The sequence below is a fragment of the Chitinophaga sp. 30R24 genome, from assembly GCF_049056765.1.
Lineage (GTDB): Bacteria > Bacteroidota > Bacteroidia > Chitinophagales > Chitinophagaceae > Chitinophaga.
This window is the reverse complement of record NZ_JBJGXX010000001.1, coordinates 1,268,774-1,499,459: the sequence shown is the minus strand read 5'-3', so window position 1 is coordinate 1,499,459 and position 230,686 is coordinate 1,268,774. Positions and strand designations below refer to the sequence as shown.

The 230,686-nt window shown below is 44.3% G+C and carries 203 protein-coding genes, 6 tRNA genes and 1 pseudogene (1 of these 210 only partly in view); 101 read left to right on the top strand and 109 right to left on the bottom strand.

Features of this window, described 5'->3' with window-relative positions; genetic code table 11:
• On the bottom strand, nt 1–2,239 hold the 5' portion of the coding sequence (locus tag ACDQ55_RS06365; protein ID WP_420980400.1) for a BamA/TamA family outer membrane protein. It extends 1,415 nt beyond the left edge of the window; only the first 2,239 of its 3,654 coding nucleotides appear in the window; it begins with the start codon at nt 2,237–2,239; its stop codon lies beyond the left edge, outside the window.
• On the bottom strand, nt 2,236–3,090 hold the full coding sequence (locus ACDQ55_RS06360; protein ID WP_420980399.1) for a hypothetical protein: 855 nt from the start codon (nt 3,088–3,090) through the stop codon (nt 2,236–2,238). Before ACDQ55_RS06360 ends, ACDQ55_RS06365 begins: the two co-directional genes overlap by 4 nt.
• Nucleotides 3,091–3,252: 162 nt before the next feature.
• Here ACDQ55_RS06360 and ACDQ55_RS06355 point away from each other — a divergent pair, with 162 nt between their 5' ends.
• The 5 genes from ACDQ55_RS06355 to ACDQ55_RS06335 are packed head-to-tail and all read left to right on the top strand — an operon-like array spanning nt 3,253 to nt 8,993.
• Nucleotides 3,253–4,503 (top strand): Pycsar system effector family protein, encoded by a 1,251-nt coding sequence (locus tag ACDQ55_RS06355; RefSeq protein WP_420980398.1) that lies wholly within the window; start codon nt 3,253–3,255, stop codon nt 4,501–4,503.
• A gap of 6 nt (nt 4,504–4,509) precedes the next feature.
• On the top strand, nt 4,510–6,504 hold the full coding sequence (gene ppk1 / locus ACDQ55_RS06350; RefSeq protein ID WP_420980397.1) for a polyphosphate kinase 1: 1,995 nt from the start codon (nt 4,510–4,512) through the stop codon (nt 6,502–6,504).
• A 28-nt stretch (nt 6,505–6,532) separates the two neighbouring features.
• Entirely contained in the window at nt 6,533–7,042 is a 510-nt protein-coding gene (locus ACDQ55_RS06345) for a thioredoxin family protein (protein ID WP_420980396.1), read from the top strand.
• A 7-nt stretch (nt 7,043–7,049) separates the two neighbouring features.
• A complete protein-coding gene (locus ACDQ55_RS06340) occupies nt 7,050–7,559 on the top strand; it encodes a DUF4442 domain-containing protein (protein WP_420980395.1) in 510 nt (169 codons plus the stop codon).
• A 30-nt stretch (nt 7,560–7,589) separates the two neighbouring features.
• Complete coding sequence (locus tag ACDQ55_RS06335) at nt 7,590–8,993, top strand: MBL fold metallo-hydrolase RNA specificity domain-containing protein (RefSeq protein WP_420980394.1); 1,404 nt, start codon at nt 7,590–7,592, stop codon at nt 8,991–8,993.
• Nucleotides 8,994–9,040: 47 nt separating this feature from the next.
• Here ACDQ55_RS06335 and ACDQ55_RS06330 read toward each other — a convergent pair whose 3' ends face one another.
• From ACDQ55_RS06330 to ACDQ55_RS06315, 4 genes are all read right to left on the bottom strand, one after another.
• The gene (locus tag ACDQ55_RS06330) at nt 9,041–12,229 is read right to left on the bottom strand and encodes a two-component regulator propeller domain-containing protein (RefSeq protein ID WP_420980393.1); all 3,189 of its coding nucleotides are present in this window, start codon (nt 12,227–12,229) and stop codon (nt 9,041–9,043) included.
• A 131-nt stretch (nt 12,230–12,360) separates the two neighbouring features.
• A tRNA-Glu gene (locus tag ACDQ55_RS06325) sits at nt 12,361–12,432 on the bottom strand.
• A 192-nt stretch (nt 12,433–12,624) separates the two neighbouring features.
• Nucleotides 12,625–13,308: a DUF1345 domain-containing protein gene (locus tag ACDQ55_RS06320; protein WP_420980392.1), complete on the bottom strand. Its 684-nt coding sequence runs from the start codon at nt 13,306–13,308 to the stop codon at nt 12,625–12,627.
• Between the two features lie 308 nt (nt 13,309–13,616).
• Nucleotides 13,617–13,688 (bottom strand) — tRNA-Glu (locus ACDQ55_RS06315).
• 140 nt (nt 13,689–13,828) lie between these two features.
• Between ACDQ55_RS06315 and gap the strand changes: the two genes are divergently transcribed.
• The 3 genes from gap to ACDQ55_RS06300 all read left to right on the top strand — a co-directional run bounded on the left by gap (nt 13,829) and on the right by ACDQ55_RS06300 (nt 17,770).
• A complete protein-coding gene (gene gap, locus ACDQ55_RS06310) occupies nt 13,829–14,845 on the top strand; it encodes a type I glyceraldehyde-3-phosphate dehydrogenase (protein WP_420980391.1) in 1,017 nt (338 codons plus the stop codon).
• Between the two features lie 176 nt (nt 14,846–15,021).
• On the top strand, nt 15,022–16,218 hold the full coding sequence (locus tag ACDQ55_RS06305; RefSeq protein WP_420980389.1) for a phosphoglycerate kinase: 1,197 nt from the start codon (nt 15,022–15,024) through the stop codon (nt 16,216–16,218).
• 139 nt (nt 16,219–16,357) lie between these two features.
• A complete protein-coding gene (locus tag ACDQ55_RS06300) occupies nt 16,358–17,770 on the top strand; it encodes a cation:proton antiporter (protein ID WP_420980387.1) in 1,413 nt (470 codons plus the stop codon).
• A gap of 192 nt (nt 17,771–17,962) precedes the next feature.
• Here the strand turns inward: ACDQ55_RS06300 and ACDQ55_RS06295 are convergent, their stop codons facing one another.
• The 9 genes and pseudogenes from ACDQ55_RS06295 to ACDQ55_RS06255 form a co-directional block, all read right to left on the bottom strand.
• A complete protein-coding gene (locus ACDQ55_RS06295) occupies nt 17,963–19,243 on the bottom strand; it encodes a transglycosylase SLT domain-containing protein (RefSeq protein WP_420980385.1) in 1,281 nt (426 codons plus the stop codon).
• A 10-nt stretch (nt 19,244–19,253) separates the two neighbouring features.
• The gene (gatA, locus tag ACDQ55_RS06290; protein ID WP_420980383.1) at nt 19,254–20,708 is read right to left on the bottom strand and encodes an Asp-tRNA(Asn)/Glu-tRNA(Gln) amidotransferase subunit GatA; all 1,455 of its coding nucleotides are present in this window, start codon (nt 20,706–20,708) and stop codon (nt 19,254–19,256) included.
• Nucleotides 20,709–20,767: 59 nt separating this feature from the next.
• The gene (locus tag ACDQ55_RS06285; RefSeq protein ID WP_420980382.1) at nt 20,768–21,040 is read right to left on the bottom strand and encodes a Sec-independent protein translocase subunit TatA/TatB; all 273 of its coding nucleotides are present in this window, start codon (nt 21,038–21,040) and stop codon (nt 20,768–20,770) included.
• A 158-nt stretch (nt 21,041–21,198) separates the two neighbouring features.
• On the bottom strand, nt 21,199–21,546 hold the full coding sequence (rplS, locus tag ACDQ55_RS06280) for a 50S ribosomal protein L19 (protein ID WP_420980381.1): 348 nt from the start codon (nt 21,544–21,546) through the stop codon (nt 21,199–21,201).
• A gap of 118 nt (nt 21,547–21,664) precedes the next feature.
• A complete protein-coding gene (gene trmD / locus ACDQ55_RS06275; protein WP_420980380.1) occupies nt 21,665–22,336 on the bottom strand; it encodes a tRNA (guanosine(37)-N1)-methyltransferase TrmD in 672 nt (223 codons plus the stop codon).
• 75 nt (nt 22,337–22,411) lie between these two features.
• Nucleotides 22,412–22,930, bottom strand: a complete 519-nt coding sequence (gene rimM, locus ACDQ55_RS06270) for a ribosome maturation factor RimM (protein ID WP_420980379.1) — start codon at nt 22,928–22,930, stop codon at nt 22,412–22,414.
• 379 nt (nt 22,931–23,309) lie between these two features.
• Nucleotides 23,310–23,561 (bottom strand): annotated as a pseudogene (rpsP, locus tag ACDQ55_RS06265) (30S ribosomal protein S16); the annotation flags it as partial.
• A 110-nt stretch (nt 23,562–23,671) separates the two neighbouring features.
• Nucleotides 23,672–24,997, bottom strand: coding sequence for a signal recognition particle protein (gene ffh / locus ACDQ55_RS06260; protein WP_420980378.1), 1,326 nt, complete (start codon nt 24,995–24,997; stop codon nt 23,672–23,674).
• Between the two features lie 159 nt (nt 24,998–25,156).
• Nucleotides 25,157–26,023 carry a sigma-70 family RNA polymerase sigma factor gene (locus ACDQ55_RS06255; protein WP_089758842.1) on the bottom strand — a complete coding sequence of 289 codons (867 nt, stop codon included), beginning with the start codon at nt 26,021–26,023 and terminating at the stop codon, nt 25,157–25,159.
• A 363-nt stretch (nt 26,024–26,386) separates the two neighbouring features.
• On the opposite strand from ACDQ55_RS06255, the gene ACDQ55_RS06250 reads away from it, so the two are divergent.
• Nucleotides 26,387–26,767, top strand: a complete 381-nt coding sequence (locus ACDQ55_RS06250) for an START-like domain-containing protein (protein WP_420980377.1) — start codon at nt 26,387–26,389, stop codon at nt 26,765–26,767.
• On the opposite strand, the gene ACDQ55_RS06245 is transcribed toward ACDQ55_RS06250, so the two are convergent.
• Nucleotides 26,764–27,387: a hypothetical protein gene (locus ACDQ55_RS06245; RefSeq protein ID WP_420980376.1), complete on the bottom strand. Its 624-nt coding sequence runs from the start codon at nt 27,385–27,387 to the stop codon at nt 26,764–26,766. The genes ACDQ55_RS06250 and ACDQ55_RS06245 overlap by 4 nt on opposite strands.
• 129 nt (nt 27,388–27,516) lie before the next feature.
• Between ACDQ55_RS06245 and ACDQ55_RS06240 the strand changes: the two genes are divergently transcribed.
• The 3 genes from ACDQ55_RS06240 to ACDQ55_RS06230 are packed head-to-tail and all read left to right on the top strand — an operon-like array spanning nt 27,517 to nt 31,290.
• On the top strand, nt 27,517–28,950 hold the full coding sequence (locus tag ACDQ55_RS06240) for an LptF/LptG family permease (RefSeq protein WP_420980375.1): 1,434 nt from the start codon (nt 27,517–27,519) through the stop codon (nt 28,948–28,950).
• A gap of 12 nt (nt 28,951–28,962) precedes the next feature.
• Complete coding sequence (locus tag ACDQ55_RS06235; RefSeq protein WP_420980374.1) at nt 28,963–29,637, top strand: phosphatase PAP2 family protein; 675 nt, start codon at nt 28,963–28,965, stop codon at nt 29,635–29,637.
• A gap of 27 nt (nt 29,638–29,664) precedes the next feature.
• Nucleotides 29,665–31,290, top strand: coding sequence for an ArnT family glycosyltransferase (locus tag ACDQ55_RS06230; RefSeq protein ID WP_420980373.1), 1,626 nt, complete (start codon nt 29,665–29,667; stop codon nt 31,288–31,290).
• A gap of 101 nt (nt 31,291–31,391) precedes the next feature.
• On the opposite strand, the gene ACDQ55_RS06225 is transcribed toward ACDQ55_RS06230, so the two are convergent.
• Nucleotides 31,392–32,117, bottom strand: coding sequence for a superoxide dismutase (locus ACDQ55_RS06225; RefSeq protein WP_420980371.1), 726 nt, complete (start codon nt 32,115–32,117; stop codon nt 31,392–31,394).
• A gap of 455 nt (nt 32,118–32,572) precedes the next feature.
• On the opposite strand from ACDQ55_RS06225, the gene ACDQ55_RS06220 reads away from it, so the two are divergent.
• The 8 genes from ACDQ55_RS06220 to ACDQ55_RS06185 all read left to right on the top strand — a co-directional run bounded on the left by ACDQ55_RS06220 (nt 32,573) and on the right by ACDQ55_RS06185 (nt 39,801).
• Nucleotides 32,573–33,670, top strand: a complete 1,098-nt coding sequence (locus ACDQ55_RS06220; protein WP_420980369.1) for an Rv1355c family protein — start codon at nt 32,573–32,575, stop codon at nt 33,668–33,670.
• A gap of 85 nt (nt 33,671–33,755) precedes the next feature.
• Nucleotides 33,756–34,412 carry a hypothetical protein gene (locus ACDQ55_RS06215; RefSeq protein ID WP_420980368.1) on the top strand — a complete coding sequence of 219 codons (657 nt, stop codon included), beginning with the start codon at nt 33,756–33,758 and terminating at the stop codon, nt 34,410–34,412.
• Between the two features lie 72 nt (nt 34,413–34,484).
• Nucleotides 34,485–36,635, top strand: a complete 2,151-nt coding sequence (locus ACDQ55_RS06210) for a sensor histidine kinase (protein ID WP_420980366.1) — start codon at nt 34,485–34,487, stop codon at nt 36,633–36,635.
• A 17-nt stretch (nt 36,636–36,652) separates the two neighbouring features.
• Nucleotides 36,653–37,750 carry a sensor histidine kinase gene (locus tag ACDQ55_RS06205; RefSeq protein WP_420980364.1) on the top strand — a complete coding sequence of 366 codons (1,098 nt, stop codon included), beginning with the start codon at nt 36,653–36,655 and terminating at the stop codon, nt 37,748–37,750.
• Entirely contained in the window at nt 37,734–38,153 is a 420-nt protein-coding gene (locus ACDQ55_RS06200; RefSeq protein ID WP_420980362.1) for a response regulator, read from the top strand. Before ACDQ55_RS06205 ends, ACDQ55_RS06200 begins: the two co-directional genes overlap by 17 nt.
• Nucleotides 38,154–38,252: 99 nt before the next feature.
• Nucleotides 38,253–38,325, top strand: a tRNA-Ala gene (locus tag ACDQ55_RS06195).
• 544 nt (nt 38,326–38,869) lie between these two features.
• Entirely contained in the window at nt 38,870–39,349 is a 480-nt protein-coding gene (locus ACDQ55_RS06190) for a DinB family protein (RefSeq protein WP_420980361.1), read from the top strand.
• A gap of 23 nt (nt 39,350–39,372) precedes the next feature.
• Nucleotides 39,373–39,801, top strand: a complete 429-nt coding sequence (locus tag ACDQ55_RS06185) for an SRPBCC family protein (protein ID WP_420980359.1) — start codon at nt 39,373–39,375, stop codon at nt 39,799–39,801.
• A 190-nt stretch (nt 39,802–39,991) separates the two neighbouring features.
• Here the strand turns inward: ACDQ55_RS06185 and ACDQ55_RS06180 are convergent, their stop codons facing one another.
• The 5 genes from ACDQ55_RS06180 to ACDQ55_RS06160 are packed head-to-tail and all read right to left on the bottom strand — an operon-like array spanning nt 39,992 to nt 47,178.
• On the bottom strand, nt 39,992–41,296 hold the full coding sequence (locus ACDQ55_RS06180) for a response regulator (protein WP_420980358.1): 1,305 nt from the start codon (nt 41,294–41,296) through the stop codon (nt 39,992–39,994).
• A gap of 52 nt (nt 41,297–41,348) precedes the next feature.
• Nucleotides 41,349–41,921, bottom strand: a complete 573-nt coding sequence (locus tag ACDQ55_RS06175; RefSeq protein WP_420980357.1) for a chemotaxis protein CheB — start codon at nt 41,919–41,921, stop codon at nt 41,349–41,351.
• A gap of 19 nt (nt 41,922–41,940) precedes the next feature.
• Entirely contained in the window at nt 41,941–42,768 is an 828-nt protein-coding gene (locus tag ACDQ55_RS06170; RefSeq protein ID WP_420980356.1) for a CheR family methyltransferase, read from the bottom strand.
• Nucleotides 42,769–42,770: 2 nt separating this feature from the next.
• Complete coding sequence (locus ACDQ55_RS06165) at nt 42,771–43,148, bottom strand: response regulator (protein ID WP_420980355.1); 378 nt, start codon at nt 43,146–43,148, stop codon at nt 42,771–42,773.
• 13 nt (nt 43,149–43,161) lie between these two features.
• Nucleotides 43,162–47,178, bottom strand: coding sequence for a response regulator (locus tag ACDQ55_RS06160; RefSeq protein WP_420980354.1), 4,017 nt, complete (start codon nt 47,176–47,178; stop codon nt 43,162–43,164).
• Between the two features lie 134 nt (nt 47,179–47,312).
• Between ACDQ55_RS06160 and ACDQ55_RS06155 the strand changes: the two genes are divergently transcribed.
• Both ACDQ55_RS06155 and ACDQ55_RS06150 read left to right on the top strand, forming a co-directional pair.
• On the top strand, nt 47,313–47,735 hold the full coding sequence (locus tag ACDQ55_RS06155; protein WP_420980353.1) for a response regulator: 423 nt from the start codon (nt 47,313–47,315) through the stop codon (nt 47,733–47,735).
• A 502-nt stretch (nt 47,736–48,237) separates the two neighbouring features.
• Entirely contained in the window at nt 48,238–50,529 is a 2,292-nt protein-coding gene (locus tag ACDQ55_RS06150; RefSeq protein ID WP_420980352.1) for a hypothetical protein, read from the top strand.
• 80 nt (nt 50,530–50,609) lie between these two features.
• Here ACDQ55_RS06150 and ACDQ55_RS06145 read toward each other — a convergent pair whose 3' ends face one another.
• Nucleotides 50,610–51,026: a VOC family protein gene (locus ACDQ55_RS06145; RefSeq protein ID WP_420980351.1), complete on the bottom strand. Its 417-nt coding sequence runs from the start codon at nt 51,024–51,026 to the stop codon at nt 50,610–50,612.
• Between the two features lie 91 nt (nt 51,027–51,117).
• Nucleotides 51,118–52,338 (bottom strand): ROK family transcriptional regulator, encoded by a 1,221-nt coding sequence (locus tag ACDQ55_RS06140; RefSeq protein ID WP_420980349.1) that lies wholly within the window; start codon nt 52,336–52,338, stop codon nt 51,118–51,120.
• 222 nt (nt 52,339–52,560) lie between these two features.
• Here ACDQ55_RS06140 and ACDQ55_RS06135 point away from each other — a divergent pair.
• The 5 genes from ACDQ55_RS06135 (at nt 52,561) to ACDQ55_RS06115 (ending at nt 57,218) form a co-directional block, all read left to right on the top strand.
• Nucleotides 52,561–52,642 (top strand) — tRNA-Leu (locus ACDQ55_RS06135).
• A gap of 758 nt (nt 52,643–53,400) precedes the next feature.
• Nucleotides 53,401–54,780 (top strand): trigger factor, encoded by a 1,380-nt coding sequence (gene tig / locus ACDQ55_RS06130; RefSeq protein WP_420980347.1) that lies wholly within the window; start codon nt 53,401–53,403, stop codon nt 54,778–54,780.
• Nucleotides 54,770–55,471: an ATP-dependent Clp endopeptidase proteolytic subunit ClpP gene (gene clpP, locus ACDQ55_RS06125; RefSeq protein WP_420980345.1), complete on the top strand. Its 702-nt coding sequence runs from the start codon at nt 54,770–54,772 to the stop codon at nt 55,469–55,471. The genes tig and clpP overlap by 11 nt, the downstream gene beginning before the upstream one ends.
• A 190-nt stretch (nt 55,472–55,661) precedes the next feature.
• Nucleotides 55,662–56,903 carry an ATP-dependent Clp protease ATP-binding subunit ClpX gene (gene clpX / locus ACDQ55_RS06120; RefSeq protein WP_420980344.1) on the top strand — a complete coding sequence of 414 codons (1,242 nt, stop codon included), beginning with the start codon at nt 55,662–55,664 and terminating at the stop codon, nt 56,901–56,903.
• Between the two features lie 27 nt (nt 56,904–56,930).
• Nucleotides 56,931–57,218, top strand: a complete 288-nt coding sequence (locus ACDQ55_RS06115; protein ID WP_420980343.1) for a hypothetical protein — start codon at nt 56,931–56,933, stop codon at nt 57,216–57,218.
• Nucleotides 57,219–57,333: 115 nt separating this feature from the next.
• On the opposite strand, the gene ACDQ55_RS06110 is transcribed toward ACDQ55_RS06115, so the two are convergent.
• The 6 genes from ACDQ55_RS06110 to ACDQ55_RS06085 form a co-directional block, all read right to left on the bottom strand.
• Nucleotides 57,334–58,209, bottom strand: coding sequence for a cytochrome c (locus tag ACDQ55_RS06110; RefSeq protein ID WP_420980342.1), 876 nt, complete (start codon nt 58,207–58,209; stop codon nt 57,334–57,336).
• 416 nt (nt 58,210–58,625) lie between these two features.
• Nucleotides 58,626–59,765, bottom strand: a complete 1,140-nt coding sequence (locus ACDQ55_RS06105; protein WP_420980341.1) for an acyl-CoA dehydrogenase family protein — start codon at nt 59,763–59,765, stop codon at nt 58,626–58,628.
• 13 nt (nt 59,766–59,778) lie between these two features.
• Nucleotides 59,779–60,750, bottom strand: coding sequence for a ComEA family DNA-binding protein (locus ACDQ55_RS06100; RefSeq protein WP_420980340.1), 972 nt, complete (start codon nt 60,748–60,750; stop codon nt 59,779–59,781).
• 95 nt (nt 60,751–60,845) lie between these two features.
• Nucleotides 60,846–61,607 carry an MBL fold metallo-hydrolase gene (locus ACDQ55_RS06095; protein ID WP_420980339.1) on the bottom strand — a complete coding sequence of 254 codons (762 nt, stop codon included), beginning with the start codon at nt 61,605–61,607 and terminating at the stop codon, nt 60,846–60,848.
• Nucleotides 61,608–61,631: 24 nt separating this feature from the next.
• Entirely contained in the window at nt 61,632–61,949 is a 318-nt protein-coding gene (locus tag ACDQ55_RS06090; RefSeq protein ID WP_420980338.1) for a hypothetical protein, read from the bottom strand.
• Nucleotides 61,950–62,014: 65 nt separating this feature from the next.
• Nucleotides 62,015–63,568 (bottom strand): response regulator, encoded by a 1,554-nt coding sequence (locus ACDQ55_RS06085; RefSeq protein WP_420980337.1) that lies wholly within the window; start codon nt 63,566–63,568, stop codon nt 62,015–62,017.
• 349 nt (nt 63,569–63,917) lie between these two features.
• Here ACDQ55_RS06085 and ACDQ55_RS06080 point away from each other — a divergent pair, with 349 nt between their 5' ends.
• The 10 genes from ACDQ55_RS06080 to ACDQ55_RS06035 all read left to right on the top strand — a co-directional run bounded on the left by ACDQ55_RS06080 (nt 63,918) and on the right by ACDQ55_RS06035 (nt 74,627).
• Nucleotides 63,918–65,162 (top strand): HD domain-containing protein, encoded by a 1,245-nt coding sequence (locus tag ACDQ55_RS06080; RefSeq protein ID WP_420980335.1) that lies wholly within the window; start codon nt 63,918–63,920, stop codon nt 65,160–65,162.
• A 68-nt stretch (nt 65,163–65,230) separates the two neighbouring features.
• Entirely contained in the window at nt 65,231–66,280 is a 1,050-nt protein-coding gene (lpxD, locus tag ACDQ55_RS06075) for a UDP-3-O-(3-hydroxymyristoyl)glucosamine N-acyltransferase (RefSeq protein ID WP_420980334.1), read from the top strand.
• Nucleotides 66,281–66,319: 39 nt separating this feature from the next.
• On the top strand, nt 66,320–67,735 hold the full coding sequence (locus ACDQ55_RS06070; RefSeq protein WP_420980333.1) for a bifunctional UDP-3-O-[3-hydroxymyristoyl] N-acetylglucosamine deacetylase/3-hydroxyacyl-ACP dehydratase: 1,416 nt from the start codon (nt 66,320–66,322) through the stop codon (nt 67,733–67,735).
• Between the two features lie 5 nt (nt 67,736–67,740).
• Nucleotides 67,741–68,541, top strand: a complete 801-nt coding sequence (gene lpxA, locus ACDQ55_RS06065) for an acyl-ACP--UDP-N-acetylglucosamine O-acyltransferase (RefSeq protein ID WP_420980332.1) — start codon at nt 67,741–67,743, stop codon at nt 68,539–68,541.
• Nucleotides 68,525–69,142, top strand: coding sequence for an ABC transporter ATP-binding protein (locus ACDQ55_RS06060; RefSeq protein WP_420980331.1), 618 nt, complete (start codon nt 68,525–68,527; stop codon nt 69,140–69,142). Before lpxA ends, ACDQ55_RS06060 begins: the two co-directional genes overlap by 17 nt.
• A 64-nt stretch (nt 69,143–69,206) precedes the next feature.
• Entirely contained in the window at nt 69,207–70,493 is a 1,287-nt protein-coding gene (locus ACDQ55_RS06055) for an MFS transporter (RefSeq protein ID WP_420980330.1), read from the top strand.
• A gap of 33 nt (nt 70,494–70,526) precedes the next feature.
• Nucleotides 70,527–71,366, top strand: a complete 840-nt coding sequence (locus tag ACDQ55_RS06050) for an MBL fold metallo-hydrolase (RefSeq protein ID WP_420980329.1) — start codon at nt 70,527–70,529, stop codon at nt 71,364–71,366.
• 58 nt (nt 71,367–71,424) lie between these two features.
• Complete coding sequence (locus ACDQ55_RS06045; RefSeq protein WP_420980327.1) at nt 71,425–71,805, top strand: co-chaperone GroES; 381 nt, start codon at nt 71,425–71,427, stop codon at nt 71,803–71,805.
• 138 nt (nt 71,806–71,943) lie between these two features.
• Nucleotides 71,944–73,485, top strand: coding sequence for a helicase HerA-like domain-containing protein (locus tag ACDQ55_RS06040; RefSeq protein ID WP_420980326.1), 1,542 nt, complete (start codon nt 71,944–71,946; stop codon nt 73,483–73,485).
• A 95-nt stretch (nt 73,486–73,580) separates the two neighbouring features.
• Nucleotides 73,581–74,627, top strand: a complete 1,047-nt coding sequence (locus tag ACDQ55_RS06035) for a Gfo/Idh/MocA family oxidoreductase (protein WP_420980325.1) — start codon at nt 73,581–73,583, stop codon at nt 74,625–74,627.
• Between the two features lie 50 nt (nt 74,628–74,677).
• On the opposite strand, the gene ACDQ55_RS06030 is transcribed toward ACDQ55_RS06035, so the two are convergent.
• Together ACDQ55_RS06030 and ACDQ55_RS06025 are read right to left on the bottom strand one after the other, a co-directional pair.
• Nucleotides 74,678–76,588: a RecQ family ATP-dependent DNA helicase gene (locus tag ACDQ55_RS06030; protein WP_420980323.1), complete on the bottom strand. Its 1,911-nt coding sequence runs from the start codon at nt 76,586–76,588 to the stop codon at nt 74,678–74,680.
• A gap of 40 nt (nt 76,589–76,628) precedes the next feature.
• Nucleotides 76,629–78,704: a heavy metal translocating P-type ATPase gene (locus ACDQ55_RS06025; protein WP_420980322.1), complete on the bottom strand. Its 2,076-nt coding sequence runs from the start codon at nt 78,702–78,704 to the stop codon at nt 76,629–76,631.
• A gap of 291 nt (nt 78,705–78,995) precedes the next feature.
• Here ACDQ55_RS06025 and tsaE point away from each other — a divergent pair, with 291 nt between their 5' ends.
• Nucleotides 78,996–79,433 carry a tRNA (adenosine(37)-N6)-threonylcarbamoyltransferase complex ATPase subunit type 1 TsaE gene (tsaE, locus tag ACDQ55_RS06020; protein WP_420980321.1) on the top strand — a complete coding sequence of 146 codons (438 nt, stop codon included), beginning with the start codon at nt 78,996–78,998 and terminating at the stop codon, nt 79,431–79,433.
• A 42-nt stretch (nt 79,434–79,475) separates the two neighbouring features.
• Complete coding sequence (locus ACDQ55_RS06015) at nt 79,476–80,693, top strand: alanine dehydrogenase (protein WP_420980320.1); 1,218 nt, start codon at nt 79,476–79,478, stop codon at nt 80,691–80,693.
• A 53-nt stretch (nt 80,694–80,746) separates the two neighbouring features.
• Here the strand turns inward: ACDQ55_RS06015 and ACDQ55_RS06010 are convergent, their stop codons facing one another.
• The 3 genes from ACDQ55_RS06010 to ACDQ55_RS06000 all read right to left on the bottom strand — a co-directional run bounded on the left by ACDQ55_RS06010 (nt 80,747) and on the right by ACDQ55_RS06000 (nt 82,806).
• Nucleotides 80,747–81,547 carry an undecaprenyl-diphosphate phosphatase gene (locus ACDQ55_RS06010; RefSeq protein ID WP_420980319.1) on the bottom strand — a complete coding sequence of 267 codons (801 nt, stop codon included), beginning with the start codon at nt 81,545–81,547 and terminating at the stop codon, nt 80,747–80,749.
• 76 nt (nt 81,548–81,623) lie between these two features.
• Complete coding sequence (locus tag ACDQ55_RS06005; protein ID WP_420980318.1) at nt 81,624–81,902, bottom strand: DUF3098 domain-containing protein; 279 nt, start codon at nt 81,900–81,902, stop codon at nt 81,624–81,626.
• Nucleotides 81,903–81,933: 31 nt separating this feature from the next.
• A complete protein-coding gene (locus tag ACDQ55_RS06000; protein WP_420980317.1) occupies nt 81,934–82,806 on the bottom strand; it encodes a cell division protein FtsX in 873 nt (290 codons plus the stop codon).
• Between the two features lie 250 nt (nt 82,807–83,056).
• Between ACDQ55_RS06000 and leuS the strand changes: the two genes are divergently transcribed.
• Both leuS and ACDQ55_RS05990 read left to right on the top strand, forming a co-directional pair.
• A complete protein-coding gene (gene leuS, locus ACDQ55_RS05995; RefSeq protein WP_420980316.1) occupies nt 83,057–85,822 on the top strand; it encodes a leucine--tRNA ligase in 2,766 nt (921 codons plus the stop codon).
• A gap of 225 nt (nt 85,823–86,047) precedes the next feature.
• The gene (locus ACDQ55_RS05990; RefSeq protein WP_420980315.1) at nt 86,048–86,734 is read left to right on the top strand and encodes a peptidoglycan DD-metalloendopeptidase family protein; all 687 of its coding nucleotides are present in this window, start codon (nt 86,048–86,050) and stop codon (nt 86,732–86,734) included.
• A 126-nt stretch (nt 86,735–86,860) separates the two neighbouring features.
• Here the strand turns inward: ACDQ55_RS05990 and ACDQ55_RS05985 are convergent, their stop codons facing one another.
• From ACDQ55_RS05985 to ACDQ55_RS05975, 3 genes are all read right to left on the bottom strand, one after another.
• Nucleotides 86,861–87,619, bottom strand: coding sequence for a hypothetical protein (locus ACDQ55_RS05985; protein ID WP_420980314.1), 759 nt, complete (start codon nt 87,617–87,619; stop codon nt 86,861–86,863).
• Nucleotides 87,620–87,761: 142 nt separating this feature from the next.
• Nucleotides 87,762–89,081 carry a M20/M25/M40 family metallo-hydrolase gene (locus ACDQ55_RS05980; RefSeq protein ID WP_420980312.1) on the bottom strand — a complete coding sequence of 440 codons (1,320 nt, stop codon included), beginning with the start codon at nt 89,079–89,081 and terminating at the stop codon, nt 87,762–87,764.
• Nucleotides 89,078–89,203, bottom strand: coding sequence for a hypothetical protein (locus ACDQ55_RS05975; RefSeq protein ID WP_420980311.1), 126 nt, complete (start codon nt 89,201–89,203; stop codon nt 89,078–89,080). Before ACDQ55_RS05975 ends, ACDQ55_RS05980 begins: the two co-directional genes overlap by 4 nt.
• 131 nt (nt 89,204–89,334) lie before the next feature.
• Here ACDQ55_RS05975 and ruvB point away from each other — a divergent pair, with 131 nt between their 5' ends.
• Entirely contained in the window at nt 89,335–90,363 is a 1,029-nt protein-coding gene (gene ruvB / locus ACDQ55_RS05970; RefSeq protein WP_420980309.1) for a Holliday junction branch migration DNA helicase RuvB, read from the top strand.
• A gap of 118 nt (nt 90,364–90,481) precedes the next feature.
• On the opposite strand, the gene ACDQ55_RS05965 is transcribed toward ruvB, so the two are convergent.
• From ACDQ55_RS05965 to ACDQ55_RS05955, 3 genes are all read right to left on the bottom strand, one after another.
• Nucleotides 90,482–91,183 carry a response regulator transcription factor gene (locus tag ACDQ55_RS05965; protein WP_420980307.1) on the bottom strand — a complete coding sequence of 234 codons (702 nt, stop codon included), beginning with the start codon at nt 91,181–91,183 and terminating at the stop codon, nt 90,482–90,484.
• A 113-nt stretch (nt 91,184–91,296) separates the two neighbouring features.
• On the bottom strand, nt 91,297–92,088 hold the full coding sequence (locus ACDQ55_RS05960) for a DUF3108 domain-containing protein (protein WP_420980306.1): 792 nt from the start codon (nt 92,086–92,088) through the stop codon (nt 91,297–91,299).
• A gap of 9 nt (nt 92,089–92,097) precedes the next feature.
• Nucleotides 92,098–93,105, bottom strand: a complete 1,008-nt coding sequence (locus ACDQ55_RS05955) for a lysylphosphatidylglycerol synthase domain-containing protein (RefSeq protein WP_420980304.1) — start codon at nt 93,103–93,105, stop codon at nt 92,098–92,100.
• A 13-nt stretch (nt 93,106–93,118) separates the two neighbouring features.
• On the opposite strand from ACDQ55_RS05955, the gene ruvC reads away from it, so the two are divergent.
• Complete coding sequence (gene ruvC / locus ACDQ55_RS05950) at nt 93,119–93,679, top strand: crossover junction endodeoxyribonuclease RuvC (RefSeq protein ID WP_420980303.1); 561 nt, start codon at nt 93,119–93,121, stop codon at nt 93,677–93,679.
• Between the two features lie 189 nt (nt 93,680–93,868).
• Nucleotides 93,869–94,567, top strand: a complete 699-nt coding sequence (locus tag ACDQ55_RS05945; RefSeq protein ID WP_420980302.1) for a response regulator transcription factor — start codon at nt 93,869–93,871, stop codon at nt 94,565–94,567.
• Between the two features lie 6 nt (nt 94,568–94,573).
• Here the strand turns inward: ACDQ55_RS05945 and ACDQ55_RS05940 are convergent, their stop codons facing one another.
• From ACDQ55_RS05940 to rsmA, 4 genes are all read right to left on the bottom strand, one after another.
• Nucleotides 94,574–94,963 carry an HIT family protein gene (locus tag ACDQ55_RS05940; RefSeq protein ID WP_420980301.1) on the bottom strand — a complete coding sequence of 130 codons (390 nt, stop codon included), beginning with the start codon at nt 94,961–94,963 and terminating at the stop codon, nt 94,574–94,576.
• A gap of 103 nt (nt 94,964–95,066) precedes the next feature.
• The gene (gene greA / locus ACDQ55_RS05935) at nt 95,067–95,540 is read right to left on the bottom strand and encodes a transcription elongation factor GreA (RefSeq protein WP_420980300.1); all 474 of its coding nucleotides are present in this window, start codon (nt 95,538–95,540) and stop codon (nt 95,067–95,069) included.
• Nucleotides 95,541–95,724: 184 nt separating this feature from the next.
• Nucleotides 95,725–96,654: an NAD(P)-dependent oxidoreductase gene (locus tag ACDQ55_RS05930; RefSeq protein WP_420980299.1), complete on the bottom strand. Its 930-nt coding sequence runs from the start codon at nt 96,652–96,654 to the stop codon at nt 95,725–95,727.
• On the bottom strand, nt 96,651–97,406 hold the full coding sequence (rsmA, locus tag ACDQ55_RS05925) for a 16S rRNA (adenine(1518)-N(6)/adenine(1519)-N(6))-dimethyltransferase RsmA (RefSeq protein WP_420980298.1): 756 nt from the start codon (nt 97,404–97,406) through the stop codon (nt 96,651–96,653). Before rsmA ends, ACDQ55_RS05930 begins: the two co-directional genes overlap by 4 nt.
• 128 nt (nt 97,407–97,534) lie before the next feature.
• On the opposite strand from rsmA, the gene pdxA reads away from it, so the two are divergent.
• Nucleotides 97,535–98,596 carry a 4-hydroxythreonine-4-phosphate dehydrogenase PdxA gene (gene pdxA, locus ACDQ55_RS05920; RefSeq protein ID WP_420980297.1) on the top strand — a complete coding sequence of 354 codons (1,062 nt, stop codon included), beginning with the start codon at nt 97,535–97,537 and terminating at the stop codon, nt 98,594–98,596.
• 18 nt (nt 98,597–98,614) lie between these two features.
• Here the strand turns inward: pdxA and ACDQ55_RS05915 are convergent, their stop codons facing one another.
• The 10 genes from ACDQ55_RS05915 to ACDQ55_RS05870 all read right to left on the bottom strand — a co-directional run bounded on the left by ACDQ55_RS05915 (nt 98,615) and on the right by ACDQ55_RS05870 (nt 110,713).
• The gene (locus tag ACDQ55_RS05915; protein ID WP_420980295.1) at nt 98,615–98,911 is read right to left on the bottom strand and encodes a winged helix-turn-helix domain-containing protein; all 297 of its coding nucleotides are present in this window, start codon (nt 98,909–98,911) and stop codon (nt 98,615–98,617) included.
• Nucleotides 98,912–99,008: 97 nt separating this feature from the next.
• Nucleotides 99,009–99,659, bottom strand: coding sequence for a hypothetical protein (locus tag ACDQ55_RS05910; RefSeq protein WP_420980293.1), 651 nt, complete (start codon nt 99,657–99,659; stop codon nt 99,009–99,011).
• An 11-nt stretch (nt 99,660–99,670) separates the two neighbouring features.
• Entirely contained in the window at nt 99,671–101,827 is a 2,157-nt protein-coding gene (locus ACDQ55_RS05905) for a TonB-dependent receptor (protein ID WP_420980292.1), read from the bottom strand.
• 118 nt (nt 101,828–101,945) lie between these two features.
• Nucleotides 101,946–103,523, bottom strand: a complete 1,578-nt coding sequence (atpA, locus tag ACDQ55_RS05900; RefSeq protein ID WP_420980291.1) for a F0F1 ATP synthase subunit alpha — start codon at nt 103,521–103,523, stop codon at nt 101,946–101,948.
• 81 nt (nt 103,524–103,604) lie between these two features.
• Nucleotides 103,605–104,165, bottom strand: a complete 561-nt coding sequence (gene atpH, locus ACDQ55_RS05895; protein WP_420980290.1) for an ATP synthase F1 subunit delta — start codon at nt 104,163–104,165, stop codon at nt 103,605–103,607.
• A gap of 59 nt (nt 104,166–104,224) precedes the next feature.
• Complete coding sequence (gene atpF / locus ACDQ55_RS05890) at nt 104,225–104,719, bottom strand: F0F1 ATP synthase subunit B (protein ID WP_420980289.1); 495 nt, start codon at nt 104,717–104,719, stop codon at nt 104,225–104,227.
• 117 nt (nt 104,720–104,836) lie between these two features.
• Nucleotides 104,837–105,094 carry an ATP synthase F0 subunit C gene (gene atpE / locus ACDQ55_RS05885; protein ID WP_079471016.1) on the bottom strand — a complete coding sequence of 86 codons (258 nt, stop codon included), beginning with the start codon at nt 105,092–105,094 and terminating at the stop codon, nt 104,837–104,839.
• An 86-nt stretch (nt 105,095–105,180) separates the two neighbouring features.
• Nucleotides 105,181–106,329 (bottom strand): F0F1 ATP synthase subunit A, encoded by a 1,149-nt coding sequence (gene atpB, locus ACDQ55_RS05880; protein WP_420980288.1) that lies wholly within the window; start codon nt 106,327–106,329, stop codon nt 105,181–105,183.
• Nucleotides 106,330–106,605: 276 nt separating this feature from the next.
• The gene (locus ACDQ55_RS05875) at nt 106,606–108,366 is read right to left on the bottom strand and encodes an ABC transporter ATP-binding protein (protein WP_420980287.1); all 1,761 of its coding nucleotides are present in this window, start codon (nt 108,364–108,366) and stop codon (nt 106,606–106,608) included.
• A gap of 145 nt (nt 108,367–108,511) precedes the next feature.
• On the bottom strand, nt 108,512–110,713 hold the full coding sequence (locus ACDQ55_RS05870; RefSeq protein ID WP_420980286.1) for a hypothetical protein: 2,202 nt from the start codon (nt 110,711–110,713) through the stop codon (nt 108,512–108,514).
• A gap of 379 nt (nt 110,714–111,092) precedes the next feature.
• On the opposite strand from ACDQ55_RS05870, the gene ACDQ55_RS05865 reads away from it, so the two are divergent.
• The 3 genes from ACDQ55_RS05865 (at nt 111,093) to ACDQ55_RS05855 (ending at nt 114,249) form a co-directional block, all read left to right on the top strand.
• Nucleotides 111,093–111,776 (top strand): response regulator transcription factor, encoded by a 684-nt coding sequence (locus ACDQ55_RS05865; RefSeq protein ID WP_420980285.1) that lies wholly within the window; start codon nt 111,093–111,095, stop codon nt 111,774–111,776.
• Nucleotides 111,777–112,031: 255 nt separating this feature from the next.
• Nucleotides 112,032–113,090 (top strand): sensor histidine kinase, encoded by a 1,059-nt coding sequence (locus ACDQ55_RS05860; protein ID WP_420980283.1) that lies wholly within the window; start codon nt 112,032–112,034, stop codon nt 113,088–113,090.
• Between the two features lie 235 nt (nt 113,091–113,325).
• Entirely contained in the window at nt 113,326–114,249 is a 924-nt protein-coding gene (locus ACDQ55_RS05855; protein ID WP_420980282.1) for a helix-turn-helix transcriptional regulator, read from the top strand.
• Here ACDQ55_RS05855 and ACDQ55_RS05850 read toward each other — a convergent pair.
• From ACDQ55_RS05850 to ACDQ55_RS05795, 12 genes are all read right to left on the bottom strand, one after another.
• On the bottom strand, nt 114,246–115,730 hold the full coding sequence (locus ACDQ55_RS05850) for an MBOAT family O-acyltransferase (protein WP_420980280.1): 1,485 nt from the start codon (nt 115,728–115,730) through the stop codon (nt 114,246–114,248). The genes ACDQ55_RS05855 and ACDQ55_RS05850 overlap by 4 nt on opposite strands.
• Nucleotides 115,714–116,997 (bottom strand): GDSL-type esterase/lipase family protein, encoded by a 1,284-nt coding sequence (locus tag ACDQ55_RS05845; RefSeq protein ID WP_420980279.1) that lies wholly within the window; start codon nt 116,995–116,997, stop codon nt 115,714–115,716. Before ACDQ55_RS05845 ends, ACDQ55_RS05850 begins: the two co-directional genes overlap by 17 nt.
• Nucleotides 116,972–118,264 carry a hypothetical protein gene (locus tag ACDQ55_RS05840; protein WP_420980278.1) on the bottom strand — a complete coding sequence of 431 codons (1,293 nt, stop codon included), beginning with the start codon at nt 118,262–118,264 and terminating at the stop codon, nt 116,972–116,974. The genes ACDQ55_RS05845 and ACDQ55_RS05840 overlap by 26 nt, the downstream gene beginning before the upstream one ends.
• Nucleotides 118,265–118,413: 149 nt before the next feature.
• Nucleotides 118,414–118,992, bottom strand: a complete 579-nt coding sequence (locus tag ACDQ55_RS05835; protein ID WP_420980277.1) for a glucosaminidase domain-containing protein — start codon at nt 118,990–118,992, stop codon at nt 118,414–118,416.
• Between the two features lie 385 nt (nt 118,993–119,377).
• Entirely contained in the window at nt 119,378–121,126 is a 1,749-nt protein-coding gene (gene aspS, locus ACDQ55_RS05830) for an aspartate--tRNA ligase (RefSeq protein WP_420980276.1), read from the bottom strand.
• 144 nt (nt 121,127–121,270) lie between these two features.
• On the bottom strand, nt 121,271–122,308 hold the full coding sequence (locus ACDQ55_RS05825; RefSeq protein ID WP_420980275.1) for an NAD(P)/FAD-dependent oxidoreductase: 1,038 nt from the start codon (nt 122,306–122,308) through the stop codon (nt 121,271–121,273).
• A gap of 83 nt (nt 122,309–122,391) precedes the next feature.
• On the bottom strand, nt 122,392–122,907 hold the full coding sequence (locus ACDQ55_RS05820) for a hypothetical protein (RefSeq protein ID WP_420980274.1): 516 nt from the start codon (nt 122,905–122,907) through the stop codon (nt 122,392–122,394).
• A 350-nt stretch (nt 122,908–123,257) separates the two neighbouring features.
• The gene (sucD, locus tag ACDQ55_RS05815; RefSeq protein WP_420980273.1) at nt 123,258–124,145 is read right to left on the bottom strand and encodes a succinate--CoA ligase subunit alpha; all 888 of its coding nucleotides are present in this window, start codon (nt 124,143–124,145) and stop codon (nt 123,258–123,260) included.
• A 126-nt stretch (nt 124,146–124,271) separates the two neighbouring features.
• Nucleotides 124,272–125,090, bottom strand: a complete 819-nt coding sequence (locus ACDQ55_RS05810; RefSeq protein WP_420980272.1) for an ABC transporter ATP-binding protein — start codon at nt 125,088–125,090, stop codon at nt 124,272–124,274.
• A gap of 2 nt (nt 125,091–125,092) precedes the next feature.
• Nucleotides 125,093–125,836, bottom strand: coding sequence for an MlaE family ABC transporter permease (locus ACDQ55_RS05805; protein ID WP_420980270.1), 744 nt, complete (start codon nt 125,834–125,836; stop codon nt 125,093–125,095).
• A gap of 62 nt (nt 125,837–125,898) precedes the next feature.
• Entirely contained in the window at nt 125,899–126,930 is a 1,032-nt protein-coding gene (locus ACDQ55_RS05800) for a hypothetical protein (RefSeq protein WP_420980269.1), read from the bottom strand.
• A 162-nt stretch (nt 126,931–127,092) separates the two neighbouring features.
• Nucleotides 127,093–129,405, bottom strand: a complete 2,313-nt coding sequence (locus ACDQ55_RS05795; protein ID WP_420980267.1) for an NADP-dependent malic enzyme — start codon at nt 129,403–129,405, stop codon at nt 127,093–127,095.
• 145 nt (nt 129,406–129,550) lie between these two features.
• Here ACDQ55_RS05795 and ACDQ55_RS05790 point away from each other — a divergent pair, with 145 nt between their 5' ends.
• Nucleotides 129,551–129,991, top strand: a complete 441-nt coding sequence (locus ACDQ55_RS05790; protein ID WP_420980266.1) for a DUF4293 domain-containing protein — start codon at nt 129,551–129,553, stop codon at nt 129,989–129,991.
• A gap of 77 nt (nt 129,992–130,068) precedes the next feature.
• Here the strand turns inward: ACDQ55_RS05790 and uvrA are convergent, their stop codons facing one another.
• Nucleotides 130,069–132,891: an excinuclease ABC subunit UvrA gene (gene uvrA / locus ACDQ55_RS05785; protein ID WP_420980264.1), complete on the bottom strand. Its 2,823-nt coding sequence runs from the start codon at nt 132,889–132,891 to the stop codon at nt 130,069–130,071.
• 295 nt (nt 132,892–133,186) lie between these two features.
• Here uvrA and ACDQ55_RS05780 point away from each other — a divergent pair, with 295 nt between their 5' ends.
• A complete protein-coding gene (locus ACDQ55_RS05780) occupies nt 133,187–133,768 on the top strand; it encodes an RNA polymerase sigma factor (RefSeq protein WP_420980263.1) in 582 nt (193 codons plus the stop codon).
• Between the two features lie 87 nt (nt 133,769–133,855).
• Here ACDQ55_RS05780 and ACDQ55_RS05775 read toward each other — a convergent pair whose 3' ends face one another.
• A complete protein-coding gene (locus tag ACDQ55_RS05775) occupies nt 133,856–135,058 on the bottom strand; it encodes a thiolase family protein (RefSeq protein ID WP_420980261.1) in 1,203 nt (400 codons plus the stop codon).
• A gap of 177 nt (nt 135,059–135,235) precedes the next feature.
• Here ACDQ55_RS05775 and rlmN point away from each other — a divergent pair, with 177 nt between their 5' ends.
• The 3 genes from rlmN to ACDQ55_RS05760 are packed head-to-tail and all read left to right on the top strand — an operon-like array spanning nt 135,236 to nt 138,537.
• Nucleotides 135,236–136,279, top strand: a complete 1,044-nt coding sequence (rlmN, locus tag ACDQ55_RS05770) for a 23S rRNA (adenine(2503)-C(2))-methyltransferase RlmN (protein WP_420980260.1) — start codon at nt 135,236–135,238, stop codon at nt 136,277–136,279.
• Between the two features lie 58 nt (nt 136,280–136,337).
• Nucleotides 136,338–137,777, top strand: coding sequence for a pseudouridine synthase (locus ACDQ55_RS05765; RefSeq protein WP_420980258.1), 1,440 nt, complete (start codon nt 136,338–136,340; stop codon nt 137,775–137,777).
• A gap of 19 nt (nt 137,778–137,796) precedes the next feature.
• A complete protein-coding gene (locus ACDQ55_RS05760; protein WP_420980257.1) occupies nt 137,797–138,537 on the top strand; it encodes an RluA family pseudouridine synthase in 741 nt (246 codons plus the stop codon).
• Between the two features lie 106 nt (nt 138,538–138,643).
• Here the strand turns inward: ACDQ55_RS05760 and ACDQ55_RS05755 are convergent, their stop codons facing one another.
• The gene (locus ACDQ55_RS05755; protein WP_420980256.1) at nt 138,644–139,279 is read right to left on the bottom strand and encodes a peroxiredoxin; all 636 of its coding nucleotides are present in this window, start codon (nt 139,277–139,279) and stop codon (nt 138,644–138,646) included.
• A gap of 550 nt (nt 139,280–139,829) precedes the next feature.
• Nucleotides 139,830–140,462: a hypothetical protein gene (locus ACDQ55_RS05750; protein WP_420980255.1), complete on the bottom strand. Its 633-nt coding sequence runs from the start codon at nt 140,460–140,462 to the stop codon at nt 139,830–139,832.
• Nucleotides 140,463–140,601: 139 nt separating this feature from the next.
• On the opposite strand from ACDQ55_RS05750, the gene ACDQ55_RS05745 reads away from it, so the two are divergent.
• Nucleotides 140,602–141,606: a helix-turn-helix transcriptional regulator gene (locus ACDQ55_RS05745; RefSeq protein ID WP_420980254.1), complete on the top strand. Its 1,005-nt coding sequence runs from the start codon at nt 140,602–140,604 to the stop codon at nt 141,604–141,606.
• A 79-nt stretch (nt 141,607–141,685) separates the two neighbouring features.
• Here ACDQ55_RS05745 and ACDQ55_RS05740 read toward each other — a convergent pair whose 3' ends face one another.
• Complete coding sequence (locus ACDQ55_RS05740) at nt 141,686–142,396, bottom strand: hypothetical protein (protein WP_420980253.1); 711 nt, start codon at nt 142,394–142,396, stop codon at nt 141,686–141,688.
• Nucleotides 142,397–142,522: 126 nt separating this feature from the next.
• On the opposite strand from ACDQ55_RS05740, the gene ade reads away from it, so the two are divergent.
• A complete protein-coding gene (ade, locus tag ACDQ55_RS05735) occupies nt 142,523–144,163 on the top strand; it encodes an adenine deaminase (protein WP_420980252.1) in 1,641 nt (546 codons plus the stop codon).
• 29 nt (nt 144,164–144,192) lie between these two features.
• Here ade and ACDQ55_RS05730 read toward each other — a convergent pair whose 3' ends face one another.
• Nucleotides 144,193–145,284 (bottom strand): anhydro-N-acetylmuramic acid kinase, encoded by a 1,092-nt coding sequence (locus tag ACDQ55_RS05730; RefSeq protein WP_420980251.1) that lies wholly within the window; start codon nt 145,282–145,284, stop codon nt 144,193–144,195.
• Between the two features lie 94 nt (nt 145,285–145,378).
• On the opposite strand from ACDQ55_RS05730, the gene ACDQ55_RS05725 reads away from it, so the two are divergent.
• From ACDQ55_RS05725 to ACDQ55_RS05705, 5 genes are all read left to right on the top strand, one after another.
• Nucleotides 145,379–145,750 (top strand): carboxypeptidase-like regulatory domain-containing protein, encoded by a 372-nt coding sequence (locus ACDQ55_RS05725; RefSeq protein ID WP_420980250.1) that lies wholly within the window; start codon nt 145,379–145,381, stop codon nt 145,748–145,750.
• A gap of 111 nt (nt 145,751–145,861) precedes the next feature.
• On the top strand, nt 145,862–146,515 hold the full coding sequence (gene upp, locus ACDQ55_RS05720) for a uracil phosphoribosyltransferase (protein ID WP_420980249.1): 654 nt from the start codon (nt 145,862–145,864) through the stop codon (nt 146,513–146,515).
• A 171-nt stretch (nt 146,516–146,686) separates the two neighbouring features.
• A complete protein-coding gene (locus ACDQ55_RS05715) occupies nt 146,687–147,700 on the top strand; it encodes a PorP/SprF family type IX secretion system membrane protein (protein WP_420980248.1) in 1,014 nt (337 codons plus the stop codon).
• Between the two features lie 234 nt (nt 147,701–147,934).
• Nucleotides 147,935–148,699 (top strand): EI24 domain-containing protein, encoded by a 765-nt coding sequence (locus tag ACDQ55_RS05710; RefSeq protein WP_420980246.1) that lies wholly within the window; start codon nt 147,935–147,937, stop codon nt 148,697–148,699.
• Nucleotides 148,699–149,412, top strand: coding sequence for an SAM-dependent methyltransferase (locus tag ACDQ55_RS05705; protein WP_420980244.1), 714 nt, complete (start codon nt 148,699–148,701; stop codon nt 149,410–149,412). The genes ACDQ55_RS05710 and ACDQ55_RS05705 overlap by 1 nt, the downstream gene beginning before the upstream one ends.
• 64 nt (nt 149,413–149,476) lie before the next feature.
• Here the strand turns inward: ACDQ55_RS05705 and ACDQ55_RS05700 are convergent, their stop codons facing one another.
• Together ACDQ55_RS05700 and ACDQ55_RS05695 are read right to left on the bottom strand one after the other, a co-directional pair.
• Nucleotides 149,477–149,875 (bottom strand): hypothetical protein, encoded by a 399-nt coding sequence (locus ACDQ55_RS05700; protein ID WP_420980243.1) that lies wholly within the window; start codon nt 149,873–149,875, stop codon nt 149,477–149,479.
• 23 nt (nt 149,876–149,898) lie between these two features.
• Nucleotides 149,899–151,272, bottom strand: a complete 1,374-nt coding sequence (locus tag ACDQ55_RS05695; RefSeq protein ID WP_420980241.1) for a M20/M25/M40 family metallo-hydrolase — start codon at nt 151,270–151,272, stop codon at nt 149,899–149,901.
• 238 nt (nt 151,273–151,510) lie between these two features.
• On the opposite strand from ACDQ55_RS05695, the gene bshA reads away from it, so the two are divergent.
• On the top strand, nt 151,511–152,650 hold the full coding sequence (gene bshA / locus ACDQ55_RS05690) for an N-acetyl-alpha-D-glucosaminyl L-malate synthase BshA (RefSeq protein ID WP_420980240.1): 1,140 nt from the start codon (nt 151,511–151,513) through the stop codon (nt 152,648–152,650).
• Here bshA and ACDQ55_RS05685 read toward each other — a convergent pair.
• The 8 genes from ACDQ55_RS05685 to porU all read right to left on the bottom strand — a co-directional run bounded on the left by ACDQ55_RS05685 (nt 152,647) and on the right by porU (nt 163,937).
• A complete protein-coding gene (locus ACDQ55_RS05685; RefSeq protein WP_420980239.1) occupies nt 152,647–154,020 on the bottom strand; it encodes a murein hydrolase activator EnvC family protein in 1,374 nt (457 codons plus the stop codon). The two genes, bshA and ACDQ55_RS05685, sit on opposite strands and share 4 nt — an antisense overlap.
• An 84-nt stretch (nt 154,021–154,104) precedes the next feature.
• Nucleotides 154,105–155,553: a murein hydrolase activator EnvC family protein gene (locus ACDQ55_RS05680; RefSeq protein WP_420980238.1), complete on the bottom strand. Its 1,449-nt coding sequence runs from the start codon at nt 155,551–155,553 to the stop codon at nt 154,105–154,107.
• A gap of 89 nt (nt 155,554–155,642) precedes the next feature.
• Nucleotides 155,643–156,476, bottom strand: a complete 834-nt coding sequence (locus tag ACDQ55_RS05675) for a DUF4292 domain-containing protein (RefSeq protein ID WP_420980237.1) — start codon at nt 156,474–156,476, stop codon at nt 155,643–155,645.
• Nucleotides 156,477–156,502: 26 nt separating this feature from the next.
• Entirely contained in the window at nt 156,503–158,233 is a 1,731-nt protein-coding gene (locus ACDQ55_RS05670) for a tetratricopeptide repeat protein (protein WP_420980236.1), read from the bottom strand.
• A gap of 3 nt (nt 158,234–158,236) precedes the next feature.
• Complete coding sequence (gene dut, locus ACDQ55_RS05665; protein ID WP_420980235.1) at nt 158,237–158,680, bottom strand: dUTP diphosphatase; 444 nt, start codon at nt 158,678–158,680, stop codon at nt 158,237–158,239.
• Nucleotides 158,681–158,762: 82 nt separating this feature from the next.
• A complete protein-coding gene (ispF, locus tag ACDQ55_RS05660; RefSeq protein ID WP_420980234.1) occupies nt 158,763–159,251 on the bottom strand; it encodes a 2-C-methyl-D-erythritol 2,4-cyclodiphosphate synthase in 489 nt (162 codons plus the stop codon).
• Between the two features lie 101 nt (nt 159,252–159,352).
• On the bottom strand, nt 159,353–160,531 hold the full coding sequence (gene porV, locus ACDQ55_RS05655) for a type IX secretion system outer membrane channel protein PorV (RefSeq protein WP_420980233.1): 1,179 nt from the start codon (nt 160,529–160,531) through the stop codon (nt 159,353–159,355).
• 106 nt (nt 160,532–160,637) lie between these two features.
• A complete protein-coding gene (gene porU, locus ACDQ55_RS05650; RefSeq protein ID WP_420980232.1) occupies nt 160,638–163,937 on the bottom strand; it encodes a type IX secretion system sortase PorU in 3,300 nt (1,099 codons plus the stop codon).
• Between the two features lie 253 nt (nt 163,938–164,190).
• Between porU and ACDQ55_RS05645 the strand changes: the two genes are divergently transcribed.
• Nucleotides 164,191–165,741: an SUMF1/EgtB/PvdO family nonheme iron enzyme gene (locus ACDQ55_RS05645; RefSeq protein ID WP_420980231.1), complete on the top strand. Its 1,551-nt coding sequence runs from the start codon at nt 164,191–164,193 to the stop codon at nt 165,739–165,741.
• Between the two features lie 151 nt (nt 165,742–165,892).
• Here ACDQ55_RS05645 and bcp read toward each other — a convergent pair whose 3' ends face one another.
• Together bcp and ACDQ55_RS05635 are read right to left on the bottom strand one after the other, a co-directional pair.
• Nucleotides 165,893–166,354: a thioredoxin-dependent thiol peroxidase gene (gene bcp / locus ACDQ55_RS05640; RefSeq protein ID WP_420980230.1), complete on the bottom strand. Its 462-nt coding sequence runs from the start codon at nt 166,352–166,354 to the stop codon at nt 165,893–165,895.
• Nucleotides 166,355–166,385: 31 nt separating this feature from the next.
• Nucleotides 166,386–168,074, bottom strand: a complete 1,689-nt coding sequence (locus ACDQ55_RS05635) for a M23 family metallopeptidase (RefSeq protein WP_420980229.1) — start codon at nt 168,072–168,074, stop codon at nt 166,386–166,388.
• A 252-nt stretch (nt 168,075–168,326) separates the two neighbouring features.
• Between ACDQ55_RS05635 and gldA the strand changes: the two genes are divergently transcribed.
• The 8 genes from gldA to ACDQ55_RS05595 all read left to right on the top strand — a co-directional run bounded on the left by gldA (nt 168,327) and on the right by ACDQ55_RS05595 (nt 175,471).
• Nucleotides 168,327–169,262 (top strand): gliding motility-associated ABC transporter ATP-binding subunit GldA, encoded by a 936-nt coding sequence (gene gldA / locus ACDQ55_RS05630; RefSeq protein ID WP_420980228.1) that lies wholly within the window; start codon nt 168,327–168,329, stop codon nt 169,260–169,262.
• A 47-nt stretch (nt 169,263–169,309) separates the two neighbouring features.
• Nucleotides 169,310–170,599 carry a phosphopyruvate hydratase gene (eno, locus tag ACDQ55_RS05625; RefSeq protein ID WP_420980227.1) on the top strand — a complete coding sequence of 430 codons (1,290 nt, stop codon included), beginning with the start codon at nt 169,310–169,312 and terminating at the stop codon, nt 170,597–170,599.
• A gap of 134 nt (nt 170,600–170,733) precedes the next feature.
• Complete coding sequence (locus ACDQ55_RS05620; RefSeq protein WP_420980226.1) at nt 170,734–171,045, top strand: FtsB family cell division protein; 312 nt, start codon at nt 170,734–170,736, stop codon at nt 171,043–171,045.
• Nucleotides 171,046–171,178: 133 nt separating this feature from the next.
• On the top strand, nt 171,179–171,397 hold the full coding sequence (locus ACDQ55_RS05615; protein ID WP_420980224.1) for a hypothetical protein: 219 nt from the start codon (nt 171,179–171,181) through the stop codon (nt 171,395–171,397).
• Between the two features lie 39 nt (nt 171,398–171,436).
• Nucleotides 171,437–172,084: an endonuclease III gene (gene nth / locus ACDQ55_RS05610; RefSeq protein WP_420980222.1), complete on the top strand. Its 648-nt coding sequence runs from the start codon at nt 171,437–171,439 to the stop codon at nt 172,082–172,084.
• A 1-nt stretch (nt 172,085) separates the two neighbouring features.
• Nucleotides 172,086–172,814, top strand: a complete 729-nt coding sequence (locus ACDQ55_RS05605) for a YqjF family protein (RefSeq protein WP_420980221.1) — start codon at nt 172,086–172,088, stop codon at nt 172,812–172,814.
• A gap of 164 nt (nt 172,815–172,978) precedes the next feature.
• Nucleotides 172,979–174,193 carry a nucleoside permease gene (locus ACDQ55_RS05600; RefSeq protein ID WP_420980220.1) on the top strand — a complete coding sequence of 405 codons (1,215 nt, stop codon included), beginning with the start codon at nt 172,979–172,981 and terminating at the stop codon, nt 174,191–174,193.
• 87 nt (nt 174,194–174,280) lie between these two features.
• Nucleotides 174,281–175,471 carry a Gfo/Idh/MocA family protein gene (locus ACDQ55_RS05595; RefSeq protein ID WP_420980219.1) on the top strand — a complete coding sequence of 397 codons (1,191 nt, stop codon included), beginning with the start codon at nt 174,281–174,283 and terminating at the stop codon, nt 175,469–175,471.
• A 60-nt stretch (nt 175,472–175,531) separates the two neighbouring features.
• Here ACDQ55_RS05595 and ACDQ55_RS05590 read toward each other — a convergent pair whose 3' ends face one another.
• Nucleotides 175,532–176,119 carry a DUF6134 family protein gene (locus ACDQ55_RS05590; protein WP_420980218.1) on the bottom strand — a complete coding sequence of 196 codons (588 nt, stop codon included), beginning with the start codon at nt 176,117–176,119 and terminating at the stop codon, nt 175,532–175,534.
• Nucleotides 176,120–176,255: 136 nt separating this feature from the next.
• Entirely contained in the window at nt 176,256–178,106 is a 1,851-nt protein-coding gene (locus tag ACDQ55_RS05585) for a 2-oxoacid:acceptor oxidoreductase subunit alpha (RefSeq protein WP_420980217.1), read from the bottom strand.
• Nucleotides 178,107–178,386: 280 nt separating this feature from the next.
• Here ACDQ55_RS05585 and ACDQ55_RS05580 point away from each other — a divergent pair, with 280 nt between their 5' ends.
• Complete coding sequence (locus ACDQ55_RS05580) at nt 178,387–179,133, top strand: Bax inhibitor-1/YccA family membrane protein (RefSeq protein ID WP_420980216.1); 747 nt, start codon at nt 178,387–178,389, stop codon at nt 179,131–179,133.
• Nucleotides 179,134–179,722: 589 nt separating this feature from the next.
• Here the strand turns inward: ACDQ55_RS05580 and ACDQ55_RS05575 are convergent.
• The 6 genes from ACDQ55_RS05575 to ACDQ55_RS05550 all read right to left on the bottom strand — a co-directional run bounded on the left by ACDQ55_RS05575 (nt 179,723) and on the right by ACDQ55_RS05550 (nt 189,546).
• Nucleotides 179,723–181,147, bottom strand: a complete 1,425-nt coding sequence (locus ACDQ55_RS05575) for a 2'-5' RNA ligase family protein (RefSeq protein WP_420980214.1) — start codon at nt 181,145–181,147, stop codon at nt 179,723–179,725.
• A 9-nt stretch (nt 181,148–181,156) separates the two neighbouring features.
• Complete coding sequence (kynU, locus tag ACDQ55_RS05570; protein WP_420980212.1) at nt 181,157–182,425, bottom strand: kynureninase; 1,269 nt, start codon at nt 182,423–182,425, stop codon at nt 181,157–181,159.
• 412 nt (nt 182,426–182,837) lie between these two features.
• On the bottom strand, nt 182,838–186,386 hold the full coding sequence (locus ACDQ55_RS05565) for an efflux RND transporter permease subunit (RefSeq protein ID WP_420980211.1): 3,549 nt from the start codon (nt 186,384–186,386) through the stop codon (nt 182,838–182,840).
• 28 nt (nt 186,387–186,414) lie between these two features.
• Nucleotides 186,415–187,536, bottom strand: coding sequence for an efflux RND transporter periplasmic adaptor subunit (locus tag ACDQ55_RS05560; RefSeq protein ID WP_420980209.1), 1,122 nt, complete (start codon nt 187,534–187,536; stop codon nt 186,415–186,417).
• A 35-nt stretch (nt 187,537–187,571) separates the two neighbouring features.
• On the bottom strand, nt 187,572–188,930 hold the full coding sequence (locus tag ACDQ55_RS05555; RefSeq protein WP_420980207.1) for a TolC family protein: 1,359 nt from the start codon (nt 188,928–188,930) through the stop codon (nt 187,572–187,574).
• A 4-nt stretch (nt 188,931–188,934) separates the two neighbouring features.
• Entirely contained in the window at nt 188,935–189,546 is a 612-nt protein-coding gene (locus tag ACDQ55_RS05550) for a TetR/AcrR family transcriptional regulator (RefSeq protein ID WP_420980206.1), read from the bottom strand.
• A 166-nt stretch (nt 189,547–189,712) separates the two neighbouring features.
• Between ACDQ55_RS05550 and ACDQ55_RS05545 the strand changes: the two genes are divergently transcribed.
• From ACDQ55_RS05545 to ACDQ55_RS05495, 11 genes are all read left to right on the top strand, one after another.
• Nucleotides 189,713–190,321 carry a DUF502 domain-containing protein gene (locus ACDQ55_RS05545; RefSeq protein WP_420980205.1) on the top strand — a complete coding sequence of 203 codons (609 nt, stop codon included), beginning with the start codon at nt 189,713–189,715 and terminating at the stop codon, nt 190,319–190,321.
• A 78-nt stretch (nt 190,322–190,399) separates the two neighbouring features.
• Entirely contained in the window at nt 190,400–191,380 is a 981-nt protein-coding gene (locus ACDQ55_RS05540) for a zinc dependent phospholipase C family protein (protein WP_420980203.1), read from the top strand.
• Nucleotides 191,381–191,570: 190 nt separating this feature from the next.
• Nucleotides 191,571–192,680 (top strand): 3-phosphoserine/phosphohydroxythreonine transaminase, encoded by a 1,110-nt coding sequence (gene serC, locus ACDQ55_RS05535; protein WP_420980202.1) that lies wholly within the window; start codon nt 191,571–191,573, stop codon nt 192,678–192,680.
• Between the two features lie 138 nt (nt 192,681–192,818).
• The gene (locus ACDQ55_RS05530) at nt 192,819–194,063 is read left to right on the top strand and encodes a DUF1015 domain-containing protein (RefSeq protein WP_420980201.1); all 1,245 of its coding nucleotides are present in this window, start codon (nt 192,819–192,821) and stop codon (nt 194,061–194,063) included.
• Nucleotides 194,064–194,231: 168 nt separating this feature from the next.
• On the top strand, nt 194,232–195,305 hold the full coding sequence (locus tag ACDQ55_RS05525; RefSeq protein ID WP_420980200.1) for a tetratricopeptide repeat protein: 1,074 nt from the start codon (nt 194,232–194,234) through the stop codon (nt 195,303–195,305).
• A gap of 95 nt (nt 195,306–195,400) precedes the next feature.
• Entirely contained in the window at nt 195,401–197,059 is a 1,659-nt protein-coding gene (gene paaN / locus ACDQ55_RS05520) for a phenylacetic acid degradation protein PaaN (RefSeq protein ID WP_420980198.1), read from the top strand.
• 62 nt (nt 197,060–197,121) lie between these two features.
• Nucleotides 197,122–197,787 (top strand): YceI family protein, encoded by a 666-nt coding sequence (locus ACDQ55_RS05515; RefSeq protein ID WP_420980196.1) that lies wholly within the window; start codon nt 197,122–197,124, stop codon nt 197,785–197,787.
• A gap of 83 nt (nt 197,788–197,870) precedes the next feature.
• On the top strand, nt 197,871–198,134 hold the full coding sequence (locus tag ACDQ55_RS05510; RefSeq protein ID WP_420980194.1) for a 2TM domain-containing protein: 264 nt from the start codon (nt 197,871–197,873) through the stop codon (nt 198,132–198,134).
• 21 nt (nt 198,135–198,155) lie between these two features.
• On the top strand, nt 198,156–199,973 hold the full coding sequence (locus tag ACDQ55_RS05505; RefSeq protein ID WP_420980193.1) for an AMP-dependent synthetase/ligase: 1,818 nt from the start codon (nt 198,156–198,158) through the stop codon (nt 199,971–199,973).
• 48 nt (nt 199,974–200,021) lie between these two features.
• Nucleotides 200,022–200,093, top strand: a tRNA-Arg gene (locus tag ACDQ55_RS05500).
• Nucleotides 200,094–200,314: 221 nt separating this feature from the next.
• Nucleotides 200,315–201,100: a hypothetical protein gene (locus ACDQ55_RS05495; RefSeq protein WP_420980191.1), complete on the top strand. Its 786-nt coding sequence runs from the start codon at nt 200,315–200,317 to the stop codon at nt 201,098–201,100.
• Nucleotides 201,101–201,273: 173 nt separating this feature from the next.
• Here the strand turns inward: ACDQ55_RS05495 and ACDQ55_RS05490 are convergent, their stop codons facing one another.
• From ACDQ55_RS05490 to ACDQ55_RS05475, 4 genes are all read right to left on the bottom strand, one after another.
• Nucleotides 201,274–201,597, bottom strand: a complete 324-nt coding sequence (locus tag ACDQ55_RS05490; protein WP_420980189.1) for a hypothetical protein — start codon at nt 201,595–201,597, stop codon at nt 201,274–201,276.
• A 312-nt stretch (nt 201,598–201,909) separates the two neighbouring features.
• Nucleotides 201,910–202,563 carry a hypothetical protein gene (locus ACDQ55_RS05485; RefSeq protein ID WP_420980188.1) on the bottom strand — a complete coding sequence of 218 codons (654 nt, stop codon included), beginning with the start codon at nt 202,561–202,563 and terminating at the stop codon, nt 201,910–201,912.
• Nucleotides 202,564–202,619: 56 nt separating this feature from the next.
• Complete coding sequence (locus ACDQ55_RS05480) at nt 202,620–203,015, bottom strand: DoxX family membrane protein (protein ID WP_420980187.1); 396 nt, start codon at nt 203,013–203,015, stop codon at nt 202,620–202,622.
• Between the two features lie 195 nt (nt 203,016–203,210).
• A complete protein-coding gene (locus ACDQ55_RS05475) occupies nt 203,211–203,498 on the bottom strand; it encodes a hypothetical protein (RefSeq protein ID WP_420980185.1) in 288 nt (95 codons plus the stop codon).
• A 142-nt stretch (nt 203,499–203,640) separates the two neighbouring features.
• Here ACDQ55_RS05475 and ACDQ55_RS05470 point away from each other — a divergent pair, with 142 nt between their 5' ends.
• Nucleotides 203,641–204,228 (top strand): SMI1/KNR4 family protein, encoded by a 588-nt coding sequence (locus ACDQ55_RS05470; protein ID WP_420980184.1) that lies wholly within the window; start codon nt 203,641–203,643, stop codon nt 204,226–204,228.
• Here ACDQ55_RS05470 and ACDQ55_RS05465 read toward each other — a convergent pair.
• A complete protein-coding gene (locus ACDQ55_RS05465) occupies nt 204,216–204,410 on the bottom strand; it encodes a helix-turn-helix domain-containing protein (protein ID WP_420980183.1) in 195 nt (64 codons plus the stop codon). The genes ACDQ55_RS05470 and ACDQ55_RS05465 overlap by 13 nt on opposite strands.
• A 197-nt stretch (nt 204,411–204,607) precedes the next feature.
• On the opposite strand from ACDQ55_RS05465, the gene ACDQ55_RS05460 reads away from it, so the two are divergent.
• From ACDQ55_RS05460 to ACDQ55_RS05450, 3 genes are all read left to right on the top strand, one after another.
• Nucleotides 204,608–204,778: a hypothetical protein gene (locus ACDQ55_RS05460; RefSeq protein ID WP_420980182.1), complete on the top strand. Its 171-nt coding sequence runs from the start codon at nt 204,608–204,610 to the stop codon at nt 204,776–204,778.
• A 342-nt stretch (nt 204,779–205,120) separates the two neighbouring features.
• Nucleotides 205,121–205,426, top strand: coding sequence for a hypothetical protein (locus ACDQ55_RS05455; RefSeq protein WP_420980181.1), 306 nt, complete (start codon nt 205,121–205,123; stop codon nt 205,424–205,426).
• A 139-nt stretch (nt 205,427–205,565) separates the two neighbouring features.
• Complete coding sequence (locus ACDQ55_RS05450) at nt 205,566–205,892, top strand: hypothetical protein (RefSeq protein WP_420980180.1); 327 nt, start codon at nt 205,566–205,568, stop codon at nt 205,890–205,892.
• A 12-nt stretch (nt 205,893–205,904) separates the two neighbouring features.
• On the opposite strand, the gene ACDQ55_RS05445 is transcribed toward ACDQ55_RS05450, so the two are convergent.
• The 7 genes from ACDQ55_RS05445 to ACDQ55_RS05415 all read right to left on the bottom strand — a co-directional run bounded on the left by ACDQ55_RS05445 (nt 205,905) and on the right by ACDQ55_RS05415 (nt 214,730).
• Complete coding sequence (locus ACDQ55_RS05445; RefSeq protein WP_420980178.1) at nt 205,905–207,125, bottom strand: ABC transporter permease; 1,221 nt, start codon at nt 207,123–207,125, stop codon at nt 205,905–205,907.
• Between the two features lie 10 nt (nt 207,126–207,135).
• A complete protein-coding gene (locus tag ACDQ55_RS05440; RefSeq protein ID WP_420980176.1) occupies nt 207,136–207,891 on the bottom strand; it encodes an ABC transporter ATP-binding protein in 756 nt (251 codons plus the stop codon).
• Complete coding sequence (locus tag ACDQ55_RS05435; protein ID WP_420980175.1) at nt 207,888–209,123, bottom strand: efflux RND transporter periplasmic adaptor subunit; 1,236 nt, start codon at nt 209,121–209,123, stop codon at nt 207,888–207,890. The genes ACDQ55_RS05440 and ACDQ55_RS05435 overlap by 4 nt, the downstream gene beginning before the upstream one ends.
• 13 nt (nt 209,124–209,136) lie before the next feature.
• Nucleotides 209,137–210,492 (bottom strand): TolC family protein, encoded by a 1,356-nt coding sequence (locus ACDQ55_RS05430; RefSeq protein WP_420980174.1) that lies wholly within the window; start codon nt 210,490–210,492, stop codon nt 209,137–209,139.
• 344 nt (nt 210,493–210,836) lie between these two features.
• On the bottom strand, nt 210,837–211,298 hold the full coding sequence (locus ACDQ55_RS05425) for a DUF983 domain-containing protein (protein WP_420980173.1): 462 nt from the start codon (nt 211,296–211,298) through the stop codon (nt 210,837–210,839).
• A gap of 13 nt (nt 211,299–211,311) precedes the next feature.
• A complete protein-coding gene (locus ACDQ55_RS05420; protein WP_420980172.1) occupies nt 211,312–212,190 on the bottom strand; it encodes a helix-turn-helix domain-containing protein in 879 nt (292 codons plus the stop codon).
• 146 nt (nt 212,191–212,336) lie between these two features.
• Nucleotides 212,337–214,730 carry a prolyl oligopeptidase family serine peptidase gene (locus ACDQ55_RS05415; RefSeq protein ID WP_420980171.1) on the bottom strand — a complete coding sequence of 798 codons (2,394 nt, stop codon included), beginning with the start codon at nt 214,728–214,730 and terminating at the stop codon, nt 212,337–212,339.
• A gap of 270 nt (nt 214,731–215,000) precedes the next feature.
• Between ACDQ55_RS05415 and ACDQ55_RS05410 the strand changes: the two genes are divergently transcribed.
• The 11 genes from ACDQ55_RS05410 (at nt 215,001) to tatA (ending at nt 225,479) form a co-directional block, all read left to right on the top strand.
• Nucleotides 215,001–215,675 carry a FadR/GntR family transcriptional regulator gene (locus ACDQ55_RS05410; RefSeq protein ID WP_420980170.1) on the top strand — a complete coding sequence of 225 codons (675 nt, stop codon included), beginning with the start codon at nt 215,001–215,003 and terminating at the stop codon, nt 215,673–215,675.
• A gap of 59 nt (nt 215,676–215,734) precedes the next feature.
• The gene (locus ACDQ55_RS05405) at nt 215,735–216,955 is read left to right on the top strand and encodes an MFS transporter (RefSeq protein WP_420980169.1); all 1,221 of its coding nucleotides are present in this window, start codon (nt 215,735–215,737) and stop codon (nt 216,953–216,955) included.
• A gap of 348 nt (nt 216,956–217,303) precedes the next feature.
• Nucleotides 217,304–217,954, top strand: a complete 651-nt coding sequence (locus ACDQ55_RS05400) for a tetratricopeptide repeat protein (RefSeq protein ID WP_420980167.1) — start codon at nt 217,304–217,306, stop codon at nt 217,952–217,954.
• A 131-nt stretch (nt 217,955–218,085) separates the two neighbouring features.
• Nucleotides 218,086–220,029: a TonB-dependent receptor plug domain-containing protein gene (locus ACDQ55_RS05395; protein WP_420980166.1), complete on the top strand. Its 1,944-nt coding sequence runs from the start codon at nt 218,086–218,088 to the stop codon at nt 220,027–220,029.
• Nucleotides 220,030–220,046: 17 nt separating this feature from the next.
• On the top strand, nt 220,047–220,640 hold the full coding sequence (locus ACDQ55_RS05390) for a DUF6580 family putative transport protein (protein ID WP_420980164.1): 594 nt from the start codon (nt 220,047–220,049) through the stop codon (nt 220,638–220,640).
• Nucleotides 220,641–220,818: 178 nt separating this feature from the next.
• The gene (locus ACDQ55_RS05385; protein WP_420980163.1) at nt 220,819–222,150 is read left to right on the top strand and encodes a DUF5074 domain-containing protein; all 1,332 of its coding nucleotides are present in this window, start codon (nt 220,819–220,821) and stop codon (nt 222,148–222,150) included.
• 94 nt (nt 222,151–222,244) lie between these two features.
• Nucleotides 222,245–222,763, top strand: coding sequence for a bifunctional adenosylcobinamide kinase/adenosylcobinamide-phosphate guanylyltransferase (gene cobU / locus ACDQ55_RS05380; RefSeq protein WP_420980161.1), 519 nt, complete (start codon nt 222,245–222,247; stop codon nt 222,761–222,763).
• 10 nt (nt 222,764–222,773) lie between these two features.
• Nucleotides 222,774–223,820: a nicotinate-nucleotide--dimethylbenzimidazole phosphoribosyltransferase gene (gene cobT / locus ACDQ55_RS05375; protein ID WP_420980160.1), complete on the top strand. Its 1,047-nt coding sequence runs from the start codon at nt 222,774–222,776 to the stop codon at nt 223,818–223,820.
• Nucleotides 223,817–224,593: an adenosylcobinamide-GDP ribazoletransferase gene (locus tag ACDQ55_RS05370; RefSeq protein WP_420980158.1), complete on the top strand. Its 777-nt coding sequence runs from the start codon at nt 223,817–223,819 to the stop codon at nt 224,591–224,593. Before cobT ends, ACDQ55_RS05370 begins: the two co-directional genes overlap by 4 nt.
• Nucleotides 224,578–225,138 (top strand): alpha-ribazole phosphatase family protein, encoded by a 561-nt coding sequence (cobC, locus tag ACDQ55_RS05365; protein WP_420980157.1) that lies wholly within the window; start codon nt 224,578–224,580, stop codon nt 225,136–225,138. The genes ACDQ55_RS05370 and cobC overlap by 16 nt, the downstream gene beginning before the upstream one ends.
• A gap of 125 nt (nt 225,139–225,263) precedes the next feature.
• Complete coding sequence (tatA, locus tag ACDQ55_RS05360) at nt 225,264–225,479, top strand: twin-arginine translocase TatA/TatE family subunit (protein WP_420980156.1); 216 nt, start codon at nt 225,264–225,266, stop codon at nt 225,477–225,479.
• A gap of 118 nt (nt 225,480–225,597) precedes the next feature.
• Here the strand turns inward: tatA and ACDQ55_RS05355 are convergent, their stop codons facing one another.
• The gene (locus tag ACDQ55_RS05355; protein ID WP_420980155.1) at nt 225,598–225,882 is read right to left on the bottom strand and encodes a DUF5690 family protein; all 285 of its coding nucleotides are present in this window, start codon (nt 225,880–225,882) and stop codon (nt 225,598–225,600) included.
• On the opposite strand from ACDQ55_RS05355, the gene ACDQ55_RS05350 reads away from it, so the two are divergent.
• The 3 genes from ACDQ55_RS05350 (at nt 225,881) to ACDQ55_RS05340 (ending at nt 228,356) form a co-directional block, all read left to right on the top strand.
• On the top strand, nt 225,881–226,447 hold the full coding sequence (locus ACDQ55_RS05350; RefSeq protein WP_420980154.1) for a MarC family protein: 567 nt from the start codon (nt 225,881–225,883) through the stop codon (nt 226,445–226,447). The genes ACDQ55_RS05355 and ACDQ55_RS05350 overlap by 2 nt on opposite strands.
• Nucleotides 226,448–226,495: 48 nt before the next feature.
• Nucleotides 226,496–226,567 (top strand) — tRNA-Arg (locus tag ACDQ55_RS05345).
• A gap of 694 nt (nt 226,568–227,261) precedes the next feature.
• The gene (locus ACDQ55_RS05340; RefSeq protein WP_420980153.1) at nt 227,262–228,356 is read left to right on the top strand and encodes an acyltransferase family protein; all 1,095 of its coding nucleotides are present in this window, start codon (nt 227,262–227,264) and stop codon (nt 228,354–228,356) included.
• 162 nt (nt 228,357–228,518) lie between these two features.
• On the opposite strand, the gene ACDQ55_RS05335 is transcribed toward ACDQ55_RS05340, so the two are convergent.
• Nucleotides 228,519–228,653 (bottom strand): integrase core domain-containing protein, encoded by a 135-nt coding sequence (locus ACDQ55_RS05335; protein ID WP_420980435.1) that lies wholly within the window; start codon nt 228,651–228,653, stop codon nt 228,519–228,521.
• Nucleotides 228,654–229,090: 437 nt separating this feature from the next.
• Between ACDQ55_RS05335 and ACDQ55_RS05330 the strand changes: the two genes are divergently transcribed.
• Entirely contained in the window at nt 229,091–229,993 is a 903-nt protein-coding gene (locus ACDQ55_RS05330; RefSeq protein ID WP_420980152.1) for a hypothetical protein, read from the top strand.
• A gap of 120 nt (nt 229,994–230,113) precedes the next feature.
• Here the strand turns inward: ACDQ55_RS05330 and ACDQ55_RS05325 are convergent, their stop codons facing one another.
• Together ACDQ55_RS05325 and ACDQ55_RS05320 are read right to left on the bottom strand one after the other, a co-directional pair.
• Nucleotides 230,114–230,299, bottom strand: coding sequence for a transposase (locus ACDQ55_RS05325; RefSeq protein ID WP_420980151.1), 186 nt, complete (start codon nt 230,297–230,299; stop codon nt 230,114–230,116).
• 16 nt (nt 230,300–230,315) lie between these two features.
• Nucleotides 230,316–230,483, bottom strand: coding sequence for a hypothetical protein (locus ACDQ55_RS05320; protein ID WP_420980150.1), 168 nt, complete (start codon nt 230,481–230,483; stop codon nt 230,316–230,318).
• Between the last annotated feature and the right edge of the window lie 203 nt (nt 230,484–230,686).

Below are 230,686 nucleotides of genomic sequence, written 5' to 3'. Positions count from 1 at the left end.
CCTGTTTCTCTACCGTGATCAGTTCATTCTTTTCAGTAGCCGGTACATCTACAGCAGTAGCGAGGAAGCGGTAATATTTCATGACATTTTCTTCCAGGATATTCCGGCGGGCAGAAAGACGCGTCAACATCATAGGACCAACCAACGATTTGATGGTATCCGGGAAAGCGTTTACAGCAGCCTGTATCACGCTATCGGTCATCTTTCTTAAAAAGCGGTCTGTTTGTTTTTTCCAGTCAGCTTCGTCCAGTTCATTCATAAAAGAACGGTCGAAATAACGGGTACTGAAGTTAAAACCGTTGATATCCGGTATTCTATCGCGGAATCCCTGAATGGCCGGCATTAACCACGGACGGGCTGCCAAACGTGGAATTAAGCCGCTATTCAGAAAAAATGCCTGATCGCGGTCGCGGGGCACAGGATAGTAGTATTCTTCTCCTTTATGTTTTTCTTTGTACCAGCGCCATTGATCGTCATGGCGGTCAAAGTCCATGATGTACATATCAAGTATGCGGGCCCGCAGCACGGATTTCTGGTCTACATGTTCATCATTATCTCCCCATATCTTCGACAGTACTTTAGCTGTATTATAAGTTTTATCATTACTGCCGGTAACAGGTTCCCGTTCTTCCAACAGATATACATCATTACCGTAATCATTGGCAAACTCGCCCAGGGCGCTATCGGCCGGCAGGTATACAAAGGTAGGGCGGGTATGCGGCACACCGGCAGCTTCTGCCAGTACGGAAACTGCTAATGGCGCATAGGGATTGGCGGAAGATATCTGGTCTTGCACAATGTCTTTGGCAACCGTTTCCCGGAACATTTCCGGAATGGCGGCCAGCGGAAATTTTTTCAGGGAGCGCATTGCCCACTCTGTACCAGAGCTGTCTACTAACCGGAGCGAATGCGTTTGTTTACCTCCTCCACGTTGCAGGATCTTCATACCTCCCTTGGCAGTTGTTAAGTCCAATACCGGGAAGTACAACGGAGTGGCCCAAACTTTACGGTAGTTTTCTCCCAATAAAAACCGGTGAAAGCTGCCATAGCGGTTATATTGGGCATCTGCCGCTATGCTGATATAAGGTGGTAACTGATCTGGCGTAGTATAGTGAACCGCCTTTTGCGGAAGATCCTGCAACCGGAAAAGTACATTGCTGAATACTGGCTCAGGGCCTTTATCTGCCATATAGTAGCGTACCAGTACGGTGCTGTCTGACATGAGTTCAATGGCGCTGAAACCACTGGCTGTGGAAGCAAATAGGGATTTAGCTCCCTGCTTTACACGATTATTTTTGGCCCCGCTGCCACTTACTACAAAGGCATCATCTTTATCCTTAATCAGCTGCAAGGTATGATCATGGCCAGAAACAAATACCACCGGGCCATGAGGCGCCAATGCTTTTTCCACTCCTTTGATCATTTCCCGGTACTTGGGATTGGGGATATCTTCCGGCGTGCCAAACAAACCGCGGGCAATCGGATAAATAGACCCTACTACTGGCAGCGGTATATACAGGGATGGATTGAGGTCGGTGAGCGGGAAAATATGTTGCTTAATTGTATAGTAACCGCCATGTATACCATAGCTACGGAAAGGATGGTGGCTGGCAAAGATGATCAGTTTATTACGGTTCAGGGCTACTATTTCAGATAAGCGGGTCAGGATTTCATCTTTGTCTTTACAATCGCATGAGGACTCCAACCCGGGTTTATCATAAGGGAACAACCACCACTCGCTATCCATGATCACCACGGTTACATTCTCAGACACCCTTACTTCCACAGGCCCCGGGCAACCATCCTTGGGTTGAAATTGTACGTTATCGAGATACAGGGAATCTACATAACGTTGTTCGTTACGGACAATGTCCCAACCATCCTGCCTACTCTTATCCCAGTCGTGGTTACCCGGAATAATATAGGCGTGTGCGTTAGTACCTTTTACCAGATTGATCTGATAATCGAGGATCTCTTTGGCAGCCGGAAACTTTTTACTTGTGGAGTCCGGCACTCCTCTCGGATATACATTATCGCCCAGGAACAGCACTGTGTTAATGCTATCCTGCATATCGAAGGTATGGCGTACTGCGTCTACCACGGGGTTTTTACCGTTGCTATGCAGTTCTCCGGCGTCTCCGATCAGAATAACACGTCTTACCACATGGGGAGTTTGTGCCAGCAGGCAGTTGCCTCCGCAAAAGAACAACACGATATAGATAATGGCTGATCTGATCATTTTAGCTTATAGGTAAATTTAAGAATACAGGCGGTACCGTCGTAGCCGCCTTCATTAGATATATACATGTCGCCGTTGGGAGCAAAAGCAATACCCTCCGGCTGCAGGAATAAACGGTGTTTCAGGTTATAGGCTTCCTGTACATGTCCTTGCAGATCAGTGATAACAAGTAGTCCATTTACAGAAGCCACGATATACAAACGCTTTTCGATTGGATGGATAGCCGCTGCCGACGGCTTAAAAAAACGCATATCGGAACCGGCCAGTTTCGCTATCTCCCGGTTATCGAAATGATAGATCGCAGTAGTATCAAAAGTTTTAGTAGCCAGGTCGAAGTTATAGGCACTGGTAATACCCAGGCGTTTATCGTCTTCACAATTTTTACAGATCATCACAATACTGTTCCTGGCGCTATCGAAATAGGTAGTTTCAAATTCTTGTTTGCCTTGTTTTTCCATTTTGTAATGGTTGCTGTACACACTGTCGGTAAACAGTCCACGTATCTGGTACAGGGAGCCACTGCTCTTTAGCACAAACCAACCGCTGTCTGTCAGACAGATATCTTCATAATCGCCATCTTTGGCGAATTTGTAATGTGGATACGGCACGGTGGCCGCCACATCTATCTGGTATATCCTTCCTTCTTCATCATTAATGGCCATGATCCGGTGTTCATCTGGATAAAGTACAATACCTGAAATTTCTTGCATAGATGCCCGTACTCTATATCGCACTGGTTCTTTGAGATCGTATCCGGCAGGCGAAGCGTATATTTTTTGTTCCCTATCGCTGAAAGCATTGCACGACAGTAACAATGAGAGCATAAATATTAAGCCAATCCGAACATCCATAGTGTAATTTTATAGCATAAAATTAACTTAAAAATGCAGTAACTTAGGTTCAATTTGTGAATTGTAATACATGAAATGGCGAACCTACCGTTATCAGTGCAACAAAAAACATAAAGTGTATAACGCTACTCGTCATTTCTTATCCTAATTTTCGTCTTCCATATGCAAAACAATGTTATTATAGATGCGGCCCGGGATTATGTGACTGCCCAGTATAAGCAGCATCCGCATCTGAATCTGGTATATCACAATCTGGTACATACACAAAATGTAGTGCAAGCGGCGGCACAGATTGCAGCCCATTACCGTTTGCAGGACGACGAATTATTGGCCGTTTATGTGGCTGCCTGGTTCCATGATATAGGCTATTTGATGGGCGATCCCAAAAAACACGAAGAAAATGGCGCACAGGCAGCTATTCAGTTCCTAAAGGAACAGCAAGCACCAGAAAATGTTCAAACCATGGTGCAAGGTGCTATTATGGCTACTAAAATGCCCCAATCGCCCCAAAACCTGGTAGAACAAATTGTTTGCGATGCCGACCTTTCCCATCTGGGGGCCAGAAACTTCCTAGACCGCAATAAGTTATTACGACGCGAATTAGAATTAACGCGTCAGCAGGAAATACCCGCTATTGATTGGCTGAATAACAACATCCAGTTTTTAACAGCACATCATTACCTGACCGACTACGCACAAACCCTTTATAAACAACAAAAGGAAGAAAATCTTGCTAAACTGAAAAAGAGGCTGGAAAAGAAAACAGCAGCAGAACGCCCTTCCATAGTGCCAGTAGCTACTTCCGCCGATGCTGCAACCCGTCCATCTTCTTCTATCGCGATAAAGCTCAAAAAAGAAAAGGAAAAGAAAAAAGAAAAACCGGACCGCGGAGTGGAAACCATGTTCAGAACTACTTCCACCAACCATATCCGCCTCAGTTCCATGGCAGATAGCAAAGCGCATATCATGATCTCTGTAAATTCTATTATTATTTCTGTGATCCTGAGCGTGCTGGTACGACGGCTGGAAGATTATCCCAACATGATGGTGCCTTCCCTTATTTTCCTGACTACTGCTGTATTAACCGTTATCTTTTCTGTGCTGGCCACCCGCCCCAATGTTACCAGCGGACTCTTCACCAGAACAGATATTGAAAAGAAAGATGCCAACCTTTTATTCTTTGGTAACTTTTATAAAATGCACGAGGAAGAATATGAATGGGGCATGAAACAAATGATGAATGATGCGGATTTTCTGTACAGTAGCATGACCCGCGATATTTACCACCTGGGTGTGGTATTAGGACATAAATACAAGCTACTGCGTATATCCTATAACATCTTCATGTTTGGACTTATTATTTCTGTAATTGCCTTCTTAATAGCGGCTATTTTCTTTCCGGTTAAAGCTTAGTAATCTATGGCTATTCCTTTATTTAACCGCGACCTGAGCTGGTTATCATTCAATTACCGCGTACTGCTGATGGCAGCCGACCAACAGGTGCCTCTATACGAACGTATTAAGTTCCTTTCTATATACTCTTCTAACCTGGATGAGTTTTTCCGGGTTAGGATGCCCGCCATGCTGGCTATTAATAAGGTACTTGAGCAAGACCCGGAAGCGGGTGAAAACGAATCTACCAACCCAGAAACCCTGCAAGAAGTATTACAGGAAATCAACCGGCAACAACAAGAATATGGCCGGATATTTACCGGCAGCGTGTTACCAGATCTGCTATCACAAGGGGTGCAACTATATTATAATCAGCCCTTTGCCGGCGAACACCTAGATTTTACCCGCAACTACTTCCTGACCACTGTACTGGCTTACCTGCAACCAGTATGGATTAATGGTAAAAAGTCGAAAAAGATATTTCTGGAAAACAATGCCCTGTACCTGGCTATAACACTGGTACCGGACAATAATACCACTATCCAGGAATATGTAGTGGTAAATATACCCGCCACTTTACCACGTTTTCTACAATTACCCCCTCTGAACGGCAGGCATTATATTGCTTTCCTCGATGATATTATACGTGCCCATCTCAACTACCTTTTTCCGGGTTATACCATCACTGCGTGCCAGAGCGTAAAGCTTACCCGCAATGCTGACATAGATATGGATGAGGTAAAAGGAGATATCCTGGAAGAAGTTGAAACGCTGATCCGTAAACGTGAGCTAGGCCTACCTACCCGCTTCCTGTATGATGCCAACATTGCTGTTTCCTTGCTGCACTTCCTGGCCAAGCAATTTGATATCAGGGAAGATGAACTGGTAATAGGCGGAAGTTATCATAACCTGAAAGACCTGGCCTCCCTGCCCATACCGCCCGGCCTCACCCATCCGGAATACCCGAAAGTGATACCGGCGGCCAACAAAGCAGCAATAGCCACCGACCGGCTGTTAGACCTGGTACTGGAACGCGATCTGTTATTGCATCTCCCCTACCAGCGCTATGATGAGGTACTACGTTTTTTCAACGAAGCCGCAGCAGACCCGGATGTAGCAGAAATATATGTCACCTTGTACCGCATAGCTTCCGGCTCTCAGATAGCGCAGGCGCTAATCTCCGCTGCCCGCAATGGTAAAAAAGTAACTGTTTTTGTAGAGCTGAAAGCCCGTTTTGATGAGGCTAACAACATCCGCTGGGCCAAGAGAATGAAAGAAGCCGGCGTAAGACTGATATACAGTATCCCCGGGATGAAGGTACACGCTAAAACAGCACTGGTAAAACGTAACCGCGGCTATAACTGGGATTATTTTGGCCTGATCGCCACCGGTAATTTCAATGAAAATACCGCGCGCTTTTATACCGATCACGTATTATTTACCTCCCATGTAGGCATTACCCGGGAAATGGAACTGTTATTCCTTTACCTGCAAAGCAGGGAACAACCGGCAACTTATGATTTCCTGAACTTCCAGCACCTGCTGGTAGCCCAGTTTAATATGACCACCCGATTTACTGACCTGATAGACCGGGAAATTAAACACGCCCAGGAAGGAAAACCAGCCCATTTAACCATCAAGCTCAATAACCTGCAGGAAAGGGGCATGATCGATAAACTATACGAAGCCAGTGATGCCGGCGTACAAATAAACCTCATCGTACGCAGTATCAACTGCCTGGCTACCAACATCCCGCAAAGCCGGAATATCCAGGTGATCCGGATCGTAAACCGGTACCTGGAACATGCCCGGGTATTTATTTTCCATAATAATGGCCAGGAAGAAGTATATATGGGCTCTGCCGACTGGATGAACCGGAACCTGCATCGACGTATAGAAGTATGCATACCGGTATATAACCCCGCCTTGCAACAACAACTGAAAGATATTATACACCTGCAGCTGGAAGACAGTAATAACGCCCAGTTCGCCATACAAACGTATGTGGAAAATATAGTGTAAATTAGATAAACTGAATAATAGATTTCTTATGATGAAGTATGTTTGGACGCTGATATTAAGCATCACCTTTGCCATCCCTGCTACGCAGGCACAAACACCCGCACACGACCTGGAACATATTTATACCCCTACTGCAGACGCTAAGGCAGATATTGCCGCTGCCATCAAGCAGGCCGCCCAGGAAAACAAACACGTACTGTTACAAATCGGTGGAAATTGGTGTATCTGGTGTAAACGGCTGTATAAATTCGTTGAAGACGATGCAGCGCTAAAATCCGCTATGGACAACAATTACGTAGTATACCACCTCAATTACAGCAAGGAAAACAAGAACCTGCCTACCTTGAAAGAGCTGGGATATCCACAACGTTTTGGTTTTCCGGTGTTGGTAGTACTGGATGCCAAAGGCAACCGCCTGCATACCCAAAATTCCGGCCTGTTGGAATCTGCAGACTCTTACGATAAAAAGAAGGTGCAGGAATTCCTGAAACAATGGTCGCCCGCAGCCTTGCTGCCTTCCAATTACACCAACGAATAACATCGTTATGGATAATAGCATGACCACTTTTAATACGGATGCTGTACAATCTTTCCTGAAGTTTGTACGGCATCCGTTTAAGTTTTCAGCCTTCTTGCTCTGGAAGCTGCCTGCAGCCTGGCTTTCGGGTGTACGTTTACGCTTCATAGATACAGAAACCTGCATTACGAGTGTGCCTTTCCGTTGGCTATCACAAAACCCTTTCCGCTCTACTTATTTTGCTTGCCTGGCGATGGCGGGAGAGCTAAGCACCGGCCTTCCTGCGATGATGTATGTGCGCAGCGCTCCTAAGCGTATATCCATGCTTGTTACCGGCATGGAATCTGTTTTTATAAAAAAGGCTACCGGCCTCACCATATTTACCTGTACAGAGCTTCCATTACTAAGATCTGCCATTGAAAACACCCTTAATAATGATACCCCCCAAACAGTGACCCTGCATACAGAAGGCCGCGACAAAGACGGCATATTAATTGCCACCTTTGCGATCACCTGGTCGTTTAAAAGTAAATCGTAAATCGTGGTCCTTTCACCCTAAACAAACGATATGAAAATTGCATTTCACGGCGCCGCACGCACCGTTACAGGATCTAAGCACCTGATTACCCTCAAGAACGATAAAAAGATTCTATTGGATTGCGGTATGTTCCAGGGAATGGGACATGATACAGACAGCCTTAACAGGGATTTTGGATTTGACCCACAGGAAATCACCTATATGGTGCTGTCGCATGCACACATCGATCACTCCGGCCTGATTCCCCGGCTCGTAAAAATGGGGTACAACGGAGACATCTTTTGTACCGCCGCCACACGCGACATGACGGAAATATTGCTGCTCGATTCTGCAGAGATACAGGAAGATGATGTACAATTCACCAATAAAAGGATGGCTAAAGAAGGGTTGCCCTACGTGCAACCTCTATATAGCATGGAAGATGCTAAAATAGCGATCCGCTCACTATTGCCCGTAGACTTCAACACCTGGTACCAGATCGACCCGGATGTGCAACTGATGTTTACCGACGCCGGCCATATCGTGGGCGCAGCGTGCGTGCATTTACGCATTACCGAAAACGGCAAAACCGAACAAATCACTTTCAGTGGCGACATAGGCCGGTACAACGATGCCATACTGAAATCACCTGCTGTATTCCCCCAAGCCGACTATATCCTAATGGAATCTACCTACGGCAGCACCCTCCATGCCGACGCTAAACCCTCAGATGAAGAATTACTCCGCTATATACACGAAACCTGTGTAGAAAAAAGAGGTAAACTGATCATTCCGGCTTTCAGCGTAGGCCGCACCCAGGAACTGTTATATGCCCTTAATAACGCGCAGCTGAATGGCATACTGCCTAAAGTAGACATTTTTGTGGACAGCCCCCTTTCTACTGAAGCTACCGCTGTTACCAAGGCACACCCGGAGGTATTTAACCGGGCGGTTTCCAATTTGCTGAAGAGGGACAAAGATCCCTTCGATTTTCCCGGCTTACACTATATTAAAAGCGTAGATGAATCTAAATCACTGAACTTCCGCAAAGCGCCCTGCGTAATTATTTCTGCTTCCGGCATGGCAGAAGCAGGACGGGTAAAACACCACATCGCCAATAATATCGATGAGCCTCAAAACACCATCCTTATGGTAGGCTATTGCGAACCACAGTCGCTAGGAGGTAGGCTTATCAGTGGCGCCAAAGAAGTCTCTATTTTTGGTACCCGCTACCAGGTAGTGGCGGAAGTAGGCATGATCCGCTCTATGAGCGCACATGGCGACTATGAAGATTTAAGCCAGTGGCTATCCTGCCAACAACCGGGCGATATAAAGAAACTTTTCCTGGTACACGGAGAATATGAAGTGCAAAAAATTTTTAAAAACTGGTTGCTGAAAAAAGGATTCAAGGATATAGAAATCCCTGAAAGGCACTATGAAATAGGACTCACCTAAGTAAGACAGGGGCTTAGCACCACTATGAATAAGGATTTGAGTACATCTTATTCTTCCACCAACGGAAACCAAATATTCACCCGCGTACCCTTGGCCTTGCCGCCCTCATCTACCAGGTCTTCTATATCGAAGCAAGCATCCACGTTAAACCGGCTGTTATACAACGATAAGCGGTCGCGGGTAATCTGCAATCCCCTCGACTGGTGCCGGGGTTTATTGGCCCTTTGCATCGCAGCTGCTTTTTCCCGGCCTATTCCATTGTCTTCAATTGTGCATAGAATACGGTCATTCACCTTTTTAAACTTGATGACCAGCCGCCCTTTTCCTTTCTCATGGACCAATCCATGCCAGATAGCATTTTCTACAAAAGGCTGAATGATCATGGTGGGTATTTCTATCATGTTGGCATCCAACGAAGGATCTATCTGGATAGTATATTCAAATTCATCTGTTAACCGCAGCTTTTCCAGCTCCATATAGTTTTCCAGGACACTCACCTCCTGGGCAACAGTAGTGTGGTTTAACTGTGAATTATCTAATACATGCCGTATCAGTTTTGCAAAGCGGCTCAGGTAAGAAAGCGCCTGTTCCGTTTCGCTCTTCATCATAAAGATTTGGATGGAATTGAGCGCATTGAAAATGAAATGCGGATTCATTTGCGCCCGCAGCGCTTTCATCTCCAATTGTGCTATTTGTTGCTGCATGGCCTCTCTTTGTTTGGCCTCTTTTTTAATGCCGGAAATACGCAACCTGAAATAAAGGTACACCAATGAGGCGGCAGCCAGTAAACAAAGCAGTTTAAACCATCCCGTTTGCCAGAAGGCCGGTTTAATAAAGATCTGCAGTGTACTGATATGGTCTGAAAACGTACCGGCTGTATTTACAGCCCGCACCCGGAAAAGATAGTTGCCTGGAGGCAGGTTGGTATATTTGGCCACCAGGATATTATCCGTATGTACCCAGTTTTCATCTACTCCTTCCAACTGGTAATAGTAGCGCATTTTTTCCTGGTGGTATTGCAAGCTTTTAAATTCTATGCTGATAAAGTTCTGCTTATAGCTGAGGGTAACCGGCACGCTGTCGCGCAACGCTGCCTGGATCAATATTATACTGTCTAGTGCTTTCAGGTTTACAATGGTAACATCCGGCGGCGGCGGTGCCACACGCAAACTGGAAGGGTTAAACGAAACAACATGGTCAGATGCTCCTACCAACAGGTCGCCATTCCTTTGGGTAATGATGCAGCGGCGTACTTTCCGGGTGTTATCAATAATATCATCTCCCTGGATAAAAGTTTCGAGCCGGTCGTCCAGTAAAAAATAACGGTAAAAGCCATATTGGGTAGTTAACCATATGCTTCCCGGCTCACCTTTGGCCATACTTAGTACCCATTGATCAAACAATTGGTTATTTATCTTCAATGGACGGGAAGTATGCTTACGGGTGTTATACACCCAGAGTCCATGATCTGTGCCAGCCAGCAGAAGACTATCATTATATGGCAACAGGCAGGTGATATTGCCGTAACAATGTGTATGCCATTCAAATAGCTCGCTGCGGGTAATGCGCCGCTGATGGGGATTAAAGCTGATTAAGCCCGCTCCGCTGGTGCCCAGCCACAATATTGTATCCCCTTGCGGTACGATGTCCATCACCGACACGGGGCGCTTCAGGGAATCTGTTAGTTCGTTGAAATACTGGAAGGTATTGCATTGTGGATTCCAGCTGGCCAGGCCTCTTTTGTATAGGCCTATCCAAACAGTGGTATCATATTGAGGCTGCAGGTGCAGGAGTGTTTGTTCAAATAGCAACGGGGAAGATAAATGTTGAACGAATTTTCCTTTAGCAGGATCAAAAAGGGAAAGGTTACCATTTTCCTGGCCTACGAGGATAGTACCATCTTTTAATTCAGCAAAGCTCCATACCAATCCACGTTCTTCCGGCAGGGTAATATCTGGGCCATCTCCATCATGCACATAGTTACGGATCAGGTCTAAATTAGGAGTGAGCCAACTAAAACCTTTACCCCAATATCCTACATACACATTACCATTAGTTGCCTGGTAGATACCGGTCACTTCAGCTGCCGGCAGCTTTTCAGGTGTACCTGGAAAAGTGGTGCGGCTATCAAATATCCGGAAAGTGTTGTTATGTAGACTAATGATATTCACGCCGTAATCGGTGCCTATCCACAAGTGCCCTTCCCGGTCGCTCAGGAAGCAATTGGCCTCATAAATGTAATGCAGCCCCTTTTCGTCTGTATTGTTAGCGTTAATATTAAGGTCAAAACGATCACGGGGCCGGTTATACCGGAAAATACCGCCCTTTTCCGTAGCTACCCATACCTTTTGGGTAATATCGGTAATGAGGTCAAAGATTGCATCATTTCCTACACCATCCTTACCGAATACCTTGTCTGCTGGCGTTTTAAAGGTATAGTCGCGTAGCTTATGCGTGTGTTGGTCATAGCAATACAGCCGGCCATGCCGGCCCGCCATCCATACCTGATGGTGGTGAAGGTCCCGGTAAAATTTCTTAAAACTGTTGTCGATGTCCAGTATGGGCAGGCGCATGGGATTATTCCGGCGGCAGTACAACTCCTTCCTCCGGGCGTCCAATATATACATCCCGTTTTTACCGCTGATCCATAGTTGGCCTGCCTCATCTTCCATGATCGCATCAGTCATTTGCATGCGGTCGGCTTCCGGGATCATGGCAGCTTTCTGGAAGTTAAAAGTACTTTCGTTGAAACACAGCAGCCCATCAAGGGTAGTGGCCCAGATAACGCCTGCACGGTCTTGTATGATCTGGCTACATTGGAGTCCTTCGGGCCGTATGGCTTTACCGCTTACGCCCAGGGCTTTTATTTTATCTGTCACCGGATCGTATACGCGGATATTATCCGGGGTTCCCATCCATATACGGCCTTTCTTATCTTCACACAGGCAGATATCATCATAGTAGATGGAGCCCGGCACTCTATCGAAGCTGGCAACTGTTACCAGGTTGGCGCCATCATAACGTTGCAGGGCTGTGCTGGCGATCCATATAAATCCCCGGCGGTCTTGCATAATGGCAGATACATGGTTACTTGCCAATCCATTGCTGATATCCAGATGGGTAAAGCTGTAAGCTGCATTGCCTGGTTGCTGTGCCTGCGCTACTGGCAGGCATATGAAGAACCACAACAGGTAAAAACAATACCTGGCCAGATTTTGCCATCGCAACGTATACATCCTAATATGCCGCAGCATCATTGAATATTCAGGAGAAAGTGGCTGTAAAGTACTAAATGTTGTTGTGAAATACATTACATAACAGGTGAGAGAAAATAAAAAAGGACTCCTTATAGAAGTCCTTTTTCTTGTACCACGTACGGGAATCGAACCCGTGATTCCTCCGTGAAAGGGAGGCGTCTTAACCCCTTGACCAACGCGGCGTTTTCGTTTGGGATTGCAAAGATAGGAAAATGTTTTACAATCCAAAAAAAAATTGAATTCTCTTGTAAAGATAAGGAGATTAATACGTTTATCCACTATTATTTCCTGTAAGCCAGCACATCCCTATCCGCCACTGTATTGGATTACAGCTGATTCCTTTCCATCATTCTATTCCCATAAAAAAATTTCCACTATCCTCTTAATGCGGCAATTAAATTAACCGTTAAGGCCACTACAAAAGTATTCAGCAAGAAGGAAAGTAAACCATGCACCAAAACTGTTCTCCTGATCACACGGCGGCTGACGGTAACATCGGATACCTGGAAGGTCATACCAATCACAAAAGCGAAATAGGCGAAATCAATATAGTCTGGATTTTTCTCTGACGGAAAACCCAATCCACCGGCATGTTGATTTTTGTCTGCCTGGTCATCATCATAATACAGATCTGCATAATGAAAAGTAAAAGTAGTATGCACCATCATCCATGAAGCCAGCATACCTGTAATACCCACCGGCAGATACAACTGCGACCCTGCCGTCGCCTTAGGAGAAAGCATTAGCAACAATACAATCACCAGGCTGGCTATAGCAGCAATAATCACAACAGCTGAAACAAAAATGCGGCTACCGTCATCTATCCTTCCCCAGGTGCGTATCTCAGGCACTGTACGGTTATAAAAAACGATCCATCCGGTAGTGATAAAGGAAATAGCAAAAACATCCCATAACAATACATAAAATATCAACGGGTGCATAGCAACTTTGGCAAGCCAGCAACAGAGTAATACACTCATGGATAATCCGATGCTTACTATTACCCGCTGCGTTGGATGCATGCCTACCAGTAATGTAACGGCTTGCTTGTTCTTCATAACTATTACTTATATACTAAAGATACCCGATTTTTCATCGCCTTTATATCATTATACTAAAATTATTACGCTGCCTGATAAAGGATATGGTACGTTCTTAAATGGGCTGAAGTATTGATATAACTGTAACGGTTATACGTTTTTATAATTGTACACCTTGGGTTTATGCATTAGCCAATAGCATTGGCTATTTACAGTCAAAGTGGATATATATTTTTTTAAAACATTTTAATAAAAGCGAATCTGAATGGGGAAGATATGGAGGTATACCAATAAAAAAAGCACTTATTACTAAGTGCTTTTTCTTGTACCACGTACGGGAATCGAACCCGTGACTCCTCCGTGAAAGGGAGGCGTCTTAACCCCTTGACCAACGCGGCATTGTGTTTTGGGATTGCAAATGTAGAACCTTATTTTATATTTCCAAAAAAAATTTTCATCACCTAAAATTATATTGATTAATAAAGGTATTGATTGTAAATTCGCCTTCGATTTTTTCATACTCAAATCACGATGTAAAATGGGAACTACTCTCAAAATTGGTATTAATGGTTTCGGTCGTATTGGCCGGTTGGTATACCGCCAGATTTACAAAATGCCCGGCATTGATGTGGTAGCTATCAATGACCTCACCAGCCCTCAAGTGCTGGCGCATTTGCTGAAATATGATTCAGCCCAGGGTAGATTCGATGCAGAAGTTAAACATTCCGACAACGCAATTAATGTGAACGGTGAAGATGTGAAGATATATGCACAAAAAGATCCAACCCAAATTCCATGGAAAGAGCATGACATCGATGTAGTGATCGAATGTACTGGGTTTTTCACAGACAAAGACAAAGCGGCGGCTCACCTTACAGCAGGAGCTAAACGCGTTGTAATTTCTGCTCCAGCTACAGGTGATCTCAAAACGATCGTTTTCAACGTTAACCATGATATCCTCGATGGTAGCGAAACTATTATTTCCTGCGCTTCCTGCACTACCAACTGCCTGGCTCCTATGGCAAAAGTATTGCAAGACAACTATGGTATTGCTAACGGTTTAATGACTACCGTGCACGCCTACACTAACGACCAGAATACCCTGGATGCACCACATCCAAAAGGTGACCTGCGCCGTGCACGTGCTGCTGCTGCCAACATCGTTCCTAACAGCACTGGCGCCGCTAAAGCTATCGGCCTGGTACTGCCTGCCCTGAAAGGCAAACTGGATGGTAACGCACAACGCGTACCAACCATTACCGGTTCACTGACTGAACTAACTACGATCCTTGAGAAAAAAGTAACTGTTGAAGAAATCAACGCTGCGATGAAAGCCGCATCCAATGAATCTTTCGGTTATACTGAAGATGAAATCGTGAGTTCAGACATTATCGGTACCCACTTCGGTTCCCTGTTTGATGCTACTCAAACCAAAGTACAGACCGTTGGCGACCACCAACTGGTAAAAACTGTATCCTGGTACGATAACGAAATGAGCTATGTATCACAACTGGTTCGTACTGTAAAGTACTTCGCCGGTCTGATCGCTAAATAATTCATTCCATATAAAGTGCTCCCGGATTAAACCGGGAGTTTTTTTAAAATTCCGCGGAACTACACCATAGCAGCAAATAACCAGATCTTCTTGGTTGAATACTTGCTTTGTGCTGTTGGTACCGCGGTTTTTTAGTATTATCCTCATCCTCTTCTCGTTATCTTAAATTGATACATATGAGCAAGTTCACTGATTTTAACTTCAACGGCCACAAAGCTTTGATCCGCGTGGATTTCAACGTGCCTTTGAACGATAAATTTGAAATTACCGACGATACCCGCATGCGTGCAGCGGTACCTACCATCCAGAAAATACTGAAAGATGGCGGTGCGGTAATCCTGATGTCTCACCTGGGTCGCCCGAAAGATGGCCCTACCGATAAATATTCTTTAAGACACCTCGTATACCACCTGATTTCCCTGCTTAACGGTACTACCGTTAAGTTTGCAGAAGATTGCATAGGTCCTGTAGCTGAAAAAGCGGCGACAGACCTCCAAATGGGCGAAGTGCTGTTGCTGGAAAACCTCCGTTTCCACAAAGCAGAAGAAAAAGGCGATCCTACTTTCGCAGAACAACTGGCTAAGCTGGGCGATGTATATGTAAATGACGCATTTGGTACCGCTCACCGTGCACATGCTTCTACCGCTGTAATTGCACAATTCTTCCCTCAAGACAAACGCATGTTCGGTTTACTGATGGAAGCAGAAGTAAGCAGCGCACAGAAAGTACTGAACAATGCCGAAGCGCCATTTACAGCTATCCTCGGCGGCGCCAAGGTAAGCGACAAGATCCTGATCATCGAAACACTGATGGAACGCGCCAACAACCTCATTATCGGAGGCGGCATGGCATATACCTTCCTGAAAGCACAGGGTAAAGAAATTGGTAGCTCCCTCTGTGAAAACGATAAACTGGACCTGGCCAATGAATTGATCGCCAAAGCGAAGGCCCGGGACATACAATTACTATTGCCAGTAGACTCTGTAGCGGCAGATAAATTTGCGGCAGATGCTAATACACAAGAGGTTTCCAACGATAATATCCCTGCAGGATGGATGGGCCTAGACATAGGACCTAAATCTGTAGTGCTTTTCGGCGAAACGATCGCTGCTTCTAAAACAATCCTGTGGAACGGTCCTATGGGCGTTTTTGAAATGATACCTTTCCAGGGAGGCACCAAAGGCGTAGCAGAAGCCATCGTGAAAGCCACTGCCAACGGTGCCTTTTCACTAGTAGGCGGCGGCGACTCTGTAGCGGCGGTAAACCAATTCGGTATCGCAGACAAAGTAAGTTATGTATCTACCGGCGGCGGCGCCTTGCTGGAGTTCTTCGAAGGAAAAGAACTGCCTGGCATCGCTGCAATAGGCGAATAATCAGCTGTATATAGCCGCTGGCGGCTATATACTTAAAAAGCTATCCCGGCATGTTAAGCGGAGATTAACTCTCCTACAAAATGCCAGGATAGCTTTTTGCTTTTTGTTATCTTACAGGCTATCGTTAAAACTATCTGTCATGAATAAACGCTTGCTATGGTATCCGGCTATCATCGGTATTTTTGGAGCGCTCATATGGGTCATTATCCAAAAAGGCCAATCATTGCCTGTAAATGCAGCCATTATAACCCATGCACCTGTTGCTACCGGTGCCACAACTACCAATAGCTGGTGGCATTACCTGGATAATCTTAAGCATCCATTGGGATTATTGCTGTTACAAATCATTATCATCATGCTGGCCGCCCGGTTGTTTGGAAAGCTGGCCAGTAAACTACAACAACCTGCCGTAGTGGGGGAAATTATTGCCGGCGTATTGCTGGGGCCTTCTCTTCTGGGATGGGTTAGCCCTTCTTTTTCGGCTTTCCTCTTTCCTGTGGAATCACTGAAAAATCTACAGTTCCTTAGTCAGATAGGATTGGCTTTTTTCATGTTCATTGTAGGAATGGAGCTGGATATCAGCAAAATCCGGAATAAAGCGCACGATGCAGTAATGATCAGTCATGCCAGCATTATTATCCCGTTTTTCCTGGGAGTTTGTCTGGCTTATTTCCTCTTTACACGGTTTGCACCTGCACAGGTCAGCTTTTTATCTTTTGCATTGTTTATGGGCATTGCCATGAGCATTACTGCCTTTCCTGTATTAGCCAGGATAGTGCAGGAAAGAAAGCTTACGCATACCCCCTTGGGCATCATGGCCATTACCTGTGCCGCTGCCGATGATATCACTGCCTGGTGTATATTAGCTGTAGTAGTAGCTATTGTAAATGCCAGCGGTTTATTAAGCGCAGTTATTACCATCTTGCTGGCGTTGGTATTTGTTGTTATTATGTTGTTGGTAATACGTCCTTGGTTGGCACGTACTACATCAGCGCAAATCGAAAAAGGACGGCAAAAAGCAGCTATTTCCCTGGTATTTCTCACCTTACTGATATCTGCCTGGTTAGCGGAAGTAATAGGTATACACGCCTTGTTTGGCGCCTTCCTTGCCGGAGTGATCATGCCCCCTGCCACTAATATCCGGCAATTGCTCACCGAACGCCTGGAAGATGTAAGCGTATTATTGTTATTGCCTATATTCTTTGTGTACACGGGCTTAAGAACGCATATTGGTTTGTTGAACCAGAGCGATCTTTGGATAATATGTATCATCATCCTGCTGGTAGCAGTAACCGGAAAATTTGGTGGCAGCGCTATAACGGCCAGGCTAATGGGACAACCCTGGCGCCAGGCAGTATCTATCGGCGCATTAATGAATACCCGTGGGTTAATGGAATTGATCGTATTGAATATTGGCTTCGATCTAGGTATCCTCTCACCCGAAATTTTTGCCATGATGGTACTGATGGCTTTGGCTACGACCTTTATGACCGGCCCGATACTAGACCTGGTAGCTTTCAGTGAAAGACGGAAAAAAATGGTGACTGCATAAAACGAAAGCCCCAGAGAAGCTTCCTCCGACTCTATCGGGGCACAGAATAAAAAGAGGATATATCCAAAATAAATGGAGTCTCTGAGCATCGTTTAAACAACCACTTGTCTCCATCAGGTACCCAAATAAAAAAGGGTGTATCAATTATATTGATACACCCTTTTTACAAATCCCTATTAAGGAAAAATATGATTAAGCTGTTTTCTTTCTTTTGGCGCTAGTATGTTTTTTAGCGGCTACGGTATGTTTCTTAGAAGAAGAGCTATATTTATTAGTGCTGATAGCCGTTTTCTTTGCTGATACATTGTTTTTATCGGCCATCCTCACCGGCGGCGGAAATTTAGATTTATCCACACCCGAGACTTTATCATCAAGGGTAAGCTGTACCGATTCCTTGAGCATCTCATCCTTTTCGGCCATGAACTGCTTCATTTTCTCTTTTGGAATACGCAGATCGTAGGTGTTTTCTGCACTGGACATTGCTTTAGCGAAACCAGGGTTGAAGCGGTCTAGTTCAGTAACGGTCATATCCAGCTTTTTAGCGATAGCTTCCAGGCGGTATTTACCGGTTACGTTGATTTCTACGGTATTGTAGATTTCTTCCTCTGTTAACGGACCTCTTGCTACAGCAACAGCCATGTTATCCTCCATAGGCGTATTCATTGTAACGGCTTTATTGCTGTTATCGTCGTCGCTTACGCCGAAGAAGTTATTGAACCTATCAAGGATATAACCAGTAGCAATAAATTTATACACGTGGTTACGGGATTCTGCCGGCAAGAAATATTGCATACCCCAGAAATCCGTACGTCCACTGGCGTTAATAGCGCGTTGTACGCCACCTGCGCCGCAGTTGTAGGCGGCTACCACCAGTAACCAGTCGCCGAATTGGGCATAAAGCTGGTTCAGGAACTGGGCAGCTGCCTGAGTAGATTTATAGAAATCTTTTCTCTCGTCTAATTTTTTACCCACACTCAAACCAAAGATACGCGCAGTACCTGCCATAAACTGCCAGGCGCCTACGGCCCCAACTCTGGAGCGGGCATTGGTATTAAAGCTGGACTCTATCACCGCAAGGTATTTCATTTCCTCAGGGATACCATTATCACGAAACACCTTTTCGATCATGGTAAAATAAGGTTGTCCTTTATCGATCATGATCTGGAGATGTTGACTATACCGGGTGGCATAGTTACTCACATAACCTGCTACCAGGTTATTATTGATCTGCTCATACACTTTCGGACTACGAATAGTATTGGGCAGGCTTTGTGCGCCTTTCTTCACCGCCACGGAAGTGGGTGAAGCTAATACTGTATCCTTCAGTAAATTTACTTTGTGATTCAGTTTTAGTACAGGAGTATCAGGCCCTTTCGTCGAAAGGACTGTCTCTTTAGGATTACTATTGCCTCCCATCGCACACAGAGTCACTAAACTTGCTGGCAACAGCAGTAGTAAAAAGATTTTTCTCATACAATTTATTTTAAACAACAATCACTTGCTCTTTAGCCATCAGGCGATTGGCTATTTGTAACAAGCTTTCCTCGCTAAACTTTCTTGTGATGATCTGTACGCCATAAGGCATTCCGTTTGAATGCCGGCACAAGGGAACGGATATGGCCGGTACCCCTGCCAGATTTGCCAGTACCGTATATATATCTGCCAGGTACATGGCTATTTGATCGTCAGTTTTTTCTCCTAATTTAAATGCTGTGGTAGGCACAGTTGGCATTAAAATAGCGTCGTTCTCCTCTAATATCTCATTTAATTTCTCAGTAACAAGACGCCTAACTTGTTGTGCCTTAGTATAATATGCGTCGTAATAACCTGCACTCAACACAAAGGTCCCTAGTAAGATACGACGTTTTACCTCTTTTCCAAACCCCTCAGATCTATTTTTTTTATAAAAAGCTGTCAAATCGAGGTTTTTTTCCTCAGTTCTGTGTCCAAATTTCACCCCATCATACCGGGATAAATTAGACGATGCTTCTGCAGTAGTCAGCACATAATAGGCTGGTACAATGTGGTCGAGGTATTCAAAACTTTTTCCTGATACCATATGACCCTGGTCTTGCAACTTCTCGAAGAAGTCAATAAACCCTTCTCTCATCTCCTTGTCCAGACCATCGTGGTACTGAGCATCTCTTAAATACGCGAATTTATACGTTTTATTGTCTGCAGATGTCCCTAAGTGTGTTAAATAATTAGGAACTTCTCGTTGAGAGGCCGTACTATCGAATTCGTCTGGGCCGGCCATTATCTGTAGAACTGCTGCCACATCTCCAATATCCCTGCCAAAGATCCCTATTTGATCAAAAGAGGAGGCATAAGCGATGAGCCCGTAACGCGAGATACGGCCGTAAGTAGGCTTTAATCCAATTACGCCACAAAAGTCTGCCGGTTGACGAACAGAGCCACCTGTGTCGCTGCCTAAGCTAATTTGGCAGAGATCTGCCTGTATGGCTACTGCCGAACCGCCAGAAGAGCCTCCCGGAACCCGGGAATTATCCAGCGCATTCAGGGTAGGCCCGAAAGCAGAATTTTCATTGGTAGATCCCATTGCAAACTCATCGCAATTCAGATTACCAATGATAATAGCATCTGCCGCCAGTAGCCGTTCTACTGCGGTAGCCGAAAAAAGTGATTTAAACCCTTCCAGTATATGGGAAGCGGCACTTACATTATGACCTTTATAGCAGATTACATCTTTAATACCTATCACCACACCTGCCAGCACACCCAGCTGTTCCCCATTTTTAAGACGGGCATCTAACTGTTGTGCCTTTTCCAGGGCCTCCTCCTCATACACTTCCAGGAAGGCATTTAAATGTTTTAGCTGGGCTATGCGGTCCAGATAATAACGTACCTGTACCGTACAGCTTGTTCTGCCGGCGTATAATGCTTCATGAAAAGAGATTATACTGCTGAATTCAGACAAGACTAAACCAGTTAAATATAGATTTTAGAAAAACTCCTAGCGGGAGCTATTGGTACATATTATGCGTTGTGCTCAGATTGTTGAGGAGCATCTGTGGTTGCTGCAGGTACAGAAGATTGTACAGATTTTTCTTTCATACCTTCTTCAATTTCCTGACGCACATTATTTTTGGCGTCATTAAATTCACGGATACCTTTACCCAGGCCGCGCATTAATTCAGGGATTTTCTTGCCACCAAACAGCAGCAATACTACTACAGCGATTAAAAGCAGCTCGGACATACCAATATCCTGCAATATCAAAAAGGATGATTTAACAAAAGCAGTTGTCATCGTTTCAAAGGTTTATATAGTTCAGCCCACAAAGATAGCGCATAAATCGGGTTTTCCACCCCGCACTTTTGCCTTGTAGGAGATTTAATCCCATTTTAAGAAACGAAAAAAGCGGCACCGCAGAGGTCCCGCTTTTAACAAATTTCCCTGTATTTATACTAAACCCTTTTTTCTTTGATACGGGCTTTCTTACCAGCACGTTCACGCAGGTAGTAAAGCTTAGCTCTTCTAACTTTACCCACTTTGTTCAACACGATACCATCGATATGAGGAGAGTAAAGCGGAAACAGTCTTTCCACGCCTATGCCATCAGAAATTTTTCTAACAGTGAAAGAAGTCGTGAATCCTGTACCCTGGATTTTCAACACATCACCTTTAAAGGACTGAATCCTTTCTTTATTACCTTCCACGATTTTATAATTGACAGTGACGTTGTCGCCTGCTTTAAACTTCGGGTACTGTTTGTTAGCTGTCAGTTGTTCGTGAACAAACGAAATTGCGTTCATCTTTCAAATATTTATGGGAGTGCAAAAGTAAGTCAAGAAATAGCATTTACCAAATTAAAAAATAAGAATTTATGCTTTCAGATAGTAATGCTTTCTATATGACCTCTAAATCACCCTGTTATAATAAATCCGGTCTACGTTGCCGGGTTCTTTCTACAGATTCCTGATGACGCCATTCTTCTATTTTTTTATGGTCGCCACTCAAGAGAATATCAGGCACCTTCCAGCCCCGGAAATCTACCGGGCGGGTATATACAGGCGGCGCCAGTAAATTATCCTGGAAGGAGTCTGACAAGGCGCTGGTTTCGTCGTTCAGCACCCCGGGCAACAACCGGCCAATGGCATCCACCAATACGGCTGCTCCCAACTCCCCTCCACTCAGTACATAATCGCCAATGGAAATCTCTTTTGTGATAAAGTGATCCCGGATACGCTGATCAATGCCTTTATAATGACCGCAAAGCATTAACAAGTTGCCTTTCAGCGACAGCTGGTTGGCCATCCTCTGGTTCAGCGTTTCTCCATCGGGCGTCAGGTAAATGATTTCATCGTATTGCACCTTGGCCTGCAACGACTCAATAGCATTCACAATAGGCTCCAGCATCATCACCATACCGGCTCCACCACCAAACTGGTAATCATCTACCTGATTATGTTTCAGGCTAGAGTACTGCCGCAACGGATGTACATGTATCTCCAGTAAGCCTTTTGCTTGCGCCCGTTTCATAATGGAATGGGAAAGCGGACTTTCCAGCAATTCCGGCAACACAGAAATTATATCTATACGCATACCTTTTAGCTTTTAGGAGTTCGCGACTAGTAGCTACTGCTAGGTTGTTGCTTACAACATTTGATTAGCCCAAGGCTATTCAGTGTATAATTCCACCAGGCCAGCCGGTAAATTCAGGTGTAGCACCTGGTTCTTCTTGTCAACTTTTACGAGCGACTGTTCATTTACCGGTAATAAAGCCTCTTTTCCCTTGATCATTACCTTCACCAGCACTTGCATAGGCATTTCAATCACTTCATCTACAGTACCCAGTAAGCCATGCTGCTCATCTGTTACTGTAAAACCCAGTAATGCCAGAGGGGCAGAGCCCGCTGTTTGTTGTTTAAAATCTTCCTCCTGCAAGTACACCTGCGCCGGCATCAGCTGATGAGCGGCTTCTTTGGTATCAATGCCTTCCAGCTTAATATACACACTTTCACCATCCTTTACGGTTACCCGCTCTATGAAGTAGGGAATAAAGCTCTTTCTTTCTTCCAGGAAAATAACGGTCACCCCTTTCAAGGCGGAACGTTTTCCCAGGCTGTGCCTTAAAAGCAGTTCACCTTGCAAGCCATGCGCGGATGCAAGTTTGCCTATACTAAAATAATTACTCATGATACAGCTGTTAGCAGTTAGCTGCTAGCTTCTAAAATGGCCAGGAAGCCGCGCTAAAGAAAGCATGAAAGGGTGTATCTGGCTAAAGCCATCTCATCTGGCATTAAAAAAGGAAATATTTGCGATTGCAAACATTTCCTTTTTCAGGTATTGTTAAAACGTTGCCGTTTTATGCTTCTGTACCTTCTCCTTCTGCCGGAGCTTCAGTAGCGGAAGCTGTAGTGTCTTCTACCTTTCTTACGATTGGAGCAGCCAGTCTAGCTTTTTTGTGACCGTCGCGACGGGCAGAAACTTTTTGTTCGTGTTCAGCTTGCCATTGTGCAAATTTTTGGTAAGCAGTAGGCTCGTCGAACAGGTTCAATGTAACACCTCTTAACAGGTGTTTTAAATACAATACACCTTTGAAAGACAAGATTCTTCTAACAGTGTCAGTAGGTTGTGCACCTTTCTGCAACCAACGCAATGCTTTTTCAGTATCGATGTTGATGGAAGCTGGAACTGTTAAAGGATTGTAAGTACCGATTTTCTGGATGAATTTACCATCTCTTGGTGCGCGGGCGTCGGCTACTACGATAAAATAGAAAGGCCTTTTCTTAGCGCCATGTCTCTGCAGTCTGATTTTTACTGGCATAAATAAGTCGAGATTATTTTTTGCGAGTTAGGAAATATTGTTTATTTAGGGATGCAAATGTAAACAGTAAGTTCTTATTTGCAAAAAAAATTTATATCAATCTGATATTATTAACGTGTCATTCCTTTGAAACCCTTGCTACCGGCGCCAAATTTATTCATCATTTTCATCATTTGCCGCATTTGCTCAAATTGTTTCATGAATTGATTTACATCCTGAATGTCTTTACCGGAACCTTTGGCAATGCGCTTACGGCGACTGCCATCGATCATATCCGGGTCTGCACGTTCTGCTTTGGTCATGGAATTGATCATCGCTTCAATGCCCTTAAAGGCGTCGTCGCTGATATCCAGGTCTTTTACTGCTTTACCCACTCCAGGAATCATGCCCATCAGATCTTTCAAGTTACCCATTTTTTTGATCTGCTGTAATTGTTCCTTGAAATCGTCGAAGTCGAATTGGTTCTGACGGATCTTCTTTTCCAGTTTTTTCGCCTGTTCTTCGTCAAACTGGGCCTGCGCACGTTCCACGAGGGTGGTAATATCCCCCATCCCGAGGATACGTTGTGCCATACGCTCAGGATAGAAAACATCGAGGGTATCGAGTTTTTCGCCCATGCTCACAAACTTGATGGGCTTTTCTACCGTGTATTTGATCGTAAGGGCCGCACCGCCACGGGTATCACCGTCTAGTTTAGTGAGCACTACTCCGGTAAAGTCTAAACGTTCGTTGAAGGCTTTAGCAGTATTTACCGCATCTTGACCGGTCATGGAATCCACCACAAACAGGATTTCCTGTGGTTTCACGGCGGCTTTCACTGCGGCAACTTCCGTCATCATCACTTCGTCTACTGCCAAACGGCCAGCCGTATCTATGATGATAACGTTAAACCCACCCGCTTTCGCATGTTTGATCGCATTTTCTGCAATCTGCACAGCATTTTTATTCTCCGGCTCGCTATATACTTCAACACCAATCTGTTCTCCCAGTACTTTCAACTGATCGATCGCCGCCGGACGGTAAATATCGGCAGCCACCAGCAATGGCTTTTTATTCTTTTTGGTTTTAAGGAAGTTCCCCAGTTTACCGGTGAAGGTGGTTTTACCGGAACCCTGTAAACCAGCAATCAGCACTACCGTAGGGTTGGTTTTAAGATCAAATTCTGCTTCTGTTCCCCCCATCAGCGACACCAGCTCATCCTTCACAATCTTTACCATCAGCTGTCCGGGAGAAATAGAAGTTAACACTTTCTCTCCCAACGCTTTATCCTTTACTCTATCGGTAAATTCCTTGGCTATCTTATAGTTTACATCCGCATCCACCAATGCACGACGGATCTCTTTAACGGTAGAGGCTATATTTATTTCGGAAATACGTCCTTCGCCCTTAAGCTGTTTAAACGCGGAATCGAGTCTCTCTGATAATGATTCAAACATTGTTGGTATTTTAAACGGACTGCAAAAGTAATATGATTTATTTGATTTTTGTGATTGTATTGAGGGGGATGCGTAAATCCTATCATAGAAACGCGGATAGTATTGCAGTTTTATACTTTACTGCAATACTATCCGCGTTCAATTTTTTGGTCACCGGGCTTATCCGAGGTAGTTGCGCAGCAACTTACTACGGGAAGTAGTTCTCAGTTTGGTGATGGCTTTATCTTTGATCTGGCGCACGCGTTCGCGGGTCAGGCCAAATTTCTCACCAATATCTTCCAAAGACATCGGATGTTCCACGGCAATACCGAAGTAGAGCATGATCACATCTTTCTGGCGGTCTGTTAAAGTGGAAAGGGAGCGCTCTATCTCGCGGCGTAAAGAATCGTGGTGGTCCAGTTCTTCATCTGCGCTAACGGCATTTGGATTTTCGAGCACATCCAGCAGGGAATTATCTTCGCCATCGATAAAAGGCGCATCCATGGATACGTGACGGGCAGCTACGCCAAGGGTGGCTTCTACTTCGTCTGTATTAATTTCCAGGATAGTGGCCAATTCGTCGGGCGACGGCTCTCTTTCATATTCCTGCTCCAACTGTGAGTACGCTTTACTGATCTTGTTGCTAAGGCCCACTTTGTTAAGTGGCAGGCGAACAATTCTGGATTGCTCTGCCAAAGCCTGCAAGATAGATTGGCGAATCCACCATACGGCGTAGGAAATAAATTTAAAACCGCGCGTTTCATCAAAACGTTGAGCAGCTTTAATTAACCCAAGGTTGCCCTCATTGATCAGGTCGCTGAGCGACAGGCCCTGGTTCTGATACTGTTTCGCAACGGATACCACAAAGCGAAGATTAGCTTTGGTAAGCTTTTCCAACGCTCTCTGATCGCCCTGCTTGATCCGGATAGCCAGGTTCACCTCTTCTTCCGGCGTAATTAAATCCACTTTCCCAATCTCCTGCAAGTACTTTTCCAGGGACTGAGATTCCCGGTTGGTAATGGATTTAGTGATTTTAAGTTGGCGCATTGACATAGAGTCGGAACAGTTACAGGTTAATAAAAAGTTAAGATTTGATGAATGCCTGACAAAAATAACTTTTTTTAGAGAGCCGCCAAAAAATTTCTCCTGTTGTTAAATCATTTCCAAATAAAATCGATTGATCATTAAGAGCTTGCAATTGTCGCGGAAATTCGCCACTACGGAGGTAAAATCAATCTATTTAATATATATTTAAATTTAACATTTATTATTTCAATAATATATATAGAATTACTAAGGTGTGTGAAGTTTTCATATATTCTTTAAAAAAAAACAGCAAATAATTTTGACAGAGTAAAATATTTTCTATAATTGCAACTGGATGATATTGATTTACTAATTATTTGAGAGATGTCCAAGAAAGTGCTATATGAGTTAGAATTTCCGGTACGGTGCTCACCCGGTATCCTGTACGAATTCTTATCTACCCCAGCTGGGTTACAGGAATGGTTTGCAGACAGGGTTGATTTCAGGGATAATGTTTTTTCCTTCTCCTGGAATGGCACTGCTGAGGAAGCCGAGGTAGTAGAACAGGAAGAGGATGAGTTTATCCGGCTGCACTGGACGCATGCTCCCAAAGACGAATATTTTGAGTTCCGTATACAAATTTCTGAAGTAACGAATGAAACTATCCTGGTAGTAAAAGATTTCGCAGAGAAGAAAGAAGTAAAGGACCAAAGTCAGCTCTGGGAATACCAGGTGAAAGACCTTTTCCACCGCATCGGCAGTTAAGCGCCCTTTTTATTGTTGTTTAGTATATTGAGTAGCACGGCGTATGTTTCCACTACCTCAGTAGTTATTTGACCCCAATAACCACCGATCGCGAACGGCTTAGCCAGCTTAATGAAATTATACCGGCTAACCAAGGTTTTCCACTCGTCTAAACTTATGGTATTTATGAAACAATAATTTCCATTTTCGAAATCATGCTCCCAAGGGTCTTCCTTCAAATACACCTGAAATCCGGCGGCAGATAACTGTGTATACCCATTTTCAAGCGCTTCATTAAAATTTTCTTTCACAAAGCCGGCCAGATGCAAGGTGGCGCTGAAGTAATGCCCCCACCAAAACATAGTCCGGTACGCAAATATGCCCTCCTTACTGAAATAACGCGGATAATCCAGCATTACCCAGGGCATTCCTTTATACTGCTCCCCCTTAGAGATCTTCCCTCCCTGTAGTAACCATTCCGGCCTGAAAGGAAAGTCGCTGCCACTATCGAAGTCAGCCAATGCCTCCTGCAACTGCCCCATGAACCGCATTACTTTCTCTATCGCACTGTTTTTCAGCCGGATAAAACCAGTATTGCTTATCATCTCTGCTTCTTCCGGTGTCAGATCAAAATTTTCCATATAAATTTTAACGGTATTTTCAGGTATATCTTAACACTCCTTTGTGAATTCGTGCTAACTTTACCTTTTTGTAGCATCCTGAACAATAATCAAAGATCGGGATTCCGTTTTTTTAATACCGCATTATCAGTGAAAAAACTCGACAAACTAATCATAAAAACCTTCCTGGGGCCCTTTGTTGCCACCTTTTTTGTCACTTTATTCGTGCTGGTAATGCAGTTCCTTTGGAAGTATGTAGATGATCTGGTGGGTAAAGGCCTGGATACCAATGTGATTATGCAACTGATCGCCTATACCAGCGCCACCCTGGTTACCCTGGCCCTGCCGCTGGCAGTGCTCCTGTCGTCTATCATGACCTTTGGGAACCTGGGGGAAAGCTTTGAGCTGGTTGCCCTGAAATCGTCTGGTATTTCCTTACTTCGTTTTATCCGCCCCCTGTTATTTGTATGTACCGTTATCAGCATATTGGCTTTTCTCTTTGCCAATTACGTGATCCCTGTGGCTAACCTGCAAGCCAAATCCCTGCTGTACGATATTACCAATTCTAAACCGGCATTTAATATCAAAGCCGGTGTTTTCTATAATGATATTCCCGACTATACCATCAAGGTAGCACAAAAAGATAACGATAACCAAACCATTCACCAGGTAATCATCTACGACCGTAAAGGCGGTAGCAACGCAGTGATACTGGCCGAGAAAGGCCAGATGATGCTTACTGCCAACAAGCGTTACCTGTATTTTATCCTGGAAAATGGCTGGAGATATGAAGAAAGGTATTCCCGGGGATACACCGTTCCCGGAGACATGATCCGGCAGGGCTTTAAGAAATATAGCATGGCGTTTAACCTGAGTAGTTTCGCCTTTAACCGCCTCAATATGGACCTCTTTGCCAGCAATCAGCAAATGTTGAATGTACGGCAGCTGGATGTAGCAATAGACTCCCTGCAAAAAGTAGAAAACCAGTACAGTAAAACCATTAATGCCTACGTAACAGTACGCTACCCATTCTACAAATGGAAGGATTCTGCCTGGGCAGCCAGTGCGCCTCCCCTGAAAGTAAAAAACTTCGAAGAAATTATACCGGAAAAAAATCGCCGCATGGTGATCGAAAGAGCAGAACAGAGCGTACGTGAAACCATGAGTGCCCTGGAACAACCCTCCCTGGAATATACGGAAAAGCATGGTCTTATCCTGATGCACAAAGTAGAATGGCAACGTAAGTTCACCCTTGCTGCCGCCTGTGTTGTGATGTTCCTGATCGGTGCGCCCCTGGGCTCCATTATCCGCAAAGGCGGATTGGGTACGCCATTGGTATTCGCCGTTATTTTCTTTGTGATCTTCAACGTATTCTTCATGATCGGTGAAAAAATGGCCAGAAATGGCGTGATGTTCACCTGGTCCGGTATGTGGCTGTCTAACATCGTATTGATGCCTATCGCAGGTTTTCTTATTGTTAAGGCTATGAACGATTCTCAGCTATTTAATAAAGAATATTATTTTCGCGTTATTCAAAAAATAGAAAAGTTCTTACAGAGATTTAAAAAGCAACCTACAACTTAAAATCTACAGACTTTGAAAACGCTGTTTACACTGTTCAGAAAGAATCCCTATTTCTTTCTGCCGTTTCTGTTATGGATAATTGCAGGCGGAGTAATACTAGCTACCTATAGCCAACGGGAGTTATTTCTAAGTATTAACGGAGAATATTCCAATTGGGGCGACGTAGTAGTTACCGGGCTCACTTATCTTGGTGACGGTATTATGTTTGGATTTATCCTGACATTGATGCTCGTTACCCAACGTTTTAGGCTATTCTTTGTCGGACTGGCAGTATTCCTGCTGGTAACCGTGATTGTACAGATAGCCAAACATTATTTTAATGCGCCCAGGCCCATCAGCTATTTCGGCGACGAAACAGCTACCCTGGTGCATACCGTAAGATGGATAAATGTGCATAGCACCTGCAGTTTCCCATCCGGGCATACTGCGGCGGCCTTTGCCATGTTCAGTTTCTTGGCGCTGGTTGCCAACAATAAAAAGCTGGGCACATTTTTGCTCCTGCTGGCGCTTTCCGCTGGCTATTCACGCATCTACCTCGCGCAGCATTTTTTTGCAGACGTATATGTGGGAAGCATTGTAGGCACCTCCTGTACTGTGATCGTGTACGGATTTTTTAAATTCAGGGATAATACGGTATCGCCCGAAGTATGTACTGAAAATCTACTGCAGGCTAATACAACAACATAGCATCATTTATTTACGAACTACATTTCAATGAAATACCTATTGATTGCCTTGGTAGCGGCATTATTATTTATACCTTTCTTAGGCGCCGTGCACCTGTTTGACTGGGACGAGATCAATTTTGCCGAGGCTGCGCGGGAAATGATTGTGAGCCACAACTATAGCCAGGTGCAGATTGACTTCCGACCCTTCTGGGAAAAACCGCCCTTATTTATCTGGATGCAGGCAGGCAGCATGCTGTTATTTGGCGTTAATGATTTTGCCGCCCGCTTTCCCAATGCAATGATTGGTATTGCCACACTGGTAAGTTTATTCGCTATCGGCAAGAAACTGGCAGACGAAAAATTCGGCTGGTGGTGGACATTGGTATACGCCGGTTCCTGGCTGCCACACTTTTATTTTAAGTCTGGTATCATTGATCCTACTTTTAATTTCTTCATCTTCCTCTCTATCTATTTTGCCTACCGGATTGCACACAACGCCAAACCATTGCGTATGGCCATTATAAGTGGCATATTCCTGGGGCTGGCAGTGCTCACCAAAGGACCGGTAGCCATACTGGTAGCTATACTTACCTTACTGGTGTACTGGATCTACAAAAAAGGCAAGATCAGTATCCGTTTTACGCATATTGGGCTGATTGCCTTATTTGCCACCATTACTACCCTGCTGTGGTTTGGTTATGAAATTATATCCCATGGATGGTGGTTTGTAAACGAATTCATCACTTACCAAATACGGCTGCTTACTACCGAAGATGCAGGCCACGGAGGTCCGTTTTTTTACCATTGGATCGTATTATTGATCGGTTGCTTTCCTGCCAGCACTTTTCTTTTTACTTACCTGCAAGGCAGGAAAAAAAGCATCTACAGCACTACAACTGATGCGGCCATTAAGGACTTTAAAACGTGGATGTGGGTATTATTCTGGGTGGTGCTGATACTTTTTTCCCTTGTAAAAACCAAGATCGTACATTATTCTTCCCTGTGCTATTTCCCACTCACGTTCCTTGCAGCCTGGCAAGTATATCTATTATCTGAAGGCCGCCAACAGCTAAAGAAATGGAACATTGCCATTATCCTGTTTATTGGAATTGTACTGGGCATAGCCATTGCAGCGCTGCCGCTGGTAGGTGTATATAAAGACCTGCTTATACCTCATATCGGGGATAAATTTGCAGTTGCCAACCTGCAAGCCGATGTGCCCTGGTCGGTGGCAGAAGCCAGTTACGGTGCCGGCTATATTATTTTGGTGATTATCAGCGGCATATTCCTGGTCCGGAAACAGCTCACCAAGGGTTTATTGGGGCTGTTTATCAGCACCATCCTGGTGATACAGGTAACAGTAGTACATTTTGTTCCTAAAATAGAGGCTTATTCCCAACGTGCTGCGATCGAGTACTTCATTTCCCTTCAGGAAAAAGACGTATATGTAAAAGCATTAGGGTACCACAGCTATGCCCAACATTATTATTCCAGGGAACAACCGCACAGTAATCCCAACTATTATAATGAAGACTGGCTGTTGAACGGGCCGGTAGACAAACCTGTTTATTTTATCTGCCGGATCACAGACAGTGAGCCTTATGTACACCATCCCCATCTGAAGGTGATCGGGGAAAAGAACGGATTTGTGTTTTTGAGCAGAATTCAATAATTAGCAGTAAGCCCGGTAACGCAGCATTCAATGCTGTACTACCGGGCTTACTAAGTAATAATATCAAATAGGAAGCGAATACTCCGCTCAGGGGTACCACATCAACCCAATCTCTTTTCTACCTCATTCCAGTTTACAGCATTCCAAAAAGCGTCGATGTATTCGGGGCGCCTGTTCTGGTGTTTCAGATAATAGGCATGTTCCCATACGTCGAGAGCCAATATAGGCGTGCCTCTCTCCTTTACAATATTGTGCATTAAGGGATTATCCTGGTTAGGCGTTTTAATGATCGCCAATTTTTTTCCGGGGGTAACAATCAGCCACGCCCAACCCGAGCCAAAAACGGTTTTTGCGGCATCATTGAATTGACTCTGAAAAGCCTCCCAACTGCCGAATGAGCCATTGATAGCTGATTTCAGTTTGTCGGACGGAGTTTGCTGCGTAGGAGAAAGTAAAGTCCAGAACAATGAGTGGTTATAATGCCCTCCGGCATTGTTGCGGATAGCGGGTTTATCTTTGTCTGTTACTTTATTAAGGATCTGTTCCAAGGTAAGGTCGGCAAAGGGGGTGCCGGCAATGCCATCGTTCAATCCTTTCACATAAGCCGCATGATGCTTGTCATGGTGTATTTCCATGGTCAGCTTATCGATATTGGGTTCAAGTGCATCGTATCCATAAGGCAATGCAGGTAATACAAAGGGTGCTTTAGGATCGGTAAAAGCAGGGAGCCCGGATGCAGCAGAAGTGGTAGCAAAGCTGCTGAGTGGTCCACTTAAAATGGCAGCGCCTGCGAAACTGGTAAGCTTGAGAAATTCTCTCTTATCCATATTTATTAATTTTAATATGTATTATTGTGCAATAAAGAACAAAATTGGGGCGGATGAAGCCCGCAAATATTAAACCAAATCTCACTAGTGGGGCGAGGTAAAAAGTGATATTAAAAGTAAGATAAAAGTATAAAAATGAGAATTTAATATCAAGGTAAAGGAAAACTTTTACTTGGTTTTCATATTAAATTACTATTTTACCTTACATTCATATCATGATTACAATAATATTGTAGTTAATTTTATGATGCCAAGCTATATTTATTCCCGGGGCCCGGCAGGCAAATAAAACCTGTTCTTTAACCCGCCAATAACGCCAACATAAATAACCAGCTACATAAAAATTAATAAACTAAAGCAAATACTTTAAGAGCAGCAGGGAATTGCTTTACACACAACGAGAATAAAGCAGTTCGGGCTGGCAGATCAAGCGCTACCTCTATAAAGCAGGAAACATGATACAAGAGCACCTTAGGCAACAACAGGATGAAAGTAATGACTATAAGCCTGTATTTTATGATTTGAAGAATGCAAAAGACCTTCAGACCTTTGAAGCCCTTCTAAGCAGCCGTCGACATATCCGCATTAACGACAACCTATATTCGCAGCTGCGGGAGTTAATGAAAATAAGGAATCCTACCAAACGTCTTACAGAAGCAGAATATGAAGAAAAAATCCAGGCATACCTGGGAAACACTCCTATTGAGCATTTCGGTGTATGGGTATATTATTCCTGGAACGACCGCTTAGTGCACCTGGTAGGTGAGGCCGACTTTATAGAATTGCGCACTAGCCGGAACCAGTACAAGATTACGGCAGATGAAATTAAGCGCTTGTCTCAAAAGAAATTGGGTATTGTGGGTTTATCTGTGGGACAATCAATAGCATTAACGCTGGCAATGGAGCGGTTATGTGGCGAGCTCAGACTGGCCGATTTCGATACCCTTGAGCTTACCAATATGAACCGCATCCGTTGTGGAGTACACAACTTACAGGTGGCCAAGGTGATCATAGCTGCCCGGGAAATTGCGGAATTAGATCCATTCATAAAGGTAAAGATCTACGAAGATGGGCTCACAGAGGCCAATATGGATGACTTTTTTACAGACGGTGGGGTGTTAGACATTTTTATTGAAGAATGTGACGGCGTAGATATAAAACTCCTTAGCAGAATGAAGGCAAGGGAATTGAAGATACCCGTAGTAATGGAAATGAACGACAGAGGAATGATCGATATAGAGCGTTTCGACCTGGAGCCAGCCCGTCCTTTATTACACGGGCTGGTACCGGAAGTAAACATCGCTACGCTGAAAGGCTTGTCTGATGCGGAGAAACTTCCCATCTTCAGCCCAATGCTGGCCTTGGAAAACGCTTCCGACAGGATGAAATATTCTCTGGGCGAAATTGGCAAAACCATTACTACCTGGCCTCAATTGGCATCTTCAGTAGTTTTGGGAGGGGCGTTAGTAGCCGATACCTGTCGCCGGATCGCTCTCGATCAGTTAAAGAGCTCAGGCAGATATTACATAGATTTTGAGCAGCTGATTGTTTAACATACCAGGCCTTGTAAAAGCGCTATTCCGCAATGTCATGATTAATGTAAGGGTATTTAGGGCTCCGGATGATCCTGAGGCTTGTATGAGATTCTATAACGGACATCTCAAATTGCTGGAGATATATTTTGGTATTGCACAAGTAACATCCGGCAGCGCAGAATGGATGCAACACGACAACACCATAGTGATCATTGTTGAGGACGAAACCCGTACCAAAACATATGGAGGGGCACGTGTACAGTTGGCAGACGGTTTATTACCGCTTCCCATTGAAACCGCTATCGGTAAATACGATCCCAAAATATACTCTTATATAAAAAATGGGAGTGCGGAGATCTGTGGTATGTGGAACTCTAAAGAAGTAGCAGGAATGGGCATCGGCAGCCAGGTACTGGCCAGAGTAGGAGTAGTATTGGCCGCTCAGCTGCCCATAGATACCTTCCATGTACTGTGTGCACCCATTACTACGCGTGTAGGCAAACGTGTAGGTTTTGTTATTGATGAATCACTTGGAAATAACGGGACCTTCTTTTACCCCAAAGATGATTTCCTGGCCACCGCCATGATCATCACCGACTGTTACAACCTGGTTCATGCCGATCCAAAAGAAAAATTATTAATTTCGGATCTGCGTGAAAACCCTGTACAAACAAAAGTAGAAGTGGGCCCTAAGGGAACCTATGAGGTAAATTACAGCCTTAAACTCCCTGCCCTTGCACATGCACATGCTAAACATTGAATCAGTTCCTGACCAACATCCGGAATAATAAAAAATGTATATTCCAGACTGTTATAATTTAATTTCATAATAATGCTGTCTAAGATTGTTTTTTGGTGGTCAATCTTTACCTTATTCTTTCTGTACCGGATTTCCGCCCAACAGGTGGTATACAAAAACAGTAAAAGCTCCATTCAGATAGGCAGCTACCTGGACCTATATACGGATGAAAAGGATACGCTCAGCATTGAATCGGCCAGGCAACAGGCCTTTAAGCCTTCCGATCAGGATGTGCCTAACCTGCAGATCACTCCGTATACACAGTGGGCAAAGTTCTCCATCCTGAACGAATCGGATGCCAGCAAACTGATGCTGGAAGTGGAATATCCCATCATAGATGATATTACCCTCTATGAACTCCTCCCCGATGGTACCATCAAAAGCAAACGGATGGGAGAATTTACCTCTTTTGAAGACCGGGGATATGACCATCAAAACTACCAGTTCCCTATCTATATACCTCAGCACGAAGCCCGGCAGTTTTATCTGAAGGTAAAAGCAGGCGAACAGCTACAGTTACCGATAAACCTGAGTACACCGGATAATATTGTCGACAAGAACAATAAAAGGGAACTCATATTCGGAATATACGTAGGCGTTATCCTGGCCATGATCTTTTACAATCTCTTTATATACATCTCTACCAGGGATAACAGCTACCTGATCTATGTATCTTATATTATTTGCACCGGCCTCACCCAGGTGACCCTGCAAGGATACTCTTTCCGTTTCCTGTATCCGCACAGTACCTGGCTGGCCATGCACGCCACCGCGCTGGTACCGATATTCAACGGGCTTACTGCCCTGGTGTTCATCCAGAAGTTCTTATCTACCCGCATCAATTATCCAATAGGTCATAAGCTCTTAAATGTAACCTTCTGCCTGTACTCGATATGCCTTGTGCCCACCTTCTTAGACCAGTATAACTATGCACAGATATTAGTGCAACTGGTAGCTTTTATAGGAGCAATCGTGGCATTGATAGTGGCTTACCGCATCAGCCTTAAAGGCGTGAGCGCTGCCAGGTTTTTCCTGCTGGCATGGTCTATTTTCCTCCTGAGCATATTTGTATTTGTGCTGCGTAATTTCAATTTGCTGCCGTTCAACAACTTTACCGACTATGCCCTGCAAATAGGATCGGCGCTGGAAGTACTCTTGCTGTCGTTTGCACTGGCACACAAAATAAATGTGTTCAAGGCAGAGAAAGAAGCTTCCCAACAGATAGCCCTGGCCATTTCGCAAGAAAATGAAAGACTGGTAAGGGAACAGAATATTATCCTGGAAAGTAAAGTAAAAGACAGAACAGAAGACCTGCAGGCCACCAACCTGGAACTCAACAATGCACTCACTAACTTGAAGGAAGCTCAGACCCGCTTGGTGGAAAAAGAAAAAATGGCGTCACTCGGTCAGCTCACGGCAGGTATTGCCCATGAAATCAACAACCCTATCAATTTCGTTACCTCCAATATCAAACCGCTGAAACTGGATATTGCCGATCTCCAGGAGCTCCTGAACCGTTACGATGAGCTATCGGCCAGCCAAAATATCCCCCAATCGCTGGCATCGATTGAAGCCTTTAAGAAAGAAATCGACATCAACTATATACACGAAGAAATATCCTCCCTTATCAAAGGTATTGAAGATGGGGCCGCCCGTACCGCCGAAATCGTAAAAGGCTTACGCACCTTTAGCCGGCTGGATGAAAGCGAAGTGAAATCTATCGACATCCATGAAGGGCTAGACTCCACCTTGGTGCTGCTTCGCAATGCCATTCCTCCTTACGTGAACATTGTAAAGGAATATGGCAACTTACCCAAAATAGAATGCTATGCAGGGAAGATTAACCAGGTGTTTATGAACATTTTCTCCAATGCCTTGAACGCGATTAAAACTAAAAAAGAACACCACAACGAAGCTATCTCCATCCAAACACAACTGGAAGGCAACTTTGTTATTATTACCATTAAAGATACAGGTATCGGAATGTCTGAAGCAGTGCGGGAAAAAATCTTTGATCCGTTCTTCACCACTAAAGATGTAGGCGAAGGAACCGGACTAGGATTATCTATTGTATTCAGTATTATAGAAAAGCACAGAGGAAGAATTATTGTGAATTCGGCACCAGGTGAAGGAGCAGAATTTATTATATATTTACCTCTCAACTTAGCGAATCATTTATCGTAATTAACCAGCAGATCTTAATGAAAGAAAACCGCATACGAATCCTATATATAGATGATGAAATTCATAACCTGAATGCCTTCAAAGCAAGCTTTCGCAGGAATTATGAAATTTATACGGCAACTTCCGCCCAGGAAGGCAAGCTCCTACTGAAAGAGATCATGGTACATATCATTATCGCCGACCAGAAGATGCCTGTATCTACCGGGGTAGAATTCTTTAACGAGATAAAAGATACGCTCCCCGACCCAATGCGTATCCTGATGACTGGCTATACAGATGTAGAAGATATTATTGATGCGATCAATAAAGGTCATATTTACTCCTATGTTAAAAAACCCTGGGATGAACACGAGCTGCATAAAACCATTAATAATGCCTACGAGATTTATCGCACCCGCAAACAGCTACAGGAAAAAATAGTGGAACTGGAAAAAACCAATGATGAACTAAACCGCTTCATTTATTCCACCTCCCACGATCTCCGTTCCCCACTGATGTCTGTGCTGGGGATCATCAACCTTTCCCGGCTCGATAACTCCGTAACAGACCCCAACGGCTATATCAACATGGTGGAAACTTGTGTTTTGAAACTAGACGACTTCATTCAAAAGATCATCGAATATTACCGTAATTCCAGGCTGGAAGTAGAATACGAAAAAATTGATTTCAAGACCGTACTGAATGATTGTATCACTGCTTTCAAGCCACAAAACACCGACATCCTTTTCCATACCCAGGTAAACCAGGTGGTGGATTTCCGGGGAGATACATTCCGGATCAGTGTTATTTTAAACAATCTCATTTCCAACGCTGTTAAATACCAGAAGCCAGAAGAAGCCAATCCAATGGTACATCTCGCCGTTAAAGTGGAACCACACAAAGCGACTATTAACATCCGTGACAATGGCATAGGTATCCTCAGCGAGCATCTGAATAATATCTTCAAGATGTTTTTCCGTTCCAAAAATAATAATAAACCAGGCAGTGGTATTGGCTTGTATATTGTAAAAGAAGCGCTAAACAAAATAGGCGGAACAATTAATGTAGAGTCTAAGTATGGCGAAGGCACACAATTTGAAATTACCATACCCAACAAAAATGAATTCGATACCTGACCTGCGTGTCATATTAATAGATGACAATGAAATAGATTTACTCCTGCATGAAAAGTTGATAGAGCTTCAACAAATCAGCAGAACTGTGCTATCGTTTGCCAATGCCAACAAAGCGCTCGAGTTCCTGTCTTCCAATATTAGTTTACCCAAAATTCCTCCCACCGTTATTTTACTGGATATACAGATGCCTGAGATGGACGGCTTTGAATTTTTGCAGGCATTCGACACCTATCCACAGAAAATAAAATCGCAATGCTACATCGTAATGGTATCTTCCTCACTTGATTATGGTGATATTACCCGGACCAATGCCAATCCGATGGTCATAAAATTACTCCGAAAACCCCTGCTGCTAAAAGAATTAAAAGAAACTGTAGAAGGAATTTTCAAAGATTTTGTATAAAACCTTGGTGGTTTCAATAAAAGATATATTTTTGCACTCCCGAAAGGGGAAGAACAACAGGCAATACAAACTATCCTGTAATAATGTTCAAATAAATAAGGGGGATTAGCTCATCTGGTAGAGCGCAAGCATGGCATGTTTGAGGTGATCGGTTCGAGTCCGATATCCTCCACAATACCGGGTTTTTAACCCGGTATTTTCGTTATTATCAATTTCTAACAAGCATTTCTCTTTGAGAATCAGTTCGCTGTAACTGAACAATTTCATCATATGGGGGTTCGACACAGCCATCTTTCTTTATAGTATATCAGACGTATTCAACACTACCTGCTTTGCCGAAATCTACAAATGTTTCATGTCTGTTAACAATAGATATTTTATCCTGGTAGTTTTTCTCAATGTACGACTGTGCCTCTAGGATAATATCATCGCGATGTTTCTGTTGTACCAAAAATATGGCGAACGCAGATTGGGTACGCCTTTCAATGTCAATCTGAAATATCTTGGAACAATAAACAGCCATCCCCTTATCGTAATATTTCTCAACCTTATCTTCTTTCAAATTAATACCGGGAAAGCGTTCCTGAATGTTTCGGCATGCACCCAAAAATCTCTAAGACGCCGACTATAGTAACGATGGTTCCCATATTCACTCGAACCATCGGGTACCAGGATTGTTATGCAGTGTAAAATTTATCATAACTAAAATCGATAAAATGACTTCCAATCAAACAATGCTTAAAATGGTATTTGACAGATGGTATGGTGCCCTAAAAAATTGGGACGCCCTACTTACGGCTATTAGTGATGAACAATTGCAAAAAGAAATTGCGCCCGGTAAGAACAGAGGGATCTACTTATTGGGGCATCTTATTGCGGTGCATGATGATATGCTGATACTATTGGATATGGGCGATAAATTATATCCCGAATTGCATAGAACTTTTCTTGCATCTCCTGATAAAGCAATTGCGTCAATTCCATCTGCCAAAGAGTTGAGAGCTTACTGGACTAAGCAATGCGAAGTATTAAAACAAAAAATGGAAAGCTTAAAACCGGAGGAATGGTTTGAAAAGCACACGGCGGTTTCTGCTGAAGATTTCAGTAAAGAACCACATCGCAATAAACTAAACATCATTATAACCAGAACAACGCACCTGGCTTACCATACGGGACAATTAGTATTACTAAAGTAACTACAAATGAAAAAGATATAAGTATGAAAAAAGAAAATTTTGCCTATAGTTTTACATCCTCAAAAACACCTGAAGCTATTTTTTCTTTATTGTTAGATGTTGAACAGTGGTGGTCTGGATTATATGGAGAAACAATAAAAGGGGAAAGTCGCCAATTAAACGATGAGTTTTCATTTGAAGCAGGTGGCGGGATGCATTATTCAAAGCAAAAACTGATCGAACTTATTCCTACTAAAAGAATTGTTTGGTTGGTGACAGATAGCAAGCTTACTTTTTTAAGTGATCCCGGTGAATGGACTAATACAAAGATTAGCTTTGATATTTCCAGGGAGCAAGATAAAACATTGATAACGTTTACACATGAGGGACTAACTCCTCAGATTGAATGCTACAATCAATGTTCAGCAGGCTGGACCGGCTACCTAGATAATCTTACCAAAAAGCTGAAGTAGGAAAAGGGATTTTTGGAGAAGAATGAGAAAAATAGATTTTGACATATAGCAGAAAAGACAATAGCAGAGGTGACACTTTTAGGCTACTTTGATATGCTTAATAAAGTTAAGGAGAGTTCCTAGGGGTTAGATAGCTCCACTGGGAAGCCTACAGATCGTAAGATTTACAGGCTTTTTATATCGTCTAATGTCAATGCCGTTCAGGTTCTTCCACATTGCTTTCTCCTGTATGATTTTGTGAAAGTGCTTTTCCGTGACGTAATGGCAACACAATAATAAAGGCGGTTCCTTCTCCTTCTTTGCTGCTGGCGGTGATAATACCGCTATGCTTATCAATTACTTTCTTAGCGATCGCCAGTCCGATTCCCGTTCCCTCATATAGTTCGGAGGTATGCAAACGCTGGAAGATGGTAAATATTTTAGAGAGATATTTTTCATTAAAGCCAATACCGTTATCGCGGATCACGATGCGGCAATATTGACCATCAGCCGAAGACGCGCTATCGGGACTGAGTGCTGTTACCAGTTCTGCACTGATATTGATCTCGGGAGGAACCCCTTTCCGTGAAAATTTCAACGCATTACTGATGATGTTCTGAAACACCTGCCGAATCTGGCCAGGCACCGCTTCAATTTGTGGCATTTTCTCCACAGTTATCATGGCGTCCCGTTCTACAATCATTAATTCCAGATCAGCCAATATCTCTTTCACCACTTCATTTAAATCCGTGGTTTCGTATATACTTGCCACAGATAAGCGGGAATAGCTCAACAGATCGTTGATAAGCCTAACCATACGCTCAGATGAACCTACAATACGTTCCATATACGACATGGCATTAGGATCGGCATGCAGGAACTTATCCCTCAAAATAGCGCCGAATAACTGTATTTTGCGTAGGGGCTCTTTCAGATCATGGGAGGCGACGGAAGCAAACTGCTGCAAGTCGTGGTTACTGGCTTCCAACGATTTGTTGATCTCCTGCAGTTCTTCGGTACGTTCCTTTACCTTTTGCTCCAACATTTCGTTTACCTGCTGCTGGTGGGCAATCAGCGCTTCCTGGGCCAGTTTGCGCACTTCCACTTCCTCTTTAAGCGACTGGTGCATTTGTTTCAGCTCCTGGGATTGCTGGTACAAACGGGAAAAAGTTTTCACCTTCATCAGCAGAATATCTGGATCTACTGGTTTAGTAACATAGTCAATACCGCCAGAATCATATCCCTTTACGATGAAACGCTTGTCTTTATTAACTGCTGATAAAAAAATGATGGGAATATCTTTTGCCTTACTATAGCCAGACAGGGCTTCCGCCACCTCAAAGCCGTCCATACTCGGCATCTGTACGTCCAGTATGATGAGGGTATAATTATGCTTGAGTATTTTCTTGAGTGCTTCTTCACCGGATAATGCCGTATCCACTTCGAACTTATATAGTTCCAGTGTTTTCCTGATAGACAAAATGTTCTCCGGCTTATCATCTACAATTAAAATCATACTTCAGGTGATTTTATCCCTGGTGTCCCGGAATGTACTTCACGAACAATAATCATACCCCAGCCATGGCATTCATAAAGCCAGCCATATCTTTGGGCAGCAACAGATGGTCTACCGGCGCTTGCTCAATAGCCTGACGGGGCATATAATCTACATCTGCCGTATCGGGGTGCTGTACAGCAGTAGTGCCGCCTGCTTCATGTACATCTATCAAACCTTCTATCCCGTCTATATTGGCACCGGAAAGCAGTAATACCGCCAATTTGCTGCCATAAGCCAGGGCGGCGGTGGCAAATGTGACGTCAATGCTGGGGCGGCTAAAGTTCACTTTCTCCGAATAATCCAGCGACAACGTATGGTCTTTTTCTACCAACAAGTGGTAATCTACCGGCGCCACATAAATAACTCCTGGCTGTAAAGGTTCTTTTTCCGCCGCTTCTTTTACCGGCAGCATAGACTGTGCAGACAGCAGATCTATCAGCACAGAGGCGTACTGGCTTTGCCGGTGTAAAACAATAATAATAGCTGCGGGGAAGGGGTACACCAATCCAGGTAATAAAGTGAGGATGGGTTGCAATCCTCCGGCAGAGCCGCCAATTACTATTAAATACGGTGCGGTAGTCATAAAACCGGTTATTGGGTGATTATAGCTGCACCTTTCGCCAGATCTTCTCTTTATTTTCCAATTGTCTGAATTTTTTCGTCACGCTGGTGAAGTTAAGGGTTTCTTTGCTTCCCAGTCCCAGGAAGCCCAATTGCTCTAAACTATCACTAAACAAGGTAAGGACTCTTTCTTGCAGCTTTTTATTGAAGTAAATCAGCACATTCCTGCAAATGATCAATTGAAATTCATTAAAGGAACCATCAGTTACCAGGTTATGCGGAGAAAAGATAATCTTTTCTCCCAGGTCTTCCCGGAACTTAGCGTATTCGTAATTAGCAGTATAATAGGAAGAAAAATCTTCCCGGCCACCGGCTTCCATATAATTACGGGAATATTGCTGCATCTGGGAAAGCCGGAACATTCCTTTCCTTCCCTTCTCCAATACGCTGGCATTGATATCAGTAGCATATATAATGGCCTTATGCAACAGTTTTGCTTCTTTCAGCAGGATAGCTAAAGAATACACCTCTTCTCCTGTAGAACAACCGGCATGCCATATGCGGATAAATGGATAAGTAGCCAGTATTGGTAATACCTGGGAACGTAAAGTATAATAAAAAGAGGGGTCCCGGAACATTTCCGTTACATTTACCGTGATCGCTTCCACAAAACGAAGGGCATATTCCGGGTCAGTAATAACCCGGTAGCGGTACTCAGCAAAGCTGGAGAAACGGTCTGTCTGGTACAGGTGGTTTACCCGCCGGTTAATTGAAGCGGAAGCATACGCTGTAAAATCATAGCCATATCGCTCCAGCACATCATTCAATAACAAGGAAACTTCCTGCTCACTTATCAGATTCCTACCCACTGTTACCTAGATAAATATTGTTGTAGTTGTACCAGTAATTCATCTACATCAATTGGTTTTGAAATATAGTTATCAGCTCCTGCTTCCAAACACTTCTCCCTATCGCCTAACATCGCTTTAGCGGTTACGGCAATCACGGGCAACTGGCTATTCCGTGGCATTGCGCGTAAAGCTGAAATGGTTTCATAACCATCCATATCAGGCATCATAATGTCCATCAACACCACACCTACATGATGATCATCTGCCGACAACAACTGCAGGGCTTCTGTCCCTGAAGCTGCCGACAAATAAGGAATAGACCTGGAGTCCAATACTGCTTTCAACGCAAAAATATTGCGTGTATCATCATCAACGATCAAAACCTGTTTTCGTTCCATAAAAAATTATATATTATTTCATGGCCTTATCGTATAACCATACCCGTAAGAGTGATAATAACTGGTCAACATCTATGGGCTTGGAAATATAATCGGAAGCGCCAGCCTGCAAACATTTTTCACGGTCGCCCATCATGGCCTTGGCAGTAACCGCAATAATCGGTAGCTGCCTTAACTCGGGCTGTTTACGAATAGCGGCGATCGCATCATAACCGTCCATCTCCGGCATCATCATATCCATCAGTACAACATCTACAGCATGCTCTTTCAATTGCTGTAAGGCTTCCTTACCATCTATAGCAGATAACACCTTCATCTGGTGCTTTTCCAGGGACTTTGTCAGGGAAAAAATATTCCGCACATCATCATCTGCTATTAACACCGTTTTATCTTTCAACACCTCATTGAGCATGCCCATTTTACTGCTTCCGCCGGCAGCTGTTGGTTTATTTTCAGATACGAGGTGCAGGAACAAGGACACTTCGTCTAGCATACGCTGATAAGAATGCGCTGTTTTCACCACAATAGAATCGGCATACTGACGGATACGCTGTTCCTCCGATTTGGACAGGCTTTTACCCGTAAAGATGATCACCGGCAGATTTTCCAACCCTTTTATTTCCTTTACCATTTCCAGCGCCTCATACGCCTGCTGATCAGGAATGCCCATGTCCAGGATCACACAATCCACATCCTTCTGCTGCAACAATGTGATACCTTCTTCCACACTGTTGCTGATCTCAGAATTTACCTGGTGATTGCTCAGAAAGTAGGCCAGGGCTTTGGCATGCTGGGCGTTTTCTTCCAGTATCAGTACTTTTTTGGCAGAACGCTGCAATACAAATTCCATCTTCTCAAAAATGAGCTGCATACTCTCCAAATCCACTGGCTTGCTGGTAAAGTCTACCGCTCCTTTCTGGAGACTTTCCTTCCTTGCTTCCACGGAGGACATGATATGCACCGGAATAGGCCGGGTTTGCGGATCGCTCTTCAGCTCTTCCATCACCTGCCACCCATCTTTTACCGGCAACTGTATATCCAACAGTATGCCTAAAGGTTTATATCTGCGTGCCAATGCTATAGCCTCGTCTCCGCGTACAGTCACCACACCTTTATATCCCCTGGTATGGGTAAAATTGAGCAACGCTTTAGCAAAATGCGTATCATCCTCTACAATTAATATCACGGGATCTCCGCTTACTATCTGCGCGCGGTCGTCCTGAATATCTTCCGGAATAACAGACGACAGAAAATGGCGTTTACCCGGTGGTTTTGCCAGCGGCGTATCCACTATCGGCGACGGCACTACGAAAGGATCTTCAACTGGTGTTACCACCTGGTGGGTAACCGGTATAACGATATAAAATTCACTGCCTTCATTATTCTTGCTGTTCACACCAATCTTTCCACCTAACAGCTTGGTAAGTTCCCGGCTAATGGAAAGCCCTAATCCTGTTCCTCCGTACTTTCTGCGGGTAGAGCCATCTGCCTGCTGGAAAGCCTCGAATACTACCTGTTGCTTTTCTTCCGGGATACCTATACCCGTATCTTTCACCGTAAAACGGATGGTATGCAACACCTCACCTGGTTTCACCTCCAGGGTAACAGACCCTTTGGCAGTAAATTTCAGCGCATTGGATAACAGGTTTTTAAGGATCTGCTCCAGCCGGCTCTGATCAGTTTCGATAGTAGCTGGTACATCAGCCGCAATATTTATCTTCATTTCCAGACCTTTTTCCCGTGCAATAGGTTCAAATAAAGCCTGCATATTGGAGCAGATTGCCGTTGGCGACACCTGGTCGAACTCCAGTTCCATTTTGCCGGATTCTATTTTCGACAGGTCCAGGATTTCATCTATCAAAGTAAGTAATCCTTTGCCCGAGCTATTGATCACCTGTGCGTATTCGATCTGATCCTTGCTTAAGTTATGGTCGTTATTTTCTGATAATAACCGCGACAACAGCAGGATAGAATTTAAAGGCGTGCGTAGTTCGTGCGACATATTCGCCAGGAACTCCGACTTGTAGCGAGTACTCAGGGCCAGCGCTTCCGCCTTACGGTGTATATCTAGGTTACGCTCTACAATAACCTGGTTTTTCTCTTCCAACAGCCTGCTTCTTTCTTGTAACTCCAAGTTCGACTGCATCAGTTCTTCCTGCTGTACTTTCAGTTCTTCTTCGGATACCTGTAGCTTTTGCGTTTGTGCCTCCAGTTCCGCATTGAGACTTTCCAGCTCCGTATGTTGGGTTTGCAGCTCCTCTGACTGCGCTTGCGTTTCTTCCAGTAGTTCCTGCAAACGCGTGCGGTTGCGGGTGGTTTGCAGCGCAACCGCAATATTTACGGACGCTTGCTGGGCAAATTCAATCACCCCTTCCTGAAAAGGGTAAAGAGAGCCTATTTCTATTACGCCTTCAGCAATCCCCCCATGCAACAATGGAATAATAAGTACGTGCCCGGGCCTGGCGCTCCCAACACCGCTGACTATATGTAGGAAATCATCAGGAGTATTGGTAAGATAAACAGGTTCCTGTTGCTCCAAACTTTGGCCAAGCAATGTTTTCCCGGCTGCTATCACTTCCGGCGCTGCATGGTTTGGCGACAAGGCATATGCCGCGCACAAACGCAGGTCAGCCCCCTGTTTCACATATAGCACCCCTGTTTGTGCACCAGTATATTGCACCATATCCGTAAGCGCATCTTTACTGATGGCGCCCATATCCTTTTCACCCAACAGGGTTTCACTGATATGGTTCACCCCTGTTTGCACCCACATTTTTTGGTCGCTGTAGTGACGGAATGCTTTCAGGTCTGCCGCCATCCGTACCACAGCCAATCCCAGCAAATCGCCATTACTACGGGGCTTCACATCAATATTAAAATTGCCTTTGCCAATGTTATCTGCCGCAATTGCCAGTTCCTGGCTGGTTTGGTCTATGGCTACAAAAGAGCGGGCCAGGCTGCCGATCGCGTCTTTAGTGTGGATTTCCGGTACCGAGCCGGGCATGCCACGGGCAATATTTACCGCAGTGGAGCGCAATAGCTCCAGGCTATCTGTAACGCTTTTAATGGTAATGCCTACAAATGCCACTACCAGTACCACAATTAGCACCAAGGCCACCAGGTAGCGGGTTTCCAGGTCGCCCTCCCGCTTGGAGATTAACTTGGCGTCCCGGCTTATTTTCTCCATAACAGTGCGTTGCAATTGCTTCAACTGATCTACAGCGAGCGAGGAGTTATCCCACCAGGAATCTGCATTAAACAGGGTATCTATTTTATGGGAATTGATCGTGCTTTTGATAAAACCATCAGTGATAGCAAATTCGTTAGAGTCCTCCATTTTTTGGAAATCCCCTACCACCGTTGGAGAAGCCTTGTCCAGCAATTCTGCGCGTAGAGAGGTGTACATGTCAACGTTATTCTCTATACGGTCAAAATCTTCCGGCCACACTTCCTTTTTAAGCATGAAATAGTAAATATCCATACGTACCATACCCTGGTATGCCGACATCTGCGCCAACAGCAGCTGAGCGTTCATATCTTGTTGTAATCCTTTCAGTACGGGAATATCCGGTGTATTGGTATTAGCCAGGTCGTTGAGACGAAAAATAAGGTTAGAATAATAGTCCAGCACTTCCCGCTGCGGCATAGTCTTATTATCGATATCCTTTCTCTTATTAACCAGGGTATTAAGGAGGGAGTATTGAAAAAAATGGCTGTCGCTGGCCAGCAACCTGCCTTTCACCGCTTCAATCGCCAGATCCGTTTTAGCTCGTTGGGTAAGCAGGTCGTTCAGGCTACCGGTTTGCAGTACATAATTTACACTGCTTCTGCGCTCCATATGTATTTCATCGGCCACTTTCATAATGATAGTAGCAGTAGTAATTTTCTGTACCAGCCTATCGATGGTATCAATATCCGCACTTTGCTTATTAAACACCTCTACGCCGAAAAATAGCATGCATATAAGCGGAATCAGCGCTATCAACATCAACTTCCTGGGCAGCGGCAGCTGCATAAAAAATTTCTTCATTTGCCAGAGCTTGTTTAGTTTTATGGACCGGTACGCTTAAAGGGTTCCCTGTATGGAGGGGTTCATACTTTTCATCCTACCTAAAAGTTAAAAGCAGATGATTATTATCATAAAATAACAACAAAATCCTAGATTTGTCTCTATTCAAGTTTGATATGCCTGATAGCTGTAAATATACCTCAGTACTTTTAATCGATGATGATATAGACGACAGGATGATATTTGGTGAAGTATTAAAAGAATTGGCGCCAGATATTATTTACCATGAGGCTATAAACGGAGAAGATGCGCTCACAAAACTAGCGCAGAACCTGGTACCCGACCTTATCTTCCTCGATCTTAACATGCCAAGGGTAGACGGGAAGCAATTCCTGGCCGAAATACGGCAATTGGATCACCTTAAACACATTCCGGTGATCATTTATACCACCTCCTCCCACGAATCGGATAAAAAGGAAACGAAGGAGCTCGGCGCTTCTTATTTTCTAACCAAGCCCAACAGCTTACATGAACTAACACATATACTTACAGGTATCCTCAGACAAAAATTATTCTAATTAAATACAAAGGCCTCACAAGGAATTGTGAGGCCGGCTTTTTCTACCATTGTTACTATTTTTAAACCCTCATATATGCGTGAGCATATGCTTTGTTGAAGTAAAGGTGGCTAATAAACCATTCTCAAGTGTTAATCGATTCTTAATGACTCAACATTATTATAATTGTTCTCATGCCGCTTCCAGCCAATCACAAGCATTAAAGTTTAATACAATAATTATCACAACAATATCATTATCAATCACTTAATTTAATACAACTCCCATTACAGAAGCCCTAACCCCAAAATCCGCTTCGTTTACCTGGGCCGGTGCAACGTTCCGCGGATAGGTAGGCCAAACAAATTTACCAGCCAGCCCTGCACAGGGCAACTATCTAAAGCATTTGGGCGCTGCTGGTTCACAATAAAAGGGCTTTAAATTTATATTCAGCCTGGAAGTATCAGAAATTATTTAGCATCCTGCATCAATATTAATAAATTACAGGCCCTAATTAACGCATATGCATTTAGACGAATTGGAAAGGCTGTACAACGAACAGGCATATACCGAAGTAATTACGCAACTGGAAATATATTTACAGGATGAGCCCGAAAGCGCCCGGGGCTGGCAACTGCTGGGATTATCGCAATTGGAAAATGCCAAGGCTACCGATAACCGCGATCTCTCTGCCGCCATGTATAATGCGGCTTACGAGGCTTTCACCCAGGTACTAACCATAGATCCTCATCACCAGGAAGCGCGCATCCAACGCGCTTACATGGGCGCTAACCTATTGTCGGACAAAGGAGACGATACCATCAACGACTGCAACCTGCTGATTACCAACGGAGACGATGAAGTAACCGCCAAAGCGTTATTATACCGCTTTCAGGTATGGATACTGAAAAATGAACACGAAAAGGCCTTGGAAGACATGCAACGAAGCCTGTTGGTATACAACTCCCTCTACGCCGACGACCTGCCGCAGCTTAACGTGGCCCGCTTCCAATGCTATACCCGCATTGGCGACGTATACTACCATACCGAAAACCGGCCCCTGGCCCTGGCATACTATAAAAAAGCTTTCCAATACACTGTTTTCAACAACCGGTTGCTCACCACCACCTGGTTTGCACTCGATATGGCCGACTACGACTTCGCCGCACAAATGCTGCAGATCATGATCAGCATCGGAGAAAACACCCCGGAAAGTATGCTGCGCCTGCTCCGCCATATACAACAACAATTTAACAACGGGCTACGGCATGCCTCCCTGGCCAGGGAATTTTGTAAAGGCACCACTGAATTCTGGTCGGATTTTTATGGCGACAATGAAGAAGAAGGCACACTGGAGCAAATTTCCGCAGGCAAAAACTATATCGCCCTATACCCTGAAGAAGCCTATTTTTATCATTATACCGCCACTGCTTTTTTTAATATTGGTAGCTATGCAGAAGCTTTACCCTGGTACGAAAAAGCACTCGCTATAAAACCTTATCCATATACCATTGCAAGATGGTACTATGCCAGCTATAAAGTAAATGGAACATTCCCTCAAACATGGCAGGAAACAGATCATACCATCCCTTACGATTGGTATGTAGCGGGTGTAATACTCAGCGAAAACTTGCAGCAAGAAAAAAAGAACCAGGTACGCATCAACGCTTTGCCATTAAAAAAATTCCTTTACAAAAAAGCATTTGACCTGTACTACGCCTATTGGTACGATAATACAGGCTCCTCTTATGCCGGGCATCCACACCACTTCGCCATGTGCTGTAATAACTATGGCATTGCTTTATACGAAGGAGGCATTTTTGCAGAAGCGATCCATGTACATACCGTAGGTTACAATATGTCGCCCTTCTGGGAACAACTGGAATCCAGAGCAGACGCCTATCACAGCATAGGTAAACTGGCTGAGGCCATCGCAGACAGACGTACCATAATAGACAACTTCATGGATACCCTGCCTCTTACCTATTATGTATCCATCCATGAACGGATGATTGATGACCTCTGCTCGCTGGAACTACATCCCGAAGCGTTGGAACTATATGAAAAAATACTGGAAGAATACAATAGCTGGATTGCCCGCGATATGGAAGAACTCTCGGCCAATGAGCGGGAAACCATTACATACAACATAGACCGCATCAAAACAGGCCGGGCTTTTATCCGTACCAACAGTGAAGACGACCTCTCAGAACGTATACTGGCGCTGGAAAACCATCTGATGGAAAAACCAGACGATAGTGATGCCTATTTTAACCTGATGTACCTGTATTTCGATAATGAGCAGTATGAACATTGCATAGGCGCCATCAATAATCGTATATCCATTGGAGGTATAGAAAAGCTACCCGTGCTGTCGCAAATGAAGATCTATTACTTCCGGGGTAAAGCCGCACTGAAACTGGCCCGTTATAAGGCTACCATTGCAGACATGCAACATACGCTACGGATTATGGGCAGCGGCGATCCTGCCGACAACGCCCCTAACTACCGGTTTGGGGTATACGCTTTCCTTGCAGAAGCCCACCTGGGTGAAAAAGAGTATGACCAATGCCTGGCCTACGGCATCCTATGCCTTGATATATATGTAGTTAATAACTGGTCGTGGGATACAGAGATATCCGCAATAAGATACGCCATGGCCCTCGCCTACGAAGGCAAGGGGGATATCAGCGCCTGTAAGAAAATGGTTAACCAGATCCTTGCGCACGATCCTGGCTATCCGCCAGCCGTAGAGAAAAAGAACCAGCTAAGGGGAGGCGGCCTGTTTTCGTTCTTCCGGGATATGATTAATTAACAGGATATGATTGTTTGTCATTAATCTGATTAATGTGGATAATTCTGCCAATTACCCTCATTAATCAGATTAATTCACTACTACATAGGCTTATTAAAACTAATCATCCAATTAATCCCATACTTATCAGTAAGCCGTCCATACTGGTGGGCCCAAAAAGTTTCTTGTAAAGGCATTTTTACCTTTCCGCCAGCAGAAAGTGAGGAGAAAAGCTTTTCAGTTTCTGCATCCGATTCTGCCTCCAGTGCCAATTCTACAGCATTACCATTAACAGGAGGCTGCCCCTGCATGCCATCAGATGCCATCAAAGCAAATCCAGGCGTTTGCAAGTAAGCATGCATAACCCGGTCCTGCGCATCTGCAGGTACTTGATCTTTCATTGGCGAATCTCTCATAGCCATAATTTGCAGATTACCGCCCAGAATTTCATGATAAAAGCTCATCGCTTCACGGCAATTACCGTCAAAAAAGAGGTAGGTAGTGAGTTTCGTAGACATAACTTATCTTTTAGGGTGACAAATTGGAATTCAGGTGTCCCTAAAGATAGTCATCTTTCATGTATCCTCTATCCGGATTTTCTTTTCCCACTTAGCTGATCAGCACCTTGTTCCTCACCAGCAAACAGGCGCCAATAATACCAGCACTTTCGCCCAGACGCGACATTTTTAGTTTGGAATCATTACTAACCAGGCTGAGGGAATATTTTTTCACAGCGCTGGTAATAGGCAATCGGATATGATCGTGGGTAGCAGCAAGAGCGCCTCCCAGGATCACCAGTTCGGGATTAAAAAGATTGATAAGAATAGCTATTCCCCTGCCCAGGTTTTCTCCTACACTGGCAATGAGCTCAATGGCCAACATATCATCGTTGTTGGCAGCATCAACAATATCTTGCAAATGTATCTCTTCCGGAGCATGTGTGCGGGACAACATCGAAGAAGAACCGGTAGCTAGCTTTTGCCGGAACTTCTTGACCAGGGCCCAGCCAGAAGCTTCTGTTTCCAAACACCCTCTCTTACCACAATGGCAAATAATTTCATTATTAAACATCGGGATATGTCCTACTTCACCACTATAACCAGATTTACCATAATACAGCTCCCCGTTAATAAGCACACCCATACCTATACCATAATCCAGGTTCAGGAACAGTACATTACGCTCACTGTTCACCTGGTCGGAGCAAAACTCCCCATAAGCCATGGCACGGGAGTCATTTTCCAGAAATACACGGATGCCTACTTTATCCCCGATCACCTTACTGAGCGGTTCATCAACAAAATGGAAAAGGCTATAGTTATAGCCAGAAGCAAAGTTGATACGCCCGGGAATATTAATACCAATCCCGAGGATCTTTTCCCGCGGCACCGTTAGTCCGTTAATAAAATTATTGATCAACAAACACAATTGCTCCAGAGAGGCTATGGTATTGTCCAGTTCATATGGCAGCCCCTCTACGGTAGTCACTAAATGCTTATGCAGGTCGGAAACACCAAGGTTCAGATGGTCTTGTTTCACATCTACACCAATAAAAAAAGCAGAATCGGCCACTAGACCGTACAGGTTGGGCTTTCTGCCACCGGTAGACTCTATCTTACCACAATCCATCAGCAATCCGTCGCCGATCAGGTCATTTACGAGGTTAGTTACTTTAGGGGTACTAAGATTCAGCTCTTTACACAGATCTGCAATAGTGGCATTGCCATGGTTAGCAAAAAAAGCCAGGGCCGCTTTTTTCAGGTTGATATTCTTATAGGCTACACCGGTAGCGTTTGCACTGTTTAGTTCTTCAAAAAAGGTTTTAGCCATAGTGTCAGAAAGACTTTTTAGGTAATCGCACAACAATTTAAGCAGCTTAGCGCTATTTTTTTTCAAAATCCCAGGAAAAGCAGGGAAAGTTTTGCTTATAAATGATTTTGTTAATTACTAAAAAAGAATACCTTTGCAAACCTTTTTGCTTTAAAAAGAGATTCCTGTTCTGTATTTTACAGGGCAGGGCTAGATAAGAAAACAGGGTCGTTCTTTATTTTTGCGGGTGTGGTGAAATTGGTAGACACGCCAGACTTAGGATCTGGTGCTTCACGGCATGGGGGTTCGAGTCCCTTCACCCGCACATTTTAAAAATCAATGTTTTACGCCCGGTTCTTCTGCATTGATCCATCTTCTTGGGCTTATAGCAATTAATTCGCTGTAAGCCCGACTTTAAAAAATCTTTAGGCTCACCTGCTTATTTACCGGAACGCATCAGCTATCAATATCGCCTTTCCATTCAAAACGCTCATTTTACCAGCTGATTATTTATAAAAGTACCTTTTAAGTGCTTCCGCATAAATGTTTTTGTATTCCCACCTAAATGCATCAACGATGCTTTTTACCGGACTTATCACGTATCAATTGAGCGCCTTCATCCACTGGCCCTAAATAACCACTGCCATCTAATGTGCCTTTATCCATTTGCAATAGATTTACAGTTAAATCAGATTTAAATAGCTATCTTCGCGCGACCATAAAGTCGGGCAATATTCACAACTAATTGAAAGATAGCTGTTTATATTGAAATAGATTCAAAAGGATAAATCAGGTAACATGCGCGGGGGTGATAAAATGGGTAACCAAACCAAACTAAGAGGGAATCAAATTCCTTTACCCGCACATAAATAATTATGTGGCAACGCGTCAATATGGCAATGTGATAATGCTATGCTCTCCCTCACCTTCATTGTCACGACTGTCTTATTCAGACATAGTTTCACTTAATTTTATTTGAAAAAGGCGCCCTGCCATTCCTGCTTGCTATTGTGACTTCATGGCAGAAAACCAAACAAGGAATCATTATTGCTTCTTAAAGAACACTTTTTATACAATTCAATTATGGCAACCGTTACGAGAGAAAACATTGGTTTATTGAACGATAAGATCACTGTGAAAGTGAGCCAGGAAGATTACCTTCCTAATTTTGACAAAGCAGTAAAACAATTCAGCAAAAATGCCAACATACCCGGCTTCCGCAAAGGAATGGTGCCTGCGGGTATGGTTAAGAAGATGCATGGCCAGGCGATCTTTGGGGATGAAATTCTGAAAACTGTAGAGAGAGAATTGATGGGCTATGTGCAGAATGAGAAACTGGAAATCTTCGGTCAACCGCTGTCTCTGGAAAAAGAGGCAAAAAATCTGGACTTTAACAACCCAGCGGAATATGCTTTCGAATTTGAAGTAGGTCTGAAACCTGCTTTTGAAGTAACTCCCCTCGGAAACAACAAAACCACCCTTACCAAATATAAAATCACCGTTACCGACGAAATGGTAAACGATGAAGTACAGCGTTTACAGCTGAAAGGTGGCAAAACAACCGAACCTGAAACAATTACTTCTGAAGATAACGTGATAAATGTTAAATTCGAAGAATCAGACGAAAAAGGAAATGTTATTGAAGACGGTATTGTAAAGGAAAATTCTTTACTTGTTAAATATTTTTCACCCGCTATTCAGGAGCAACTGATGGGTAAAAAAATAGATGACAGCATCGTATTTCAACTGGCTACCTCCTTCGACGAACAGCGTTTGGGCTGGATCTTGAAAGATCTCGGCTTTGAAGCTACTGATACAGCAGCCGCACAAAAATTCTTTAAACTGGCCATCACTAAAGTAGGTCTGATTGAAAAAAGAGAATTGAATGAAGAATTCTTCCAAGAAATTTATCCTGGAGAAGCCATCACTACTGAAGAAGCTTTCCGTACTAAATTGAAAGAAGAAATCGGAAAATATTGGGATTCTGAAAGCCGTAACCACCTTCACAACGACCTGTTTGAAGTACTGGTACACGAAACGCCTATAGAATTACCAAAGGATTTCCTGAAACGTTGGCTGCAAGTAGGTGGTGAAAAACCCAAAACTGCCGAAGAAGCTGAAAACGATTACCCTGGTTTCGACCACCAATTACGCTGGACACTGATCAGCGATAAACTGGTTAAAGAAAATAAATTGGAAGTTTCTTTCGAAGATCTGAAAGAAAACGCCAAACAAAAAGTATTAGGCTACTATGGCGGCGCTGCTGCTGATGGAGCTGAATGGTTAGACAGCTACCTGGATCGCCTGTTACAGGATGAAAAATTTGTTGACCAGACTTATCGTGAAATGATCACCAGTAAATTATTTGACTGGGCTGAAAGCAAGGTGAACGTAACAGAAGAGGAAATCAAAGCAGAAGATTTTGTTAATTTACCTCATAAACATCACCATCATGAACATTAATGACGAATTTAGAAAATACGCCATCAAGCATCGCGGAATCAGCAGCCTGGTAGTAGATAGCTATGCTAAAAGCCACCAGGTAAACAGCCTGACGCCATATATCCTTGAAGAACGCCAGATGAATATGACACAGATGGACGTTTTCTCTAGGTTGATGGCTGATCGTATTATTTTCCTGGGAGATCCCGTTAACGACTACGTTGCCAACGTAATTACTGCGCAACTGTTGTTCCTCGAATCTTCCGACCGTAACCGCGACATACAGATGTACATCAATAGCCCCGGAGGCAGTGTTTACGCTGGTCTGGGTATCTACGATACCATGCAGATCATCTCCCCTGATGTAGCCACTATCTGTACCGGTATGGCCGCCTCTTTCGGCGCTGTACTACTGGTAGCCGGCACCAAGGGCAAACGCACTGCATTAAAACATGCTCGCGTAATGATTCACCAGCCTCATGGCGGTGCAGAAGGTCAGACTTCAGATATCGAAATCACTGCCCGTGAGTTCGTTAAACTGAAGAAAGAACTCAACGAAATCATTGCCGGACACTGCGGACAACCTGTGAAAAAAGTGGAAAAAGATTCTGACCGCGACTACTGGATGACCGCTGATGAAGCCAAAGAATACGGTATCATTGACGACGTATTGCAGAAAAATCCTAAGAAAAATCTGGACACTCCGCAATAAGACTTAAATAATAACGCATAAAGCCATTGTAGCGAAGACTGTAGCGAGATATATAAAAAAATCGCTATAATCTTCGCTACAGTCGCTTTAAGCGTTCAGCTTTATGCTTTCGGCTATTTAGTGTAAATTTGTAACCCTGCAACATTATTGCAGACGATGATAGTTTCGTAGAAAAATAATCTATTCCGAAATGAAAGAATCAAAAATTCGTTGTTCCTTTTGCAACCGCTCCAAAGAAGAAGTGCAGATATTAATAGCTGGCGCTGAAGGACATATCTGTGAAAACTGTGTAGCCAACGCACAGGAAATAATAGACCAGGAGTTATTTACTCCCGGCAAAAAAGCCGCCGCCGTTGCCCCCCACTTTGCACCTAAAGTGTCTAAACCTATCGACATGAAGAAATTCCTGGACGAATATGTGATCGGGCAAGACGATGCAAAGAAAATACTGGCTGTAGCGGTGTACAACCACTATAAAAGATTAAACCAACAGATAGGCGACGATGAAGTGGAAATTGAAAAATCCAATATCATCATGGTGGGAGAAACCGGTACTGGCAAAACCTTACTGGCTAAGTCCATCGCCAAACAATTAAACGTACCCTTTGCCATCGTAGACGCTACTGTGTTTACAGAAGCCGGTTATGTAGGCGAAGATGTGGAAAGTATTCTCAGCCGTCTCTTACAGGTATGTAATTACGATGTAGAAGCAGCTGAGCGCGGTATTGTATATATCGATGAAATAGACAAGATTGCCCGTAAAAGCGACAATCCTTCTATTACCCGCGATGTAAGCGGAGAAGGCGTGCAACAAGGCCTTCTTAAACTCCTGGAAGGCACCGAAGTACTGGTACCTCCACAGGGCGGCCGCAAACACCCAGAACAGAAACTGATCAAGCTGAATACCCAAAACATCCTCTTCATCTGCGGTGGCGCATTTGATGGTGTGGAAAGAATCATCAGCAGAAGAATTCAGACACACTCCATCGGCTTCACCGTTAACAAGGAAAAAGAAGAAGAAAACAAAAAACAGATCCTGCGCTATGTGAATTCCCAGGACCTGAAATCGTTCGGACTGATCCCTGAATTACTGGGCCGTTTGCCAGTGGTAACTTATCTCAACTCACTGGACAGAGACACGTTGAAAGCCATCTTAACTCAGCCTAAAAATGCATTGGTAAAACAATACCAGAAATTGTTCCAGGTAGAAAATATTGATTTGCAGGTAGAAGAAGAAGCGATTGATTACATTGTAGACAAAGCCATGGAATACAAGCTGGGGGCACGTGGATTACGTTCCATCTGTGAAATCGTGCTGAGCGAAGCGATGTATGAACTGCCATCTGCCAACGAATCCACCTTTAATCTTACCAAGGAGTATGCCCAGTCCAGACTGGAACAATCTACCCTTGTAAAATTAAAAGTCGCATAACTATCTCTAACCATAAAACCGCTATTTATGCAGGAACTCATTCAGCAATTGCAGGAAAAAGCCGGACTTACGGCCGAACAGGCCGCACAATCCATTGACGTTATCAAGGAATATGTGAAAGGCAAATTACCTCCTTTTATTGCAGGTACAGTTGATAACTGGTTTGCAGGTATGTCAGATAAAACCGGAGAAAAAAAGGCCGGAGTGATGGACCAGGCAAGTGATTTCTTGGATGACGTAAAGGATAAGGCAGAAGATTGGGCAGAAGAAGCTAAAGATAAGCTCTCCAACTTCTTCAATAAAGACAAACAATAAAGACCCTGCGCTCCGGCGCAAAGTCTATAACAATTTTTTAAACCAAAGGCGCCAGAAAGAAACCAATCGGATTTTCTTGGCGCCTTTGGTTTTTCATATCCCATGCAAGCACCTCCTATAGGCTTCTTAGATAAAGATATAAAGCAGCAAGCTCTTCATCAGTATACTTTGCTGTCATAGGCCAGGGCATATCCTTGGCCTGTAATTGCTTTCCCTCCGGTGTTTTACCTGTTCTCAGGGTGGCAATAAACTCTTCTTTAGACCATTTACCAACATGGCCACTAGCAGTAATATTAGCTACCGCTACTCCACCCGGTACCGGATTAGGACCACCAGTAAGCGATGGCTGATGACATCCAGTACAGGATACAGACAAATACTTTCCATACGCTGCGGTGGGCGCTTTAGTGATTAACGCTGGCTGTACCTGATGCTGGTCTATTTTTTCAGCAGCAAATAAGGGCACTTTTCCCAATACAGATAATACCTTTCCTACCGGACCTATTTTTATAGGCGTTGAGGGCTGGTCTATAGGAGGCTGCGCTTTACAAAACGCAATTATAGCCGCAATATCGTGGTCGTCCAGGCGGTTAAACTCTTCTGAAGGCATCAGCAATAAGGTCTTGTTTTGGGCATTTAAACCATGCCTCAGGGCCCTTAACCAGGATTTGTTGTTGAAGTTGGCGGGTAATCCACCTTTGCCATAGGTAAGGTTATTTCCGGCAATTTTCCCCAGGGCCGGGTCATTAACAAAAACCTTTCCTTCCAGGCGCTCACCGTGGCATTCGCCACAACCCTTTATTTCGTATAAATGCCGGCCAATAGCAACTGTAGCCGAATCTTCCGGAATGGGAATATCCCGGACCTCTGCCGTATAGGTTTTATTAATGTGCCGATAAAAAAGGAAAGAAAAAACACCGTAGAGGATACCTACTAATAATACCAGGCCAAGCAATGTAGCGCCTGTCCACTTTAAAATTTTGGAGAACATAACAGTTAAAATATTACCTGGCAAATATAAGAAGGATAAACCTTACAGATTTCCGTATAAATACGTATTTATCTTAATTTAAAAAAATCATAACGTGGATTACAGGTGTAACATTTTACTAAGCTTCTTTGGCATACAACCTACCCTATTGAGTAGGTATAGAAAAGCACCCGTTTTTACAGGGTGCTTTTCAGTGCGTAAAAGTGTTTCAAATCTTTCGTGATTTTGTGTGTTAAGGTTGATAAACGGTAAAGAGTGGTGAATTAACCCAAATTTAACGTTCCTTTTGCAATATTCAATAACACTAAAGGGTTAATATTATTTTTTTTCAAAAAAATGATGAGTGGCCTTAAAACCGCTTCTCTTCATAAATTATGAAAATATCTCTTCCCTAATCAAATCAAAATCAATAAATTTTATTTCAGGGCCTCCCTAGCAATGACTATTTTTTGAATTTCGGATGTTCCTTCCCCGATGGTGCATAATTTTGCATCACGATAAAATTTCTCTACCGGAAAATCCTTCGTATAGCCATAACCGCCAAAAATCTGTACGGCGTCGTTGGCGGTTTTAACAGCTACTTCCGACGCATAATACTTGGCCATGGCTGCCTGCGCAGTCATTTTCACCTTACGGTTTTTCATATCAGCTGCCTGCAGAGTGAGTAACTCCGCCGCTGCAATTTCAGTAGCCATATCAGCCAGCTTAAAAGAAATGCCTTGAAAATTGGCAATGGGCTGATCGAACTGATGCCGCTCCTTGGCATATTTTAATGCCGCATCCAGAGCGCCCTTGGCAATACCCAATGATAACGCCGCAATGGAAATACGGCCGCCATCCAGCACTTTCATCGACTGGATGAAGCCTTCTCCTTCTGCTCCCAGCATATTTTCGGCGGGTATACGGCAATTATCAAATATCATTTCAGCCGTTTCAGAGGCCCGCATGCCTAACTTATTTTCTTTTTTACCACCGCTGAAGCCCGGCGTACCTTTTTCTACTATAAAAGCACTCATACCGTGGCTGTCTCTCACTTCGCCGGTACGCACAATCACTACTGCCATATCGCAACTTTTACCGTGGGTGATCCAGTTTTTAGTACCGTTAATCACCCAGTCGCTTCCCTCTTTCTTTGCAACACACCTCATATTCATGGCATCGGAACCAGTATTGGCCTCTGTAAGTCCCCAGGCGCCAATCCATTCTCCTGAAGCCAGCTTAGGAAGGTAACGTTGCTTCTGGGCTTCATTTCCGAATTGCAGGGTATGTCCGGTACACAACGAATTATGGGCGGCCACACTGAGTCCTATAGCCCCGCAGATACGGGCTATTTCACTGATCACCGTTACATATTCCAGGTAGCCTAGCCCGCTCCCACCATATTCCTGCGGTACCAATACGCCCATTAATCCCAGTTCTCCCAATTGCTTAAGTACCTGAACAGGAAAGAATTGCTGTTCATCCCATTCCATTATGTGAGGCTGTATGTTTGTTTTTCCGAAATCCCGGATCATCTGCGCAATCTGTTGTTGCATTTCCGTAGGGGCGAAATTCATAAACGGGTGGATTTTAGTAAGTGACCTGAATGTAATGTTCAATTTTACGATAAATAATCTCATCCACCAACGGCAATTGGCGGAGCTCTTCCACGGCCTTGAAACCCGCATGGGCATTGCGGTATGCCACTATCAACCGGGCCAATTTATATCTTATGTATGGGTGAGCAGCCAAAGATTTTTCATCTGTGAGGTTCAGGTCCATTTTTTTTAGAGAACCGCTACCGATCTTTAAAAATGGTTGAATTTTTTGAAATACGGAATCTTCCAATCCATAACACTCCCCCACTTGCTGCACTTCATAAAAACCGCCCAACCGTTCCCGGAAAGCCACGATTCGCCGGGCAAACCCAGGCCCGATACCAGGAAGCTCCTGCCAGGCAAGCGTATCTGCAACGTTAATATCCAACGGCGATGCCGGCGCCTTTTTACTATAACGGGGCAACGCAGCCCCTTCACCTTTTCCCCAGGAACCGGGGTACTGCCCACCGGTACTATGATGCCGGGAAGTATCGCGAGGCTTTACCATTACGGCTATACGCACATAAGGCATTAAGCGGTCACTTAGCGCAGGAGGTAAACCATAAATCTTTTTCAAGTCGGCGGCATCACGGAAATGCCCGCCCTTCAACAAGTACTTTTGTATAGTGCCAGCAGTACGTTCACTCACTCCCAGGCGCTGCCAGCCAGCTAACGACAGAGTATTGGGATCAAAGTTAAAAAGCGTGCCTGCAGTAACCGGCGCAGTGATCCGTTCTGCTACAGGCTTATCAGCGGCTACCAGCAGCCCCTGTGTAGCCACATCTGCTTCAAAGGCCTTTACCGCCGCCTTTAGATCGCTGCTATCAGACGGGGATATACGCTGGAAATAAAAAAACAGGTCAGGTGCATAACAGGTCAGGAACATGCCTGCAGAAAGGAGAAGTATACCATAACGTTCTTTCCGCGAAAAACGCAGGTATTCACGTACAAAAGACTTCCACATGGGTTAACAACAATTTACAGGAAGCTACAAGATAAAATGGGGAAAACAGTTAATAGAAATTAAATAAAGAAAAAATTCCCGGGGTAACTACCCACTTATATTTCCAGGCTCAGTCCATCATAGGCCAGGGCTGTACCTTCCGGCAACTCTCCCGACACCGTTTCATGTAAGCCTAACTGGTGACTGATATGCGTAAAATATACCTGTGGCACTTCCAGCTCTTTGCCCAGGGCAATGGCTTCCTCCAGTGTAAAATGAGAGATATGCTTCTCTTTTCTCAAAGCATTCAATACCAACACCTTAGATCCTCTAATCTTTGCTTTTTCTTCCGGGGCAATATAATTAGCATCGGTGATATAAGTAAAATCGTGGACCCTGAAACCGATCACCGGCATCTTGTGGTGCATTACATGGATAGGCGTAACGGTAAGCCCGTTTACCTGGAAAGGATCGTCTGCAATGGTTTTCAGGTTTATTTCCGGGATACCGGGATATTTATAATCAGCAAAGGCATAAGCAAACTCGCGCCGGATCACACTTTGGGAAAATTCGGTGGCGTATATATTGATAGCGCTTTGCTGGAAATAATTAAAGGCACGGATATCATCCATGCCCGCAATATGATCTTTGTGGGAATGTGTAATCAACACCGCTTCCAGATGGCCTACCTTTTCGCGTAGCATCTGGTAACGGAAGTCGGGGGTAGTATCCACTACTATATTACCCGCCGGCGAGCTGATCATGATACTGCTTCTTAAACGTTTGTCTTTTTTATCAGCGGAGGTACACACCTCACAACCGCAGGCAATTACCGGTACTCCCTGTGAGGTGCCTGTGCCTAAAAATGTAACTTTCATCCCAACGTCATTTGTCTGTTTAACCTATTCTGTTGCCACGCTGCTACCTGTTGCTTCCTCTCCTGCTTCCGGGATAGGCTTACTGGACTGTATTTGTTTGAACAATTTATGAGATTCTGCCGTCAGGATTTCTTCATCCAGTGGCAGTGTGGCCAAAATATCGATCAATGTATTGATACGTCCTTCCAGGTTCAGGAATTTATTGATCACGACCACTTTCTTGTGCTCCAGAACGCAATAACCGGAATTGAAGCTGCCTTTTTCGAAGCGCAGCACATACTTGGCCTCTTCGAAGATTTTTTCCAGCTTGGTCAGGTTGTTAGGTGTGATTTTAATATTCATGTTGCAAAAGTAACAATTCACTGATAGCTTTTAGCTTCCGGCAGCTCACTGCCGGAAGCTAAAAGCTACTTCGTTACCATTCTTGCAAATGGTACGATCATTTCTTCTAGGGAAATACCTCCGTGCTGAAAAGTATTTTTATAATAATTTACAAAATAGTTGTAGTTATTCGGATAGCAGAGGTATCCATCTCCTTTGGCAAAAATATAGGAGGAATTCACATTAGGCTTAGGCAGTCCTGCATCACGGGGGTCGCGGAAAGCCAGCACCTCTTTAGGGTCGTAGTTCAGGTTACGGCCATGCTTGTAGCGCAGATTGGTAGTAGTTTGTTTATCGCCGATCACTTTTACTGGCGTTTTTACCCTTACGCTACCATGGTCTGTAGCTACCAACAAGTTGATCTTTTTATCGCTGATCCGTTTGAGCGCCTGGTAGAGGGGACTATGCTCAAACCAACTGGCGGTAATAGAACGATAAGAAGCCTCGTCGCCTGCCAATTCCTTCAATACCTCCATTTCTGTGCGGGCATGGCTCAACATATCCACAAAGTTATATACGATCACGCTGAGGGGATAATCCAGGATATTATGGATATTGTTAAGCATGGTTTGGGCATCGGAATGATTGGTCACTTTCGTATAAGAGAAGCGGGTATCCATTCTCAATTGTTTAAGCTGGGCGGCAAAAAAATGCTCTTCGTACATATTTTTCCCTCCTTCTTCGTCGTCGTTCTTCCATTCCTGTGGAAAGCGGTGTTCTATATCTATAGGCAGCATTCCGGCAAATATGGCATTACGGCTATATTGGGTGCTGGTAGGCAATATGCTGTAAAAAGATTCTTCTTCCTGGAGACGGAACGATTCCTGGAAAATAGGCAAGATAGCCTTCCACTGGTCGTACCGCAGGTTGTCTATTAACAGGAATACATTTGGCACATTTGGATCCAGATTGGGTACTACTTTTTCGCGGAACAGGGTATGCGACATCACCGGTGCTTCTTTAGCCTTTGGGTGCAGCCAATCGCTGTAATTGCGGCTAATGAATTTGGAGAATTCATTGTTAGCTTCCGTTTTCTGGGCGTTGAACACCTCCATCATTTCGGGGCTATTCGCCTTAGCCATCTCCATTTCCCAGTAAACCAGCTTTTTATAGATGTCCATCCATTCGTTATAGTCCGGATTGGAGCTAAGCGCCATAAAAAGGCTACGGAACTCCTGCTGGTAAGCGATGGTGGTTTTTTCTGCCACCAGCCGTTTATTATCAATTATTTTTTTGAGGGACAATAATACCTGATTGGGATTCACCGGCTTAATGAGATAATCGGTGATCTGGGAGCCGATAGCGTCGTCCATTACGTTTTCCGCTTCATTTTTGGTGATCATCACGATAGGGATCTGCTGGTCGATCTCCTTGATTTTGCTGACGGTTTCCAATCCGGTAATGCCAGGCATAGATTCATCCAACAGCACTACGTCTACCACTTGCTCCCGCAAGAACTCAAGGGCATCGTACCCGTTGGTGAGGGCGGATACCTTATAACCTTTGCTTTCCAAAAAAATGATCTGCGACTTTAGAGAATCTATTTCATCATCTACCCATAGTATATTTATCTGGCTCATAGTAATATTTAAGGTTCCGGAAAAAAAGGAAATTACCGCATTTTTTTGTCAAATATCATTCCCCAGTATCATTCCCCAGTAATTATATGTTAAAAACACTTTGTTCCAATAAAAATGATCGCTATAAAAAGCTGGAGGGCACATAAAGTTATTTACCTTCGCGTATCATAACATTTAATTACCTGTAACCTACATTATTGTTTTTACTGTTATAGGGGTTTCGTGGACGAGAAACGTCATTATAAGTAAAAGAATTATATATAATTATTTCATGGTGTAGCTTTGCAGACTGGCACCAGGGATTTCAGACGCGGCGGATACCCGGTTTGAAATCGTACAATTAAATGCAATGACCGAACGCAAGCGAAAAATTGTTAATGATCCGGTGTATGGCTTTATTACCATAGATCACCCGTTGATTCTTAACCTCATATCACATCCGTACTACCAACGGCTCCGTCGGATACACCAGATGGCCCTGGCCCACCTCGTGTATCCAGGTGCTATGCACACCCGCTTTCATCATAGCATGGGAGCTTACCACTTGATAAGCATGGCCTTACAGGAATTACGCAGCAAAGGCACCAACATTACCCACGAAGAAGAAGTGGCCGCTAAAATGGCCATTTTGCTGCACGACGTAGGTCATGGCCCCTATTCCCATGCCTTAGAAAATGGTATCATAGAAGGCGTGTCTCATGAAGAGATTTCCCAATGGCTGATGGAAGCCCTTAATAAGGAATGGAATGGCGCGCTGACACTCACTCTCGACATTTTTAATAACCGTTATCATAAAAAATTCCTGCATCAACTGGTATCAAGCCAGTTGGATGTAGACCGGATGGATTACCTGAACCGGGATAGTTTTTATACCGGGGTAGCAGAGGGTACGATAGGGTACGACCGTATTATAAAGATGCTGATCGTGCATAATGGGGAATTAATGGTAGAAGAGAAAGGCATTTATTCTATAGAGAAATTTATCATAGCCCGAAGGCTGATGTACTGGCAGGTATACCTGCATAAAACCGTGCTGAGTGCGGAAAATATGCTGGTAAAGATCCTTGCCAGGGCGAAAATGCTGGCGCAACAGGGAAAAAAGCTATTTTGTTCCCCTGCATTGGAGTACTTCCTGTACAACACCATCACCAGGAACAACTTCGAATGCGGACCGGATTGCCTGGCGTTATTTTGCCAGTTAGACGACTATGATATTATGGGCGCAATTAAAGTTTGGACTACACACGAAGACAAAGTATTGTCGTTGTTGTGTAAATGGCTAATAGACAGGAACTTATTTAAAGTGGTATTAAGTAACCAACCTTTCGATGGCAGTGCTGAGCAAATATTTAAGGAACAGGTACGTCAACATTGGGACATTGAAGATAAAGATCTTGACTTTTTTGTTTTTTCCGGAACAGCTACCCTGAGAGCTTATAACGTAAACGACGAGAAGATTAATATCCTGTTTAAAGATGGAACTGTAAAGGACATTTCCTCTATCGACAATGCACTGATTAGTCACACGCTGGCGATACCGGTAAAAAAATTCTACATTTGTCATCCAAAAATTCAGGCTAACAACGTTTTATAAGGAATAAAATGTTACAAAATAATTTCATACTATCCGGTGTGGCCTGGAAAACATTACAATTTTAAACTATGCAGTTTAGCGCATTACAATTAGCTACCATGTTAGATGGTAAGCTGGAGGGAAATCCGGACGTAAAGGTGAGCAACATCGCCAAGATTGAAGAAGCTGGCATAGGAATGCTCAGTTTTATAGCCAATCCTAAATATGAAGAATTCATATATACCACTAATGCTTCCATTCTTATCGTAAATGAAAGCTTGGTAATAGAACGTCCAATTAAATCGACCCTCATCCGGGTAAAAGATGCGTACAGCAGCTTTGCCCAGTTGCTGGAACAATACCGGTATCTGACCGCTAATAAATCGGGTATTCAGCAACCTTCTTATATTCCCCAATCGGTAAAAATGGGCGAAAATGTATTTGTGGGTGCGTTTGCCTACCTGGGGGAAAACGTAGTGCTGGGCAACAACGTAAAAATATATCCAGGCGTTTATTTGGGTGATAATGTGATCGTTAATAACGACTCCATCCTGTATCCAGGCGTAAAAGTATACGACAACTGTATAGTAGGTTGCCGGGTGATGTTGCACGCCGGTTGCGTGATTGGCGGAGATGGTTTTGGCTTTGCCCCTCAGCCGGATGGTTCTTATAAAAAGGTGCCTCAGATCGGTAATGTAGTGATTCAGGATGATGTGGAAATTGGCGCTAATACTACTATCGACCGGGCTACCATGGGTAGCACCGTGATCCGTAAAGGGGTAAAACTGGATAACCTGATCCAGGTAGCCCACAACGTAGACATAGGCACTAATACGGTAATTGCTGCTCAGACCGGTGTTTCCGGCAGTACCAAAATTGGCCAGAACTGCGTTATCGGTGGCCAGGTGGGAATGGTAGGTCATATCCATATAGCAGACGGAACCAAAATAAATGCACAAAGCGGTTTATCTAAGTCAGTTTCCCTTCCAAATACTTCACTAACCGGTACTCCAGCGTATGATTATAAAAGTTCGCTGAAAAGTCAAGCAATTTTTAGAAATTTGCCGGACCTTGAAAAGCGCGTTAAGGAATTAGAGGAGATGGTAAAACAACTACTCCAGGAGCGAGCGGGTGTATAAATTAATTACTGGTCAAATAGTTACATATAGTAAGTTATTATGGAAAATCAACAGTTGCAATACCAACATACCCTGAAGGGAGAAATTACCTTATCAGGTATTGGCTTGCATACAGGCGCCTATGTCAATATGACCCTGAAACCGGCATCGCCGGGTTATGGGATTAAATTTCAACGTGTAGATCTGCCGGGACAGCCCATTGTAAAAGCAGACGTGGACTATGTAGTGGAAACAACCCGCAGTACTACACTGGAGCATAATGGCGCCAGGGTGAGTACCGTAGAACATATTATGGCCGCACTGGCAGGAACTGGTGTAGATAATGTATTGGTAGAACTGGATGGCGGAGAAATTCCCATCATGGATGGTAGCGCCTATGCCTTTATTGAGGCCATAGATAAAGTAGGCCTGCAAAACCAGGATGCCAAAAAGGTATATTATACTATTGATACCAACATCACCTATTACGATGAAAAGAAAAAGGTGGAAATGGTAGCCATGCCAGCAGTAGATTACCGCATTACCTGCCTGATCGACTTCAATTCCCCTGTATTGGGTACCCAGCATGCTAAAATGAAAGGCATCGAAGAGTTTAAAACAGAAATTGCGCCTTGCCGTACTTTTTGCTTTTTACATGAGCTGGAATACCAGTTATCCCTCAACCTGATCAAAGGAGGCGATATCAATAACGCCATCGTAGTGGTAGACAAACCGGTTACCGAAGAGGAACTGGCACGTTTGGCCAAAGTATTTAACCGGGAGCAGATTTCTGTACAGAAAGAAGGCATCCTGAACAATATAGAATTACGCTTCCCCAACGAGCCCGCCCGCCACAAGCTGCTGGACGTAGTTGGCGACCTTGCCCTGATCGGTTATCCTATCAATGCGCATATCATCGCTAACCGCCCAGGACATTCCACCAACGTGGAGTTTGCACGTAAGATCAAGGCGTACATCAAAAAGAACAAACATAACAAAGATATACCTGTATACGATCCCAATCAACCACCTATCTTTGATACACCACGTATTGAAAGAACCTTGCCGCATCGTTATCCCATGCTGCTGGTAGATAAGATCATCGAACTAGGAGAAGAACAAGTAGTAGGTATTAAGAACGTTACCTTCAACGAACATTTCTTCCAAGGCCACTTCCCCGGCAATCCGGTAATGCCAGGCGTATTACAACTGGAAGCGCTGGCACAAGTAGGCGGTATCCTGGCATTGAACCGTGTACCAGACCCTGAAAACTACGATACTTATTTCCTGAAAATAGACAACTGTAAATTTAAACAGAAGGTAGTTCCGGGCGATACCATGATCCTGAAAATGGAATTGCTCAGTCCTATCAGAAGGGGTCTTGTGGAAATGCGGGGAACAGTATTTATCGGTAACAAGGTAGCTACTGAAGCAGACATGATAGCACAAATTATAAAAACACGAGAAGGCAAATAATAGCAATGATTCACCCGCTGACATACATACATCCGGACGCCAAAGTAGCGCCCAATGTAAAAATTGATCCATTTACCGTTATACATAAAAACGTAGAAATCGGTGATGGCACCTGGATAGGATCCAACGTAACCATTATGGAAGGAGCCCGCATCGGCAAAAACTGCCGTATTTTCCCAGGCGCTGTTATTTCTGCCATCCCTCAGGATTTAAAATTTGCGGGTGAAGAAACAACCGTAGAAATAGGTAACAATACCACTATCCGTGAATTTGTAACTATTAACCGCGGTACCAAAGACAAATGGAAAACCGTTATCGGCAATAACTGCCTGATCATGGCCTATAGCCACATCGCACACGACTGCGAAGTAGGTAACTATTGCGTATTTTCCAATAACACCACCCTGGCAGGGCACATCACCGTTGGCGACCACGTGGTACTGGCAGGCATGGTAGCTGTACATCAATTCTGTAAAATAGGTGACCACGCGTTTGTAACCGGTGGTTCACTGGTACGTAAAGATGTGCCTCCTTATGTGAAAGCAGCCCGCGAACCCCTCTCCTATGTAGGCGTGAACTCCGTTGGACTAAAAAGAAGAGGCTTTTCACTGGAAAAAATCAATCATATACTCGACATCTACCGGGTCATCTTTGTAAAAGGATACAAGCTATCCAAAGCCATTAACATGATTGAAGCAGAATTCCCTGCTACCGATGAAAGAGATGAGATCCTGTCATTCATCCGTGAATCAGGTCGTGGTATTATGAGAGGCTATACTACCCGCGCTAATGACGATATCTCTTAACCAGACCGGTAAACGCTTTAACTACGACTGGATTTTCCGTCGGGTTACCCTCACTTTTTGTGAAGGACAACGTTATGCGATCTTGGGGCCCAATGGCTCGGGTAAATCCACTTTATTGCAGGTAATCAGCGGCGCCCTTCAACATAATGAGGGCACCGTTACCTATAGCACACCGGAAAAACCCATCGCCCCCGATGCGTTTTTCCGGTATTGCGCCATCGCCGCTCCCTATCTGGAAGTGATAGAAGAATTTACCCTGACAGAACAACTCCATTTCCACCAACAGTTTAAAAACCTGCTGCCTGGCATTACCCCCGCTAAAGCCATGGAACTGGTAGGATTGGAAAAAGCCGCCCATAAACAAATACGCAATTTCTCTTCCGGTATGAAACAACGCATCAAGCTGGCCCTCTCCATCTTATCGGATGTACCCGTACTATTACTCGACGAACCTTGCACCAACCTCGATGCCACCGGAATTGCCGTATACCAGGAACTTATTACCACCTACGGCGGCAACCGCCTGATCATCGTAAGCTCCAATGATGAACAGGAATACTTTATGTGCAAGGAGTTCATTCACATCACCGACTACAAATAATATAAAGCTTTTCAATTGGAATATTATCTTCGCTTACTGCTAACTATTAAAAGCTGTAAGCTATATGAAGACTGCCAGTAAAAAAGTAATTAATGGCTGGGCAATGTACGACTGGGCCAACTCTGTGTACAACCTAGTAATCACCACTACCTTTTTCCCTATCTATTTTTTAGCGGTTACTAACGAACATACTTCCTTTCTGGGAATGAAGTTTGTCAACTCCGCGCTTTACAACTACACCATGGCAGCAGCTTTTCTGCTAGTGGCCATTGTTTCTCCGATTCTCTCTTCTATTGCAGATACCAGAGGGAACAAGAAAAACTTCCTGCGCTTCTTTACTTTGCTCGGTTCCCTGTCTTGCTGCGCCCTTTATCTATTTGATAGCAACCATCTGACATTGGGCGTAGTCTGTTTTATGCTCGCAACCATAGGCTATTGCGGCGGTCTGGTATTTTATAACTCCTACCTGCCAGAAATTGCTGCCCCAGAAGACCGCGACAGCGTGAGCGCCAAAGGCTTTGGCATGGGCTATATCGGTAGCGTGCTCCTGCAACTGATTGGTTTTGGGCTAGTACTGGCCGCCAAACCATTGGGCATGGATGAAAGCCTGCCCATAAAAATCACCTTTCTTCTGGTAGGCATTTGGTGGCTGGGCTTTGCACAAGTTACCTTCGCCACCTTGCCCAACAGCATCACTACCGTATCCAAACATGCCAGCAACACCCTTACAGAAGGATTCAGTGAACTAAGAAAAGTATATGCCCAGGTAAAGCAATTACCCGTATTGAAAAGGTTTCTACGCGGATTTTTCTTTTACAGCATGGGGGTACAAACCGTGATGATGGCTGCCACTATTTTTGGCAGCAAAGTATTGCATCTGGAGGCCACCCTGCTCATCGTTACCGTAGTAATTATACAGATAGTAGCTATCGCAGGCGCCTGGCTGATGGCCAAACTCTCCGGCAAATACGGCAATCTTCGTGTATTGATCAGCGTTATCATCCTATGGATATTGATCTGTGTAGCCGGCTATAAAATGCAAACAGCTATGCACTTCTATCTACTGGCAGCTGCAGTAGGCCTAGTAATGGGCGGTATCCAATCGCTCAGCCGCTCTACCTACGCTAAACTAATGCCCGAAACACAAGACACTACTTCATTTTTCAGCTATTACGACGTTACAGAAAAACTGTCTATCGTGATCGGTATGTTTTCTTTTGCTTATATAGACGACCTTACAGAAGATATGCGCAACTCAGTATTAGCCCTGGTAGTATTCTTTGTAATTGGGCTGGTATGGGTGGTTTCCGCCTTGCTTAAACAAAAACAAACAGTACTTCAATTGGGTTAATTAGGTACCTTTTCCGACCAAAACTTTCTGATCATGACATTACATACCATAGATACAGGATTTTTCAAACTCGATGGCGGCGCTATGTTTGGCGTAGTACCCAAAACCATCTGGAATAAATTAAATCCGGCAGACGACAACAACCTTTGCTCCTGGGCCATGCGCTGTTTGCTCATAGAAGATGGTAAACGGCTCATCCTGGTAGATAACGGCATCGGAGATAAACAAGACGCTAAATTCTTTAGCCACTACTACCTTCATGGCGACGCTACCCTAGATAAATCGCTGGCGGCATTAGGGTTTCACCGAGACGACATTACCGATGTTTTTCTCACCCACCTGCATTTCGATCACTGCGGCGGTAGTATTACCCGGCAAGGCGACAAATTGGTACCGGCTTTTAAAAACGCGATTTACTGGAGCAACAAAGACCACTGGGAATGGGCTACCCATCCAAACGAACGTGAAAAAGCCTCATTCCTGAAAGAAAATATTCTGCCCATCCAGGAAAGTGGTCAGCTTAAATTTATAGACCACCAGGAAGGAACCCCCTTTGCGGACAATATCCATATCCGGTTTGCCAACGGACATACCGATGCCATGATGTTGCCCCAGATCAGCTACAAAGGCAAAACGATTGTATATATGGCAGATTTGCTGCCATCCATTGCACACATTCCGCTCCCTTATGTAATGGCTTATGATATGTTTCCTTTAACCACCTTGCAGGAAAAGAAAAGCTTTTTGCAGGAAGCATTAGAACAACAGTATATCCTTTATTTTGAACATGATCCGGTTAATGAATGCTGTATACTGGAACAAACAGAGAAAGGCATCCGGGCGAGCCAGCCCTTTGCTTTAAGCGGGCTGTAATGCACTGTCAGTCTGTCACAACCACAGGCTACTGCATTATATTTGATATGGAATGGGTATGGCTATACATATAACAACCGACAATAAATTGAAAAAACTGATCGTTGTGGGCGACCGGGTGCTAATAAAGCCCGCCACTCCCCATGAGCGCACCAGCAGCGGGTTATACCTGCCTCCAGGTGTACAGGAAAAAGAAAAGGTACAGCGTGGTTATGTTATCAAAACCGGACCTGGTTATGCGATACCTGTACCCGTAGATAATGACGAAGCCTGGAAACCGGAAGAAGAAAAAGTAAAATACGTTCCCTTACAGGTAAAAGAAGGTGATCTCGCCATTTTTCTGCTAAGTGGATCTACAGAAGTGGTTTACGCAGACGAAACGTATTATATCGTGCCTCAGGGCGCTATATTAATGTTAGAAAGAGAAGAAGACCTCTAAATTGTCATTAAATATTTATGGATAAAAAATCTGCTATGCTTCATAGCAGATTTTTTATTTGAGGTACCCCCAACCCCATTCCCTGCTATTCCCAAACAACCGCCCGCTTTTTGTTATCTTCATAGAAAATAATACGTCATGGCCAATCAGGATGCATTACTGAACTATGTCAAAAGCGGCTATACATTTCAGGGCGAGCATTTCAGGCTCGGCTGTGCTATGTTGAACGGTGAAATAGTAACCGGGGCAGATGTATATCTTCCACTGAAAACCCTCAACCGGCACGGTTTAATTGCCGGAGCCACCGGAACGGGTAAAACCAAAACCCTGCAGTTAATTGCAGAAGGCCTTAGCGATGCCAGTGTACCGGTATTGCTCCTCGATATTAAAGGCGATCTAAGCGGTATTGCTGCTGCCGGCACACTTAACCCCAATATCGTTGAACGTTATCAAAAAATAGGCGGCAACTGGACCCCATCTGCCTATCCCGCCGAATTACTCTCCCTAAGCCAGGAAAAAGGCGTGCGCTTACGGGCTACTGTTAGCGAGTTCGGCCCTATATTGCTCTCCAAAATACTGGAACTAAATGATATACAAGCCGGATTGGTATCCATGCTATTTAAATACTGCGATGATCAAAAACTGCCACTGCTGGATTTAAAAGACTTCAAAAAAGTGCTGCAATATGCCGGAGATGAAGGAAAAGCAGACCTGGAAAAAGACTATGGTAACATATCCACCACTTCCACCGGCACCATCTTACGCAAAGTAATAGAGCTGGAACAACAGGGAGCGGATCTCTTTTTTGGAGAAAAATCCTTTGAAGTAGATGACCTGATGCGTATCAGCGACGATGGCCGGGGCATGGTATCTGTTTTAAGGGTTGCCGACATCCAGGATCGCCCCAAACTCTTTTCCACCTTTATGCTTAGCCTGTTGGCCGAGTTATACGCTACTTTACCAGAGGAAGGCGATCTGGATAAGCCCAAGCTGGTAATGTTTATTGATGAAGCCCACCTGGTTTTTAATGAAGCCAGTGATGCCCTGCTTAAACAGATTGATACCATCATAAAATTGATCCGTTCCAAAGGGGTGGGTATTTTCTTCTGCACACAGAACCCTACAGATATACCACCGTCTGTACTGGGCCAATTGGGACTCAAAGTGCAGCATGCCTTGCGGGCATTTACGGCTAACGACCGGAAGATGATTAAGCAAACAGCAGAAAACTATCCTTTATCGGATTTTTATAAAACAGATGAATTGCTTACCCAGATAGGCATCGGAGAAGCCCTGATCACCTGCCTGGATGAAAAAGGCGTGCCTACACCACTGGCTGCCACTATGCTGGTATCGCCCAGATCGCGTATGGACGTGTTAACGCCAGCGGAAATAGATACTATTGTGGATAACTCCAAACTGGTAAAAAAATACAGCCAGGAAATCGACAATGAAAGCGCCTACGAAATCCTGACAGCCAAGCTGCAAGACGCTGCTGATAAAACAGCGGCACAAGCGCATTCCGGCAAACCCAAAGAAGAGAAAGGACTCCTTGAAGAAGTGCTTAATAGTCCTGCTGCCAAACAGGTAGGCCGTACAGCCGCTAATGTGATTACCCGCAGCCTGTTAGGCGCCCTTGGCCTGGGAGGCCGTAGCAGCAAAGGCAACAGCTGGTTTTAACGTCATACTATATACGAAGTATAATCAACAAGGAATTGTTTTAATTTCACAACGACAAATACATACAGTCGGCTTACATCTATATTTTTAAGCGCATGAGTAAAGTTATTAAAACGGGCGTATGCTCGTACGGAATGTCCGGACAGATATTCCACGCACCCTTCCTGCACGTAAATCCAGGTTTTGAATTTACCGCAGTGGTAGAAAGGAGTAAACACCTCGCACAGGAACGATATCCTAACGTAAAAGTATATACGAGTGCAGAAGATATGTTGGCTGATAAAGACCTGGAACTGGTGGTGATCAATACCCCTAACTACACCCACTACGACTACGCCAAAGCAGCCCTGTTGGCCGGGAAAAATGTGATCGTAGAAAAACCTTTCACCGTGCATGCCCCGGAAGGTGAAAAACTGGTTGCATTAGCAGCGGAAAAGGGATTGCTGCTCAGCGTGTATCACAACCGCCGGTACGACAGCGACTATAAAGTAGTTAAACAGGTATTGCAATCCGGTCAGCTGGGCGATATACTGGAGGCTGAAATCCACTACGACCGTTTCAAGGAAGAGCTGAGCTATAAAAAACATAAAGAAATAGGCGGCCCTGGCACCGGCGCCCTCTACGACCTGGGCTCTCATCTCATCGACCAGGCCATTATTCTCTTTGGCATGCCGGAAGCCATATGGGCAGACATACGCATCATCCGGAAAGATTCCATTGTAGATGATTATTTTGAGCTATTGCTCTATTATCCACATCTGCGTGCCCGTATCAAGTGCAGTTACCTGATCCGTGAAGCTTTACCGGCATACCAGTTGCATGGCCGCATTGGCTCTTTCATCAAAACTAAATCAGACATCCAGGAAGCACAGTTACAACGGGGCCTATTTCCCAATAGTCCCGAATGGGGTGCAGAAGCACCACACGAATGGGGCCTGCTGCACACAGCCATCGACGGAAAAGTAGTAAAACAGTATGTCCCCGGCAGCCCTGGCAACTACATGGATTACTACCAGGGCATCTACGAAGCGCTGGCAAATCAAGCGCCTAACCCGGTGCCTGCACAGGATGCCATTAAAGTGATCCGGATAATAGAAGCGGCTTTTGAAAGTAATAAAGAAGGGAAAAAAGTGAGTCTCTGATCATTTAACAGTTAGCTGCCTGTTCATGTTGTTGGGGCAGCTAATTTCCTTTAGCGGCTAACCGTTAACAGCCCGCCACCTGCATCACGATCAATCAGTCCTTCTTCATGCAGGAACTGTAACACTTGTAGCAGGTCGCTACGCCTGATATCTGGCAAATGCTGTTGTAACGCTTCGAAAGACAATGGCGCTGTTTTAAGCCGGGCAATAACGGTATCAGATATACGCTTAAAGCTACCCGCATCCATTGGCCGGGATTTTTGTTTCACGCATATATCGCACGCCCCACAAGGAACGCTGTCTTTTTCTCCGAAATAAACCACCAGTTGTTGCGTACGGCACACTTCCCGGTTACGGGTATACGCAAACATGGCTTCCAACCGGTTTACATATACCTTTTTACGGACCTCTACCCTGGCCATATTAATGCGTAAGTATCTGGCAGATACCCGTTCTTGTAAGAAGCATAGCTGTGGCTGATCCCGCCGGGGCTGGTAACGGATGATGCCATAATGGTGGAGCTGCTGCAATTGGGCCATAATTTCATCATCTTCCATTAACATTATCCTTCCCAGTTGCCTTTCATATACTGGCACCGCATTATCAACAATACCTTCATAAGTGCGCAATAATGTTCTCATTATCTCTTCCAGCGCAGGATAGGCACTGCCGAATTCATATAGGGATTCTTTACTGGTAATAAATTCTACCCGGGAAGGCAGGAATACGCTTTCACTCAACTGCAGCACCCCTTCTTGCTCCAACAGGCGGATAGCACTATAGGACAAGGTAAGGTTGAGTTGAAAAGTACGGGCAAAATCATTGATATCGAAATCGAAATACATGCCTTCTGCACTGCCTACAGGCACCTGTAAATAATTCACAATAGCCTGGTATATTTCCCGGATCTGCTCCAGGGTAGGAAATTGCAAGGCAACGCGTTCATGCATGTCTGTGAGTTCCTCTTCGTTATACAGCAGCACGGCATATGCCTTCTTTTCATCGCGGCCAGCGCGGCCGGCTTCCTGGTAGTAGGCCTCCAAACTATCCGGCACATCGTAATGCACCACTATCCGCACATCTGGCTTATCGATACCCATGCCAAAAGCATTGGTACACACCATAATGCGGGTTTCATTATTGATCCAGGCTTCCTGGCGGGCAGCCCGTTCGGCAGGTGGTAGCCCCGCATGGTAGTAACTGGCCGGAATACCCTGCAATTCCAGTAAGGAAGCTATCTCCTTAGTACGCTTCCGGTTGCGGCAATATACAATACCACAGCCTGGAACACGGTCCAGCAGGTGTTTTAATTTATCTACTTTGGTCGTTTCCTCCAACACACTGTAGGAGAGATTGGCCCTGGCGAAGCTTTTGGAAAACACCCGCGCTTCTTGCATGAGCAACTTGTCACAGATGTCTGTTTGCACCCGGGGAGTAGCAGAAGCTGTTAGGGCTAATACCGGCGCTTCAGGGAAAAAACTGCGTATATCCGCAATCTGCAGGTAAGCCGGACGGAAGTCGTATCCCCATTGTGAAATACAATGTGCTTCATCTACAGCGATAAGGTTTACCGGCAGTCCATCACAATAGGTCTGAAAAAGTTTGCTCTGTAATCTTTCCGGGGACACATATAAAAACTTACAACCTCCCCGCCGGGCAGCTTCCAGTACCCTTTCCACTTCCTGGAATGGCATACCGGAGTAAATAGCATAAGCAGTGATCCCTCTTTTCTTCAGGTTAGCCACCTGGTCTTTCATCAAAGCGATAAGCGGCGTTACCACCAAACATAAACCAGGCTTCATCATGGCCGGCACCTGGAAACAGATCGACTTTCCACCGCCAGTAGGCAACAATGCCAACGTATCCTGGCCAGCAAGAATGGCATTGATGATATCTTCCTGTAAAGGCCGGAATTGATGATATCCCCAGAATTGTTGTAATATAGCTACGGGCGCGGTCATGTGCAGCAAAGATAAGCTATTAGCTAATAGCCCCTAGCAGCTAATAGCCCACATGTTTATATCTCAGGCGCACCGAATTCACGGCCAGCACCACATCCGAGAGGCCCATTATACCCGCGCCCACAATAGGGTTAAGAAAACCCAATGCAGCTACCGGGATGGCCACTACGTTATAGATGAACGCCCAGAAAAGATTTTGTTTAATAGTAAGATAGGTGTGTTTACCTAATCCCAGCGCCAATGGCAATGCGCCCAGGTTATTATTGAGCAATACTACATTGGCGCTCTGCATAGCTACCTGGGTAGCATCGCTGAGAGAGATGCCGATAGTAGCTTTAGCTAATGCTGGCGCATCATTGATACCATCGCCCACCATAGCGGTAGGCGCCTGTTGCATAAGGGTATCCACCATTTGCAGTTTTTGCTGTGGCGATTGTTCTGCATATACCTCTGTAATGCCCAGGCGGGAAGCCAGCTCCTGACACTTATGGATGGTATCCCCACTTAACAGGATGGGCTTAATACCGGATCGTTTCAGTGCAGCAACTACCGCTGCGGCTTCTGGCCTTACTTCATCGTTGAAATCGAGCCAACCAGCCAGTTGGTTATTTTTAATAAGATACAAGTGATGGCCATTATCGGCAGTAAGCCCTTCCGCCATGCGGAAAGAACCCAGCTGCCACTCGTTGCCGGCTTTATCTTTCGCGCGCATACCCAGCCCCTTATGCTCCCGCACCTGTTGCAAAGGCACTTCCCCGGCCGATTTCCACAACCCCGCAACAGAGCGGGCAATAGGATGGGAAGAATATTTTTCCAGGCTGTATACTACCTGTTTAAAAGCCTCTTCCGGCATATCAAAAAAACGGTATTCACTCAATTGCAGCTTGCCGGTAGTAAGCGTACCTGTTTTATCAAATACTACCTGGCGTATATCCTTAAACATTTCCAAGGTATGCCCGCCTTTGATGAGAATACCATTTTTGGCCGCACGTCCCAGTCCTACCATAACGGCAGCTGGCGTAGCCAGCCCCATAGCACAAGGACACGCAATGACCAACACGGCTACACTACGCATCATAGCAGTAGCCAGTGTAGCGTGGCCTACAAAGTACCACCCCAGAAAAGTAAGTACAGCAATGCTCAATACCAGCGGCACAAATATGGCACTGATACGGTCGGCCAGCTTTTGCATGGGAGGCTTGTCGGCCTGCGCCTGTTTTACCAGTTCAATGATGTAAGACAGCACCGTATCCTTACCGGTAGCAGTAATATATACTTTGATGCTACCGTCTTCCAGAATAGTACCCCCCATCACTTTATCTTTTTCCTTTTTGCCGACAGGAGTGCTTTCACCCGTAATCATGGATTCGTTGGCATGCCCGCTGCCCCAATAAACCGTACCATCCATGGGAACCTTATCTCCGGTGTTCACGAGTACACAATCACCTGGGCGTAGGGTGCGGTTATCTACTTCATGGATATGCTCATGGCCATGATCGGTGTTAATGAGCCGGGCTGTTGTTACCTGCATTTTTGCCAGGTCAGCAATGGCTGAGGTAGTTTGTTTAACGGACTTTTCTTCCAGCATGTTTCCCAGAAATACCAGGGTAATAATGGCGGCGGTGGTTTCGTAAAACATATAATCCGGGTTGCCGTATATAACAGTGCCTACAAAACTATAGGCAAAGGCGGCAGTAGCTCCCAGCGTTACCAGCACGTCCATATTAGCCATACGGTTAATCAGCGATCGTACAGCGCTACGGCCAAAATGCCACATCCCTGCTGTATATACAGGCAAAGTAAGGCCAAATTGCACCCAGGGATGGTGCAGCCAAGACCAATTTACCCACATATGCAATAACAATGGAGCAGTAAATATTAGACAGAAAATGAATTTGAAGGTAAGGGTGTTATAGCGCTTAGGAGCAGCAGGTTTATCTTCGGGCAATATTACGCGGTATCCCATTTGGTTGATGCCGCTAAGCACTTCCTTAGAATCGGCTCCGGCAGGCGCCGTGAAGCTCACTTCTTCGGTGGCAAAACTAACATTGACATCTTGCATGCCTTTCTTTTCCAAATATTTAGAAACGCTGAGTGCACAATTAGTGCAATGCATGCCTTCTACTTTACAACTAATAGGTGTCATCTGATATTGTTCCTCCTGGTTACAAAGTTACCGGTTGAGCCTTTAAGCTGATAAAATATTAATGCAACGGAGCGTCATTTGAAAAAAACTGGCAATGAGACAACTATATTGGCTTTGTTTCCGCCGGCATTTATTAATGCAACGTAGCGTCGTTTAGGCCCATTGAGGGCTGGCCTCCAAGGAAAATAGAATCTGGTTGCACTTGCTCCTGTTAATAAGGGTATTTCCCCTTGTTTTTACGCAAAATATCTAAATTCGCAGATGCAATGGACATTTACACTGGCGCAATTACCGGAAACCGCTCAACAGTTCTGGGAACATTTTGCAGATAAACGGGTATTCACCTTAAACGGCCCCATGGGGGCAGGTAAAACTACATTGGTAAAAGCTTTATGCGCCGCCAAGGGTGTAGAAGACGCCACTGCCAGTCCTACCTTCTCCATTATTAATGAGTATGCTTACCAGGATTTTGCCGGAAAATCACACCGCATCTATCACCTCGATTTATACCGGTTAAGAGATGAAGCGGATGCTATCAGCGCCGGTGTAGAAGATACTTTGTACCAGGACGGCATCTGTTTCGTGGAGTGGCCGGAAGTGGTAGCCCACCTGTTACCGCCCAATACGGTACACCTACAATTGGAAGTAGGGCCGGATCAAAAAAGGGTATTACGCGAAATCGCTTCATCTCTCAAATAATGTATCTTTGAGTACTTCGATTTTTAAAACTGAAAACCGCATATGGAGCAGAGGCAGAAACCTGTAGTAAGTGCTGGGTTTACCTATTCACCACTGGAAGAAAAACTGGATATTCCACCAAAAAACTCCCGATTGTTTATAGGTATTCCCAAAGAGACTTCTTTCCAGGAGAACCGGATTGCCCTAACGCCAGACGCTGTAAGCATTTTGGCGGCTCATGGACATCACATTGTAGTGGAACACAAAGCCGGCGACGGATCTCATTACTACGACACCGACTACTCGGAAGCTGGCGCCGAAATCATTTACGATAAAAAAGAAGTCTTTAAGGCAGAGATCATTGTGAAATCGGCCCCCTTGAACGACGAAGAAATCGAGCTGTTGCACCCACACCAGATCATCATCTCCCCTATACATCTGGCTGCCCTGAGAGCTTCTCAGGTAGAGAAAATGATGGATAAACGCATTACGCTCTTATCTTTCGAAAACCTGAAAGACGATGCCGGCACCTATCCTATTGTTAGGGCCATGAGTGAAATTGCCGGCGGCGCCTGCATGCTGATTGCCGGGCAATACTTAAGCAATGATAACAAAGGCAAGGGTATTTTATTGGGCGGTATTACCGGCATTCCGCCTACCAAGGTAGTGATCATAGGCGCTGGCATAGTGGGTGAATTTGCCGCCCGCACCGCATTGGCCTTAGGATCTTCTGTAAAAGTATTTGATAACAACATCTATAAATTGAAGCGGCTGCAAAACAATATCGGTATGCGTGTGTTCACTTCCGTTATCCAGCCTAAAGTACTGGCTGAGCAGCTCCGCAACGCAGACGTGGCGGTAGGCGCACTCTCTTCCCAAAGTGGCCGCACGCCAGTGGTGGTCACCGAATCTATGGTGAGCAACATGAAAGCCGGTTCTGTTATCGTAGATGTAAGCATCGACCGGGGCGGCTGTTTCGAAACTTCCGAAATCACTACCCACGAGAATCCCGTGTTCAAAAAGTACGACGTAGTGCACTATTGCGTACCCAATATCCCTTCTGGATTTGCCCGTACTGCCTCCGAAGCCATCAGCAATGTACTGATGCCCTTACTGGTGGAAGCAGCCGACGACGGCGGATTTGAAAACCTGGTATGGATTAAACGGGGCGTACGTAACGGTATCTACCTTTATAAAGGCGCACTTACCAATTACCATCTGAGCGAGAAATTTAAACTGAAATATACAGACCTGGAGCTGCTACTGGCGGTAAAAGGCTAACTTGATTGTCCTGATGCTACTACTACCATCAGGACAATCAAATGCCATCACATCTAAACTTCGAGGGTATAACCCATCAATATAGCGGCAATAATCACGATGCCTACTACTATACGGTAGTAACCCCACATTTTAAAGCCATACTTCTTTAATGCGCCAATAAAAAACTTGATAGCCCCCATTGCTACTATAAAAGCAACAATGTTTCCAACGAGGAGGAGCTTCAGGTTTTCCGGATGAGCCATTAGCAATTCCCTGCCTTTCAGGAGCTTGTAGCCGGTTGCTGCCGCCATGGTGGGCACGGCCAGGAAAAAGGAGAATTCGGCGGCCACGCTACGGGAAAGCCGCTGTTGCATCCCTCCAATAATGGAAGCGGCACTCCGGCTGGTACCAGGTATCAGTGCGAGGCATTGATAAAAACCAATGCGCAGCGCCGTGAAAATATCAATTTTTTCTTCTGTCAGAATTTTAGGGTCTTTAAACCAGTTGTCCACAAACAGGAGTACAATACCTCCCAGCAAAAGGGTAACGCCAACGGTTAAAGGGCTTTCCAGCATTTTATCTATCCGGTCGCTGAAAAGATAACCGGCAATGAGGGCGGGGATTACCGCTACGATCAGCTTCATATAAAAGCTAAGCCTGTTACGGTCCAACACGAAAAACTTCTTCCAATATAACACTACTACCGCTAAGATGGCGCCTAACTGTATCACTACTTCAAACAGTTTGGTAAAGTCATCTTTTCCAATCCCTAAAATGGCACTTACAATAATCATATGGCCCGTGGAGGAAATAGGCAGAAATTCTGTTAAGCCTTCCACAATGGCAATAATGATAGCCTGAAAAACATTCATTGAATTTAGTATGGTTAAAAGTGAAAAAAAAAGCGATGAGCAATCATCGCTGTAAGAATACTTTTATAGGGAAAAATTATGCGTTAGCTTTCGGACGGCGCATAATAGCATATACTTCTATCAACAGGCCAAGTACAATAACGGTAGGCGCCAGGGTAATTCTGCGGAAACTGTATACTTCCGATGGCTTAAAGGTGTTGGGATCAGTAGAATTGCCTCCCATCATCAGAAGAAAACCCAGAACAATAACAACAATACCCACCAGCATGAATTTGTAGTTTTCCTTAGGAAAAATGGGGCGGCTGTCTACTGCGCTTTGCGCCTCTTTTTTATTGTCGGTGATTATTTTAGACATAGTTATTTGGTTATATCTTCAAGTGTTAAAATTAATAAAGGTCATCCAGTTTCAGTCGCAGGTACTTCATTACCGAACGGTGGGTGCTCACCAGCGAGATGCAGATACCGATCAGGATCATGCCTGTAAACAACAAGACGATCATGAGGTTATCGCGTAAACCCGCCAGTTCCGGCAGTAACCTATCGGTCAGCGACATAATACCCAGGAGGCCGGCAATGGCAATAGTGGCACTAATTGCTCCATTGGCAATGCTTCTGAGGTCGAAAGGCTTGGCAATAAACCACCGGGTAGCTCCTACCATTTGCATGGTTTTAATCAGGAACCGGTTGCTGAACATCGCCAGGCGGATAGTATTATCTATCAGAAAAATTACTACCAGGCACAATAAACCACTGATCAGGAGTATGATCAGCCCTATTTTATTGACATTTTCATTCAACTTGCTCACCAACATGCGCTGATAAGAGATCTCCCTTACAATACTTTGCTGGGTAAGGTTATTCTCGATAACCCTCAGGCTGTCGTTATTCACATAATTGGCGTTAGCCTTTATGTTAATACTGCCATACAGTGGATTATACTGGAGCAAGGTGATAAAATCTTCCCCGAATTCTTTTTTGAAACGCTGGGCGGCCATATCTTTCGATACATATTCGATAGATTTGATATATGGCTTATGTTCAATAGAGTCTTTCAGGGCCAATGCCTGGTCTTCTTTTACATTATCTCTCAGAATTACCTGTATTTCAATGCTTTCCTTAAAGTACTTGCTCAATTTATTAGCATGTATTACCACCAGACCCAATGTGCCCAGTAAAAACAATACCAGTGCTACACCAACGATGGAGTACAGGTAGGAGGGTTTCGACTTCTTTGCTGATGATTTCCCGGATTGCGCCATTAATCTGCAGTTTATCGGCGAAAATAATAAAAATTAGTAGTTATGTGTTTAATTTTGCCAACCCGATCAGGTAATACACCATTTACAGGCATTGAAACAGCAATATATGGAGATGTTGGGGATTGACATTGGTGTATTAATGAATTTAACATTATTTTGCTATACAGGCATTATTACAATTTTTATAAACTATAACTGATAACGTCTTTGTTAACGTATGTACGTTGAATGAAGGTCATCTACAACCGATATGGAATACAATTTCAGGGCAATCGAAAAGAAATGGCAGCAACAATGGGAGCAGTCGCACGCTTACCGTGTTAGCAACGACAGTCCAAAGCCCAAATGTTACGTACTAGACATGTTTCCCTACCCTTCCGGAGCTGGTCTTCACGTAGGACACCCCCTCGGCTACATTGCCACAGACATCTACTCCCGTTATAAAAGGCTGAAAGGCTTTAATGTACTGCATACCATGGGGTATGATGCCTTTGGCCTGCCTACCGAACAATATGCCCTGGAAACGGGTCAACACCCAGCGGTTACCACAGAACAGAACATCAAGGCATTCCGGGAGCAGCTGGATAATATTGGCTTTTGCTACGACTGGGACAGGCAGGTATTGACCAGTGACCCTTCTTACTATAAATGGACCCAGTGGATATTCCTTCAACTCTTCGAAAGCTGGTATAACCGGGTTAATAAGAAAGCGGAACCTATCAACGCTCTTGTAGCCATTTTTGAGCTGGAAGGAAATGCCGGCCATAGCTGTCCCGGCGACCGCAGCATACAATTTACCGCCAGCCAATGGAAAAGCTATAGTGAAAAAGAACAACGGGAAGTACTGATGCAATACCGGCTGGCCTACCTCGCCTATGCAGAAGTAAACTGGTGCGCCGAACTGGGCACTGTATTGGCCAACGATGAAGTAATCAATGGCGTAAGTGAACGTGGCGGTTACCCCGTCGTAAAAAAGAAAATGCGCCAATGGTTCCTGCGCATTACCGAATACGCCAACCGCCTGCTGGAAGGACTGGAAACTGTAAACTTCAGCGATGCCATGAAGGAAATGCAGCGGAACTGGATCGGCAAAAGCCAGGGGGCGGAAATTAAATTCGCCCTGAAAAACTCCGCCGAACACGTAGAAGTATATACCACCAGACCAGATACAATCTTTGGAGTGGATTTCATGGTATTGGCGCCAGAACATGACCTGGTGTCCTTAATCACCACCCCGGAACAAAAAGAAGCAATAGATAAATACCTGGAATACGTACAAAGCCGCTCCGAACGTGAACGCATGGCAGAAGTAAAACAGATCACCGGTTGTTTTACCGGCGCTTATGCTATCAACCCGTTCAACGGACGCGAAATTCCAGTATGGATTGCCGAATACGTACTGGCCGGCTATGGTACAGGCGCTATTATGGCTGTGCCCTGCGGCGATCAACGCGACTTTGGCTTCGCTAAGCACTTCGATATCCCCATCACCAATATCATCGGCGATGCCTTTAATGGCACAGAAGCCAATCCTACTAAAGACGCTAAGCTCCAAAACAGTGGCTTTCTGGACGGTATGGAGATGAAACCCGCCATGGATGTGGTAATCAACAAACTAGAAGAAATGGGGATCGGCAAACGCCAGATCAACTATAAGATGCGCGATGCAGGATTTAGCCGTCAGCGTTACTGGGGCGAACCTTTCCCGATCCTTTATAAAGACGGCATTCCATATGCCATGAACGAAAAAGACCTGCCACTGGAATTGCCTTACGTGGAAAACTATAAACCAGGTGCTGATGGAGAAGGCCCACTGGCTAATATCACTGATTGGGTAAATGTGGCTCCCGATGTAAAACGCGAAACCAATACCATGCCTGGCTATGCCGGCAGCAGCTGGTACTTCCTCCGCTACATGGACCCTCACAACACCAACACCTTCGCCGACCGGAAAGCGACCGATTACTGGAACCAGGTAGACGTATACGTGGGCGGTACCGAGCACGCCGTAGGACACCTGCTGTATTCCCGCATGTGGACAAAAGTACTGTTCGACCTGGGACATATAGGATTTGAAGAACCCTTCAAATCCCTGATCAACCAGGGAATGATTGGCGGTAGTTCCCGCCTGGTATATCGTATCCGCGGTACCCAACAATATGTTTCCTACGGATTAAAAGACCAGTACGAAACAGATGAACTGCATGTAGATGTAAACTTTGTAGATGGCGTAGAGCTGGATACCGAAGCCCTGAAAAAATGGAAACCAGATTTCGCAGATGCCACCTTTGTCCTGGAAGATGGTAAATACATCTGCGGCGTGCAATTGGAAAAAATGAGCAAGCGCTTGTTCAACACCGTTAACCCGAACGATCTGGTAGACAAATACGGTGCTGATACCTTCCGCATGTACGAAATGTTCCTCGGGCCAATAGAGCAATCCAAACCCTGGGATACCAAAGGTATTGAAGGAGTGCATCGCTTCCTGAAAAAATTGTGGCGCCTGTTTGCAGACGAACAAAAAGGATGGCTGGTAAAAACAGAAAAACCTACACCGGAAGAGCTGAAAATACTGCATAAAACCATTCAGAAAATAGATAATGATACTTCCAGTTTCTCCTACAATACCGCGGTAAGCCAGTTTATGATCTGCGTAAACGAACTAGCCACCCTCCGTTGCCACAAATGCGACATCCTGGAACCATTGCTGATACTACTCACGCCATATGCGCCCCATCTCAGCGAAGAGCTATGGCATGCCCTGGGCAATACCAGCAGCATACTGGATGCGCCTTATCCGGTATTTGAAGCGCAATATGTAAAGGAAAGCGCATTCAACTACCCCATTGCCGTTAACGGTAAAACCCGTACAGAAATGGGCTTCTCTCTCGACGCCGAAAACACCGAGATTGAGAAAGAAGTACTGGCCAGCGAAGTAGTGCAAAAATGGCTGGAAGGCAAAGCGCCCAAGCGAGTGATTATTGTAAAAGGTAAAATGATCAATATAGTAGCGTAAGCACGTTTAAAACGTATATGTAAGGCCGTTATACATTATGTATAGCGGCCTTATTGTTATTTAATGCTTAATACCCATAAGTTCGTAATGAGCGAAACAGCATCGCCAACATAAAGAGTTTATTCATAGGTTTAAAAGGGATACTACTAGTTATCAGATTAAAACAGTCATTATTTATTCCACAAATTAATATTTATCTTAGATGAAGATCCAACCGCTCAAAATATGCTACAGGAGATATTAAAAAAATATCAATCCATCTATAAGCCGGTAGTGCCACTATTGGGAGAGCAAGAATCCCTGCTGGTCATGGATTTCACGGCTAACAATACTATCCTTACCAAAAATATCCTGCAAGACATTCATAAATTCAGTAAGTACATCACCACTACGCTGCTGCAGAGTGGCTGCAGGTTAGGCATCGGCGGTTATGCGGAGCATCGCACTATTTATGCAGTAAGCCCTCATTTCGATGCAGGGGAAGAACCCCGGCGCCTACACCTGGGCATAGACATATGGGGAGCAACAGGCACCCGGCTGTATGCTCCGATGAATGCGCATGTACATAGCTTCCGCTTCAACGATCATTTTGGCGATTATGGCGCAACCATTATCCTGCAACATCAGCTGGACGGCTGCATGTTTCATACCTTGTATGGCCATCTCAGTATTTCCAGCCTGCAAGGATTATACGAAAATATGCCCATTACCGCCGGACAACCGCTGGGGCATTTCGGGACACCTTCCGAAAACGGAGGATGGCCGCCTCACCTGCATTTCCAGATCATTGAAGACATGCAAGGTTTCCGTGGAGATTATCCCGGCGTTTGCCGCTACAGTGAACGTGAAAAATACCTGCACAACTGCCCCGACCCGGATCTGATTCTCCAACTATACCAATATACCCGTTAAAACACGAAAAGCCACCGGCTTACATGTGGAAGTCAGGATACAATAATTTGCGGTCATCTTTTTCAGAGACAGGCACCTGTTACCGCCTGCGCAGCAACAAATGCCTGCCCAAACTGCCTACCTCTATCAATCGTGGGTATGTTCTACAGACATGCTGTTTTCCAGCGCGTTCACCACTTTATCATGGAGGTTGCTGTTTACATCTACAGTGATCTTCAACTGACCGCTGGCAAACGAACCGGTAAAGTCTCCGATCTGCAGTTTAGTAAGAATGAGGTCCATGGAAATTTTAAGCGATCCTTTCCACTGCACATTGGTATCTGTTATCACCACATCTTTTCCATTAGCCGCCAACTCTATCTTGCCAGACAGGAGGATTTCCATAGGGATCTTTTTACCAGCCCAGGTTAGAAAACCTTTGAGGGTTACGGCCGGATCTTTTTTGTCGCCTTGTACAAGGGCATACACTTGCACCTGCTGATAAGTGCCCTTAGGGATTTTAATGATGCCCAGCACTGAAGGAATCTGCTTCAGGTCCACCTGCCGGTCCGTTTTCAATTTAAACTCCACTTCATCCTTTCCACGTTTCGCATCAAAACGGATCTCCCTTAAGCGCGCAGTAGCCGTATCCCAGGTAATGTCAAATCCGCTGGAAGCGTCTTTGGCCATCGCGGCATCACCTGTTATAGCAGCCATACGCCCCGAAGCATCCGGCGACAATGTGTACACAGGATTCACCGCAGCGATTTCATAATTCACGCTAACAGCATCCTTGTCGTCAATAGGTTGATTGGTGTCTGGACTAGCCATGTCCGTAGAACAAGAAGAAAGAAAAAGGGTTGCAATGCCTACAGCACCGCAGAATTGTAAGGTTCCGGTTTTCATTATCGATATGGTTTTAATGACTAATGGGGAAAATTCGTTCGTAAATTTAACAAAGAATTTGGAAAAAAAGTCAGCTGTAAGATAATTAAAAAAGAATGGCCCGGCTGAGTATGCCTCAACCGGACCATTATACGAAAGTTAGTTATTCTAACGAATTTTTTAAAATTCGTGTAGGCGTATCCGTTCCATTCACAATAGAACCGGAGCTGATAGCAATCGCGTTAATAATAGCAATGATGTTTTTAATATCGAGTGTAGACACCTCATCTCCTACTGTATGATAATACTTGTCTTTATCTATTTGCGTAGTGGAAATAGTATGTGCCGGTACGCCCTGACGAGCCAGGGTGGCATTATCTGAGCGATAGAACAAATGCTGTTCTGGATAAGGATCGGGATAAAAACTGAAAGCAGACCCTTTCAGGTTACGCTGCAGGATAGACCCGAAATCGGAGCGCTCAAAGCCTGTGATGAATGCACTGTTCTTACCAAATTTCGATTCTTTCCCGATCATCTCAATATTAAACATCGCCACTACCTTATCGGGGTCCTGCTTTTCAGAGAAATAACGGGAACCATAACCGCCGGTTTCTTCTGCAGTAAAGGCTACCAATATAACAGAGCGTTGAGGGCGATGTGTGTTGAAATATTTGGATAACATAATCACCGCAGTAGTACCGGAAGCGTCATCATCAGCGCCATTGGCAATGCTGTCGCCTGCCACAGGAGGCAGTATACCCAGATGGTCGTAATGCCCGGAAAACACCACATATTCGTTTGGTTTAGTACTGCCTTTGATCATACCGGCTACATTGGCAAAATGTTTGGTGTTGATAGTACGGTGCACGCTCAATTTCCAGGTAGCTCCGGCTAGCACCGGCTCACGTTCTACTACCACAACAATCCGCTTATTATCGGCATTTTTTGCGGCAGCTTCCTCCAATGCTTCTTTACTGTCAAAAACTCTTTCTGAAAAAGAAGCGGTGATACCCCCAATATATCCGGCCATTTCAGGAGATAACCAGATCAATGTATTTTTTTGCAATGGCACAGCCGAACGCGCAATTTTCATGAATTCTTTTACGTCGTTCACATGCACTTCTTCGCAGGTGCTATCCTTCTCCCAATCGAACACCTGCGTGTTACCTAACGGGATAATGGTCCAGTTCTTTTGTTCTCCATTAACAGTAAGGGATATACTACTATTGCCCAGGTAGTATTTATTGAATTCCTGCAAATAACTTTTCTCCCCGGGCAAAGGGGCCAGGCGCACTTTGGCAAATTCGCTGCTGATAAAAGCCGCGGCTTTCTCTATGCCAGGTGTACCAGGCAAACGGCCCTGCATATCATCGGCAGCCAGCGTACCTATAATACGGGCCACTTCTTTTTCCTTAATATCCTGTGCCACGCTGGTAGCGGCAATAGTGCCGGTGGCAAATAATAAAAAAAATGTTTTTTTCATATAAGCGGTTGATCCTTTTTCTTGATATCTACATTAATGGCAGTAGGTTGTTTGTTGTTTAATTCGGCATATACGCGGCTAAATGCCTGGATAATAGTTGCATAATCAGCTCTATCTTGCAATGTTAACATTTTACCCTCAGGTGAAATTAACACTTTGGTAGGATAAGCTTGTATTTTATAAGCTTATCCTATTTTATCGCCCTCTTCATGCTTCCTTTGAATATTTGCGTACTTTTGGGCACATACTATATATGTCTAATCAGCCTTTAAGACCAGACGATAATAAGCTCAGCGCCGCAGATAAAGAGTTTGAGAACAGTATACGTCCCCGGGAAATTATGGATTTCTCTGGTCAGGACCAGATTATCGAGAACCTGAAAATATTTATCAAGGCAGCAAAAATGCGTGGCGAAGCGCTCGACCACGTACTGTTCCATGGTCCTCCGGGTTTGGGTAAAACCACCTTGTCGCGCATTGTAGCCAACGAGCTCGGCGTAAATATCCGAGAAACGTCGGGACCTGTAATAGAAAAGCCGGGGGATCTGGCCGGATTACTTACCAACCTGGAAGATAAAGACGTATTATTCATCGATGAAATACACCGCTTAAGTACTGTGGTGGAAGAATATCTTTATTCTGCCATGGAAGATTATCGCATCGATATTATGATAGATACGGGTCCCAGTGCACGCTCCATACAGATCAACCTGCAACCTTTTACGTTGATTGGGGCTACCACCAGATCTGGTTTACTAACGGCGCCGTTGTTATCCCGCTTTGGTATTAAATCCAGGCTGGAATACTACAGTGCAGCCACATTGCAAAAGATCCTCTGGCGGGCGGCAGGATTGCTAAATACAAAGATTACGTCTGATGCTGCCTTCGAAATTGCAAGGCGCTCCAGGGGTACCCCTCGTATTGCGAATGGATTATTACGCCGGGTACGCGATTTTGCGCAAGTAGTCGGCAATGGGATTATAGACATGGAAATAGCCCAGTTGAGCCTGAAAGCCCTTAACGTAGATGAGTATGGCCTGGACGAAATGGATAACCGTATCCTGCATGTGATCATCGAAAACTTCAAAGGAGGGCCAGTGGGCATTACTACCATTGCTACAGCAGTAGGAGAAGAACCCGGTACACTGGAAGAAGTATATGAACCTTTCCTGATACAGGAAGGCTTTATTAAACGTACGCCCCGCGGCCGGGAAGTTACAGAAAAAGCATATATACATCTGGGGAAAACAGCATTCAGGGGCGGCAGCAACCTGTTGTTTTAGCTATTAACGGGTAGCTGGCCTCAAAGCATATAAAAAGGAGGGTGTATCAAAGTACGATACACCCTCCTTTTATTCGGGTACCTGATGGCGACAGCTGGCCGTTGAAGCGATTGGCAAACTAGTCTTTTACCACCAGTCTGAATCCGTTGCCATGTATGTTCACAATTTCGATATTAGCATCGTCTTTCAGGTACTTGCGTAATTTGGCAATGTATACGTCCATACTACGACCGTTGAAGTAAGTATCACTGCCCCAGATTTTCTTAAGCGCCAGTTCCCTTGGCAGGAGATCATTCTTATGCTCGCACAGCATATGCAGCAACTCATTTTCTTTAGGGGAAAGCGTATGGGTTTCACCGTTATGAGCGAGCGTGCGCAACCGGGAATTGAAAGTATAAGAACCGATAACGAATTCGTGAATTTCTTCTTCCTTGTTGTTCAGCTCCTGGTTACGTTTCAGGATTGCTTTGATTTTGAGGAGGAGCAGTTCACTATCGAATGGCTTAGAGATATAATCATCCGCGCCGAGTTTATAACCTTGAATGATATCTTCCTTCATGGTTTTGGCGGAGAGGAAGAAAAGCGGAATATCGGGATCTACGTCCCTGATTTCTTCTGCGAGTTTAAATCCATCCATATTGGGCATCATGATATCCAGCAAACAGATATCGAATTTCTCGCGCCGGAAGGCTGCCAGGGCCAGGATGCCGTCGCGGCATAATTCCACATCATAATCGTTCAGCTCTAGGTAGTTTTTCAGTACCATACCCAGATTGGTATCATCTTCAGCCAGTAATATTTTGGGTTTACGTTCTTCCATAATCATAAAAGATTGATTATAACAAATATAAGTTTTTCTATGGCACGAAAGGTCGTTAAAATTTAGGCGATCGGCCATCAATGAATTGTTAAAACTAGGAATGGATATTTTGCTTACTTCTTATTCAGCAGGGAAGAGAAAGGGTAACGGAGATTACTGTAATTGGTCATGTCTACTACAATATTTCCAACAGAAATGGGGCTTTCGATACGCAGTGGCACTTTATTGCCGTCGTCGCTTACCCATACCGTCATCTTTTCCCCGCCTTCGAACATCGTCCCTTTGATCAGCAGCGGTTTGAATTTAATGGCCCTGAACTTACCGAACTTGGTATTCACTTCTTCCTTACCCATGTACCGGATATAGATATTATACACCTGGTCATCCAGGAACATGGCAAAGGGGATCTTGTCGCCTTCATGATATTTGCTAAAATCTATATTGCGTGAATAATAGATTGCGCTGATTACATCTTGTACACAGGGAGGCACAGGAAAGGTACCATTAGTGCTGATAGCCTGGTGGTTGGCCTGGTTAAAAACAACGTTATTGAATATCTTGTATCCGCCTTCGTTTACATTACGGATAAATTTCAGGGGTTGCAGGGTGGTGGTATCTATATAGCTTTCGTACCGGTCGCGCACTTTAAAGATCCAGTCGTAGGCGCGATAGGTTTTACCGTCCCCTACCACATGGTATACCTCCCGGTTAACAAAGTGTTCGAGGGCTACAGTGAAGGTGGCTTCCCCTGCGCCTACATATACTTTACCCAGGTTATAAAATACTTTCAGGGTAATACTTTCGCCGGCATTAAAACTGGAATTGCGGATGGAACAAAAATCGCTTTGCGCTTCAACGGGTTGAATACAGGCAAGACACAAAATTATCAGTAGTAAATACTTCATTGCTGGAAGCTATTTTTCCTTAAAAATTTTCACTCCTAACAACAACACACTGCCCAAAACGGCTGGCAGTACCAGGTTAATCAGCCATATTCCTATGGTGGCAGCTATGATGGCAATGGTATTGGAGCTAAGCAACCCGAGAAAAAATATACTGACCTTGCCTCGTACCCCCAGCTCTGCGATAGCAATGGTAGGCACTCCGGCCATCACCAGGTAAATTACGCTATTTAGCAGAAAAGCCTGCCACCATAGGAAATCCACACCCAGCGCGTCCAACAAAATCAAATACTGTGCCGAGAAGACGATGTACCGGATGGCTGAAAGCAGCAACAGATAACGTAATTCGGCAGGGGTATAGTTCACAATAATCTGCACAAACACCTTCGCTTTTCGAAGGAACGGCACCTTTTCAAATACAGACAGAATAATTTGTAACCGAAAATATAACAATATCGTCAGCACACAAATAACCACCAGCATTATCAAGATTATTTTCTGCCATAAAGAGGGGTTCAGGAAGGCGCTTTCCTTTACCAGTGCGAAGTTATTGATATAGTAAAGCAACCCAATTAACCCAAAGATAATAGTGACGATCAGCTGGCTGTAACTGCCTACAATAGTAGCCGCAATGGCTTTCAGCTTGTTATCATTTTTGAGGTAAAGAATACGTCCACCGTACTCGCCTACACGATTTGGCGTATTGATAGATAAGGATACGCCGGAAAGAACAGCGCTGAAAGCTTTCAGAAAGGAAACATCTTCCAGGGGCTTCACCAATTTCTGCCACTTCCGTGCTTCCAGCCCCCAGTTTAACAACATGAATATCAGTACCAGAAAAATGCCTATCCATCCCCGCTGCTGCAGGGTAACAGACATGTGCCGGATCGATTGCTGCAGGTTTTCTCGGTGAATGAGTTGTGAATAAATAGACCAGGCCAGCCAGGTAAAAAGCCCTGCGCCTAGTAAGTAATTGAGAATTATTTTGGTACTTTTGTTCAGATAGTAAAATTTTAGCAAAAATAAACTGTGGTTGGCAAACAAGTCAAAAATAATTCTCGGCATTGACCCCGGTACCCTGATAATGGGTTATGGGCTTATATTAATTGAAGGAAAGAAAGCCAGTCTTATTGACATGGACGTACTCAAACTATCGAAGTACAAAGACCACTACGAAAGGCTACAACTCATTCACCACAAGGTACAGGAATTGATTGAGCAATATAAACCAAATAGTTTTGCAATCGAAGCACCCTTCTTTGGCAAGAACGTACAAAGTATGCTCAAACTTGGGCGGGCGCAGGGAGTAGCCATCGCCGCCGCCATGCAGGGAGGATTGGAAGTCACCGAATATTCTCCCAAAAAAGTAAAACAATCGGTAACGGGTAATGGAAATGCCGATAAAGAGCAGGTATGGCTGATGTTGCAACGTATTTTGAACATCGCAGAACGCCCTGATTACCTTGATGCTACAGATGCTCTTGCCGTTGCCGTTTGTCACTTTTATCAGGCAAGCAGCCCACTGGCTGCTACCGGTAAAACAAAAGGCTGGGAACAATTCCTGCAACAGCACCCCGAAAGGATTGCCAGATAAATAACAGTGGATAAAAGGTTATTTCATAAATCCGTAAATTGTAGTTACTTTGGTTGAAATTCAACAACCCATTTATAGCTAGCAACGGCCATATACCGTATATAACGGCTTAACTATGAAAAGTGACCATCATTTGTTGTACAAGGGTTGTATAACAAGCTTTTTTATATTAATCAGCATCAGGCAGATATGAAAGCAAGAATCCTATTGGTGGAAGATGATCAAAATATTGGTGCAGTTACGAAGAAACGATTGGAAGAAGCAGGCTACGATGTTGTGCATAGCATAGACGGGCAGGCAGCCTGGGAACAGTTCCAGTTACGCTCATTTGATATTTGCTTACTGGATGTAGTAATGCCCAAAAAAGACGGCCTCGAACTGGCGCAACTTATCCGTGAACGTAATGACCACGTTCCTATATTATTCCTCACTTCTAAAAATGAAAAAGAAGACAGAATAGCCGGCCTGCAAACCGGTGCAGATGATTATATCAGCAAGCCCTTCAGCATGCAGGAACTTATCCTGCGTATAGAAGTTTTTCTGAAACGGACCATGAGCCGCAGCAAAGACCAATCGAACCTTTATACCATTGGCCAGCTTACTTTCGACTATGAAGACCTGCGCCTCTACACTGCCAATGGAGAAATCTCCATTTCTGTTACACAAAAAGAAGCGGACCTGTTAAAATATTTCTGCAACAATCCCAACAAAACACTGAAAAGAGAAGATATACTTTCTAATGTATGGGGAAAAGACGACTACTTCCTGGGCCGTAGCATGGATGTGTTTATTACCAAACTACGAAAACATTTCAAATCAGATCCGCAAATTAAACTGGAAACTGTTCACGGCGTAGGATTCCGGTTCAATATCCCTTCCAACAAATAGGCGCCGCTACAGCGCCGCCTGGATCTTCGCCTGGATCTCCTTAAACTCTTCAACAGACAGCTTGAGCTTACTGCGGGAAAAATTCATGTCATCTGCTGAATGGATTGGGATCAAATGCATATGCGCATGCGGCACTTCCAAACCTACCACACTAACGCCTACACGATTACAAGGCATCACCTGCTCAATAGCATGGGCAATAGGCTTGGCAAATACCAGCCACTCCTTTAACAACTCGTCAGACACATCAAAAAATTTGTCTGTTTCCGTTTTAGGCACCACTAGCGTATGGCCCTTTACCAGTGGGAAAGCATCCAGAAATGCACAGAAATGCTCGTTCTCCGCAATTTTGTAACCTGGAATTTCTCCATTGATAATTTTTGTGAAGATGGTCATTGTGTTTGGATATTTTGATACCTCAACATTAATACAAATTCTAACAATAAAAAAAGGGTTGCATCGTAATACAACCCTTTTATATCCTGAAAAAGTACCACTACTAGGCACTTATATCGTCTATTTTAAATTTAATCTGTCCGTTGGGCGCCTGCACTTCTGCAATCTCCCCTACCTGTTTACCTAATAATCCCTTGCCAATTGGAGAGGTAATAGATATCTTACCCGCTTTCAAGTCTGCTTCTGTTTCTGAAACAATCTGATAGGTAACGGTCTTCTTATTAGCTATATTGGTAATAGTTACCTTACAAAGGATAGAAACTTTTGAAGTATCAATAGCGCTAGCGCTTACAATGCGGGAAGTAGCAATGGCATTTTCCAGTATAGCAATTTTTGCCTCGTGTAAACCTTGCGCTTCCTTGGCGGCATCATATTCGGCATTTTCCTTCAAGTCACCCTTTTCCCTGGCTTCTGAAATAGCACGTGCAATCTCTGCCCTTCCTTTTGTTTTAAGGTAGGTCAGTTCGTTCATCATTTGATCAAGGGTTTCTTTTGTAACGTAGTTTATGCCAGACATAACCTGCTGTGTTTTTTTGGTTATAAGAAAAAAAAATCAACGCCTCCATTTGCACAGAAGCGTTGTTTACTGGTGTTATTGCAAATATAATGAAATTAATATAAAGAAAAAAGATCCTCTTCCATGCATTAAATCAATTGATAATCAATCTATTAATACATGGAAAGCATCCTTTCCAAATGGTTTACAGCATGTTCAGTTTCTCTAATACAATACGGGCCATTTTAATGCTCGCTTCATGAGAATACCCCGCAATATGGGGTGTTACTACTACATTAGTAGCTTTCAACAACCAGGCTAACTGCGCTTTCTCTTCTTCATTATAAGTACCCAGCTTTTCGTTTTCCAATACATCCAAACAGGCTCCTGCCAATACGCCATTTTCCAACGCCGCTATCAGATCGCGGTTATTCACCAGTTTCCCCCTGGCCATATTCATAAACCATACCGGACGGGCAAAAGAAGCAAAAAAAGCAGCGTTACCCAGGTACTTAGTTTCTTCTGTTAAGGGTAAATGTAAGCTTACCACATCGGCTTCCCTGAAAATCTCTTCCATAGTAGCCTCTTTTACAGCAGCGGTACCAAATCCTTTTTTATATTTATCGTAAGCCAGGATGTTAACATCAAATCCCTGTAATTTATGGGCAAAAGTGCTACCGGTATTACCATAACCGATAATGGCAACCGTTTTGCCGTTTAATTCCCAGGCCCGGTTACCATCGCGCTCCCAGATACCTTCCCTCAATTCGAGGTTACTTTTCAATACATTATTCAACAGGCAAAGCAACATCCCTACCGCCTGTTCTCCTACTGCATCCCGGTTACCTTCCGGGCTGCTTACACAGTGAATACCCTGCTCCTCAGCATAAGCCACATCTATCAGCTCCATACCTGAACCTAACCGGCCAATCCATTCCAGAGAAGTGGCCTGGTCTATAATCTGCTTATCTACCCAGATGCGGGTAGTCACGATCAGCCCTACACAATCCTTTACTTCATGATATACTTCATCGTAAGTAATAGCCGGTCTGTAGATAACTTCATAGCCTTTATCTTCCAGCTTTTCAATTAAATAAGGATGCGTTTTAGCGGTAATTAATACTTTCCTACTCATATCATCTTATGGGATAAGGCTGCAAAATCAGCCACAGTCAATTCTTCAGCTCTTTTTGAAAAGATAGGGTCCTGTGCCAGCAGTTCCTTCTCAAACATCGTTTTAAGTGGGTTGCGTAATTGCTTACGCCGCTGTCCGAAAGCAGTTTTTACCAGTACAAAAAACTTGCGTTCAGAAGCGATATCTGCCGGTTGCTCCAGCCTGGTAAGGCGGATTACGGCAGATTTTACCTTAGGTGGCGGATTGAAGCAGTTTTCATGTACCTCAAACAAATATTCAATCTTATAAAATGCCTGTAACAATACACTCAGGATACCATATTCCTTATTGCCATGCGAAGCGGCAATGCGCTGCGCTACTTCTTTCTGGAACATGCCCACCACTACCTCCACCTGCGAGCGCCATTCCAGCACTTTAAACATGATCTGGGTAGAGATATTATAAGGAAAATTACCAATCAGGTGAAAGGAGCCTTCATAAGGAATAACGGCATCGAGGATGCTCTCGTTGAGCAACTTACCCCGGATATCAGGGTAGGTCTTTTCCAGGTATTGCACCTTCTCTGTGTCCAGCTCTATCGCTTTAAAATGAATGCCTGGCAACTGCAACAGGTATTTCGTAATGGCGCCCGCTCCGGGACCCACTTCCAGCACCTGCTGGCCTTCGGTTACAGGTAACGACTCCACAATCTTCCTGGAGATGTTCTCATCTGTCAGGAAATGCTGGCCGAGTGATTTTTTTAGTGTATACATTGATGCACAAAGATAAAGCATTTAGCCCGGTTATCGCAAAGGAGCCCCGGATGAGCAAAGAACCTGAAACCATGTTACGTGAACCGCACTAAATGCTATATATTTGCCTCTCATTGAGGCAAATAAGCATGAGTAACATCCACATCAACAAACCGGTAATAGGCATTACCATCGGCGACATCAACAGCATTGGTGCTGAAATCATCATCAAAACGTTTATGGACGCACGCATGATGGAATTTTGCACACCGGTGATCTTTGCATCCAATAAAACCATCAACTTCTACCGCAAGCTGATGAATGAAAACAATTTCAATTACCAGAGTATCAAAGATTTTACCCGTTTGAACCACAAACAGGTAAATGTGTACAACTGCTGGGAGGAAGAAGTGCAGATCACTCCGGGTGTCCTCAATGAAACCGGCGGCAAATACGCTGCCCGCGCACTGGAAGTAGCGATCAAATGCATCCAGGAAGGATATATTGACGGATTGGTAACCGCTCCTATTCACAAAAACAATATACAAAGCGCCAACTTTAACTATACCGGCCATACCCCTTACCTGCGGGATGCCTTCAATGCCAAAGATGTGCTGATGTTTATGACGGCAGATAACATGAGAGTGGGGCTGCTCACCGAACATGTTCCTATTGCCGAAGTAAGTAAACATGTTACCAAAGAAAATATCCTGGGAAAGCTGCAACTCATGAAAGACAGCCTGATAAAGGATTTCGGTATAGATAAACCCCGCATTGCCATATTGGGCCTCAACCCGCATGCTGGAGACGATGGCCTCATTGGCCGGGAAGAAATAGAGCAGATCATCCCTGCGATTAAACACGCCAAAAACAATGGAACACTCTGCTTTGGCCCCTATAGCGCCGATGCCTTTTTTGCCCGCGAAATGTTTAAACAGTTCGATGGCGTACTGGCTATGTACCACGATCAGGGCCTGATCCCTTTCAAATCGCTGGCTACAGGAAACGGTATCAACTACACTGCCGGCTTGAACATTGTACGTACTTCGCCCGACCATGGCACCGCCTTCGATATCGCCGGTAAAAATATCGCCGATCCGGAGTCTTTCAGACAAGCCATTTTTACTTGCCTCGACATCCTGGAACAACGGGAACGCTACGCAGAAAATACAGAGAACCCATTGAAGAAAACAGAACTCGCATCGGAATAGCTGCTAATAACCAGTAGTTTATTTCTTTACTGTACCCAGATAAGATTGTATAGCAGCCACGTAATTTTCGAAGGCCTTTTTACCAGTAGCAGTTAACTTGCAAACAGTTTGCGGATAATGATCCTTAAACTGTTTTATTACTGTGATATATTCTGCATCACGTAATTTATTAATCTGTACACTGAGGTTGCCCGCAGTGGCATTTGTCTTTTCTTTCAATAAAGTAAATTCAGCTTCTCCAATACCCATCAATATCGACATAATAGCCAACCGCAATTGTGAATGTAATACCGGGTCCAGATCTTTAAAGTCCATGAGGCAGGTCAAATTTAATGATATAGATATTTAGTTACTTGGACACTTCATTAATATGCCAAAATAACTAAATATCTGAATAATAAAATCCTCAAAATTATTGCTGGGCAGCTTGCAATAGCTGGCGGGCATAAGGTTCTCCCCAATGCGGAGCAATACTACTAGCAGGCTTAAAAGAGGCAAACTTCTCCAATGCCAGTGTCAGCGTAACTTTAGCCTTAGTTTTACTACCCCCAAACTGTTCTGGCGTAAAAAGCTGCGACTGTCCTTCCAGCAAGTATACACGCGGATTTCCCGGATCATAGGCTTTGGCCTGCTGCAATTGTGAAGCCGCTTCCATACCATATTTAACGCCCCTGCTCATAGGGTCTACCGTTAACCGGGCAGTAGCTATCAGGGAGCGAATACAAGATATCTCTGTGTTTTTTGGACTCAATGCCTCTGCCTTATCCAGGTTAGCTTCGGCTTTGTCTGCCAGCGGATCTATCTGTGCTTTATCTTTCAGTATCAATGCCTGCATCACTTGCGTATATGCGGCATAATAATAAGGCAGCCACTGATTTTTCTCTGCGTCGGCAATCCGTTCAAAGGTATTACCTTTCTGTTGCAACAGCTCAGGCGTAAAAGTTTCACTGCTATCTAAATCAGCAGTTTGTTTTGTCATAGCTTCCACGTATTGAGCACGCTGTGCCATCAAAGTGGTAGTACAACTGGCTATCAGGCAAATAGCTAAAAAAAATTGTTTCATATTTATAGTCATTAAAGATTATTAATCACATCTTGTCTTCTATCGATACCAAAGTTCATGATCATACCCAGATAAATAAACCGGGGTACATTGGGGGTGATTTCATCACGGCGCAATCCATCACTGGAATAATGATAGCCAAACACCTGTTTGTTGCCCAATGTATTGCTTACAGACAATACTAAGATGGTAAATGCTTTACGGATATTAGTCAAGTAACTGGCACTCAAACCAACCGAGTTATACGTCATCGTTCTCTCAGACATGAATTTGTCTTGCGGTAAATTAGGATTATAATAAGGCCGGCCGGTAGCGAAAGAATAAGTAAGCCCCAGATTAGTGCTAAGCTTTGGCAAATAATGTTTGTAAACTAAACTGGCAGTATGATTGGCCGCAAAATCCGGTTGCACCTTAAACGGATAGTTCAGATAATCACGTTTAGTATCCAGATAAGAATAAGAAACCCAATAGTCTATGTTCCGGAAGGTTTTGCGGTCGCGCCAGAACAGTTCTATTCCCTGTGCATAGCCGCTACCGTTATTGCCGTAAGCAGGCACTGTTTTAACCAGGTCAGTATATTTCTTGTAAAACAACTCGGTACGGAAAGTATAATCGCTTGCCACCCGTTGATAGCTCACGATATAATGCGTAGCCTTCATATATCCCAGGTAGGGGTCGAAGCGGATATATTGTGGCTCCGGTTTTTGGTAATAGTCTCCCCAGGCCACAGAAAACTGGCTTACGTTGTCCACTTTATAGGCCAGCGACACCCTGGGCGCAAAATTCATTTTACCCAATACTGAAGTATATTCCATACGGCCACCCACCCTTCCTACAAAGCTGGGCGTAAAGTAAATATCACCTTCTGCGAATGCCGCCGTATAATTATCTACGTAGTTAGCCTGGTGTAGGTACTGTGCAGATTGCTCTACCGCATATTGGTACTCTGCTCCTAGGCGCAATACAGAAAAACGGCCCAGGTTTTTATATACCATTAACTTCGACTGGCTCAGATCCGACCGCACTTTAATCAAGGTTGGCGCTGGCTGTTTCAGCAAGGTATCTGCGGTTATATTATCTGTATTGGTACTAAAAGAAGCGCCTAAATACAAGTGCCAATCATGGCCAATGTTCTCTTTATAGGTGAGGTTCGTATAGGCGTTATTGTTTCGCAACTGAAACAACTCCGTATAGCCCGGATACTCCAGGCTATTGGAATTAAAGCCCATTTTGGTCCAATTACCATAGCCATAAAATTTCAGTATACCTGTAGCCGATGTTTTATGACGGAAGTTAACTGAGGTACCAATCATCTCCGGGCCCATGTTAGGCGTCTCTTTAGGCTTTATCACCTTAAAGTAAGGTGAAAGATTCGTATAGTCTGCTTCTATACCATAAGAGGTTTTTTTATCTTTAGACAGGTTATCCAGGCCTGCGTTCACGCCTATTACTGATACCCCCACTGTAGAGGACGAACGTTCCGGCAGGTCGATGGATTCCAGGATCAGGGCCGAAGACAAAGCCTGTCCATATTGGGCTGAATAGCCGCCACTGCTGAAAGTAGTACCTTTAAACAAGAAAGGAGAAAAGCGGCCACGTCCCGGTATGTCTGGCAAACTACTGTAAAAAGGATTCCTTACCATCATCCCATCTATTAATGTTTGGGTTTCATAGCCAGTGCCTCCCCTTACAAAAAGTCCTTCGCGGTCGTTGGTTTGTTGGGCGCCAGGCAAAGTTTTGATAGCATTTACAATGTCTGCCCCCGCGCCCGCAGTGGTAACGATATCCAGCGGCTTCAATACAGTCCCTTTTTTATCATCACTCGCTTCAAAGCTGCCGGCCGAAATAGTCACTACCCGTAATGCATTTATCGCATCTTTCAATACGATATTGAGCTGCTGGTCGGTGTCGGTGTTTACTTTCAATTCTATCGGCTGGTATCCGGTGAGCGTGGCAACGATCAGTTGCTCACCCGCCACTGTAGTAGTAAAGGAAAAAGTACCATCTGCAGCAGTAGTGGCACCATCGTAAGCACCTTTAACTGAGATATTTACGCCTGGCAAGGGATGTTTTTTGTTATCTGTCACCTTACCATTGATCTTACTTTGCGCTACAGTACATAAAGGGAAACCTATCAGCAGATATAGATAGAGGTTGAATTTATACATACATAATGGATTATGAGCACAAATATAAACTAGTTTATCATATAAATCAAATATCACAAAAAAGAGGTGTATCTGATGGTACACCTCTTTTCTATATTTTTATTAGCAATTATACTACTTATGCAAATCTGGCTTTTAATTCACTAGCCAGGGTCACCATTTTCTTCAGGCCATCTTCTGGCAGGTTACCTTTTTTGAACTCAGCGAGTACTTCTGGTAAGCGTACCTGCATTTCATTCAGGAAAGCTTCTTCAAAAGCACGTACTTGTTTTACAGGAACATCGCGCAGTAAGCCATTGGTACCGAGGTAGATGATAGCCACTTGTTTTTCTACCGCATATGGGCTGAACTGTGGTTGTTTCAGGATTTCCACGTTACGCTGACCTTTATCGATAACTGCTTTAGTAGCAGCATCCAGATCTCCACCGAATTTGGAGAAAGCTTCCATTTCGCGGTATTGCGCCTGATCAAGTTTCAGGGTACCGGATACTTTCTTCATGGATTTGATCTGTGCATTACCACCCACACGGCTTACAGAGATACCTACGTTGATCGCAGGACGGATACCAGCGTTGAACAGGTTACCTTCCAGGAAGATCTGACCATCGGTGATGGAGATTACGTTAGTAGGGATGTAAGCAGATACGTCGCTCGCCTGTGTTTCGATGATAGGCAATGCAGTGAGGGAACCACCACCTTTTACCAGGTGTTTGATAGAATCTGGCAGGTCGTTCATTTGACGGGCAATTTCATCATTGTTGATGATTTTTGCAGCACGCTCAAGCAAACGGCTATGCAGATAGAATACGTCACCAGGATAAGCTTCACGTCCAGGAGGGCGTTTCAGCAGCAGGGACACCTCACGGTAAGCTACCGCCTGTTTAGACAGATCATCATAAACGATCAGTGCAGGACGGCCTGAGTCGCGGAAAAACTCACCGATAGCAGCACCGGCAAATGGAGCATAGAACTGCAGAGGAGCAGGATCAGCAGCATTTGCAGCCACAATGGTAGTATAAGCCATAGCACCAGCTTCCTGTAATGTTTTCATTACACCAGCAACGGTAGAAGCTTTCTGACCGATGGCTACATAAATACAATATACAGGTTTACCGGCATCATAGAATTCTTTCTGGTTGATGATGGTATCGATACAGATAGCGGTTTTACCTGTTTGACGGTCACCGATTACCAACTCACGCTGACCACGGCCGATAGGGATCATCGCATCGATCGCTTTTACACCTGTTTGCAGTGGTTCTTTTACTGGTTCACGGTACAATACACCTGGCGCTTTACGTTCCAGTGGCATTTCATACAGTTCTCCTTTGATCGGGCCTTTACCATCGATAGGAGTACCCAGTGTATTTACTACGCGGCCTACCAAACCTTCACCTACATTGATAGATGCAATCTGTTTGGTACGGCGTACTTTATCACCTTCTTTAATACCTGCTGATTCACCCATCAATACCACACCTACGTTATCTTCTTCCAGGTTCAGTGCAATTGCTTTTACGCCATTGCCGAATTCCACCAGTTCACCATAACGCACGTTACCTAAGCCGTAGATGCGGGCGATACCATCACCCACCTGCAATACGGTACCCACCTCTTCGAGGTCGGCAGTAGCATTGAAGTTGCTTAATTGCTGGCGTAATATCGCCGAAATTTCATCAGGTTTAATATCACCCATAACTATGATTTTAATAAAAGTCGTTAGATAATTTAGTTTAACGACAACAGCTTTGCGTGTACGCAGCGGCTGCTGTATTGATTAACGTAAATCAGATACGTAAATATTCTTGTTGAATTGCTGTTTGAGATCTTTCAAATCACGGCTTACAGAAGCGTCAAACAGTTTATCATTGGCTTCCAGTACAAAACCGCCGATCAGTTCCGGATTTACAGCAGCTTCCAGCTCAATATGCTGGGTAGTACCGGCAGCTACTCTTTCGCGGATGATGTTCAGCGTAGCAGCATCCAGTGCTACAGCAGTGGTTACCTTCACTTTCACTATATTTTTGAGTACCATGTACTCGCGTGAAAACTCGGTAGTAATTTCCTCCAGCCCGCCTTCACGGCCCTTGTTCACCAGCAGGTTAATAAAGGTAATGGTAGTAGCGCTTACACGGCCGGAAAATACAGCGGCCAGTATTTTTTGCTTTTTATCTGCCTTTATAATAGGGCTCTTAAGCAAACTTACCAGGTCCTTGCTGCTTTTCAACACCTCGTGCAGGAACAGCATGTCGGTATTCACCGCTTCCAGCTGATTCAGTTCCTGAGCCAGATCTATCAATGCCTTTGCATACCGGGATGCTAAACGGGGATTCTGCATATTTATCTTGCTTTTAGTTTTAGCAACCAATAAGGCTGCTAAAAACAGTATCTTTTTTCTTAATTCAATTTGATTTCTTCCGCCAGTTGTTTCACGTAATTCTCCTGTGCTGGTTTATCAGACAGTTCCTTTCTCAACACTTTCTCTGCCACTTCAATAACGAGATTGCCTACCTGGTTCTTCACATCCGTTAACGCTGCCATTTTCTGGTTTTCGATAGCGGAATAAGCTTCACTGATGATCTTTTTAGCTTCTGCTTGCGCTTGTGTTTTGGCTTCGCTGATGATCATATCCTTTGCTTCTTTCGCTTCTTTCAGGATCTTACTTCTTTCTGCCTTCGCTTCTGCCAGCACATGCTCGTGTTCTGCTTTCATCTGTGCCATTTCGTCCTTTACTCTTTCTGCCGTAGCAATAGAGTTGGTGATAGAGTCTTCCCTTTCTTTTAAGGTAGAGAGGATAGGAGTCCAGGCAAATTTTTTCAGGATCAGAAAAACGATGATGAAAATGAATAATGAAATTAGAAACAAGCCTAACGCGGGTTGCAACAGATCCATATAATTAGAATTTTATATTTTTTATATTGATATTGACTAAATGCTGGATTAAAAACGGCTGTATAAAATTACTGCATCCATTGCCCTGTGCGCCGGATGCAGTAAAAAGTTTGTGGCTTACAGAACTACCGCCAACAGACCAGCGATTACGCCGAACAGGGCAACACCCTCTACCAGCGCAGCAGCCAGGATCATGTTTGCACGGATGTCGTTAGCAGCTTCTGGTTGACGAGCGATAGACTCCAGTGCGCTCTTACCGATGTTACCTACACCGATACCAGCAGCGATTGCTGCGATACCAGCACCAACAGCACCACCAGCTTTAGCCAAACCAGATGCAGCAGCAGCCTGCAATAAAATAGACAAAAGTGCCATAATGAATATGTATTTGAATTAAAAAAATTTCTTACTTAAACGTTGCCTGCGGAAAACCTTGTTCCAGGCAACTACTCCCTGATGCCTTAGTGGTGCGCAGCGTCATCGTGCGCGCCTTCCATAGACTGACCAATGAATACAGCGGTCAAGTTGGCGAAGATGAAAGCCTGGATGAATGCTACCAGCAATTCCAGCATCATCATTACGATATTGAACAATACAGTAATAGGCAGGAAGCCATAACCAGCCACCTTATTTAATGATCCAAATATAAATACCAGGGAGATAATGCTCAGAATGATAATGTGACCAGCCAGAATATTGGCAAACAACCGTATCATCAGGGATATTGGCTTAGTAAATACACCGATGAGCTCTACTGGCGCCAGGATAAATTTTACACCGAAAGGTACAGGAGGATTAAAAATATGTCCCCAGAAATGTTTGTTGGTAGCCAGCATGGTGGCGATAAAGCTGATAATAGCCAATGCAGCTGTTACTGCCAGGTTACCGGTTACGTTGGCAGAACCAGGTAAAAGCCCCAACAGGTTGTTAATCAGGATAAAAAAGAATATAGTCAGGATAAACGGCGTGTATCTTTCTGCATGTTTACCCGGAATATTAGGCCTTACTACTTCATCACGCATAAATATGATCACCGGCTCTATCAAGCTCTGGAAACCCTTAGGGGCTTGTTTAGCACCACGGATTTTATACGTTTTAGCCACATTCAGCATCAATACAACCAGCAGAATAGCGGCTATAATCATAGAAGTGATGTTCTTCGTCATGGAGAAATCGTAGATCTGCTCTCCGGTTGGATTATCGTTAGCATCCACAGCAATGATCTTTCCATCCAGGTATTTTGCAGGGTCCAGACCCTTTTCTTCCAGGTAATGCGCATTTACCAAACGGTAACCCTCGTACGCCTCATGACCATGATGGAATTTGGAAGAAGAAAATACAGAAGTACCACGGGCAGGATTATAGATGATTACAGGTAACGGAATAGTTACATGCATCTCACCAATGCTGAACAGATGCCAGTCGTGTGCATCCTTTACGTGGCCGAGAATTGTTTCTTTTGCATCAAAACCTCCCTTGTGCTCTTCTTTAGGCTCTTCTCCCTCCTTATCTGGGGCAACTGTGGTTACAGTTTGCTCAGGATGAGTATCCGCTGCAAAGGAAAAATTACTAATACCGTGAAGGCCTAAAACCATCACAAGTGCTACCATTCTATGTTTTAACCAATTGAAAGAAATCACCGTTTTCTGAAATTTTGCGCAAAGATACTCGGTTTTACTTAGAAAATTAAGCGACCACAAAAAAAAAGAACGATATATTCTATTTTAATTGAAAATCAATTAATTACGATCAAAATAGCTCTCTTTTTTGCAGCAAAAAAAGACCGTTGAAAGCAATGGTCTTAAAAAGTATTTTATATGTAATTTTTTATAATTTATTTATCGTAGATATATACCTTGCATATGGTCAACTGGGTAGTCGATTTGTTACGCTTTACTGGCGCTAAACTGCATGCTATATAACTTGTAATAAAACCCTTCCTGCTTTAACAGCTCTTCATGCGTGCCCATCTCCCTGATCTCTCCTTTATCCATTACAATAATCTTATCTGCTTTACTAATCGTGGATAAACGGTGGGCAATAATAATAGCGGTACGGTCTGCAATCAGTTTATCGATGGCCCGCTGGATCATTAGCTCCGATGCTGTATCTACAGATGAAGTAGCCTCATCCAGCACTAAAATAGCCGGATCATACAGTAAAGCCCTCACAAAGGAAATCAGTTGCCGCTGGCCCAGCGAAAGGGTACTTCCCCGCTCCATTACCTGGTAATCGTATCCACCAGGCAATTGCATGATAAAGTCATGGATACCGATCAGCTTAGAGGCATCTTCTACCTGTTGCCTGGTAATATGGCTATTGTGTAAAGTGATATTGTCATATACAGAACCCGCAAACAGGAATACATCCTGCAATACCACCCCTATTTTGCTGCGCAATGCCTCCAGGGAATAGGCAGGCAGGTCGATGTCATCTATCTTAATACTGCCCTTCTGGATTTCATACAAACGGTTCAGAATACTGATAATAGTAGTTTTACCAGATCCGGTATGCCCCACAATAGCTATCGTATCACCCGGATTGGCGTGGAAACTGATGTTTTTCAATACATACCGGTCTTCTATATAGGCAAACGATACCTGATCGAAAGTAATAGCTCCTTTCATACCATCGGCCGGCTGAAGCCCCAGGTCTGGAATATAGTCTTGATTATCCAATACTTTAAATACCCGCTCGCTGGCTACCATTCCCATCTGCAGGGTATTAAACTTATCAGCCAACATACGCAGCGGGCGGAATAACATGTTCAGGTACATAATAAAAGCGATCATTACCCCCTGGGTTACCTCATAGTTCAATACCTTGTTAGCGCCCCACCACACCATTAATCCCAATGATATGGCCAGGATAATTTCCACTACCGGAAAAAATACCGAATAGGCGAAAATAGCATCTATATTGGCCGTACGATGCGTTTTATTGATCTGTTTAAAACGGGCAAATTCCCTTTTCTCCGCCGTAAAAGCCTGTACCACTAACATCCCGGTCAGATGCTCTTGTACAAAGGCATTAAGCGCAGATACAGCATTACGCACCCGGTAAAAAGATTTATTCACACTTTCCTTAAAAATATAGGTGGCAAAAATCAGGATCGGGAAAGGCGACAGGCTGATCAGGGTAAGCCGCCAGTCTTCTATAAACATCACCACCAATATGGCAATGATCATTAGCAGATCTGCCACGATGGAAATAATTCCCTCGGAAAATACATCGTTGATTGCTTCTATGTCGTTGATTGTACGGGTGGTAAGCGTGCCTATCGGTGTTTTATCAAAAAAGGCCAGGTTCAGGTGCACTATTTTCCGGTACACGGTTACGCGCAGGTCTTTTACAACAGATTGCCCTAACCAGTTTGTAAGATAAGAAAAGAAAAAGCGTACCACTGTTTCCAGTAACAACAAACCTATCTGTATAACAGTTACCCATATCAATAGCTGCATCAGCTGATTGGCAATATATTTATCCACAGTTACCTGTATCAGGTACGGACGTAATGGAGAAATAGCGGCCAATACAACCGTTAAAAACATAGATATGTAGAAAGACCGTTTATAGGGGGCTGCGAACGAGAATATGCGCCGTAACAAACTAAAATCAAATACTTTCTTTACCGCCAGATTTTCCAATGTGCCAGGTTTAAACTACCCGGCAAACCTACGACAAAAACGATTAAGTACCATCTCTAACGTAACCAGCAGAACCTTCCTTAAAACAACAAGCGCAAAGATCAGAGAACCTTTGCGCTTGTTGTTTTAAGGAAGGGAAATCCTTTTATATTTTTTCTTCTTTCATGATCTGTTTATACGCTTTGATAAAGATAGCGCCCAGATTTTTGTGTGGCGGTACATAATCACTGAACAGGTCCTTGTTACGGGCATCCCCGGCAAAATGTTTAGTCAACTGCGCCCACATAACTACCCAGTCTACATTCTTTCCGGAACGGATCTGGTCTTCCAGGGTGTGGATAATTGGCTCATTCACAAAACGGGTACCCACCTGCTTGGAGGAGATAATATGTGCTTCCGGCGCTTTTTCCAGTACTACAGCCAGATTATGATAACCACCGCAAGAGCCTAATACCACTATCCTGGCAGAGCTTTGCAGGTTATCCAGTGTGGTGTTGATATGGTAACTATGTCCACGGTGAATCACCACAGATGGATGAATATCGTTTTCATCCATGTAATCGGAGAGCTTGGAAATCGCTTCTTTATCACCGGGCTCATCAATCGGAAGATTGGCGTAAATGGTAGTAGCCTTACCTTTTAGCGAAGAGATAGTAGCCCAGTATTTATTCTTGGAAACCCTCCACTCTGAAGAGGGGAAATTGGTCATAAAGCTGGCAAAAGATTCCTGCCCATCTTTGTCACCATAAAAGAATACCTGTTGGTACACCCTGCCACTATCGCTTTCCAGGTCTTTATAGTTAACATAATTAATAGGCGGCAACGAGAACTGGGTAGCCAGATCGGTAGCCTTGGAAACATCATTTTCATCCTTTGAAGTGGTTTCAAACAGGCTGCTAAGCAATTGATAAATCACGGTACCGCGCTTGTCATCATGCTTTCTTACATAAGCGAGGTTCTTTTTTACTTCTGCCCGCAGGAAATCCAATAGTTTGGGATCGCGGATACTGCCAAAGGAATTGGCTACATCCACCGCATCTTCCAGGTCTTCGGTAGTTTCCAGGTTCTGCACGTATTTCTGCATGAGATAATTGGAATTCTCCGGCGCCATGGATTTCAGGAAGTTGTCGAGGGTGTTAAAACCTGCGGCCATGGCAATAAACTTCTTGAACCGGTCAAAATTCACGATCATCAGTAAGCTGTCGCCGCGGGGAGGCTTCATACGTAACATCATCTGGTCGTACAGCCCTGCGTTATTATGGTTAGTATAACTGGAAGTATACAATTCTTCCTGGCCATTGATGATCAGGTAGTACAGCTCTTCCGGCGTAAAATTCTTTACGATATTGAAACGGACTGGTGCCGGTTCTTCGTGCAGGTCGTTCACTTCACGGATAAACAGCAACGACTTGGCCTGCATATTTTCCATCATGGCTTTAATCCCAAAAGGATGCTGCCCTTCTGCTCTCATTTTCTGCAGTGCGATCATGGATTTTACCATCTTCTTATAATACTGGTAATCGTTCGCAACGATAGGCTCAAGTTTTTCCACCGTAGTAGTACCGGCTACCAGCTCATCGATAAAAGGCAATATCCGGGTGCTTTGTGGCGACTGGCCGATCCGTACAATTTGTTGTACCAGTGGATCGGGATTGCGTTTGATCGCATTGGCCATAGGCGTGTAGGACGTAGCATAGGTAAGCACCTGGTTCGGATACTTCCGGGCTACTGCCGCCACAATGGAGTCTGTACCTGGATAATTCAGGTATTCGCTCAATTTGGGCATTATTGTTTCCAGGTTATTAAACGCAAACTTGGTAAAGATTTCGCCCTTAGCCGCTTTATATCCCGGGTTGTCTCTAAACGATTCGATGAGCCGCTCAGAAGCTTCATACGAGAGGTTATGCATATAAGGGGCAATACTTTGCCCTTTAATATCGGCATGCATCATATCCCGGAAAGCATTTATTATGGCAGGTGCTTCCTCTGGATCTATATTGTGGTGGGCGCGCTTCTGGTTGTAATCTTTCAGCACTACATAGATACCAGAAAGATATTTTACTTTCAACCGGTGATCAAGAGAGTCGTTTGCCTCGATTTCCTGCTGCATATCATCCACCTCTTTGATCAACGCATTGGTCACCTGCAGGTTGGTGGTTTGATCATCAGATACTTTCACGAGGTCATCTGCCTTGCCATCAAATTTGATGGCTGCTGCCTGTTCTTTATCAATGTTATCATGAAATCCCTGCCGACTGATAGGAATAGGATGATGACTATTGTTTTGTGCCTGCAACCAGCCAGCTAAAAACAGCAACAGCGACAGTACTATTAAAAATCTTCTCATACTAAGTAAAACTTTTCCCGAAAGACGAGATAGCAAATTTACAACCAAAATACAGAGTTTGTCACGTTGCTTTTACTATCTTTTGTTTTTCATGATGATATATATATAATTTTTTACGCTAAACTACCAACTGACAATACGTTAGGTCCTTTTCCACAGAAATGGCAGCTCTCCAACAAACAAGCTGAACAACAATAGTAATCATTTATATATAAATGTGCGATAATACTGATATGGCAACACGATAAATATTTCACGTAACTTGCACGTGGTAGCGGAAAGCAGCCAATTGTGAATTAACAATTTCATAATGTTAATTCTCCATTAATCACGAGGATGGCGCTATAATTTTGTCCCGTCTTTTTAAAGCAAAAATTTTATGATAGACCAAGCGGTTGCAGGAAAAATACTGGTAGTAGATGATGAATTGGATATTCTGGAAATTATCAGCTACAACCTTAAAACAGCAGGTTATGACACCGTAACCGCCAAAGACGGCAGCGAGGCTATACAGAAAGCTAAAATATTCAGACCGGATTTGATCATGCTGGATATCATGATGCCCAACAAAAATGGTATCGATACCTGCCGTGAAATCAGAAAGCTCCCTGAGTTTAAGGACACGATGGTATTATTCCTGACAGCACTCAACGATGAGAAATCTGAAGTAGATGGGTTGAACATGGGCGCCGACGATTACATTGCTAAACCCATTAAGCCAAAATTACTGGTTAGCCGCATCAATGCACTGTTCCGCCGTTTGCATAAACCGGAAGAAACACGTGTTACCCTGGGCGACCTGATCATAGACCGTGAAAAATTCACGGTAACGTATAAGGGCCAGGAAATTATTCTGGCAAAGAAAGAATTTGAATTGCTGCAGTTACTGGCTTCCAAACCAGGCCGCGTATTCCTACGCAACGAAATACTCAACCAGGTGTGGGGCACCGAAGTAATTGTAGGCGACCGTACCATTGACGTACATATCCGTAAAATACGCCAGAAAATAGGTATCGATCTGATTACTACCGTAAAAGGTGTAGGATATAAATTCGAAATGTAACATAAACTATCAGGAGCTAGTGGCTAGCTCCTGATAGTTGCATAGATAGAGCGCTCAGGCTTCTGTAGCTAACGGCAGTTAGCACACTTTTAAGTAATAAACCACCACCATCCACCAGAACAACTAGCGGCTAATAGTTAATAGCCATCGGCTGGTTTAGCAGCTATTTGTAGTTGCTAATTAGCCACTTATTCTATGTCAAGTAAAAAATTTAAAGTAATTTCCCACTATTACCATAATTACTCACTTTGGAGTATGTTTAAAGCAAAAAATCTATCCCCACAGAAATTGGCGGGGTTTACAGCCCTGGTCTTATCGGCCATTATAGCATTGGGCAGCCTTTTGGTGGATGGCGACTGGAAAGTAATAGCGGGAGCTTTTATACTGACCTTTCTCCTTTCTTACTACCTGTATCTTTATACCCTGCAAAACTTTATTTACAGGAAAATAAAGTTAATCTACAAATTCATTTATCAAACCAAAGCGTCCAAAAGAGAAGAATTCTTCAACAAGAATATCCTTCCCCTTAAAACCATAGAGGAAGTAAGTGAAGATGTGGAAAAATGGGCCAGCCAGAAAAAAGAAGAACTGGAAAACCTGCGCCGGAACGAAGAATTCCGCAAAGAATTCCTGCTCAATCTTTCCCATGAGCTGAAAACGCCCATCTTCGCGGTACAAGGCTATATCCATACCCTACTCGACGGCGCCCTGGACGATCCTAATGTGAACAAGCTGTTCCTGAAAAACGCTACCAAGAACATTGATCGCCTCTGCCGCCTCATCGACGACCTGGATGAAATCTCCAAACTGGAAAGCGGTGAAATGACCGTTAATGCCGAAGTATTTATTATCCAAGACCTCATTAAAGACGTATTCGACACCCTGTCGCTGAAAGCCAATACCAAAGGCATTAAATTCAGCGTCAAAAAAGGCTGTGAATCACCGCAACCAGTATACGCCGACAAGGAAAAAATCCGCCAGGTGCTCATTAACCTGGTAGACAATTCCATTAAATACGGTAAACCAGACGGACATACAATTGCCAGCATTTACAGCATGGATGGCAAACGCGTATTGGTAGAAATCTCTGACGATGGTATCGGCATGGCAGAAGAACACCTGCCCCGCGTATTTGAACGCTTCTACCGCACAGACAGGGCACGTAGCCGCGATATTGGGGGCACCGGCCTCGGACTGGCTATTGTGAAACACATCGTAGAAGCGCACGATCAATCAATTACCGTGCGTAGTAAGCCGGAAATAGGTAGCACCTTCGGATTTACGATGGAGTCGGCGGCAGCCAATATTTTCTAAACCCGGCGCATTTTTCCGAATCTTTCTCCTGGAGAGATTCGTTCACACACTCATTTATACCCAATAAGCTATCAACATAGCTGCAAAAAGAATCCCGGCCTTTTATAAAAAGGCCGGGATTCTTTTTTAATTGACATATTGTTAACCGCTCGTTAATCCAAAAGTATTTGATCCGCTACAGGAATTTCGAGTTTCAAATTAATTAGTTTAGGATCAGTCTCCATAATTATGCCATATGAAAACGTCGACTATCAACCATTGGGAGAGAAAGATACAATTCGCTATTGCCTTATCCCATGATGATCCGTTCGGTGAACTGGATCTCAAAAAAGTAGCCGGATTAATCAATGAATCCACCGGTAACTTTTCACACATGTTTGTGAAAATGATGAAGGAGCCTTATATACACTTCACCAAAAGGCGAAGACTGGAAGCTGGTGCAGGTTACCTGCGGCATAGCGATTTCAGTATAGGTCAGATCAGTGAGTTGTGCGGATATACCCATTCAGGCTTTACCAAAGCTTTTCGCGACCAGTACAATCAAGCCCCTGTGAGCTTCCGCAACCAGCTTTATCTACCCAATGAAGAACATACCCTGGCCCGTACCAAAATAGCAGCCACCCCTCATGAAGATCCACGCCAGCAGATTTTTACGCCATCCCGTACAGAAGATCTCAGGCTGCCTGATGCCATCCTATATTATAATATACTTCCCAGTAACAATGATCCGGTGAGAGGTATGGTAGCATACATGAATATCTATCAGCAACAACTGTACGCCATCAAAAACAGCTTATCATTGCCCGACGCCATAGTAATTACCGGCACGCTGGATATTGTACCGGTAACCTCCTACAATAAACTGATGATGTATGTAGGTTTATTGGTACCCCGGCTCAAAGCGTACGACATGGCACATCTTCAGATACGGCTTAGTTTCCAGGAGCCTTTTGGCCTGTTTACCAGGCAAGTAGCAGGCAGCCATTATAAAAAACTGCCGGTACCTATGAACTTTGTGCCCGCTGGTTTACCGATGTATGAATTCATTAACAACAGCTGCCGTGCCGGTTATTTTAAAATGAGCAGCAATCATTTCTTCATTTCCCTTACGGGTATGAACCATTGCGAGATCTATGTTCCCTGGCAAAAGCGTTATTAAAACTGGAAATAGATAGGAATCATGGGCTGGGTACTTTTTACCTGTACCAGCAGCCATACAAAGGATACCATGATAGCAATGCTGCCTGCCACCGGTATGCGGCCAAGAAACTGCTCCAGGGAGATTTCCACTTTAGACGGGAGGAAGTGCAGCACAAAACCAAGCACCATTACCCAGCATACCGCAGTATAACCATTATATAAGTCCAGTGCAATTGCTGGCTGGAAATCGTATATCACCTGGTGTATCAATGCCCAGGCATCATGGAAAGTAGAAGCCTTGAAAAATACCCAGCAGAAACAAACAAAATGAAAAGTGATCAGTATACCCAATATCCTAAGGCTGGTAGCCTTCCATCCCCCCAAAGTAGTTTTATGTTTCTTTAACCAATCGATACGCACTTTATCTATCGCCAGTGCGCCGCCATGCATAGCACCCCAGAAAATGAAGTTCCAACTGGCGCCATGCCAGAAACCACCTATCAGCATGGTAAGTGCGAGGTTAATATACTGACGTACTTTGCCCTTGCGATTACCGCCCAGCGGAATATAAAGGTAATCCCTCAACCAGCTGGACAATGAAATATGCCACCGGCGCCAGAATTCTGTGATAGAAGAGCTCTGGTAAGGGGAATCGAAATTAGGCGGAATTTTAAACCCTGTCCACCGGGCTATGCCCAGTGCCATATCAGAATAACCGCTAAAATCGCAATAGATCACCAGGGCATAACCATACACGCCTATAAGGCATTCGAGTCCGGTGTGCTTGCTAGGATCATCAAAAATATATTGTACAAAATTCTGATAGATAAAATCTGATATCACTATCTTCTTAAACAAACCTCCCATGATCAGATACATGCCTTTACCCACATCTTCTGAATGAAGGTGATAGGGTTGCGAGATCTGCGGTATAAAATCGGCGGCCCTTACAATAGGGCCCATCATCAGTTTCGGGAAGAAAGAGAGAAAGAACAGGTAATCCATAAAATTGCTGACTGGCTTAATCTCTTTCCGGTATACATCTATGGTATAGCTAAGATTTTCGAAAGTATAGAAGGAAATGCCAATAGGCAGTATCAGGTCAAGTGGACGGATATGTCCGGCAGATAGATCGTTGACAATGCCAATAAAGAAATTCGTATACTTAAAGTAAAATAGCAAGCCTATGTTCAGGATAATGCTGAATATCAGTAAGAATTTACGGGTACTTTTACTGTCACTGTGGTAAATCCACCGGGATAAGTTAAAATCAACGATGGCGGAGAGGATGACCAGCCCTACGTAAAAGCCGCAGGCCTTGTAGAAAAAATACAGTGAAAACACGGTATACACCCATACCCTGGCTGCTTTATTCCTGCTGGCCAGCAGGTAACACATCATAAATAAAGCGAAAAAATAAAAGAAAAAACCGCTGTTAAACAACACCGGGTTTTTCGGATCATACATCAGCTCTCTTAACAGCTCATTTACGTTGATCATGGGAAGCAACTGGATTTTTCTTTGTTTGCTGTAAATACTGGGTATAAGATCGTTGCAGGGCTTCATACAGCAATTGCCCCTGTAACTGATACCCTCTTACATTAAAATGAATATGATCTGGCGCCCAGGCTCCTGCAAATCTATCTTTCTGCGCTTTATTAACTTCGTTAAAGTTCCAGGCAGCCAGGCCATGTTCTCTGGCATACCCTATAATTTGTTGCGATACCATGGAAATATATGGGTTCGGGTAATAAGCTGTTTGGTACACCGTTGTGTACTTCTTTTTACCAACCCTTTTCCTTATTGATTTCCTGACCGACCGCATACAATCTGGAGGAGTGGTCAGGAGGATGTTTACCGACGGATTTTGTTCCCGGATAAGGCTCACTGTCTTATCTATTTCATTTCTGAATACCAAAGGGTCTAGTTTTCCGTAGGCTTCATTTGTTCCCAGGGAGATGATCACGAGCTGGGGTTTCAACACCGCCATTTGCGATATCAGGACATTGTTGATTTCGTTGTACTGTTGGTACATAGCACCGTTAATCCCCACGCTGTGATATAAAATACCATTATGGCCATTTTCCATGACAGCGCCATAGAAGCGAAGAGGCCCGCTACCGGTGCCTTCCCATTTTACCTGGAATGACTGCGAAGTTTGTGAAAAATCCAGGGTAGCCATGCTCACAGTAGGCGAACCCGGGAAAGGGGTAGGCGTTACCGTAACAGAAGCCGCATCGGGCACTACCAACGAATTATCGGTATTACCGGCATCATAGAAGAGCTTCACCTTACGGAAATTATCGTCCATACGGCTATCGCCCTTGCCTGTAAAAGTAAGCGTGGGCGTATTGGTACGGGAAATCACCACAATAGCGCCAGGGCCTAATACAGACGACTTATAACGGTCTACTACTCTTTCTGCAGACCATTTCACCGTGCTGCTCCACCGGAAATCTTCCGGACCGTTAGTACCTGCCAGATTGTATGGAAAAACAAACCCTCTACCGGCGTTTCCAAACTCCTGTTGCAGGAGGAAAGCTGTAGCCAGCGGAAAATATCCTGCCTGCACATGGGAATCGCCCAGATGCAAGATGGAAATTACGTTACTATCTGCCGCAGAAAAAGATTCAAATACATTGTATAAAGCAGTGTCTTGCTGAATACTATTTACATTTTCCTGTTGTGCATAAGTTGAAAAGCCGCTGAGTAACAACGAAAGTACTGCCACTACGCATCGGCTAATGTTGTGGTTGCCTGTATTCATTCATAATAGCTTTATAGAGCAGCGCTCCCACTTTGGCTGCCCCGGTTCTGTTAAAGTGTGTGTAGTCCTTGTTGGCCATTACCGTATCTCCCTCTACCCACTTTACCATAGCGCCTTCGCCACCCATAGCGGCAAACAGGTTCCAATAGGCGGTACCGTGATCAGCGGCCAAGTTGTGCTGTACTTTTAATAAGGCTGCTACCCCTGGCGCTGTGATATATTTATCCGCTTTTCTATAAGATTTATCTGCGGTACCTATTACCAGAAAAGAGGTTCCCGGCAAGTCCTTCTGCAGGGAATCCATTACTTTCTTCATAGGCCGCTCATACCAGCTATAATCCGTTAACTCCGGCCGAAACAATACATTAGCGCCGTAGTGCATTATTACCAGATCGTAAGGACGCTCCTGTTGCATACGGCGCACCATTTCCGCCGACAAATGCCCTAGCTCTATTCCGCTGATACCGCGGAAAGAGTAGTTATCCACATAAACACCGCTTTCGCTTTCAAAGCATACTCCGTAAAAAGGTATAGTATTTTCTGCATCACGGAGGGTAAGGGATGACTGGGCAGCATCCTGTTCCAGTTCTAGTTTATTTACCGGTTCACTTCCGGAAAGTGTATAAGTGCGGTCATTAATTGTTACTGTGCCTCCTGCTGTTGGCCCATATAAAACAGCGATCTCCCGGAATTTATCCAGCAGCGGTTTTTTCACCGGCGAATATTTCACCCAACTATTAGGACCCGGATAAAAGGTATGCCCGGATAAGCCCAGGATGATATCGGCTGGCGGGCTGTTCTTATAATGATAATCCTTCCAGTCGGTCGAAAACGTATGCGTAATCGTAGTTCTGAAAGGAGCTACCACTGATGTAACCGGCACAAAACCTACCCCTGCTCCACCGAAATAATGTTGCAGGCTGTCGCGCAGGTCGCTGGTAATCAGGTCTCCTTCAATCATGGAGTCCCCGAAATAAGCGATGCGCACTTTATGGCGTTTGCCAGCTTTTAAGTCCCGGAGGGCGGCGAGGAACTGCTTCATCCCTGCCATATGGCCGGGAGCCGGGGAAGCATATTCCATGATACCGGTATATGACATATAATTATGTGCATTATCCGGGTTGGGAATATGCAGATTGCCTGCAGTAGTAGCCACGGTATTACTATCTAAACCAGAAAGCTGATTACTGTCGTTGTTGACAGCAACCAGCTTTAGGTTGTCCGGGGAAGCGGAACGAATGGTTGTTGTTCTTAAATCAGACAACATATCCAGCTTCCGGAATTGAAAGTCTTTATATGAAAAGCTATAATTAAGCTGTGAAAGCCCTACTAGGCAGACTAAAGTTCCGATTATAATATAAAGCGGATAGGCAGACTTATTTTTGCCGGACATAATCAATAATCGTTAGCATATTATCACTGCCCGCCCGAGCTGTCTTGCATCCCAACGGTTAACCATTTCGATGATTCCGTAGTCATGCTGTCCATGCTGGCGTCCAGCTGATACAATTTATAGCGGTTAATAACATTTGTCACTCTTCTTATCCACTCATGTCCTGCTGAGGAGTAACCGCTATGATTCATTTTTGTTAGCCAGGTACTGAATTGTGGATTCCCTTTCATTTCTCCAAACCATTTTTTACTGGCCAGCAGCGCCACAAAATGCTCATAGGAAGCTACGTCGGAAACGTATTGCTTGTATACGGAACGGCGGCCTGGTTTTATCTGGGACAGATTGTTTTTTCCCACAATTCCGAAGTGGTTGTGGAGTAATTTGGCATTTCTACTGGTACCTGTACCTGATTCCAGCATGGCGATACCAAGTATAACGCTGGCTGGGATACCTGTTTCCTGCATCAACTCTATTGATACCGGTTTAAATTTTTCCAGATAATTGTTTGTGGATTGTTGTGCAAAACCAACATTGCTGAGCATTAGCAATAGTAACACCGCACATAACCATACTGTCCTTTTAAAGAATGTTGAGATTCCCATTTTAGTAGTTTTGGTTTCTGGTGATTGTTTTCTTCTCTTTGTTTTCAGCATCATTTTCTTACCTCACATATCAACGATGATCACACATCGCAATATTACTTTAAAAATTTAAATAATAAGTTGTTTCTCTTTCTCTACGCTAGGTCTCCTGTTAATCGCTTGTTAAAAAATATTGTTCCTTATATTATTACCAATCCCCTTTGATGCGGCAATTTGCCTACCAAAGGGGATTTTTTACTACAATGCCGGTATTTGGCAAAGACCATGCCCCTTTCGCCTTTATGGATCAGCCTTTAGCAATCCTTTAACAATCAGCATTCTTTATCAGAAATGCCAATAGGATGATTGCCAAGTACTTATTAAAGGATGGAGCAAGTACTCCTCACTATTTTACCAGACTGATTTTTAATTCGTTCAGTTGAGCCTGATCAATTTCACTAGGTGCATCCAACATGACATCGCGTCCGGAATTATTCTTCGGGAAGGCGATAAAATCGCGGATACTCTCACTACCACCTAACAGCGAACACAGGCGATCAAATCCAAAGGCGATACCTCCATGTGGGGGAGCTCCATATTCAAAAGCGCCCAGCAGGAAACCAAATTTATGTTCCGCTTCCTCTTTGCTCATGCCAAGGGCGGCAAACATCTTCTGCTGCAGGTCTCTTTGGAAAATACGGATGGAACCGCCACCTATCTCTGTACCATTCAACACTATATCATAGGCATTTGCCTTTATTTTGGCGTATTGGGAAGGATCGTCCATCAGGGCAATCTGTTCCAGTTTTGGAGATGTAAATGGATGATGACGCGCTACCCAACGATTCTCTTCCTCAGCATATTCAAAAAGCGGGAAATCTATTACCCACAACGGTTTAAACTCGTTTTTGTTGCGCAAACCCAGGCGTTCTCCCATTTCAAGACGGAGCTCGCTGGCAGCTTTTCTAGTGCGCTCTTCCTTGCCGGCTACCACTAATATTAAGTCTCCGGGTTCGGCCTGACATTTCTGCGCCCACAGTTTTAACTGTGTCTCATCAAAAAATTTATCTACCGAGCTTTTTAGCGTGCCGTCTGTGTTATACTTAACATAGATCAGCCCGCTCATCCCTATCTGTGGCCGCTTTACCCATTCTGTCAGTTCATCTAACTGCTTACGGGTGTATTCGGCACAGCCCTTGGCAGTAACGGCCACAACCAGCTCAGCTTCATCAAACACTTTAAACCCTTTATCCTTTACGGTATCGTTCAGGGTTACCAGCTTCATATCGAAGCGGATATCCGGTTTATCATTACCATAATATTCCATGGCGTCATCCCAGGTGATGCGTGGAAAAGCCTCGTTGAAGTCAATTCCTTTGATTTCCTTGAAGATATGCTTCAGCATGGCTTCAAAAGTATTCAGGATATCTTCCTGGTCTACAAAGCTCATTTCACAATCGATCTGTGTAAACTCAGGCTGACGGTCGGCGCGTAGATCTTCGTCGCGGAAACATTTTACGATCTGATAGTAACGGTCGTAACCGCTTACCATCAACAATTGCTTAAATGTTTGCGGCGATTGTGGCAGTGCATAGAACTCATTAGCGTTCATACGGCTGGGCACCACAAAATCGCGGGCGCCTTCCGGTGTAGATTTAATCAAAAACGGCGTTTCTATATCCATAAAGCCGGCAGTGTGCAGGTAATTACGAACAGAACGGCCTATCTGGTAGCGCAATTCAAGGTTCTTTCTTACCACGTTGCGGCGCAAGTCGAGGAAACGGTATTTCATACGCAGTTCATCGCCCCCGTCCGTATCATCCTGTAAGGTAAACGGCGGTGTTTTAGCCGCATTGAGGATGGTAAAGTCGCTCACGGTGATCTCAATATCGCCGGTCGGAATATTTTTATTCTTATTGGAACGCTCGGTTACTATACCTTTTACTTGTATTACAAACTCACGGCCCAGCGGCTGTTCGTCCAGTTTAGCATTCAGGTCTTCCCCGAAGAGCAACTGAGTAATACCATAGCGGTCACGCAGATCAAAAAAATTGATACTGCCAAACTTTCTTACTGTCTGTATCCATCCGGCCAAGGTTACTTCCTGACCTACCTGCTCCATTCGTAACTCCCCGCAAGTGTGCGTCCTGTACATGCGTAAATAATTGATTAGGTTAGTTTTATGGTTGATATACGGAATAGGAAGCCATCAATTGGCAACCGCTATCCTGCTATTCACTTACACCCATAAGGGGGGCAAAGATAAGCTTTGCATCGGGCATTTTATGCCCGGCCCATGTTAAAAATATCTTTTCAAAGCTATCTCTGGCATCAGTGGCACATTTGAAACAAGTACATCCTTGAAATGCGCTGCCATATAAGGCGCTAAAGAACAACCTTTAGTTCCCAGCCCATTGAACAAGCCTATAGCCGGATACTCCGGATGAAACCCTACAATAGGCCTACGGTCGTTTCCGGAAGGCCTCACTGCTGCCATTTGGCCAGTAACGGTATAGGGCGCTGTCAGTAACTGTGACAGATGCTTTTCCAATACTTCCCGCTGCCTGGCAGTAGGTAACTCATCAGCATAATCCCACACAAAGGAAGAGCCCGCCCAAAATGTTTCCTTTTCCTGCTGTGGCACCAGGGTAATTCCTTTTTTAATAATGTCTGCCGTATCCAGCCCAGGTACTGTTACCATTAACACCTCTCCCTTATTGGGCAGAAATTTAACCTGCCGGAAAAAAGGCAGTGTTGCAGTACCTACCCCGTTACAAAAGATGATCTTTTCCGCTGCTATATCTCCATACACCACTCCTGTGGCGGTAATATCCAGGGCGGCAATATCCAGCTGCTTTTCCTGTAAAGCTTCCTGCTCCTGCAAATAGCGACGGTAAGCTGGCAACAACATGCGCAGGTTAACCGTGGCGCCTTTTACAATGGCTGCGCCATATGGCTGGTCGAGAAAGGCTTCATACTTCATCGCCGATGGCAACTCCGTATATTCATTTCCGGTAGTTTTATGCAGGAAAGCGTCCCGCATTTGGGACGAAGGAAAAACGGTCCATAACTGACGTTCTGTAAAAACCGGCACCTGCAGCAAAGCCGAAAGCTGCAGATAAGTAGTTTTTGCAAAAGGATAAATAGTATCGTACATCCAGGCTGGCTCAAACCGGCGGCCAGATACCGGATTAATAATGCCGGCGGCCACTCTGGATGCGCTGTTGGGCTTGGCGTCGTCTATAACAACTACCCGTTTCCCAGCCTGTAGTAAGAACCAACTCAGCATGGTTCCCGCAATTCCCTGCCCTATGATAAGGTAATCCACTTTCCTCATGAGCCCAAAAATAGGGATAATCAATATAAAAAGGCTGACAGACAAACATCCATCAGCCTGAAATATAAGCTTTTAAAAATAAATTATTCTACCACTTTCACGTTGATACCTGCACTATGATGGGAAGCGAAAACTGTTGCAGGAGCAAAAGCTTCGGGGTCCGTTAGCTCAAATTGGTTGGCTGGCTGCGTTTCAGTGGCCTGCCCGGATTTAAAATAATCCAGGGCGCGGTGGGCCAGCAGATCGTACAGCGTAGGCCTCAAGGCACGGGTATTCCCTTTGCTAATAATAGCATCGAACTGCTCCAGTCCGGTTTGCTGCAGCAGTTGTTTATGGGAGACGTAAGCCAGGTAAGCGGCAGCAATTTCCTGATGTAACCTATCAGCGCTCCAGGTAGTGATATCTGTTCCTGTATTGTTGGCAATGGCAGTGCGTTGATAAAGCAAACGACGGTTTTGCTGATAATAGTCCAATAGCATCTGGGCTTTAAGGCTTTGTAAAATCGCCTGGGGAGCTCCGTTAGCCGCGGCTATCTGCTGGTTTATCTGCCTCAGGTTTTGTATAGCACTACTATCATTGATCTCTGTATTATACTTCATCCTATAGATGAGGGCTTTCAACTCTTGCGCAGCAGCTTTTTCTTTGACTGCATGGGCGTAAATATCGTTGACTATCTGCAGGGCGGATTGAGGCTGGTCTTTTTCTTCCAGTGCGGTAATCTTCTTCCAGGAGTCGTCATATTTAAACTAAGCCAAAATTTTAATTGAGCTAAGGATTAAAACAAGGAATATTCCGATGAATGAGCGCATATGGGAATTTGATTTATAGGCAATTTTTCACAAAAGATGCGGATATTGGCAGGGCTTCTATAATGGGGATAAAAAAAGGTGAAAAGTGATGGAGCGGCTCCATTTCACTTTTCACCCAGGATATTTTTACTGGCGGATAATTAGGCCAGCGTTGCTATTTTGCTAAGTACTTCGGCCATTGTTTTACCAATGTTAGCTGGGCTTTCAACAACGGTTACACCGCATTCTGCCATGATCTTCATTTTAGCGGCAGCAGTATCTTCTGCACCACCAATGATAGCGCCGGCATGGCCCATACGGCGTCCCGGAGGCGCAGTTTGACCAGCAATGAAGCCTACTACTGGTTTAGTGCCATGTTCTTTGATCCATCTTGCTGCCTCAGCTTCCATACTACCTCCAATTTCGCCGATCATGATAATGCCTTCAGTTTCAGGATCATTCATCAGCAGTTCTACTGCATCTTTAGTAGGCGTACCGATGATAGGATCTCCTCCGATACCGATAGCGGTAGAAACGCCTAAACCGGCTTTTACTACCTGGTCTGCTGCTTCGTAAGTTAAAGTACCGGATTTGGAAACAATACCGATTTTACCTTTTTTAAAGATAAAACCAGGCATGATACCCACTTTGGCTTCTTCCGCGGTGATAACACCAGGGCAGTTAGGTCCGATGAGGCGGGTAGTAGTACCCTGCAGGAAGTTTTTCGCTTTGATCATATCCTGAACAGGAATGCCTTCGGTGATACATACCACCAGAGCAATACCAGCTTCGGTAGCTTCCATGATTGCATCTGCGGCGAAAGCTGGTGGTACAAAAATGATAGAAACATTTGCACCGGTTGCTTTTACTGCATCTGCTACGGTATTAAATACAGGACGCTCAAGATGCGTGGTACCACCTTTACCTGGCGTAACTCCACCCACTACCTGGGTACCATATTCAATCATTTGCGTAGCATGGAAAGTACCTTCAGTTCCGGTAAATCCCTGAACAATCACTTTGCTATCCTTATTAACTAAAACACTCATCGCGCTTGTTTTATTGGTTTAATATTATATGTCGATTCTTCTGGATGGCAAAAATAAGCCGATTTCTATAATTCTGCAATTTAGTGCCTTTAAGATAAAGCTACCAATTGGCGCAGAAAAATTCCGTTATCCTTCCCCTTCTTGTTCCTTCTTCAGCTGCTCCCGCCATTTACTGTCTTTAAACAGTTCTAGCTGGCGGATTTCTTTGGCTTCCCGGAGAAATTCGGAGGCGAAAATGAAGTCATTCAGCCGCTGGTCTTTACTGAATATAATATCCTTGTTACTTCCTTCCCATTGCTTCTGCCCCTGGTACATATATACGATATGATCCCCGCTTTCCATTACCGTGTTCATATCATGGGTGTTAATAACTGTAGTAATATTATATTCTTTGGTAAGCTCGGTAATCAGCTTATCTATCAGGAGGGAGGTTTGTGGATCGAGGCCGGAGTTAGGCTCATCGCAAAACAGGTATTTGGGATTGAGCACTATAGCCCTGGCTATTCCTACTCTTTTTTTCATCCCGCCGCTGATCTCTGCAGGGAATTTTTTAGCGGCTTCTTTCAGCTGCACCCTTTCCAAACATTCTGCCACCCTGTTTTTCTTCTCTCTCAGGGTACCTTTACCGAACATTTCGAGGGGAAACATCACATTCTGTTCTACGGTCATACTGTCAAACAGCGCTGATCCCTGGAACAACATCCCTATTTCCTGGCGGATCACTTTTTTCTCTTTGTCGCCCATGGCGGTAAAATCCTGTTGGTCAAACAGCACTTTTCCGCTGTCTACCCCCATCAAGCCCACAATACATTTCATCATTACGGTTTTACCGCTACCGCTGGAGCCAATGATCAGGTTTACCTTACCGGATTCCATTACTGCCGATACGCCTTTCAGTATTTCCTTATCTCCAAAGCTCTTTCTTATGTTTTGCAGTTCAATCATGATTACAGTAATATAGCCGTTAATGCGTAGTCCATGAATAAAATGAGCACACAGCTCACCACCACGGCAGTGGTACTGGCCTTACCGATTTCCAACGCTCCGCCGGAAACGTTATAGCCATAGTACGCCGATACGCTGGCGATGATAAACCCGAACGTATAGGATTTAGCCATCGCAAAAAATACGTTATAGGGTTTAAATTGCTGCCGTAAGCCCTGCATAAACTCTTCGGCAGAAATAACACCAGAAAGCACCCCTGCTTCCTTTCCGCCCCAGACACCCAGGAAACCGGCAATAGCTACCAATACAGGGATCATCAGCACGGCTGCTACAATTTTAGGAGCAATCAGGTAGCCTTTAGTATTGATTCCCATGATCTCCAGGGCATCTATCTGTTCAGAAATACGCATATTGCCCAGTTCTGAGGCTATTTTAGAACCTATTACCCCGGCCAGTACAATGCTGGTTAATGTAGGGGCAAATTCCAGGATGATCGTATCTCTTACCACCTGTGCGATGGTAGCTTTAGGTATGATAGGGCTTACCAGCTGATAAGCCGTTTGCAGGGTAGTTACTCCTCCCATAAACAGGGAAATAATAAATACTATCCCAAACGATCCAACGCCGATATCCACACATTGCTGCATAAATTGCTTCCAGTACAACTTCATGTTTTCCGGGCGGGAAAACATGCCTTTTAGCATGAGCAGGAAATTTCCGAAATGATAGAAGAATTTGAACTCCATAGCTGGTCAAAGATAGGAAGGATTTTTTCAATCGTATCCTATTTTAAGATTAAATACGCGGCTTACCGTAAACTGCTCACCAACAAACGTTTCAAGCTACGTTCAATTATTTCTCCCATCGTTTTGCAGCGGGCAAAAACAGGATCATGATAATATTCGGCCAGCTCATTCCCCAACTGCTGTATTTTTTCAGGGAAAGAAACGCGGTCGGCCATGATTACGTCCCGGAGATCCTTGATACGATTCCTGTGCGCCTTAATACGGCGCGCTATTACCGCCCGCTCCTCCTGCTGGTATTGTTTTACCACTTCTGCGTTAAGATGCTTAACGGCCAGCTCCACAAACACCCTGTTCTCTTTAAAAAACTGCGGCATATACAAGGTACGTTTACCTTCATAAAATTGCTGGTCGAAATCTATGGCACGGATACGGAACTGCACATCATCAAAATCTGGTGTAATATCGAAGATAAAATTATAGGAGCGCATGTCGCCTAATAAACGCACAAAACAACGCTCATTGAACTTCACAAATTCTTTGGCGATACGTTTAGGGTTAAATTCCGGCCGGTTCAGATAATGCAGGATAAACTGATCACCAGGTACACCTGCAATATGCTCTTCCACCAGTGTATTGCCATCTATCAGGAAATTCATCCAATAGGGAGATAAAATATGTTCCAGCTCCAGTCCATAAATGCGGGAAGCATCTGCTATTTTAATATAAAAGTAGTCGTATACCTCGTTGTAATCATTGACAATCTTTATGCGGAATGGGTGGGAATTACCGAAAGTGCAATAGTCTACCCGTTCAATATGCAAATGTTCCTCTGCCGTTTGGTCGCCACCCGCCTTGAGGATAGAGTAGATGCGTTTTAAACCTGCGTGAATGGCGTCTACCATGCTTTGCGGGTAAAACACTGTTTCCCAGAGTGTATCATTCCCATCTTTATCGTACACTGCTATTGACTGATCGTAATATCGCAGTTCTTCGTAAGATAACGGCAACTTTACTTCCCGCTCATACAATTTCAGGTAATTGCGGAAAGCCAAATTGATCGGGAAAAATATTTTCTTACGGGATATTGTTTGCATAGGTAAAGATAACAAAAACCCGGCAGTGAGAAACGCGATGCAGCAAGGCTTTTCTTACAAAGAGGTACATAGCAAAGGGGCCAGACTTGTATCTTAGATGATACTGCCGGCCCCTTCTATACGCTTGTTAACCACTACAGTGCATACCGTAGCTGTCATCCCTTATTTCTTCTTTTTCTTTTTATCTTTTTCTATCGTTTGTCTGCAGCATTTTTCCTGTGCATCCACCACTGCGATATTCACCATATTCACAATCTGCCTTACCGTACTGCCTAATTGCAGGATATGTACCGGTTTTTTCATTCCCAACAGGATGGGGCCGATAGCATCGAAGCCCGCTACTTCCTGCAGCAGGTTATAAGCGATATTACCAGCAGCCAGATTAGGGAAAATGAGGGTATTCACTTCTTCTCCCAACAATTCTGTAAAAGGATAATTGTCTTTCAGAATTTCCTTGTTAAAGGCCATAGCAGCCTGAATTTCACCATCTACAATAAGAGAAGGCTGACGTTGCTTCACCAGTTCACGGGCTTTGCTCATCAATTGTGCTTCCGGCGTTTGGCTGCTGCCAAAGTTGGAGTACGACAGCATGGCAATACGTGGCGTAATATTAAAGTGCTGTACTTCTTTTGCTACCATGAGGGTAATATCTGCCAATTCTTCTGCGGTGGGATTAAAATTCACCGTAGTATCGGCCAAGAACAACGGTCCGCGCTTAGTTTGGATGATATACATACCAGCTACGCGTTTCACACCTTCTTCCATACCAATTACCTGCAAAGCCGGACGGATAGTATCCGGATATTTACGGGTAAGACCGGAGATAAGGGCGTCTGCTTCCCCTGTTTCCACCATCATGCAACCAAAGTAGTTACGTTCCCGCATGATCTTACGCGCTTCATACAGGTTCAAGCCTTTACGTTTACGCTTTTCGAAGAACAGGTCGCCAAAATGGTGGCGCATTTCTGTCATTTCATCGCTCTCCGGATCTACGATCACCACATCATCTATTTCGATAGCATGTTCATGCATCAGTGCACGGATACGGTTTTCATTACCCAACAAAATTGGATAGGCAATACCTTCTTCACTTACTACCTGTGCAGCTTTTAACACTTTCAGGTTATCTGCTTCTGCAAATACCACTTTCCTCGGATCACGACGGGCTTTGGTACCAATTACGCGGAACAATTGATTATCCAATCCCAGACGGTGGTTCAGCTCATTATAATATGCTTCCCAATCTGTAATAGGATGGTGTGCTACACCACTTTCCATCGCCGCCTTAGCCACAGCAGGAGCTATGGTGCTCAACAAACGTGGATCTAACGGTTTAGGAATAATATATTTAGGTCCAAAAAACAGGTTTTTTTCGTTGTAGGCCAGGTTTACAATGTCTGGTACCGGCGACTTGGCCATTTCTGCTAACGCTCTTACAGCTGCCAGTTTCATTGCCTCATTAATCTGTGTAGCCCTTACATCCAGCGCTCCACGGAAGATGTATGGGAAACCCAATACGTTATTTACCTGGTTGGGATAGTCGGAACGGCCAGTAGCCATAATGATATCCGGACGGGCGGCAATAGCGGTATCGTAAGCGATTTCAGGATCAGGATTCGCCATGGCAAATACGATCGGATTTTTAGCCATGCTCCTGATCATTTCTGCTGTTACCACATTACCTACAGAAAGCCCCAGGAACATGTCTGCTCCTTTCATGGCTTCTTCCAGGGTAGTGATCTTAGAAGAGGTAGCAAATTGTTTATGCCTGTCGGAAAGGTCTTTGCGGCCTTTGTTCAGCACACCGTCTTTATCAAACATGATAAAATTTTCCGGTTTTGCGCCAAGGGCTACGTACAACTTCACACAAGCCATGGCAGCAGCGCCAGCGCCATTTACTACAATCTTTATTTTTTCTATTTTCTTCTTTACCAGCTCCAGCGCGTTTAACAGCGCCGCAGAAGAAATAATTGCGGTACCATGCTGATCATCATGCATGACCGGTATTTTCAGCTCACTCCTCAGCCTGTCTTCAATTTCAAAGCACTCAGGACTTTTAATATCTTCCAGATTAATACCACCAAAAGTAGGCGCCAACGCCTTCACTGCTGCTACAAAAGTATCAGGATCTTTCGCATCTAATTCTATATCAAATACGTCGATATCAGCGAAAATCTTAAACAGTACAGCCTTACCTTCCATCACCGGCTTTCCGGCTTCCGGACCAATATCACCCAAACCCAGTACAGCAGTTCCATTGCTGATAACGCCCACCAAATTGCCTTTAGCTGTGTATTTATAAACGTTTTCTACGTCTTTGTATATTTCTTTGCAGGGCTCTGCCACTCCGGGAGAGTAAGCGAGAGACAGGTCCCATTGTGATTTCGTGTTCTTAGTAGGTATGACTTCTATTTTACCCGGCCGGCCTAATGCATGATAATCCAACGCATCCTGCCTATTCAATTTCTTTGCCATATAAATATAAGATTGTTATTGGGCGTGCAATATACGAAGTATTGCATTATGCTATTTAACCCGATAGTGTGACGCCTTCGATTTATTAGGTATTTTAACCATTAAAAAATACTTACTTTTACAGCGTTAAACATTCATAAATATCATGATACAACGCATCCAGAGTCTTTATCTGCTATTGGCTGCCGCCGCAGGCGCTGCTGCTTTATCCTTCAATCTGTGGAAAGCTACGCTTACAAACAACACAGTTACAGCCGTTAACGCTTCCAGCAACTATCTCTTGTTTGTATTATATATCATTATCATATTGCTGAGTGTTGTCAGTATATTTTTATTCAAGAAGCGGAAATTGCAATTTCGTTTCACAATTTTTAACATTCTTTTTGCTTTTGGCGCCCTGGCTTATCAATATTATGTGGTGCAGCAAACAGCCAATAAACTCAGTACCGGCGGCGTAGCTATTACTTCCGCTACTTATCTGCCGGCATCTTTTTTACCAATTGTGATCATCATTCTTTTATTGCTCGCTAGCAGAGGAATTTATAAAGATGAGAAACTAATAAAGTCTCTCGACAGGCTCAGATAATACCTACCGAAAAGCTATAGAAAGAAGAGGGTGTATCAAAATATGATACACCCTCTTCTTTTTAGTCATGTAGCCGCTTATTTCAGGAATTTGCCTGTATAACTTTCCTTCACTTTCTTCAATCCTTCCGGTACGCCTGCATACAGCAAGTTTCCACCACCAGCGCCTCCTTCAGGCCCCAGATCAATTACCCAGTCAGCGCTGCGGATTACATCCAGGTTATGCTCTATCACCAATACGGTGTGGCCCTGCTCTATCAAAGCGTTGAAAGAGTCCAACAATTTTTTGATATCATGGAAATGCAAACCGGTAGTAGGTTCATCAAAGATGAAGAGGATATGCCCCTGTGCCTTGCCTTTGCCCAGGAAAGAAGCCAGTTTTACACGCTGGGCTTCCCCTCCGCTGAGGGTATCGCTGCTTTGTCCTAATTTCACGTAACCCAGTCCTACGCTACTTAGCGGGCGTATCTTATTGCAAACATCTTTTTCATCTTTGAAAAATTCGAGTGCTTCATCTACTCCCATTTCCAGCACTTCGTAAATATTTTTCCCCTTATAGGTTACCTCCAGTACTTCATCTTTAAAACGTTTACCACCGCAACTTTCACAAGTAAGATGCACATCGGCCAGGAATTGCATTTCTACTACCACTTCCCCTTCTCCTTTACAGGCATCACAACGGCCACCATCCACATTAAAAGAAAAATGTTTAGGCTGGAAACCTCTCATTTTGCTGAGTGGTTGTTTAGCATACAGTTCGCGGATTTCGTCGTAAGCCTTGATATAAGTAACCGGATTGGAGCGGGAAGATTTACCAATAGGATTCTGATCAATCATTTCCACCTGGGTAATATCATCTACCGCACCGGTAAGCGCCTTATAATTACCCACCCTTTCTGCAAACTCTCCTTTCAACTTCATCAGTGCCGGATATAGTATTTGCTTCACCAGGGTCGTTTTTCCTGAACCGCTTACGCCGCTGATCACAGTTAGCACCTGCAATGGAAAATCTACCGTAATATTTTTCAGGTTATGCTGGCGGGCGCCTTCTACGGTGATCGCTTTTTTCCATTTACGGGTTTTATCCGGTGGATCAATAGTGAATTGCCCGCTCAAGTACTTACCGGTAAGGCTTTTACCATCTTTCAGGATTTGAGGATAGGTACCAGCAAAGATCACTTCTCCCCCCAAATGACTGGCCAGTGGCCCCATATCTATGATGTAATTGGCTTCTTCCATCATCTGCTCATCGTGCTCTACTACTACCACGGTATTGCCCAGATCACGCAGCTCTTTCAGCACGGCAATAAGCCGGTGCGTATCTCTGGCGTGCAAACCGATACTGGGTTCATCGAGGATATACAGAGAGTTGGTGAGATTACTTCCCAGTGTGCGGGTAAGTTGAATACGCTGACTTTCTCCACCACTCAGCGTATTGGCCACACGGTTTAAGGTAAGGTATCCTAACCCTACATCTAGCAGGGTTTTTAAGCGATGATTTATTTCCAGCAAAATACGGCTACCGATTTGTTGATCGAACTCGTTCAGTTGCAAGCCATCAAACCAGTTCTTCAGATCGGATACCGGCATATCTACCAATTCGGCGATACTCCTGTTATCTACTTTAATGTACAATGCTTCCTTGCGCAAACGTCCGCCTCCACAATCGGGGCAAACCGTGCGACCGCGGTAGCGGGCTTGCAGCACCCGGTATTGCACCTTGTACAGGTTTTGTTCCACCATCTTAAAAAACTCATTCAGCCCGTAAAAATGTTCGTTACCGGTCCACAACAGTTTAATCTGTTCATCTGTGAGCTCTGCGATGGGTTTATGAATAGGGAAGCCAAACTTACGGGAAGCCTTAATGAGGGCTTCCTTGTATTCGCCCATTTTTTCGCCACGCCAGGGAGCGATGGCGCCCTCATACACACTTAAACGTTTATCAGGTATTACCAGGTCGGCATCAATGCCGAGTACTTGTCCGAAACCTTCGCAGGTAGGACATGCGCCATAAGGGTTGTTGAAAGAAAAGAGGTTGGGCACCGGTTCTTCAAAGTGGATACCATCCAGTTCGAAGCGGTTTGCAAAATGTTGCATTTCCTTACCATCTATCTCGAGATAGCAATCACCTTCACTTTCATAGAAAGCTGTTTGCACGCTGTCTGCAATACGGTGTTTATCATCTTCCTCAAAATCCTTTACCACCAGGCGGTCTATAAGCACCCAGGCACTTTCTGGAACGTTTATTTTTTTCTGTTCCAACAGTTCTTCTATACGCAATAAACCACTTCCTTCACTACCGGGAACGTATAAACGGGAAAAACCTTTCTGTTGCAGGATATTCAGTTCTTCTTTCGCTTCTCTTTTGGCATGCCGGCGAAAAGGCGCCAGCATCAATACTTTTGTGCCGTTTTTGAGCTGAATGATATAATCTACCACATCGCTTACTTCGTGCTTTTTTACCAGTTGGCCTGAAACGGGAGAATAGGTTTTACCTACCCTTCCATAAAGCAAACGGAGATAATCGTATATCTCCGTCATAGAGCCTACCGTAGAGCGGGGCGTGCGGGTAATTACTTTTTGCTCGATAGCTATTGCGGGGCAAATGCCTTTGATATAGTCCACATCGGGCTTATTCATACGCATCAGGAACTGACGGGCGTATGAGCTTAAGCTTTCCGCATACCTGCGTTGTCCTTCGGCATAGAGGGTGTCCATGGTGAGGGAAGACTTGCCCGAACCAGACACACCCGTAACTACCACCAGCTGGTTTCTGGGAATGGATACGCTTACATTTTTAAGATTGTGTACCCTGGCTCCTTTTATAAAAATATGATCCTTTTGGATAACATCCTGAGGATCAATCACATCCGATTTTTTCTTTGTTGCTTTTGTTGCCATGACAGAACAAATTTACACCAAAAGATGTTAGTTCAGGAGTTAGCTTTTCAGCGATGTCTTCAATGCGCTCAAAGCCAGAATCTGAGGGCAAAAAGCTATTTTTATTATTTGTTTTATTGAAGTATTCTGTTATATTTGCAGAGGACCGAGATCTATCTCGCTGGGAGTTATCAAACAAACTATCTTTCTTTAACTTAAACTGTTCACTTATCGCCTGAACTCTACTTAATTAAAACAACCAAACTGGCTGCAAAGTCTGTAATTTATTTACTAACCCGCCTAGTTGTAGATGTTTATGCAAGTAATGTACAAATTGTGCGATGAGCAGTTGATTACTCTTTTTAAAAAGGGTCATTCTTCCGCATTAGAAGAATTAGTCCGCCGTCATAAAGACAAGGTGTACACTTCTATCCTATTATTGGTAAAAGATCCTTTTCTCGCAGAGGACATTTTCCAGGACACCTTTATTAAAATCATTGACACCATTAGGGCTGAACGATATACTGAAAAGGGTAAGTTTTTACCCTGGGCCATGCGTATTGCTCACAACCTTTGCGTTGATCATTTCAGGAAAATCAAGCGCACGCCTACGATCCGGACCGGAGACGATAAAGACATCTTCGATGTGCTGGGTTTCAGTGATAGTTGCGCGGAAGAGAAACTGATCACACGCCAAAGCCACGACCGGGTGCGCCGCATGCTGGATATGCTACCAGAGGAGCAGCGCGAAGTGATTATTCTGAGACATTATGCAGAATTGAGTTTCAAAGAAATTGCAGATCTCACGCAAGTGAGCATCAACACAGCATTAGGTCGTATGCGATATGGCCTGATCAATCTCCGTAAAATGATGACGGAGAAACAAATCTGTCTATGATGAACCCTTTTTTTTGCTTGCCAGCAACGAGCGGCCGGATGTAATGTCCGACCGCTCGCTATTTTATAAGACACCAGTAGCTAATCGCTAAAAGCTTCTCTCAAATATCATTGCAGCACCCTGCCCTACTCCTACGCACATAGTTGCCAATCCATATTTAACATCCGGGCGGCGTTTCATTTCATGCAACAACGTAGCCGTAATACGCACACCACTGCATCCCAGCGGATGTCCGATAGCGATAGCGCCACCGTTTACATTCACCATTCCGGGGTCCAGTCCGAGATCGCGCATACAAGCCAGCGACTGCACAGCAAAAGCCTCATTCAGTTCCACCAATTGTAGCTGACCTACGGTGATGCCTGCACGTTGCAGCGCCTTCCGGGAGGCAGGCACAGGGCCAATGCCCATAATCGCAGGGTCTACACCGGCTACCGCCATGCTTTTTATTTGTGCCAACGGCTGCAGGTTAAACTGTTTAAGTGCCTTTTCAGATACGATCAACACGGCGGCGGCGCCATCGTTGATACCGGAAGAATTGCCAGCTGTTACAGAGCCATTCTTCGCGAAAGCGGGACGCAGGCCTGCCAGCTTTTCCAGCGTGGTTTCCCGTGGGTGTTCATCTTTAGAAAAAAACACCTGGTCTTCTTTATTAGGCGTAATAGGCACGGGTATTATTTCATCCCCCCATTTGCCGGCATCCAGCGCCTGTTTATAGCGCTGCTGGCTCTGAAAAGCAAAAAGATCCTGTTCTTCCCTGCCTATTTGCCATTGATTGGCTACATTCTCTGCTGTTTCCCCCATTGAAAAGGGATAATACATCTCCACCAGTTTCTTGTTAGTGAAACGCCAGCCAATGGTAGAGTCATACATTTCTGTTTTGCGGCTGAAAGCCCCATCTGATTTGGCCATCACAAAGGGGGCACGGGTCATGCTTTCCACGCCTCCTGCCAGGTACACATCGCCCTCTCCGCACATTACCGCCCTGGCGGCGTCCATAATCGCCTGCATACCGGAAGCGCATAAACGGTTCACGGTGTTGCCTGCTACACTTACAGGCAAGCCTGCCAGCAAAGCAGCCATACGCGCCACATTCCTGTTATCTTCTCCGGCCTGGTTGGCAGCGCCGGCAATTACATCTTCAATTACGGTGGGGTCCAGGGAGCTATTCCTTTCCATTAATGCCCTGATCAGATGCGCCAGCAGGTCATCTGGGCGAATACTACTTAATGCGCCCCCATAGCGACCTATAGGCGTACGTACTGCATCTACTATATAAGCAACTTGCATTTGGGTGTGGTTTATCTGCAAATAAAGTACTTCCGGAGAACTCAACCAAGCCACCGGTATATTAGCCCTAAAGCAAGGTCTACCGCTACTTTGTCGCATTGCATAAAATATTACGTATCTTCGCCGCTACTTTCCGACTGCCGTAAGGGCAGGCATTTGCTCAATTAATGGTCAATAATGAAGTCTGACAATAAAAATATCCGGCATTTAAGTTTACCGGCTTTACAGGAATATTTCGGGTCTATAGGTGAAAAACCTTTCCGCGCAAAACAAGTGTATGAATGGCTATGGCTGCGTCACGCAGAAAGTTTCGACGCGATGACCAACCTCTCCCGAGAGCTAAGACAAAAACTTTCCGAGCACTTTACCTTGCCAGCCGTAACGGTAGATACCGTACAGCATAGCAACGATGGCACTATCAAAAGCCGTTTCCGTTTACACGACAACCACCTGGTGGAAGGCGTATTAATTCCAACAGATACCCGCCAGACTGCCTGCGTTTCCTCCCAAGTAGGATGCAGCCTCAGCTGTAAGTTCTGCGCAACCGGTTACATGGACCGTAAGCGCAACCTCGACTACGACGAAATCTATGATGAGGTGGCTTTGATTAACAAACAAGCTATGAGCTCCTATGGCAAAAAGCTGAGTAATATTGTATTTATGGGCATGGGAGAACCCCTCCTCAACTATAAAAACGTGCTGCAGGCCATTGAGCGTATTACCTCCCCGGATGGATTGGGTATGTCGCCCAAGCGTATTACGGTGTCTACCGCCGGCGTAGCTAAAATGATCCGGCAACTAGGTGATGATAAAGTACGCTTTAACCTAGCCCTTTCCCTGCATGCCGCCAACGATAAAAAACGTAGCGAGATCATGCCTATCAATGATTCCAATAACTTAAAGGAACTGATTGATGCGCTGAACTACTTTTATAAAGCCACTGGCAACGAAATATCTTTCGAATATATCCTCTTTAAAGATTTTAACGACTCTAAAGAAGATGCAGACGAACTCATCAAGATCTACCGGCAAGTACCTGCCGATCTGGTAAATATCATCGAATATAATCCAATTGATATGGCCCTTTTCAGGAAACCAGATGCACAAACCGCCGAAGAATTCATGGAATATCTTGGTAAAAACCGTGTGAATGCGCGATTACGCCGCAGCCGTGGGAAAGATATTGACGCTGCATGTGGACAACTGGCCAACAAGGGTTAATCATTCAAAAAAATCTTATTGATCATGCATATACATGATCATCAATCAATAATAATTTATGAGAAAAAAACAACCTGCTAAAAAAGGGTTTGCTCCTTCAAGGGAAACAAAGTTTGGTAAAAGTGACAAACCAGCAGGCAACCGCAACCGCAACCGTTCTACCGCTGACGGCGAAAGGCCAGGAAGAACTTCTGCAACAGATAAACGCAGTGATGATACCGCTTCCTTCCGGAAACCACGCTTCGGTGGTGAAACCCAAAAGGAAGAACGTCCCTCTTTCCGGAAAAACGGCACAACAGATAACGACAGATCTTTCCGGAAAAACAATTCAGCCACTCCTGGTAGCGACAAACCTTTGCGCAAACGCACCTATAGCACAGGCAAAAACACAGAAGAACGCACTTTCAGCGACTTCAACAAAAAAGAAAGATCCAGCTCTGACCATACTGCTCCTAAAAGCAACTTCCGCAAAACGGAAGAACGCCCTCATAAATACGAAAAAGCAGGCAACGACAAACCGCCACGCAAACGTACTTACGGCAGCGCTAGCCAAAAAAGCGACGACAGCGCATTCCACTTTCATGGAGATAGTAAAAAAGGTGGCAAATTCGCTTCAAAGGAAACTCCCAGCGGATTTAACCGTAAGAAATATTTCGACAAAGCCAATGAGCGCTTTGCCGATAAACAAGACCGGAAACGTATAAAAATAAAAACCTCCCCCAGGGACCAGGAAACAGATAGAACAGATAGAAAAACTTCCAAAGAAAGCAATTTCGGCCCCGGAGAGATGCCGTTGAATAAATATATCGCCCACTGTGGACTCTGCTCCCGCAGAAAAGCAGTAGACTTTATCAAAGAAGGTAAAGTAACCGTAAATGGTCAGGTAGTTACCGAACCCGCTACCAAAGTAAGCGGCAGCGATACCGTAACAATGCAGGATAAAAAAATCCAGCTAACTAAAAACCTGGTCTACATCCTGCTCAACAAACCCAAGGGATACATCACTACCACCGATGATCCGGAAGGCCGCAAAACCGTAATGGACCTGATACAGGATGCCACCGAAAATGAAAGGGTGTACCCTGTAGGCCGCCTAGACCGTAATACTTCCGGCTTATTGCTGCTGACAAATGACGGCGAACTGGCCCAAAGGCTGGCGCATCCCAAACATAATATCAAAAAAATCTACCAGGTTGAGCTGGACAAAGCGTTAACCAAAGCAGATTTTGAAAAAATTATTGCCGGCGTAACGCTGGAAGACGGCGTAGCCATAGTAGATGCACTGGGATATGTAGATCCGAAAGATAAAAAGCAGGTAGGCATCGAAATCCATAGCGGAAAGAACCGTATCGTGCGCCGCATTTTTGAACATCTCGAATATACGGTAGAAAAGCTGGATCGTGTGATGTATGCCGGTTTGACCAAAAAAACGCTGAATCGTGGCCAATGGCGCTTTCTAACAGAGAAAGAGGTAATCCTGCTGAAACATTTTAAATAAATAACTGCCAAATAAGCCGATGCGATTAGTAGATCATATTTTACTCGAAACACCTGATTTTGTTATTGTGAATAAGCCGTCTGGTATGCTTACGCTGCCAGACCGGCACGATAACGAATTAACTTCCCTGATTGCCATCATGAAAAAGGCTTATGGAGAAATCTTCACTGTACACCGGTTAGACCGCGATACCAGCGGTATTATCTTATTTGCCCGCAATGAAGCCGCCCATAAATACTTTTCCCAACTTTTTGAAAGCAGGGATGTAAAAAAATATTACCTGGGATTAGTAAGTGGTCAGCTAGCCACCAAGCAAGGAAATATCAACGAAGGCATCATGGAGCATCCTGTGCAAAAGGGGAAAATGGTGACCAACCGGAAAGGCAAACCCTCTTCTACCGACTATGAAGTATTGGAAGAATTTGGACTGTACAGCCTGGTAAAAATGCAGATCCATACTGGCCGTACCCATCAGATCAGGGTACACATGAAACACCTGGGCCACCCAATTGCGGTGGATGAATTTTATGGAAGCGCTCAACCAGTATTACTATCGGCCATCAAGAAAAAATTTAAACTGGGTAAACATACCGAGGAAGAACGCCCCTTATTGAGCCGGTTGGCACTGCATGCCTCTATGCTTATTTTTAAAGACCCTACCGGGAAAGAATATACTATAGAAGCCCCTTTACCTAAAGATATGAGCGCACTGCTTACACAACTGCGGAAACATCGCGGCAAAAAAGAGCAGGAGTCTTAATGAAGTTGGAACATAAAAAAAACGGGGAGAAATCCCCGTTTCGTAAAAATCAAAAACCAACCATTAAAAAATCTTTATCAAAAAGCCATCCAATGGCTATCACTACTTATTTATTTGGCTGCGGTGTTGTTCTCAGATAAGGCTTAATAATGGTATGGCCTTTCGGAAAACGTGCAGGAATATCTGCAGTAGGCACTGCTGCCGTTACAATTACATCTTCACCATCTTTCCAGTCTGCCGGCGTGGCTACACTGTATTTAGCGGTCAACTGCAGGGAGTCGAGTACACGTAATACTTCCTGGAAATTCCTGCCAGTAGCGGCGGGATAGGTGATAATGAGCTTTACTTTCTTATCCGGACCTATTATAAACAATGATCTAACAGTAAAAGTTTCAGAAGCATTTGGATGAATCATATCATACAAGGTAGCTACTGTTCTGTTTTCGTCTGCAATAATAGGAAAAGTTACGTCACACTGTTGCGTTTCGTTAATATCATTTATCCAGCTTAAGTGTTTATCCAGGGGATCTACACTGACAGCCAGCACTTTAGTATTACGCTTTGCAAACTCATCTTTCAATAAAGCGGTTTTACCTAATTCAGTAGTACATACTGGGGTAAAGTCTGCAGGATGCGAGAATAAAATACCCCAACCATCTCCGAGGAAATCGTAAAAATCTATTTCCCCTAAAGTGGTATTTGCTTTGAAATCAGGAGCGATATCTCCCAGTCTTAAACTCATAGTTTTACGATTTAATTGATCAAAAATAGTATTTTCCTACAAAATTTATAGACTTTAAGGGATTTTTTTCTCAATTTTGCACTTTTTTTTCTGGGGTAATGATTGGAGCTAACAAACAATGGTCTAGGGCTCATTCAATGGATAAATGGGGTTATTCAATGGGTAAATGGGGCTTTCAATGGATAATAGGGTTATTTAAATTAGCACAATGGATGAACAGAGGGGTAATGGCTCAAACAATGGATAAAACGGGGGCTTTCATTCAATAGATAAAAAGTTGCATCCAATGGACAAAAGAAGATTCATTCAATGAATCAAATTTGGGGTACATATCTTTTGGGGTTGCCATTTAATTTAATAGTTAATACTTGTATTAGCAAACAGCATACCCGATTGCCAGAATTAAACTGATTATTTCACCAACTCATCCTTATCGTACTACTTTAAACTGATAATTTATCCCTGGTGTATTACCTTATTCTACTCTGATTTCCAGAAAATTATACCTCGTACATCCCTGTCCAAGGGCAAAGAGGCACCAGCACTCATTTTACCTCTGATTGCCAGGATTTGAGGCATAAAGCTGCCAGGCATAATAAGCCATACTGAACTTGTGATCATTCTCAAGTCCTGCTTTTATCCGGGCAGCTCCATCCCCCAGTTCTACTTCAATAAATCCGAGATATAGGTTATAGGCATCATGAAGCCACTGTATACAATAGTCCATTTTTTCATTGCGATCATCTCCCGGCCCTGGCGTAACAACTGGTAACTGCGGAGCTACCGGTAGCGGCACGGCACGCTCAATGTAATAACAAGCTTCATCAGCATAGTTTTCCGCCCCGTCTTCGTGCCGGAGATTGGGCTTTTTAACATAAAAAATAAGGTTATCAAATACCACCGCGGCGCCCAATTCTGCTTCCAGATCAATAATATCTGGCGTCCGGCACATGTCTTCCAGTTTTTTCACAATTGTCATTTGCACCGCATCATGTTTATCTTGTGTAAACCGTAGCATGGAATTCATTACTTCATAAGTAGTTACAAAATCGCAGGAATACCACTGATTCTGCTGTTGCACCTGTCCCCATAGTGTCAGATAATTGGAATCGTCCATAATAATCTGTCCTATTGAAATAGCTTGTACAGGGGTAGTTGCTGTGGTTGTATTTACTTTATTCATCACCGTTAGGCTTTAATAACAATACAAAACTACCAACCTTGCACGCAAACTATTTGCGTAGTGAATATTTGTTTATAATTTTTAAAACCTTACTGCCAAAACAGGGAAATGTTTATTTTTATTTCCTAAATCTTATCTTTTGCCAAAGAATAAAGACGCAGTATCTCGCTACCGGTGGATTGACGAGCGGCTGCGCAGCAAGCAGAAAACCAAACCTAACCTGGACGATCTGATTGAATATGTATCCGAGAAAATGGGGATGCAAATTTCCGTTCGTACTATACAAAAAGACATCCAGGACATGCGCCAGGACCCTGAACTGAACTATATGGCGCCTATTGTGTACAACCGTAGCAGCGGCACCTACCGCTATTCGGACGAAAACTTTTCTATCGGTAATTCACCTATAGAAGAAGCAGACCTACAGGGGCTGGAAATTGCTATCGGTATACTAGAACAATTCCGTAGCCTGCCCGTAGTGCAACAGTTCGAGGACGCTATCCTCAAAATAGCCGCCAGTCTCAAAATGAACCGGGAAGCCCTTCAACATAAAGGCCTCATTAAATTCAGCCGGGCTTCCCAATACAAAGGCGCGGAACACATCCCCGAAATTGTAGACGCTATTAAGAATCTGGAGGTGATCCGTATTGCTTATCAAAGTTTTGAACGCGATGAGCCTAAAGAACATTGGGTAGAACCATATCACCTGCGCGAATACCAACACCGTTTTTATTTGATCGGCAAAAGCCAGCAAACCCGGGGTGGGGCAGTGATCACATTCGCATTGGACCGGGTAGTAAAACTCTGGCCTACCAATAAACACTTTGATGAAAAAAATTTTGATGACGCCAGCTACTTCCAACACGCGGTAGGTATTACCGTACATGAGGGAGAACCTGAACATGTACTGCTCAGCTTTACCCCACGGCAAGGAAAATATGTAAAATCACAACCCATCCATACCTCCCAAAAAGTAATAGAGGATAACCATCAGGAATGCCGTATATCCCTTCACGTAGTAATCAACCCAGAACTTACCATGACGCTGCTCAGCTACGGCGCACAGGTTACAATATTACAACCGGCACACCTGGCCAACAGATTAAAAGAAGAAGCATTGGCAATGGCCACCTTGTATAAATGATAAAAAAAGGCCGGTCGTTGCAACAGATGGTGAGGACACCTTTTACTGCAACGACCGGCCTTTTTTATGTTTTCTTATCCTACGGCTTAGCAAACAAGCTCTCTGCCAAAGGTTGATTATTTTCTATCTTATCAATATGGATTTTTACGCCTCCTGGGCTTTGCTCCGTTACTGCGGCATAAGTAATGCCATCAGGGGTTTTCTTATAGTCTGAAAACAATGTTTCGAGATCTAATTCCTGGCCTTGCAGGTTAACATGGTTAACTGCCTTCACCAGCAAAAAAGTTTGAGTATCCAGGTACACAATACCCTGGGTACCATCAGCAGAAGTGATTTTCAGTTTATAAGCAGATGCCCCATTCACTGCCTCCTGGCCTTGCAGCTCGATCTTTTTGCCTTTGCCCTTGTAATCATATAGCTCTCCTCTCAGGTCTAACTGGGATTTCATCATTTTTACCAACTGCGCATCCATATCTTGGGCACTGGTTTGCATCATCACCGGCATTAATGTCCATCCGGAATCATGATTAATCACCTGTACATTGTTGGTGCCCATAACGCTGAATTCCAATCTCATCGCCTCGTTCTGCTTTACCCACCTTTTTACCGGCACGGTTTGTCCCTGCACTTCCATACTGCCTTCTATGTACTCAGTCTTAATGCCTTTTAATTTATCTGCGCCTCCCATAGCCGCAATATTTTTGGCTACAATTTCATCTACAGACTGAGCATAAGCGCCCGCGCCTATTAGTAAGGCCATCAACAGCGTAAAAAATTTAACCCTTGTCATAAACAGTTTTATTGATAATGAATTACAATACCAGTAATTAAAGATAACCAAAAAAACATCTGCCTCCTCACTTCTTCCAAAATAGGTTTGTATGGTACAATCCTCTCTATTGTTTAGATTTACGGTATGAAAACATTTCAGTTATCCGGCAACCTGGTAGATATATTCCAACAGGAAATATATCCGGCCACTATTTATGTGGAAAACGGTTACATCCGCAATATTGAGCGCAACAACAACAGCTATTCCCAATACTTACTACCAGGCTTCACAGATGCACATGTACATATCGAGAGCTCTATGCTGATTCCTTCCGAATTTGCCCGTATGGCTGTAGTACATGGCACCATTGCCACGGTAAGCGACCCACATGAAATTGCTAATGTAATGGGGGTGAAAGGCGTGGAATACATGCTGGAAAACGGGCGGCAGGTGCCTTTCCGTTTTAATTTTGGAGCGCCCTCCTGCGTACCCGCTACCATATTTGAAACTGCCGGCGCCACCGTAGATGTGGCCGATATTGAAGCGTTATTGCAACGGGAGGATATCAGGTACCTCACAGAAATGATGAATTTCCCCGGCGTATTGCATAAAGACCCGGAAGTACTGGCTAAAATCGCTGCAGCCCAAAAAGCAGGCAAACCTGTAGATGGCCATGCACCCGGATTACGCGGTGAAGCTGCCCGGGAATACATTGAAGCCGGTATCAGCACCGACCACGAATGTTTTACTATAGAAGAAGCAAAAGACAAATTACAATACGGCATGCACATTCTCATCCGGGAAGGAAGCGCCGCCAAAAACTTTGAAGCACTGTATCCGCTGCTATACGATCATGCTGCAAGCATCATGTTTTGCAGCGACGACAAACATCCAGATAGTTTGGAAGAAGGACATATTAACCTGCTGGTGAAACGTGCCTTGGCTTATGGCGTTCCCCTGTTCAATGTGTTGTGCGCTGCCTGCATTAATCCGGTATTACATTATAAACTTGACAACGGCCTGCTTCGTGTAAATGATCCGGCAGACTTTATTGTAATCAACGACCTTCAAAACTTTGATATATTGGCTACTTATATAGCGGGCGAAAAAGTAGCTGAAAACGGACATACCCTCATTGCGTCCACGCCTTCTGTACCTGTTAATAATTTTACGGCAGACAAAATAAATCCGGATAATTTACGTATACCCGCTCCCGATAGCAACGCCGGAACTATCACGGTAAAGGCAATAGAAGCGTTGGACGGGCAACTTATCACCAATGCCATCACCACAGCGCTACCTGTTGCGAATGGATTAATACAAAACAGCACAGAGAAAGACATACTAAAACTCGTAGTGGTGAACCGCTACCGGAAAGCCCCACCTGCCCTCGCATTCATTCATGGATTTGGGCTGCAACAGGGCGCTATCGCCTCTTCCGTAGCACACGACAGCCACAATATCATTGCGGTAGGCACAAGCGACGAAAGCCTGGTAGCTGCCATTAATGCGGTAATAGCAGAACAAGGTGGTATCAGTGTTGCAAATGAAAATAACGTATATACATTACCGTTACCAGTAGCCGGATTAATGAGTAACTTAGACGGATATACGATAGCTACACAGTATAGTACGCTGGATAAAGCGGCTAAAAAACTGGGATCTCCCCTAGCAGCACCATTCATGACTTTATCTTTTATGGCACTATTGGTAATACCCCATTTAAAGCTCAGCGACCTGGGATTATTTGACGGCGACAAATTTGAATTTACTGCTGGTTGCTAACTAATAAGCTGGCAACCAGCAGCCAGTACCTAATGGCTGATCCACAAAGCGCCATTAATGGCATTTCTCGTGGCGCCGGTTACTTCACTGAGTGTATTCTCTTCCTGCCTCCAACGCAACGCACCTATCAAAGCCATAATCAGGGCTTCTTTATAGTTAATGGTTTGTTCGTCTGGAATGGTGACAGTAATATCCAATGGCATTAACTTTTCCTGTATGAGCTGTACCAGGAAAGTATTAAAGGCGCCACCACCGGTGATCAACATATTGGCTGTACCTTCCGGAAGTTGGGATTTCAGCGCTTTCGCCGCATGAGCTACTTGGATAGCAATGTGTTCCGCATAAGTACGCAGTTTACCCTGTACAGATATTCTTAGCTCATGGATCATGGGCAATATGGTAGCGGTTCCAAAATCATTGTCCAGCGACTTTGGCCAGGGGGCAGCATAATAAGCCAGTCCGTTCAGTTGTGCCAACAAATGATTGTCTATAACACCCCCGGCTGCTAAGGCGCCGCCATTATCATAAGGTTTATTAAGCGCCGCTACCAGGGAATTTAATACCTGGTTTGCCGGACAAATATCAAAAGCAACGAAACCGTTACTGGTTTGGGCAGAAATATTGGCGATCCCACCCAGATTCAGCCAATACTGATACCCCGAAAACAGGTATTTTTCGCCAATAGGCACAATGGGAGCGCCCTGGCCGCCAAGGGCCACATCCAATGCTCGCAGGTCTGTTATCACTGGTAAGCCGGTTACCGCAGTAATGGCTGCACCATCGCCCAGTTGAGCCGTCATTTTATCCGATGGCAGATGAAAGGTGGTATGACCATGAGAGGCGATAAAATGTATTTTATGATCCAGCTGATTTTTTTCTATAAAAGAGAGAATACGTTGGCCGGTGTAGTGTCCGTAGGCGGTATGCAACAATAAGTAATCCCGTGCAGATAAAGCAGTGGCTCCAGCCAGCCTATCGGCCCATTCCGGCTCATATGGCAGGGTTTCTGCTGCTTTAATAGCATAAGTCCACTGTCCGCGTATTTCTGTTAATTCTGCAAAAACAATATCCAGTCCGTCTAATGAACTACCAGACATGGTACCGATCACATTATATACCATCGACAAAAAATTTCAGCAAAGGTAGTTTTAAAATATTTTTTCCTGGTTATGGAAAAAGCAGGCTTTCCCTCATCTTAATAAGAAAAACAAAGCCATGAAAAAATATCTCGCTTTATTATGGCTCTTCTGCTTCATTGGTATTCCGGCTTTTGCACAGCAGCGGGTCATTACCGGTATTGTATCTGATAGTAGTAATAAGCCCATCCAGAACGCGGTTGTACGTGAGAAGGAAACAGGTTTTAGTATGGCCACCACAGACAAAACAGGACACTTCAGCCTGAAAGTGGCAACAGATAACGTTACCCTGGAAGTAAATGCTGCCGGTTACGGCCATACCAACATTACAGTACCGGCTTACCAAAAAAAGGTACAAATAATGTTAAGCCCGCTACAACAATTAGTGAACAAAAATGACCGGCGGCGGTATATTATGGGCAATCAAAAAGACACCGGGCGTAAACAATAAGCCGGAACACCGGCAGCAGTATTCTATCCACCAGGTAAAATGCCAAAGCTGCCGGATAAGCAGTAGTTACACCAAATTTTTCGGTAATTTGCGCCCTCAAAGGGAAAGCTCATGATTATCAATTTAAGTGATACTAATTCATTGGTGGGAGAATGGTTAAGCGAGATCAGAAATGCAGACATTCAACAAGACCGCATGCGCTTCCGGCGTAACATGGAACGACTGGGCGAAATTGCGGCGTACGAAATCAGTAAAACGCTTGAATACGAAGAGCGGGAAGTGACTACCCCGATGGGGATCGCTACTTGCCGGGTATTAAAATCCCAACCCGTACTGGCTACCATCTTACGTGCCGGCCTGGCACTCCACCAAGGTTTACTCCACTACTTCGACAAAGCAAACCATGCGTTTGTTTCTGCCTACCGTAAGCATAATCATGACGGCTCTTTTGATATCAGCCTAGAATATGTAAGTACCCCGGTTATAGAAGGTCAGGTACTGATTATTTCTGATCCTATGCTGGCCACCGGCGCTTCCCTGGTGAAAACCATTGAGCACCTGGAAGAAATCGGGAAACCTAGCCACATCCACCTAGTAGTAGCCATCGCCTGTACAGTAGGTCTTGAATATGTATTACGCAACACTACATCCAACCTTACCGTCTGGGCAGGAGACATCGATGATGAACTGACTGCCAAGGGATATATTGTTCCTGGACTTGGCGATGCGGGAGATCTGGCTTTTGGAACTAAAATACAACAATAGGTAACTTTAATCGTTATACGAATAGCAGTTTTGTATCTCTACACAGATCAAAACTGCTATTCTTTTTTTATTTTATCAGTTTTTTTATACATGAATTTAATTTGCGATATGATTTAATTAACGTACCTTCACCCACATTGCATAATACCCTATGCTTTAAGCTTAATTATTATGAAAAGAGCTTTACTATTCCTGACCATATTGCTTTATTTCAATCCTTTGCGGGCACAGGACCCGCACTTTTCTCAGTTTTTCGCCTCTCCACTTACCCTTAACCCAGCATTTACAGGCCTATTTTCCGGAGACTACCGTTTATCTGGTAACTACCGCTCACAATGGCGCAGCATATCAACGCCTTTTGTAACCGGTACTGCAGCAATTGATTTCGGCATCCTAAAAAATACGATCTCGTATACAGACATCTGGGGCGTAGGAATTATGGCGATGTATGACAGAACTGGCGGCGGTGCGCTCACCTCCAATTATATTTCTTTCAGTACAGCCTACCACAAAGGCCTCGACCCGGAAGGAAACCATACGCTCGCAATCGGCTTGCAGGGAACTTTGGTACAGAAAAGAGTAGACAACACCAAACTACAATTTGAAAACCAAATTGATAACAACGGATATAACCCGGCCATTCCCAGCAATGAAACCCTCATCAATCCGAAAATTTCCTACTTCGATCCCAATGTGGGCATTTTATATAATGGCTTAATCGGAGATGCCTCCAACATCTACCTGGGAGCCTCTTACTACCATATCACCCAACCTACCGAATCTTTCATGAACATCACCCAAAACCGTCTCAGTTACCGCTGGACGCTGCATGGAGGAGGCTCTGTTCCGGTAAATGGGAAAGACCGTTTTCATACCAGCATCCTGTATATGAAACAAAGCACCGCCTCCGAATTTACCTTTGGCGGCGCCTATGGCTTCACTCTCGATGATACAGATGACAACCCAACCACCTTTTACCTGGGTAGCTGGTACCGCCTGAAAGATGCGATCATCCCGTATGTTGGCATGGAAATCAAAGGATTTCAGGTAGGGCTCACCTACGATACCAACGTATCTACCCTCAAACCCGCTTCCAACTACCGCGGAGGTATTGAAATCTCATTGATATATATTCGCACCAAAAACGAAAATAATAAGTACAAAACACTTTGCCCTCGCTTCTAATCAATGCGATGTAGGGTGATTTTTTTGGGGTGAAATAGGGCTAATAGGTGATTTAATGATCCCGATTGGCGGAGAGCCGCATATATTTTATCTTTACCGGCCCCGAAAAGGGAATGTGATGAAATGATTTTAATGATTATCTTGACTTCCTTGGCCAGGATTAATCATCAAAGCCATTTCATCACATCTGATCTTTATGCATCAGGGCAATCAAAAAATTATTCAAATCACATTATGTTTTCGTTTAGAGAAGTACTGTTTGCCATTCAATCTTACGGGAAGGCCCACCAATTTATCATGCAGCATAAATTATGGAAATGGATACTCATACCAGGTATCATTTACTGCTTGCTGTTTTTCCTGGGTTTTTATTTTGTGTGGGGCTATTCCGGCGATTTTGTGGAATATCTAACCAGGCTTTTACATATTACAGAGTGGATACAGGACCTGGAAAGCAGCTGGATCAGCTTTCTCTTTATCCTGGTGGCTTTCTCCATCCGGATCGTATTTGTATTCTGGTATTTTTCTTATTTCAAATACCTTTTCCTGATAATCGCGTCCCCCGTTTTCTCTTACCTCTCAGAAAAAACAGAAGCGCTACTCGAGTATAAAGATTTTCCTTTCAGCTGGTCGCAGCTCGGGCAGGATATATTACGGGGCATTAAAATGTCGTGCCGCAACATTGTTTACCAAACTGCTGCCATACTGGTATTACTATTGGTTTCCTTTATACCCGTTATCGGTTGGCTTACCCCCATGGTAGGTTTCTTTATAGAATCTTACTTTTACGGGTTTTCTATGATGGATTACAGTTGCGAACGGCATCGGCTAAACATGTCGCAGAGTATTGCATTTATCCGTCAGCACCGGGGTATGGCTCTTGGCAATGGCATGGTTTTCTATATATTTATGCTGGTGCCAATAGTTGGCTGGATGCTGGCTCCTTCCTATGCGGTAATTGCCGCCACTATCGACTTACAAAATAAAAGACTGAAATAATGAATACTCCCGGCAAAGTGTACCTGGTTCCTACTGTGTTGAGCGCCGATGCTTTATTCAGTATTCCTGCTTATGTAACTGCTATAGTACAGCAGTTGTCTGTTTTTTTTGTTGAAAATGAACGTACTGCCCGCCGCTATTTAAAAGCGCTCGACAGGAATATCAATATAGATAGCCTACAGCTATTGTTGATGAATGAAAACCAGCCACCAGACCTCGTCCTGGCTAAAAAACTGTTGTTGGAAGGGAAAAATATAGGTATCCTCAGTGAAGCCGGATGCCCGGCTATTGCAGACCCCGGCCACCTGATTGTAAGGATAGCACACAGCATCGATGCTCCTGTTATCCCAATGATCGGCCCCAATTCCATATTACTGGCCCTGATGGCCTCCGGCATGAATGGGCAAAACTTTCAGTTTGTAGGCTATCTGCCAATAAAGCCACCGGAAAGAATAAAAATGCTCCGGGAACTGGAATTGGAATCCGAACGTAAAAAACAAACCCAACTCTTTATAGAAACGCCTTATCGCAACAACCAGTTATTGAAAGATATCCTAGACAATTGTAAGGACCATACACAAGTTTGTATTGCAGCCGATATTACCGGCACCACAGAATACATTAAAACCAGAAGCGTTAGGGAATGGAAAAAACAATTGCCGGAATTACATAAAAGGCCGGCCATATTCCTGCTATATGCCGGGAAAGAATAGTCCTAAAAGTAATGTGGCGGTATCAATGGTTTGATACCGCCACATTACTTTTAGGTACAGTTACCTATTGGGCATAGGGCAAATCTTGCCCATTACTGTTCTTAATAATAATCACACTGTCTACAATAAACGGGCTATAGCCTCTCCAGGGAAGAGTGCCCAGGTATTCCTTATAGTGCAGCTCCACCCATTTCCCACTAGCCGTCATGAGTTGTTGCGCAATATGTGCATCACTCACTGAAAACTGGAATTCATTTGACTGGATAGCACCTGCTACCTTTCCCTTGTAACCAGATTGAATCAATTTGCCTTCGTAGGTTTTAAAAACATATCCTTTCTCTACAAAATAATTAAGCTCGCCTGCTTTTACGCCACGACCAAAAACAAAATAATATTTATAAAAGAATAAGCCTCCCAGTACTAATAAAATAATAGCAACTACGATAAAGACAAACCTGCCCATAAATTGGTTTTAATGTGATAAGATCAAAAATTCTCATCTACAAGATAAAGGAAAGCGGCCATACCCAAGGCTCCTAATTCCAATTCCCGTTTATTTACAGCTTCAAATACATCATTAGCAGCATGGTGAACATCGAAATAACGTTGGGAGTCTGGAGAAAGTTCACCCATTGGAGTACCTAACAGGGCATGAATCTGACCTACGTCCACGCCACCACCTTCTTCTGTGAAATCATATATACCATAGGGTTCTAGAAGAGGTCTCCAACCCAGTACTTTTGCTTTCAGCGCAGGGGGCAACGTAGTGATAAAACCACGGGGCGTAAAGCCACCAGCATCGCTTTCCAGGGCAAATACATGTTTTTCGTGACGGGCTTTTGCTACCTCGGCGTATTTTTTACCTCCACGACTGCCATTTTCTTCATTGGCAAACAATACCACCCGCAACGTATGCGCTGGCCGTATACCCAATGCTTTATAAGCCCGCAGCACTTCTATAGACTGTACACAACCGGTACCGTCATCATGTGCACCTTCTGCCACGTCCCAGGAGTCCAGATGCCCACCCACAGTAATATATTGGTCGGGGTATTTGCTCCCTTTTAATTCTGCGATCACATTATGGCCAATTGTATCCGGCAGCATTTCGCAATTGGTGCGCAGAAATACTTTGGCGCTGGCATCATCTTGTATACGTTGGCTCAGGCGATCGGCATCTTCGAGTCCTATTGCTACGGCTGGTATCTTAGGATAAGCGCTGTCGTACTGCATTGCGCCCGTATGTGGGAAGTTATTAGCGCCATGCGACATAGAACGTACAATAACCGCTAAAGCGCCATATTTCGCGGCGCGACTGGCACCCTGACCACGGTATTTCACCGCATCGCCATAAGCGTGGAAAGTTTTGATGTAAGTGGGATCAAAGTGATAATTATAAAACACAATTTTACCTTTCACCTCCTCTTTCTTCGCCTCCAGGTCGTCGAAAGAAGATACTTCCAATACCGGGGCCGTTACCCCATCCGGGCCACTCCCGACTGAGTTGCCCAGGGCCAGTATATTTAAAGGCAGTAAATAATCACGACGGCTGGAGATAATGCGGGCTTCCTCTCTGGCACCCCTCACCCAATGTGGCACCATGCAGGCCTGCAGATATACGGTGTCTGCCCCTGCCTCTTTTAGCGCATTTACGCCCCATTGTTCCGCTTTTACCATTCCCGGGGAGCCGGCTAAACGTCCTCCTACCTGTTTCGTTAAAACCCGTAGGTTCTCATAAGCTGTACTATGGGTAAGCACTTCATCCGCTAATTTTCTCAGTGTAATTGAATCTTTGTCCTGCGCTGCTACCAGGGTTGGCAAAGCACAGGCTAACAAAATTGGCATCATATATTTCATCATGCAGCAGGTTAATTTATCATTAAAACTACTAAAAAAGCTGAACGGTAAAAGCATAAAACATAACATGAACGTGACAAAGCAAGAAAAAAAACTGTAAAACCATTTACAGCAAAGGATTTAAAGCATCTATTTGCGGCCTGTGCCGGTGTTTACTGGATATTGCTGTCTTCAACTCCTGTAACTGTATACTTTATACTTTCAGTTTTTAGTACCTTTGTACCATCCTAAAAAACAACTCATGCGCATAGGAATAGTATGTTACCCTACTTATGGTGGTAGTGGGGTGCTGGCAACTGAACTGGGCAAAGCCCTGGCAGACAAAGGCCATATGATCCACTTTATTACATATCAACAGCCAGTAAGGCTTAATGCGTTTCACGCTAACATATATTATCACGAAGTTCAGGTTCCTACATATCCGCTTTTTGATTTCCCTCCTTATGAATCGGCACTCAGCAGTACCATGGTGGATGTGATCATTAATCAGAAGTTGGACCTGCTCCATGTACACTATGCCATTCCTCACGCCTCTACAGCCTATATGGCCAAACAGATCGTGAAAAAGCATGGCAGGGTTGTTCCCTTTATCACTACCCTCCATGGTACAGACATTACCCTGGTAGGCAAGGATAAAACATACGAACCAGTAGTTACCTTCTCCATCAACGAATCCGACGCTATTACTGCGGTATCGGAAAACCTACGGGAAGAAACTTATAAATCCTTCCCGATAGAAAAGGATATCTCCGTGATCTACAACTTTGTAGATACCCAGCGCTTCGCCCGCCAGGATCTGCCTCATTTCAGAAATGCGATTGCTCCCAACGGAGAAAAGATATTACTGCACGTATCCAATTTCCGTAAGGTAAAAAGAGTGCCGGATGTAGTGAAAATATTTGCACTGGTACGTAAGGAAATACCAGCCAAACTGCTGCTGGTAGGCGATGGCCCCGACAGACCTGCTATAGAATCTTTATGCCGGGAGTTAGGTATCTGTGAGGATGTAAGATTTGTAGGTAAACAGGAACAACTGGAAGATGTAATGTCTATCAGCGATCTGTTTATCCTGCCTTCTGATTATGAAAGCTTTGGTTTGGCTGCACTGGAAGCCATGGCAGCAAGGGTACCGGTTATTTCCTCTAATGCCGGCGGTTTACCGGAGATCAATATACCCGGTAAAACCGGCTATATGAGTAATGTAGGCGATGTAGCAGATATGGCTGCCCATGCAGTACACTTATTAAAAGATGAGGCTTTGCTGGAACAAGTAAGACAGGGGGCATGGGAACAGGCCCAACGCTTCCATATCGATAATATCATTCCTCAGTACGAGAACTTATACGAGGAAGTATTGCAAAAACAGGTACAACTGCTTTAACGTGGGCGAATCCACCTTTCAGGATTCTGTTTCACCATATTACGATAGATCTGTAATTCTATCTCACCATTACTACCGCTTGTTGCAGGTGCGGCTACTCCTAATGTTTGTCCGCGTTTCACTGTAGTACCTTTACTGACACGCACGTCAAGTAATCTCACATAGTTGGTAAAATATTTTCCATGGCGTAGGGTAACCATATACCCTGCGCCTGGAACCATAAATACCATAATCACCTCTCCATCGAAAACGGCTTTTACCGCAGCTCCTTTAGCAGTGGTAATAATAACGCCATTATGGTCCACTTCAACTTTCCCGATCTTACCTGCCCCGAAATGTCCGGTAATACGGCCTGCGTCTACCGGCCAGGGGAGGCGCCCACGGTTGGCTTCAAAATTACGCGACAGGGATAATGCTTCCGGAGTAGCTACCAACACATCTTCGCTGGAAGTTTTTGCTACCGGCTCATTATCATCCTCGTCTTTTTCTGCCGGCGCCGGTTTTACTATTTTCTTATGCAACGACTTCGTTGTTGCCAATGTTGCTTTTTCGCGGGCTTCCGCCTGGGCTTTCCGTTTAGCAGCTGCTGCTTTCTTGCGGGCCAGCGCTTGTGCCGCAGCCCGTTGCTGTGCAGCCGCAATTTCTTTCCGGATCGCTTCCTCAATGGCCTTATCTACCTGGCGGGCTTCTGCCTGGTTTTTATTAATGCGTTGTTGCAGTTCCTGCTCCTGGTCTTTTAGCTGGGCAATCGTTTCATCAGCCTCTTTTTTATCCGCCAACAGATTTACCCGCTGTTGTTGCTCTGTGTGCAAGGCGCCAGCCTTCTCCGCGCGCTGCTCCTGTAACGCTGTTAACTTTTGCCCAAGCAATACTTTCGTGGATAACAGGTTTTCTGCTTCCCGGCGGCGGTTTTCCCGGTATTGACGTAGATACTGGTAACGCCGGATAGCATCATTAAAACTGGTGGCAGAAAAGAAAAAATTTAATAGGCCGTAAGAGTCCTGGCTTTTATATTCATATACAATCAACTGTGCATACCTGGCCCGTAAGGAGTCTACTTCTTTCTCCAGCGTTTGTACATTATCGTTAGTGGAACTGATATCGTTCTCTATGAGGCTGATTTCGTTATTAATACTGAGAATCTGGGCATTGCGGACGCTAATCTTTTGTTGCAGTTCCTGCTGCAACTGAAGGTTCTGCCGGGTAGATTTCTTCGTTTCCGACAAGGCTTTGTTGGCAGCCGCAATTTCCTTTAATAGTTCCTGTTTGCGTTTTTCCAATGCCGCGTGCGATGCCCTATTACCCTGCTGGGCATACAACGGCGCAGACAATAGCCACATCGCCATCAATAGAGGGATCAACTGTCTCAAAAAAAATCCATTAGGTTAGTAAGCAGAAAGGCGCCGGCTAAGCAGCCAACCCCTCCCTGTTATTTTAGTTTTAGTTATGTTACGCTATCTTCTCCGGATCCACTGCTCTGGGTCTTGTTTGGTAGTACCTTTCCAGATTTGCAGCTCTACTTCGCCGGAATTTTCAATATCATTAACGCTGGCAGTACCTATTACCTGACCTGTTTTCACGAAATCTCCTTTTTTCACACGGGTAGTCTGCAAACGTACATAGGTGGTAAAGTACTGTCCGTGACGGATAATAATCACATATCCTGAGCCAGGCATTACTACTACAGACTTTACTTCTCCATCGAAGATGGATTTTACGGCAGCACCTTTATTGGTAGCAATCACAATACCATCTGATGGCACCTGTATGTGTTCCATTACCGCATGCTGGTGAATACCAAAATGCTCTATAATACTACCTGCATCTACCGGCCATGGCAATTTTCCGCGGTTAGCTTCAAAGCTTTCAGACAATGCCAGCGCTTCCGGAGTGGCTTCCAGCACATTTTCTGTACGGGTTGTAGTTTTTTCGGGCTCCGGCTCAGGTGTTGGCGCCACCGGTTTAGGTGGTGCCGACGGTGTTACCGGCGCCGGTGTATTGGCATTATTGGTAATATTGTTAGGGTTGTTATTAGCGGCTTTAGCTTTCTCAGCAGCAGCCAATGCAGCAGCTTTACGGGCTTCCTCTTCCCGCTTGCGTTTTTCTTCTGCCGCTTTTCTGCGTGCATTCTCTTCTTCTATTGCTTTACGGCGGGCCTCCTCTATCTCCCGGCGAATTACTGCCCGGATAGCTGCCTGTACTTTCTGTGCATCTTTATTACGCTGATTTATATCGGCTACCAGCTCTTTTTCCCGGCCTTTCAGCTTATTTAATACCTCATCTTTCTCTTTCTTATCTACCTCCAACGTAGCACGTTGCTCCTGTTCAGTTTTGAGGGCATCAGAACGTTTTACCCGCTGGGATTCCAGGTGCTGGATTTTTTGGCTCAACAACTCCTGGGTAGTGACAATATTTTCAGCCTGACGGCGACGGTAATCGCGGTATTGCTTTAAATACTGGAAACGCTTCACCGCATCATTAAAGCTCTGGGCAGAAAACACAAAATTGAGCATGTCGTACGAAGAGCGGTTCTTATATGCGTATACTACTAGCTGGGCGTATTGCGCTTTCAGGGTATCCAGGTCTTTCTGCAGGGTTTTTACATCCCGGTAAGCAGTGTTGATATCTCCATTAATAAAGTTGATTTCTTCATTAATATTGTTGATCAGGCGAGAACGCAGCGAGATTTTGTCGCGCAGGGCACGAAGCTGCCCCAAGCTTTCCCGGGTCGATTTCTTGGTTTCTTTCAGTTGCTCGTTCGCCTCATCTATTTCCTTTTGCAGTTCCCTTTTCCTATGCTCAAGTTCCTCCCGCGATTGCTGCTGCGGTTGCCCATTATTCTGGGCTACCAACAACGCCGGTATTAACCATAGCATCAATATGAGCGGGATAATCTTCTTCAAATACAACATGACTGGTTTTAGTAACTGCAAATTAAATAAATATACAACGTTTATTATGTTATGAAGACGACAAACAAGAGGATGTCATCTTACATACGTTTATAACTGACGGGCATACTAAATGGAAAACTCAATGGCAGGTCGAAGTCGTAACGGATAAAATCTAAGGCTACCTTGGTCACATTTTTTTCTTCCACATAGATGCGACGGGTAGTAGGGAACTTACGTCCTGCTACTTTTGCATAATCACCATATGTAAACTCACAGGAGCGCTTGCTCACACCGGTACTGTCTTTATCCATCACTTTACTCTGCTGCAGCCCGAAATCATCTGCAAATACATTAAACAAACTGATAAAATTTCCATGATCACAGCTAAAAGAGATGATCGATGGTGTTTTAATTACCTGGTATACGGAATCCGACAAGTACACGGGGTTACCGATCAGCATATCCTGCAAGGTCTGGAAATCGAACGGGATATTCAACAGGTCTGCTGCATCCGACATCTTCCGGAGATATAATTGTTTGTCTAAACGATTATACATTTTCAAACTGTCTGGTGTGATCACTGCACGGATCACTTCATCCACAATAGGCGCCGAAACAGATATCCAGATGATACTATCTTTTTTCATACGGAAAGTAGCGCTCAGGTTATTGTGGCTTTTCTTATCTGTTTCAAATGCCAACTTCATTTTACCGGAAAAGGTATTAAAATCAATGTGATTAGCATGTATACCATTCAGCATATCGCTGGTAAACTTTAGCAGCTCATTATTGGCGCTGTTATCTCTTGCTATCACTATCTTATTGGTATCTGCAGCCGGGAATGTACTCCGGGCAAGTTTCCTGGGATGATGGCATGCACTCATTCCCAAACCGATCGTAACTATTAAAAGTGTAACTATTTTTCTTCTCATTGAGTGATGAACTTATAGCGCTAAGCTTATTGAATATATCTTTTTTCAGCGATTTTACGGGCCAGGCCAACAGAGGAGGCGCCTTTGTCTTTAGCCATCTGCCAATATTCCACTGCTTTTGTTACTTCTTTCAGATTAAAGAGAATGTCCCCATAATGTTCCAATACATTTGGATTCTTCTGTGCATCTGGATATTGCAGGGCCTTTTCGATCCATTCTCTCGCATCTCCATATCTTTCCTGCCGGAACAATATCCAGGCATAAGTATCCATGTAGGTGGGGCTATCAGGCTCTAAGTCCAGCGACAATTTCGACATGGCAGCAGCCTTCTCCAGATTTTCCCCGCGTAAAGACAGGTAATAACTGTAATTATTCAGGATCATGGCATCTTTGGGCCGGAGTAACAACGCATGGTCATAGCTGCTGTCTGACTGCCGGTGTTGGCCTATGGCATGATAAGCATCCCCCAACAGGGAGTAAATATCTCCCAGGAATTTCTTTTCTCCACTGCCTATTTCCAACGCTGTATTAAGTGAATTAATCGCATCGGGATATTGTTGTAACAGGAAGCTGGCCACTCCCTTAAAATAATAGCCCATAAATTCCTTAGGGAACTTTCCGGTCACCTCATTGCTCAGTTTCAGCAAGGCGGTAGGATCATCTTTGCGGGAATAGATCCACATCAACTGATACCATACCGAAAAACGGGTATCATCGAGGCTCAGGGCCTTTTTATAATTTGCTTCTGCACTGTCTATTACATCTGCCTGGGAAAACATATCTCCACGCAAGGCATATGCCTTGGCATCGGCAGGATGAGCTTTGATGATCAGGGAAGTAAGCTTCAGCCCCTCATCTAGTTTGGCTGAGTCGAGGCTCAGCATTTGCAGATAAGGGTATACATAAGCCACTTTTTCATCTATGCTGTAATCTGAGTTAGCAAATGCTTTGCTAAGGTTGTCCCAGTAAGTAACAGTATCGTTATTTTTTTGGGCGTAAGAAGCCAATGCGATCAGGGCTCTTGGGTTACCTGGATCTTTAGCCAGGATGGTATGGTATACAGTGGTGGCATCCGACAGGTGGTCGTTGGCGTCATATATTTCTGCCAATAAGTAATAATAACGGATTTCCTGTGGCTCCTGGGCGATCAATTTTTTTATTTCGGCTGCTGCTTCATCTATCTTGCTCATTTTCAGCAACAGTTTCTGTTTCTGATAGATAAGCTCTTCCACTACGCCTACTTTTTGTTCCAACTGGTTGAAGGTGGCCAATGCGGCTGCCGGCTTGTTGGCTTTAGATTGCATAACGCCTTCGTTATACAAGTAGTCTTCATTATCCGGAAAATTTTGGCTGAGGGTTCCAAATACAATGGCAGCGCTGTCGAATTGTTGATTCATGGCATAAGCATCTGCCAATGTAACCCTAAACCAATGGTTATTAGGGTCTAAGTTTACAGCGCGGCGGGCAAATACCAGGGCATTGCCAGGCCGCTGTGTTTCCATGAACAAACGGGCCAATTCGTAATGAACAGTGGGATTATTTCTGTTGAACCGCAGGTAATCAGCGTACTGGGTAATGGCAGTACGGTAATCACCCATCATTTTAGACCGTTGAGCAGCAAAGAAAAGACTGTCTGCCCGCTGTTGTACCACAGCGGCATTATAGCCGGCATTCCTGCGCGATACAGTTTGCTGGCTCCGGCAGGCTCCCATTAATAAAACTCCTGCCAGTCCTATAACGGTGAAGTATATCCGCATTTATCAGGATTTACCGGTATGTCCAAAACCTCCTGTGCCTCTTACAGTGTCTGTTAATATGGTTACCGGTTCAATAACTGCCTGTACAAAGGGAGCAATGATCATTTGGGCAATGCGGTCGCCAGGCTGTATGGTCTGGGGGTCGTTCGACAAATTGATCATGATTATTTTGATTTCTCCACGATAGTCGGCATCTATAGTACCTGGCGTATTCAACAGGGTAAGTCCTTGCTTAATAGCCAGGCCACTGCGCGGGCGTACCTGCGCTTCGTAGCCGGCAGGCAATTCCATGAATAAACCGGTGGGAACCAACATCCTTTCCAGTGGCTGCAGCGTTACTGCCGTCTCCAAATGAGCGCGGAGGTCCATTCCTGCCGCATCTGCCGTTGCATAAGCCGGTAATTCATTACCCGACTTATTGATAATTTTCACTATAATATCCGCCATTGAACAAAGATATTTTAATTATTCTGGGAATCAGCGTTTTCCCGTAACAGATATCCCCAAAATATCGGATAAATACCTCATACTATTGAGTAATATGTTCGAGCAACACTACTGCTTGTGCAGTAACCCCTTCTTCCCTGCCCACAAAACCCAGCTTTTCAGTAGTGGTGGCTTTAACAGACACATCTTCTACACTGATATGCAGGATTTCTGCTATCGTTTGCTGCATGGCAGCTACGTAAGGCTTTATTTTAGGCGCCTGTAAGCAAAGGGTACTGTCTACATTTACCACCTGATAGCCCCTTTCCCCAATCAATTGTGCACAGCGGGCCAGCAGTATTTTACTGTCAATGTTCTTGTAAGTATCATCTGTATCCGGAAAATGCATGCCAATATCCCCTAAAGAAAGTGCCCCCAGCATGGCATCACAAATAGCATGCAGCAATACATCAGCATCGCTATGCCCCAGCGCACCTTTGTGGTGTGGCACCAGTACTCCTCCCAGCCAGAATTCACGGCCTTCCACCAACTGGTGAAAATCTATCCCCAGTCCAATTCTTATCCTGCTCATAGTTGAAAAAATTTAATCGATTTGCCAATCCGCAAGGTAAGGCATAAAATATAAAAATCCCTCCGTTTTGCGGAGGGATCAGGCTTAATATTTTGTTATGATTACCAACCTGTTCTGCTCTCTTCATCCCTGGCGCCCAGATCAAAGGTCAGGGTAAAGCGGAGCGTATTAGACAGCGGATTACGCTGTATACCAGATCCTGAAGGTACCAGATAAGAAAAATTCAATCCGAATATGTCATATTTAACACCTACACCGGCGGTAAAATATTTACGGTTACCTTTATTTTTATTTTCATTGAAATAACCGGCCCGCACGGCCAGCAGCTGATTATACCAATACTCTATACCCACAGAATACATCAGCTCTTGCACCTCCTCTTTAACACCTCCCGGAGCATCGCCAAAGGAGCTAAATATACCCGACAGGGAGCTTTTTTCTTTATAAATACCTGAGGAATCCGGCGTAGGCACCAGCAATTTATTAATATCCAGTGCGAAAGTGAGTTGGCTGAACTCATCCAGCGAAACCGTGTAAGCTGCTCCCAAACCCAGGTTAGTAGGCAGAAAATCTTTAGTGATCGCAGAATTAGTATAGGAGATCTTAGTACCTATATTAGAAATAGCCATCCCAATATTCAGCTTATTTACCAACCCATCGTCCTTTTCAAAATCTTTAGTATAAAAGCCAGATAGATCTACGGCAAAAGCTTTGCCTGGTTTAATCAACACATCCTGAGCGCTTTGTCCCCCAGCCAAGTTAGAATAAATATATCTCGCCGTGAGACCAATAGAAAAATTGTCGGACAATTTACGGGCATACCCTGCATCCAATGCAAACTCACGCGGCCTAAAATCGCCTAAAGGGTTATTGGTAATATCTGTAAAGTTGATGGTTCCTAAAGAGAAATAACGCAAAGAACCGCCAATAGCTTGATTTTCATCTAGTTTCGTATATCCAGAAAGGGTAGCCAGGAATACATCGTTTACCAGCTCTCTCAGCCAGGGGGTATAAGTTACCGCTACACCGGCACTTTTGTCGGCAAATGGCAGTTTGGATAAGTTATTATAAACGGAAGAAGCATCCGGAGAAAGTGCAACACCTACATCTCCCATAGCCCCACTGCGTGCATCCGGAGTAATTCTCAAAAAAGGAACCGCGGTATTAATGGTGTTGGTCCGACCATCTACTTGCCCCGGATTAGAAACTTGTGCTGAGGTTGTAAAACTTATGAAAGTGCCGTAAATGAACACGAGGCCCATTGTTACCTTTCGGATCATGCAGATTTTGTATTTGATAAGGATGTAAAAATAATCTTATTTATTAATATAACACAGAAAGGGGTTTAATTGGGATAATGGTAAAAATTATTTTCCTTGCATAGGTCTAATATAACACCAGCTTTCCACCCTTTATTTTTGTCGTTTTGGTATTCCTGATGGTTAGTTTGTAAACATACAGGCCTGCCGGCAGTCTTAATCCAGTGTCATCCCGACCATCCCAAGGCATGCCATCATAACGGCCGCCAGTGGAATTTATTGTACTATGCATGGTTTTCACCAATCTCCCTGTTATTGTAAACACCTGCAAGATCAACTGAAGCTCTTCTCCCTGTTGGTTATGCAAGAAGGTAAACCGTGTTATATCATGGAAAGGGTTGGGATAGTTCCTGACCTGTTCCACAGCTATCATACCCTGTTCTACTACTTTGAAATAAATTGTTAGAACGGCAGCATTATTATAAGTGTCCCACGCTTTAATAGTTATCCTATGCTCTCCGGTTGACAATTCACTGAGTGGAAACGCAACATTCCCTGCCTTATAGTTGTCCAAAGATGCTTCAAAATAAGCATTTAATGCAATATATTCTGAACTATCCAAAATTGCTACCAGATTATGGATATTATCATTTCCCGAAATATTTATGCCGCTACTATCAGACAGTTCTATTAATAATATAGGGGACGGCCCGGTAATATCCCCGCTATGGAAGGTCCTCTTATCCAGCCATGCATGAATAACAGGACCAGCCACATCTTCCGGTGGGTGGGCTACTACACCGCCAGTAGTGAAATGATCAAAATAACCATGGCCATCCTTGCTGCCATTTGCCAGATAATAGCTGATCTTTCCAGCGCCGGTTCCTGTTTGTATATCACGGGGCGCAATAAACGTATAGGTAAACCTCCCTCCCGTTACTGTTTGCCTTCCCTGGAACAGTACATTCTGCTGCAGCGTATAGGCAGCAACCTGGCTACCAGCGTCGTTCCCCCGGGTTTGCAGCCGGGAAGGCTGATCATACACAGTAGTATATAGGACCCCGTTATAATCCGGGAGTGCATTTCCCTGCGCATCCGCTATATGTCCTTTAATAGTATAACTGCCTAGTCCTTTTATGGTGTCTTCATCTGTTCCGGTGGCCTTTCCATTAACCGTATCCGTTACCACCTGATATTCCGGAAACGCTAGCCGGAGCGCCGGATCTCCTAGAAGTTGAAATTTACGGTTGTTCACTGCATCTGGAGACACACTGTAAGTCATATTTTTTGCCAGCATGGCTGCGGTGCCTAAAGTGGGCATCCTACCATCGGCCTGTAAAGTAAAAGCCGCTTTCAGATAGTTTGCATTCATTAGCTGATTGGATGCCGCTATTACTGCGCGTGTGGTGGTCATCAGCGCAATAGCCCCTCCCGTATGCTGTAATAATATTTTATGCCCCAGAGAGGTAATTCCCGGATCGTCGTAAGGGGCAAAATCGCAGGTAGCGGTAATCAACAGCGGCAATTGCTGGTCGTTGTGCCAGGCGGTGATACTACCAGCATCCATAATATTTTCGGCGGCCAGGCGTGCATTGCTGCCATGGCCGGAATAGTTAAATAATAATGCCCCCTTATTAATCCGGGCAGCAATAGCAGCATTTACCTCCGGCGATACAGGCCCGGAAGCGCCATTTTCCTGTGGGTAGGCATCCACGTATATTTTATTGGTATGCAGCTGCGGGGCATAAATTGTAATCAGGTCACCCATCTTTTCTGCATCATCAAAATGCAGGTTATTATCTTCGTCATCTGCCACCAGGACTATTTCGTTGCGCCAGGCGCCAAAGGCTGCCGGTTGGCGGTAACGGATAATTTTATCTACTGCCAAAGCGGCTTCAGCCACATTACGTGCTGGAATACGCCCCACACCTATGTCTATCCGGGAGGGCACATCTGTACGGGTAATGTCTCCCCCGTCTCGCAGTATACCAAAGTAATCATCACTCACATAAGAACGGAGCGCATCCAGGGAGGCATCGCTTTGCCAGGAGGGCACGTCGTTGGTATTATTTTTAACACGTTGGCGGTAATCGTAGGAAGCTGCCCCTAATAACAGTAAATAGCGTAGCGAAGGGCCACGGTCGTAATACATCTTTACATAATCACGTATAGCCGTAGGGTCTGGGGAGCCGGCGGCAAATTCGTTGTATACCTGGTTTACAGTGGCTACTTGTATGGTCAAGCCATCCTCCGATCTGTGTAAAGCCGCCAGGCGCTCTGCCTGGGTCTTAAGTGCCTCCGTGGTAACAATCAGCATATCGGCCGAACCAGCGCCGTGCAGGTTCTGGTTGGGCACTGCTCCCATTACGATGGGCAGCATAGCCGCCCTGGGGGAAAAGACCTGATATTCACGTAGCCCGTTACCCGGATCATTGCATAAAAGGGAATCGCCCCGTAATATGGCAGGCACTACAACAGGATGCAGTGGATTGGTCACCTCCCATATTTTCGTTTGGATATCTGCGTTATAAAGTACAAAAGTCAAAGGCTGCCCTTTTGCAGAGCGGGAACTACGGAAATCCAACGTTCCTGTAGCAGGTATAGCGAGCGGGCAACGGGCCTGCACTTCCAGGTAATCCAGCCAGCCCCGGTCATTAATATTATCCGGTACAAACGCCACTCCTATATCCAGTTGGGGAGTAGCAACCATAGCGCTGCCCACGGTAGCCGCAGCCACGGCTATACCATTGAATGCATTATCCGTTACCGGTAGCAGATAAAGATTGCTCACGGCTTTAGTTCCATTAATAGTCGCATTAAAATTACTACCGCCACTGCTGCGGGCGGCCACTTTTATCCCGAGCGATACCGGTCCTGATGGCGCCGCTGGCAAACCAAACCGGTAAGTACGGGATAGGCCTATTACTTTGCTGAACTCCTGCCCCCACCATTGCTTGCCACTATTGAGGAAGTTAATACTATCCCGCTCATAAAAGGTATGAAAATCGAAATTAACCTCCCGCAGGCCAGGTGGTGTTATCCCCCCAGGTTGTACCCGCAGCCCAGTGGCACCCACCGTCAAAAAATACCAGGCAGTATCCGTATAGAGGTTACGCTGATGTGTATACGTTCCTCCCACAGGATCGTATGACCAGGCATGTACGCCAGGCGCATAAAAAAGCAGATAATCGTTATCATCAAGATAGCCATCCCCCCCATCTTCGGCATCCAGGGCCACTTCTGGCAGGTCGTCGTAACGTGGTGCATTTACCGCTTCCCCCAGCGGCCGGCCACCGGTGCCAAATAAGCGGATAGTAGCAGTAGGCACCCGTCCGTTGACGCCTATACGCTGTAATAGCGCTTTATCTATTTTATAGATACCGGAAGCCGCAACAGCCAGTTTATACCATTGGCCAGTGGAGAGCACAGAATTTTTTGCATACGGTTCCGAACCACTTTGGGCAGATATTTTTTGTTTACATAAACATAAAACCAGGCTTAACCCGATAAGAATATAATTGAGTTTCATTATCTTAATCGCCGTTTTCCGGCTGGTTGATCACCGAACCCTGTTCAGCAGGAGCGATTGGCAGCAAATTACAAATTAATTTTTTTCGCCATAAAATAAAAAAGAGTACATTTGCGTTTACTGTAAATATACTAGACTAAAGCTGTATCGCATGCGTAGATTAACCTCTTTATCATTGCTCGTAGGTACCAGCGTAATGCTATCCATGAGTGCCTGTCATAAAGACGGCGGGGGACTTTTCGGTAAGAAGAAGCAATCTTCTTCCGCTACGGGCTGGAACTATAACGACCAAAAAATGGGCGGTTTCAGCGTAGCCAAAAACGTGGCCCAACAAACGGGCCCGGGCCTTGTATTTGTACAGGGTGGTACATTTGCCATGGGTGCAACAGAGCAGGACGTGATGGGCGACTGGAATAACATTCCCCGCCGTATTACCGTTTCCTCCTTTTACATTGATGAATCTGAAGTTGCAAACGTACATTATCGCGAATATCTCTACTGGTTGAACCGCATGTATGGCGAATCGTTCCCGGATGTATACCGGAACGCATTGCCAGATACCCTGGTTTGGCGTAGCGAATTGGCTTATAATGAGCCGTTGGTAGAGTACTACTTCCGTCACCCGGCTTATAATGATTATCCGGTAGTAGGCGTAAGCTGGAAACAGGCTACTGATTATTGTAAATGGCGCTCCAACCGTGTAAACGAAAAGCTGTTGATGGATAAAGGCCTGCTCTCCAAAGCAGATGTAGGCAACCAGTCTGACGACAATACTTTCGATACCAAATCCTATATGGCCGGCTTATACGAAGGCACACCAGGTAAGCTGTCGAAAAGCGCGAAAGACCAGTTTAAAAACGCAGACGGTACTCCCCGTAACGCACAGTTTGAAGATGGTATCATGTTACCGAACTACCGCCTTCCAACAGAAGCAGAATGGGAATATGCTGCACTGGGTTACATCGGCGAAAACCCTGGCCCTTCTAAAAAAGAAGGCAAACACGGGGAAGAGCTGATCATGAACAAACAGGTATATTCCTGGGGCACTAATACCAGTGGTTTGCGCGATATCCGCCGCGGTACCATGCAAGGACAGTTCCTGGCCAACTTCAAACGCGGCTCGGGTGATAACATGGGTGTGGCCGGTGGCTTGAACGACCGTGCTTCTATCCCTGGTCCTATCCGCTCTTTCTATCCTAACACTTTCGGTATCTATAATATGTCTGGTAACGTAGCAGAATGGGTATTGGACGTATACAGACCGTTGAACCCAATCGATGGGGAAGACTTCAACTACTTCCGTGGTAACAAATTCCAGACTGTTTATCAGAACGAAAATAAAGAATACGAAAAAGACAGCCTCGGTCACCTGAAAATGCGTGACGTAACCGACGAAGAAAGCGCCAACCGTTTGAACTATCAGAAAGGTGATGTAATCAACTACCTGGATGGTGACTCCCTCTCTCAAGTAGAATACGGTTATGGTATAACTACCCTGATCAATGATAAATCTCACGTGATCAAGGGTGGTAGCTGGAACGACCGTGCTTACTGGCTCTCTCCGGGCACCCGCCGCTACATGCAGGAAGACATGGCCACCAATACCGTTGGTTTCCGTTGCGCCATGGACCGTGTAGGTAGCCCAGAAGGTAACAAGTTTAAAACAGGTAACCTGTTTAAGAAACAACGTCAGAAAAGATAGTGATCTGTAGAGGTTGATTATTGATTTGACTTAAATAAACTTTATCATAAAAAAGGATAGCGAAGATGAAAGCAGATTGCTTGATCTTCGCTATCCTTTTTTAGTTATATCACTGCGTTCTTTGTGAATCAGTCTCTATTACCCAAAATCACTATAAACCATATTGCAGGATCTCTTCTGTATGATTTTTAGTATCCGGCTTTTTAATGATGTGGGCAATCACGCCGTTTTCATCTATCAAGAAGGTGGTACGGTGAATACCATCATATTTTTTACCCATCATTTGCTTTTCACCATATACGCCATATTGATGTACAATCTGTTTATCTTCATCAGCCAGTAAGGTAAAAGGCAAGTCGTATTTTTCAATAAATTTCTGGTGACTTTGCTCACTGTCTGTACTTACGCCTACTACCACATATCCTTTTTTCAGCAGTTCGTCGTAGTTATCCCTCAGATTACAGGCCTGTGCGGTGCAGCCAGGGGTCATATCTTTGGGATAGAAATACAATACTACCTTTTTCCCTTTAAAGTCTGCAAGGGATATATTTTTTCCATGTTGATCTTTACCCTTGAAAACAGGGGCTTTTTCTCCTTCTTTTAAGTTTTCCATATTTAAGGTTTTAGCTGTTACTAACAGGTGCTTAACGTTTGAAGGTTAGCCGGTACACACCTTCATTACCGGCAACATCAGTTACTTTCATGACCAGGGTATGTGTACCTATCGGGCAATGCTCATCAAAAGTGTAGGTAAGTACATTGCCCCGGCGGGAAAACATCAGCCATTTACCATCCAGCTCGGCACGGTAACTTTTAATACCGCTGGCGTCACTCATGGCGAAAGCAATTTTTGCCGCTTTGGCGAGATTAGCACCCGGCTTCACTCCCAGTGGCGTTACCTTAGGAGCTATGGTATCTACCTCCAGGTGGAAGTTGCCAAAATCACGGAAAATACCTTTATACCAACCATTTTCCAACGTGGTAGCAGAAACGCCGCTGCCGAGCCCTTCCCTTACCATCACCATCTTAGGCTGTAGTGGCTGAGGTACATTCCTCGAAGCACGGAGCCGCACATCGAAATTGTCGTGCACCGGTACTAGTGGCGTATGCAAGTGAAAAATATTAGAATAGAACTTTGCGCTGGTGGCGGGTATTTCCTGATAGTTGAAACAGATCTGGTCGTAGAGCGCCTTTTCATCCAGATAAAATTCTACCTGGTTGTTCTCAAATATATTCCGGGAATCCGGGTACATGGTATTGGCGCAATGCGGTGCGGCTACTTCCTGCCCCGAGTACTGCAAGCCCAGTTTTACGGTAGAAGTGTTGCCATAAGCATCTTTCACCAACAGTTTTACATCATGCACAGCTCCATCAGACAGATCGATCGTGCCATCTCCTTTCAGGTTGTGGTAAATATCCAATTCATTACCTGGCAGAGAAAACACCAGCTGGTAGTAAGGGCCGTCTTCTTTCTTTATTTTATAGTCGATATGCGCATTCAGGTAACGGGTTTCATCATAACCAATGTTATCCAGTTGAAAATCTATATTAGGCTCTCCGTTATCCAACAGGGTAACTTCGTATATGCCATAAATATTTCCGGTATTCATACGGTCAATGGCGCTTACGCCTATGCCGGCCTTTTCTGCATTTACTTTAATTACGGGAGAAGTGGTAACATATTCAGTGCCCACTTTCTTTACAGGTAATGTGAGCGGTTGCTGTTCGTAAATACTTCTTGCCCGGTCATAAATAGCAATGCGATATACATCCGGCGCTTTGGTATCTGCCACATCAAATCCGAATAATAATGGATTCAGTGGCTTTTCTGTTTGTGTGTTCCTGATTTCAAAGTGTAGATGCGGACCGGCAGAGCCACCAGTATTACCGCTCCAGGCCACAAAATCGCCTTTCTTGACCGGAAACATGCCGGCAGGGATTTCCAGATCGCTGGCCCAGCTTTCTGCTTTATATTGTTGTTGCTTTACATATTGCTGCAAAGCAGGGAAAAAGGCATTCAGGTGCGCATATACAGTCGTATATCCATTAGGGTGGGTAATGTACAACACATTCCCAAAGCCGGTATGCGACACCCCAATACGGCTCACATAACCGTCTGCGGCTGCATGTACGGGCAAGTTTTCCCTTTGCTCCGTTTTAATATCCATTCCGGAATGGAAGTGGTTAGGCCGCAGCTCACCAAAATTGCCTGCCAGGATAATCGGTATATTCAACGGGTTTCTGAAATAGCCTTGCGGATAGTCCTTTACCGGAATAGATTGCGCCTGTAACAATTGCGGCAATAAACAAAAAAGACCGATGACTCTCTTCATAATATTGCAAATGTAGGAAAAAGCATAGTTTGTACTGTCTGCGATAAAAATTGGCGGTAACTGTTATCCCAGCCCTATTTTCGTATAACCGTTACCGTTTTAAATCAGCTGCTTTGGTAAAGGTTGGTAATCCATACGGTTTTTAGCGATCTATCCTTCACTACGGCCCCGAAGGCTGAATCGTTAAAAGCAACGGGTTATATTATCCCATTTTTATAGTACATTAGTTGCCGCAAAACGTGCAAGCATACAATGTCGATCCAGGTATCAGAACTCAGTAAAATATACGGCGAACAACGGGCGGTAGATGCGATTTCCTTTGAACTCAAAAAAGGAGAGATCACCGGTTTCCTGGGTCCTAATGGGGCCGGGAAATCCACTACCATGAAAATGATCACTGGCTTTTTGCCTCCCAGCAGTGGAACAGCCAGCGTATGCGGTTTCGACATTGTAACCCAATCGCTGGAGGTACGCCGGCGCGTAGGTTATCTGCCAGAATCCAACCCTTTGTACTACGACATGTATATTGGGGAATTCCTGGAATTTATTGCCGGGGTGCATCAATTGGGAAAAATAGGCCGGCAACGGATAGATCAGGTGGTAAAATTAACGGGGTTGCAACCGGAGCGCCACAAGAAAATAGGCGCCTTATCCAATGGCTATAAACAAAGGGTAGGTATTGCTCAGGCCTTATTGCACGATCCCGAAGTATTGATCTTGGACGAGCCTACTACTGGCCTGGACCCCAACCAACTGGCAGACATCCGGCAACTGATCAAGGAATTGGGCAGCAACAAAACCGTCATCCTGTCTACCCACATTATGCAGGAAGTAGAAGCTCTCTGCGACCGGGTGATCATTATCAATAAAGGAAAGATCATCGCAAACGACACCCTTATCCGTTTACAGCAACATAATACCCAACAGGGCTATCTACAGATAAGCTTCGGGGAGCCTGTAACCGTGGCTGAACTGGCAGCCATTCCTGGCGTATCACGCGTACTGGCCCGGGAAGATCATACCTGGCAGTTGTTTACGAATGAAGTAGATAACGTGAGAAAAAACCTGTTACAATTTGCTTTGATTAATAACCGGAACATACTTTCTTTGCAGAGCAATTCGCAAAGCCTGGAATCTATTTTCAGGGAGCTAACGAAAGCTGCCGGGCCCATCACCGCAACAAATTGATGGTGAAGCGATACATTAAATAGCTAACAATATTAACATTTCGAATTATGAGTACTATTTCAGAAATCCATGCCAGGCAGATTCTTGACAGCCGTGGTAATCCTACAATTGAGGTTGATGTAACCACCGAAGACGGACATTTTGGCCGTGCAGCCGTGCCATCTGGCGCTTCTACTGGTAAGCACGAAGCAGTGGAACTGCGTGACAATGATAAAACGGTTTACATGGGTAAAGGCGTGCTGCAGGCCGTTAATAATGTGAATGAAATCATTGCCGAAGAGCTGGTAGGCTGGGAAGTAACAGATCAAGCGGGTATCGATAAAATGCTGATCCAACTCGATGGTACTCCAAATAAAGCCAAGTTGGGTGCTAATGCTACCCTGGCAGTGAGCATGGCCGTAGCAAAAGCTGCTGCCGAACAAACCAATCAACCACTGTACCGCTACCTGGGTGGTGTAAACGCATTTACCCTGCCTATCCCTTTAATGAACATCATTAACGGTGGCGTACACGCAGATAATAAAATCGACTTCCAGGAATTCATGATCGTTCCAGTAGGCGCACCTACTTTCTCTGAAGGTTTACGCTGGGGCGTGGAAATTTTCCACCACCTGAAATCTGTACTGAAAAAGAAAGGTTACAGCACCAACGTAGGCGACGAAGGCGGTTTTGCTCCGGAAATCCAGAGCAATGAAGAAGCTATCGAAACTGTACTGGAAGCAATCAAAGTAGCAGGCTATGAGCCAGGCGCCCAAGTAGCTATCGCTCTCGATGCAGCCAGCAGCGAAATGTACAACGAAGCTACCAACACCTATACTTTCTATAAGAGCTCCAAGAAAGAAATCAGCAGCGATGAAATGGTGGCTTTCTGGACAGAGTGGGTAAACAAATATCCTATCGTTTCTATCGAAGATGGTATGGCAGAAGACGATTGGGCCGGTTGGAAAAAACTGACCGAAGCAGTTGGCAACCGTGTACAACTGGTAGGTGACGATTTGTTCGTAACCAACGTAATACGCCTGAAAGAAGGTATCGATAAAGGTATCGGCAACAGCATCCTGATCAAAGTAAACCAGATCGGTACTATTACTGAAACCATCGGTGCGGTGAACATGGCGCACAAAGCTGGCTATACTTCTATCATGAGCCATCGCTCTGGTGAAACAGAAGATACCACTATTGCTGACCTCGCTGTAGCGCTGAACTGCGGCCAGATCAAAACTGGTTCTGCTTCCCGTACAGACCGCATGGCTAAATACAATCAGTTACTGCGTATCGAAGAAGAATTAGGCGAAGTGGCAGTGTACCCAACCAATGCAATCAGCGTTAAAAAATAATCTTCCTAAAAAGATTCTTTACCATAACTGCCCATTCCGACTCTTGCCGGAATGGGCTTTTTTATCTCATGTAAAGCGAGTTATCATTATATTTTCAACAATGGTTTTCTGATAATTATCCGTATTTTGCGAGTATGTCGAGGTTTTCTTCCATAAAGTTCCCGAAGTTCCTGAAGAATAAATTCTTCATAGCTTTTGCCGCATTTGTAATATGGGTTTCTTTCCTGGATAAAACCAACCTCATGTACCAGTACCAGTTTCAGGCCGAAGTCAATAAACTGGAAAGTGAAAAGGAGTTTTTTATACAAGAGATCAAACAAACCCGTGAGGAACAACAGGAACTCCTTTCCAGCCCTGAAAAACTAGAGAAATTTGCCCGCGAAAAATATTATATGAAGAAAGATAATGAAGACCTGTTCATTATTGCACCTGCCTCACAGGAATAAATCACTTATTATCAACTACTATTCTTCTCCTCCTCTACGTGTATTTTAAAATTTTATTTTAAATTAACAATAGATTCTTCTCTTATATCGTTTATTAAGGCAGAACCTATTTTTAGTATTAAAACAATAATGCATGAGTAATTTTACACTTTCTGTACTGTCTACCCTGTGTCTTGTAACTAAAAGCGATATAAAACATCCTCAAGACGATCTTTCTTTCACACAGGAAGAACAGGCTAGCTTTGAAGATATCCAAACCGCTCTTAACAGCGTACGCTATGCTCCCAGGGCCACCACCCTGCAAGCTATTTTCGATTACGCCAATAACCAAACACCACAAGAAGAAAAGTAGCCACGTTTATACTTTTTCCATTTTTCCTATCTTTATGGCATGACTCAAAAAGAGCGTTATGCATTTGTTCTCAAGTACTTTGAGGAACATGCTCCCAATGCCGAAACAGAATTAATCTACGACAATCCCTACCAACTCCTGGTAGCAGTTATCCTGTCTGCTCAATGTACAGATAAACGGGTAAATATGACCACTCCTGCCATCTTTGAGCAATACCCGGATGTATATGCACTTAGTAAAGCTACTTTCGATGACCTGTTTCCGCTGATACGCAGTATCAGTTACCCTAACAACAAAACCAAACATCTCATTGGAATGGCACAAATGGTAGTGGAAGATTTTAACGGTGAAATCCCCGCTACAGTACCGGAATTAGTAAAATTACCCGGCGTTGGCCGCAAAACTGCCAATGTGGTCACCTCCGTGGTGCACCAGCAACCCAATATGGCGGTAGATACCCACGTATTCAGAGTATCTGCCCGTATAGGACTTACCTTAAATGCAAAAACACCGCTGCAAACAGAACAACAGCTGCTGAAACATATTCCTAAAGACAAAGTACATATTGCCCATCACTGGCTAATCTTGCATGGCCGCTATGTTTGTGTAGCCAGGAATCCCAAATGTGGAGAATGTGGTTTAAGACCAGCCTGTAAGTATTACGCCAAGCTCATTAAAGCCAGTTAATATGCGCCCTTTCCTGACAGCTGCCTGGAGAAACCTGTTAATGATCAACTTTGAAGCAGATCCGGCTGTGCTCAAGCCTTACCTGCCTGCCCATACGGAACTGGATACCTGGAATAATACCCATTATGTCAGTCTGGTAGGATTCCTCTTTCAAAATACCCGCGTAAAAGGACTCAGCTTACCTGGCCACCGCACTTTTGAAGAAGTAAACCTTCGCTTCTATGTGCGTTACAAACAAAACAATGAATGGAAACGGGGAGTGGTATTTGTAAAGGAGCTAGTACCCAAACCCCTGATCACTTTTGTTGCGAATACCCTTTACAAGGAAAAATATGCAACACATCCTATGAGTCACCAGTGGGCGTATCCAGATGAAACTTCCCTGGCGGTTACTTACCGTTGGAAGGTACAGGAGGAATGGAATCATTTATCCGCTGTTGCAAACAGGGCTTCCCAATCCATTATACCTGGCAGCGAAGCAGAATTTATTGCAGAACATTATTGGGGCTATACCCAGCTAAACCACACCACCACCGGAGAATATGAAGTAACCCACCCACAATGGCGGCTACATCCTGTGAGCAGTTTCGATTATTATTGCAGCACCCGGGTGCTGTATGGCGAAGGCTTTGAAGAAATATTGCAGCAACACCCACGTAGCGCTTTATTGGCAGAAGGTTCAGGCATTGCAGTAATGCCCGGCAAAAAAATTACCGGCAGCATCGTATAGGTTAAACCACCTGGCTACACGCAGAAAAAATAGATTACCTGTATTCAATAGCCGTTAAACCGCCATCGTTTCAACGGCTCATCATTAATTTTATCTACAATTATTAAAGATTTACTATCTTAAACGGTTCATCAAGCTAAATCAATTTTTAAAGTATTGTCGTTATGAAGTCAGCTATTAGGGTACAACTATCGTTTATGATGTTCCTCGAATTTTTTATCTGGGGAGCATGGTTTGTGACGTTGGGCACCTTTGTATTAAAAAACCTGGAAGGCACCACCGATAGCCAGGTGGGCGTAGCATTTCTCACCCAATCTATTGGCGCTGTTATTGCCCCCTTTATTGTAGGCATTATTGCAGACCGTTTTGTTTCCGCACAGGTCATCCTGGCGGTGATACATCTGGTAGGAGCAGCGCTGCTGTGGACCTGTTCCGGCATGACCAGCTTCGATAACTTTTATCCTGTGCTGCTCGTGTATATGATCCTGTACATGCCTACACTGGCATTGGTAAACTCCATCTCTTTCCGTCAGATGCATGATCCTAGCAAAGAGTTCTCTTTCATTCGTGTATTCGGTACGGTAGGATGGATCATTGCTGGCTTGCTGATAGGCTGGCTGCAGTGGGAGCAAACCAATTCACTGGCGCTTACCTTTAAAATGGCGGCTGGCGCCTCCCTGTTATTGGGCCTGTTCAGCTTCACACTACCCAAAACACCGCCTACTAAAAAAGGCACGCAGATCTCTGTGAAAGAAATTCTCGGACTGGATGCTATCCGTATGCTGAAAAGCCGCTCGTATCTGCTGTTTTTCCTGGCTTCTATCGCCATCTGTATCCCGCTGGCATTTTATTACAACTTCACTAATCCTTTCCTGAATGAAATTGGCATGAAAGCCGCTGCCGGCAAACAGTCTATGGGACAAATGTCGGAGTTTATTTTTATGCTGATCATGCCTGTATTCTTCTCCAAGCTGGGCGTCAAAAAAATGCTGGCATTGGGTATGCTCGCCTGGGTAGTGCGCTATACCCTGTTTGCCTATGGTAATGTGGATGCCAATAACTGGATGCTGATCTCAGGCATTGTGTTGCATGGTATATGCTACGACTTTTTCTTCGTAACGGGTCAGATCTATACAGATAAAGTAGCTGGTGAAGAGTTCAAAAGCTCTGCACAAGGCTTCGTTACATTAGCCACTTATGGCGTAGGCATGCTCATTGGATTCCTGATCTCCGGTCCTATTGTAGAAGCTTACAAAACAGGACCAGACACCCACAACTGGCACAGCATCTGGCTGATCCCTGCAGGTATTGCAGCGGTAGTTTTAGTACTGTTTATGTTATTTTTTAAAGATAGCAATAGCAAACAAAAGGCTTTGTAAAAAGATCCTCTTGATATGGGTATTAAAGATGCCAGCAGGCATTTTTAATACCCGTCTTTTTATCACCCTTAAATCAACAACGGTTTTATGGCAAAAATTGCAATGCTGGGTTCCGGCTTCATTGCCCGGTTCTATGCAGATTCGCTGCAAGGTCAGCGTAGCCGGGATAAGATTGTAAGCGTATATTCCCGCAGGGAGGAAAGCGCACAAAAGTTTGCGGAAGATTATCTGGTAGCGCACCAAACCACTATTATGGAAGAGGCCATCGCTCATCAGGAAGTAGAGGTAGTATGTATTTCGCTTCCCAATAATCTACACGAAGCAGCGGTAAACCTCTGCTGCAAACATAAAAAAGGCGTGATCTGTACCAAGCCACTTGGACGCAATGCTGCAGAAGCCAAAAGAATGCTGGAAGCAGTGGAACAGGCAGGCATCTTTAATGGCTACTTGGAAGACCTGGTATATACACCTAAATTCCTGAAAGCGTTAGAAAGCATACAGAAGGGCGCACTAGGGAGGATACTTTGGGCCAAGTCGAGGGAAACCCACCCTGGCCCGCATAGCGAATGGTTCTGGGACAAAGAACAGGCAGGCGGCGGTTGCATTCTCGACTTAGGCTGTCATTGTGTGGAAATCAGCCGTAGTTTCATTGGTAAGGATATCAAACCAATTGAAGTGATGTGCTGGGCAGACACACAAGTAAAACCTATCGATGCAGAAGACCATGCTATAGGCCTGGTGAAATACGAAAATGGCGCTATTGGTCAGTTTGAGGTAAGCTGGACCTTCCGTGGCGGGCTGGATTTACGCGATGAGGTGATGGGGTCTGAAGGCACTATCTGGCTAAACAGCTTCCTCCGCACCGGCTTCGATATGTTCACCACCGGCAAGGGTGCAGATTATGTGGCCGAAAAGGCGGAAAGTAATTCCGGCTGGCTGTTCCCTGTAGGCGATGAGCTCAACGAACTGGGCTACAATCATATGTTTACTGATATGTTCAACGCCATGGAAAATGGCCATGCTGCACGCGAAACCTTTTACGATGGCTACGTAGTAAACGCTATACTGGATGCTGCTTATAAAAGCGCGGCCACCAAGCAGTGGGAACCAGTGCAACTGGACATATGGCGAGGACAAGAGGGCCTTTCCAGCACCAAAACCTTAACGGATTATAATGATCAGTATTACCTGGTGAAGGAAGAAGTAACTCATTTTGGCGCGAAAAAACTGATCCTGAAAGACAAGATTACGGGGCAAATAATAGATAAGGTGTTATGATTTTTTAATTGTCCTGGTGACCTCATTTACCAGGACAATTGAATTAGCCGGTCAAACTGGTTATATCCTAACGAAAATAGCTTTACCCAGGGTATGATTCACCTCTACTGATACTAGCAAGCCATTTTCGTATTTATAGACATTCTTTTTACCTTCCGGTAGCAATAACTCATATATACCTCCTCCAACAGACTTGATGGGTAAAAAACGCCCCAACGTTTCTGAAAATACACGATTTACCTGTTTAGGTTCCGTGAAATACAGATCAGCCACACAGTCTGCTATTTCTGCATTATCAATAATGGATCTTTCCCCATTTACAATCACCGTATACTCTTTTCCGTTACGGCGGGTAATGGTTTGCTTATCTTCTCCGCTTTTACCGGATATACGGGAAGATTTGGCTGCCGTCAGGATATTATTCGTGTACTCATTAAAAATATCACTGTTCACCTTAGATAGCATCACCTGTATACGCGTTTTAATACTGATGCTTTTAGCTGACCCGCTCATTTTGCGATTGGCTTCAATGATGCCTACAGCATGATTAGCAATACGTACTTCGAAAGTACTAGTCTGAGCATGCGTCTGTAAAAAAAATACAGCTACTGGTACAACGGTAACCAACAAACGAAAAAAACTATTCATAATAGTTAGCTTAAACTGACAAAAAAATATTTGGGAAGAGGTAGCTGTAAATATCTCTCCTTATAGAAAAATACAAAAAATCCTGCCACAATGGGCAGGATTTTTTACGGTATTCGGTATTCGTTAAAGGAGTAAGCTATGCCAGCATTTCTTTGATCTTAGTGACCAGTTCACTTTTGGTAATAGGCACGCCCATAATTTTATGATAACCTTGAGCATCAATGAGATATTGATCTCGTATAATTTTAATCAGTTGACCGTTATTGATTTCAGGGATCAGTACTTTATCGTAGCTGGCCAATATTTCACCTAAATTTTTAGGGAAAGGACGGAGATGGCGGATATGTGCGTGCGCCACTTCATGGCCTTCAGCCAGGAGGTCGAGCACTGCGCTTTTAATGGCTCCATAGGTAGAACCCCATCCCAGTACCAGCACTTTTCCTTTTTCAGGTCCCAGTTCTATTTTTTGCAGTGGAATATGATCGGCGATCTTATCTACTTTTTCCTGGCGGATTTTCACCATCAGCTGGTGGTTTTCCGGGTCGTAGCTTACATTACCGGTAATGTTTTGTTTCTCGAGGCCGCCGATACGGTGTTCCAGGCCAGGAGTACCGGGCACAGCCCAGGGGCGTACCAGGTTTTCATCGCGATGGTAAGGGAGGAAGCTATCTTCCCCTTCGGAAAGGGCTTTCTTGAACTTTACGTCAATGGCTGGTAGGTCGGCTGCCTTCGGAAAGCGCCATGGTTCCGCACCATTAGCGATATATCCGTCGCTAAGGAAGATCACGGGGGTCATATGCTGCACGGAGATACGGAAAGCTTCAAAGATAGCGTCGAAGCAGTCGGCTGGCGTTGCCGCCGAGATCACCGGCATCGGACATTCCCCGTTACGGCCGTAGTAAGCTTGTAAAAGGTCTGATTGCTCCGTTTTGGTAGGCAACCCGGTAGAGGGTCCGCCACGTTGGATATCTATAATAATCAAGGGAATTTCCAGCATCACCGCCAGCCCCATTGCTTCGCCTTTCAGCGCCATACCCGGACCAGAAGTAGTGGTAACACCCATATGGCCGCCGTAGGAAGCGCCAATGGCAGAAGTGATCCCTGCAATTTCATCTTCCGCCTGGAAAGTACGTATACCAAAGTTTTTAAAGCGGCTCAGCTCATGTAGAATATCGGAAGCCGGAGTAATAGGATAAGTACCCAGGAACAGGGGCAGGTTAGCTTTTTGGGAAGCCGCCACCAGGCCATAGGCCAGGGCAGTATTACCGGTAATGCTGCGGTAAGTACCTGGCTCCATACGGGCTTTTTCTACGCGATAGCGGGTAGAAAAGGCTTCTACCGTGTCTGCGAAATTATAACCAGCACGCAGTACTTTCAGGTTACTTTCCAGGATTTCAGGTTTTTTACCAAATTTCTCCTGCAGGAAGTTTTCTGTACTTTCCATATTGCGGTCGTACAGCCAGTAGAGGAAGCCCAGCACAAACATGTTTTTGGCGCGGTCTTTCTCTTTCATGCCCAAACTGGTATCCTTCAGCGCTTCCCGGGTCATTTTGGTAACGTCCATGGTATGCAGCTGATAAGCAGCGAGGGAGCCATCTTCTAGTGGGTTTACACCTTCCGGATAATTGGCCAGGCGTAGGTTTTTAGCATCAAAACCGTCTGTATTGGCCAGGATGATCCCGCCCTTTTTAAGGCCCTTCAGGTTAGCTTTCAGAGCGGCAGCATTCATCACCACCAGTACATCACAAGCATCGCCCGGAGTAAATATCCTGTTGGAAGAAAAATGTAGCTGGAAACCGCTCACACCAGGCAAAGTACCGATCGGGGCACGTATTTCCGCTGGAAAATCCGGGAATGTGCTCAGATCATTACCCACTAAAGCGGTGTTGTTTGAAAACTGGGTACCTGTTAACTGCATCCCGTCCCCACTGTCGCCTGCAAATTTTATCACTACATCCTCCAGCTGTTGAATCGAAGTATTAGGCATCTATTATCGTTTAAAATATTCTTATTTAAAGATGTAAATTTAGGTAATCGGGCGGTAGATAACACTATGTTGGCAAAGATTGATCCCGATCAGGCACAAAAGTACACAACTTTAATAGACTATTAACGCGTCTGGGCAGCGCTCTCATTACTTATGGTTATGCGTGATAACCGAAAGTTATTGGTTATAGAAATGCTAATTTTGCTTGAATATCTTATTGAAACTGAACATGTATTAAATCAAATCGTATTTTTAATCCATAAATTTTAAACTATACTTTATGGCACTATTTCAATCGAGCAACCCTGTACTGAATCAAGATGTGTACAATCGGGCGGTACCTATTGCCGGAGAGCGTATGACCGTGCGCGGCACCGTTAACAAAATGTCGTTTCTTTTTGTGTTATTGTTGGCAGCAGCTGTTTACAGTTGGGGGTTGATCGCTAAAGAAGAAATGGGTCTTGCCGGCATGCTGGCAATTGGTGGAGGTATCGTTGGTACGATCCTCGCATTCATTATGATTTTCAAAAAAACATGGTCAGCCTACCTGGCGCCTGCATATGCCCTGGCTGAAGGATTATTTTTGGGCGCTGTAACTGCTTTATTCAATGCCAAATACCAAGGCATTGCTTTTCAGGCGGTAGCGCTTACCATGGGCACATTTATTGCCATGCTGGTTTTATACCGTACAGGTGTGATCCGTGCCACTGCAAAATTAAGGGCTATTATTTTTACTGCCATGATGGGTATCCTGATTTTCTATCTGGCCACCTTTGTACTGGGAATATTTCATGTTAACATGCCCATGCTGGCTTTAGGCAGCCCATTAAGCATTGGCATTTCCCTGTTTATCGTAGCAATTGCTGCCTTACGCCTGGTACTCAATTTCGACGAAATTGAATCTGGTGCGGCACAAGGCGTTCCGAAATATTTTGAGTGGTATGCTTCCTTTTCTTTATTACTTACCTTGATATGGTTGTATATGGAGATATTGAAATTATTGATGCAGTTCAATAACCGGAAATAACCGCATCCCTTTATTTTATTTAAAGCCTGGCTAAATAATATTGGCCAGGCTTTTTTATGCTTATTATCTAAAGATATGTTAATATGGCTACCACTAAAATAATATGGCACCGTAATTGCAAAAATAGATCATAACAACAAGTTCTTTTATATCTGAAAGCTGCCACATATGTAGGTAGAAAGCGTTGTGCAAGCATGAGCTATGCGGGGAAAGGGGATATTTTACAGATGGTATTTTTAATGTGCTTACACGCGATTAAGAATAACGATAGCAAAAGGCCAATTCAGGATATTAAACACATGCAATAGTTTGTTTTCATAGGGGTTAATCAAAAAGCCGGTTCCGTACGTCTGTGCGGCCGGCTTATTTTTGTGAATATGGGCCGCCTGTGGTAAAGGTTACTGGGCACAGCAGATTTAAAAGAAGGCAACATAAATTTCATCTTACCAATAGTAAAGATTCCTGATAATAAGGAAGCCTTATCTATTAAACAAACAAACTCAGCAATTCCACCGAACACTAAATAAAAAGCGGGTGTATCAAAAATTTGATACACCCGCTTCATTATTATTTTATAAGTGCGACTTTATCAGGCGCCACCTAATTTACATTTCTGTAATACTTCCCATGATTTACCGTTATGACGGAGGAAGTAGAGGTTATTTACCTTAAAGGTAGCCTCATATTCCTTGTTTTCATATTCGGGCCATGCTTTATTGAACTGTTCATCGTCGAGGTCTTTGAAGGCCACGGTAACGTGAGGAGTAAAGCCTGTGCGGGCCAGCATCGTACTGAAACCAAATTCCTTACGCAGGAAGTTGATCAGTTGACGGTGCATTGCCGACATGGTTTCACTTTTTTCCACGTTGATGAAGAGTACACGGTTTTGCTTATTCGGGAAAGTGCCGAAATTTTTCAGTGATACTTCGAAAGGCGCCTGTGTTTTGGCGAATTCCGTCAGTTCATCGCAGAAAGCTTTTTCCAGCGCTGGATCTGCTGTAAAAGGCACCTGCAGGGTGATATGAGGCAATACTTTCAATGCGTACATTGGGCCGTATTGTTCTGCAAATTCCTGTTTGATTTTTATGATTTCCTTACCTACTTCTGCAGTTGGCAGTAAAGCGATAAAGTATATTTTATTATCTGGTTTTGGTTCAAAGCGTTGAGGTCTGCCACTGCCGCCAGGTCTTGGCCTGCCGCCACCGCCGCCACGGTTAAATCCACCGCCGCCGCCACCGCGATTGAAACCACCGCCGCCACCGCCACGGTTGTATCCACCACCACCGCCGCGATCATAACCACCACCGCCGCCACGGTTGTATCCACCGCCGCCACCGCCGCGATCATAACCACCACCGCTGCCGCCACGGTCGTATCCACCGCCGCCGCCACGATTGTAGCCACTACCACCACCGCGATCGTAACCACCACCGCTGCCACCGCGATTGTAGCCGCCACCTTCGCCACCACGGTCATATCCACCGCCGCCGCGATTATAGCCACCACCACTTTCGCCACCGCCGCGATTGTAACCACCGCTTTCGCCACCACCACGATTGTAGCCACCACCTTCACCGCCGCCGCTGCGATCGTAACCGCCGCCACCACGATTGTAGTCGCCACCACCACGGTCGTATCCACCACCGCCGCGATTGTAACCACCGCCGCCATAGCCGCCACTACCACGATCGTAACCACCACCGCCACCGCGGTTATAGCCACCGCTGCCACCGCTGTAGCCACCGCCACTGTTATAGCTATCGCGATTAAAATTACTACCACCATCACGGTAGCCACCGCCACCGCCATCACGATTGTAGTCACGCGGACGATATCCGCCTTCTCGATTGTAACCAGTGGACCCTTCTGAGCCACCGTTGTAGTCGGGTTTACCGCCTTCCCGCTCGTTATTTAAGTTGGGTTTGTCATCGCCTTTCTCCTTATTGGGATCATTCTCTTTGTTGGTATCAGAAGAGTAAGGCCTGCGGGGGCGTTCGTTTCTCTCAAAATTCATCTTACTTAATTAAGCGTTTGAAGCAATATTAGCTATGATTTCATAAAAATGAAATACGTCCTGATAGGAGTTATATAAAGGTGCCGGTGATACCCTAATAACTCCAGGCTCTCGCCAGTCAACGATTATACCGGCATCGGTCATTCGTTGATGTATTTCTTTACCTCTGTTTAGGAACAATAAAGATAACTGAGCGCCACGTTCATTATAATTTCCGGGTGTAATAATCTGGAAGTTTATGCCTTCTGTTTGTCGCAGCAGAAACTCCAGGTAATTAGTCATTTCTATACTTTTGCTACGTAAAGCGCCGATACCGGCCGCTTCAAATAATTCCAAGGATGCTTTCAGGCTTACCATATTAAACACCTGAGCGGTGCTTTGTTGCCATCCTTCAGCTTCTTTTTTAGGCACAAACCCTTTTCCCATTTTAAAACGCACGCTCTCTTCATTACCCCACCAACCACCTAAGCGAAGGAAATCGCGGTTGCTGGCGTGTTTCTCATGCACAAATGCGCCTCCTACCGCGCCGGGACCACCATTCAGGTACTTATAAGAGCACCAAACGGCAAAATCTACTTCCCAATTGTGCAATTCTACCGGTATATTTCCTGCTACGTGTGCCAGGTCGAAACCTGCATAAGCACCTGCTTTATGCGCAGCAGTTGTAATAGCGGGTATATCAAAAAACTGTCCGGTATAATAATTTATACCTCCAAATAAAACCAGTGCTAAGCTATCACTTTCTCTGTAAATTATCTCTAAAATATCTTCTGTCCTGATTAATTGTTCTCCTGGCCTCGGAGCAACTTCGATGATTGCAGTTGCCGGATCATAACCATGTAATTTTACCTGAGTTTCAACAGCATATTGATCACTGGGAAATGCTCCCGCCTCCATTAACACTTTAAACCGCTGTTTGTTTGGACGGTAAAAACTCAACATCATCAAATGCAGATTCACCGTCAGCGTATTCATGATAGTCAGCTCCTGCTGACTGGCTCCCATAATGCTCATTAATGGCTTACTGCAATATTGCTGGTAGTATAACCATGGATTTGTGGCCGCCCAATAACCTTCTACTGCATGTTGTTGCCAATCTGCCAGTTCCTGTTCAATAGCCGCTTTAACATTCTTTGGCTGTAATCCGAGCGAGTTGCCACAAAAATAAATAGCATCCTTTCCGTTACGCTGTGGAAAATAAAACTGGTCTCTGAATTTATGTAATGGATCCTTTTGGTCCTTCTCTTTAGCATATGCTAATGATGCTACGTACTCCATGGTCTTCCAATCTTACGCCTTATTTTTTATTTTTTCTTTAATGGCGGTTGTGCTGTTGTTGTCAAGTAAAGCTCCTACTAAATCTATCTCTAACTTAAACTTACTACTTATTGATATTACAGGCGAAATGGCCTAACTGTTTAAAACAGACTGTTATTTTTATTCTATTGCTTGATTATCATGGCATATAAGGCTAAGGCTGTATATGGCTAGTAACGTGTCAACTGTCTGAAGGGTCAAAAGTAATAAAGGCTGTTCAAAAGAAAATCATTCCAAGTGTTAAAATTTGTTAATGCTAATAAAAAAAGTGATTCTAACACAAGATACAAAAAAAATCCGTCCCGAAGAATCGGGACGGAGACTGTTAACCTACAACTGTTACACTGTATTGAAAAAAATCTTTATTTAACAATTAATTGACAGAAATCCCCACTTGCGGCGCCAAAACCGGTTCTTCTTTCACTACAGGCGCCGGGAAAAATTCATATGGCTTTGGCGAAACATACCTCGGGTCGTGCAGCTTTCTCACTTCTTCTCTGTTTAGCAATAACTTCAATACCAATACCAAAAAAGGAGCGTATTTCAGCCACCGTGGCATATTATACCTATCCAACACATCTATGGAACGTTTGTTCATCGCATACATTACCGGCACCAATACCAATGTCAGGAAAGTGGCAAACACCAACCCAAATACCATGGTCCAGGCCAAAGGCCCCCAGAACGCAACGTTATCGCCCCCAAAGAAAATATGCGGATTAAATTCACTGAACAAGGCGGCAAAGTCAATATTCAATCCCACTGCCAACGGTATAAGCCCCAGAATGGCAGCAATAGCCGTTAAAATCACGGGCGTCATCCGCGTACGACCCGCTTCCACTACGGCGTCATATACCGGCATCTGCTGCTGGATCAATAGGTCGGTAAATTCTACTAACACAATACCATTGCGCACTACTATACCTGCCAGCGCCATAATACCTACGCCAGTCATAACAATGGATATGCTCATCTTAAAGATAGAGAAGCCTAGGAATACCCCTATTATACTGAATAAAATTTCCATAAAGATGATCATAGGGCGGCCAATAGAGTTAAACTGGGTCACCATAATCATCAATATCAACCCAAAAGCGCTTAGCATAGCCACTAACAAAAAGTTCATGGTTTCCTGCTGGTCTTCCTGCTCACCCGTCATCTTAATCGCCACGGAATTAGGATGGGTAAAGTCCTGCAAGGCAGTTTCTATGTGCTGCACTACCTCATTGGCGTTAAAACCGGTGAGTACATTGGAGTATAATGTAATAACACGTTTTTGATCTATGCGCTTAATTCCAGCATATGTATTGGAGTAGTGAATATCCGCTACTGCAGACAATGGTACCTGCCGGATGGCGCCTCCCATATTCATATCGCGGTATACCAGGTTGAGGTTCATCAGGTTGTTGATATTATTCCGCTGATCCTCATTTAATCTTACCATGATCTTGTACTCGTCTTTTGCGTCGCGGATCTTGGAAGCTTCAAAGCCAAACAGCGCTGTACGTAGCGTACCTCCGATCTGACGGGTAGAAATACCTTCTGCATTGGCCCTTTCCCGGTCTATATTCACTACTATTTCCGGCTTATTGGCTTCAAAATCGCTTTTCAACTCTTCCACACCATCTATCTGCAAGGAATCCAGGTAACGTTTAAGTCTGAACGAAGAGCTGGTAAGCTCTTCAAAATTATCACCGGAGATCTCTATATTGACCGGCTTACCGGTTGGAGGGCCGCCCTGCTCTTGCTCTACCGTGATATTAGTACCCGGAATACCCTTCACGGCTTCACGGATCTTATCCAGATACTGTACCGTAGATTGTCCTTTTCTTGCGCCAAATTCTACAAAGGCTACCGTTACCTTGCCTTTCTGTGGCTGTACGCTCAGGTCCATTTGGGAAGGATCGCCGGCTCCCTTGGCCACATTAGAGATAATAGACTCCACAATAGGATTGTTGGCGCCCACCACATTAGTGATACGGTTTTCTACCAGGTGCGTAATGGAATCTGTGTATTTCTGGTCTGTTCCATTAGGCAGTTCTATATAAGTATAGATAAAGTTAGGATCTGCCTCAGGGAAAAATACCACCTTAGGGTTTCGTACAACAGTAAGCATGATACTGAAAATCAGCAATCCAAAAGTGGCTATTACAATCCATACCGGCCGCCAGCCAAGCAGGCACCATTTCAGGATAAGTTTATAACGCTCCTGCACTTTGGGCCAAAAGTGATGCTGGAAGCGACGTGCCACGCCACCTAACCAGAAACGCTCCAACACAATTATGCCATATACGAATAGCACAAAATTACCTACTCCCAAGCTGCCGTTGGCATAGCCGATCACCGCAGCCAGTGCAAATACACCCGAAAGGATGGTGAATTTCTTGTTGAACCGGGGCTTAGGCTGATGTTCATCTTCATGACGGTCCATAAAATCCACTGCAAAAACAGGGTTGATGATATAGGCTACTATGAGAGAGGCACCCAGGGTAGTAATAAGGGTTACCGGGAGGAAAAACATAAATTTACCAATTACGCCTGGCCAGAACAACAAAGGCACAAACGGCGCCAATACGGTGAGCGTGCCCGAAAACACCGGCAAAAATACCTCCCCCGCCGCAATTTTAGCCGCTTTCACTATACCCAGGTCTTTCCGCTGATTATAGATACGGTGCACATTTTCAATCACTACAATTGCATCATCTACCACAATACCCAATGCCAGCAAGAACGAAAACAATACCATCATGTTCAGGGTAAAGCCATAGATCGGCATAAGCAGAAAGGCAATAAACATGGAAATAGGCACAGATAGCGCCACAAAAATGGCATTTACTGCCCCCATAAAGAACATGAGGATTACGGTGACCAACAGGAACCCGATAATAATCGTGTTGATCAGATCATGCAGGGTTACACGGGTAGATTTAGACTGATCGGCCGTAATGGTCACTTCCAGGTTTTTAGGGAAGTAATTTTCCCGCATATCCTTGGCAATGGCCTGTATCTTGTCGGAAGCGTCTATCAGGTTCTTACCGCTTTGTTTAATTACGTTAAGCGTGATCACATTCTTTCCCTTGAGACGGGCGTAACTTTCCTGCTCCAGGAAACCGTCTACCACGTTGGCTACATCCTTCAGGTACACAGTGGCACCGGATTGCCCACGCACAATAATATTGCCGATACGGGCAGGGTCTTTATACTCCCCTTTAATGCTCAGGGTACGTTTCTGGCCATCCATTGATACCAGACCGCCGGAAATGGTGATATTCTCTCCCTGGATAGCACCGATAATATCTTCGAAACTGATTTTAGCAGCATCCATTTTGTATTTATCCACATTGATCTGGATTTCACGTTCCAGCTCCCCAACCAGATCTACCCGGGTAATTTCATTCAGTGCCTCTATGCGGTCTTTCATTTCGTCTGCATACTTTTTCAGGGTTTGCAGGTCAAAGTCGCCAGAAATATTTACATTCATAATAGGCATCTGGGAAACGTCTATCTTCACAATCTGTGGCTCCTGGGTAAGGTCCTGGGGCAAGTCTTTCCGGGCGTCGTCCACTTTCTCCCTTACCTGTTGACGGGCGGCTTCAATATCTTCATTGGCGTTAAACTCGATACTGATTGCAGAGAAATCCTGCATGGAAGTGCTCTTGATCTTCTTAACGCCGGAAATGCCATTCAACTGTTTCTCTATAGGTTTGGTCACCGTTGTTTCCATATCTTCCGGAGAAGTGCCGGCATTAATGGTATTGATATAGAACTGAGGGAACACGACCTCCGGAAACTGTTCCTTGGGTAATTTTATATAGGAAAGTATACCTGCAAACGCAATGATAATAGTGGCTACGTATATACTTACCTTATTATCAATGGCCCAACTGGTAGGCTTGAATTCTTTATTGAGATTGTCTTGCATACAACTTGGATTTAGCTTTGGGCCAGCTTTATAATTTAATCAGGTCGTTATCGTTCAGTCCCTGAAAACCAGTAGTCACGATCCTATCCCCTTTTTCCAGCCCTGTTTTGATTTCTGCCAGATCGTTATAGGTCCTGCCCATTTCAATAGTTTTACGTTGGGCTACCATTTTGCCGTTGGCGTTTTGAGCAATCACCACGAAAGGTTTACCGGAAGTGTACTGGATCACATTTACCGGGATCACCAAGGCGTTTTTAGCGGTATAATCTACAATGCTGATATGAGCGATCATATTAGGACGCAGCATGTTATCTGGCTGCAGGGGCACCTCAACCTTAATGGTACGGCTCAGGGGGTCAATAGTCCGGGAAGTAAAACCGATATTGCTGCGAATTTCACGGTGAATATCCGGGAAAGCGATTACCACCTGGTCGCCAGCCTTTAAAAGCCCGGCATAAGCTTCTGCAACATTGGCCGTTACTTTCAGATTGTTGGCATTTACCACGCGGAAAGCCGGTGAACCAGGAGCTGCATTATCTCCCAGTTTGGCGATCACGGCATCTACCGTACCGCTGATAGGGGCAATGATATGGGTTTGGGACAACTGGTCTTCCAGTGTGGCCATTTTCCTTTCCAGACTTTCTTTTTGATTTTTAGCGTTAAGATACTGTACTTCGGAACCTATCTTCTGGCTCCAGAGATTTTTTTGCTTTTCAAACAGGGTATTGGCCAGGTCCAGCTGGATACGGAGTTCAGCCATATTGGCCCGCAGCACCTGGTCATCTACCTGGGCCAGTGTTTGCCCTTTGCTAACCTGTTGTCCTTCTTTTACAAAAATAGCGGTGATTACTCCGGGTACACGGGCTGATACGTTCACGTTTTCGCGGGCATCTACACTACCCTGCACGTCAATAAAATGTTGGAATAAAGTATCGGTAATTTCCGCTACTGTTACGTCCTTCATTTTCTGCAGGCTATCTTTTGCGCCGATCTCTTTTTCGAGGGCAGCTATTTTCTTATCGATATCCTCATTGAATTTCGCTTTTTCCTGCTTCAACTGCTGCAGCTTAGCCGTTTTATTTTCGCCCCCACCGCATGCAGCCAATATCAGTGTGATGACAGGGACAAGGAAAGAATATTTTTTGTTCATATTAGTAATCGTAAATGGTGTTAATAATAATGATGCTATAGTTTACCGTATGCCCTTAAGAGGTCTATTTTGGCCACAATAGCGTTGAACAGGGCCGTAAAATAATTATTCTGTGCGGTGAGCAGGTCGTTTTCTGCAGTGGTCATTTCCAGGCTGGAACCCACGCCTTCCTTATATTTAATCTGGGTGGTCCGGTACACGTCCTGCGCGAGCTGCATATTTTTTTCCTGGGCTTCCAGGGTTAGCACGTTATTGCGGAAAGTAGATTCCGACTGTTCCCTTTCCAGGTCTATTCCTAATTTCAGGTTTTCCAAGTCTACCTCATTCTTTTTCACCACCAGGAAAGCCTGGTCTACCTGCCGCCTGCGTTGTAGGCCGGAAAAGATGGGGACAGAGAGATTGAGGCCGGTATTTATATACCCGTACCACACCTGGTTTTGCAGATAGTCGAATTTATCGCTGCCCCGGAGCGCGCCGGTAGCGCCGAATAATTGAAGGGAAGGCAAGCCTTTAAGCTTATATCTTTTCAGATCGTACTCATTGGCGCGTTTCTGTGTTTCCAACAGCTGATACTCTATACGCTGGGAATAATCAAATTTATCCATATCTAGCACACCAGCTACAATGCGGGCGGTAGACAGTGTATCCGTTAAGGTGATCGGCTGTTTCAACGGCATACCCATCTGGTATTTCAGGGAGGCGGTCCCCACTTCTATCAGGTTACGGAGCTTGGTTTGCTCTGTTTGCAGGTTGGTGTATTGTACTACCAGCCGGTCTACATCCAGTTTTTCTGCCAGTCCGTTCTGATATATCTCCTTGGTTTCACCAAGTATCCGTTCCAATGAATAAAGGTTTTCAGAGAGGATGTCTAGGGCTTTGTTTGCTGAAAGCACATTATAATAAGCCTTATAGACATTGGTTTTTACATCGATCTCTGTTTTAGTAACATTTTGCGCTACCAGGTCTTCCAGGGTTTTACGTGCCTGCAAGGCCACCAATACGCTAGGGTCAAAGAGCGTTTGAGTAAGCCGGAGCTCACCCAATAGGTTATGTGGTAGTTGGAAAGACACTACAGTAAAGGAATCTTTAGGCAAGCCAAAGTTCCTCATATTAAACATTTGTTTTTGGGTGATCGGGTTGTACTGATATGATCCCGTACCGGCAACGTTGGGTAAGGCCAGGCCACTTACCTCTTTATTTTTAGCCAACTGGATCAACTCATCCAGTTTGGCAGTTTTAACAGCTCCCTGATTGGCCAACGCATAGTCTACTGCTTCCTGGGCAGACAGTCGGATTGGCGCTGTGGTATTGGGCTGCTGAGCACCGGCCCTGGGGGCCATAGATAGCAGGCTTACCATAAAAGCCAGGCTGGTGAGCCTTTTGGTTGATAGCATAGTGTTATTTATTTTGCGATAGATGTTTATATTCTTCTATAAGCTGGTATCCTTTTAAAGAGGCCACCCCGTATAAGAAATTCTCCAGCAACACTTTCTGCACTTTGTTCATATCATAGCTCCCAGGGAAAACTTCTGGTTGAAAACACATCATACAAGCATGGACACGGTATTGTGTTAATATTTTAATGTCCAGGCTGGCACGGTATACGCCCTCCCGGATACCCCGTTCCATGTTCTCCCGGATCATGGCGGCGAGGGTATTATTCTGATAATCAATGAATACCTGCCAAGCGCGGGCATGGAACTTTTGCAGATCCAGTAAGATCACGGGATTCATGTTCCGGAGCCGGCGGTCTATCATATCCATCACGAGGAACAGTTCTTCTATCGCATCGCGGGCTTTTTCCCGGTCTGCGATACTTTCTTCATTAATGATATAAATGAACCGGCTGATAGCCTGAAGCACCATATCGTCTTTATCGATGAAATGGGCATATAATGTTTTCTTGGAAATGCCCATTCTTTCAGCGATATCGTTCATAGTAATAGCGCGTGTACCAAATTGGCGGAACAGGCTAAAGGCCGTGTCCATGATACGTTCCTGTACTTCCATATATGATCTCGTAATAACCGGTTCCTATGTAAACAAAACTATGGAAACTTTGCATACTTCCAAAGTTTCCAGTAATATTTTTTTATATGTAGCTCCATTTAATATCACAAAAAATTCAAACTCGCTTTCTGCTTTATTGTCTAATTTGCATATCTAATCACGAACCATGTCGCCAAAGCTTAGATTAAAAGTATTTGCATCACGACTGCTACGTTACTTCTTTCAGGGACTGCTTATTCTGGCGCCCATCGGTATTACTGCGCTTACCTTGTATTGGGCCTTTGTTACCATCGATAATATCATTCCCAGGGAATTACTTCCGGAAGACGCCTCCTTTAACTTTTTAAAGTACAAGGGAGTAGGATTTGTACTGGTATTATTGCTGATTATTGTAGTGGGTTATCTAAGCTCTTCTTTTATCATCGGCCGGATCTTTGATTTGTTCGACCATTTACTGGAGCGCACTCCTTTTATAAAATATATTTACACTTCCATTAAAGATGTATTTGATGCATTTGTGGGTGAAAAGAAAAAGTTTGATCACCCGGTACTGGTGCAGATCTACGGCGTAGATGTATGGGAGATGGGATTCATTACCCAAACCGATGTTACCAGTCTTGGGCTGGAAGGCCACATGGCCGTATACGTTCCCCACGCCTATGCAATTACCGGTAAGGTATTTATGGTACCTAAAGAGCGGGTAAAGCCACTCACCAATATATCTGCCGGCGATGCCATGAAATTTGCCGTAAGCGGAGGGGTTACCCATATCTGATTTTAATACTCCGGATTTACAGATTTTAATGTCTGTAAATCCGGAATCGCTATATTCGTTGACCAAAAATATAGTGATATGTTAACCCACACCTACCTACGTATTTCCGTATTATTTACAGCATTATTGTTTTCCTGTTCATTAGCTTACGGCTGGGGATTTTTTGCCCATCAGCGGATCAACCGGTTGGCAGTATTTGGCCTGCCTCCGGAAATGCTGATCCTATATAAGCCTTACCTGGAATACCTGAGCATACATGCCACAGACCCAGACAAACGCCGGTATGCCGTAGCCGCAGAAGGGGCTCGGCATTTCATAGACATTGACCTTTTTGACCAGCCGCCCTATTCAAAAATACCACATGGTTGGGCGGAGGCAGTAGCAAAATATAGCGCCGACAGTTTAAACAAGAACGGCCTGCTGCCCTGGCACCTGGAAAAAATGTTGGCACGGCTTAGCCAGGCATTCCGGGAAAAAGAACTACATCGCATTTTACAACTATCCGCAGAATTAGGCCATTATTTGGCAGACGCGCACGTGCCTTTACACGTTTGCGCTAATCATAACGGACAACTTACCGGACAAGAAGGCATTCATGGCTTGTGGGAATCCAGGATTCCGGAGTTGCTGGCCGACCAAACATTCAGCTACTGGACAGGCAGAGCGGTCTATATTCCAGATACCCGCCAGTACATCTGGGATATTATCCGGGTAAGCGGAATGGCTGCTGATACCGTATTGCGGCAAGAAAAAGCGTTAAGCCAACAGTTTGCGCCAGCGCGCCGGTTTGCATACGAAATGCGGAATGGCGTCATGGTACGCTCTTACGCCGAAGACTATGTGAAAGCATACTGTGTGTTGATGGGCGATATGGTAGAGCGAAGAATGAAGAACGCCATTACCGCAGTGGCATCGGCCTGGTATACTGCTTGGGTAAATGCCGGTCAGCCTTCATTACAAACGCTGGCACAAACGTCGCTGCCGGCCTCCGCCATTCAGGAAGCAGAAAAGTTGCAACTGGAATGGCAGCAGGGAAAACTACTGGTAAGAGAAGAATAATTTTCACGCAGCGAGGCAGCGTAATTGCAACGAGGTAAGGCTAAAATATTTACAGCAACACTAAATTTTTAGAAAAGATATTTTATCTTTGCTATTACCGTCTTTTAACCTGTCCTACACCACACGCGCCTTAGTGATTTTAAAATGCCCGTGCCGTTTTTTTTCCGTTTCCTTAGAAAAACCAAACAAAGTGGAAAAATCAAAAAATGAATTTAATCTGAACCGCAACATGAAGGTGCATAATTTTAACGCAGGTCCTTCTGTATTACCCAACGAGGTGTTGTACAAGGCCAGTAAGGCGCTGATCGACTTTGAGGGGTCTGGGATGTCTATACTGGAAATTGGCCACAGAACAGAACCGTTTATTGCGGTAATGGAAGAGGCGCGCAGCCTGGTGAGGGAACTGATGCAGCTTGATGACGACTTTGAAGTACTCTACTTGCATGGCGGCGCTACCACGCAATTCATGCAGGTGCCTATGAATCTGCTGGAAAGTAGTGAGTCGGCCGCATATGTAGATACCGGCGTTTGGGCCAATAAGGCCATCAAAGAAGCAAAATTGTTTGGCTATGTCGACGTAGTGGCAAGCTCCAAAGAAAGCAATTACAACCACATCCCCAAACAGTTTACCATTCCGCCGCAGGCCAGCTACCTGCACATCACCACCAACAATACCATTTATGGTACACAATGGCAGATGACGCCTGTTACCGACATACCCCTGGTAGCAGACATGAGCAGTGATATCATGAGCCGCAGTATGGATTTTAATAAGTATTCCCTGATCTATGCAAGCGTACAAAAAAACATGGGCGCCGCAGGCACCACCATGGTAGCCATACGCAAAAGTATTTTAGGAAAAGTATCCCGCAAGATTCCATCCATCCTGGATTACCGGAACCATATAGACAATGGTTCTATGCTGAATACACCTCCTGTTTTTGCAGTATATATTTCCATGCTTACCCTCCGTTGGCTGAAAGAACAAGGCGGCATCCCTGCCATTGAGAAAATCAATGATAAAAAAGCAGCATTGCTTTACGACGAAATTGATCATAACCCCCTGTTTCGTGGCACCGTAGTAAAAGAAGACCGTAGTAAAATGAACGCCTGCTTTATTATGGATAAACCCGAAATGGAAGAAGAGTTCCTAAAATTCTGTAAAAAAGAAGATATTGTAGGTATCAAAGGGCACCGCTTAGCCGGTGGATTCAGGGTATCTATGTACAATGCACTGCCTTATGAGAGCGTAGAAGTAATGGTGGAAGCCATGAAATACTTCTCTTTAAAGAAAGCATAACTAATCATTGCCGGTGCAACGCAACTACCGGCATAAGCGATAAAACGGAGATAAGGGCGGATGTAGATTTCGCTTTTATCTCCGTTGTATTTTAAAGGGCTTTTTTATTACATTTACTTACATACACATACACGTACCATGGCTATTATCAGACCCTTTAAAGGAATAAGGCCCAAAGAAGAACTAGCAGCTCAGGTAGCTGCAAGGCCTTATGATGTACTCAGTTCGGAAGAAGCAAAAACAGCTGCTGCCGGTAATCCCTATTCTTATTATCATGTATCCAAAGCCGAAATAGACTTGCCGGATGGTACAGACATCCATAGCCAGCAAGTATATGATAAAGCCGCCGAAAACCTCCAGCGCTTTATAAAAGAAGGTATTCTTTTCGCTGAAGCCCAGCCCGTTTACTACATCTATAAACTGGTGATGAACGGTCGTGCGCAAACCGGACTGGTGTGCGTGTCGGCCATTGCCGACTACAACAATGGCATCATCAAAAAACATGAGTTTACCCGCCCCGACAAAGAACTGGACCGCATTAACCACATTAAAGCCACCCGGGCGCAAACCGGGAATGTATTCCTGGCTTATAACGATGTACAGGAAATAAATGCACTCGTCGACCACTGGCAGGAACATTATCCACCAGCATATAATTTTACGGCAGACGATGATATCCAACATACGGTATGGGTGGTAAATACCCCCTCTGTAGTACAACAAATCACCACCTTATTTGCAGAAAAAGTACATTGTACCTATATCGCCGACGGACATCACCGCGCCGCTTCTGCCAGTTTGGTGCAAAAGGAATGGGACGCCGCCGGGATGATCACTTCGATAGATAACCCTGTTAATTACTTTCTTACTACCATATTCCCGGCCAGCCAACTCGCGATCCTCGACTATAACCGCGTTGTAAAAGACCTGAACGGATTAAGCAAGGCTGCCCTGCTATCTGCCCTCGACTACGATTTTACCGTAGAAGAAGTTGGTCACTTACCGCAACAGCCTTCCATGCCACATGAATTCAGCATGTACCTGGAAGGCCTGTGGTACCGGTTGGTAGCAAAAGAAGGCACGTACACTACCGACCCCATCGGCATCCTGGATGTAAGCATCCTATCCAACAATGTATTGGATAAATTACTGGGCATTAAAGATCAGCGGACCGACAAACGCATCGATTTTGTAGGTGGTATCCGTGGCCTTGAAGCACTGGTACAAAGAGTTAACAGTGAAGAAATGAAAGTAGCCTTTGCCCTGTATCCTGTTACCATCCAACAATTATTTGACGTTGCCGACAGTGGTAATGTAATGCCTCCCAAGAGCACCTGGTTTGAACCCAAGCTCCGCGACGGGCTTATTACCCACCTTATTTGATAGGGGATGAATTTAATAGAGGCTGACCATTACCTTTTTGGTCAGCCCTATCCCGCCCCCGATAAATCCCCCTTCTCCCCTGCTGCAATCAAATAAATTTTCCTGTCGCCTCCTTCTGCCAGACATTCTCCCATTTTCATTACTTTTACAACAAACTGACAGACAAGGATGAATATACGTTCTTCTTTATTGAAAGCTTTATTGGCAGCCGGCATACTGTTTTCACAGGCAGCCATGGCGCAGGATGCTAAAGAACTTTATAATACCGCCACCGGCTTTATTCGCAGCGGCGACTATTCCAACGCCATTCTGGTGTTGAATCAGGCACTGCAACTAGAGCCAGACAACTTTGAATATAAAAAACAACTGGGTTATACTTTTTACCTGAAAGGAGATCTGGTAAAAGCCAAAAATGTAATAGAACCGTTACTGAGCAGCCGGGAAGCAGATGTACAAGTATTTCAGATCGCCGGAAACATCTATGTGGGAAGGGAAGAATGGAAAACTGCCCAGCGGATGTACGAACGTGCCTTGAAAAAATTTCCGGAAGCCGGTGAGTTGTACAACGACAATGGTAACCTGCTGATGAGCTTTAAAATGTACGACGGCGCCTTGCACAGCTGGCTCAAAGGAATTGAAGAAGATCCTGGTTTTCCCGGCAACTATTATAATGCCGTAAAAACTTACGATTACAGCAACAATCCCCTGTGGTGTATTTTGTATGGAGAAACTTTCATGAATATGGAAAGTTTTACCACACGCACAGCAGAAATCAGGAATATTGTGCTGGAATCTTACAAAAAATTATTCAATGACCCATCCCTGTTTGAAAGTGCTATTACAGAAGACAAAAAGAGCAAACGAGGCGGCAACAACTTTGTAGAAGCCTATAAAGCCTGCATGAGTAAGCAGATCAGCGTAGTTACCGGAGGAATAGACCCCGATGCTTTGGTAATGGTGCGTACCCGGTTCCTACTGGATTGGTTCAATTTTTATGATATTAAATACCCCTATGCCCTCTTCGATTTTCAGCGCAATTTGCTAAGAGAGGGCATGTTTGAATCCTATAACCAATGGCTGTTTGGGCCAGCGGCCAACCAGGCCGGCTACAAAGCCTGGGTAGGGTTACATAAACAGGATTATGATGCTTTCCAAAAATTTCAACGTAATTACCCGTTGAAACCCAGGCCGGACGAGTATTACAACGATGGTAAGTTTACGCTGATAAATCCGGGCTACTAAGCATTCAGTAATTCAGGGCTTGAGTAATTTAGTCGTTTAGTTGCTGTAGCAACTAAACGACTAAATCCGTAAATTGTATATCTCAAATTCTGAATATGCTCGCTACCAAACACCAAAACGTTATCGACAACGCTGTAAAAGCGAATCAGGAACGCACTTACTATTCCCAATACCCGGAGCACCCCAAAGCTTACGGAGAAGATGCCCACGCAAAAGGGCTGCAGAGTTACCAGCAGCTGCTGGGCAAGCCATTCAAACAATTACTGCAAAGTGGAGAAACGAGCTGGACAGGGGAAGAAGTATCTCCCTATACCCAGGAAGTGCTGGGAATTACTTATCCCGTTTTTCCTGTAAACGATTTACTGCAAAAAGCCGCAACAGCCGGTAAAAGCTGGGCCAAAGTACCTGTGCCCGAGCGAGCCGGTATGCTTACAGAAACCCTGGAGCGCATCAAAGACTACTTCTTTGATATTGCCAATGCTACCATGCACACTACCGGGCAAAGCTTTATGATGAGCTTTCAGGCATCGGGACCGCATGCCAATGACAGGGCACTGGAAGCTATTGCCATCGGCTACCAAGAGTTGGAGCGCTATCCCCCTGAGCTCACCTGGGAAAAACCTATGGGTAAAACCAGCATCAAATTGTATAAAACATTCCGGCCCATTCCCAAAGGTACGGCTGTAGTGATAGGATGTTCCACCTTTCCGGTATGGAATACCTTACCTGGTGTATATGCAGATCTTATTACCGGCAACCCTATAATTGTAAAACCTCATCCTAAAGCGATTCTTCCTATAGCCATTGTCGTTAGCATTATACAACAGTCCTTGCAAGACAACGGCTATGATCCCCATCTCTGCCAGCTGGCAGCAGACAGTTCAGAACACTTGATCGCCAAAGAATTGTGCGAACATCCAGCTGTAAAATTGATAGACTATACCGGTAACAGCGCATTCGGAAATTATATAGAATCACTGCCAGGTAAAACGGTTTTTACAGAAAAAACCGGCGTTAATGCAGTGATACTGGATAGCGTAAAAAACATAGATGCCGTTATGCAGAACCTGGCTTTTTCCGTAAGTCTTTATTCCGGGCAGATGTGTACAGCGCCACAAAATATCTTCGTCCCCGAACATGGCATCCAGTTAGGCGATGGTGGCATAATGCCATTTAACGAAACGGTGCAATTATTCAGGGATGCCGTAGTAAGCTTAGTTAACAATCCAAAGATGGGCGCCGGAACCTTGGGGGCTATCCAAAACGAGCAAACGTTTAACCGGGCCAAAGAGGCTACGCAACTGGGGGGTAAGGTAATACTACAAGGTGCGCCGGTAGTGAATGAAGAATTTTCTAACGCCCGGGTGCTTACTCCCACTATCGTAGAAGTGACCAGCGCAGATACCGATATCTATGAAAAAGAGCTATTCGGCCCGGTTGTATTGATCATCAAAACCAGGGATACCGATCATTCCATACAGTTGACCAAACAAATGGCCGCAAAGTATGGCGCTATTACCTGCGGCGCCTATACCAACGATGCCAACACCAAAGAAAAGATCACGGAAGAAATGAACAGCGTATTTACACCGGTGTCTTTCAATTTTACCGGCTTTATCTGGGTAAATCAGCATTCAGCCTTCTCTGATTTCCATGTTTCTGGCGGTAACCCGGCAGGCAACGCCAGTTTTACCAACCTGGAATTTATTGTGAAACGATTTATCTGGGTAGGAAACAGGGAGCTGGCAGAATAATCAATATCTTTACAAGTGTCCCATACATGGGGCACTTGTTTTATATAAAGCAATCAATACTTATGATAAAACTGCTATGTGGCATATTCATCGTAACAAGTTTACTGGTAGCCTGTGAGCAGGCCCCCAAAGCCGATAAAGCCAGGATTACAGAAGCGCAAATGGTGCAACCAGGCAAAGGAAACGCTTATCTGGTTGATATTACCGCCAGCGAAGTACAATGGATAGGCACCAAGCCTACCGGCAAGCATCAGGGCACCCTGAAACTGGCTGGCGGGGCAGTGTATCTGCAAGACAGTGTGATCACTGGCGGTCAATTCACTATAAGTATGAATAGTCTTGAGGATATAGACCTGGTAACGGACACTACCATGAAACGTAAGCTGGAAAACGAACTGAAAGGACCAATGTTCTTTGATGTAAAAAAATATCCCGCTGCTACTTTTGAAATCACCAGTATAACCCCCTTTCATCCATCTATAGGAGATGAACTTACGTTAAAAGATGCTACACATATCATAAAAGGTAATTTAACATTAAAAGCTGTTACCAAAAACATTTCCTTTCCTGCCAAAATAACGTTTAACCACAATAGTATCAACGCAATAGCTAACTTCAACATAGACCGTACCCAGTGGGGTATGACATACCGGGCAGATAAATCCCTGCAAGACAAACTGATCAGTTCGCAGGTAAATATCGTCTTTAATATCCAGGCTAACCGTTAGCTCCAGCCTGCTCCATTTTTTTTCTACGTGAAGCCAATAAAATATTTTAAATTTAGTAAACCCACGACATAAAACCGACTTCAATGGAAACTGGACGGGAAAGAGATGACCAGTTATGGCACAAAACTAAAACCAGGGCTGGATTTAAGTCACATCTTATCATATATCTCGTTGTTAATATGGGGTTATGGGCTGTTTGGTTTCTGACAGACAGTGATAAAATAAAAAATACACTATGGCCTGCATGGCTGGCACTGGGGTGGGGAACTGCATTGGCGTATCAGTATTTCAATGCCTGGCATAAAGACCGTTTCAACGATGCGCTGAAAGAACAGCAACATATTTGAGCCAAACAAAACTACAGCAGTATGATGGACCAACCTCAACGACTATTTGATGTGATTGCTTACCAATTAGCTAACTTTCCCAAAGAAGATATGTTAGCCGGTAAAGAAAATGGGCAATGGAGAAAGTACAGTACGAAAGAAGTAGCGGATATTACCCTCAAATTCAGCTCCGGCTTACTCAAATTGGGCATCAGAGCGGGTGTTAAGAACAATGAAGAAAAAGATAAAATAGCCATTATTTCGCCAAACAGACCAGAATGGCTACTAACGGACCTCGCCTGTCAACAGTTGGGAGCCGTACTTACCCCCATCTATCCCACTATCAGCGAACACGAACTGGCTTATGTACTCAATGATTCGGAAGCACGCATTCTTTTTGTAAGCGATAAAGAGCTGTTGGATAAAGTAACCGCCATGCGGGATAAATTTCCCACCATCCGTGAAATCTTTACTTTCAATAAAGTAGAAGGCGCCCGACATTGGAAGGAAGTGTTGGAACTGGCCGACGAAACAAACTTTGCCTGGATCAACAAAATAAAAGAAGATATTTCGCCAGAAGAACTGGTGACTATCATCTATACCTCTGGTACCACTGGCACCCCCAAAGGCGTAATGCTGAGCCACCACAATGTGGTGAGCAATGTACTGACCTGTAAGCCTTACCTACCGGTAAACAGCGATGCAAAAGCCCTTAGCTTCCTACCCCTGAACCATATTTTTGAAAGAATGGTCACCTACCTGTACCTCTCAGCAGGCGTACCTATCTACTATGCAGAAAGTATAGACACTATCGGCGACAATCTGAAGGAAGTAAAACCTACCATCTTTACTACCGTACCGCGGCTACTGGAAAAGGTATATGAGCGCATTATAGCTACCGGCCTGGAATTAAAAGGCATTAAACGGGCCTTGTTCTTCTGGGCAGTAAATATCGGCAAACAGTATGAGATCAATAAAAACCAGGGCACCTGGTACAACCTGCAGCTAAAACTAGCCAACAAACTGGTGTTCAGCAAATGGCGGGCTGCCCTGGGTGGAAATATACAAGCCATCGTAAGTGGCGCTGCCGCCTGCCAGGTACGGCTGCTCAAAATATTCACTGCCGGCGGCATTCCTATTATGGAAGGCTATGGACTCACTGAAACCTCTCCTGTTATCAGCGTAAATCGCTATAATGTAACAGACCGTATGTTCGGCACCGTTGGCCCGGTGATCAGTGATGTACAGATAAAAATTGCAGACGATGGAGAAATACTTTGCAAAGGCCCTAACATTACCATTGGCTACTACAAACGCCCAGACCTTACCGCTGATGCTATAAAGGACGGCTGGTTCCATACGGGGGATATCGGAATACTGGTGGATAACAAGTTTTTGAAGATCACCGACCGCAAAAAAGAACTTTTTAAAACCTCCGGCGGCAAATTTGTAGCACCACAACCCATAGAAAATAAGTTCAAGGAATCCCCTTATATAGAACAGATCATGGTAGTTGGGGAAGACCGCAAATTTACAGCAGCCCTCATTGTTCCCTCTTTTACTAATCTGCAGAACTGGGCTCAGAAAAAAGGCATCAATGCAGGCTCCAACGAAGCACTGATTGCCCATCCGGAAGTATTGGAGCTCTACAAACAAGCCGTAGACAAATACAACCAGTTTTTCAGCCACATTGAACAGGTAAAGAAATTCGTACTGCTTCCCCACGAATGGACGGTAGACGGCGGAGAGCTTACGCCTACCCTGAAAGCCAAGCGTAAAGTGATCCTGGAAAAATTCAAAAAGGAGATCGACGGCATCTATGCTCCAGCTAATGGAAAAGTAGATATAGAAAGTCTTTAAATTTTAATTTAATTGCCTTACTTTTGCCACCCGATCTCCGGATCTGATGGCCTCATAGTTCAATGGATAGAATAGAAGTTTCCTAAACTTTAGATACAGGTTCGATCCCTGTTGAGGCTACTAAATCAGTAATTCGCCCAATCTTAGTTGTACTAAGGTTGGGCGCTTTTCATCACTGGAGGGATGTTTCAAAGAAAAGGATGGTGAAAAGGAATGAAGCAGTTGTTTACCCAAAAACCTTACTCACCGGACAAACGTTTTCAAGTGCAAAAATAAACAGGTAACCCAACCCAGTAAATAAAAAACGAGCTACTTTTATCTTATAATAAAATTTAACACCTATGTTTCTGCCAATTTTTAAAAAAATCTCTTTTTTAGCCCTTACACTTGCCGCACTAAATTCATACGGGCAACAAAATTTACAAGACGTTACTGAACTCGGGAATATAACCAATAGGAATATTTTTTTATTAGGTAACAACAATGGCATAAGATTTCAATATGATATCGGTAATAGCTTCTGGGTTAGCACTCCCGGCATAAGCCTGATGTCTATTGGAGGTAACGGACCGGTGGCGCCAGCGTCGGGAGCCATCAATATATTGTTTGGTGGAAATGTTGGCCTGGGCATCACCAACCCCGCCAATCAACTTTCCCTTCCAAACAACAAGTATATTGGCTGGCAAAGCCCAGACGGTACAGGCGAACACGTTGCACTCAAAACCAATGCCTCCAATGATCTCACTGTTTATGCGGGCGCGCCAGACCGTTTATATATCCAATCTACTACAGGTAATGTGGGCATCGGTACCGCTGCCCCTCAATCGACCCTTTCCGTAGCCGGCACAGTTACTGCCAAAAGAATAAAAGTAACCACCACCGGATGGGCTGATTTTGTATTTAAACCCGGTTACCAGCTCCCTTCTTTACCGGAAGTAGCAGATTATATAGCGGCCCATAAACACCTGGAAGGTATTCCTTCAGAAGAAGAAGTACAGCAAAACGGTGTAGACCTCGGTGAAATAAATAAACAACTCCTGCAAAAAGTAGAAGAGTTAACCTTATACTTGATCCAACAACAAAAAGAAATAGAAGAATTGAAGACTGAAAGGAAAAAAAAGAGATGAAATAGAACAACTTCTTGAAAATTTTTCAGACGCCCGGTTTTTGTAGATCAAAAACCGGGCGTCTGAATGATATCGCCAAATGATCAGGAAAATAAATGCAATAAACAATCCAATTTAGATAAAATAATAGGCCACTTGCCTAACAACTAAAAAGTAGTTGAACTGAGTAGCTGCTAATAATCCGCCTGTCCTATATCAAGACGCTTTATTTTTCCGGCGGCATTGAAATAAAACTTAAAATATGTCTTAAAATCCCCCCATTGATCGCTATGGAAATATCCATATATATCCCGTCCATCATTCTCTACTTTATCGATACTGATAAACCTTTCATGCCCCAGAGCATGTTCAAAAAAAGGCCGGAATTCCATCTTATCTTCCTCATCATACAACTCCGGATTTTCAGTGAACAAAGCAAACCAGCGTTCATCGTCTCCTGTCTGTAAGGCGGTAATAGCTTGCCTTACAGCTTCATTGGTCAGTTGATCTGTATTCATAACTACAACGATTATACGTAAAAAAATCACGCACTGACATTTATCAGCAAATGCTATGTGGAACAAAGAAAAAAGACCTTATCGAACGGCGTTATTGTTCCGGACCGGCTACTATACTCATTTGCCTATACGGCGGGCGCAGGATAGCCTATTGCTGTATTATTCAGTCTATTCATAATCTTGATTTTTAACAATGATGAGTCGAAACTTGTTCGCGGCTCAGGCCATGTCGCCATCTATACCTATATTTTGAGAAGGGCTTCTTAGTGCTTTGTGCAATATCTTCCGGCAAGTGATATACCTGTTTGCTTATTACGGTATTGGCAGTAAGGTCTTTAAAAAACCGAGATCCACGATGTGCATATTATACAACATCATTACAGCCAGCGTGAGGGCTACTACCAACAATACCCATGCCTGCTGTCTGTAGCGGTCGGGATTGTTCCCCATTAACAGCAACACCATCAGCAAAGGGAATATCCATTGTATATAGGGTTGCCAGGGGGATTCTGCGGTGGTTGAAAAAGGTTTAAACCCAGACAGTAACTGTTCCATTTCTTCCTGGCGTTCCATAATAGGAGGTATTAGTATTAGATCCTGGTTCTCCATCCCCTTTACGGTAATATCTCCGTTACGGGATTTACTGATACTCGTAATTTCCAGATGGCTCAGGGAGAGATCCTGGGTAGCTTCCTGGATGCGGGTAATTCCATCTGCTGTTATTTCCACTGTAAAGCTCTCAAATAAGCCACGTTGTTTACGCAGATGAATATAGGTTAACCGGCCTACCTGCATTAGCACAATTAATACGCAGATACCGATGGAATAATGATCTCCTTGCCGGATCTGCCTATAATAGATAGCTACTACCACTGCAATGGTCAATAGGGTCGTCATCACTATACGCCGGTATACCTGCCTTCTGAGCACTACCCAACCATCAGGATGTATCTTAAATACGTTCATAATCCTGTAAAATAATAAAAGTGGCTGTACCGAACGTAAGCTTTTAAATGCGCAGGCTATTTCCTGATATGATCAACGGAGATAATGTTATGCTGAATAAAAGCGAGTAAGAGCCCGAAAAATGCCGCATGGATCAGCTGGGATGGAATAGCTTCCCAGTTTTCTATCATGGCAGTACCAAATATGAGCATTACCATTACTATACCGCCGGCTATCAACGATACCCTGGTAAATAGGCCCAACAACAGCAATAAGCCAATAATAAATTCTGCAATGGGTAGAGCATAGCTGAAAGGAGTTACCAACCCGGAAGGCAACATGGATTTATCGAAGCTCTTTACCATCCAGGCACTGAAGCCCTGAAGCTTGGGGAGCCTTACCAACCCATGCCCAAACATACTGGCGGCCAGCGACAAACGAAGCAGCAAAAATACGATAGCGTTATTTTTCATTTGTTGAAATTTTATATTACAACGATCTAAGGTTGGGCCGGCATTTTGCTTGTACAATCTTAGCAAATTGAAGCTGGTAGAAACCCGCTTACAATACAGCAGCATGCGGGTAGGGGAACAACAGCTGACCTGTTCCTGATAAAAAATGGCCGTATCGCGTTGCGATACAGCCATTCAATTCATTTTTGCCTGTTACTATTCCTCTTCTTCTTCGTCCTCTTCTTCACCGTCGTCTTCCAGCCATTCCATGTAAGAGTAATACCAATCTTCCAGTTGTTCCAACAGTTCCAGTTTCTTTTCCGGATCGTTCTTAAAGAACTCTTCTACGTTATCGATTTCATATACGATATCGATATAGGCAGTTTCTTCATCTTCTTCTACACGTTTGGCAAAGAAGCGGGGTTTTTCGGTATGAAAAATATATTCATTTTCCGGATCTGTAACCGGATCATCAGCGATCAGGAATTTAGGTAACTGTGCCATAAAGGAGTTGTTTTTTAATGATGTTGTACGCTTTTAAGCCTTACAAAAATATTGATAATTAGCTTATAAAAAACATGCAGTGGCAATGAATAAACTTTCAGATAAAATTTTACATCTTTATAGTCGTTAAAACCCATACCATATGCAGCAATATTGGATCAGGTGGGAGAATTGGATGAAGCAACATGCCCCCAAGTTGCTTTACCTTCTTCAACCCGGCGCTACACCTGAAGCAGTAGAATCTCTTGAAAAGCTTATTGGCACGGACCTGCCAACCTCCTTCAAAGCATTTTACGCCATACACAACGGACAACAAAAAAGTAAAACGGGCTTGGTAGATGCCGACCAGTTACTGGCAATAGATGATATCATTTTGCAGTGGTATCACTGGAAAGACCTCCTGGATGCCGGCACCTTTACCTGGCAGGACAGTCCTATCCTATCCGCTCCAGATACCGGCATTAAAAACGACTGGTGGAACCCTTTATGGATACCTATTACCAGCGACGGATTTGGCAACCATCTTTGTATAGACCTGGACCCTGCCCTTGAAGGCAACCATGGCCAGATCATTACACTGTGGCACGACGACAGCCACCGCGCTATTGTAGCATCTTCCCTCGAAGCCTGGCTGGAAGATTACCTGAACGCCCTGGAAAAAGGAGATTACATTTTTGTAAAGAAATGGGGGATTGTACATAAAGATACCTTCCTGAACTACAATGATTGATAATGCACCGGTGTACTGCCTGTCCACCGATTAAAAGCCCTGGTAAAAGCACTCAACTCATTATAGCCCAACATCCAGGAAATATCTTTTAAAGGATAATTACCGGAAGAAATATAGTAAATCGCCAATGAACAGGCGATATTCTGGTATTTCCCCCCTTCTTCTTTCAACTTACGCTGCAAGGCAAGCTACGCAGGCTCAGGTTAAAGGTGGTGGCTACTCGTTCAGTAAAGCCGTTCAGAGATAAGGAAGTGCCGCCGCAAGTGTAAGGGCTTCCCCTACAGTAATGCTACTTTGAATAATTACCCTACCGTTCCCAAAGCAGCCAACAGCAAAGCCTCGCCAACATGCAAGCCAAACAGGTCATCGTTGGTAAGCCTTGCGGCATGCAACCGTTTCTCTCATCGATAACATCGACGTATATACGGTGAAAGACGGTAAATTAAGCAGCCCAGTAAGGCATAATGCTATCCGGGAACAGCAGACACCGGTACTTTCCGGCACAACTGATCCGCAGAATCTGCCACAATATCTCCATGGTTATTTTTGATAACGCATAGATGGCAGCATCCGATAATAAGGAGAAGTTTACTACAGTTTTATTACAATTCTACAATACCTTCCGCTATGCGGGTCATATTATTCCGGTTCTCCTTACAAGGTGTAGGAACAGATAGATACAGACCTTTATCCAAAGATTTCGTAGGTATTGGTTGACACTCAATATACGAAATAAATACGATCCTTCTTGGGGAAAAACCTGGGCTATTCCTCAAACGTAACAAAAAAGCATATTTATAAAATTATGCCTGTCAGCAAACAATTGAAATGGCATTATTGTTGAAAATACGCTATCACAGATAATCATTTCTCAAACCATAAATATCTTAACATGAAAACTCCAAAACACATCGCAGGATTGTTACTGGCTATCTTTATTGGCGCAGTTGTTACCTTATCTGCCCAGCACGTTGCTGCCCAAGGCATCGACAATGCCGCTAAAAAAGTAGGTAATAAAACCGCCTCCATTGCAGTAAAGGGTACATCAACCCTTACAGATAAAGTATACAAAGGCAAAGAAGGCCCTAACGGAGAAACCGTATACATTGATAAAAAAGACCGGAAATTTATTGTAAACGAAAAAGGTAAAAAAGTATATCTGAAAGCATCACAGATACATAATAAAAAGAAAGACTAATTTCTTGCTGTTATACGGTGGCCGGCAGGATTTCCTGGCCGGCTTTTTAGTTGCCTTTTTTACCGGGTAACAGGGCCTGTTTGATGATAATTACATGTTTACCGGATAGTATTTGTTCCGTATATTAAATTCAGTTCTTATGCGCATTCAACCGGGCACCTGCTATAAAATAAATACACAAAAGATTACGTCTCTGCAACGGTTCGGTGAATATGAGTTTATAGTATTGGTGATACACGCCAATGACACTTCCGACAGCGTTGTTTTTGAGTTCAGGACAATACTCGGACCCCATAGCCGTGAACAGGAAATAGCTACCCGCAAGGCAGTAGAAACCCACGCCAACGGCTTTCCTATAGAAGATTTTACCGGGCGGCCACTGAACCTCATACAATTTGAAAAAGAAAGCTATTTCCTAAAATGGGTGGAGGCGGGCATAGCTATCCTATGCGATTGCAATCTTTAAGCCCGTTCTGGCTTACTCATAGCGCAAAGCTTCTATAGGGTCGAGACGGGAAGCCTTCTGGGCAGGGTAATACCCGAAAAACACGCCCGTAAAGGCACATACCACAAAAGACAATATGATAGAAGACTGGGATACCAGGGTAGGCCATCCTAAAAAGATGGTGATCAATTTGGCGGAGGTAACCCCCAGGATCACGCCGATAATACCGCCAGTAATGCTAATGATAATGGCTTCCACCAGGAACTGCAGTAAAATATCCATCCCCCTCGCGCCAATAGACATGCGCAGGCCAATTTCCTTGGTACGCTCTGTTACCGATACATACATGATGTTCATGATGCCTATACCGCCAATGATCAGAGAAATGCCGGCAATAGCTGTAAGCAGGATAGTAAGCAGGTTGGTAGTAGAACTGAGGGTTTTGATGAGCTCTTCCATCGTTCTCACCTGAAAATTATTTTCATCTGCGGGTCTCAGGCGGTGAGAGGTGCGCAGGATATCAGTAATCTCGTTAGTCGCTGCATCAGATGCTTTTTCGCTAATAGCAGAAGCATAGATACTCTGGAAATAGATAGTGGCCAGTATACGTTTTTGTACGGTGGTATATGGGCAGATGATGATATCGTCTTGGTCTTGCCCGAAAGAGCTTTGGCCTTTAGGTGCCAGTGTACCAATTACCTGCAGGGGAATGGAATTAAGCCTTATCACTTTACCTACAGGGCTTTCACCGCTAGGAAAGAGGTTGGTGATCACGGTTTGCCCCAGCAAGCAAACTTTGGCGGCAGTAGCTACATCTGCATCAGAGAAGCTGACGCCCTGATCTACCGTTAATTTCCGGATGTCGAAATAAGAGGGCGCTACGCCCTGCAAAGTGGTAGGCCAGTTCAGCGCACCGTAAATGGCCTGGCCCCGGGTAGATGCTACCGGCGATACTGCACTGATATATTCCGCATTCCTTTGGATCGCAATAACGTCTGCAATAGTAAGCGACTGATAGGTGTCGCCCCCTATCCTTACGCCCCCGGATACATTACTACTGGGCAAAATGGTGATCATATTAGATCCCATGCTGCTCAGCTGCGATTGGATACTTTCTTTGGAACCTTGCCCAATTGCCACCATGGCTATCACGGCTGCTACCCCGATGATAATACCCAGCATCGTAAGAAATGCCCGCAGTTTGTTACGCTGCAGGGCCCTCAATGCCAATACAATGAAATTAATAATGCTCATGGCCAATCAATTAATAATCGTCTGCCGGAGGCAGTGCTGCCAGCACTTCCCTGGCCGAACGCACGTTTTCATTTATAGTATCCCTTACCACCTTTCCATCTCTCAACATCACTGTTCTGTTGCTGAAAGCAGCAATGTCCGGTTCATGGGTCACAAATACGATCGTTTTACCTTCCTGTTGGTTCAGGTCCTGCATCAGGGCCATAATCTCATAAGAAGTACGGGTATCCAGGTTACCAGTAGCCTCATCGGCAAGGATCATCACTGGCTGGTTCACCAGCGCCCTGGCAATGGCTACCCTTTGTTGCTGTCCGCCGGAAAGCTGATTAGGCGCGTGCCCTTCCCTGCCTTCCAGTTTTACTTCCCGCAACGCATTCATAGACCTTTCTTTGCGCTCGTGCGCATTATATTTAGCATTGTAAAACAGTGGCAGTTCTACATTTTCCAATGCAGAGGTACGGGGCAGCAGGTTATACGACTGGAATACAAACCCGATCTTGTTATTACGCAGCCTGGCCAATTCGTTGCGGCTCATCTTACTCACATTCACGCCATCTAGCAGGTAATCGCCGGAAGTAGGTTTGTCGAGGCAACCCAGAATATTCAACAAGGTGGTTTTACCCGAACCGCTGCTTCCCATAATGGTAATAAACTCACCTGCATACACGTCAAAGGAAACACCTTTGAGGGCGCGTACTATTTCCGTGCCCATCACAAAATCACGTTTGATCTGCTTTAACTCCAATATTTTTTTGTTGGTGATCATCTTCTGCGCCCTCCTCCCATTTTTGGTAAAAACGGACTACTGGTGCCCCCTACAGCGATAACAGCGCCAGTTTTGCCCATCCCCTGTATTACTACATCGCTGGAATCCAGTCCGGATAGCACTTCTATATGCGTATTGTCATTCAACCCGGTTCTGATATGCCGCTGTATAAGGCTATCACCTTTAAGCAACCATACATAGTTGGAAGAACCCACCCGCGTGCCGGTCCTAAATTTATTGCCGGCACTGGTAGTATCCCTTCTTTCTCCCTGATTTCTCCTTACAGCTGGCTTAATAATATAATCCTTCAACAGATTGGAATCCGGTATAAACTTGAGCGCTTTTACCGGTAACAGGAGCACATTGTCTTTTTCTGCGGTATAGATGGTGACATTTGCAGTCATACCTGGCTTCAGCTTCAAATCGTTGTTAGAAGCATTGATGATGGTATTATACGTTACCACATTGGAGGAAACGGAGGGCTCCAGCCTGATCTCCTGTACCTTACCTTCAAATACATCTTCAAGATATGCATCTACGGTAAAGGTTACACGTTGCGAATCTTTCACATTACCAATATCCGCTTCATCTACACTGGCTTGCACCTGCATTTTGGTAATATCCTTGGCAATTACAAACAAAGTAGGTGTATTAAAGCTTGAGGCCACAGTTTGCCCTACGCTTACGTTTCTGTTGAGCACAACACCATCTGTAGGAGAATATATTTCTGTAAAGGAGAAATTTTTCAAAGCTGATTTCAATTGGGCGGCTTCACTGGCTACATTGGCTTTTGCCTGCCCAACATTATTAGTAGCTACATCATAGTCTGCTTTGCTGATAGCCCCGGTTTTATATAACAGCTCCTGGCGCTGAAAATTATTCTGGTTGTATATCAGGTTGGTTTGCGCCACCAACAGGTCGGCCCGAATCTGGTCTACCGAAGCCTGGAAGAGGTCTTTATCCAATTCGGCCAGTAGTTCGCCCTTTTTTACTGTTTTATTAAAATCTACGTAAATATATTTGATGGTACCGGATACCTGGGCACCTACAGCTACCGTATCCACCGGTTGTATGGTACCAGTAGCAGTAACGGAAGTGAATATATGCCCATATTCCGGTTTTATGATATCGAAGGCAATAGGTTCTTTTTTCTTTCTGATAAAGAAATACCAGATAGCCAGCACCAATAGTACAATTCCTATGGTTGTAATAATGCCTTTATATTTTTTCATACCTCATTTGCATTTATAGTGTTACCGGTATGCCCCTGTAAAAATCATATATCCTGATATCCAGCGCAGCAGTGTATTTTGCCTGCACATATGCCTGTAATGCCTGTATGTATAAGTTTTTCTGTTGTAGAAAAACTACGATATTGGCTGCTCCTACTTTCAGTTGTTCACTGGCAATCCTGTATCCTTCCTGCGCATATTTCAACTGTTCTACCGCTGCATCATACTGTGCCTGTGCACTGAGTACATTGATATACGCCTGTTCAATAGCTTGGGTAAGGTTAGTTTTGGTATCCTGCAATGTCAACTTCGACTGGTCTATTTCCAATTTGGCTTTTTCCACATTGGTTTTTACTACCCGCCGGGTAAAGATGGGCACCGATAGGGTAAGCCCTATCTGTTGGTAAAAATTATTGTCCAGTTGTTTGAAATAACCGGTGTTATTCAATCCGCCACCACCATAGGAAGAGCCTAGGGCGCCCCCGGCGCTCAAGGTAGGCAGGTAGCCGCTTCTGGCCTTTGCCAGATCCAGTTGTGAAATGGTGATACCCAACTCACTACTCTTTATTTCCGGGCGGTTTGCCAGGGCGGAGTCTTGTACTTCCTGCAGGGAATAAAGATGATCATTAGTGATAAGGGTATCCGGTTCCATGATCTCAAAATCGTAGCTGCTGGGTAACTGCAGCAATTGTTTAAGCACCAGTTTATTTTGCCGGTATTGGTTTTCATTGGAAATAAGCAGGTAACGGTCGCTTGCCAATTGGGCCTGCAACTGTATCAACGATACCAGGGCAATGCTGCCCACGTCATACTGTTGTTGCGCCTGGTTTACCTGGGCTTCTGAAGTAGTCACCACATCTTTTACATACACAATATTTTCCTTGACCAACAAAATATTCAGGAAAGCCTCGGTAATTAATATTGTGATATCATTGATTTCCTGGGTAACATTAAGACCGGCCACCCGTAGCAATAAATTCTTTTGTTTGATATCGTTGTTCAGATAATTACCTTGAAAAATGGTAACAGCTGAATTAACCCCATAAGCACCAGAAGTATTTACTTCATAGGGATAGCCACCAGATAAGTTCAGGGACTTCCCCGCATTCAGATTTTGAGTGAAAGACCCCGTGAGATCAGGTAATTTGGCGGCACGCGACAGCAATAAATCTTGCTCACTGCTTAATCGGTTCAGGCGCAAACTGTTTAATTGGATGTTGTTTTTCATGGCATAATCAAAACACTGCTGCAGCGTCCATTGTGCGGGAAGTCCCACAAAACTGCTGTCTTGGGCCATCAGCATGGGGTTGACTGAAAAAAACAATAAGAAAAAGATAATAACTGTTCCCGGCTGTCTGAAAAACATCATCGTTTAATCATTGATGTTAGTAAAAGCTACTACTGGAATAAGGGGCTAAATAGTACATCCAATATAGCGAATTATTCAGCTTCATACATCAATGGCACCTCCTTATTTTTTTCGTTTGCCAGTAGAAGTTAATAGTACCGCAACCTTACTACAATGACGCTTGTGGTACTGCCCCCCCCTGAGGTCATTCGTCTGCCATGCAATGTTGATAAAAACCCACGATGGAGATCTCCTGCCTGGGGCGGCAGTTTGTGCGGGCAATTGCTTTTATATGTATACTATTACGGTGCAGTATAAACGATTCAACTGCATGTTTTTTTATTCACATTAATACCATTATTTTTTCATACTGCATTCTTAAAAGTGGCATTAGACCTTCCGGTGCCTTCCGCAGACCGGTGTTGCCAATCTTCATCATAGTACACGAAAAATGCCATCCAGATAGTACGGGACCAACGCATAATAAGTGGTTGTAATATAATTAACAACAAGGCATTTACTCCCAGCCACCAGAAGATACGGTTATCATAAATAGAAAAACCAATAAACAGCCACCAGGCAATCAAACTGGCTACACAAACGGCGATAGACAAGGCATAACTCACATAGCCGGTACCATAGTAAAAGCCCACTTCTACTTCTATCTGCTGTCCGCATACGGGGCAATTGTCTGGCATACTAAGGCAATTCTTAAGATCGTAGGGATTTTGAGTGGTATAAATAGCACCACGTCTGCAACGGGCGCATTTGTTTCCCAATATGCTTTTCAGCAGGCTGGGTTTCTCATGATGTTTATCTGCACACATATAGTTGAATTTATCAGGAGATATTTTTCCGGAACTCTTCCGGTGTTACTCCTACGTATTTTTTAAAAAACTTGGTGAAGTAAGAATTATCTGCAAAACTGAGCTGCCAGGCAATAGACGAGATACTCATATCTGCATTGATCAATAACCTCTTAGCTTCCAGGAGCACTCTATCGCGGATTATTTCCCCGGCAGATTTGCCCAACATATGACGACAAAAGGCATTGAGATAATTAGGCGTTACATATAACAAAGCTGCATAATCTTTCGGCAGGCGGAGCTGCATATAATGCTGGTCTACCAGCTTACGGAAATTTCGCAGCAGTACATAATTATGCGGTGGCTCCTGCCTTGCCTGGTCCTGGCGACTGGCACGGGCAACCTGTATAAACATTTCCAATGTCAGTAACCGTAACATGTCTTGGTTATATACTTCCAATCCAGACATTTCCCGGAGCATAGATTCAAAGAGGTTGGTTATACCAGGAATTGCTGTTTTAGGTAACTGCACTACCCCTTCTGCGCTCACTCCGCTAAAAAACGGGAACCGTTCCACATAGGCGCCATCCTGAAGGAAAGCATTAAAAAAAGCAGCAGATACATTCATAATATACCCTTCTGTTTTACCAGTAAAAAACCAGCTATGCACCTGGCCTGGCACCATAAAATACAGCTGGCCGGCTTTTACAGGGAAACGCTCAAAATCAATCGTATGACTGCCACTTCCACCGGTAAAAAATGCCAGGTGATAAAAAGAGTGCCGGTGTGGAAAATGAAGGTCTTGATGAATGCCCAAGTACTCCGGAAACCGGGCTACTAGTATATCTTCAGATGCTGGTTTTCCCATGGCCAGCGAACAGATATCATATGTGGGAATAAGTGCCTTTGACATGATACATCGAAGGTACAAAGGAAGTAAAAAAACGGGTTGTGGTATTAGGGGCTTTAATGGTACTTTTTACCTATTGTTATTTTTACTGATGTAACAGAGGCGCGGAGGTATTTCCCCTTCCCCGCCTCTGTTTAACTATTGCATTATTATTTTACGTATTTCATTAACCACTCGTCCATTTCCCAAAGCATATGCAGGATACTTTCTTTAGCAGCGTATCCATGGGCTTCCTGTGGCAGGAATACCAGCCTGGCGGTACCGCCATTGCCTTTAATAGCATTATACAACCTTTCGCTCTGGATCGGGAAAGTACCGGAATTATTATCGGCTTCGCCATGGATCATCAGCATAGGCGTTTTCAGCTTATCAGCATAAGAGAAAGGAGACATTTTATAATATACATCCGGTATCTGCCAGTAGGTACGTTGCTCATTCTGGAAGCCGAAGGGCGTTAAAGTGCGGTTATAAGCGCCGCTGCGGGCGATACCTGCTTTAAACAGATTGGTATGTGCCAGGAGGTTGGCCGTCATAAAAGCGCCATAAGAATGGCCACCTACTGCTATGCGGTTTTTATCGCCAATGCCCATTTCTGTGATCTTTCCTACAGCTGCTTCAGCATTCATGACCAGTTGTTCAATAAAAGTATCATTGGGCTCTTTATCACCTTCTCCAATAATAGGCATTTCGGTAGCATCCATCACTGCAAAGCCGCGGGTTACCCAAAAAATAGGGGAACCATAGGTAACACGGGTGAATTTATAGGCAGAACCCCGTACCTGTGCAGCATCACTGGCAGATTTGTACTCACGCGGGTAAGCCCACATCAGCACTGGCAGGCGGCCATCTTTCGCAGGATCATATCCTTCCGGGAGATATAGCATTGCGGTAAGATCTACGCCATCCTGACGTTTATATTTAAGCAGTTGCTTCTGTACACCTTTAAGTTGTGGTTGTGGATGCGGGAAAGCTGTTAACGCTACAGAAGTTTTCTTCTTCAGGTCTTGTAAATAATAGTTTACGGGAGATGTAACCGATTCACGGGCTATCACTACCACGAGTTTCGCCGGATCGATGATATCTGCCACCTGTTCGTAGTACGGAGCCTGAGAGCGCCACAAGATGTGCTGTTTATTGTTATCCAGGTTATAGGTAGCCAGGAAAGGGCGGTCTCCTTCCGGAGAGGCGCCGGGTGCGGTCATCAGCAGGTCGTGTGCAGATGATACATATAACACGGACCTGTTGTACTGGTTCCGGATCATCACTGGCTCTCCCGGATCATTATAACGGTCGTTTTCTGACCTGTCGATCAGCGTAACGGGCGCTTGTGCGGGATGAGAAGGATCAATACGGCTGATATGCACCTTCTGTTGTGCGTTATTGGCGTCAGTTACCAGCGCTAACTGGGTGTTGGCCCAGCGGATGCCATCAAAACGGTTCACTGTTTTTACCAGGATCTCCGGCGCAGCAGAAAAAGGCGCTGTTATGGTATTTACCATATCGCGGAAAGGCACGTCTTTCTTAGGATCACCGCCATCGAGCGCCTGTACCCACCAGATGGTAGCCGGGGCGTCGTTCCGCCAGGAAAAATGACGAGGATAGTTGCTGGTAGCATCGAAACCTTTGGGTCTTACTTCATCCAGCGGATTGCTGGCTAACTGCTTTACCAGTTCACCATTTGTTTTCCAGATTTCTACATTAGTAGGGAAACGATTAGCACCCACCAGATAAGAATAAGGACGGTGCAAACTTTCCATCAGCAAATACTGATTATCCGGAGAAGGAGCAGCCTTTGCATAAATAGCTGGCTTGCCAATAGTTTGTTCTCCATTATCGCTGATAATAACAGGCTCGGATTGAAAATAGTAATCAAAAAGCTGTTCATCATATTGATTCTTAAGCATATCCTGGTAAGTGGCTGCCGGTGCTGCCTTGCCACTGGTTTGCTGTACCGTAGGGCCTTCCGGGGCCAAAGGCCTCTCCGGCGCCTTGCCGATACTGCCTGGTACTGCCAGTGCGAGCACCCGGTTATCATCAAGCCAGGAGAAAACATCGCCAATAATATCATTGAGCCGGCGTTTACTCCATTGCGTAGCCGCGCCGGTAGCAACATCTGCTTTCCATAAAGTAATGCTGCTGTTATCTGTTACCGCAAAGGCAATGCTTTTGCCGGAGGGCGACCAGCTTACATGACTGATCCGTACATTAGCAGGCAGGCCTGTAACCGGATACTCTTTAGTACCATTTACCAGTTTAATACGTATGCCCGTTACATAATTGGCCCTGCTGGGACCAAAGTTAGCCGGGTTAATACGTAATCCTGCCAACCGGTATTCCGGCTGCGATAACTCTTCTATAGTAGGATAACTGGTACGGTCCATTACCAGCATTATATCTCCTTTACTGTTGAAATCCACCAGCGGTGAAGGAGCCGCCATGGCCAATTCCAGTATACTTTGGGGAGGAGTCTGATACTTTAGCGCGTCCTGTGCATAGGTACGGAATGCCACAAATAGTGACAATGACAGCATTAGTTTTCTCATATAGCAGTTGATAATTAATCACCAAGATTGGCAAAATAAACTTATTGCCACAGCAATCAAAGCAGAAAATGATGAATGACGTACATTAAAGTTATCAAGCATATCAAAAAGATCCCCCAAGCCGGTATCGCACCAAAAAAATTACAATGCTGGCATACAGATCCGCCAGAATAGGCAATTGTGCAACATATCGGCTAAAATACCCATTACTACCTGCAAACTATATTTGAAATTTTAAAAATGATATTATCTTTGTAAACATCAGATGATATGATGAACGTAACTACTTCTCCTTTAAAACGACTCAGCCTGGCAGAGGAAGTGGCCAACCGGCTGCAGGAACAGATCGTGTCTGGCAGCTACAAAGTAGACCAGCAGCTCCCTACAGAACCGGAGCTGATGTCTCAATTTGCTGTAGGCCGTTCCAGTATCCGGGAAGCGGTAAAACTACTGGCACACCGGGGTCTGGTACGGGTACAACAGGGACTGGGAACTTTTGTGCTATCCCAAACAGGGACTGGGGAGCCTTTATCACAAAGGTTGCAGCGGGCAGAGTTTAAGGACCTCAATGAGGTACGCTACCTGCTGGAAGTAAAGATTGCTGAAAAAGCAGCTATCCACCGCAGTAATAAGGATATAGAAAGAATGAAAGGATTCCTGAAAAAACGGTATGAATATGCCAGTAATAATCAACTCGAAGCTTGCATACAAGCCGATATTAATTTCCATAATGCCATTGCAGAAGCGGGCAAAAACGAAATTATGAGGGACCTTTATAAAACAGTAGCAGAGCAATTGAAACAATCGTTTATTATACGTTACGGTAATACGGAAGTATTTCTGACCACCCAACATTTTCATGATGGCCTGCTACAAAGCATTATAGACAAAGATCCAAAGAAGGCGCTAATATGGGCCACCAAGATCAGTAATAAAAATCAATAATCCGTTCAACTAATTTTTTACCCTTAAACATCAGATGATCTGATCTCAAAAGAACAGCCATGGCAACAACTTTAACAGAAAAGTCCACGACTGCCGCACATGATACAGCCCAGCAAATGGTACTGTCTATTCTAGTGGCGTTGAGCTTTACCCATTTTCTGAACGACACCTTACAATCGCTTATTCCTGCTATGTATCCGGTGTTGAAAGGTTCCCTTAAACTGAACTTCTCCCAAGTAGGATTGATTACCCTTACCTTCCAGATGTCGGCCTCCCTCTTGCAGCCACTGGTAGGTTTTTACACCGACAAAAAACCACAGCCCTATTCACTGGCTATTGGCATGGGTTTTACCTTGCTTGGACTCGTAAGCTTATCCATGTCGCATAGTTTCCCCATGGTATTATTATCCGTAGGACTAGTGGGCATTGGTTCTGCTGTATTTCACCCCGAAGCTTCCCGGCTGGCTTATATGGCCTCTGGCGGCAAGCATGGCATGGCGCAGTCGCTGTTTCAGGTAGGCGGTAATGCCGGCAGTTCATTAGGCCCCTTGCTGGCAGCAGCGGTTATTGTTCCCTTTGGCCAGTTCCACGTGATCTGGTTCTCTGTGGCAGCCTTATTGGCAATTGTGGTGATGCTGAATATCAGCAAATGGTACATGAACAATACCCATCGTATTAAACCTAAAAAAGTGGCGCACCAAACCCATCAACCAACACTGTCTACTACCCGTGTAGTGGTATCGTTGTTGATCCTCCTGGTGCTGATCTTTTCCAAATATTTTTACATGGCCAGCATGACCAGCTACTATACGTTTTATCTGATAGACCGTTTCCATATTTCCGTACAGAGCGCACAGGTATATTTATTTATCTTCTTATTTTCCGTGGCAGCCGGCACATTCATTGGCGGCCCTGTTGGCGACCGTATCGGACGTAAATATGTGATCTGGATTTCCATTTTAGGGGTGGCGCCATTCTCCTTACTGCTACCGCATGCTTCCCTGCTGTGGACTGCTGTATTGAGTGTATTCATTGGCGTTATCCTATCATCTGCATTTTCCGCGATCCTCGTGTATGCCCAGGAGCTGGTACCCGGTAAAGTAGGCATGATTGCCGGCCTCTTCTTCGGATTGGCCTTTGGCATGGCCGGCGTAGGATCTGCTCTCCTGGGGCGTCTTGCCGATGCTACCAGCATCGCCTATGTATACGAGGTATGTGCTTACCTCCCACTGATAGGATTATTAACAGGATTCCTGCCTAGTCTGGAGAAAAAACGTTGATATTAGCTATTTGCGGATTGTTTCGGAAAATAGGTTATAGTATACTTTATTTTGCTGAGGGTGTATCAATAGTCCGGTACACCCTTTTTTATGGCAATGCTCAGCCCCTGTAATATACCTTCTTCAACAAACACTTACCGGCGCCATTTATCTGGCTGAGCAGACCAGGTAAATGGGTGATCTGCAAAAACAACCTACTGGCGGACAATATGTCTTATTTTAGGGCGCTCCCTACGGGTAGGGAGTGTTTCCTTATAGTAAATTTGAAAGACTGCAAATGAAAACCCATGAGGTGTTTTTTTTATTTATCTTTGCTTCCTCTATTAGTGATTTACGAACAGTTTTTTCATGAAAGCATTTAATTTTTTTATTCTATATCGCCTGCCGATCGGTATTTTGTTGTTAATAGGCGGTATTGCTCTGGGTATATCCGTAGGCTGGTGGGAAGCCACCATTGTGCTGTTGCTGGGTGTTATCTGCCTGACTACCCATGTCTTGTTTGGCCCCATGCGGCTGGTACAGGAAGCGGTAGAAGCTGGTGACCTTGAAAAGGCCAATGCCCTGATGAACCAGGTAAAATTTCCTACACTGCTGTATAAACCTATCCGCTCTGTATATTATTTTATGCAAAGCAATATGGCCATGTATTCCAACGACCTTGATAAGGCCGAAGCCACCATCCGCCAGAGTATCAGCTCCGGCAGTCCGATGAAGGAGTACGAAGGCATGCAGTATTTCCAATTGGGTACTATCGCCTATCAGAAAAATGACCTGAAAACGGCTGATCAAAACCTGAAAATCGCCATGCGTAAAGGCTTGCCAGATAAAGAAAATACTGCCGCCGCATTATTAACGCTGGCTTCTATTGCGGCTAACCGCAAAGACTTCAAGTCTGCTAAAGAATATTTCCGCAGAGCCAAGGCACAAAAGCCTACTACTCCACAGATCGTAAGCCAGATCAAAGAAATGGATAAATATATTTCCCGCATGCCGGGCTAACTTTTAGCCTTTGGCTACTGGTAATTAGTATAAAAAATGCAGCGAAGATGAAATAAACCGTTTTGTCTTTGCTGCATTTTTTATTAGCCCAACCTATCATATCGTCACAAAGCAAATTAATCACCTCCTGGATGAAAATAAAACTTTACGCCACCCTTCTCCTCACCGGCTTATACACCGCCGTTACCGCACAGGATTCTAGCCGTATCAGCCAGCTGAACGAGGTAATTGTTACCGCCACAAAAGGACCACAAAAAGCCAGTGAAACCGGCAAAGTGGTGACCATCCTTACCCGAGAGTACCTGGAACAGAATAGTGGCCAAACCATCGCCAGCCTATTAAACCGTCAAACAGGGCTCATTATCAATGGCACCGAAAACAACCGGGGCACCTTTCCTAATATATACATGCGCGGCGCAGCCAATGGCAATACCCTCCTACTCATAGATGGCATTCCGGTAAATGACGCCTCCCAGATCAATAATACCTTCGATCTCAATTTTATTACACCCGACCAGGTAGAACGCATAGAAATACTCCGCGGCAGCCAGTCTACCCTATATGGCTCCAATGCAGTTGCCGGGGTCATCAACATCATTACCCGGAAAACCGGAGATAAGCAATTTGGTATAGGCGCATCTGCCAGTTATGGCAGTTACCGCGACTTCACCAGCAACATAAACGTACATGGCCGCCTCCAGGATTTCTCATATCTAGTAAGCTATCAACATGAAAATACCAGGGGCTTTTCGGATGCCTACGATTCTACTCACCGGGCTGGATTTGATAACGATGGCTTCCATCAAAACAGCCTCTTCACCAAACTGGGACTCAATATCGGTTCACGGTGGAACCTGCATTACCTGCTCAATTTCAGCGACTATCACCACAACCTAGACGAAGGCGCCTTCAAAGACGAAAAAGATTATACCGGCAAATCCCGGTTCTTACTCAATGGGCTCAGCAGCGAATACCGGTTCAAAAAAGGCTCCTGGCATTTCCTCTACAGCTACCAGCGTAGCCACCGGAAGATCCTCAATGATTCTTCTTACGTAGGTGCAGGTGCGTACGCCATCTACGACAGTTCCTTGTTTGCTGCAAATACCCACCAGTTTGAAACGTATGTGAACTGGGATATCAATAAAAAGATACGGCTCATTGGCGGAGGTACTTTCAACCGGTCATCCACCAACCAACAGGATTATCTCCTGAGCAGCTTCAATCCTGTACCCGATACTACGCTATTATCACCGGATAGCTCCCATACCATACAAACCAGTTTATACGCCTCCTTCCTGTTGCATAATCTGGGCGGGTTTAACCTGGAGCTTGGCGGCCGGCTAAATCATCATAACCTGTATGGCGGAAATCAAACTTTTTCCTTTAACCCATCTTACCTGATCCAACATCATCATAAACTATTTGTAAATATTTCTTCCGCCTATAGTGTACCCAGCTTGTACCAGCTATATGCAAAAGATTACGGCAATACCGCACTGAAACCGGAAACCACCGTGAGCTACGAAGCTGGTTATCAGGCCAGCCTGGTACAAGGAAAAGTGGATTTCCGGATAACAGGCTTCTCCCGGCAAACCCGTGATCTCATCATCTTCTATTCAGACCCGGTTACTTATGCCGGCCAGTACCGCAACGCCAATAAGCAAAAAGCCTATGGGGCCGAACTGGAAGGCAGCTGGATGATTGCCCGTGGGCTGGTGCTCACAGCTAACTACACCTACGTAGATGGCCGCATCAACATTAACCAGGATGGTAAAGACACCTCTTATTATAATCTGTACCGGATACCCAAACATGCCCTGAATGCAACGCTGGGCTACCAGGCTACACCCGCTTTGTATGTAGCTGCCATCGGCAAATATATAAGTCAGCGGTATGAACAAACCACGCGTTTAGGTGATTATTATACCTTGAATTTATACGGTGATTATAAATTCGGTAACTTGCTGAAAATTTTCGCCGGGTTTGGGAATATTACAAATTATCAATATTTCGATATTTCAGGCTATAATTCAAAACGCTTTAATTTTAATACCGGGATTGTATTTAATTTATAAATATTAAAACCAACATAATGTCTTTAAAGAATCTTAATCCGCGATTTGGTGTATTGTTGCTTTTCATTTTGGTGGCAGGGATTTTACGCGTCGTATTAGGCGCAGATACCAGCATGTCGCCAATAGCAATGTTTTCCCCGGTAGGCGCCATGGCTTTATTTAGCGGTGCTTCCTTTTCGCAGAAATGGAAATCTTATGCTTTCCCTTTATTAACCTTGTTCATTAGCGATGTGATCCTGATGCAGGTTTTTCATAAAGAATATGCTGCAGGTTTACTGTACAAAGGCTGGATATGGAACTATGCCAGCTTTGTGCTGATGGTACTGTTGGGTCAACTGCTCATTAAGAAAGCTAGTGTAGGCAATATCGTGGTAGCTTCCTTTAGCGCAGCGCTGATCCACTTCCTCGTATCCAACTTTGGTGTATGGGTAAGCGGCTCTACTGATATCACCACCAATTTACCCTATACCCGCGATATAGCCGGTTTAACCAAATGCTACATCATGGGCATTCCTTACATGAAATATTTACTGGTAGGTAATCTGATCTACAGTGCAATTTTCTTCGGCAGCTTTGAACTGGTAAAACGTAGGCTGCGTTTTGCCCAATAATAGTTATAACTTTATTTTTTAGAGATTTAGTACCCGACAAATAAATATATTTGCCCGGTATTAAATCTCTAAATTATTATAGGGAAATCCATTCCGCATCAGTATTCTGTTGTCAGCTACAGTCATCCGGCTGTTATTATCACCTATATACAAAAGCAGACCTAATAAATCATTCATCATGCGCAGCATTACACGCAAATTTCAATTATCACTTACTGTAGCAGCTTTTGCTATTGCAGGATTAGCTTCCTGCTCCAAGAACAATGAAGCGGCAGTTATTGTACCACAAATTATAGCCCCCGGACTGAAAGATGGTAAAGATACTATTTACATAGGCGACAGCAGGGTATTAAGTCCTTCGCTGGCTGATGTAAAAAATCCCAGCTTTCTTTGGCTGGTAAATGGGAAAGAAGTAAGTACCGACTCTATCTATACCTTTACAGCTACCGAAAGAGGCGATTACACCATCTCCTACAAGATCATCTCCGGCAACAGTCTCAATACCTACTATTACAGCATTAAAGTATTAGGCAAATTCGAAAATGGATTTTTCCTGGTCAATGAAGGCTGGCTTGGACATGAGCCGGGAGACGTGAACTTCTACCGCTATGGCGAAGATTCTGTATATCAGTATGTTTTTCAACGTAATAATCCAGGTAAAACCTTAGGCACTACTACCGAATATGGCGCTATCTATAACAACAAATTTTACCTTATTTCCAAACAGGGCGTAGGTTTAGTAGTAGCCGATCCTGGTACGATGAAAGAAATTGGCCGGATAGATAAACTCCCTGCCAACGGTAATGCCTTCGTAGGTATCAACGAAACTACTGGCCTTATAGGCACAATCGACGGCCTTTATCCCATCAACCTGCAAACATTAGCGATAGGAAACAAGATCAACGGCGTAAGCGGCCAGATTGGCGGTATGATCAAAGCTGGTGGATATGTGCTCGTTATGTCGCAATCACAGGGAATAGTAGCCTTAAACAACACAGATTTCAGCGTAGCCCAGGTATTGGGTAAGGCAGACGTAGGCTTTTCGGCCACACCGGATGGTACCGTATGGGCAGGTAGTAACCAATACCTGTTTGGCATTAATCCGCAAACCCTTGCCATAGATACCGTAAACGTACCCTTTAACGTATATGGTTCCTGGGGCGCCTGGAATGCCGGTATGCTCAGTACTTCCACCATCGAAAATGCCGTATTTGTAGGTAAAACCAACAGCTGGGGCGCCGGCGGACGTGAAATTTATAAATATCAAGTAGGCAACCCTGCCTCCCTGCAAACACCTTTTGTAACAATTCCTGTTGGCCGTGAATTATATGGTGCCGCGCTGAGATACAATACCAATAACAATACCCTGATCGTAACGGATGTAAAATCGGGCTATGGCCAAAATTACGCCGACAACGCACTTTATATCTACGATGCCAGCAACGGCAATTTAAATAAAAGCGTAGCTTACAGTGGCTTTTTCTTTCCTGCCATGCCTGTTAGCTTTTAGGAACCGGCACCCATTAGGTAGTAGCAGAAAGAAAGCTATTCAGTAAATAAGTGGCTGGCGCTATTTTAGCCGCCAGCCACTAAAAGCCCAGACGATGTTGCATTTAATTACTGGTGGGGCCAGATCCGGAAAAAGCAGTTATGCACAGGAACTGGCCTTATCCATGAGTGCCCATCCCGTATACGTGGCTACCGCCAAAATATGGGACGACGAATTTGCCGAACGTATACAACGCCACCAGAAAGAGCGGGGACCAGCATGGGTTACCTATGAAGAAGAGCTATATATCAGCAAATTACCGCTCGGAGAACAAGTGGTGGTAATTGACTGCGTAACTTTGTGGCTCACCAATTTCTTTGAGCAATACGCATACGATGGCGACAACACCTTACAGGCCATGCTGGCGGAAATAACCACCCTGGAAAAATATGCGGGGCTCCATTTAAGTAATTTCATCGTTGTGACCAACGAAATAGGAATGGGCATACACGCCGATACAAGAGCCGGCAGAAAGTTTACCGACTTACAGGGCTGGGTAAACCAGCACCTGGCACGCATCGCCAATACGGTTACACTAATGGTATCGGGCATACCAGTTGTAATAAAGCAATAAATCAGGAGGCATGATACACAATATCAGGATTACACCTGTTTCGCAGGCATTGAGAACAGCATTACAGGATAAGATAGATCAGAAAACCAAACCGCCAGGCTCCCTGGGTAAGCTGGAAAACATTGCTTTACAGGCAGGTTTGGTACAGGAAACGTTATCACCGGTAATAAAAAATCCTGCTATTATTGTTTTTGCAGCCGATCATGGTATTGCAGCCGACGGACAGGTAAATCCGTTTCCTCAAGCTGTTACTGCGCAAATGGTATATAATTTCTTACAGGGTGGTGCGGCCATTAATGTTTTTTGCCGCCAGCACCAGTTAGATCTAACGGTAGTAGATGCAGGCGTAAATCATGAATTTCCGCCCCATCCACTGCTAAAAAACCGCAAGATCGGCATGGGCACCCACAATTTCCTACACATGCCTGCCATGTCGCTAGACCAATGCAAATTGGCCATGCAGGCCGGCGCAGAGGAAGTAAAGCTATTGCACGATAAAGGCTGTAACATTATTGGCTTTGGAGAAATGGGTATTGGCAATACCTCAGCAGCAGCGTTGTTAATGAGCCATTTTACCCAAATACCTGTGGGTGAATGCACCGGTGCAGGTACGGGTAGCAATGCACAACAGCTTGCACAAAAACGGGCCATTTTACAGCAGGTAGTAGCCAAACATGCCCGCCCCGCTTCTCCGGAACAGGCCCTGGCCACTTTTGGCGGTTTTGAAATTGCCATGATCTGCGGCGCCATCCTGCAAGCGGCCTCCCTACAAATGCTGGTGGTGGTAGATGGCTTCATTGTTACCGCTGCCCTGCTGGTAGCCGCCCATATGCAGCCGGCTGTAAAAGACTATTGCATTTTCGCACATTGCTCAGAAGAAAAAGGACACAAGGCCATGTTACAATACCTGGAAGCTACTCCTTTATTACAAATGGATATGCGCTTGGGTGAAGGCACCGGGGCGGCACTGGCCATGCCTGTGATACAAAGCGCCGTTGCCTTCCTGGAGGGAATGGCCAGTTTTAACAGTGCACAGGTGTCAAATCGTACCGTATGAAAAAACAGTGGCAGCTATTGCTAACCGCTATCATGTTTTATACCCGTTTACGCATTCCTGTTAACATTCCCTATCATCCGGATATGCTAAACCAGGCCAGCCGCTTTTTTCCACTAGTGGGCTGGATAACGGGCAGTATCATGATAACTGTAATATATATATTGGGCAGTATTGCACCTCCCATGATCAGTATCCTGCTAGCTATGATTACCGGCGTGTGGATTACCGGCGCTTTTCACGAAGATGGATTTGCCGATATGTGCGATGGATTTGGCGGCGGATGGACCAAAGAAAAAATCCTGGAGATCATGAAAGACAGCCGTATAGGTACTTATGGTACAATCGGCCTCTTACTGATCATGGCTCTCAAATTTTTAGCATTAGCGGAAATGCGGCTGCCTATCGTCATGCTTACCATTATCAGTGCCCAGCCCCTGAGCCGTTTTGTGGCGCTCACAGTGGTATACACCCACAAATACGTGCGGGAAACCAGCGATAGCAAAGCCAAACCTATTGCCAGAGGTATCTGTTTTTCTGACCTCTTGATAGCAGCGCTATGGGGGTGGCTACCTTTTATTATCGTAGTGGCATATCTCCAAAACTATACGTTGCTGCTAACTATTCCCGCTTTATTACTAGGGCGGTGGTACCTGGTAAATCTTATGCAGAAATGGATTGGCGGCTATACCGGCGATTGCCTGGGCGCCATACAACAGGTATCCGAAGCGATCATCTATTTATGCTTTTGTATTCTCACATGGAAATATATATAATCCGGCATACCACCCCGGCTATTGAAAGTGGTATTTGTTATGGCGGCGGTTCCGATGTGGATGTAGCCCCAAGCTTTGAAACGGAGGTAGCCAGGTTAAAACCATTGCTGCCTACACAAGCAGTAGATGTATACACCAGCCCGCTGCAACGCTGCGAAAAACTGGCGGTAGCATTGTTCGGCGATCATTACACCAAAGATGACCGGCTAAAGGAAATGCATTTCGGTAATTGGGAAATGCTACCCTGGGACCAGATTAGCCGCAATGCCCTGAACAGGTGGGCCGAAAATGTAGTATTTGAGCATATTCCGGGAGGAGAAAGTTATGAAGAACTATACACCCGCAGCATTGCTTTATTAGACGAACTCATCATTAAAAACAGGGATGTTGTTCTCATTACGCATGGCGGAGTAATCCGCTCTATACTTGCGCATGTAACCGATACACCATTGGTAGATGCATTTGACCTGGCAATAGATGTAGGCAGGATTTCTCATTTACAGGTAAATGAAGAGGGTATAAAAGTAATTTTTTCTAATTTATAATTAGATGTATAAGAATTAATTATGCAATTATTTTTAAATATCCACCCAAAAAATAAAAATACTAGTAAATCGTGCTAACTTTATGTTTGCATCGTATATAAAAGCACATCATAAAATCTGATATAATGACAACATCTTTTCTGAATATTCCGCTTTTGTTTTTGCAGGAAGTAGGTATCAAAGAATTACTGCTGATAGCATTGGTAATACTGTTATTGTTTGGTGGTAAAAAGATACCTGAATTGATGCGCGGTTTGGGTAGCGGCATACGTGAATTTAAAGATGCCAAAGATGAACCAAACAAGAAAGGAAGAAACGCTGATGCAGATGCAAAGAGCTAATTAAATTCCTTGTTATAAAATACGATAAAAGCAAATTGTGCATTAACTGCGCGATTTGCTTTTTTGCTCAAGCGGCAATCTCTATTTTACCACCGTCAACTCCTATCTGTTTACTGATTCATATCGCTTTTAAATATGCCGTGATTCCCCAGTTCACGATGGCCATTTTTTCTACTGACTTCACGAAACCGGAAGAAAAAATAAAACTAATAGACAATACCGCTCCCATCAACTCTGTGCTGCGCCTGCCTTCCAGGTAGCTGAACACCAGTCCCCATATCATTCGCAAAGGAGGTCCATTCACAAAACTGATCTGAATAATGATATCCTCCGTCATATAAGTAGTAGTAGTTATAACAATATAGGCAGCATTCTCCCTATATTTACACAAAAAAGTGTCCATGTTCAGTATCGACCAAATTCTGGCAGTTACCTTTACCTTATTTGCGGTGATTGATATCGTTGGGTCTATACCGGTACTTGTATCCCTAAAAGAAAAACTGGGACATATAGATGCCGGCAAAGCCACCATCGCTTCAGGCATATTAATGATCTTATTCCTGGTAGTAGGAGAACCCTTCTTAAAGCTGTTGAGCGTAGATGTGCATTCCTTTGCAGTAGCGGGGTCCATTGTTATCTTCGTAATTGGCCTGGAAATGATTCTGGGCATTGAGTTTTTCAAGGGCGATCAGGATGCCAAGGCCGGCAGCATAGTGCCAATTGCCTTTCCACTGGTAGCGGGTTCCGGTACCCTCACTACCATTATGTCGCTCAAAGCCAACTTCGGCGGGTATAACATCCTGGCAGGCATTTGCTTTAACCTGATAATCGTATACCTCGTACTGCGCAGTTTAAACTACATAGAACGCTTATTGGGCAAGGCAGGACTGATGGTATTACGTAAGTTTTTCGGAGTAATTCTGTTAGCGATCGCAGTAAAAATATTTAAAAGTAACATCAATCTTTAATGTGATTTGGGATTATACTATAGAAAATGTAGATTTGCGCCAGTTTATGGCCTCGTAGTACAATGGATAGTATAAGAGTTTCCGAAGCTCCAGATTCAAGTTCGATTCTTGACGAGGCTACAAATTTTTCGCGAAGGCGCCGATTTTACCGGCGTCTTCGTCATTTTTACCAGATTGGTTGTCGCAATGGTTGACTCTACCCCCCGTTATCATTTAGCAATTTTCATAATTTAATTAGCCTTAATCGGAGATTCTAAACGAGGTTAACAAGTGAAGCTTAAACATCTTAAAGAACCGCCGTGCTGGGCCAGCATATCACAGTTGATCTTTATTACCTGATAACCATATTGGGATAATGCTTTTTCATTTACATTATTATAGTACATGGTTCCTTTCAGGTTGGTTAATGTGTATTCCGGCAGGATGACCATTTAACCGCAGAAAATTAACACAGCAGCCGTTAGCCGCATAGGTACAGCATTTCTTTTTAGCCGCACTGGAGAGGGAAAATGGAATACAGCTGAAGGAGGCAAAGTCTTACCCCAGATAAAACTCCAAAGAAAGCCACAGTATAATTGTATTTGCAAATGACAGAAAGGCTATTCTTTTCTTGATGAACTTAATTCACCAGTAGTTGACAGCAATTTTATAAATTGCGCATCCAATATTAAATTCAATTAGCTTATAAGCTTTCGAAACAATATTACTATCAGTAATTATGCTAGAATTGTTTGTTTTTTAGACCCTTGTACATATTTTTACGTGCTCAAAGTCCGGGAATTCCCTTGTGTTTGAGAATAAATATAGCACCTGAATGAACGAAAGAAAAAAATTTTACAACCTACAAGTTTGCAGGGGTATTGCTGCCATAATTGTGTTATTGGCACATGCTAATCTTTTAATTAACAAAGATATATTTTCCGGCTTCTTCATTGTTGGCTGGAGTGGTGTAGATTTCTTCTTTGTACTAAGTGGGTTTATAATCTATTATATAAACATAGATTGCATCGCCCAAAAAAATACATTTAAAGAATATTTATCTAAAAGATTAATTCGTGTATATCCTATATATTGGGTATATACATTCTGTGCTATTCTCTTACACGTTTTACTTTTTAGATTTTCTAATATAAAACTTATAACTTGGATAGATTTAAATGCCTTGTCCTTATACAAGTCAATATTATTATATCCAACTCATGTCACAGCCAACGAAATGCCTATTCTTCCTATTGCTTGGACATTAAGTTACGAAGTGTTATTTTATATTATTTTTGGCATATGTATACTGGTGGGTAGAAAGTTTTCTGCCTATATAATTCTATTCTGGATTATTGGAATATTATTAAAAATGTTCAGTATTATAAATACAGCCAATAATCCGTTATTAGAAACACTGTTTAGTGATAGAAATTTTGAATTCCTTTATGGTTGTCTAATTGCAGAATTAACTTTACTCAATAAAATCATTAATAAAACTTCGCAATCAATTACTATTTTGTCGATAGCTATATTATTTTTAGCTGTTTCTTGGATTAACGAAGCTTTTACATTAAATATAGTCCCCAAAAGAGATATTCTAACTTTTGGCATCCCATACAGCTTAATCATTTACGCTCTCATTTCATTGGATACGTTTAAAATCAAGACCAGATTTAAATCCGGTCTTGTATACTTGGGAGATGCATCATATTCTATATACTTAACCCATTTTATCGGCATTGTTATCTTAAATTCCTTTATCCATAAATTTATTACCAACGATTACGCTATTTTTCTTATAATCGTAACAATCTTAACAGTACTAGGTTGCTGTTGTTATAGCTATATCGAAAAACCAATTTTGAAATACATCAATAAAAAATTATCTAATGCGGGTATTAAATATAGCGAACTGAAAAAAAACTAAGTGGCACTTATTAATGCCTATGACATAATATATCTTATAGGGGGAGAAATTGTGCCAAATCCAGCAGTAGCTAATTTTGTCGGCTTCCCTAAAACAAGGCTACTAGGGATTCGAGATGTTTTTCAGCATATTATGCGGTCTCTCCGTATTATAATTCCATTGTCATTCTTCGGCCATAAGTCTAACCTCAGCTAAATTACTAAACAGATATGCATTGAGTAATCCTCTACGCAGGCTTCCATTTTTTTGCTCAATAAAGGCATTGGGTATTGGTTTGCCTGGTTGGATATAAGCAATCCTGATTCCTATCTTTTCATACCACTCCTACAGTTTATGGCTAATAAATTCAGGGCCATTGTCAGTCCTGAGGTAAACGGACTTTTCCCGTTGTGCTATGATTCTTTCCAGTACCCGGATCAGTCGCAATACAGGTAATGACGCATCAATTTCAATAGCCAGTAACTTCCGATCAAGTTCTGCACACATCTTTTGAGCTCAGCATATTCGGCTTCAAACTCCTTTAACTGCTTTTCTTTTTAACCTCACAATGGCAGGGAATTGAGTTATCTCTTTTCCGGCAGATTATTATTATCCTGCAATAACTTTTCTCTTATAAAGACAAAACGGTGATAGCTATGAAATTACCATCATTTCTAATTTTAATAGTATCTGTATTGACATAGTTTTATTCACTAGTTTTACAGTTCATTCTTAATTTTTTATAACCTCTACTTATGAAGAGAACTTTGTTAATCAACATCCTTATTATTTTATCTATCTCTGTAGTTAATGGACAAGACCTTCAAACTGTAACTACTTACGGAAATACCACAAACAATGCTTTGTTTATAAATGGAGCGGAAAAGTATAATATTGGTAATTATAATGGGCTGATGCTTTACTTTTACAACGGTGCTGGATATGTTGATGCATTCAATCCTAGTAGTGCAAATTTCCTTCCTCTGTTATTGAGAGGGTCTAGTATTCAGACTAACAATAAACTGCTAATCAACAACGCCACTGACGATGGATCAGCAGCACTACAGGTAAATGGAAATACAACATTTACGGCTACCCTTGCTAACATTAAACGTGGAGCTAAGTTTATGTTTGATGACGCTGATAACGGTAGAAGCGTACTGGTTATGGATGCAAATGGCGGCGATTTTGTGGGATCGGATTATTTCTATATAGAACATAATGGAGGCCAAAAAGGAGCCAGACTAACCACAGCAAACAATGCGCCCATTAAATTTGCCACTGCCGAAACTGAAAGAATGGTAATTGACGAAAATGGCAGGGTTGGAATCGGCATTTCAAATCCACAATCCGAGCTTGCTGTTGCAGGTACTATAACATCCAAAAGAGTAAAAGTAACTGCTAGTGGTTGGCCTGATTATGTATTCCATAAAGACTATAAATTACCTTCTTTGTTGGAAACCGAAGCATACATTGCCATAAATAGCCACCTGCCAGGTATTCCAGCGGCAAAGGAAATTGAAAGAGATGGTTTGGATATTGCTGAAATCAATAAACAGCTATTGCAAAAAATAGAAGAACTGACTTTACATTTAATCAATCAGCAAAAAGAAATAGAAGAGTTAAAAGACTGGAAGAAAAAGTTAGAAACAAAGTAGGTCAGGCGCTTATAAATTTGCGCCAGAGCGACTATTTCAATAAGTGTGTAAACGTCAAAAATCAGGGTTATATTTTGACCCTCTTATCAAAAAGAATTAAAAACTGATTCAGGATCATGCTCAATTGCTAATGGGCATGATCCATTTTTTTGCTTCTCTTAAAACCAAGTAAACAGATGTTAATGCAGTATCGTCATTGGGGAAGGAAAATTTATTTTTATTGTATTTCCTGCTTTTACCATTTAGGTGTTCAATCAGGTTGGCCTCAATCTTATCAGCAATGTAAAACACTATTCTATTTTTCATAGTATTTTATCAGACATTATTTCTTCCGCTTCTTTCTCAACTGTTTAGCTTCTTCTTTTGCAAGAATAATTAACAGGTCTTCTTCCACACCGATCAGTTCTGCGAGAGTAATCAATTCATTTACTGTAAATAAGCCTGGGCTGTCCATTTTTTTGAGGAAAGTATTGTACCCTACTCCTAGCAACTTATAAATATTTGTCCGGGGAACATATGCAAATATACTGGCAATCCGGGCTACTCCTCCGGCTTCCAATAAAGCTTTGCAACCGGGTTATTGTGTGCAGTCATATACCTGGCAAACTTCTTTTCCGGAGTAAAGGTGAAAACCAATCACAGCTATAACACACAAGCAAGTGGTTGACCGCCTGCTTGTGTGTTATAGTATAT

Bases quoted from the DNA above. Each gene is read 5' to 3' on its own strand.
- ACDQ55_RS05370 (WP_420980158.1), top strand. From the start codon at position 223,817: ATGAAAAAACAGTGGCAGCTATTGCTAACCGCTATCATGTTTTATACC.
- ACDQ55_RS06010 (WP_420980319.1), bottom strand. From the start codon at position 81,547: ATGAATGTTTTTCAGGCTATCATTATTGCCATTGTGGAAGGCTTAACA.
- atpF (WP_420980289.1), bottom strand. From the start codon at position 104,719: ATGGATCTGTTGCAACCCGCGTTAGGCTTGTTTCTAATTTCATTATTC.
- ACDQ55_RS06330 (WP_420980393.1), bottom strand. From the start codon at position 12,229: ATGTATACGTTGCGATGGCAAAATCTGGCCAGGTATTGTTTTTACCTG.
- ACDQ55_RS05555 (WP_420980207.1), bottom strand. From the start codon at position 188,930: ATGCTATCAACCAAAAGGCTCACCAGCCTGGCTTTTATGGTAAGCCTG.
- ACDQ55_RS06145 (WP_420980351.1), bottom strand. From the start codon at position 51,026: ATGTCTACGAAACTCACTACCTACCTCTTTTTTGACGGTAATTGCCGT.
- ACDQ55_RS06335 (WP_420980394.1), top strand. From the start codon at position 7,590: ATGAAAATTGCATTTCACGGCGCCGCACGCACCGTTACAGGATCTAAG.
- ACDQ55_RS05575 (WP_420980214.1), bottom strand. From the start codon at position 181,147: ATGAATTTTGAGAGAAACGAACGCCCCCGCAGGCCTTACTCTTCTGAT.
- ACDQ55_RS05715 (WP_420980248.1), top strand. From the start codon at position 146,687: ATGAAAAGAGCTTTACTATTCCTGACCATATTGCTTTATTTCAATCCT.
- ACDQ55_RS05470 (WP_420980184.1), top strand. From the start codon at position 203,641: ATGCAGCAATATTGGATCAGGTGGGAGAATTGGATGAAGCAACATGCC.
- tsaE (WP_420980321.1), top strand. From the start codon at position 78,996: ATGCAATGGACATTTACACTGGCGCAATTACCGGAAACCGCTCAACAG.
- ACDQ55_RS06015 (WP_420980320.1), top strand. From the start codon at position 79,476: ATGGAGCAGAGGCAGAAACCTGTAGTAAGTGCTGGGTTTACCTATTCA.
- ACDQ55_RS05960 (WP_420980306.1), bottom strand. From the start codon at position 92,088: ATGAAGTATTTACTACTGATAATTTTGTGTCTTGCCTGTATTCAACCC.
- ACDQ55_RS05540 (WP_420980203.1), top strand. From the start codon at position 190,400: ATGTTAACCCACACCTACCTACGTATTTCCGTATTATTTACAGCATTA.
- ACDQ55_RS05480 (WP_420980187.1), bottom strand. From the start codon at position 203,015: ATGAAAAATAACGCTATCGTATTTTTGCTGCTTCGTTTGTCGCTGGCC.
- ACDQ55_RS05340 (WP_420980153.1), top strand. From the start codon at position 227,262: ATGAACGAAAGAAAAAAATTTTACAACCTACAAGTTTGCAGGGGTATT.
- ACDQ55_RS06035 (WP_420980325.1), top strand. From the start codon at position 73,581: ATGAGTAAAGTTATTAAAACGGGCGTATGCTCGTACGGAATGTCCGGA.
- ACDQ55_RS06200 (WP_420980362.1), top strand. From the start codon at position 37,734: ATGAATTCGATACCTGACCTGCGTGTCATATTAATAGATGACAATGAA.
- ACDQ55_RS06245 (WP_420980376.1), bottom strand. From the start codon at position 27,387: ATGGAAAATTTTGATCTGACACCGGAAGAAGCAGAGATGATAAGCAAT.
- ACDQ55_RS06080 (WP_420980335.1), top strand. From the start codon at position 63,918: ATGACCGAACGCAAGCGAAAAATTGTTAATGATCCGGTGTATGGCTTT.
- ACDQ55_RS06210 (WP_420980366.1), top strand. From the start codon at position 34,485: ATGCTGTCTAAGATTGTTTTTTGGTGGTCAATCTTTACCTTATTCTTT.
- ACDQ55_RS06060 (WP_420980331.1), top strand. From the start codon at position 68,525: ATGACGATATCTCTTAACCAGACCGGTAAACGCTTTAACTACGACTGG.
- ACDQ55_RS05790 (WP_420980266.1), top strand. From the start codon at position 129,551: ATGATACAACGCATCCAGAGTCTTTATCTGCTATTGGCTGCCGCCGCA.
- uvrA (WP_420980264.1), bottom strand. From the start codon at position 132,891: ATGGCAACAAAAGCAACAAAGAAAAAATCGGATGTGATTGATCCTCAG.
- ACDQ55_RS05440 (WP_420980176.1), bottom strand. From the start codon at position 207,891: ATGATCACCAACAAAAAAATATTGGAGTTAAAGCAGATCAAACGTGAT.
- bshA (WP_420980240.1), top strand. From the start codon at position 151,511: ATGCGCATAGGAATAGTATGTTACCCTACTTATGGTGGTAGTGGGGTG.
- rplS (WP_420980381.1), bottom strand. From the start codon at position 21,546: ATGAACGCAATTTCGTTTGTTCACGAACAACTGACAGCTAACAAACAG.
- tig (WP_420980347.1), top strand. From the start codon at position 53,401: ATGGCAACCGTTACGAGAGAAAACATTGGTTTATTGAACGATAAGATC.
- ACDQ55_RS06340 (WP_420980395.1), top strand. From the start codon at position 7,050: ATGGATAATAGCATGACCACTTTTAATACGGATGCTGTACAATCTTTC.
- ACDQ55_RS06190 (WP_420980361.1), top strand. From the start codon at position 38,870: ATGACTTCCAATCAAACAATGCTTAAAATGGTATTTGACAGATGGTAT.
- ACDQ55_RS05620 (WP_420980226.1), top strand. From the start codon at position 170,734: ATGTCGAGGTTTTCTTCCATAAAGTTCCCGAAGTTCCTGAAGAATAAA.
- ACDQ55_RS06175 (WP_420980357.1), bottom strand. From the start codon at position 41,921: ATGACTACCGCACCGTATTTAATAGTAATTGGCGGCTCTGCCGGAGGA.
- ACDQ55_RS05405 (WP_420980169.1), top strand. From the start codon at position 215,735: ATGGCAACAACTTTAACAGAAAAGTCCACGACTGCCGCACATGATACA.
- ACDQ55_RS05645 (WP_420980231.1), top strand. From the start codon at position 164,191: ATGCGTAGATTAACCTCTTTATCATTGCTCGTAGGTACCAGCGTAATG.
- kynU (WP_420980212.1), bottom strand. From the start codon at position 182,425: ATGGAGTACGTAGCATCATTAGCATATGCTAAAGAGAAGGACCAAAAG.
- ACDQ55_RS05510 (WP_420980194.1), top strand. From the start codon at position 197,871: ATGGAAACTGGACGGGAAAGAGATGACCAGTTATGGCACAAAACTAAA.
- lpxD (WP_420980334.1), top strand. From the start codon at position 65,231: ATGCAGTTTAGCGCATTACAATTAGCTACCATGTTAGATGGTAAGCTG.
- ACDQ55_RS06220 (WP_420980369.1), top strand. From the start codon at position 32,573: ATGATACAAGAGCACCTTAGGCAACAACAGGATGAAAGTAATGACTAT.
- sucD (WP_420980273.1), bottom strand. From the start codon at position 124,145: ATGAGTGTTTTAGTTAATAAGGATAGCAAAGTGATTGTTCAGGGATTT.
- ACDQ55_RS05490 (WP_420980189.1), bottom strand. From the start codon at position 201,597: ATGAATACAGATCAACTGACCAATGAAGCTGTAAGGCAAGCTATTACC.
- clpX (WP_420980344.1), top strand. From the start codon at position 55,662: ATGAAAGAATCAAAAATTCGTTGTTCCTTTTGCAACCGCTCCAAAGAA.
- ACDQ55_RS05700 (WP_420980243.1), bottom strand. From the start codon at position 149,875: ATGGGCAGGTTTGTCTTTATCGTAGTTGCTATTATTTTATTAGTACTG.
- ACDQ55_RS05810 (WP_420980272.1), bottom strand. From the start codon at position 125,090: ATGATTGAACTGCAAAACATAAGAAAGAGCTTTGGAGATAAGGAAATA.
- gap (WP_420980391.1), top strand. From the start codon at position 13,829: ATGGGAACTACTCTCAAAATTGGTATTAATGGTTTCGGTCGTATTGGC.
- ACDQ55_RS05805 (WP_420980270.1), bottom strand. From the start codon at position 125,836: ATGGAGTTCAAATTCTTCTATCATTTCGGAAATTTCCTGCTCATGCTA.
- ACDQ55_RS05930 (WP_420980299.1), bottom strand. From the start codon at position 96,654: ATGAGTAGGAAAGTATTAATTACCGCTAAAACGCATCCTTATTTAATT.
- ACDQ55_RS05495 (WP_420980191.1), top strand. From the start codon at position 200,315: ATGTTTCTGCCAATTTTTAAAAAAATCTCTTTTTTAGCCCTTACACTT.
- ACDQ55_RS05915 (WP_420980295.1), bottom strand. From the start codon at position 98,911: ATGGACTTTAAAGATCTGGACCCGGTATTACATTCACAATTGCGGTTG.
- ACDQ55_RS05550 (WP_420980206.1), bottom strand. From the start codon at position 189,546: ATGGAAGTACAGGAACGTATCATGGACACGGCCTTTAGCCTGTTCCGC.
- ruvB (WP_420980309.1), top strand. From the start codon at position 89,335: ATGTCTAATCAGCCTTTAAGACCAGACGATAATAAGCTCAGCGCCGCA.
- ACDQ55_RS06045 (WP_420980327.1), top strand. From the start codon at position 71,425: ATGGCTATACATATAACAACCGACAATAAATTGAAAAAACTGATCGTT.
- rimM (WP_420980379.1), bottom strand. From the start codon at position 22,930: ATGAGTAATTATTTTAGTATAGGCAAACTTGCATCCGCGCATGGCTTG.
- ACDQ55_RS05515 (WP_420980196.1), top strand. From the start codon at position 197,122: ATGATAAAACTGCTATGTGGCATATTCATCGTAACAAGTTTACTGGTA.
- ACDQ55_RS05395 (WP_420980166.1), top strand. From the start codon at position 218,086: ATGAAAATAAAACTTTACGCCACCCTTCTCCTCACCGGCTTATACACC.
- ACDQ55_RS05800 (WP_420980269.1), bottom strand. From the start codon at position 126,930: ATGCAAACAATATCCCGTAAGAAAATATTTTTCCCGATCAATTTGGCT.
- ACDQ55_RS05905 (WP_420980292.1), bottom strand. From the start codon at position 101,827: ATGTATAAATTCAACCTCTATCTATATCTGCTGATAGGTTTCCCTTTA.
- cobT (WP_420980160.1), top strand. From the start codon at position 222,774: ATGATACACAATATCAGGATTACACCTGTTTCGCAGGCATTGAGAACA.
- ACDQ55_RS05445 (WP_420980178.1), bottom strand. From the start codon at position 207,125: ATGAGCATTATTAATTTCATTGTATTGGCATTGAGGGCCCTGCAGCGT.
- ACDQ55_RS05615 (WP_420980224.1), top strand. From the start codon at position 171,179: ATGAGTAATTTTACACTTTCTGTACTGTCTACCCTGTGTCTTGTAACT.
- ACDQ55_RS05780 (WP_420980263.1), top strand. From the start codon at position 133,187: ATGCAAGTAATGTACAAATTGTGCGATGAGCAGTTGATTACTCTTTTT.
- ACDQ55_RS05530 (WP_420980201.1), top strand. From the start codon at position 192,819: ATGGCTATTATCAGACCCTTTAAAGGAATAAGGCCCAAAGAAGAACTA.
- atpE (WP_079471016.1), bottom strand. From the start codon at position 105,094: ATGGCACTTTTGTCTATTTTATTGCAGGCTGCTGCTGCATCTGGTTTG.
- ACDQ55_RS05710 (WP_420980246.1), top strand. From the start codon at position 147,935: ATGTTTTCGTTTAGAGAAGTACTGTTTGCCATTCAATCTTACGGGAAG.
- ACDQ55_RS06070 (WP_420980333.1), top strand. From the start codon at position 66,320: ATGGAAAATCAACAGTTGCAATACCAACATACCCTGAAGGGAGAAATT.
- ACDQ55_RS06030 (WP_420980323.1), bottom strand. From the start codon at position 76,588: ATGACCGCGCCCGTAGCTATATTACAACAATTCTGGGGATATCATCAA.
- ACDQ55_RS06295 (WP_420980385.1), bottom strand. From the start codon at position 19,243: ATGAGAAAAATCTTTTTACTACTGCTGTTGCCAGCAAGTTTAGTGACT.
- ACDQ55_RS06025 (WP_420980322.1), bottom strand. From the start codon at position 78,704: ATGCATTGCACTAATTGTGCACTCAGCGTTTCTAAATATTTGGAAAAG.
- ACDQ55_RS05705 (WP_420980244.1), top strand. From the start codon at position 148,699: ATGAATACTCCCGGCAAAGTGTACCTGGTTCCTACTGTGTTGAGCGCC.
- ACDQ55_RS05670 (WP_420980236.1), bottom strand. From the start codon at position 158,233: ATGCGGATATACTTCACCGTTATAGGACTGGCAGGAGTTTTATTAATG.
- ACDQ55_RS05820 (WP_420980274.1), bottom strand. From the start codon at position 122,907: ATGAAGTATAATACAGAGATCAATGATAGTAGTGCTATACAAAACCTG.
- ACDQ55_RS05590 (WP_420980218.1), bottom strand. From the start codon at position 176,119: ATGAATAGTTTTTTTCGTTTGTTGGTTACCGTTGTACCAGTAGCTGTA.
- ACDQ55_RS05755 (WP_420980256.1), bottom strand. From the start codon at position 139,279: ATGAGTTTAAGACTGGGAGATATCGCTCCTGATTTCAAAGCAAATACC.
- ACDQ55_RS05330 (WP_420980152.1), top strand. From the start codon at position 229,091: ATGAAGAGAACTTTGTTAATCAACATCCTTATTATTTTATCTATCTCT.
- ACDQ55_RS05525 (WP_420980200.1), top strand. From the start codon at position 194,232: ATGAATATACGTTCTTCTTTATTGAAAGCTTTATTGGCAGCCGGCATA.
- ACDQ55_RS05455 (WP_420980181.1), top strand. From the start codon at position 205,121: ATGAAAACTCCAAAACACATCGCAGGATTGTTACTGGCTATCTTTATT.
- dut (WP_420980235.1), bottom strand. From the start codon at position 158,680: ATGGCGGATATTATAGTGAAAATTATCAATAAGTCGGGTAATGAATTA.
- ACDQ55_RS05585 (WP_420980217.1), bottom strand. From the start codon at position 178,106: ATGCCTAATACTTCGATTCAACAGCTGGAGGATGTAGTGATAAAATTT.
- ACDQ55_RS06320 (WP_420980392.1), bottom strand. From the start codon at position 13,308: ATGAAGAACAAGCAAGCCGTTACATTACTGGTAGGCATGCATCCAACG.
- ACDQ55_RS05985 (WP_420980314.1), bottom strand. From the start codon at position 87,619: ATGAAAACCGGAACCTTACAATTCTGCGGTGCTGTAGGCATTGCAACC.
- ACDQ55_RS05355 (WP_420980155.1), bottom strand. From the start codon at position 225,882: ATGGACACTTTTTTGTGTAAATATAGGGAGAATGCTGCCTATATTGTT.
- ACDQ55_RS05795 (WP_420980267.1), bottom strand. From the start codon at position 129,405: ATGGCAAAGAAATTGAATAGGCAGGATGCGTTGGATTATCATGCATTA.
- ACDQ55_RS05545 (WP_420980205.1), top strand. From the start codon at position 189,713: ATGTCGCCAAAGCTTAGATTAAAAGTATTTGCATCACGACTGCTACGT.
- ACDQ55_RS05990 (WP_420980315.1), top strand. From the start codon at position 86,048: ATGCTACAGGAGATATTAAAAAAATATCAATCCATCTATAAGCCGGTA.
- ACDQ55_RS06115 (WP_420980343.1), top strand. From the start codon at position 56,931: ATGCAGGAACTCATTCAGCAATTGCAGGAAAAAGCCGGACTTACGGCC.
- ACDQ55_RS06360 (WP_420980399.1), bottom strand. From the start codon at position 3,090: ATGGATGTTCGGATTGGCTTAATATTTATGCTCTCATTGTTACTGTCG.
- ACDQ55_RS05695 (WP_420980241.1), bottom strand. From the start codon at position 151,272: ATGATGAAATATATGATGCCAATTTTGTTAGCCTGTGCTTTGCCAACC.
- bcp (WP_420980230.1), bottom strand. From the start codon at position 166,354: ATGGAAAACTTAAAAGAAGGAGAAAAAGCCCCTGTTTTCAAGGGTAAA.
- ACDQ55_RS05400 (WP_420980167.1), top strand. From the start codon at position 217,304: ATGAAAGCATTTAATTTTTTTATTCTATATCGCCTGCCGATCGGTATT.
- ACDQ55_RS05775 (WP_420980261.1), bottom strand. From the start codon at position 135,058: ATGCAAGTTGCTTATATAGTAGATGCAGTACGTACGCCTATAGGTCGC.
- ACDQ55_RS05870 (WP_420980286.1), bottom strand. From the start codon at position 110,713: ATGAGAAGATTTTTAATAGTACTGTCGCTGTTGCTGTTTTTAGCTGGC.
- ACDQ55_RS06160 (WP_420980354.1), bottom strand. From the start codon at position 47,178: ATGAAGAAATTTTTTATGCAGCTGCCGCTGCCCAGGAAGTTGATGTTG.
- rsmA (WP_420980298.1), bottom strand. From the start codon at position 97,406: ATGTATACACTAAAAAAATCACTCGGCCAGCATTTCCTGACAGATGAG.
- ACDQ55_RS05580 (WP_420980216.1), top strand. From the start codon at position 178,387: ATGGCACTATTTCAATCGAGCAACCCTGTACTGAATCAAGATGTGTAC.
- ACDQ55_RS05475 (WP_420980185.1), bottom strand. From the start codon at position 203,498: ATGGCACAGTTACCTAAATTCCTGATCGCTGATGATCCGGTTACAGAT.
- ACDQ55_RS05760 (WP_420980257.1), top strand. From the start codon at position 137,797: ATGCGATTAGTAGATCATATTTTACTCGAAACACCTGATTTTGTTATT.
- ACDQ55_RS06300 (WP_420980387.1), top strand. From the start codon at position 16,358: ATGAATAAACGCTTGCTATGGTATCCGGCTATCATCGGTATTTTTGGA.
- ACDQ55_RS05595 (WP_420980219.1), top strand. From the start codon at position 174,281: ATGGCAAAAATTGCAATGCTGGGTTCCGGCTTCATTGCCCGGTTCTAT.
- ACDQ55_RS06050 (WP_420980329.1), top strand. From the start codon at position 70,527: ATGACATTACATACCATAGATACAGGATTTTTCAAACTCGATGGCGGC.
- ACDQ55_RS06165 (WP_420980355.1), bottom strand. From the start codon at position 43,148: ATGGAACGAAAACAGGTTTTGATCGTTGATGATGATACACGCAATATT.
- tatA (WP_420980156.1), top strand. From the start codon at position 225,264: ATGACAACATCTTTTCTGAATATTCCGCTTTTGTTTTTGCAGGAAGTA.
- ACDQ55_RS05980 (WP_420980312.1), bottom strand. From the start codon at position 89,081: ATGAAAAAAACATTTTTTTTATTATTTGCCACCGGCACTATTGCCGCT.
- ACDQ55_RS05565 (WP_420980211.1), bottom strand. From the start codon at position 186,386: ATGCAAGACAATCTCAATAAAGAATTCAAGCCTACCAGTTGGGCCATT.
- porV (WP_420980233.1), bottom strand. From the start codon at position 160,531: ATGATCCGAAAGGTAACAATGGGCCTCGTGTTCATTTACGGCACTTTC.
- ACDQ55_RS05850 (WP_420980280.1), bottom strand. From the start codon at position 115,730: ATGATCAACGTAAATGAGCTGTTAAGAGAGCTGATGTATGATCCGAAA.
- ACDQ55_RS05505 (WP_420980193.1), top strand. From the start codon at position 198,156: ATGATGGACCAACCTCAACGACTATTTGATGTGATTGCTTACCAATTA.
- ppk1 (WP_420980397.1), top strand. From the start codon at position 4,510: ATGGCTATTCCTTTATTTAACCGCGACCTGAGCTGGTTATCATTCAAT.
- cobC (WP_420980157.1), top strand. From the start codon at position 224,578: ATGGAAATATATATAATCCGGCATACCACCCCGGCTATTGAAAGTGGT.
- ACDQ55_RS06090 (WP_420980338.1), bottom strand. From the start codon at position 61,949: ATGAATATTAAAATCACACCTAACAACCTGACCAAGCTGGAAAAAATC.
- ACDQ55_RS06225 (WP_420980371.1), bottom strand. From the start codon at position 32,117: ATGGATAAGAGAGAATTTCTCAAGCTTACCAGTTTCGCAGGCGCTGCC.
- ACDQ55_RS05825 (WP_420980275.1), bottom strand. From the start codon at position 122,308: ATGAGGAAAGTGGATTACCTTATCATAGGGCAGGGAATTGCGGGAACC.
- ACDQ55_RS06305 (WP_420980389.1), top strand. From the start codon at position 15,022: ATGAGCAAGTTCACTGATTTTAACTTCAACGGCCACAAAGCTTTGATC.
- ffh (WP_420980378.1), bottom strand. From the start codon at position 24,997: ATGTTTGAATCATTATCAGAGAGACTCGATTCCGCGTTTAAACAGCTT.
- ACDQ55_RS06285 (WP_420980382.1), bottom strand. From the start codon at position 21,040: ATGACAACTGCTTTTGTTAAATCATCCTTTTTGATATTGCAGGATATT.
- ACDQ55_RS06000 (WP_420980317.1), bottom strand. From the start codon at position 82,806: ATGGCGCAATCCGGGAAATCATCAGCAAAGAAGTCGAAACCCTCCTAC.
- ACDQ55_RS05430 (WP_420980174.1), bottom strand. From the start codon at position 210,492: ATGATGTTTTTCAGACAGCCGGGAACAGTTATTATCTTTTTCTTATTG.
- ACDQ55_RS05945 (WP_420980302.1), top strand. From the start codon at position 93,869: ATGAAAGCAAGAATCCTATTGGTGGAAGATGATCAAAATATTGGTGCA.
- atpH (WP_420980290.1), bottom strand. From the start codon at position 104,165: ATGCAGAATCCCCGTTTAGCATCCCGGTATGCAAAGGCATTGATAGAT.
- upp (WP_420980249.1), top strand. From the start codon at position 145,862: ATGATTATCAATTTAAGTGATACTAATTCATTGGTGGGAGAATGGTTA.
- ACDQ55_RS05840 (WP_420980278.1), bottom strand. From the start codon at position 118,264: ATGTTGTCTGATTTAAGAACAACAACCATTCGTTCCGCTTCCCCGGAC.
- ACDQ55_RS05730 (WP_420980251.1), bottom strand. From the start codon at position 145,284: ATGGTATATAATGTGATCGGTACCATGTCTGGTAGTTCATTAGACGGA.
- ACDQ55_RS06140 (WP_420980349.1), bottom strand. From the start codon at position 52,338: ATGGCTAAAACCTTTTTTGAAGAACTAAACAGTGCAAACGCTACCGGT.
- ACDQ55_RS06095 (WP_420980339.1), bottom strand. From the start codon at position 61,607: ATGAAAGTTACATTTTTAGGCACAGGCACCTCACAGGGAGTACCGGTA.
- ACDQ55_RS06005 (WP_420980318.1), bottom strand. From the start codon at position 81,902: ATGTCTAAAATAATCACCGACAATAAAAAAGAGGCGCAAAGCGCAGTA.
- atpB (WP_420980288.1), bottom strand. From the start codon at position 106,329: ATGGTAGCACTTGTGATGGTTTTAGGCCTTCACGGTATTAGTAATTTT.
- ACDQ55_RS05485 (WP_420980188.1), bottom strand. From the start codon at position 202,563: ATGAACGTATTTAAGATACATCCTGATGGTTGGGTAGTGCTCAGAAGG.
- ACDQ55_RS05600 (WP_420980220.1), top strand. From the start codon at position 172,979: ATGAAGTCAGCTATTAGGGTACAACTATCGTTTATGATGTTCCTCGAA.
- clpP (WP_420980345.1), top strand. From the start codon at position 54,770: ATGAACATTAATGACGAATTTAGAAAATACGCCATCAAGCATCGCGGA.
- ACDQ55_RS05325 (WP_420980151.1), bottom strand. From the start codon at position 230,299: ATGAAAAATAGAATAGTGTTTTACATTGCTGATAAGATTGAGGCCAAC.
- ACDQ55_RS05835 (WP_420980277.1), bottom strand. From the start codon at position 118,992: ATGGGAATCTCAACATTCTTTAAAAGGACAGTATGGTTATGTGCGGTG.
- ACDQ55_RS05390 (WP_420980164.1), top strand. From the start codon at position 220,047: ATGTCTTTAAAGAATCTTAATCCGCGATTTGGTGTATTGTTGCTTTTC.
- eno (WP_420980227.1), top strand. From the start codon at position 169,310: ATGAGTACTATTTCAGAAATCCATGCCAGGCAGATTCTTGACAGCCGT.
- ACDQ55_RS06345 (WP_420980396.1), top strand. From the start codon at position 6,533: ATGATGAAGTATGTTTGGACGCTGATATTAAGCATCACCTTTGCCATC.
- cobU (WP_420980161.1), top strand. From the start codon at position 222,245: ATGTTGCATTTAATTACTGGTGGGGCCAGATCCGGAAAAAGCAGTTAT.
- aspS (WP_420980276.1), bottom strand. From the start codon at position 121,126: ATGTACAGGACGCACACTTGCGGGGAGTTACGAATGGAGCAGGTAGGT.
- ACDQ55_RS05635 (WP_420980229.1), bottom strand. From the start codon at position 168,074: ATGAAGAGAGTCATCGGTCTTTTTTGTTTATTGCCGCAATTGTTACAG.
- ACDQ55_RS05740 (WP_420980253.1), bottom strand. From the start codon at position 142,396: ATGACAAGGGTTAAATTTTTTACGCTGTTGATGGCCTTACTAATAGGC.
- ACDQ55_RS05940 (WP_420980301.1), bottom strand. From the start codon at position 94,963: ATGACCATCTTCACAAAAATTATCAATGGAGAAATTCCAGGTTACAAA.
- ACDQ55_RS06255 (WP_089758842.1), bottom strand. From the start codon at position 26,023: ATGCGCCAACTTAAAATCACTAAATCCATTACCAACCGGGAATCTCAG.
- ade (WP_420980252.1), top strand. From the start codon at position 142,523: ATGAAAACATTTCAGTTATCCGGCAACCTGGTAGATATATTCCAACAG.
- ACDQ55_RS06100 (WP_420980340.1), bottom strand. From the start codon at position 60,750: ATGTGGAAGTCTTTTGTACGTGAATACCTGCGTTTTTCGCGGAAAGAA.
- ACDQ55_RS05560 (WP_420980209.1), bottom strand. From the start codon at position 187,536: ATGAACAAAAAATATTCTTTCCTTGTCCCTGTCATCACACTGATATTG.
- ACDQ55_RS05865 (WP_420980285.1), top strand. From the start codon at position 111,093: ATGATAGACCAAGCGGTTGCAGGAAAAATACTGGTAGTAGATGATGAA.
- greA (WP_420980300.1), bottom strand. From the start codon at position 95,540: ATGTCTGGCATAAACTACGTTACAAAAGAAACCCTTGATCAAATGATG.
- ACDQ55_RS05845 (WP_420980279.1), bottom strand. From the start codon at position 116,997: ATGAATACAGGCAACCACAACATTAGCCGATGCGTAGTGGCAGTACTT.
- ACDQ55_RS05605 (WP_420980221.1), top strand. From the start codon at position 172,086: ATGCGCCCTTTCCTGACAGCTGCCTGGAGAAACCTGTTAATGATCAAC.
- ACDQ55_RS06185 (WP_420980359.1), top strand. From the start codon at position 39,373: ATGAAAAAAGAAAATTTTGCCTATAGTTTTACATCCTCAAAAACACCT.
- nth (WP_420980222.1), top strand. From the start codon at position 171,437: ATGACTCAAAAAGAGCGTTATGCATTTGTTCTCAAGTACTTTGAGGAA.
- ACDQ55_RS06055 (WP_420980330.1), top strand. From the start codon at position 69,207: ATGAAGACTGCCAGTAAAAAAGTAATTAATGGCTGGGCAATGTACGAC.
- ACDQ55_RS05450 (WP_420980180.1), top strand. From the start codon at position 205,566: ATGCGCATTCAACCGGGCACCTGCTATAAAATAAATACACAAAAGATT.
- trmD (WP_420980380.1), bottom strand. From the start codon at position 22,336: ATGCGTATAGATATAATTTCTGTGTTGCCGGAATTGCTGGAAAGTCCG.
- ACDQ55_RS05750 (WP_420980255.1), bottom strand. From the start codon at position 140,462: ATGAATAAAGTAAATACAACCACAGCAACTACCCCTGTACAAGCTATT.
- ACDQ55_RS05415 (WP_420980171.1), bottom strand. From the start codon at position 214,730: ATGAGAAAACTAATGCTGTCATTGTCACTATTTGTGGCATTCCGTACC.
- ACDQ55_RS05860 (WP_420980283.1), top strand. From the start codon at position 112,032: ATGTTTAAAGCAAAAAATCTATCCCCACAGAAATTGGCGGGGTTTACA.
- gldA (WP_420980228.1), top strand. From the start codon at position 168,327: ATGTCGATCCAGGTATCAGAACTCAGTAAAATATACGGCGAACAACGG.
- lpxA (WP_420980332.1), top strand. From the start codon at position 67,741: ATGATTCACCCGCTGACATACATACATCCGGACGCCAAAGTAGCGCCC.
- ACDQ55_RS05410 (WP_420980170.1), top strand. From the start codon at position 215,001: ATGATGAACGTAACTACTTCTCCTTTAAAACGACTCAGCCTGGCAGAG.
- ACDQ55_RS06230 (WP_420980373.1), top strand. From the start codon at position 29,665: ATGAAATACCTATTGATTGCCTTGGTAGCGGCATTATTATTTATACCT.
- ACDQ55_RS05675 (WP_420980237.1), bottom strand. From the start codon at position 156,476: ATGAGAAGAAAAATAGTTACACTTTTAATAGTTACGATCGGTTTGGGA.
- ACDQ55_RS06205 (WP_420980364.1), top strand. From the start codon at position 36,653: ATGAAAGAAAACCGCATACGAATCCTATATATAGATGATGAAATTCAT.
- ACDQ55_RS06040 (WP_420980326.1), top strand. From the start codon at position 71,944: ATGGCCAATCAGGATGCATTACTGAACTATGTCAAAAGCGGCTATACA.
- atpA (WP_420980291.1), bottom strand. From the start codon at position 103,523: ATGGGTGATATTAAACCTGATGAAATTTCGGCGATATTACGCCAGCAA.
- rlmN (WP_420980260.1), top strand. From the start codon at position 135,236: ATGAAGTCTGACAATAAAAATATCCGGCATTTAAGTTTACCGGCTTTA.
- ACDQ55_RS05425 (WP_420980173.1), bottom strand. From the start codon at position 211,298: ATGTGTGCAGATAAACATCATGAGAAACCCAGCCTGCTGAAAAGCATA.
- ACDQ55_RS05420 (WP_420980172.1), bottom strand. From the start codon at position 212,190: ATGTCAAAGGCACTTATTCCCACATATGATATCTGTTCGCTGGCCATG.
- ACDQ55_RS05965 (WP_420980307.1), bottom strand. From the start codon at position 91,183: ATGGAAGAACGTAAACCCAAAATATTACTGGCTGAAGATGATACCAAT.
- ACDQ55_RS06355 (WP_420980398.1), top strand. From the start codon at position 3,253: ATGCAAAACAATGTTATTATAGATGCGGCCCGGGATTATGTGACTGCC.
- leuS (WP_420980316.1), top strand. From the start codon at position 83,057: ATGGAATACAATTTCAGGGCAATCGAAAAGAAATGGCAGCAACAATGG.
- ACDQ55_RS06110 (WP_420980342.1), bottom strand. From the start codon at position 58,209: ATGTTCTCCAAAATTTTAAAGTGGACAGGCGCTACATTGCTTGGCCTG.
- ACDQ55_RS06250 (WP_420980377.1), top strand. From the start codon at position 26,387: ATGTCCAAGAAAGTGCTATATGAGTTAGAATTTCCGGTACGGTGCTCA.
- ispF (WP_420980234.1), bottom strand. From the start codon at position 159,251: ATGAGCAGGATAAGAATTGGACTGGGGATAGATTTTCACCAGTTGGTG.
- ACDQ55_RS05910 (WP_420980293.1), bottom strand. From the start codon at position 99,659: ATGAAACAATTTTTTTTAGCTATTTGCCTGATAGCCAGTTGTACTACC.
- ACDQ55_RS05765 (WP_420980258.1), top strand. From the start codon at position 136,338: ATGAGAAAAAAACAACCTGCTAAAAAAGGGTTTGCTCCTTCAAGGGAA.
- ACDQ55_RS06105 (WP_420980341.1), bottom strand. From the start codon at position 59,765: ATGAATTTCGCCCCTACGGAAATGCAACAACAGATTGCGCAGATGATC.
- ACDQ55_RS06215 (WP_420980368.1), top strand. From the start codon at position 33,756: ATGAGATTCTATAACGGACATCTCAAATTGCTGGAGATATATTTTGGT.
- pdxA (WP_420980297.1), top strand. From the start codon at position 97,535: ATGAGTAACATCCACATCAACAAACCGGTAATAGGCATTACCATCGGC.
- ACDQ55_RS05385 (WP_420980163.1), top strand. From the start codon at position 220,819: ATGCGCAGCATTACACGCAAATTTCAATTATCACTTACTGTAGCAGCT.
- ACDQ55_RS06180 (WP_420980358.1), bottom strand. From the start codon at position 41,296: ATGATTTTAATTGTAGATGATAAGCCGGAGAACATTTTGTCTATCAGG.
- paaN (WP_420980198.1), top strand. From the start codon at position 195,401: ATGCTCGCTACCAAACACCAAAACGTTATCGACAACGCTGTAAAAGCG.
- ACDQ55_RS06150 (WP_420980352.1), top strand. From the start codon at position 48,238: ATGCATTTAGACGAATTGGAAAGGCTGTACAACGAACAGGCATATACC.
- ACDQ55_RS05855 (WP_420980282.1), top strand. From the start codon at position 113,326: ATGAAAACGTCGACTATCAACCATTGGGAGAGAAAGATACAATTCGCT.
- ACDQ55_RS05350 (WP_420980154.1), top strand. From the start codon at position 225,881: ATGTTCAGTATCGACCAAATTCTGGCAGTTACCTTTACCTTATTTGCG.
- ACDQ55_RS05435 (WP_420980175.1), bottom strand. From the start codon at position 209,123: ATGAAAAAATATAAAGGCATTATTACAACCATAGGAATTGTACTATTG.
- ACDQ55_RS06085 (WP_420980337.1), bottom strand. From the start codon at position 63,568: ATGAGCCAGATAAATATACTATGGGTAGATGATGAAATAGATTCTCTA.
- ACDQ55_RS05725 (WP_420980250.1), top strand. From the start codon at position 145,379: ATGAAAAAATATCTCGCTTTATTATGGCTCTTCTGCTTCATTGGTATT.